The following is a 203,021-nucleotide window of genomic DNA, read 5'->3' on the forward strand; positions in this document are numbered from 1 at the left end:
TGGATCCAGAAAATTGCTGAAAACCCAGAGCGTGGTGTTGCCGGCAATAAGCCGGTCGAGGCGACCGATCGTTGTTTTGATAAAGATGGCAACGTGCTGGCTGCGGGTTCGGATGTCTGGGACGGTGCGTGGAATTACAAGGCTGATGGTGCCTGTATGCAGCTCTACCCGATTTACAGTACGTCGCGGATGATGGCCGGTGCCCCGATTACCGGTGATGTGTTCAAGTGCGCTTTGCAGCCGCTAGAGCGTGCCGTTGCCAAAGAGGTCTATGGTCAGGCCACGGATGAAATCGTAGAGCGTATTGACGACATGCGACGGATTTTCCCGGACGGTGTGTGCAACTACAATCTCGGTGATATTGCTCGCCCAAGTGGACCGCTGTTTCCACAGGTCGGTGATGTGATGATTGCCGGTCAGTCAGTCGAGTCCGATTATCGATTGGTTCCTGCGCAAATTGCACAGGATTCTGAGCCTGAGGAAGAGGTCGTTCCCACGCCTGTGTCGGTAGAATCACCAGTGTCGGAGGAGTAGGCTAAGCGTAACCTCTGGTGAATAAATAGGCGCTGAAAGTTTTTAAAATTTTTGGCGTCTTTTTTGTTGACACCAAACTCCAGTCCGGTAAGATGCGCCTCGCTCTCGGGGGATAACCCCAGAGCAAAACGGAAACCTTCGATTAGAAGTTACCGAATTGGGTGGTTAGCTCAGTTGGTAGAGCGGCGCCCTTACAAGGCGTAGGTCACAGGTTCGACCCCTGTACCACCCACCATTAATCCGCTGGGAGCGGATTAAGACGACGAAGTCGCCCGCAGGGCGAGTGCCAGGACGGCGCGAGTCACTTCCCTCTCTGGAAGTACTACCGAGGACCGGTAGTTCAGTTGGTTAGAATGCCGGCCTGTCACGCCGGAGGTCGCGGGTTCGAGTCCCGTCCGGTCCGCCAAATACAAAAAAGGCTCTGTTCGAAAGAACAGGGCCTTTTTTGTATCTGGAAGATTACTGGCTGGATGCTGAAGCCCGGTTCAGTCCCTACCCCCCCCTCCGAGTGTGTCACCAACTATAATGTCCGTCACCCTAAAAATTGCCATTTGTCCAAAATCGGAATATATTTGGTCATGTGACCTCTTAAATTGACTCCGGAGGCGATATGGCGAGCCCAGCCCATACCCCACAAGCTACTGAAGACCAGGTTCTGCTCGAGGCAACCATCAGTACCGCCAATCATTTGGGGCTCAAGAAAACCGAGCTTAGCGGCATCATTCACCTGGATGATCGAACACTGCGTCGTCGCAGTGGTCTTTCCCCCCAAAGTGCTGAAGGCCAGTTAGCACTGTTGCTCATCAGGGCCTATCGCTCTGCCTTCGTTCTTATGGGGGGAGAAGAGGGGGCTAAAACCTGGTTTGCAACCGCCAATCGAGCGCTTAACGGAATCCCGAAAGAACTGGCGCGCCGTATTGACGGTCTCGTGCGAATTGTGACCTATCTTGATGCGATGCGAGGGAAGGTGTGAAGGCGGGTGTGGACGATCTGCGCGGCAAAATTCGTGAATCCGCAGTGCGTTTACTTGGACGACTCTATCGAATTATCGAGTCTCAAGAGGAGGTTGCAACCAGAAGCTTGGTCGACAGCCTGCAAAAGCAAGAGATTCTCGAAAACTTATTAGAGCAAAGTAAGCCGGTTCGACTGCCGGGTAGCGAACAGCTGCACTATCTTCTGGCCACGCCATTCCGCTATCCGCCGTTGCCCTGGGGCTCAAGATTTGGCGGTATCGCAGAGAGTGGCATCTTCTATGGAAGCAAAACCATTGATACCGTGTTGATTGAGGCGGCCTACTATCGTCTGCTTTTTATCAACGATATGGTCGAAGCACCGATGGCGCCAGTCACAAGCTTCCATCAGATCTTCTCGGCAAAATATTGCGCCGACCCAGGCGTGCGGCTACAGGCCGAAACTTGGCGACACCACTGGCCGCAGCTCACACACCATTCCCAATACAGTTTTTGTCAAACGTTGGGAGCACAGCTGCGAGAGAGCAATGTACAGGGTGTGGAAGCGTTCTCTGCTCGTGCACTGATGGCGGGTATTTGCGAGTTACCTCAAACCGGAGGGGGCGCTGGTGGTGAGGGCATCAATGTCGCACTATTTGATCCCGCGGCACTGCTTCCCAGAGCGCCGACCATTGAAGCAGAAGTAACTGCTGAAACGACAACCGATGGGGTTTCATTCCTGGTGAAGTCCGGAAATAGCGTACGCACAACAACTTTCAATAAATCGGTTTTCTTGGCTTCCGGTACCTTGCCGCTCCCCGCCTGACTCCAACTGTTTAATAATTGGTCTCTTATTGATGGTTCGCTACTTGACTGAGTTAAGCCTCGACGCTTTTGTTGATGCCGCAGAAAATGTCCCTTATCAGCAGATCAATTCCGAGCTTTTTCCCAATATCGACCTGTGGGTGCGCCGTGACGACCTGATCGATCCCATCATCTCCGGGAACAAAGCCTATAAGCTCATATATAACTTGCTCGAGGCTCGTAAACTGGGCAAAGACACAATCGTTACCTGTGGTGGTGCGTGGTCAAATCATATACACGCTACCGCAGCGGCAGGGCAGCGCTTTGGGTTTAAAACAATCGGCATCATCCGGGGTGAAAGACCGCCAGTATTGGGTGCAATGTTGCAGGATGCTGAGCGATTTGGGATGGAGTTGAGGTTTGTGTGCCGCAGTGATTATCGTAAGTGTCGTGAACTGAGTCTTCCAGCAAGCCTCGGTCTCAAGATGGAAGGCAGCTGGTTTGTACCAGAGGGAGGAGCAAACTCTCTGGGCGCAAGCGGCGTTCGTCTTTTGGGGCGCGTGATCCGGGAGACAAGCCCGGTCGCATTTGATCAGTGTTGGGTGGCCTGCGGTACAGGATTGAGCCTTGGGGCCTTGGCATCCGGACTGCCTCCAACAATCAAGCTGTTCGGTGTCGCCGTACTTAAGGCTGAGAAGAGCATTCTCGCGGCGGTAAAAGAATGGGGTCTCGCTGGCTCGAGACCAATGAGGACTACTTTGATTGCAGATGGGCACCAGGGGGGCTATGGGAAAGTCAATGATCGGTTGCTTGCTTTCCAGAAGGAGCTAGAGCAAAAGGCGTATTTGCCCATTGATCACGTCTACACTGCGAAGGTGATTTATGCGCTCATGAGGCGCTGCACTCAGTTAAAGCAAGGAAGGCACAGTAAGCGCCAGTGGAAAGTCTTGTTGGTGCATACTGGAGGACTTCAAGGTCGACGCGGAATTGTATAAAAAGTAGACGTTTCCCCTTGGTGTGGCGCTCGTATTTTGTTCTTTCTGCTGGCTGACTGATCAATCATTTAAGCAGCATTATCTGGTTCGACTCCCACTTTCCCCTAAGGCATAATTACCTGTCAATTTATGCGCACGCGTCTATTTATTGGGCATCAGTGATTGATCCGCAGTGTAGAAAACGCATATATCGCTGCAGGCACGCATAACCATAAAACTGTTTTTGCCCAGATTCGGGCACCTTGGGGGAGCGGTGTCGGAATTTCAGAATATTGGCCTTATTGGCCGAACGGAAAGTGATAGTGCGGTTACCTCGCTCAAGCGCTTGATGGGGTTCCTAGAGCGGGAAGGGTACTCCGTTGTGCTCGAAAACGAGACTGCCACGGCAGTTTCGGACTATCCCGCCCGCACCTCCTCTAAAGAGAGGCTTGGCGAGCTCTGTGATCTGGTTATCGTGGTTGGTGGTGATGGCAGTCTTTTGGGTGCCGCCCGCGCGCTTGCCAAGTACAGCGTTCCGTTGCTAGGAATCAATCGCGGCCGTCTTGGCTTTCTTACCGATATTACCCCCGATCAAATTGAGCAAAAGGTTGGCGAAGTACTGGCCGGAAAATACATGGCCGAGAGTCGCTTCCTACTTGAAATGTCGGTCACGCGAGAAGGTAAGCCTGTTGGGAAAGGTTCTGCTCTTAATGACGTTGTGATACATCCAGGCGAATTCATTCGTATGATCGAATTTGACTTGTATATTGATGGGCAGTTCGTCTACACCCAGCGCTCAGACGGACTGATTATCTCAACTCCCACAGGGTCTACGGCCTACGCACTGTCCGGTGGTGGTCCAATCATGCATCCAAAACTGGATGCTATCGTCGTTGTGCCATTGAATCCGCACACTCTTAGCAGTCGCCCGATAGTTGTTGAGGGTAGTAGCGAGTTCAAAGTCATTGTCGGTGAACAGAATGTTGCTAACCCACATGTAACGTGTGATGGACATGAACAAGTAATAACTGAGCCCGGCGATGTGATTCGAATTCACAAAAAACCCCATCGGCTTACTTTGATTCACCCAATTGATCACAATTTTTATGAAACTTGTCGTTCAAAGCTTAATTGGCAAACCATGTAGAAGAGGCGTTTCCACCATGTGTGGGTTTGCGGCTTGGAAAGTGGTTAAAGCCTTGTTAGTAGTATTTTGGACGAAAAGAGAGAATTACATTGAACTCAATCGATTATAAAGGGCTGACAAGCTATTTGTTTCTGTCCGAGCTCAAGTCCGAATTGGACAAGTACTTGCTGGGGCCTGTTTGGTGGGTTTTGGAACCGTGCCTGTTTGTGGGTGTTTTCTACTTCTTGTTTGCTCACCTCAAGGGCAGTGGTGACTTCGTCTATGCATTAGTTTGCGGGATAACAACTTGGCGCTGGATGATGGAGATAGTCAACCAAGGTGGGGCTTCGGTTTTTAGAAAAAAAAGTGTGCTCCAAAACTTCAGAGTTCACCCTTTTGTCTTTCCTTTGGTTAGCTTATTAGTAAGTACGTTAAAGTATATTTTCATACTTATGTGTGTGCTCGCTCTTCTAGCTACCCAGAACGTGCTGAACTTTGGAAACGCTGTCGATTTTTCGCTTTGGGTTTTTTGTGCGATCTTGACTTCGTTTAGTTATGGGGTCTTCTTTAGCGTGATCATGCCATTTGTGCCTGATGTGCAGATTGTAATTTCACGTGGCACGATGCTTATGATGTTCTTATCGGGCGTTATCTTTCCAATTCATGAAATGTCCGAAATGGCCCAGAGGATTCTATTTTGGAATCCCTTTGCACATATTATTGAAGGTGTACGCGATCTTCTCCTCTATGGTGAAAGGATCGACCCTTTGATTTTCCTAGTCATAATTGGAACCCACCTACCTATTCTTATTTTCTCGTATTTCATGTTGGGGCGTCTTCGTGGTGAGATACCAAAGAGGTTGATTTAGTCGTGAAAGACAGAGTCTTGAAACTGGATGGGGTATCGTTGTGCTACAAAAGTGGCTACAACATCTTTAAGTCCTCTAAGAAAAAAGTACTTTCTGATGTCAGCATGGAGATCTGTCGCGGAGAGAAGATTGGTGTGCTTGGTAGGAATGGAGCGGGAAAAAGCTCTCTGCTGAAACTTTTAGCAGGCATCTATCAGCCCGACGAGGGCAGAGTCCTAGCTGGTGAGAAAGTTCGATCAGCTTTCATAGGGCTTCAAAATGGTTTTGTTCCTTATATGACCGGTTTTGATAATATTACCCTGACAGGTTTGCTGATGGGGATGAGCCGAGGCGAAGTGCGCCAAAAGCTTGATCAAATTGTTGACTATACGGAGTTGGGTGAAAACCTCAGTCGGCCTGTTTTTAGTTTTTCCTCAGGAATGAAAGCTCGCTTGGCATTTGCTATTTCGGCGTTTTCAGAGCCTGATCTTCTTCTTATCGACGAGGCAATGTCTGTAGGTGATCGAGCCTTTAGGAAAAAATCAGAAGAGAAGATTGCTGAGCTTATAAAAGGGGATACCGCAGTTGTCCTCGTCTCGCACGAATCGCGCCTTATCGAGAGTATTTGTTCCCAAGCGATTTGGTTGGAGAAGGGTACCGTCGTGGAGTTAGGAGATAGCGAATCGGTGGCGGCCGCTTACGCTAAATCATTCGAGAGCAATCCCCAAGCTGCCGGGAGAACTCAAAAATTAGTTGCAGTTTGAAGAAAATGGTTATGCCTCAAATTCCAGCAACTGGGACCCTGATCGGTATCGTTACTTATAATCCAGATTTGTCTGTTTTTGAGGCCCTCCTCGAAAGGGTTTCGGGGCAGGATTGTGATGTGGTCGTATACGATAATGCTTCAGATAATCTTGATTCTATCATCGGGATGTCCGAGAGGAACCTAAGTTGTTCCGTTGTTGCTGGTCAAGCAAACATCGGAATTTCGGGGGCTGCAAACGCTATATTTGGAATTGCAGTCCAAAGGAATAAGGAGTTTGTTTTACTTTTTGATCAGGACTCCATACCAAGCAAAAGTTACGCAAAGACACTAATTTCGGCGTATAGAGAGTTGTGCGGCCAGGGAGTGAATGTTGCTGCGCTGGGTGGAATTCATACGTGTCGATTTACTAATCAAAGTCAACCTCTAATACAATTTGGAAAATGGAAGCCCACAAAGTTGCTTCCTGAGGAGTGCGAGGGCTCCGTCCCCGTAGACTTCCTGATTACATCAGGGACATTAATACCCGTTCAGTCTCTGAAAAAAATCGGTGGATATGACGATCAACTATTTATAGACAGTGTTGATTTGGAGTGGTGCAGCAGAGCTCTCGCGCTAGGATTTCAGCTTTTCGGGGTGGTGGACGCGAAATTTACTCATGAGATTGGAGAGGGGCGCTCGACGATCATGGGACTTCCATTGGTTAAGACACATTCACCTATTCGTACATTCTATATTAATCGAAACATTTTGATTTTATCTAAGCGTGAATATGTCAGCATGTCTTGGAAAATAAATGTAATTCTCAGGGCTTCTTTGAAAATATTGTTTTTTGTGTTTTTTGATAAGGCTCGGTATGAACATTTGAAGGCTATCGTTGCAGCGGCCCGGTATCAAAAAAATAGAAAGACATTGGCAGAAGTGAATTCTGAGGCTGTGGCGGGACTGTCTTTATGACTACTAAGTTATCAGTGGGCATGGTCTGTCACGATACAGAGTCAAAAACACTTGAAAAGTGCTTGAAAAGCTTGTTGCTTGAGCTTCGTGCTGCTATTAGTGACAACGTAATTAATTCAGCCGCAGTGTGCCTGCTCGACAACTCCGAACTTGCGGAGTATGGCCATGAGTTGCGTGTACTTATCAATAGCCTGTGTCTTCCCGAATCGGTCCAAATAGAGGTGTTTGTATCAAAGAATAGGGGGTTTGGCGCCGGCCATAATGAGCTTATTACCCAGTCTTCAGCTGATATTCACCTGATTATTAATCCTGATCTTGAGTTTCTTTCGCACTCTATTACTACAGCAGTCCATGGTATAGAGCCAGGGGTTACAGGTCTCGTGCTGCCCAAAATTGTGAACTCTGATGGGGCCCCATTGCGCCCACACTTTAGCGAGTTCAGCCCTAGATATATATTCCTTCGCTCAGTAGCACCAGATTTCATTAAAAGGAAGTTTAAGGGGGCTCTTAGTGCTGCGGCATATCAAAACCAGCGGATACATGTCCCTGCAGGGTCAAGGTCAGTGTTTTCAGGCTGTTGCATGCTATTTCATCGCGACATTTTGGAGAAAGTGGGTGGATTTGATGAGCGCTATTTCCTGTATTTTGAGGATTATGATCTTTCGTTAAGAGCCTTGATGGAAACTTCCGCCCTGATTGAGCCAAGCTTTCAAGTTATCCACCATGGTGGTAATACGAGTAAAAAGGGACGAAAACATATATATCGGTTCCTGGTCTCAGCCGCACGCTTCTACTGGGGTCGAATAAAGTTAGGGTTAGGAGTGGGCAAAGAAGTATGTTGAACTACGTGGTAAAGCTACGGGTTTTAGTCTCAGATTATACATTTAGACTGGCAAGCAGGGTTCCTAAGTCTGTGCGTCGTCATCTGAAGGCTATAGGCGCCATATCGAAAGTGTTTAACTTCTTCCGGGATGACTCTTACCGGGATAGATATGCCTTTAAAATGCTGAAGGCTCGACAGTCGCAAGAGCTTGAAGTAATAGCAGCTCGCGAGCGCGATGAAACTGGTAACTTGATTCATATTGTAATTGACGCACAGGGGTCAAGTGCTTCAGTGGTTTGTAAGACAGTCGAAAGCGTCCTCAATCAGGCTGAGAATACTTGCAAGATTACGTTGTTTGCATCCGAGGTTGACTACACAGAAGCCCTGTATAACTCCTTTCCAGAATTACACAAAATTCAATTTAACCTGCTTGATTCAGGGTTAGGTGTAGTGCGGGCGCTTCAAGAGGTGACCCGGCTACCACTTGCCAAGCACGAATACGTGCTGTTCCTGAATGCTGGCGATATGCTCAATCAGTATGCCATCAGTACATTTAATTACTTTACCAGAGTGTGCGAATATCCTGATGCAATTTATAGTGACGTCGCGACTAATATAGCTCCCAAGCCGGTTTTCGAGGGGCGGCCAGAATTCTGTCCGGACTATCTATACGAGTATAATTATTTACCCTCCTCAATCTGTTTTAAATGCGAACAGCTGCGAGGCGTCAATTTACCCGGTGCCGGTTGGGCAGAGAGCGTTGATGCGATTAATCACGCTTTAGCTATTGTCTTAAGTAGTTATCCGGACGTAGATATTCGGCATATACCTTATGCTCTGGTTGAAACTGAAGTCAGTGTTGAGCCTGGAAGACCAGTTTCACAACTTGCTCGTGAAACACTTGAATTAATCGGCGCTCAGCGCGGTTTTGAAGTCCGGAACGGGCTAAGCAAAGAGACTGTGTGCGTTCAGTGGAATTTAGTTGGGCAGAAACCGCTTGTTAGCATTATTATCCCAACGAGGGATCAGGTAGAGCTTCTACGTCAATGTATTGACTCTATTATAGAAAAGTCAACTTACCAAAATATTGAAATCTTGGTAATTAATAACAATTCGGTAGAAAGAGAAACCTACGAATACTTCCAAGCACTTGCGAAATTAAACAGAGTAAAAATAATTGATTATCCAGGAAAGTTCAATTATTCAGCGATCAATAATTTTGCGGTATCTAGGTCCTCAGGTGAGATTATAGCCTTAGTTAATAATGACATTGAGGTAATTAGTCCTGATTGGCTGGAAACCATGGTGGCTCATTGCGCTAGATCTGACGTGGGCTGTGTCGGTGCGAAGCTCTACTATCCGGATGGCACATGTCAACACGGCGGGGTCGTTATCGGCTATGGCGGGGTTGCAGGTCATGCGCACAAGAATTTTTCAAGAGCTAGCGAAGGGTACATGTGTCGATTGGTTAGTACCCAGAACTATACAGCGGTAACCGCGGCTTGCCTCCTGATCAAGAAAGAGACATTCCTAACGGTGGGCGGGCTGGATGAAGATAACTTAACAGTAGCTTTCAACGATGTTGATTTGTGTTTGAAGGTCCATGAGCTAGGACTACGCAACATCTGGACACCCCATGCGGAATTGTATCATCACGAATCTGTGTCTCGGGGTAGTGACAAAAAAGGTGCTGCCCGTACCCGCTTTATGAAAGAAATCGAATATATGAAAAAGCGCTGGAATACCCATGAGTTTAAAGATCCGGCGTATAACGAAAATTTGACGCTTAGTCGAGAAGATTTTGCGCTTAAAACCTTTTGATTTAGTTTTAAAAAAGAATCCTGTGTTATGAGAGTTTTGGTATATGGCCTCGCTAAAAGTGGGACCACAATTTTGGCAGCTCGAGTTCAAGCTTCTCTCGAAGAATATTGCGGAAGAAAGGTTACAAATTCATTTGAGCCTAAAAAAATATGGCGCGTTGATGGAGAGCTGGAGTATGTCAAAGGGGAAAAAAGACAGCGCTCAGTAGAGGACGAAGTTGTAAAAACTCTATTCGACTCAGGCGTACCAGCGGATGAGATCTTAAAGCACGAAGATCACTTTGATAAGAAAATTTTTATTACTCGTGATCCGCGTGATCGTTATATCAGTCAGGTATTTTATCGCTGGCACGCCGGCCATAGCCCGGAAGAAAGTAAATTTAACAGAACTCTCGATTTGGTAATGCTTAAGGAATCGAGACCGGATTCGGTACCATTTGTTTTCTTGGCAAATCAAAACCCCTCTGCCTTTTCTGGGCTTAGACAAAAGCTCTCTGAAAGTTACGAACCAGTTATCAAGTTTTTGAAGGGTTTATCGAAGGATTGGCATGTAATACGTTACGAAGATTTAATTGACGGTCAACTTGATGACTTGGAAAAGTATCTCGGTTTTCCGGTTAAGCGCGATGTTGGGGTATCAGAAGCTCATAAGCGCGTTGTTAGAAGCAAGTCCTATGGGAATTGGAGGCGGTGGTTTACCGCTGATGATGTTGGATACCTAAAGCCGGCCTTTTATAAGTATTTACAGTTTGCCGGATATGACTCGGAGGATTGGAGGCTTGATCTAGTAACAGCCCTTCCTGAGCGTGAAGGTTCTGAGTATATGAGAAAGTTATTTTATGGGGTGCCCGAGAATAAAAAGAAGGATAACAAACTACGTCATTATCTAAAGCACCGCATTTCTTTGTTAGGTAACTCGATACTCAAGTCGAAAGTACGTTATGACCTTTTTCCAAAGGTGCCTCCTGCCTCCCCTCGTCTCTTTCTCCATATCCCAAAAACTGCGGGAACCAGCTTTCGGGAGTCACTTAGATTGTCAGTTGGCGATGCAAACCTGATCGCTGACTATCCGAAGCAGAGGGGACATGAAGAGAGTCTCCCATATCTTTTTTTGACTCAAAAATGCGAGCCAGATGAATTGCTCCGGCAATTGCTGAGATACCGGAATCCTTGGATCGCTGGGCATGTAAAATATTCGAGGTACAATAGGGTTATACCTCTTGAAAACACATTTACCTTTTTGCGGCATCCGGTGGATCGCCTAATCTCTCTTTACAAGCATAGGTGTCGACATCAGGGTTTGAGGATTTCTTTCGAGGAATTTATCGATCAAGACTCAGTTCACAATTCCCAGAGCAAATACCTACCACTGAAAAGCCTTTCAAAAGTCGCTTTCGTTGGGTTGACCGAGGAATATTCAAAGTCGATTGAGTACCTTAATTGGAAGTATGATTTGAAGCTTGTCGAAGTTAAAAATAATGAATCCCCACATGTACAAAAAGTTGAGCTCAACAAATACCTGTATGAGAAGATCTGCGAGAGAAACTCCCAAGATTTTGAGCTCTATCAAGCGGCCGAAATGCTTTTCAGGAAAAAGCTGCTCGAAATGAATTCTGATGCTGCCAAAGCGCTAAGAGAAAAGGCATAAAATGACTATGAAGTTTGCTGAAACTACGATACCGGGAGTAAAAATAATTGAGCCAAAAGTCTTTGGCGATGACCGAGGCTACTTCATGGAGACCTTTCGCCAAGATATCTTTAATAGCGAAATAGGTAATACTGATTTTGTTCAGGAAAACCAATCTTTGTCAAAGAAGAATATTTTGCGAGGCCTGCACTATCAGATTAAGCAACCTCAGGGGAAATTGGTAAGAGTAACGCATGGTAGCGTGTTTGATGTTGCCGTGGACTTAAGACAGTCGTCGCCTACATTCAAGCAATGGGTTGGTGTTGAACTTTCAGCTGAGAATAAACGGCAATTGTGGGTGCCAGAGGGGTTTGCTCATGGCTTCTGCGTTTTGTCAGAAACCGCAGAATTCGTGTATAAGTGTACCAATTTTTATGCGCCTGAATATGATCGCAATATTATTTGGAATGATCCGGAAATTGGTATTGAGTGGCCTCTGATGGGCGCCCCACAGCTGTCTGAAAAGGATCAGAATGCCCCTCGCTTGGAGTCTGCGGAGGTTTATTCATGATCAGGGTCTTGATATCAGGGGCAAATGGGCAGTTGGGCCAAGAATTAACTAGTGCGTCACCAAACGGCTATGAAGTGATCTCTCTCTCGCGAGCAGATTTGGATATTACAAATGCGGAATCAGTTTCGAATGCGCTATCTAAGTTTAGTCCGCATGTAGTCATAAATGCTGCAGCATATACCAAAGTCGATTTGGCAGAGACTGAACGCGAGTCTTGTCATGCGGCGAACGCTGATGCCCCAGGCTACTTGGCCGAAGCCTGTCACAAAACTGATGCAGCCTTGATTCATGTTTCGACAGATTTTGTTTTTGACGGCTGCAGTTCTAGACCATACACGGTGGATAGCAAGACATCGCCCCAAAGTGAATATGGGCGTAGTAAGCTCTTGGGCGAAAATCGCATAATTTCCTCCGGGCTTGAGAATTATGCGATTATTCGCACCTCATGGGTCTATTCCAGCTACGGTAGTAATTTTGTAAAGACGATGCTGAGATTGATGGCGAGTCGGGATCGTTTGGCAGTGGTGGGCGACCAAGTTGGTACTCCGACCAGCGCCTCTCGGTTAGCAAGCATAATTTGGCAGCTAGTGGATAAATTCAAGACCGGAGAAGCCGTTCGGCTAAATATGGAAGATAGAATCTTTCATTGGTCCGATGCAGGGGTAGCATCTTGGTACGACTTTGCAGTTGCTGTTCAAAGAGAAGCGCTTGATCGAGGCCTACTTTCCCGTCAAATTGAGGTGGACTGTATCCCAAGTGAAGCGTACCCGACACCAGCGCATCGCCCACATTATAGTGTGATGGATACTTCTAAATTGCGTTCATTATTGGCTATTGGAGCATCCCATTGGTCTTGCGAGTTGTCCAAAGTTTTGGATGTGATCAAAGAAGATAAAACCCGCCGTGAAGTGGGGCTTGATGTATGAGAAGGTCTGCACTGTGGGCGAAGCAATTACTGCGGTCAAAGCTCCAGAAAAAAGTTGCCCTAAATATCGATTACATGCTCCAAGTTCCGGGGAAGATCGTTTTGTCCGGTTGGGTGGGGAGCCGAACGGATCCAGCGACTTCGATTAGCTGGAGCAATGGTTCTACCAAGAGCACATTAGAAAGTAAGCTCTTTAAATTTACTCGTGCTGATGTAATAGGGCAGCTGGGTTTTCAAGGTGAGTCACACTGCTTTGGTTTTATTGTTGTTATCGACGGGTTGAGTGATGTGGCCAATTTGGTCGCCTCTGTTAATGGAATATCCTTCCCTCTTGCTGGCCAGAAGTTTAACAGCGTAACGTCGCCAAATATCGTCGCGGGACAAGCGGGCGAGAAGGGTGCATTGGCGCTTAAGTTCATTGAGAAAAATGATGTTGCTTCCGGCCAGGTCGCTACAGCAACGGCGGCGATTACCCTAGACCCTGAGATCATGAAGATCCAGACTGAGTTGGGTACCTTGAACCTGCATGCGGAAGACTTTGTAGAGCGTGCCCGTGCCGGTGTGCTTGATAGGGTACAGAGTGTCTGGAAGAAAAGGACTTCAAAGCCAAATCCAGTAAGGGTTGTAACTCACGGCGTGCTCCCGGATGATCCGGCGCTAAGCATTATTGTACCTATTTATGGGCGGTACGATTTTGTACAGCATCAAGTGGCAAGTTTTTCCGACGATGAGAATTTTGCCAATGTCGAAGTTATCTACGTATTGGATGACCCCTCACTAAAACATGAGTTTTTAGTCACCTGCGAGGGGGTTTTCAAGACTTTCGGCCTACCATTTAAGCTGGTTGTGTCCACGCAGAATCTTGGGTTTGCAGGCGCAAATAACCTTGGTGTTGCAAATGCGCGAGCTGAAAGAGTGCTACTACTGAACTCTGACATTTTACCTTCAAAGCCAGGTTGGACGCAGGATCTCATTAAGACCTTCGAGAGCCTTGATAATGTTGGAATTTTAGGGGCCGCGCTACTGTATGAAGACAATTCTGTGCAGCATATGGCCATGGAATTTCGTAGAGACTCCAGCTTTCCAGGGCTTTGGCTGAATCATCACCCGTGTAAAGGGATGCCATGGGATTTGGTGAAGTCTCGAGGCGTAACTAAGGTGCAGCTAACTACCGGGGCTTGTATGCTCATGAAAAAGTCACTCTACGAAGAAGTTGGTGGCTTTGACCCATTGTACGTTCTTGGTGACTTCGAAGATTCAGACCTTTGCCTCAAAGTTCTGCAACATGGCTTTGATATCTATGTTGATAACGATGTTGTCCTATACCATCTGGAGCGATTGTCCCAAGGGTTGGTTTCCGAAGATAATTGGAAAACAAAGTTGACCATGCTTAACAATGTGCATCAGTTGAATAAGTGGGAGTCCCAGATCGAGCGGGTGGTTGAAGAATGAGTAGAATTTTAGTCGTATCGCACGGGCATCCCGATTTCAATAAAGGTGGGGCTGAAGTCGCAGCTTATAATTTATTTAAAGAGTTGCGGCGGCAAGGTCATGATGCATATTTTTTGGCGCGTACTGAGTTATTACCTCATGGTGGGGCCGCATTCTCGCAGAGAAATGATCCACGAGAGATTCTTTTTCATACAACGATGGATGATGGCTTTCTTTTTTCCAGCCTTAAGACAAAGCACTTGTGGGGAGACCTAAGGGACTTATTGCTTAAAATAAAGCCCGATGTGGTCCATTTCCATCACTATTTCCAGATTGGAATCGAGGCAATTGAAATCGTCCGGAGAACATTGCCTCAAGCGAGAATTGTTCTGACGTTGCATGAGTATTTGGCCATTTGTCACAATAATGGCCTTATGTACAAAACCAACGGCAAGCTTTGTTATCAGTATAGTCCTCGAGACTGTAATAATTGCTTCCCAGAGAAATCTCCTGGTGATTTCTTTCTAAGAGAGAAATATTTAAAGAACATCTTCAAAAATGTTGATCACTTCGTATCCCCCTCACTTTTTCTGAAGAATAGATATGTTGATTGGGGCATCTCGGAGAAAGACATATCTGTGATTGAAAATGGTCAGCCCCAACTTGAAGCGATTATTTCAACTGACAAGTGCGCTGAGGCAGATGACCAGAGAAAAATAAAACTTGCCTTCTTTGGTCAAGTGAATCCATTTAAGGGGATCGATGTCCTTTTGGGCGCCATAAGCTCTCTCAGCAAAAAATATAGAGAGAGATTGGTAGTTGAAATTCATGGTGCAAATTTTGACAGCCAGCGGGGTGAGTATCAAAAAAAAATAAAGCGCTTACTCAGGAAAACAAGGGGTGTTGTCACTTTTTGTGGTTCGTACGAGTCGCATGAGCTACCTGGGCTTTTAAGTGCGACTGATTGGGTGGTTATTCCATCTATTTGGTGGGAGAACTCACCAATGGTAATTCAGGAAGCCTTCAGTGCTAGAGTGCCAATTATAACGAGTGACATTGGTGGGATGGCGGAAAAGATTAACGACGAGGTAGATGGCTTACACTTTCGAGCGGATAAGCATCAGGGTTTGGCTGAGGTTATCGTCAGAGTAATTGAGGACTCGACTCTCCGCGGGAAGCTTTCTGATAACATTGCGCCGCCTTTAACGATCGCTGAGTGCCTGAATCAGCATTTTGAAATTTATGGAGTTAATTATCATGCTATTCAAAATCAAGAAGCCTCAGAAATCGCTTGATGTATTTGAAATAAAAGGCGCTATTGAAAATTCTGGTTTTCAGTTCTTTCGTGGTGTTAAGTCAGGTTCACCCTTGGAGGTGAGTGTTCAGGGGAATAAAGCACGCTTTGTAAGGCTCAGTCTGCAGACTGTAACGTCATTCCACCTAGATGAAGTAGAAGTGCTTAGCAAGTCAGGTATTAATGTCGCTTTAAATAAACCGGTGCTATGTAGTAGCTTTTTTAACGGTGAAATTAAATATCAGGGAGCGGGTGTGGTCAATGGTCAGAAGAATGGTGGCTGCGGGTTTCATACCCAGAGAGAGGAATCGCCCTGGCTTTTGATTGATCTTCGAGAAATTATCGATATTGCCTCCATTAGAGTGTTTAACAGGGAGGGGGAGTTTTTTACTCGCGCACTTAGTCTGAAGGTTGAAGTTTCAAGCGATCTGAAGTCCTGGGATGTTGTCTTTGATAACTGGAATGGACTACGGGCCTTTCTCTCACAGGAACTGAATGATGAGGAGAAAGCAATTGCGTACGCCGCCGCTCTCGAACACAGTAAAGCAGTTTCTTTATTTAATAGAATGGTTGCGGAGGGTAGAGTAACCGAAGCGGCATCCTTTCATGCATCGATAAATACGGTAATTAGGAGTCATGGTCTTGCTATGGGGCCGCATGGGTTCTTGAAGACCTTCTCCTTTTGTGGTGACGAGGAAAAAGCCAAAATATGTGCGGAACTTAAACGAATTCTGGACTGGCTAAATGATGAGTTTGGTGTATCCGCATTCATAACATCTGGGACTCTTTTGGGTATGGTTCGAGAGGGAGACTTCATACCGCATGATGACGATCTCGATATTTGCTACATCGGAAATTCCTCTAGTGCGAAAGAAATATTGGAAGAAAGAATAGCTCTAGCCAAGTTTTTGCGCGGTAAGGGTTGTGGTGTCCAGGAGTCAAATGTCGCTCATTATTGGTGTGTATCACCGGGCGGCGTCAAGTTAGATATCTTTACTGGTTTTATAGAGGGTGGACGCTGCTCGATCAACCCGCTTCCTAGGAGGGCAATAGATGAGAGGGCTATATTTCCGGTTAAGACGGAAAGCTTTCATGGTCATGATCTGACTTTGCCTTCGAAGCCAGAGTCTTTGTTGCAAGTTAACTACGGCCCCAATTGGAGAAAGCCAGATCCCTTTTGGAAGTTTGATTGGGGGCGAGCCAAAGAAGAGTATAAATTCCTATATTTTGGAGTCTAGGTTGAAGACTGTAATAACCTTCGGAACTTTTGATGTGTTCCATGTAGGCCATGTAAAACTGCTTAAAAGGGCTGCTGCACTCGGAGACACTCTTATTGTCGGTGTTTCAACGGATGAATTAAATTACAATAAAAAGGGTCGATATCCAGTTTACTCCGAGGCTGACCGCATGCAAATTGTTAACAGCATGCGTTTTGTTAATTTTTGTTTTCCGGAAGCATCCTTAGAAAAGAAATCTGAATATATAACTTACTATGGGGCTGACGTGCTTGTCATGGGAGATGATTGGGAGGGTAAGTTTGATATGTTTAGGGAGATATGTGAAGTGGTTTACTTACCCCGAACACCTAGTATCTCGACTACTAAATTAATTGAAGTGATATCCAACACTTAAAACATATTGCGGCCCTTATTTCTGAATTTTTTATTGAATTTTCAAGCAATGAATTTGGCTGTCTTTTCCTAAGAGTTATTGTCATACTCAGTAAAGCTTGATTGAGTGATGATTGAGGTAATAATTTCATTTTAGTTCCGGCTTTATACAGCTTGATTAGTCTGTCAACGCTGAATATTGAGAATGAAGTACGAAGTGATGGGATTCAATGTTTCAAAGTAGTTGTGGCTTGATCTTTTTGCTGGTAACTAAGTCCCGGTATTCGTCTGTGTCAAAAAATATGTCTTTTGGAGTGCCCAAATATAACTTATTTGGCTGTGCCAGCATAAAGGAAACTGGGGGGCAAAGGCGCTGCTCATGGGACTTCTGCACTAGCTGGAACTTTAAAAAGTGAGGCATTTCCATGGCTCAGAATGGGCGGTCGTTTAATTTGATAGTAAGACGCTTGCTTCAATCAGTGCTGTAATTCTAGCAAGTGAGATTGATCTAAAAGTGATTGCTGAGTTAAGTGGTGTAAAGATGTAGTCCCTTTGTCGTGTTGAAACAGAGCAGGTGTCGCGTTTGGTTAACTTCTATTACGGGTGGCTAGGTGGTGAGTCAATAGCTGTGCAGTTGCATACTGTATGAGTCAGCAGCGTCATGTGAATAGTAACGCTTTGTTGGTAACCTCGGTAAGCGAAAATATAGGGATCTTCCGGGTTCGGGGGTTCGGGGGTTCGGGGGGTTGGAGGGGGCGTAGTTACAATTTGAATTGGGCATGTAGTAATATGCGCCAATTGCTCTGAAGGCGTGGAACTGTGTCGGGCATCGAGCTCTGTCTGGTGTGTTTATTGGTCAATTTGTTTGCTGTTTGAGTGCCTTTGTTTCGGAGCTATTCGGCAAGATGGTCTTGTATAATCTTAACTTTGGCGTGCGTTCTGTATTTCACATGGACGTAGGTCTACGGATTCACAAAAATTGGGGGGGGGAATTATGAGGAATCGAAAAGGAATTATTCTAGCTGGGGGGTCGGGAACACGTTTGTACCCTCTTACGAAAGGGGTCAGCAAGCAATTGATGCCGGTTTATGATAAGCCAATGATCTATTACCCTCTGACCACACTGATGCTGGCCGGTATTCGCGACATCTTGGTTATCACGACTCCCCAAGAACAATCGCTGTTTCAAAACTTGTTGGGTGATGGCGCTCAGTGGGGTATTAATCTGAGTTATGCTGTGCAGCCTTCCCCGGATGGTTTGGCTCAAGCCTTCATCATCGGTCGCGAGCATGTGGGTAATAACCCTAGTGCGCTGGTGCTAGGTGATAACATTTTCTATGCTGAGCGTTTCAGTGAAGTGCTACGAAGTGCAGATGCCCGTCAAGATGGTGCTACGGTATTTGGATACCATGTGGCGGACCCGCGCGCATACGGCGTAGCCGAGTTTGACCCCGCTGGCAAGGTGATCAGCATTGAGGAAAAGCCTGATCTACCCAAGTCCAATTACGCAGTCACCGGCCTATATTTTTACGATAGCCAGGTGTGTGAACTGGCGAAAGAGGTCACTCCCAGCCATCGTGGCGAATTAGAAATCACTGATCTTAATCGAATTTACCTGGAGCAGGGCCTCTTAAATGTTGAGTTGATGGGGCGGGGCTCCGCTTGGCTCGATACCGGCACACATGACAACTTGCTGGAAGCCGCGCACTTCGTGCAAACCATTGAGCGTCGCCAGGGCTTGAAGGTGGCCTGTCCGGAAGAGGTAGCCTTTCGTAAAGGCTTTATTAGTGCCGAACAGCTGGAAATTCAAGCCCGGCCCCTGATGAAGAGTGGGTATGGAGATTACTTGGTTCAGGTATTGGCAGAGTGCAATGGCGACCACACCTTTGCTAGGTAGAAAATGTGGCTGTCATTTAGGATTGGCAGCCATCTAGTACGTGACTAGACCGGCGGAGTGAGTGTCGCTGTATCGTCCCTTACGAGCCTAAAAATTATGTAGCGCAAAGTGCTTGTTGTTTTGGTGCACTTTCTCGAATTTTGCTGTCCAGATATATGTAGTTGCAAATACCTAAAGCCTGATTTCGAGTGGAGAGATCGGGTTTGGCCTAGTCTGGACTTTGCTTGGCTTGAATCGTTAGTCCGGCTAATCGAGGGCGATTAGCTGTTGGTGACCCAGAATTCGTTGTCGACCTGCTATGCAGCACATTTGGTCAGTGACAGGCATGCCTTTGGCGGCTATCGCAGCTGCCCACAATGTATCGGCATGGTTGGGGCAGCGTCGCTTGAATATGCTGGAGCAGCGACCGTACTTGTAGTCTGATGGAAGTGTACCTTAAAGCTGAGTCAGTCTATGGATCAGAAAAGTATTTAGTTGAAAAAATTGGGGGTAAAAGTGAAAACAATATTTGTGACTGGAGGGGCGGGGTTTATTGGCAGTGCTGTAGTTCGCCATATCATCGGTGATACTAATAATGTTGTTGTTAATATCGACAAGCTGACTTACGCGGGTAATCTTGAGTCGCTCAATGATGTAGCCAATAACAAAAACTACTTTTTTGAACAGGTCGATATTTGTGACAAAAAGACGCTGTCCGACTTGTTCGAGAGATACAAGCCGGCCGCGGTAATGCACTTGGCGGCGGAGTCGCATGTTGATCGTTCAATTGATGGGCCGTCTGAATTTATCAGAACCAATATAACAGGAACGTTTTCTCTTCTCGAGGCTGCCAGAAAATACTGGATGACGCTTGATGACGCTGAACGGTCGGAGTTCCGGTTCCATCACGTTTCTACTGACGAGGTGTATGGCGACCTTGAAGGAACGGAAGATTTATTTACCGAGCAGACTCCTTATGCGCCGAGCTCTCCCTATTCGGCAAGTAAGGCGGCTTCTGATCACCTAGTTCGTGCGTGGGGGAGAACATACGGGCTCCCAGTTGTTGTTACCAATTGCTCTAATAATTATGGCCCTTTTCATTTTCCGGAGAAGCTAATTCCGCACGTTATTCTAAATGCATTGGCGGGTAAGCCATTACCTGTGTATGGGGATGGCTCGCAAGTGCGGGACTGGTTGTTTGTGGAGGATCATGCGCGAGCACTTTATTTGGTCGCTACTGAAGGGGTGAATGGGGAAACGTACAATATTGGCGGTCACAATGAAAAGAAAAATCTTGATGTAGTAAAAAAAGTTTGTGAGTTGCTTGAGGAGTTGGCGCCAGAAAAGCCAGCTGGGATCCATAGATTCGAGGACTTGATTACATTTGTGAAGGATCGTCCTGGTCATGACGTTCGTTACGCCATTGACGCTTCAAAGATTGAGCGTGAGCTCGGTTGGAGCCCAGAGGAAACGTTTGATTCCGGAATGCGAAAAACGGTCAAGTGGTATTTGGATAATCGGGGTTGGTGGGAAAATGTGCTCACTGGAAAATACTGCCTTGAGAGGGTTGGTGAAGCGGATGGTTATGAGGTTGATAGTGGGGTGGAAGCATCCTGAGAGTGCTCGGGCCTGTTACCTGATTTTGCTCACCTGCATTTACTTTGGGCGCGAGATGGGGGATGTGGCGCGGGTCGTGCTTCAATAGTGCAGTGAGGGCGGGTAGTAATGGGGGGGCTATTTTTAGAAATGGTGCCATGGTGGCTGGTGAGGGTGGCTGATATATGCTTTACGTGTTGCGAGATTTATTAGATTCATGATTACAAAAAATAGGCCGGTGTGTGTGCTTGGGGCGGGCGGCTTTTTGGGGTCTGCAATATGTGAGGCTCTCTCTCGTAATGGGGTGCCGTGGGTCGGTGTGTCCACCAGTAAGCAGGGCGGAAACCTGGTTCAGCTTGCGGATGGAGATGCCCAAGCGCTCGCTAGAGTGCTTTCTAGCTCAGATATCGTCATCAATGCATCTGGCCGGCTGAAACCTCTTGATTTTGAGTCTAACCCTGCCGGTGCGTTGAGCGATTATTGGGATGCTCAGCAGTATTTTTCCGAAGCGTATAAAGCATCGGGAATAAAGTACATCGTACATATATCTTCAGCTGGGACTGTGTATGGTGAGTCTATATCGGGCATTCCTCATTCTGAGGAGGACTGTTTGAACCCGATATCGTGGTATGGGCGAGCGAAAGTCCTCGAAGAAATGTGGTATGAAAATTTGTGTAGAAGAAAAGGGGTCAAATATCTTTGTGTGCGGGTGTCAAACCCGTTTGGTAATACAAGGATGACGAACCATGGTTTCATTGATGTTTTTTTGCATCGAATTCTCAATAAAGAATCGGTGTCGGTCTACAAAGATGTTGATCCGGCTAGGGATTTTATTCACGCAGGGGATATGGCTGAAACTATCTATAATCTCATTGCTCAAAATAACGATGGGTGTTACAACGTCGGGTCAGGTGTCTCGATAAGGTTGTCTGAAGTCGTAGAGTTTGCTTGCTCTAAAGTTGTGGAAAGTATCCCGGTTTTGAAAGAGCTGGAGCACAAAGGTTTTGATGTTGTTAATAGTAGTATCGATATTTCAAAGGTTAAAGAGATTGGTGCGCTGTCTAGTAATATTTCTGTCTTTGACTATATCGAGGATTTTTTAGAGAGATATAAGGTGCCGTGCCGGAAATGAGTGTTCTCAATAATCTTAATTTTCCTCGATTCCGCCGTGACAGGGCATGTGTGGATTATGTTTGGTTTTCTGAAAACTTTTCAGTTATTGCGGGTTGGATTAGTTTTCCAGGTGTGGCTCATATAGGTGATATCCACCTGGAGTTTTCTGATGGGGATGTGAACTACCAGAGTCAGTCAATTACCTTTCCTCGGGCTGATGTTGAGCGTGTATTCAGAGGGCGGTTTCCGTCAGTGTCGGGTTTTGTGGCATGTGTTTCCGGGATTTCGGAGATTTCTGATGCTGGTCGAAATATTATTATTCGCAGCGGTGAACATGCAGTTCGTGTCACTCTTGAATCAAAAAAAGTAATCCATCGCATTGAAACAATTCATGAGATGCTTGAGTTGCAGTCGGATTTGTTGGTATCCATGATGGGGAAGTTTGCGCAGCTAGAAGGCGCGCCGAAACCGCCGAGTGAGCCTATTGATTTCACCCCTGAAGGTGGGGCTGACTCTAAGCGCGATCTTGTGGGTTTGTCCGATAACCAAGTAGCGGAGTATGAGGCTCTGTCAGAATTGAATATTGATCTGAGCACCCTGCGAGTGTCTGGTTTAGACTCGCCTGGCTCTGATCTGTTAAAAGAGATTGTTAGAAATTGGCGTGATTGCCGGATAGAGTTTTCGGGATTTGACTCTGAATTTTACCTTGAATGCTATCCAGATATTCGGGCTGCGGGTATCAATCCTTTGTTGCATTATGTGCTACATGGTGCGCAAGAGGGTCGAATCGGAAGCTTGCCTGATGACTTTTCGTCATTTTCTAATGCTGGGCAGGTCCCCTATGATCCGCGTAAGCCAAATATAGCGATTGCTACGCATGAGTCCTCCGCAACAGGCGCGCCACTTGTTTCTCTTAATTTGGCACAGGTATTCAGTAGAAATTTCAATATTTTTAGTATTGTGATTCGAGAAGCGGAAATTCATGGAAGTTTTGTAGAGAGCTGCTCCAAAATGATGAGTAGCTTGGATCTGCTACCTGAAGAAGCGGTCCGGCAGATGTTGGGGCGGTTCTTTAATGGTTTTAAAATTGATTCTTTGATATGTAATTCCGTTGAGACATTTTCGGTATTGAAGGCTGCTAGTGAGTTAGGTGTTCCGACTGTTTCTCTAATCCATGAGTTTTCTGAGTATACGAAGCCTGCGGGGAAAATTGGACGTAGTATTGCTTTCGCAGATTCAGTTGTTTTTCCTTCTCGTCTGCTTTATCAATCGGCGAAAAGAGATTTGGCATTGCTGAATGGGTTTGATCAGGAGCCGAATAATGTCGTAATCCAGCCGCAGGGTGTGCTCCCTGTGCTGCCGGAAGGGCATGGTGATGCTCTTTCCGTAAATGAGTTAAAGTTGAAACTCCAATGTACTGATAAGACTCGTGTCGTTGTTGGGGCTGGTTTTGTTCAAAGTAGGAAAGGGGTAGACCTATTTGTGCATACGGCTGCCATGTTAGATGAAGTTTACGGCGGGGACTATCGGTTTGTTTGGGTTGGGGATGGTTATAAGCCAGAAGCTGACCTGCAGGTTTCAGTTTGGATTAAAAAGCAGATTGAAGTAAATGGGTTAAGTGACAAAGTCGTTTTTCTTGGACACCAAAGAAATTTGGATAATGTGCTTGAGCTGGCGGATGCATTTTTCTTGAGTTCTAGGCTTGATCCTTTCCCTAATGTCGTTCTGGATGCCTTGCAAGCAGACTTGCCAATTGTTTGTTTTGAAAATGCAACGGGATGTGCGGAATTTCTAGTTGAGCATCACGCAGATAGTTACGTGGTGAGGTATTTGGACGTTAAGAGGGCGGCTGAGGCGATTGTTGATATTTTTATTCGTCCTGATGCAAGCCGGAAGACTGGGAGAAACCGAAAATTGGCGGCCGACAGCTTGTCTTTTGACGGGTACTGTAATCGGCTGCTTGAGCTAGTCGCTAATGCCAAGCGAAGTGTCTCAGAGGCCAAGGAGGTGACCCAAGCAATTGCTGAAAGGGGACTGTTTGACGCGTCATTTTTCAAGGCGCCCGAGCGAGTGGTCGACCCGCTGTATTACTATGTAAAAACTTCTCAGAATGGCCTGAAACTGGGTAACCCTTGCCCTGGTTTTAATACTCTTGAATGGTTGTCGCAGAAGCATGCTAGTGTTTCTGGGGTTCCTTTGTATGACCATTCGGTTCATTCCAACAATGTCGGTACTCACAGCGTGGTCCTAATTTCGGGTGTCGGAGGTGTGCCTGAGGTTAAGAAAATCGCTGTGCATCTGCATCTTTTTTACCCAGATTTGGCCGCGCAGTTCAGCGAGTACTTCAGTTGTCTGCCTGACGGTTATCATCTTTATGTTACATACACAGATAAAATAGAGGAGAACTTTATTCAGCGTACCTTTTCTAATTGTGGTGCGGGGCTTGTAGTTCTTAGGTTGGTCGAGAATGTGGGCAGAGATGTGACCCCATTTTTTTCAGAGCTTTCTGATGAATTGTATCTTGGCGGATATGATGTGGTAGGGCATTTCCATTCAAAAAAGTCCCTGTCGACTAGCGATAAAGTGGGTGATCGTTGGCGCAATTATTTACTTCGGAATTTGATCGGCTCGAAGGAAGCTGCTACGGAAATCCTCTCCTGCTTTAATCAGTCGGGTGTTGGTTTGGTGTTTGCTGAAGATATGCATGCAGTCGATATTGGCCGCAATGACGAATATGCTCGGGAGCTTTGTGAGGCAGCTGGAATTGAACCGCCGGAAAACGTATTTATCTTTCCATTGGGTACCATGTTTTGGGCGAGGCCGGAAGCTCTAAAACCATTGTGGGAGCTTCGTTGGGAAGATTTTACGCCTGACGAGCCGCTGCCATACGATGGTAGTCATCTCCATGCAGTAGAAAGGTTGTTGCCGCATGTGGCGCGTTCCCAGAACTTCAAATACACCACTGTTTATGCTCGAGGTACAGATTGGTAATGGAAAACTCCGCGAGGAGATTTTGGAGCGGATTTCACCGCTATGACGGTGCTCTGAGATTGAAGCGGCATCTTAGGTATTCAGTCGTCGGTGTATGTTTTTCAGGGCGTCTCGCAGGCTGTCAGCTGGGTGATTTTTTGTAACTCTCTTTCTATGAAAAACTAAATTAATTTTTACAGGCGATACATGAAGGAACTCATTATACATGCCGGATCTCCTAAAACTGGGAGTAGCTATTTGCAAAAAGTTTTTAGGAGTGACTCGAAAAATCTGAACAAAGCAGGGGTGATTTATCCGGGTGTTGACCTGCAAAATAGAAAATTCATTCCAGAGTCAAATGTAGATATAAATGGCCAGTTGTTTTGCCACGTATTTCGCAGGCTTAATAATGGAGATCTTTATTCTGTAAGAGGGGAAATTATTGAGTTATTCAAAAGCCTAATTTCACTAGATTCACATAAAGTTTTTGTTTCCGATGAGTCTCTCGGAGTGATGAACCCATTAATATGGGATATGTTTTCCGAAATTAGTTCGTCATTAGGTGTTAAGCTTGTAGTCTTTTCATACTATAGGCAGCCGGATACTTATTACCCTTCTCATTGGTCGCAAGTTGTAAGGCGGCATGGGGAGGCGAGAAGCCTTATAGATTTTTCTAAAGAAATGAACCTTCCAACTTGGCGAAACATGCTGCATACAAAAAAAGCAGTGGGCGAATGCTTTCTTTTTTCGTACGAGTCCGAAAAGTGCAGCGTAAATGGTTTAGAAGAAAGTGCGTATAAAGTAATTGGCGCACCACTTCCGTTGCGTGGTGAAAGCCCAAAGCAAGAAATCGTAAACCCAGCATTATCCCTTCAGGCGCTTACTGCCATAAGGATGATAAACGAGGTCTATGGAGCTGAGCTCGGTTTGCACCTAAATGAGCTTTTAACAAGCAAAGTTGCAAATGATCGCGGATTAAGGGCTGCCTTACCTGGCGAAGTGAAGAATATGTTACTTAAGAGGCATGCCTTAGAGATTGCAGCATGTGATGAAATCTACCAAAATCAATGTACTATTTTCTGAAGGGCTTCTTGTGCCCACACTGAATAAGCGTGCCATTTGTTAGCCTGCTCACAAAACTTCGTGGTGAACATGACCGCTTTTGCGTTGAAGCTCTGAGGTGGTAAAAATTGGTGTCGCCTAGGCTGGAGAGGCTGGTGCCCCAGAATAACCTGAGAGGGTAGGTTGAGATACTCGGATACGTAGATGACGCTGAGTTGCCCGCTTTATATCAAAATGCCCGAGCATTACTTATGCCGTCACTGTATGAAGGCTTTGGCCTCCCGATCGTGGAAGCATTTAGTCAGGGGACGCCAGTGTTAACTTCTAATCGTGGTGCAATGGAGGAAGTTGCTGGCAATGCGGGGGTGCTGGTAGACCCGGAAAGCATTGAAGACATGGCTGACGCTCTCATGCGGCTCACCGAAGATCTTGAACTGGTGGAGCGGCTTCAGCTCCGAGCGTTTGCTTGGGCTAAGCAGTTTAGCTGGGATAATGCGGCCGAACAAACAAGCTCACTGATGAAGTCTCTTCTACCTAACGTTTCACCTATAAGTTAAGCGGTACCTCCGGTAAAGAGGTCTGGCAGCTCTTTCGTTTTTACATCTACATGGTCCTCTTGCCGTATAAGTCGCTCCACAAGGATTTGTAGCTGTGGCCGATTAATGGGCTTCGGCGGTGCTTTGTAGGTTGTGTCATTCAATATCTCAACAATCTGAGATAATTCCGAAATGCCGAGTTGCTTTGTCGCGGCCTCGAGGCCGAGAGCTCCCAAATTCGGCCAGCGACTGTGAAGCCATTCTCGCAGTCCAGCCTGAATTTCTTGAGGACTTGCGTCTTTTGCAAGGCTCTTCAGCTTTTCCGCGCCTACGGGGTTGATCGGTTTCTTTCTCTTGCGGGTGGTTACTGAAGTGAGGCGGTTTTTCCTCAGATAGAAAAAATACAAAATCCATAGGAAGTGCAATGCAATCGCAACAATGGCCAGCTTTTGCCAGAAACCCGGTTTCACTGTTGAAGTTGTGGGTGTCGGAGATATGGACTGATCAAATTTTCCGCCTTCTGTAGGAGTTGCAATTGATGCACCGGAAACAATGAATCTGAATGCCGGTAGCTGCGTCGCACGCTGCCTACCGGTTTTCGTATCCCACCACGTAATCGTCACTGCCGGTAGCTGGTAACTGCCTGGTTTGGTCGCTACGATGGCTGTTGTTTCGATGCGGCTCCCATCGACACCGCTGGGCCCAGGCTGGTCTTCTTGTTGGGGCTGATCCGGATAGGTCTTAAGTCCATCAATGTTCAATTCTGGTAGAGGAGGCAGTTGTGCAGCACGCAGCCCTTCCGCGCGCAGTGTGATGATGCGAGTAATCGGCTCTCCAACCTTGAATTGTTCTGGATCCTTAGACCAACTCTGTACCAGTCCCAAGCTCGCTGCAGGAAGCCAATGGCTGCCACTGTAGCTATCGGGTTTCGGCTCAACCGGTATAGTTTTCGCTTCAGAGCGTAGGCGTATGCGCTGTGCATTGCGGTTAAAGAGAGAGAAGGGGTCTCTTCTGCCTGTCACTGCGACGTAGTTCAGTGACGGTATTTGCAGCTCGCCGGAGCTCTCCGGGAATACGGCGTAGGTGAGTTCGTATACGGCATGGCCGACGCCATCGATTCTGCGTTCAAATCGCCGTTCGTCAACCTTTTCAACGTGGGCGCCGGGGATCTGTAACGGGTCGGTGGCGATATCGTGGAGGCCTACGGTGGTGTATAGGCGGACCTTCACCAGTAGTTGTTCCTGAACAAAGATTTTTTCTTTATCCGTTTCCACTTCCAGGAAAGCTTTGCGATTTTGGCCGGCCGGGGCTTGTCCTGCCTGATTTACGGTAATGGGGATGGCATCGGACACCTCGCCGTGCAGGTGCAAGGATGGGACAAACAGCTTGCCTTCTTTGAGCGGGGCGAGGATTACGGTCCATTCGACGAAGCTTTCCGCGCGGCCATTGATTACCCGGTATTGGTTGGATTGCTGGCGCGAGAGGACTTCGAAGTCCTGTTCCAGTAGGTTGAAGTCTGGCTGGCCACCGCTTTGTTTGCCGCTGTAGCGCAGGGTGAGGGTGAAGGTTTCATTGATGGCGAGCTCGTTGCGGTCAACAGAGGCTGTTAGATCCTGAGCACTAGCCACGCAGGCTATGGTGAGCAGAAGTAGGGCAGTCAGGCCCTGCGCTAGCCGCACCTTTAAGCTTTTGATCACAGACATATCGCCGATCATCTTGCTAGATATCGCCTTAAAAAAGGTTACCATCTCTGGGTGGCTCCGTTTTCCGGGGGCTCCCACTCACCGGCGCGATAGGCGCGGCGGCGCTGTAGGCTTTCGTATTTGAATTTTTCGCGCATTAGGCCAGCGGGATCGTCGGGTATCTGGCGCAGCCATTGGTCCAGTGCCTGCTGGGTTTCAGGATCAAGCGGGCTGTCGCTTTCTTGAGGTTGTGCGTTGGCCTGTTGTTCCTGCTCGCTTTCGTTACCTTGCTGGTCTTGTTGCTGGTTCTCTGCCTGCTGTTCCTGCTCTGACGAATCTTGCTCTTCTTGCTCGCTATCCTGTTGCTGATCCTGTTCGCCGGCCTGCTGCTGATCCTGGTACTGCTGATCCTGCGAGGATTGGTCTGAGTCGCTTTGCTGCTGGTCCTGTTCGGACTGAGATTGCTGCTGGTTCTGTTGTTGATCTTGCTGCTGATTTTGCTGCTGTTGCTGATCGCCTTGTTGCGATTGCTGGTTTTGTTGCTGCTTTTCCTGCAATTCTTTCAGTTTTTTCGCGATATCCCGATTGTGGTTCGCGTCGGCAAACTCCGGGTTCTGTTCCAGTGCGCGGTCAAATGCTGAAATGGCCTCGTCAAAGCGACCTTGCTGGGTGAGGCTATTGCCAAGGTTGTAGAGGGCTTGCGGATCATTACTTTGCGAAAAGCTCTTGGCAGCAGCATCGAATTCACGGGCGCGGTATTCGGCAGTGCCGCGCCATTGTGGATTTTCAAATTTCTCTGCTGCGGCTTTCGGATCTCCTTCCTTGAGTAGCTCTTGCCCCTGTTGGTTGGGCGTCTGCCACAGGCCGCTGGTCTGTGCGCTGGCTTCTGGACTGTTAACTGCCAGTACAAATGGAAGGCCCAGCGGCAAGAGGCTGGCTAGCGTCCCTTTGCGGAATAAGAGCAGGGCAAAGGGCAGTAGCAGTAATACCAGCCATGGGCCTTCTTCATTCCACTGGTCGAACTCTCGCTCGGTAAGTTCAGCCTGCTGGGGTGTCTCGTTTTCTGGCAGCACGCGCGCGATATCACGATCGTCGACGGTAATCTGCGCAAATTCACCGCCGGTGCTCTGCGCCAGTCGCTGGAGTTCGGAACGGTCGAAATTGGCAATAATGATTGAGCCGCTGTCATCGGTCACAAATCCACTGCCGGTGGATTTTGGGATAGGGCTGCCTTCGCCACTGCCGACGGCGAGGATTGACAGCGAGGCATTGCTGCTGGTTACCGCGTTTTTCACCGTAGAAATGGCGGCTTTATCAATGCCGTCGGTCACTGCGAGGAGTCGACCCTGGCCTCCGGCGCCATCCTTCAGCAGTCTCAATCCCAGCTCCACGGCCATTTCAATATTGCTGCCTGGCACTGGCATGATCCTGGGTGACAGGGACGGTACCAGATTGGCAATGGTCGCAGTGTCGTCGGTGAGCGGCGTCACTATATGTGCCTCGCCGGCGTAGGCGACCAGCGCGGTTAACCCATCTTTACGCTGGTTGAGAATGTCGAGAATCTTGAGGCGCGCGCGCGTCAGGCGGTTTGGCGAGAGGTCGGTGGCCATCATGGACGGGGATAGGTCCAACAGAATGACGACAGCATCCTGATTGCTGAATACCGGAGTAGGCAGTTTGCGCCAGGAAGGACCGGCGAGTGCGATAATCGCACAGGTCAGTAACGTGAATATCAGGGTGAACAGCCAGGGCCGCTTTTCGCCACCGCGTAAAAGCAGGTGGGGAAGCAGGTTGGGGTCGATAATCTTCTGCAGTTTGCCACTGGCGAAAACTGTACGGGCTAACCCCCAGCAAATCAGTGCCGCGGGAATAATCAGCCACAGCAGATTTGCGCGGATAAAATGAAATTGATCGATGTCTGCGAGGAAGCTACCGAGCATATTCACTGCGTATGCCTCCCAAGATCGTGAACGTTGCTGCCCGCTCCCTGGCCATTGCGACTGCGCGCCTGTAGCTCCGCGAGCCAGTTGCCAATAAATGGCAGGCCGGACCAGATAAGCGCGAGGAGAAGGGCGAGGCTCAGTGGCCACACGTAAAGAGATTTCAGCGGGCGATAGGTTTCCGCTTCCTGTTCCACTGGCTCGAGTCGATCCAGTTCTTCATAGATTTGCACGAGCTCCTGCGGATTATGTGCGCGGAAGTATTGGCCTCCGGTTTTGTCGGCGATCGCCTGCAAGGTTTCACTATCGAGGTCCCGCGATGGATTTACCCTGCGGGCACCAAAGCGTGAGCCGAGAAGACCGGGTTGCACCATTTCTTCCGCGCCGACACCAATGGTGTATACCTTGACACCTGCCTGTTTCGCGAGTTCTGCCGCTTTTAGTGGGGCAACTTTGCCCGCGGTGTTTGCGCCATCGGTTAAAAGGATCAATACCCGCTGATCTGCGGGTCGCTGGGTGAGGCGTTTTACGGAGAGGCCGATGGCATCGCCAATTGCAGTGCCCTGACCAGCAAAACCAATTTGGGCCTCGTTCAGCAGGGTGTCTACGGTTTGACGGTCAAAGGTGAGGGGCGCCTGCAGGTAGGCGCGGGTCCCGAAGAGCACCAGTCCCAGGCGATCTCCTTTCCTTCGCAATACGAAGTCACCCACCACGTTTTTTACCGCGCTGATACGCATTGCGGGGTTACCGTTAAGGATCATGTCCGGGGTTTCCATGCTTCCGGAAATGTCCACGGCGATTAGCAGGTCGCGCGCGCTGGTAGTTTGGGTGATGGGTTCGCCAAACCACTGGGGCCGGGCTGCTGCTGCGAGCAGCAGTAACCACAGCAACCAAAGCATCAATAAGTTCCAGCGGTTGCCCGCGGAGCCGCCGCTCTTTCGTGGTAGCTGTTCGTAGTAGGGTACCTTCAGTGCGCTACTGAGCGGTTCGCTTTTGGGTAGTAGCTTGCGCGCAAGCAGCGGTAGCGGTAGCAGCAGGAAAACCCAGGGGAGTGCAAACTCAAACATTGTTCGCTCCCGCTGTGCCTTGTTGAATTGGCGCTATCCCAGGGGTCGACTCTGCACGCTGATGTTTCCTGACCCACTGAATTGCGTAGCCGCGTAATTCTTCCAGGTCGTCATTAGATGCGTCTTTCGCGCTATACAGGCTTTCCAGTAATGCGCGACGCGCGGTTTCTGGCATTGGTGTCGCTGCGGTGGATTCGAGGAATTCGATCCAGTGTTCGCCGGTGAGCGGCCCGGACAAGGCGCGACCAAAGGTAACGACTGCCACCCGTTTCAGCAGTAAGTTAATCGACTCGACGGCGCGCGGCTGATCGAGATCCAGTTCCTTCAATAGGCGCTCGCCATCTACGCGATACTGTTTTTCCTGACGTTTACGACGGAGGTAGGAAAACAGCCAAATGGCGCCAAATAGCAGGGCGATGAGGGCGCCAGCAAGCATCCACCAGCCCGGTGCCAGCGGCCACCATCCGATAGGAGTTGGCTCGTGAATATCTTTCAGTTGGCCGAGCAGTTGTTGCATCTCCGGTGTCATGACCGGTGGCTGGTTTGGCGGTTGATCGATAGCCGGGGGCGGCGGCGTCGCTTGTTTTGCACTGGCGCTCAAGAATGTCATGCGTGCCTCCTGCCCGGCGCGGGCTGGCGGTCGCCATAGGTACTGAGTAACTTCGGCACCACCGGCTGGGTGTTGTCGAAATCCAACAGCGGCAGGTGTAGCCGGCGGCAAAGCTGCGCAGCGTTTTCACGAATCTGCTGTTGATGGCGCGCAAACTGCTGTTTTAAAGCCTGCTTGCCTTTTCCGAGAAAGGTGCGCTGGCGACCGTCGCTGATGGTCACGGCCTGATCAGGAAGTTGTTGTTCCAGAGGATCACTGACGCGCAGTATCTGGAGGTCTGCGTGGCGCGTAAGCAGGTAGAGGGACTGCTCACAGCTCGCATCGAGGTCGTGACAATCGCTGATCAAGAACACGGCACTACCGGGGCGCGCGATCCGGCGGGCTTCTTCCAATAAGGTGCTGAGGGGCTGGCTGCCATTCGTGGCGATGGGGCTGTCGAGGCTGGTGGCGGAATCCACCATTCCGTGAATGGCGGCGAGCACCGCGTGGTGACTGCGGCGCGGGCGCACGGTATTGACGCCCTGATCGGAAAATATCAGGGCGCCGATGCGGTCGCCATGCTGCAGTCCGGCCCAGCACAGGGCGGAGGCAATACTGCAGGCGGCTACGGATTTAAAGGCGTTCTGGCTGCCAAAAAACATGGGTGAGCGCAGATCCAACAGAATCACTACCGGGCGCTCGCGCTCTTCCTGAAAGAGCTTGGTGTGCGTCTCGCCAGTGCGTGCAGTTACCCGCCAATCAATGGAGCGAACGTCGTCGCCCGGCTGGTAGTAGCGCACCTCTTCAAAGTTCATGCCCCGCCCGCGATAGCGGGTAAGCAGATTGCCGGACTGATCGCTGCGGTTAACCCGGGGCTTGAACAGGTGTAACTGGCGGGCGATATGGCGCAGGCGTACCAATGGCGCGACTTCCGGGTAGGCCCCGGAAAGTTCCAGTTCGCGGTGGTTGAGTGATTCGACCACGATCTAAACCTAGATTGCCGGAACCAGTTGTAACAGGCGATGGATCACGCGGTCGGCGCTCGCCCCGGCGGCCTCGGCTTCAAAGCTGAGCAGCAAGCGGTGGCGCAATACATCCGGCGCGATAGCCATAACATCATCTGGGGTCACATAGTCCCGCCCGGCGAGCCATGCGTAAGCGCGTGCGCAGCGGTCGAGCGCGATGGTGGCACGTGGGCTGGCGCCGAAATCGAGCCAGCTGGCCAATTCATCGTCATAGCGATGAGGCTCGCGGGTGGCGATGATCAGCTGCACGATATAAGTTTCCACGGCTTCGACCATGGTCAGGTCGAGGATTTCCTGGCGGGCCTTAAACAGGGTTTCCTGGGAGATTACCGTTTGCGGGTGGCCTTCACCGTGGCTGGCTTCTTCACGCGCCAGTTTCAGAATTTTGGTTTCGGCTTCCGCATCGGGGTAGCTCAGGTTTACCTGCATCAGGAAGCGGTCGAGCTGTGCCTCCGGCAGGGGGTAGGTACCTTCCTGCTCGATTGGGTTCTGCGTAGCCATGACCAGGAACAGGTCGGGCAGGGCATAGGTTTTACGGCCGACACTGATCTGGCGTTCTGCCATCGCTTCCAGTAGCGCGGACTGTACTTTGGCTGGCGCGCGGTTGATTTCGTCCGCGAGAATCAGGTTGTGGAACACGGGACCGGGCTGGAAATGGAATTCGCCGGTTTCCGGTCGGTAGATGTCGGTGCCGGTAATATCGGATGGCAAAAGGTCCGGCGTAAACTGGACCCGATGGAAGTCGCCTTCGATACCATCGGCCAGCGTTTTGATCGCTTTTGTCTTGGCGAGGCCCGGCGCACCTTCGACCAAAAGGTGACCATCGGCCAGTAATCCTATGAGAATTCGATTGACCAAAGTCTCTTGGCCAATAATCTGCTGCTCCAGCCAATCACCCAGAATTTTTATCTGCTGGCGTGTGTCCATATCGTCACTTCTTTTGCCAATTTCCTGTTTCAATACGCTGCCGCAGAGCGGTGGCTATCTATGCTTTTTGAGGTGCCCTCTTATATATAGCCACTCGCTCGAGAAATGCGGGTAGGACGATTTTAACGGCAGTGCGCTCAGAGGCAACTGTCGCAGGGCTTACCCCGGTTCTCAGGCTGCAAAGTAGACAATTATTCTGTCGGATTGTTCAACTTACTCCGCTGCAAACTCGATTGTGGCGCAATCGGATGAAAATTCGGCAGTGGGGACAAGGCGGGCTCCACGTGCAGTGTGGGTTCGCCTGCGATGGCGAATTATACGGGCGCAATACGCATGCGCCGTGATGGGAGGACGTACGTGAATATGGCGACGGTCATCACCGATAGCCGGGAAGAGCTGCTGGAGCAAGTCAGCGAGATCATTCGCGAGAAACTTGGGGACAAGGCGGGGCCAGTAATCCGTTTTGCGGAGCAATATCTGAACCAGTATCCCCTGGAAGATCTTGCGGGTCGACGCCTGGTCGATATCTACGGGTGCATTTATACCTGCTGGGACTTTATTCAGCAGCGCGATGGCGACGGTCCGAAGGTGCGGGTATTTAATCCACGCCTGGAAGACCACGGCTGGGAGTGTTCGCACACTGTGGTGTGTGTGTTGCAGCGGGACATGCCGTTTCTGGTGGATTCGGTGCGTATGGAAATTAACCAGCGCGACACCGTCATCCACTCCATCAAGAGTACCGTCATGCAGCTGCAACGGGACGACAGTGGTCGTCTGCAGCAGCTGTTACCTGTGGCGCCACTACTGGAAGAGGAGCGCCAGTTCGACCCGACGATCATCAATGAAGCACTGATCTATATCGAGATTAACCTCGATACCAGTGCTTCCCGCGCCTCGAAGCTGACACGCGCTCTGAATGATGTACTGGGCGATGTGGAGTCGGTGGTGGACGACTATGTGCCCATGCTCGACACCTGTTCTGCGATGCAGGATCAACTGCAGGCCGGGGTGGCGGATAACGAGAATAATCTGGCAGAGGCCAGTGCATTTCTGCAATGGATGCGCGACGGTAATTTCACCTTCCTTGGCTATCGCGAATACGAGTTCTCCCAGCAGGGGGATAAGAAAGTACTGCAGGAAGTCGAGAACCGTCGCCTGGGTATTTTTAAGAAACTCGAAGAGAGCGCTGAACCGACACCGGAGTATGCCTTTAACGAGGGCAAGCAGCGTTTTTACCAGGGGCCCAATTTTCTCACTTTTGCCAAGTCCTCGGTAAAGTCGCGGGTACACCGCGCGGCCTACTCGGACTATGTCAGTATCAAACGCTACGGCGATAATGGTGAGGTTATTGGCGAATCCGCATTTATGGGTTTGTATACCTCGCCGGTATACACAGAGAGTCCATCTAAGATTCCCATTGTGCGCCGCAAATTGGCTTCCGTAATGGAGCAGAGCGGTCACGCGCCGACCAGTCATGATGGCAAGGCGCTGCAGCGTATTCTCGATACTTTCCCGAGGGATGAGCTGTTCCAGAGTAATACCAAGGAGTTGTTCGACACCACCCATGGGGTGCTGGCGATGAACGAGCGCGCGCGCTTGCGTCTGTTTATGCGCAAAGACCCCTTTGGAAAATTTGTCAGTGCGCTGGTGTACGTCCCGCGCGACCAGTTCAGCAGTGAGGTGCGGGAGAAGATCAGTGATCGCATCGCGCGTACGGTTCACGCACTGGATTCCGACTTCACAACTTTTTTCTCCGAATCGATTCTCGCCCGGGTACATCTGGTATTCCGCGTCGACCCGAATTTACCCCTGGATATTGATGTAGCCCGACTGGAGGCGCAGATCGTGGATATTACCCGCAGCTGGGAAGATGTATTTCATAGATCCCTGATTGAGACCCACGGGGAAGAAGAAGGCAGCCGCCTGATCGGCACCTATGGCCAGTCTTTCCCCGCGGGCTATCGCGAGGACTTTGAGCCGCGGATCGCGGTACAGGATGTGACCTCGATCCAGGAGCTGAGCGACAACAACCGGGTCGCAATGAGCTTCTATCAGCCCGTTGGCGCGGAGCCGGGCAGCCTGCGCTTCAAGGTGTTCAATGTGGGCTCAGGTTTGACCCTGTCCGATGTGATTCCTGTGCTGGAGAATCTCGGTCTGCGGGTGATGGGGGAGTTCCCGTACACCATCCGCCCGCGCGGCAAGCAGGATGTGTGGATGCACGAATTCCACCTGGAATTCGGCCTGCCCACCCGTATTGACGCACAGGCTTCGCGCTCGCTGTTCCAGGACGCATTTGCGGCGATCTGGGATGGCGTTGCCGAGAGCGATGCGTTCAATCGGCTGGTACTTGCGGCGCGGCTCAACTGGCGTGAGGTCAGCATGTTGCGTGCCTATGCACGGTACATGAAGCAGACCAAGTTCAGCGCGAGCCAGTCCTATATTGCGGCCACCCTGGCGAATCATGTGGAAATTACCCGCAATCTGGTGGCACTGTTCCGGGCGATGTTTGATCCGCGTATCAATTCTCCGGAGCGCCAGGACCAGACCCGTGTGGAGCGCCTGATCAAGAAAATCCACGATGGTCTCGACAGCGTGGATAACCTGAATGAAGACCAGGTGATTCGCCGGTATCTGGACTTGATCCGCGCGACTCTGCGTACCAACTTTTTCCAGTTGGACGCCAACGATCAGCCGAAAGATTACATCTCTATCAAGTTTAGCCCACGAGACATTCCGAATATTCCGGAGCCGCGCCCGCTGTTCGAGATCTTCGTCTATTCCCCGCAAGTGGAAGGGGTCCATCTACGGGGCGGCAAGGTTGCCCGCGGAGGCTTGCGCTGGTCCGATCGCCGGGAAGATTTCCGCACGGAAGTGCTGGGCCTGGTAAAGGCACAGAACGTAAAGAATGCGGTTATTGTGCCCAGCGGGGCCAAGGGTGGCTTTGTGGTACGCCGGCCCCCGGCGGACAACAGCCGGGAAGCCCTAATCGAATCGGGCATTAAGTGTTACAAGACCTTTATTCGCGCATTGCTGGATGTTACCGACAACCTGAAAAATGGCGAGGTCATTCCGCCGGACCGGGTGATACGCCGGGATGAGGATGACCCCTATCTGGTTGTTGCCGCGGACAAGGGGACCGCGACTTTCTCGGATATCGCCAACGGCATTGCTGCGGAATACGATTTTTGGCTTGGGGATGCCTTTGCCTCCGGCGGCAGCAACGGCTATGACCATAAAAAAATGGGGATTACCGCGCGTGGAGCCTGGGTCTCGGTACAACGACATTTCCGCGAAATGGGCGTCAATGTACAGACCGAGAATTTCTCCGTGATCGGCATTGGCGATATGGCCGGCGATGTGTTCGGCAACGGTATGCTGCTGTCCGAGCATATCTGTTTGAAGGGCGCCTTCAATCACCTGCATATTTTTGTCGACCCGAATCCTGACGCCTCGAGCAGTTACCACGAGCGCAAGCGTCTGTTCGAGTTGCCTCGTTCAAGCTGGAGCGACTACAACCTGAGCCTGATCTCCAAGGGCGGTGGGATTTTCGAGCGCCGTGCCAAGTCGGTAAAAATCACCCCGGAGATGCAGCAGGCGTTTGCCATTGATGCCGATCAGCTTACGCCAAACGAGCTGATCAGTGCGATGCTCAAGGCGCCGGTGGATCTCATCTGGAATGGCGGTATCGGCACCTATGTGAAGGGTGAGCAAGAAAGCCACGAGCAGGTCGGTGACAAATCTAACGACAATCTGCGGGTCGATGGCAATGAGTTGCGCTGTAAAGTGTTTGGGGAGGGCGGCAACCTGGGTATGACGCAGCGCGGGCGCATCGAGTTCTCCCTGAACGGCGGCCGCTGTAATACCGACTTTATCGACAATGCCGGCGGTGTGGACTGCTCGGATCACGAGGTCAACATCAAGATCCTGCTGGACAAGGTGGTGGCGAATGGTGATCTGACTGAAAAGCAGCGTAACCACATGCTGGAGGAGATGACCGACTCTGTCACCGAGCTGGTTCTGGACAACAATTACGACCAGACCAGTGCGATCAGTGTTGCGGCCTATCAGATCGCGGATCGCTTTGACGAATTCCGTCGTACGATCAACACCCTCGAAGCCGAGGGCCGTCTGCGCCGCCAGTTGGAATTCATCCCGGATAACGAAACGCTGAATGAGCGCCAGAGTAAGGGGCAGTACCTCACGCACCCGGAACTGTCCGTGTTGATCTCCTATGTGAAGGTCAAACTGAAGGAGGAGCTGCTGGACGTTCATATTATCGATAACGATTATGTGCAGGAGGCAGTGGAGTCGGCATTCCCGCCCGCACTGGTGTCCCGTTATCAGGCGCTGGTGTACGACCATCCGCTGCGTCGGGAAATCGTCTCTACCCAGGTGGCCAATGAAATGGTCAACAGCATGGGGATTACCTTTTTCGACCGGATCAGCGGGGCCACCGGTGCCGGCCTCGATACCATCGTCGCGTCTTATGTGAGTGCCCGGGATGTGTATCGTATGTCGGATTTCCAGAATGGCGTGGCCGAGCTTGATTATCAGGTGCCGGCGGATTTGCAGTTGCAGTTGATGAACGCGATGGTAGGGCGAGTGCGCAGGGCCGCACGCTGGTTTGTGCGCAATCGGCATGGCGCGCTGGATCCGGCGAACGAAATTGCGCTGTTCCAGGATCCCGTTCAGCGTGTGATTCGTGCCTTGCCCGAGGTGCTGAGTGGAGAGCCGCTGCGCGAGTGGCACGCACGTTACGATCGGTTGACGGAGGCCAGTGTGCCGAAGGATCTCGCGATGCTGGCGGCGTCGCCAACCTACCTGTTTTCTGCGCTGGGTATTTCCCAGACCGCGCGCATCACCGATCGGCCGGTGGAAGAGGTGGCCAAAGCCTACTTCGCGCTGGCGGACCGACTGGGCCTGTACTGGTTCGGCAACCAGATCATCGATCTGCCGTCGGACAGCTTCTGGCACTCTCAGGCGCGGGAAACCAGTATGGATGACCTGGACAACCAGCTGGCAAGACTGGTCACCCATATCCTGCGCTTGGCTGGGGATGATGGCCTCGATGTGGACAGTGCGGTGGAAAATTGGGCGGGCACGATGGCCCAGGCGATTCAGCGCTGGGAAAGCCTGACCAAGGAGCTGAAGTCTGCCCCTCAAGGTGATTTCGCCATGTTTACGGTCGCCTTGCGCGAGCTGATGTATCTGGCGAATGCGACGGCAGACCAGGAGTCCCTCGTCTCTGCGTAAGTTTCTCGATTCGTCGGGAATCTCGTACAATACACAACCCCCATCTGGGTCTCTCGGATGGGGGTTGTCATATTTGCTTGACCCATTGGACTCAAGACTTCTTGCGGGCCTCATCGCGGCGGTATGAGTACTGATTTGGTCAGAACCTCAAGGAAACCCATGTACCAGCATTTGCGCAAAGCCCTGTTTGCGCTCGACCCCGAGCGCTCCCACCACTTGTCGATGGACGCCATTGGCGCCGCCGAGCGGCTTGGCTTGATGTCGTTGTTTAGCAAATCGGTACCGGATGATCCGGTAGAACTGATGGGCTTAACTCTGCCAAACCCGGTGGGTCTTGCGGCAGGGCTGGACAAGAATGCCCAGGCGTTTAACGGCTTGGGCGCCCTGGGATTTGGCTTTGTTGAGGTGGGTACCGTGACTCCACGTCCGCAGCCGGGCAATCCTCAGCCGCGTGTGTTCCGCTTGCCGGAAGCCGAGGCCATCATCAATCGCATGGGTTTCAATAATGAGGGTGTCGATTATCTGCTTGAGCGGGTAAAGCGCCGTCGCTATTCCGGCGTACTCGGAATCAACGTGGGTAAAAACCTAGATACCCCGGTAGAGCAGGCGGCCGACGATTACTGTATCTGCATGGAAAAGGTATACGCCCATGCGGATTACATCACGGCAAATGTTTCCTCACCGAACACCAAAGGTCTGCGTGATCTACAGTTCGGAGATAGCCTCAGCCAGTTGCTCAATGCGCTGAAAGAAAAGCAGGCTCAACTCGCCGCAGAGCAGGACCGTTATGTACCACTGGCGGTAAAGATTGCACCGGATATGGATGACGATGCCATCGCCCAGGTCGCGAAGACATTGCAGGAGCATGAGATCGACGGTGTTATTGCCACTAACACCACCATCGACAAATCTTCCGTGGAAAACCTTGAGCACGGTACGGAGCAGGGTGGATTGAGTGGACGACCACTGCGCGAGCGCTCCACCGAGGTCATTCGCAAATTACACAGCGCGTTGAATGGAAGTATTCCGATTATCGGCGTTGGTGGTATTTTTGATGGTGAGTCAGCCGCAGAAAAGATTCGTGCGGGTGCCACTGCGGTACAGATTTATTCCGGCTTTATTTACCGCGGCCCGGAAGTCATTCACGAAGCCGCAGCAGCAATTGCAGACATACACAAAGCACGCGTGATCGAACACCGTTAATTGGTTTCCGGTGCTGGGAGCGGAGCTCTCTTTGCTACCGATTAGCTTGTGCACATTGTGTAAAGTGGCAGTGTGTTAGGTGATTTAGTGAGTGCAATGTCCCGGTCTTGCATAAGCGAGTCCGGGACTGTTGCGAGAGGGGCTCCGAAAACGTTGAGAATCTCGAAGCGAGTCGCGACCTATATGGCCGCATCGCTGCGGAATTAAATTTGGCCGGGTGTGTGAAGGGCGGGTGACTCAAGCCGCCGGCTTACATACTCTCCATACGTTGGGCCTGGGCCGCCGGCCCGAAGCCACTCCAAATATCCTCTCGCCCTTGGCGCCAACCGTTTACCCATTCTTGGTGAAGGGATCCGCTTTGGTAGGGGCAGCTATCGTGGTCTCTGCCCTGTACGGCGGCAACGTAACCTTTGTGAAGTGCTCTATCGTTGGGATTACGTTTTTGGCGTTTCATAGGCGTAATACCTCATTCTGATTGTGACTTAAGCGGCACAAAACCGGTTGTGTGACCGGTATCACCACTTCTCCCCTTATGCTCTAACCAGCTTATTGTGGATGGGGCCCGGCGAGAAGGGGTGCCGCATCGGAATATTTGGCCAAATTGCATCAGGGCAGGGAAGGATTGATTCTTTCTGAAAAGAGCGGTGTATAGGTTCAAATTATCTAATGCGAGAAAGCTTCTCAGGGCTATTTGCCCCTCTTGAAGAATAGAATTCTCGATTGCGGTATGCTTGCGCCCTCTAAAGATCCCCTGGCCAAAATGGCCATAACCTATTTGCCAAATTGCCCCGGTTGGCTGCTTGAAGAGAGTGGCGCGTGGCGGGGGGCAAAGGCACCTTGAGGTCGAATCCTTGACTGAGAAGTTTGAATTTACAGCCACCTGCCCAAAAGGCCTGGAAAATGTGCTCGCGAATGAATTGCGTCAGATTGGCGCGAACGTTCTGCGGGAGCAGCCAGCGGCGGTGCGCTTTGATGGCGATCTCGCCATGGCTTACCGGGTTAACCTGTGGAGTCGTATCGCAAACCGGGTTTTGCTGAATCTTGGGCAAGCGCGCATTGAAGATGCGGAAGCTTTGTATCGTGCCGTGGCAGAGCAGCCCTGGGAAGAACACATTAGCCCCAACGGCGTACTTTGGGTGCAGTTTTCTGGTACCAATCGGGAAATACGTAACAGCCAGTTTGGTGCCCAGAAAGCAAAAGATGCCATCGTTGATCGCCTGCGCAAAGCGACCGGTGCACGCCCGGATGTCGACAAACGCGATCCAGACCTTTCGGTGATGTTGCGCTTGCATCGCGATGTCCTCGAGATCGCGATTGATCTCAGTGGCGATAGCCTGCACCGCCGCGGTTACCGTACCCACATCGGCGCGGCACCACTGAAAGAAAATCTCGCGGCGGCGTTGCTGATGCGCGCGGGCTGGCCACAAATTGCCGCCGAGGGCGGTGCCTTGCTGGACCCCATGTGCGGTTCAGGCACTTTTCTCGTGGAGGCGGCATTGATGGCGGCAGATGTGGCCCCAGGGCTGTTGCGCGAGGAGTTCGGTTTCGAGCGCTGGTTGAATCACCAAAGCGATATCTGGCTGTCATTGCGGGAAGAAGCGCTGCAGCGCCGCACCGAAGGCATGGCAAAGCCACTGCCGGAAATCCGCGGCTACGATGCAGACGCAAAGGTGCTGTTTGCGGCCGAATCCAATATCGCGCGGGCCGGACTGGACAAGCAGGTGCGCGTCAGCTGTCGGCCGGTAGCGGCCTTCAAGGTGCCAAGCCATCGCCCGGTAACCGCGGGGCTGGTAATTACCAATCCGCCCTACGGTGAACGGCTGGGAGAGCAGGAGGCGCTGCGCGAAACCTATGCGGAACTGGGTGGCCAGCTGAAGAAAGAGTTTGCCGGTTGGAAGGCGGCTATTTTTACCGGCAATCCTGAACTTTGTCATTCCACCGGCCTGCGCTCGCACAAGCAATACAAACTGTTTAACGGCAGTATCCCCAGCCAGCTGCTGTTGTTTGATATTCACGCGCAATCCGGCGAGCGCAGCCAGGAAGGCGGAGCGCGTTTGTCTGAAGAAGCGCAGATGGTGGCGAATCGCCTACAAAAAAATCTACGGACCACCGGCAAGTGGGCGCAACGCAGTGGTGTGAGTTGCTATCGCTTGTACGATGCGGACCTGCCCGAGTATTCCGCCGCCATCGATATTTACCAGTCGTTGGAAGGTGAGCGCTTCGCGCATATTCAGGAATACCGCGCGCCCGCGAGTATTCCTGAGCAAAAAGCACGGGGTCGCCTAATGGATCTGGTGCGGGCAACGCGTCAGGTTCTGGATCTGTCACCACGTAATGTCTCCATTAAAGAGCGCCGCCGCCATAGCCACAAAGACAGCGGCAGCCAATACCAGAAGCGTGGTGAAGATTCTCGCACCTTCCTCGTGGACGAATACGGGGCAAAGCTGGAAATTAATCTGTGGGATTATCTCGATACCGGCCTGTTTCTGGATCACCGCCCGGTGCGCCAGCACCTGCGTAAACTGGCCAAGGGCAAACGTTTACTCAACCTGTTCTGCTATACGGCCACCGCAACCGTGCAGGCAGCAATTGGTGGTTGCTCCGACAGTACCAGTGTTGATCTGTCGAAGACCTATCAGGCGTGGGGGCAGAGAAACTTCCGTGAAAATGGCATGGACCCATACCGCCACCAGCTGATTGAAGCCGACTGCCTGCAATGGCTGCACGCTGCACAGGCCAATCGCAAAGGGCATTACGACGTTATCTTTCTGGATCCGCCGACCTTTTCAAACTCTGCAAAAATGCAGGGCGTGCTGGATATCCAGCGGGACCACGGGGAATTGATTCGTCAGTGCATGTCGCTGCTGAGTAAAGACGGGGTGCTACTGTTTTCCAATAACTTGCGCAGCTTCAAAATGGACGAGGCGGTGCGGTCAGAGTTCGCGGTGGAAAATCTTTCAGCCAAGCTGCTCGACAAGGATTTCCAGCGCAACCCGAAAATTCATAATGTGTGGGAAGTGCGCGCGCGGTAATGGGCTGTTACAGCTCCATTGCCAGGCGGAAGCCCACTTCTTTGGAGTGGGCACGCTCATACAGTCCGGTGCGGTAGTCGGAGCTGATATTGCGTAGCGGTTCACGCATGGAGCCGCCGCGGACTACACGCAGGTCGCAGTTTTTCAGCTGCACTGGCCGTGCATCGCTGCGGTGGTTGGTGAAGTCGCCGAGAAAACAATCCTGCACCCATTCGCCAACATTGCCCGCGGTGTCATACAGCCCAAACTGGTTGGCTTTGTAGTTACCCACCGGAGCGCTCGTCGCGGAAAATAGGGAGTTGAATTCACTTGCGCAGCCACGGCGGCAGTTGGCTTTGCTACGGGGGCTGCCATCACCCCACCAGAACGGCGTGTTGGTGTTTGCTCGCGCGGCAAATTCCCATTCCGCCTCACTCGCCAAACGATATTTTTGCCCGCTCTGTTCGCTCAGCCACTTGGCATAGCGTTGTGCCTCAACCCAGCTCACGTTGATGACGGGGCGCGTGCCACGGCCCCAACCCTGGTCACTCGGTAAGCTGCGGCCACTGGCTTTCGCATAGCGATCGTAGTCGTTAAACGTTACTTCGTGTGCGCCAATTGCGTAGGGGCGTCGGATCGTGATTTTGTGTTCGGGGCTGGTGAAAGGGCGTGCGTTGTTCCCCATGGTGAAAGCGCCGGGGGAGATCACGACCATTTCGGGGCCACGGCCACCGTCTTTTAATGGCGACTGAAAACTCCTACCGGCAAAGTATTTGCGCTCTAGCTGTACCGCGAGATTAACGTCAGCAGAATCGATTTCCACCCAGCGCCGCACGGTGCTGAAGCCAGGTTTACTCACCTCAACGTTATAGCGTCCGGGCTCGAGACTTATTCCCGGAGTGTATCGTGGGACGATGTTCATGATCCGAATGCGCGCATCACCGGGTGTTGGCGACACCTTGAGTGCGTAGGTCGGTGGCGGGGCGGCTACTTCAGGTTCTTGCGGAGTCGCGGCTGCATCGCTGTTGCTGATGGCGGCCGCAGTATTTGGTTCCTCAGCAGTGGCAATATGACCTGTCTCAGCGGTATCAGGTTTCGCCGCAGTTGTGTTGGGGGCAGCTTCCGCGATAGCTGCCGGGGCAGGGGTGTCGCGTAGCACCGGACCCGCTCGGCCCGCGTTCGGTTCTTGTAACGTCGAATTGCCGGGGAGGAGGTCGCTGGAAAGACTCGGTAAATCAGCGGCAACCTGACCGGCTTGCGGTGCACCATTATTCTCGGGCAGCAGTATCTGTGAGGTGATATCGACGGCTTCGTTCACCAGCCCCGAATCGGTTTGCCACTGGAATTTGTTGCTAAACAGGCTGAACAGTACCCAGATTAGGGTGAAGCTCACCGCTAGCAGGCCGAAGAACATTTTCGATCGGCGTTTGATCGGAGCGGCCTGCTCCACCACTTGCCGAATACGCATAATGGTCTGCTGTTCGGCGCGCGGATTTTGTTGGTGAACCGGCTTGTCGCGAAAGCGCGCCCAAGCGGCGACAATGCGATCGGTAAGTGTGCCGTACAGGGTTAGCACCAGTGCGCGCAACAAACTCGAAACGCGCACCGAGGTATTGTTCATCTTGGTGGTAGGGGCTGGCGATTTGCCATCCAGTGCCGCAAGCAACTGATCGATCGCATCGACCACGTCCAGCCCGCGCTGGAAGCGCTGTTCGGGATCTTTGGCAAGGAAGCGGTCAATGAGCCCCTGGTATAAGGTGTGTCGCGCGGGCAGGCGAGGAATCGGATCGGTGAGGTGCTTAATGGCAATAGCCACAGCTTCCTCGGCCTGGAAGGGCACCGCACTGGTGAGCATTTCATAGAACACCACACCGAGGCTATACAGGTCGGCGCGCCCATCGACGGCCGCGCCGCGCGCCTGTTCTGGGCTCATATAGTGCGGGGTGCCGACAACCATACCGGTGCTGGTCATGCGCGTGGTGCGTGCAACCGCACGGGCCACACCGAAGTCGGTAAGAATCGCTGAGCCGTCTTCCCGAAACAGGATGTTCTCTGGTTTCAGGTCGCGGTGCACATAGCCCTTGTTGCTGGCATGGTCCAGAGCCATGGCAATCTGACGGGTAATGTGCAGGGCGTCGAGAGGTTCAATGGCGCCTTTGGTCAGCGCGTCCGCGACGGAACCACCGGGTAGGTAGTCCATGGCGATGTAATTCAGGCTGCGGTAACGGCCGATGTCGTGGATGGCAACAATATTAGGATGCGACAGCTGGCCAACGATGTTGGCTTCGCGCTGGAAGCGTTCACTGAAAATCGGGTCTGCGTTAAGGACGGGAGACATCACTTTCAGGGCAACCTGACGCCCCATGCTGCGCTGAGTCGCCAGGTAAACGGTAGACATACCGCCCTGATTAATTTTCTTCAGGATCTGGTAGCCAGGGATCTCCAGCGAGGCGGCGCCGCTGCTGACAACTTCCATTCGAGCCCGTTCCTTGTTAACTGTTCAGTAGCTGCCAGGTGACATAAATACCTGCCGATAAAATCAAGGCAAGTGTAGTGATATTCAGTATTAGTTTGCCGCGTGCGGAAAAAATTTTGTGGGATCCAAGTAGCGAGCGCGATGTGCGGGAGTTCTGCTTTTGTGACTTAGGGTTCCCATTAGCGTCAAATTTTGTGGCCTGGTCGTCTTCCTGATGGTCGGGCGCACTGATGACTTGCACGGTAATGTTATCGCGCCCGCCAGCATCCAGTGCCGCGGCGATCAGTAAGTCGCTCGCACGCTGGTTGTCCGTATTCTTCGCAAGGACTTCGCAAATCTCGGCAGGGCTCACATCATTGCTGAGCCCGTCGCTGCACAACAAAAGCTTTTGGCCCGCGTCCCAGGAAAAAGAGGCGCGGTCGATCTCAAGCGTTGGATTGGCTGACCCGCCAATGCAGCGGGTAATCACATGCCGGTTCGGATGGTTGGCCGCTTCTTCTTGATTAATCGCGCCCGAATCCACGAGCATCTGCACGTAGGAATGATCCACGGTGAGTTGCTTCAGGGTCCCGTGAGGGAAGGGCTGGTCGGCACCCTCTGGTACTTCGCTGGGTGGGGTCCATAGGTAGGCGCGGCTGTCACCGACCCAGTAAATATGGAAATAGGGCGCGTCTTCGGCCACTACGACCGCGGTGGTGCCCATCGCGGTATTACTGTTCTCGTCACCGGCCAGCAGGGCGTGCGCACGACGCAGGGCCTGCTCGTAATGTCGATCGGTCGCGGAGGAGCGCTGAATCTCCTCGACCACGGTCTGGCTGGCGATTTCTCCAGCCTGATGACCACCTAATCCATCGGCGACAACCCACACGCCCCGGGACTCGTCGCCCCAGAACGCATCCTCGTTCTGATCGCGGCGGTATCCGGTGTGGGTCGCACCAGCACTGCGCACATTGGCGCGGACGGCGGGTTGGCTCACACCGCTCGGGCGTTCCCGTACTTTGGCTTCACTCACTGGTATGCAACTACCTGTTACCTGTCGTTATTGTCGAAAGCGCCACTAGTGCCTTAAGCCCATATTCCCTGGAGGTTCCGCGGGCATTTCGCAAGGCAACTGTGGTTTACATAGTAGAGCCTGATGACATTGTAAGCTGCAAACGGATTCACAGGCCAATCAATTTACGCGTGATAAACTTCCATCGCGCTTTATCGCTGAGATGACTCGCGAAAACGCATGAATTGGCTTTGGCTGGCGCATATCGCCGGCCCCGATAGCCCCTTATCGAACAAATTGATTAAAAATTGTACGCCTTTTGGCGACCTCAAGGAAGCGCGATCATGTTGAAACTGTGTGACGTGAAAGATTCCAGCCAAAGTGTATGGCTCGTTGCGCCCAAAGTGACCGTTGGCCGGGGAAGCCAGTGTGACCTGACCCTGGCGGATCCATCAGTGGCCAAGTTGCATGCAGAGATCCTGGTGGATGGTGACGAATTAGAGTTGCACAACCTCTCTGGCGGAGCTCAGCTGCTGGTGAATGGCAAGTTGATCGAAGGCAGTTGTCGCTTGCAGCCGAACGATCGCGTGCAGGTTGGCGACCGACAGCTGGCGGTCGTTGATCCCAAAATTACCCGCTTGAAAGCGGCAGGCAATGCCGCAAATGTTGCCTGGGCACTGCGTGCGAACCACCCGGCGATTGTGGGGCGCGTATTTCCCGTGCGCGAGACCACCATTGTGGGTCGTTCCGACGAGTGCGATTTGACCTTTTCCATGTCGCACCTTTCGCGTCGTCACGCGCGACTCGAAGTGCGGGAAGGTCTGCTGTTCGCTGTGGACCTCGGCTCCGCAAACGGCACCTATCTGAACAATCAGCGTATTACCGAGTCTCGTGTGCGCCGTGGTGACGAACTGCGTTTCGACAGCTTGAGCTTTAGTGTGGTGGGTCCGGCAGATGACCTGGATAAAACCACGGTTCGCCAGGCTGTCACTCTGCCTGAGGCGGCGCGCCAGAGTGCGGCGCTGGATCAGGCGATGCGACGCAGCCAGCTTGGCATGCGCTCCCAGGGGGAGGATGCTCGTGCGCCGGCTAGCGACGATGGTTCCTTCGGCGCGCAGGATTCCATCTCTGCGGGCTATCGCGGTGAAACCGCAGCCGCCAATGGCAGCGGTGGCTGGCTGTGGCTGGGTGTTATCGTCACCGCTGCTGCAGCGGCTGGTTTTTTCTGGGCACGTAGTCAGGGGCTGGTTTAAGCGTGGCCGAGCGCGACATACTGCTGTACACCACATTGGGCTGCAGTCTTTGTGAAAAGGCCAAGTCGGAGATTTGGCCGCTGCTGGAGAAATATCAGTTGCGGCTGGTCTCGGTAGATATTGCCGATGACGAAACGCTGACCCGTTTGTTTGGCTGGAGTATTCCAGTCGTTGGTCTAGGGCAGGTGGATGATGTGATTTGCTGGCCGTTTACCGTCGACGAGCTGGATAAGTGGCTGGTGGCTCGGTTGGCTTAAGCCAATCCGAGCTGCTTGGTGCTCTGCTTCGTTGTATTCCATTTCTTTTTCTTCTTTTCTCTTTTTCCGATCTTTTCTCCTCTCTGTTTTTTGCCGCCCGCTTTTTCCGCTCAATCCCTATAACCGTGCATATAAAGTTACAGTTTGGCCTCTGCCTCATTTTTGTTGAGCAGTGATTTCTTTTCGCCGCTGCGGTACGCATAGATCACCGAATAGGAAAGTACGTTTTGTACGTATTTTCGTGTTTCGTTGTACGGGATGGTTTCGATCCATACATCGAAGGGCAGTTTCTTATCGGTAGCTTTCAGCCAGCGCGAAACCCGGGTGGGGCCTGCGTTATACGCCGCGGCAGCGAGGAATCGGTTGTTGTCAAAACGGTTGAGTAACGAGTTCAGGTAATAGGCGCCCAGGCTGATGTTGGTATTGGGGTTCAGCAGGTCCCAGCTACGTCGGTAGGGCACACCCGCTTTACGTGCGGTGGCGCGCGCGGTAGACGGCAGCAACTGCATCAGGCCCATGGCGCCCGCGTGCGACTTGGCGTCATGGCTGAAGTGGCTTTCCTGGCGGGCCACGGCCAGCACGAGATAATCGTTGAGGGCGGTTTTCTTACCCATGCGTTTTGCCACATCGCTAACAATGCCGGGAAAGGCGAGGGGAAAACGCAACTCAAGGTCATCCAGATAGTCGGCGGCGAGAATGGACTGGATGGATTTGTGATACCAGCCCCAGGAGCCCGCGATTTTACTCGCGGTCATCAACTCCTCGTCCGGCATATCCCGGGTTGCATAGTTCCATTCGCGTCGTGCGTGGTAAAACTCGCCGATTGCCTGCAGCTCGCGCGCGCGCTGCATATCGGCGCGTGCGGCCACCTCGTCCACCAGTTTGGGTGTGATGGGGGCCGGGCGGTCCACAAAGCTGTAGTCCGCACCAATGGTGTCCGAAGCGAGGAATCCGTAATAGCTGCGTTCCGCGGCGGCTTGCTGGTAAAGCTTTTTGGCCAGTGCCTGTCGCGCAGGGTCCGGTTTGTCGGTGGCCTGGAGCTGTTCTTCAATTGCCCGGGCCTTCCAGTACAGCCAGCGGTCGAGCTTCTGGTTGTCTGCGGGGAGTTGATCGATCCAAAACTCGACTTGTGCCCAGTCCATTTCGCGCAAGGATTGGCGAATGAGCCACTCTGACGTGCGTAAATCAAAGAATTCGGGGTTGTTCTTGATGAGCGTTTCCAGGCCAGCCTGATCGTCCTGCCGGGCAAAACGTAGGGCCAGGTAGCGCAGGTAGTCATCCCGTTCTTCGTCGTTAAAGAGGTAACTGGCGCTATAGCGCTCCCAGGCTTGATTGGCCTTGCCGGCGTCCTTTGAGGCAAGGCGGCGCAGCCCGATAGTGACGATATCCCGGTATTCCGGCTCTTCACGGATAAATTTTTTGTAATCGAGGATTTGCTCCGGCTTGCGATACACACTGCGCATCAGCTCGGCACGGGCTTTGCGCGATTTATCCAGCTTGCGTGCGATAAATGCTGCCAGGTCGAGATTTCCGGCTCTTACCGACAGTGCGTGACGCTGCCAGGCGCGTTCTTGCGTGAGCCCCCCGTCTTTCATCCAGCGTGCGAAGGCCGGGTCACACTCTTTGGGTTGCGAGGCGCCTACCGTCCATAGCTCTTCAATCAGCTCATAAGCCTGCTGTTTGTCTCCGTGCCGAGAGAGGGCGTCTACGTAGTAGCAGCGCAACTGGGTGCGGCGAATCCTGTCTGGATCGTAGTACTTGAGGTAGGCCTTAAAACGCTCGCGGGCGCCAAGTTCGCGTAGTACACGTACTCGTGTCCAGTCACCAAGCGCGGTGTCTTGGTACTCTTCGAGAAAGGCGTCAATATCGTCATACGGAAGTTTTGAGAGGCGCTTGCTCAGCTCCCAGTACTCGATATAGGGCAGTAGGGGATAGTCCTTCAGCTCCTTCTTGAGCTTCCGCAGTTGGCGCTTGTTGTTGCTGGCAATGGCCTGCCGAGCCTGCTGGAGCTTCTCTCTCTGGGCTACCGCCGCTTCCGCATCAGCCGTGTCCGCTGCCCGCGCTGGCGCGACGGTAAGCGCGATGAGAACCAGGGCAGAGAGAAGAATGGCGAATCCTTTATGGCCAATCGTCATGCTGAAAAAACCCGATTGAGAAATCGCTTGTTCGAAGGGGCGCAGATTTAAGCGTAAAATGTCTGCTTTCACTCACACATATTGTAGTTGTTATTTATGTTGCTTCAGTTGGATGGCGTGGGATTGCGCTATGGCGTTCAGATCCTGGCCGATGGTGTCACTGCAAAGATTGACCGTGGAGACCGTATTTGCTTGGTGGGCCGCAATGGCGAGGGCAAATCCAGTTTGCTCAGCTTGATTGCTGGCAAGGCCGACCCGGACGAAGGCGAGATTGTGCGCCAGGCGGGCGTGGTGCTCGCCACCCTGGAGCAGGCGCTCCCGGAAGATTGCAGTCAGTCCGTATACCGCTACGTGGCCGAAGGTTTGGGGGACGTTGGCGCCTGGCTTGCGGAGTACCGTGAAAACCAGAACCCGGACCTGCAGGCCAAGATTGAAAACGCCCATGGCTGGGAGCTGCTGGCAAAGATTGACAGTGTGCTCGACCGCCTGGATCTGGATGAGAGTGCGCAGGTGCAAGATCTTTCCGGTGGCTGGCAGCGTCGCGCTGCGCTGGCACGGGCCCTGGTGACGGAGCCGGACCTGCTGATTCTGGATGAGCCGACAAACCACCTGGATATCGCCGCAGTGGAGTGGTTGGAGGATTTTCTTGCCAGTTACCGCGGCGCCTTGTTGTTTGTGAGCCACGACCGCGCTTTGGCACAGCGTCTCGCCACCAGCGTATGGGATCTGGATCGCGGTATTCTGCGCGTCTTCAACTGCCAGTTTGATCGCTACCAGCAGGAGAAGGAAAAGCAGCTCGAGGAAGAGGCGCGGAGTGACGCGCTCTTCGATAAAAAGCTGGCGCAAGAAGAGACCTGGATTCGCCAGGGCATTAAGGCCCGACGTACCCGCAACGAAGGCCGGGTACGGGCCTTGAAAGCACTGCGTAATGAGCGCAAGGCCCGGCGTGATCGTCAGGGCGTCGCAAAAATGTCACTCGATTCCGGTGAGCGCTCCGGCAAGCTGGTGGCGGAGCTGAAAGGCGTGACCTTCGGGTTTGAGGGGGAGCAGGGCACTTCTGCTCCACTGGTTCGCGATCTGAATTTTACACTGATGCGCGGCGACAAGGTTGGCCTGATCGGCCCCAACGGCGTCGGCAAAAGTACGCTGATCAAATTGTTACTGGGTGAGCTGCAACCACAGTCCGGCTCGATTCGGTTGGGTACCAAGCAGCAGGTTGCCTACTTTGACCAGCGCCGCGATGTGCTGGATCCCGATCTCTCGGTGGTCGACAACATTGCGGAGGGGCGCGAAAACATTCAGGTGGGCGGCAGCACCAAGCATGTTATGGGCTACCTGAGTGATTTCCTGTTTACTGGGGTAAAAGCGCGCACCAAGGTGGGTGCGCTCAGTGGGGGCGAGCGTAACCGCGCGCTGCTGGCCAAGCTGTTCAGTCAGCCGGCGAATATTCTGGTGCTCGATGAACCCACCAACGACCTCGATGTCGAGACTCTGGAGCTGCTTGAGCAGTTGCTGATGGATTTTTCCGGTACGGTACTCCTTGTGAGCCACGACCGTGCCTTCCTCGACAATGTGGTGGAGAGTTGTCTGGCCTTTGAAGGCGATGGCATCGTGCGGGAATACGTGGGCGGCTATGAAGACTTTGTCCGACAGGGCGGGAAGTTTCTCAGTGCCGAAGAGCAGTTGAAGGCCCGCAAACAGGCAAAGTCTTCTGCGGCAGACGCTACTGAAGAAAGCGATGCGGCGGCACAGAAGCCCGCCGCAAAGCCGAAAAAACTCAGTTACAAGCTGCAGCGGGAACTGGACGCGCTACCCGGGCAAATTGAGAGTCTGGAAAACGACATTGCCGCGCTGGAGGCCGAAGTGGCTGGGCCAGAGTTCTATCAGCAGGACAATGCGAAAGTACAGGAACGATTGCAGGTGCTTACCGATTTGCAGCAGTCTCTGGAGCAGGCGTTTGAGCGCTGGGCAGAGCTGGACAGTATGTAACCTGCTTATTCGTCAGGGGTGTGTACGCGGACGGCTAAAACATCGCAGCCAGCGCCGTGCAGCACCCCGTTTGCCGTAGAGCCCAGTAGCAGCGCCAGCCCATGGCGCCCGTGGCTGCCGATTACGATTAAATCGCAGCCGCTTTCTTCCGCGAGTCGGTGGATTTCTGTGGCCGGCTGCCCCAGTACAACATGTTGCCGATCCTGCGGAATACCGAGCTCCTGAGCCGATTTACGCAACTGCTCTTTCGCCTGGTTTTGCAGCTGCTCCTGCACCTCTGACAGGTCCATGGGGATATCGCCGCCATAGGCGAAGGTCAGGGGCTCAATGATGTGCGCGAGGGTCAGCTGCGCCCCGGTACAGGCGGCAATTTGTTGCGCTCGCGTTAACACTTGCGAAGATTCGTCAGAAAGGTCCAGCCCTACCAGGATGTTGTTGTAGCCCGACATAGGTCCCCCTCGATCTGCATAATAGTGTGAGTATTTGGCCGGCAACCGGGCCCGAACAATCCCTCCGCCGACGGCTTCATTCAGTCTACTTTAAAAAATCATACTTGACACAACCGCCCTGTTACGGAAAAGAATGCGCGCCCTGAAGTGACGTTGCAACCCCAAAATTTCGGTGCGAAGGCGCGTTACGTTACTGTGTAGCTCTCAATAAGGAAGCCGTCATGGCCAGTTGGATTCCCATCTTCGCGATTATTTTCGCGGTCGTTCTGGTGATCGGTCCCGTTATGTGGCTCAAGCCCAGCGCGCGGGATCGCAAGCTGGCAGCGATGCGCCAGAGTGCCGCTACCGCCGGTCTCAAGGTACAGATGCAGCCGTTACCGGAAGCCCTGGGTAAAGGCACCGCAGCGACGTATTTTTCGCAGTGGCGTAATCCCCGTCGCTTGAACACTGGCTGGGGGCTCGAGTTAAAGCGCGTAGAGCATGAAATGCACCTTGATGGCCGCTGGGATTGGCGCAACGGGCGCACTGCGCCAGAGGCCGCGCGCCCGGTGCTCAAAGAACTGATTGCCATGTTGCCGGCGGATGCCACGGCAATTTTTGCCAATGACAGCGGGCTGGGCGTTCAATGGCGCGAGCGCAGTGGTGATGCGGGGTTGGCGGCGGTGACTCAGGCGCTAGCGGAGCAGCGCCCCTTAATAGAAGAAGCAATACGTCAGGTTGCACGCACCGAGCCCGGACTGGGCTAAAAACGTTCTGTCGGGAGTCGCTTGCTCCTGCGTAACAAGCTGGTCGTCTTGAGGATCTGGTCTACTGTTTTATCCGGTTGAACCCCGGGCTGAATTGCGGGTCGGAGGAGCTGTCCAGACGGTCGAATAGGTCACCAATTTGCTTAACTCGCTTGACCAAAGGCGAGACCAAGCATATATATTCGCGCAACGCACTGTGCAAACAGCAGTGAGCACAGATTGCGCAAGCAGTAAATTTTTTATTGAAAATCAAAGGCTTATGGGTAAATCACTGGTCATCGTCGAGTCGCCGGCGAAGGCAAAAACGATCAACAAGTATCTCGGAAAAGACTTCGTGGTGAAGTCCAGTATTGGTCATATCCGGGATCTTCCTACCGGTGCTTCCGCCAAGCAGGCTGTCGATCCGAAAGAACGGGCGCGCCGGGCGGCGGAAACTCGCAAGTTGTCGCCAGAAGCCAAAGAGGTTTACAAGCGCAAAAAAACCCGTGAGCAGCTCATCAAGCGCATGGGTATCAACCCGGATCACAACTGGGAGGCGCACTATGAAATCCTCCCCGGCAAAGAAAAAGTTGTCGATGAATTGCGCAAACTGGCGGCAAATGCTGACCACGTATATCTCGCAACGGATTTGGACCGCGAAGGAGAGGCCATTGCCTGGCACTTGCGCGAAGCTATCGGCGGTGATGAGCAGCGCTATCGCCGCGTGGTGTTCAACGAAATTACCAAGTCCGCGATTCAGGAAGCGTTTGAAGATCCCGGTCCCCTGGACATTGATCGGGTAAATGCGCAGCAGGCGCGTCGCTTCCTCGATCGCATTGTGGGCTACATGGTTTCACCGCTGTTGTGGGAGAAAGTGGCGCGAGGCCTTTCTGCCGGTCGTGTGCAGTCCGTGGCGGTCAAGCTGGTTGTTGAGCGCGAGCGCGAGATCCGCGCGTTTATTCCAGAAGAGTACTGGACGCTGTTCGCCGACACCCAGACGGCGAAAGCCGACGCCCTGCGCCTGGAAGTGAAAAAGCAGGCCGGTGAGGCTTTCCGTCCCACCAATGAAGAGCAGGCCATGGCTGCGTTCAACGCGCTGCAGGCTAGCGACTTCACGGTGAGCGCGCGGGATGACAAGCCGACCAGTTCCAAGCCCACCGCGCCTTATATCACCTCAACCCTGCAGCAGGCGGCGAGTAACCGCTTGGGCTTCAGTGTTAAGAAAACCATGATGATGGCACAGCGTCTCTATGAGGCGGGTTACATCACCTATATGCGTACCGACTCCACCAATTTGAGCAAGGAAGCGGTCGCTTCTGTGCGTGAATTTATTGGTGAAAACTACGGCGAAAAATATTTGCCGGAAAACCCGAACAGCTACAGCAGCAAAGAAGGTGCGCAGGAAGCGCACGAAGCGATTCGTCCTTCCGATGTGCGGGTCAAACCCAACAATCTTTCCGGTATGGAACGCGACGCCGAGCGCCTCTACACCCTGATCTGGCAGCAGTTTGTTGCCTGTCAGATGACCCCGGCCAAGTTTACCTCTACGTCAGTGGTGGTTACCGCCGGTGATTTCGAACTGCGTACGCGCGGCCGTGTGATCCGCTTCGACGGCTTCCTGAAGGTCGCGCCGGCACAGAGCAAAAAAGACGAAGATCTGGTGCTGCCGGATATCAAGGTCGGTGAGAAGCTGAACCTGCAAAAGCTCGATCCAAAACAGCATTTCACCAAACCGCCGGCACGCTTCAGTGAAGCGGCACTGGTAAAAGAGCTGGAAAAACGCGGTATTGGCCGTCCGTCTACCTACGCATCGATTATTTCCACCATTCAGGATCGCGGCTACGTGCGCCTGGAAAACCGCCGTTTTTATGCGGAAAAAATGGGAGATATCGTTACCGATCGCCTGAGCGAGAGCTTCACCGATCTGATGGATTATGGCTTTACCGCCAGTCTGGAAGAATCCCTCGACACCGTTGCGGAAGGCAAAAAGGGTTGGAAGGATCTGCTGAACGAGTTCTATTCAGACTTCAGCAAGCGCCTGGAGACTGCGCAGGATAAAGACGGTGGCATGCGTCGGAATAACCCGACGGACACCGATATCGAGTGCAGCAAGTGCGGCCGTCATATGCAGATTCGCACCGGTTCTACCGGTGTATTCCTGGGGTGCTCGGGTTACGCTTTACCGCCGAAGGAGCGCTGCACCAATACCATGAACCTGGTATCTGGTGAGGAAGCGGTTGATGCGGAGAAGGATGAAGATGCGGAAACGCGTCAACTGCGCGATAAGCGCCGCTGTCCGAAGTGCGGTACTGCCATGGATAGCTACCTGGTGGACGAGCATCGCAAACTGCACATCTGTGGCAATAACCCGGACTGTACTGGTTTCGAAGTAGAGCAGGGTACCTTCAAGATCAAGGGCTACGATGGCCCGGTCATTGAGTGTGACAAGTGTGGTTCTGACATGCAGTTGAAGTCTGGCCGTTTTGGCAAGTACTTCGGCTGTACCAACGAAAACTGCAAAAACACCCGCAAGCTTCTCAAGAATGGCCAGCCAGCACCTCCGAAAATGGATCCGGTGCCCATGCCTGAGCTCGCCTGCGAGAAAGTCGACGACACCTACATTCTGCGCGACGGTGCGTCTGGACTGTTTTTGGCCGCCAGCCAGTTCCCGAAAAACCGCGAGACCCGTGCTCCGCGGATCAAGGAATTGCTGCCGCACAAGGATGAGATCGATCCAAAGTACAGCTTCCTGTTTTCTGCGCCGGCGGAAGACAATGCAGGCCGGGATACGGTGGTGCGTTTCAGCCGCAAGACCCAAGAGCAGTATGTGCAGACAGAAGAAGACGGCAAGGCGACCGGCTGGAAGGCATTCTATCGCGACGGTAAATGGCAGGTAGAAGAGCCGGCTAAAAAAGCACCAGCTAAGAAAAAGGCCGCGGCGAAGAAGGCGCCTGCCAAGAAGGCTGCCGCGAAGAAGACAGCTGCTAAAAAAGCACCCGCCAAGAAAGCGGCAGCAAAGAAAACGCCAGCGAAGTAAGTGGTAGGCCTGAAAAGGCCTAAAGAGAAAGGGAACGGAAGTTTTGAGCAATCCCTACACCGGTACGGTGGCATCTGCATTGCGTAAGGCCCAGCTGCTGCTGGGCGCCCATCAGCAGGTTGCGAGCGAGCAGCCACTGCTGGACACCGCACTGCTGGAGGCGGCTGTTACACAGTTGTGGCGTGCTTACCGTGCGTTTCTCGCGGAGCAGGGGCATCAACTGCAGCTGGGCTTTGCCGCTGGTGCCGAGCCGGAAAGCGCGCAGGCACTTGCGGCGCTGGTCTCCCAGCGTGGCAAGTTCAGCGGCGATGTGACGGAGCTGGTGAACTTGTCAGAGGACCCCCAGAGTTGGTTGAGTGGACTCAGCGGCGCATGGGCCGGTCTATGGCAACTATCGCTTTCGGCACCTGCCGCGCCTGCAGGTGCGACGAACGCCGGGGGCTCTGGCGTGGAAACCATGATACCGGTACGGCAGCTGGATAATCCCTCTGCAGGCCGTCTGGAGGCCCCTCTGACGGCTGACAATCTTCGCCAGTGGCATCAGGCATTAGTGGAACTGATTCAGCGCCAACGGGCGCAGAGTCAGGAGTGGTAAAGACTGGTATACCCCTGTCACCACACCCACAGGGCAACGCAGGCGTTCATTCACCAAAGAAATCTATTAGTGGATGTACGCTGATTAGTTGAGGCCCCCTGTGGTACACTGGTTGCCAAATCACGCGGTTACCGGAGAAGTGAATGTCTACAGAGACTTACGAGATCATTGAGCTGTCCAATGGTGATGTGGCGCTACGACGCGCTGGTCACAAAGGCGAGCCTCTGGTGCGTATTCGTTTCTCCGACGAGAGTATGCATTTTTTGCGCGACCACAAGGTGGCGGTGGCCCGGGCCATGCTGGAGGCGGGGATCGAAGCGGTTCAGGATATCAGTGAAATGGAGCCAGAGCCTTTCGAGGAAGAAGTGGTCGATATCACCGAGCACACGATTCACTGAAGATGTGAAAAGAAGGTTTGCAAAGACTTTCAGGCATAAAAAAACAGGGCATTGGCCCTGTTTTTTTTATGCCTGAAATAATTCGGCCGGCGACTGTGAGCGGCGTGATCAGATCGGATTCTGCCGGATCACCCCAACTGCCAATCCTTCGATGGCAAAGCTGCGGTCGCGCATGTCCACCTCAATCACGTTGAAGTCTTCGTTTTCAGGTAACAGTTGTACCGTGGCCTGGTTGCCGCGGCGCTTGAAGCGCTTCACCGTCACTTCATCTTCTATACGTGCCACCACAATCTGCCCATTGCGGATGTTGTCGGTGCGCTGCACTGCCAATAAGTCGCCGTCGAGAATGCCGGCGTCTTTCATGCTCATGCCGTGCACACGCAGCAGGTAGTCGGCGGGGGGGTGGAAAAACTCCGCCGGAATCTCACAGTATTCTTCGATGTTTTCTTCCGCAAGCACCGGATTACCGGCGGCAACACGGCCGACAATGGGTAGACCGGTGTGGTGATCTGGGATGCGGATACCACGGGAGGCACCGGCAACCATTTCGATCGCGCCTTTGCGGGCCAGGGCCTTGAGGTGTTCTTCCGCTGCGTTGGGAGAGCGAAAGCCAAGCTCCTGAGCAATTTCGGCTCGAGTGGGCGGATAGCCTGTGTCGTCCAGATAGCTCTTGATCAGTTCCAGAACCTGAGCCTGGCGTGCGGTGAGGTTTGTCATTGGCGCCTTCCTTTGATCTGTATTTTTATACAGTTGCTGGGATTATATACAGATTTATGGCGCGCGCAATATGTCGCCTGGCAAGTTAATCCTTAATCGTAAACTTGCCGGCGGCGTGAGGCGGGTGTATTACAAGCCTTCATCAGTGCCCGGAAATGAGTCTCCCTCGAGCCGGTCGATGGCGCTTTGGGCGGGCGAAAAGATTGGGCTTTTGAAGCCGGCGTCTTCTTCATCCCCCATTTCATGCGCAAAGGTACCGTAACTGGCGTTGGCATCTTCGGGTGCCGCAGCACCTATAACGGGTAGGGAAGGCCAGCTCTGAAATTCAATTTCATCAATGCTGCCGTCGAGATATTGGATCTCGATAGTGCGCGATGGATGGTCAACCGCGACAACCTCAAATAGGTCGCCGGTGTCGAAATTTTCAAACCAGCTGCCAATTTCAGGGGCGATTCTCGCCATGACTTGGCCCTCCTATATCGGGGTGGCTCGGGTTTTTATCTCGGGCCTTCCCACTCGTGGCGCTAGCTCTTTCGCGGTACCTGCCGGGATTCGGCAGATGCGATGAGTTGCGCAAATTTTTCAAACGTTCATGGCCAATCTAATGTCGCCGGCGTGCGCTCGGTAACCGGAACCGGCGGTGAAAGGGGCTGGCTTTAGACCGATTATGCATGCGCGTATTCCATCATTGCCGGTATGTGCTAGTCTGGCGGTTAAAACAAACGTTTAAATTGTTGGTTTGAATTGTTGTGAGATTGGTATGAGTCAGTTGGATACCGTTCAGCGGATATTGGACGCTGCGGAAGTACTGTTTGCTGAGCGCGGGTTTACCGAGACCTCTTTGCGTACGATTACCAGCACCGCGGGGGTCAATCTGGCGGCGGTGAATTATCATTTTGGTTCGAAAAAAGAACTAATTCAGGCGGTATTCGAGCGCTTTCTTACACCTTTTACGACCTCTCTGGATGCAGAGCTCGCCCGTCTGGCCACCGAAGAGGGCTCGTTGCAGCTGGATGACCTGCTGCAGAGCCTGTACCGGGTTGCCTTAGCCGGCTTGGCCAGCCAGGGGCGTGATCCGAAGCGGTTTATGCGCTTGCTGGGGCTGGCGTATACCCAGTCTCAGGGCCATTTGCGTCGCTTTATCGTTTCTCGTTATGGCGACTCTTACCGGCGCTTTGCCGGCTCTCTGGCTACCGCCTTGCCCCACGTAGATCCGGTGACCTTTTACTGGCGCCTTTATTTTATGCTGGGCGCAACCGTGTTTTCCCTTTCGAGCTTTGATGCGATCGAAGCTATCCTGAGAGAGGATTTCGGCGCTGAAAGTAGTCTGGAAGAAACTCTTGCCCGGCTAGCGCCGGCGGCGGTGGCCATGCTGACCGCGCCGGTACCGACCGAAGGTGGATAATTGACCGGGAAATTCTGGCCTGTTATCCGCTACTGCCCGTTCGTCTATTGCGTGATCGAAGTTTAATTGTGGAGTGTATACCGATGTCTGCTCAGATTGGCCCGGTAATGATCGATGTGGATGGCCTTACGCTTACCGACGAGGATCGCGAGCTGTTGCGGCACCCACATGTAGGCGGGCTGATATTCTTTGCGCGCAATTATGAAAATCGTCCGCAACTGGAAAGCCTCATTGCAGAGATCCGTGCCGTGCGCCCTGAGATTCTGCTGGCGGTGGATCAGGAAGGGGGCAGGGTGCAGCGCTTTCGGGACTTCTTCACGCGCATTCCCTCAATGCAGGCGCTCAGTGCACAAGCGAATACGCAGCAATTGCAGGACGTTGGCTGGCTGCTTGCAGCCGAGCTACTTGCGGTCGGTGTGGACTTCAGCTTTGCGCCGGTGCTCGACGCGGACGATGATTTTTGCCGAATCGTCGGGGATCGCAGTTTCGCGCAGGACCCACTGGCCCTGTGCCAAAAGGCACGGCCGTTTATTGCCGGCATGCATGAGGCCGGTATGGCAACCACGGGCAAGCATTTTCCCGGCCATGGCCAGGTGCTGGAAGACAGCCACGAAGAGCTGCCGGTTGATGAGCGCGATCTCGAGACCGTGCTTGCCGCGGATGGGGTGCCGTTTGCAGAATGTATTGCCGCTGGCGAGTTGGAAGCCGTCATGCCGGCGCATATCCGCTTTGCCAAGGTCGATGAAAACTCCGTAGGCTTTTCACGCTACTGGCTGCAAGAGATCTTACGCAAGCGCCTCAAGTTTGATGGGGTCATCTTTAGCGATGACCTGACCATGGAGGGCGCCGGCGCAGCGGGTGGCTATCGGGAGCGTATTCACGCCGCGCTTTCTGCGGGTTGCGATATGGGTATCGTCTGTAACAATCGCCAGGGTGCCATTGAGGTCCTCGATGCGCTGCAAGACTACTCGATCGACCCTGCGTCTAGTGAGCGTCTGTCCCGCATGCGCGGTCAGCCCAAAATTAGCAGCTGGGATGCGCTGGAAAAGAGCGACCGTTGGCAAAAAACACGCGAGTGGCTGGCATCCTGGATGTAAATACGCACAATAATCCCCTAATCATTCGTCTGCAGCTTATGGAGTAGTTTGTGGAGTCAGCTAAAGCGTTCTTGCGCTCCCTGGTCGGGGACGACCGCTTCTGGATTGCCGAAATCTTTTTCATTGTTCTGATTACCGCACTGGCCTCCTGGTTGGTGGGGCGCTTCATCCTGCAGCTCCAGGCGCGGGCAGCGCGCACCGTAAACCCGTGGGATGATGCGCTGGCCAACTCCATCAATCCGCCGGCATCGATTTTGATCTGGCTGTTGGGCCTGTCCGTTGCGGCTGCTCGCACCGCGACCACCACCGGCTCAGAACTCCTGACCTGGCTTGCGGACAAGCCGCGGGCGGTCGGTTTTGTGGTGGTTATCGCATGGTTTGGTTTGCGCTTTGCCAAAGAGGTAGAGCGCAATCTGGCGGATCCTCGCTATATGCATAAGCCGATCGATGCCACTACGGTGCGCGCCATTGGCAAGCTGGTGCGTGCGTCGATCATGATTACCGCTGCGCTGGTGATTATGCAGCGTCTTGGGTATAGCGTGAGTGGCGTGCTGGCGATGGGGGGTATTGGCGGCCTCGCGATCGGTTTTGCGGCGAAGGACCTCCTGGCAAACTTCTTTGGTGGTCTGATGATTTATCTGGATCGCCCGTTCAAGGTAGGGGACTGGGTGCGCTCTCCAGACCAGGAGATTGAGGGAACTGTAGAAGATATTGGCTGGCGCCTGACCAGGATTCGCACCTTCGACAAACGCCCCCTGTATATCCCCAATGGCACCTTCACGCAGATCTCGGTGGAAAACCCGTCGCGCATGTTGAATCGCCGTATTTATGAAACCATCGGCATTCGCTATGAAGATGCGCACCTGATGGAGACTGTGGTGGGTGAGGTGCGCCGCATGCTGCAGCAGCACCCGGAAATTGATACCAACCAAACGCTCATCGTGAACTTCAACTCGTTCGCGCCGTCTTCACTGGATTTCTTTATTTACACTTTCACCAAGACCACCGAGTGGGTTCGCTACCACGAGATCAAGCAGGACGTGCTGCTGAAAATCCTCAAGATTATTGAGGCGCAGGGCGCGTCTTGTGCGTTCCCCACATCCACATTGCACATATCCGAGTTGCCCGAGCTGGCCATTGCAGATCGCTCCGCTGGAGCGCGCGGCCCGGTCGGCGTTTAAGCGGAGTCGTGTAAAGTGCGCAATAGTCAGCTTAGTGACGCTGGCTTAATTTCACGTTAAACCCTGCTTTGAGCACAAGGTACCAAGGCTTTTGGTACCTTTTGGGCTAATTTGGTGATTTATTGGGCATTGTTGGTGAGAAGTAACATTAATTTCACGTGCAAACCTAGACAGTGGCGCAGTTTTATCTAAGAATCGGTAAGGATCTGTTCGATACATTGAACAGGTGCTTCGAGAAAGTGTCCGCCCTCGCGGAGGATTGGGCACCCAAATTGGGGTAGGCGAATCGCCCGCAACCTGGGTGAGCGCAATAACAATAAAAGAGGTTGGCTTAATGAGTGATCGCGTTACGGGTACTGTGAAGTGGTTTAATAACGCCCGGGGTTATGGTTTTATCACCAGCTCGGAAGGTTCCGAGGATATCTTTGTTCATTACCGCAGCATCCGCGGCGACGGCTATAAGACCTTGAATGAAGGTCAGGCAGTCGAGTTCGAAATGCAGCAGGGCGACAAAGGCCTGTTGGCAGAAGACGTGGTTCTCTGTGAGTAATTCGCCAACCATCTCTGGGTGACTGTCGGAATCGATTTCGGCAGCGCACAAAAAAGCCCGCTGGGTAGTGCTTGTTTGGCATTTCCCCGCGGGCTTTTTTGTGTCTCTCATTTTAGAGGGCGCGCGCATCGCGCCTTGCACTGATTGCGATTATTCTGACTGAAGCAGGGGATCCTGCTCTTCATCCTCAGTGTGCTCTACGGTGCGCACTTCGATGAGTACCCCCAGTTTCGGGTGGTCAATATAGTGCAGCTCGCCGCTGCGCAGTCTGCGTTCTTCCTGCAGTACTGCAACTCGCTCCGCGATTTTTTCCACGGGCAATGCCCGCGTGTTTTCTTTGTCGCCAAATGAGGCAAAGTCTGCGCTGGTGCTGAAAGAATTGCTGCCATTGACGGAGTTGGTGGCAGGTTCGGCCGACGCCCCCAGGCCGAGCGGCTCGCTTTCTGCTACCGGTAGCAAGGGTGCTCGGGGTTGAGTCGGAACGGCAATACCTTGGGCGCCAGTGGACTCTGCTTGCTGTGGCTCCATATTCCAGTCGGTCGGTTGGAGCTGCGCTTGCTGCGCCCACTCGCTGAACCAGAGGTCGGTACTCAGGTGCAGGTAGCGCGAAACACTGATGGTAACGCTGCCTTCCAGCTGGTGATGCTCATCGCTTGGGGTGCCGCCGTTAATTAGGACCGCAGGCGCGTTGCGCTCAGTTTGCAGAACCTGTCGCCAGGTCTTGTGGAACAGCACGGTGTAGCGCGGATTGCGGTTAAGGCTGGCAACCTTGTTGTTTAGCTGATTCGCGGCCGGCTCCAGTGCCGGCAGCAGCGGGTCGTTGGTGGACGGCGAGTTGAAGTCGACCCAGTGCTTGTCATAAGCGAGTTTGGGTGTGGCCGGCCAGGTCTCGCGGGAGGTCTGCATGCCTTCCTCGCGGGAGAAGACGACCATTTCGATTTCAAACTGCGTGCCCGCGTATCCGGCCGCCTGGGCCTCCGCCACACAAAACGCGGCGCTGAGGGCGAGGAGGGCAGAGTTCGCCAGTCGCTGAAACGGCTTGTTGGGGCCTTGGGTGACCCGGTTAAGAAAGCTGGTCATTTATATATACCGCGTTAATCTAAGCTGTATTCTTTCTTTGGCGGCTTGGGTGCCGGCCCGCCGGCCCAGCAATCCTGAACATTGCTTTTGGCTGGCGGATATTTCGGCCATCTTAGCACCCTTTGCGGCCCGGATCTGTGTCATCTGCCGCTATTGCGACAGCTGTTGCAGTACGTCGTTGACCTGTTGCAGGCGCTGCTCCGGGCCGCTTTCGTCGAGCGCGAAGTTCAGGTGGTTCGCTCCCTGCAGCTGGAAGGTCGTCGGGCGGCTCTGCACCAGTTTCACCAGTGTCAGTGGGTCCACCTTCGCGTTGTCGGCAAATTCAATGCGTCCCCGGCTGGCAGAGGCTTCCAGTTTGCGAATACCCATCTGATTGGCATTGAGCTTGATCTCGGTGATGCGGAACAGGTGCTTCAGCGGTTCCGGGAACAAGCCGAACCGGTCGATCATTTCTACCTGCAGCTCTTTCAGGGCGGTCTTGTCTTCCGCGTTCGCGATGCGTTTGTACATGATCAGCCGGCTGTGCACGTCCGGCAGGTAGTCTTCAGGAATCAGCGCCGGTACGCGCAGGTTGACGTCGACCGCGGGGGATTCCAGCGGCTCGTCGATATTCGGCGTGCGCCCCTCGCGAATCGCCTTGACCGCATGGTCCAGCATTTCCATATACAGGTTGAAGCCGACGCTCTGGATCTGTCCGCTTTGCTCTTCGCCCAGCAGTTCCCCGGCGCCGCGGATCTCCAGGTCGTGGGTGGCGAGCGTAAAGCCCGCCCCCAGGTCCTGGGCTTCGCTGATCGCTTCGAGTCGTTTCACCGCGTCGCCGGTCATCGCCCGCTTATTCGGGGTCAACAGGTAGGCATAGGCCTGGTGGTGGGAGCGGCCCACACGGCCACGCAGCTGGTGCAGCTGCGCGAGCCCAAACTTGTCGGCGCGCTCAATCAGAATGGTATTGGCACTGGGGATGTCGATGCCGGTCTCGATGATGGTGGTACACACCAGCACATTGAAGCGCTTGTGGTAAAAATCGCTCATTACCTGCTCGAGCTCACGCTCGCGCATCTGGCCGTGGCCAATGCCGATGCGAGCCTCGGGTACCAGCTCCTGAAGTTCCCGGGCGATACGCTCGATACTCTTCACTTCGTTGTGCAGGAAATAGACCTGACCGCCGCGCAGGACTTCGCGCAGAATCGCTTCTTTGATGAGCGCGTCGTCGCGCTCGCGCACAAAGGTTTTTACCGAGAGACGGCGCGCCGGCGGTGTGGCGATTACCGACAGATCGCGAATGCCCGCCATGGCCATATTCAATGTCCGTGGAATCGGGGTCGCGGTAAGGTTGAGGATGTCTACCTCGGAGCGCAGGCTCTTGAGTTTTTCTTTCTGGCGCACCCCAAAGCGGTGTTCCTCATCGATGATCAGCAGTCCCAGGTTTTTAAACTTGAGGTCGCTTTGCAGCAGCTTGTGGGTGCCAACGAGAATATCGACTTTGCCTTCGGTGACGCGCTGTTTAATGGCTTCCACTTCCTTATTGCTGCGGAAGCGGGAAATTACCTCGATAGAAATCGGCCAGTCGGCAAAGCGATCCTGTAGCGACTGGAAATGCTGTTGTGCCAGCAGGGTGGTGGGCACCAGCATGGCAACCTGTTTTCCGCCGTGCGCGGCCACGAAAGCCGCACGCATGGCCACTTCGGTTTTACCAAAGCCCACATCGCCACACACCAGTCGGTCCATCGGCTTGTCGGACAGCATGTCGCCCACCACGGCTTCAATGGCGAGTTGCTGGTCCGGGGTCTCCTCAAATGGGAAGCCGGCGGTGAATTCGCGATACGCGAGTCCCGGGTCGCCAAACGCGTGACCTATGCGTGCCTCGCGCCGTGCATAGATGTCGAGTAGCTCGGCTGCCGCATCGCGGACTTTTTCCGCGGCCTTGCGCTTGGCTTTCTGCCAGCTTTCGCTACCCAGCTTGTGTAGCGGAGCGAGTTCTTCGTCGGCGCCAGAGTAGCGGCTGATCAGGTGCAAGCTGGCCACGGGCACATACAGCTTGGCGCCATCACCATATTCCAGGGTAAGAAATTCTGCGGGCTGGCCGTCGATATCGAGGCTTTGCAGGCCCTTGTAGCGGCCGACCCCGTGATCGATATGCACCACCGGCGCATCGATACGCAGTTCCGCCAAGTTTTTTACCGCGTTGTCCGCTTCCTCTTTTGCCTTGCGGCGCCGGCGCTGTTGCAGTACCCGGTCGCCGAACAGTTGCGGTTCTGCGATCAGGTTGAGCTGCGGGTCTTCAAGGATCAGACCCTGGTCGATAGGGGATACGGTGATTGCAATTTGATCGTCGCCGTCGACAAAGTCCTGCCAGCAATCGAGGGTCTTCGGCTTCAGGCGAATCCCACTGAGCAGTTCCAGTAGCGCCTCGCGTCGGCCACCGCTTTCCGCGCAAAACAGCACGCGGCCTTTGTACTCCATTAAATAGGCTTCGAGGGCTTTCAGCGGCTGCTCGGATTTGCCATCGACCGGCAGGCTCGGCGGCTTGCCGGTAGCGAAGTTGTAATTGCCTTCCGCCTCTGGGAGGGTTTCGTTGGAAAAGAAGGCGCGCGGCAGGTGCTTCAGTGCTCCGTAAAACTCGTCCACATTGAGCAATACCTGGCGCGGTTCCAGAATGGGGCGGGTCAGGTCGCCGCGGCGGCTCTCAAAGCGGTTTTCCGCTTCCCGCCAGAAGGATTCCACCGGCTGCTTGAGGTCGCCCTGGATAAACACCTGGCTGCGCGCTGGCAGGTAGTCAAACAGGCTTGCGCACGCATCAAAAAACAGCGGTAGGTAGTATTCGATCCCGGCGGGAGCGATGCCGGCGCTGATGTCCTGATAGATGGATACGGGGCCCGGATCACAATCAAACTGCCCGTGCCAGCGCTCGAGAAACTTTGCCAGCGCCAGTTTGTGCATGGGGAATTCGCGCGCCGGCAGCAGATCGATTTGGTCGACCTTGTCCACGGTGCGCTGGTCTTCCGGATCGAAGGTGCGAAGGGATTCAATCTCGTCGTCAAACAGGTCGATGCGGTAGGGCAGGTTGCTGCCCATTGGGAAGATGTCCATCAGCGAGCCGCGCACGGCGAATTCACCATGTTCATACACGGTATCCACACAGTGGTATCCGGCCTGTTCGAGCAGTTTGCGCTGAGCGTTCAGGTCGAACTTCTGCCCTTCCTTCAATACCAAGGCATTGCCCGCGACATAATCCTTGGGCGCTAAACGGTGCAGCAGCGTGCTCACCGGCACAATAACAATGCCACTGCCCATCTGGGGCAATCGATACAGCGTCGCCAGGCGATCCGAGATGATGTCCTGGTGGGGAGAGAAGGTGTCGTAGGGCAGGATTTCCCAGTCTGGGAACTGGAAAATTTCCAGTGCGCCATCACCCGAGTGATTGGTGTCGTCGTCAGCCCCATCTCGCCGCGGCTTGTTAAAAAATTTCAGCTGCACCTCAAGTTGATGTGCTTCCTGGCTGTTACGGGCGATCAGCAGGGTTGGCGCGGAGCTCGACTGAGCGGCCTTCAGGATGGCAAGGGCTGCGCTGGCGCCGTTCAGCTGCCCCCAGAATTGGCGGTCATTCTGGCTGCGAAATGCGGGTGGGGACAAAGGGGGGAGCTGGCTCATCTTTCCTTATAATTCCGTGCTTTCTGACCGGTCTCGGCCTTGGAGGGCACGTATTGTAGCGGTGAACCGCCGAGCTTGCAGGTCGGTGTTTTTGGGGGTTGCAGTGGGGGCGTCCAGACAGGGCGCTTACGCCGAGAAAAAAGCCGTTTTTTCTGTTTCGCGAATGTAGTTTAACTACAGTTTTTAGGCCATTTTTTGCACGGTTGCGCGGCCAGATTTGAATACACATAATTCGCCCGCCTTCCGGTTGGAGGCAAGATTTTGAGCCATTCTTAACATTCAGATGGCCCAAATACGCAGCTTGTACTCCGGCCAGGGCAAGACCCAAATTTACCCTTTGCAGAGGTGTCTGACTGTGACTCAGAAGCGACCGAAGCCCGCTGACTTTTTCAAGGACTGGAAAGCGCGTGAAGCGCTGGCGGAATCCATGATTCCGATGATTGGCAAGCTCAACCGGGAAAGTAATGTCGGCATTTATATGTACGGCAAGAACCTGGTGAACCGCTCCGTTCTCACCATTATGAAGGCACATCGTTTTGTGCGTCAGGTTGAGGAAAACGAGCTGTCTGAGTTTGAGACCTATCCAGTTCTCGAGGCGATCTGCAAACTCGACCTGGGCCCGGTGCATATCGACCTGGGTACCCTCACCAACAAATATATGCGCGACGAGCGCGGCCTGTCGATTGAAGACTTCGTGCGCGAAGAGCTTTCCGACGCCTCTGGCGCCCGCAAACCGCTGCCTGAGTCCCAGGATGTGGTGATCTACGGTTTCGGCCGTATTGGCCGCCTGGTAGCGCGCCTGCTGATCGAAAAGGCGGGTAGTGGCGATGTACTGCGCCTGCGTGCGATCGTACTGCGTAAAGGCAAGGCGGATAACGACCTGGTCAAGCGCGCCTCCCTGTTGCGTCGCGATTCCGTGCACGGCGCTTTCAACGGCACCATTCGTGTAGACGAAGAGACCAGCACGCTGATCTGCAACGGCAACGAAGTAAAGGTCATCTACGCGAACTCCCCGGAGGAAGTGGATTACACCGAGCACGGCATCAACAACGCCCTGATCGTCGACAGCACCGGCGTGTGGCGCGACGAAGCGGGCCTGTCCCAGCACCTGGAGTGCAAGGGTGCGTCCAAGGTGCTGCTCACGGCACCGGGCAAGGGTGACCTCAAGAACATCGTTTACGGTATCAACAACGGCGACATCAAGCCGGAAGACAAGATCCTGTCCGCGGCTTCGTGTACCACCAACGCCATCGTGCCGGTACTGAAGGCGATGATGGACAAGTTCGGGGTTGAGCACGGTCACGTAGAAACCGTACACGCCTACACCAACGACCAAAACCTGATCGACAACTACCACAAGGGTGAGCGCCGTGGTCGCTCTGCCGCCCTCAACATGGTGTTGACCGAGACTGGTGCTGCCAAGGCGGTATCCAAGGCGCTGCCGGAGTTGAAGGGCAAGCTGACCGGTAACGCGATTCGCGTACCGACCCCGAATGTGTCCATGGCGATCCTGAATCTGCGTCTGGGCAAGGAGACCACCAAGGAAGAGTTGAACGAGTACCTGCGCGATGTGGCGCTGCACTCGCCGCTGCGTCAGCAGATCGACTTCACTAACTCGCCGGAAGTGGTTTCCAGCGATTTTGTCGGCTCCCGTCGCGCCTGTGTGTTTGACTCAACGGCCACTATTGTCGAAGACGACAATGCGGTGCTCTACTGCTGGTACGACAACGAGTTCGGCTACAGCTGTCAGGTAGTGCGTTGTCTGGAGGATATGGCTGGCGTGCGTTACGAGCTGTTCCCAAAGAAGGACTGATCTCGACGCCTTAGTCAGAGGGGGTGATCTGCGTGATCACTGGTTGACCAGATTGATCCCGCGCCACCCCGGTCGCAATGGCCGGCGGTGGCGCCTCCAACTAAAGTCTTTGTTTTTTCAGCAAAAATTTCCTCATCTGGGGCCGATTTGACCCCATCTGCTCTGGTAAACCCCCTGTACGATCCTTATAATGCGCGCGATTTTGCGGGGCTGCTGTGTGCCGGGAAATCAACGCATAGACTGCGGGTTGCCAAGGCAATAGCAGTGCGTTGCTCCCGGACTCTGAGTCATTTCTTCATATTACCTGTGGTGCCGGCCGGCGATGCCCGTCGGGCTTAAGGCTGCTGATTAGTAGCTACTCTTTACAGAGTTCACCTCGAGGCTTGTGTCGGCTCAATTTGGCCTAAGCCCCCGCGCAACGGTTTCTTTTTACTCCGGGCTCAAAAGGCCCAGAAATTTTTAAAACCTACTAAATCTACCAACTTAGAACTTAGGCACAGGCGTATGAGAAAGATCCGTCGGGGATTGGATTTACCCATATCCGGCGCGCCCGAGCAGGTCATCCACGATGGCCCTGCAGCCAAGACTGTTGCGGTGGTTGGTCCCGATTACAACGGGATGAAGCCCACTATGGCAGTTGCGGAAGGGGATAGCGTCAAACTCGGACAATTGCTGTTCACTGACAAAAAGACGGACGGTGTACGCTATACCGCTCCGGCTGCGGGCCGCGTAGTCGCGGTTAACCGTGGCGTTCGTCGTGTACTGCAATCCGTAGTGATTGAAGTAGAAGGCGACGAAGCCGAGCAGTTTGCGAGCTACAGCGCTGACCAGCTGGCCAGCCTGACCGCAGAGCAGGTTCGCGAGAACCTTGTCGAGTCCGGTCTGTGGACCGCACTGCGTACCCGCCCGTACAGCAAAGTGCCGGCCCTGGACGCCGAGCCTTCTGCGCTCTTCATCAATGCGATGGATACCAATCCGCTGGCAGCCGACCCGGTTGTCGTGATTGCCGAGCAGCGTGAAGCATTTGCACAGGGTGTTGAAATCCTGTCCAAGCTGGCAGACAAGACCTTCGTCTGTACCGCTCCGGATGCCGATATTCCGGTACCGAGCGTTGCCACTGTTCAGCGCGAAGCCTTTGCTGGCCCGCACCCCGCTGGTCTGTCTGGTACCCACATCCACTTCCTGCACCCGGTTAAGCCCGGTCGTCAGGTATGGACCATCGGTTATCAGGACGTGATCGCGGTAGGTAAGCTGTTCGAAACCGGCAAGCTGTACGCCGATCGCGTTGTTGCCCTGGGTGGCCCGCGTGTAACCAAGCCGCGTCTTCTGCGCACTCGTCTGGGTGCCGATCTGACAGCGCTGGTCGCCGGTGAAACCGAAGGTGCTGACAACCGCGTAATCTCCGGTTCCGTATTCGGTGGTCGCACCGCGAACGGAACGCTGGGTTACCTGGGTCGTTACCACAACCAGGTGAGCGTGTTGGAAGAGGGCCGTGAGCGCCCGATGCTGCACTACTTCACGCCTGGTGCGAACCGTTTCTCTGTGCTGCCGATCTACGTCAGCAACTTCCTGAAAAACAAACTGTTCAACTTCACCACCAGTGCCAACGGCTCCGAGCGTGCCATGGTGCCGATCGGTGTTTACGAGCGTGTTATGCCGCTGAACGTCCTGCCGACCCAGCTTCTGCGTGCGCTGATCGTGGGTGATACCCAGGTAGCTCAGCAGCTGGGCGCCCTGGAACTGGACGAAGAAGATTTGGCCCTGTGTACCTTCGTGTGCCCGGGCAAGTATGAGTTTGGCCCCATCCTGCGGGACAACCTGACCCGTATTGAGAAGGAGGGCTAAGACATGTTGCGTAAATTTTTAGACTCCATCGAGCCGCACTTCCACAAGGGCGGTAAGTATGAAAAGTTCTACGCGCTGTACGAAGCCATTGATACTGGTTTGTTCCAGCCGGCTGACCGTACCAAGACCACCGCGCACGTGCGTGACGGTATTGACCTGAAGCGCATCATGATCACCGTGTGGGCCTGTGCCATGCTGGCGGCCTTCTTTGGCATGTGGAATATCGGCTACCAGGCCAATACCATCATCGCCAACAGCGGTGCGACTGAGTTCGAAGGCTGGCGCCACGCCATTATTGGCGCACTGACCAGCTACAACGCCGCAAGCATCTGGGACAACTTTGTCTACGGTGCCATGTACTTCCTGCCGATTTACCTGACGACGTTCATCGTTGGTGGTATCTGGGAAGTGTTGTTCGCTGCGGTACGTGGCCACGAAGTAAACGAAGGTTTCTTTGTTACTTCTATTCTGTTTGCTCTGACCTGTCCGCCAGACCTGCCTCTGTGGATGGTGGCCATGGGCATCAGCTTCGGTGTGGTAATTGGTAAGGAAGTATTCGGTGGTACCGGTAAAAACTTCCTCAACCCCGCACTGAGTGGTCGTGCATTCCTGTACTTCGCTTACCCGGCCTCCATGTCCGGTGACACTGTGTGGACCGCCGTAGACGGCTACACCGGCGCAACCGCGCTGTCTGTACTGGCGAGTGAAGGCGTGCAGAATGGCGTGATCAACGCTGCTGCTGGCCCTCTGACCTGGTGGGATGCCTTCTTCGGCAACATGCACGGTTCCATTGGTGAAACTTCCACCTTCGTCATCTTTATTGCCGGCGCCATTCTGCTGAGCATGCGCATTGCCAGCTGGCGTATCGTTGCCGGTACTCTGCTGGGCATGATGGCCACGTCCCTCATGTTCAACATGATTGGCTCCGAGACCAATGCCTTCTTCAATGTGCCCTGGTACTGGCACCTGGTTGTTGGTGGTTTCGCGTTTGGTCTGATGTTCATGACCACCGACCCGGTATCTGCAGCCATGACCAATGTTGGTCGCTGGTGGTACGGCATCCTGATCGGTGTGATGACTGTTCTGATTCGTGTTGTGAACCCAGCGTTCCCAGAAGGCATCATGCTGGCCATTCTGTTCGCGAACCTGTTCGCACCGCTGTTTGACCACTTCGTTGTGCAGTCCCATATCAAGCGGAGGTTGGCACGTGGCTAATAAAGATTCTGTAAAAGGTACTCTGCTGGTCGCGCTGGTACTGTGTATTGTCTGTTCCGTGGTGGTTTCCACCGCGGCAGTAATGCTCAAGCCCACGCAGAAGGCCAATGCCGAGCTGGATATGAAAAAGAACGTGTTGCTGGCTGGTGGCCTGATCACTCCTGATCAGACCAGCCGCAAGGCGATCGAAGAAGCCTTCGGCAACGTAACCATCAAGTACGTAGACCTGCGTACCGGCAAGTTCACTGACGAGGCTCCGGCCGGTGGCAGTGGTCGTGCTGCAGCGAAAGTCCCGAGCGCCAGTGAAAAACTGCCGGCCGATCAGGATGTCGCCAAAATTATCCGCCGCGAGAACATCAAAGAGGTGTATCTGGTGGAGGAAAATGGCGAGATGGAACGCATCATCCTGCCGGTTCGTGGTTATGGCCTGTGGGGTCAGCTCTACGGCTTCCTGGCCCTGGAAAAAGACCTCAACACCGTTGCCGGTCTGGGCTTCTACGAGCACAAAGAAACTCCTGGACTGGGTGGTGAAGTCGACAACCCGCGCTGGAAGTCTCAGTGGGAAGGTAAGGAAGTGTACGACGCCGATGGCGGCGTAGATATTTCCGTAATCAAAGGCAGTGTTGATCCGAACAGCCCGCAAGCTATCCACCAAGTGGACGGCCTGTCTGGTGCGACTCTGACCAGCAAAGGCGTCGACAACCTGGTCAAGTTCTGGCTTGGCAATGACGGTTTCGGTCCCTTCCTGAAACACCTGAAAGCAGGGGAGGCATAAGCATGAGCACCAAGTTGAAAGACACTCTGCTGGACCCGATTTTCAAAAATAACCCCATTACGCTGCAGATCCTTGGTATCTGTTCCGCACTGGCGGTAACCAGCTCGCTGCAAGTGACCCTGGTAATGTGTGTTGCGTTGACCACCGTTGTGGCCTTCTCCAACACCGCCGTGTCACTGATCCGTAAGCAGATCCCGAACAGCATCCGGATCATCGTGCAGATGACCGTGATTGCCTCTCTGGTAATTCTGGTTGACCAGGTATTGAAGGCATACGCCTACGATATCTCCAAGCAGCTCTCGGTATTCGTTGGTCTGATTATCACCAACTGTATCGTAATGGGCCGCGCCGAAGCCTTCGCCATGAAGCACGGTCCGAAGGACAGCTTCTTCGACGGTGTTGGTAACGGTCTGGGTTACAGTGTGATTCTGATTGGTCTGGCATTCATCCGTGAACTCTTTGGCGCGGGCAAACTGTTCGGTGTTGAAATCCTGCAAACCGTGAACAACGGTGGCTGGTACGTACCGAATGGCATGCTGCTGCTGCCGCCGAGTGCCTTCTTCCTGATTGGCCTATTTATCTGGGCGATCCGTGCCTGGAAGCCGGAGCAGGTAGAAGAGGATGAGTTCAAGATTGCGCCGAATTCCAAAATGCCTCTGGCGCAACAGGAGGCCTGATCGATGGAACATTTTATTTCTCTCATCATCCGCGCCGTTTTCGTAGAAAACATGGCGTTGGCCTTCTTCCTGGGGATGTGTACCTTCCTCGCGGTATCCAAGAAGGTTGAAGCGGCGATTGGCCTCGGTGTTGCGGTAATCGTAGTACTGACCATCACCGTTCCGGTGAATAACCTGATTTACACCTACCTGCTGAAAGACGGTGCGCTGGCCTGGGCTGGCTATCCGAATGTAGACCTGAGCTTCCTCGGTCTGCTGTCTTACATCGGCGTAATTGCAGCCCTGGTTCAGATCCTGGAAATGTTCCTGGATAAGTATGTACCGGCGCTGTACAACGCCCTGGGTGTATTCCTGCCGCTGATTACCGTGAACTGCGCCATCATGGGTGCGTCTCTGTTCATGGTGGAGCGCGAATACAATTTTGGTGAAAGTGTTGCCTACGGCTTCGGAGCAGGTCTTGGTTGGGCGCTGGCGATTGCAGCTCTGGCGGGTATCCGCGAGCGCATGAAGTACAGCGACGTACCGGACGGCCTGAAAGGCCTGGGTATCACCTTCATTACCGTTGGTCTCATGTCGCTGGGCTTCATGTCCTTCGGCGGCATCGACATCTAAGCGGGGAGGTTGAATAACATGGAATTAACGGATATCTATTTCGGCGTTGGCATGTTCACCGTCATCGTGATCGCGCTGGTAGCCATCATCCTGGTTGCCCGCTCACGTCTGGTGAACACCGGTGACGTCAACATCCTGGTAAACGGTGAGAAAACGCTCACCGTTCCTGCCGGTGGTAAATTGCTGCAGACCCTTGCGGCCAACAACCTGTTCCTGGCCTCCGCCTGTGGTGGCGGTGGTTCCTGCGCACAGTGTGTGTGTGTGGTTGAAGAGGGTGGTGGCGACATGCTGCCAACCGAAGCGGCACACTTCACCCCGCGCGAAGCGAAGGAAGGCAAGCGTCTGTCCTGTCAGGTTGCGGTTAAGCAGGACATGAAAATTGAAGTGCCTGAAGAGGTGTTTGGTGTAAAGCAGTGGGAATGCACTGTGGAATCCAACCCCAACGTGGCGACCTTCATTAAAGAGCTGACCCTGAAGCTGCCGGAAGGCGAGAACGTCGACTTCCGTGCGGGTGGTTACGTACAGCTGGAAGCGCCGCCCCATCACGTGAAATTCTCCGATTTCGAGATCGAAGAAGAGTACCGTGGCGACTGGGAGCACTTCGGCTTCTTTAACCTGGAGTCCAAGGTGACCGAGCCAGTGGTTCGCGCCTACTCCATGGCGAACTACCCGGAAGAAAAGGGCGTTGTTAAGTTCAACATCCGTATCGCAACTCCGCCGCCGCGTACCGAAGGTATTCCGCCGGGCCAGATGTCTTCCTACGTCTTCAACCTGAAGCCAGGTGACAAGATGCGAGTGTACGGTCCTTTCGGTGAGTTCTTCGCCAAAGAAACCGACAACGAAATGGTCTTCATCGGTGGTGGTGCCGGTATGGCGCCGATGCGTTCCCACATCTTCGACCAGCTGAAGCGTCTGCACTCCAGCCGCAAGATCAGCTTCTGGTACGGTGCGCGTTCCCTGCGCGAGATGTTCTACGAGGACGACTACAACGGTCTGCAGGAAGAGTTCGATAACTTCAAGTGGCACATCGCTCTGTCCGACCCGCAGCCGGAAGATAATTGGGAAGGCTACACAGGCTTCATCCACAACGTTGTGTATGAAAACTATCTGAAGGACCACCCGGCTCCGGAAGACTGTGAGTACTACATGTGTGGGCCGCCCATGATGAACGCGGCAGTGATCAACATGCTGAAAGATTTGGGCGTAGAGGATGAAAATATCCTGCTCGACGACTTCGGTGGTTGATCCAGCATGATTGGATGGAACAACACCTCCACAAAAACAGGGCCGATGTTTTCGGCCCTGTTTTTGTTTGTGCTCCTTGCGCTTGCGGGTTGCGCGGAGGAGAAAGCGGTCTGGAAACTTTCTGGCCCCACCATGGGCACCTTCTACCACATCACGGTGGTGGATGTGCCGGCGGGGGTAAACCAGGCAGAATTGCAGTCGGCAGTGGATGCAGAACTCGCCGCAGTGAATCAGGAAATGTCCACGTACATTCCCGATTCCGAATTGATGCGGGTGAACGGCGGGCCTGTGGCAGAGCCTATTGCGCTGTCGAAGAATCTGGCCCTGGTGATGCGCGACGCGCTGGAAATCTACCGCAATAGCGGCGGTGCCTTCGACGTCACGGTTGGACCGCTGGTCAACCTCTGGGGGTTTGGGCCGAGTCCAGAACCAGAGGCCGTGCCCGAAGCCGAGCAAATTGATGCATTGCGTGAGAAAATAGGCTCTGATGCTTTGCTGCTGGACGGTCAGGCACTGACCAGAAGCCGCCCGGTACAGATTGACCTGTCAGCCATAGCGAAAGGGCACGGCGTGGATCGCGTGGCCGATCTGCTGGTCCAAAAGGGTGTCCGCAACTTCCTCGTGGAGGTGGGTGGCGAATTGCGCACCGCCGGGGTTAACCCGGCAGGCAACACCTGGCGTATCGGTATCGAGCGGCCGTCAGCCGGTCAGGTCGTGCAGAAGCCGATCGCGGTAAGCGGCAAGGGTATTGCGACTTCCGGTGACTACCGCAATTACTACGAGCGGGACGGCAAGCGGTACTCGCACACGCTGGATCCGCGCACCGGACGCCCGGTCGAGCATCATTTGGCCTCGGTAACCGTCATTGCGGATACCAGCGCACTGGCCGACGGCTACGCCACAGCACTCAATGTGATGGGTGCGGAGGCTGCGTTAAAATTGGCGGAAGAGCTGCAACTAGCGGTTTTTCTGTTGGTAAAAACAGATTCTGGGTTTGAAGAGCGCGCCAGTAGTGCGTTCGCGCCCTATCTTGAGAGTCAGGAGAGGTAACCGTGACTATATATATTCTCGCGTTCGTCGTTGTGGCTTTGGTTATTACCGGTATGGCACTGGGTGCCATCGTACAAAATAAACCACTCAAGGGTTCCTGTGGTGGTTTGAACAATATCGGCATGAAAGAAAACTGCGATATCTGTGGTGGCGATGACGACGAGTGTGAAAAAGAGCAAGAGCGTCAGCGCCAGGCAGCGCTGAACAAGACCGCTGCTGCAGACTTCGCCTACGACGCCACAAGTAAGAGCGATCAGAAGTAAGGCGACCTGACGCGTAATCGGATGGAAAAGGGGGCTGCTGTTCCGCAGTGGCCCTAGGCATACACGAAAAAAATTAAGCAAAAGCTAAGAAAGTATTTCAATGGCAGTTTCTAAGTACGATCTGGTTGTGATTGGTTCGGGCCCCGCGGGTGAAGCGGCGGCCATGAGTGCGGCAAAGAAAGGCCTGCGCGCCGCAGTGATCGAGCGCCGTTCAGCGGTGGGTGGCAACTGTACCCACAAAGGTACCATTCCCTCAAAAGCCCTGCGTCACTCGGTAAAGCAACTGATGCGTTACAACACGCAGAGTGTTTTTCGCGCGCTGGGCGAGCCGCGCCGACTGACCTTCCCGCAGGTTATGCGTACCGTAAACAAGGTCATCAACTACCAGGTTGAGATGCACACCAGCTGCTATGCGCGCAACCGTGTAGACCTGATTTCTGGTGAAGCCAAGTTCCTGGATGAGAACCGTGTGGAAGTGCAGCTTGCCGACGGTGCCAAGGAAATTATCACTTCCGAGAAGTTTGTGGTTGCCACGGGTTCTCGTCCGTATCGTCCCGCGGATGTCGACTTCGGTCACCCGCGTATTTATGACAGCGATACCATCCTGGATATGGAGCACACCCCGCAGGCGATCATCATCTATGGTGCCGGTGTGATTGGCTGTGAGTACGCATCGATTTTTGCCGGGCTGGGCGTCAAGGTTGACCTGATTAACAGCCGTGAGCACCTGCTTGAATTTCTCGACGATGAAATCTCCGATGCCCTGAGCTACCACCTGCGCGACATGGGCGTCACCGTGCGCCACCGTGAAGAGTACGCCAAGGTTACCGGTAGCAACCGCGGTGTCGTGATGGAAATGCAGTCCGGCAAGAAAATTTCTGCCGATGCGCTGCTGTGGTGTAACGGCCGTTCCGGCAACACTTCAGGGCTCGGTCTCGAAAACGTCGGTCTGGAAGCGAACCACCGCGGCCAGCTCTCCGTGGATGAGCACTACTGCACCGCCGTGGAAAATATCTTCGCCGTGGGTGATGTTATTGGCTGGCCAAGCCTGGCATCCGCGTCTTACGACCAGGGTAGAGCGGTTGCGGCGGCCATCGTTGGGCGCGGCCACCGGGTTATCGAAGATGCGCCAACGGGTATCTACACACTGCCGGAGATTTCCTCCGTTGGTAAAACCGAATCCGAGCTGACCAATGCCAAGGTGCCGTACGAAGTAGGTCGCGCACTGTTCAAGCACACCGCCCGTGCACAGATTTCCGGTGAGCGTGTGGGCATGCTGAAGATTCTGTTCCATATCGAAACCCACGAGATTCTGGGCATCCATTGCTTTGGCGCGGAAGCTGCGGAAATCGTGCATATCGGTCAGGCGATCATGAAGCAGCCGGCACCGAACAACAGCATCGATTTCTTCGTGAACACCACGTTTAACTATCCGACCATGGCAGAAGCGTACCGCAGTGCAGCCCTGGATGGACTTAACCGAGTAATGCGCCTGTGACGGAACCATCCCCCGCGGAGTTTCGAGGTCTGGTAGAAGGCATCTTTGAACAGGTGCCGTTTGTGCGTGAAATTGGTCTGGCGCTGCATGATTTTAATTTTGCGGAGCAGACCCTTTCCGGAAGGTTCGTCACCAAGCCCGAGCTGATCGGCAACCACTTCCAGAATATTCTGCACGGTGGTGTGATCGCCACGGCGCTGGATACGGTCGGTGGTTTTACCGCGATGGTAGCTGCGTATCAGCGTATGGGCGGGGCGATTGACTGGGATGAAAAGGTTCAGCGTTTGATGCGGCTCGGTACCGTGGATATGCGGGTGGATTATCTCAAGCCTGGTCGCGGGCAAGAGTTTATCTGCGAGGGATCCGTTTTGCGGGTCGGCAACAAACTGGTAGTGACGCGCATGGAGCTGTGCAATGAACAGGAAGAGCTAATTGCCACGGGCACAGCGACCTTCCTGTACTAGTACGTTTGGCCGCCACTTGTGGGCATAAAAAAACGCGCTGACGTAACGTGAGCGCGTTTTTTTATGCCTGCTTGTTGCGGCCTCGGCGTAACTACCGGGGCCTGCAGGACGGGATTAGCTGCCGTGCTTCTTGGCCACGGTATGCAGCACAACGTCGTGCTCGAAGTAGACGAAAAAGTCTGCGTACTCCCAGCGGGTGATGGCTGGCTCGCCAACAGGGCCCTGAATATTGATCGGCTCGCCAATTTCCTGAGTGACCTGTTCCTGCTTCTTGCCGCGCAATTGGCCAGCTTCCGCCACGTAGCCCTGTTCGCCTACGGGCACCTCAACGGTCTCAGCCTGTGTGAATGCGGCGGTGAAGAGTGCTGCGCCCGCCAGACCGGCGAAGCATACGTTGCGCATCAGGTTTTGCATTTTGGTGGTTGAGAACATGTTGGGCTCTCCGCTCTACTTATTTGAGTTGTTATGAATTAAACCAGATATTGTGCCGAAACACGCGGCTTTCTTCACATTATTCTTCACGCTTTCTCGCGCCCGCATTCTTTCCGGCAACCCTCAGCCGCTTCCACGGTTTATCCCAGCGTGGTTCCCAGCATCAGTACCTAAGAACGGCGGCCCAGTCGGCGCAATTTACCGCCCGTGTGCTAGGCTAATTCTTGATCAAGGATAACCGGACAGTCACGGATGCGGCTCGGGCATTTTCTCTGCACAGGTGGTCTGCTAGTCGGCACAACGTTTTTTGCGCTGTCGCTGACACCCTCACTGATTCCGCGGGAAGGTGTCACCCAGGGGGTCATTTCCGGCGCTGCACTCGCAGCGGGCTATGGCATAGGGGTACTTCTCACCTGGCTGTGGAAGTTTCTGGAGTTACCCGCGGTATCCGAGCCTGCGCGCGGCCGTTTGCGCTGGGGAATTGGCGCCTTGAGCATATTGCTGGCGCTTGGGTTCCTGTGGCGGGCCGCCCACTGGCAGAACACCGTACGCGAGTTGATGGGGCTTGAGGTCGCGCCCACCGTGCGGCCGTTCGTGATCGCCATCGTGGCGATCCTGTTGTTTGCGTTCTTGCTCGCGATCGCCAAGCTGTTCAAGCGGTTATTCCGCTTTCTCTCCACCAAGTTTCAGCGCCGGGTTCCCCGTCGAATCGCCACTATTCTTGCGCTGTGCGGTGCCTTTGCCCTGTTCTGGGCAGTATTCAATAATCTGGTGCTCACCGCCGCACTGCATCAGGTGGACCGCATCTACCAGCGCCTGGATACCCGCGTGGCGCCGGAAATGGATGCGCCCACCGGCAAGCTGGACCCGGGCGGGCCGGATTCTCTGGTGCGCTGGCAAGACATGGGGCACCAGGGTCGGCGCTATCTCACGTTGCGCCCGAAAGCGAAAGACATTGCCGAGGTCACCGGCACCGCCAAAGACCCGATCCGTGTCTATGTGGGGCTGAACGCCGCGAATACTCCGGAGCAGAGGGCCAAGCTCGCGTTGGAGGAGCTGAAGCGGGTCGGGGGCTTCGAGCGCAGCTACCTGCTGCTGATTACGCCCACCGGTACCGGCTGGGTAGACCCGGGCGCAATCAACTCGCTCGAATACCTGCTGGGTGGGGATGTCGCCAGCGTCGCGGCCCAGTATTCCTACCTGCCGAGCCCCATCGCATTGATGACGCAGGATGCCTATGGGCGGGAGACCGCAAGGGCGGCCTTTGAGGAGGTATACCGCTACTGGAGCGGGCTGCCGGAGGGAAGCCGCCCGAGGTTGTACCTGTTTGGGTTGAGCCTCGGTGCACTGAACTCCGACCGCTCGTTCGACTTCTACGATATTATTGACGATCCCTTCCACGGCGCACTGTGGACCGGGCCGCCGTTTCGCAGTGATACCTGGCGCATGGTCACCGCTGAACGCGATGAGGGCTCGCCCGCCTGGCTGCCCCAATTCCGCGAGGGCGCAGTGGTGCGCTTTGGCAACCATTACGAGGGCTACGACCTCAGCAAGATGGAATGGGGCAACTTCCGCATCGCCTATTTACAACACGGCAGTGACCCGATTGTCTTCTTTGACCCGGCCGCGGCCTACCGGGAGCCGGACTGGATGAAACAGCCGCGCGCACGGGATGTCTCCCCGGACCTCAACTGGTACCCGATTGTGACCATGCTGCAGCTCGCCATGGACATGCATGCGGGGGTCGCGCCCATGGGTTTCGGCCACAGCTATGCACCGGCGGACTATGTGCGCGCCTGGCACGCGTTGATTGCGCCGCCGGGGTGGGACGAAGCCAAGCTCGAGAAACTGAATAAACAATTGCTGAAATGGAATCCTCGCTGAGCTTTGCCGTCTAAGCCTGTGATGCTCCCGGCACTATGCATGTAAATACTTGGATTTCTTGGCGTTTTTCCGCTTAAATCACCGTCATGATAAAACCCGTCCCCCTCTATATTGGCCTTCGTTACGTGGCCGCCCGCCGACGTCAGCAGTTCATCTCCTTTATCAATGGCTTCTCCCTGTTGGGAATGGCTTTGGGAGTATTGGCGTTGATTGTGGTTACATCGGTGATGAACGGCTTCGATCGTGAGCTGAAAACCCGCATTCTGTCTGTCGTGCCCCACGGTTTTGTCGTGCAGGAAGACGGCCTGCAGGAATGGCCCACTGTCGCGGATCAGCTCAAGCAGCAGCCGCATGTGCAGGCGGCCAGCCCATTTGTGCGCGGCTTCGCCTTGCTCGGCGCAAACAACCAATCCCAGGGCGTGGAGTTCCAGGGCGTTGACCCTCAGGCTTTGCGCGAAGTCTCTGCGGTGGGCGAGCACATGATGATGGGCAGCCTGGATGCGCTCGAATCCCGCAGCTACAACATCGTGCTTGGGCGGATTCTCGCCCGCCAGCTGGGTGTGATTCCCGGTGACAGCGTCATTCTCACCCTGCCAGAAGTGGTGATTACACCCGCCGGCATCTTTCCCCGCACCAAACGCTTTACCGTGGCCGGCGTCTTCTCCGTGGGGGCGCAGGTCGATCAGAACATGGCGTTGATGCATCTGGACGATGCCGCGCGCCTGCTGCGCATGCGGGGCAAAGTGCAGGGGCTGCAGCTGAAGTTTGATGACATGAACAATGCCCTCGGGCGGGTAGAGGGCTACGCCAGTGCGCTGGGCGAAGGCTTCTCCGGTGAGGACTGGAGCCACTCCCAGGGCAGCCTGTTCCAGGCGGTAAAAATGGAAAAAACCGTGGTTACCCTGATGCTGATGATCATCGTCGCGGTCGCTGCATTCAATATTGTTTCCGCGCTGGTGCTGATGGTTGCCGATAAGCGCTCGGACATTGCCGTGCTGCGCACCCTCGGGTTGACCTCGCGGCAGATCATGGCCGTGTTCGTGGTGCAGGGCAGTGCCATCGGTATTATTGGTGCGCTGGTCGGCGGTCTGTTGGGCACGCTGATCGCGCTGAACCTGACCGATCTGGTCTCGTGGATTGAACAGCTAGTGGGTGCACAGATTTTCGATCCGCGGGTGTTTTTTGTCAGCTTCCTACCGTCGGAATTTCGCACCGGCGATGCGGTAATGGTATTGAGTGCGGCCATTATTATGAGCCTGCTGGCGACCTTGTTCCCGGCGTGGCGGGCCGCGCAAATCGAGCCGGCAGAAGCGCTGCGCTACGAATAAGTGGATATGAATAGAGCGTTTAAAAAGAGCGCGATAAACAACTCGATCGATAATTAGAGTTTTCAGTTTTTCATCCGGCGGATGCACATTTTGCCTCCGCCAAACGGAACCGGTAAAAATGAACAGCCAAGTGGAAATACATCCGGAAGAATCGCACCCGCACACCGCCGAAGAAGTGGTGCTTGCCTGCCATCAGCTCACGAAATCCTATCGTCAGGGTGCCAATGAATTGAACGTATTGCGCAACGTTGAGTTGCAGGTGCCGAAAGGCGAGCGCCTGGCGATTGTCGGTGCGTCTGGTTCAGGCAAGTCGACCCTGCTGAATCTCCTCGGCGGGCTGGATACACCGACCTCTGGCGAAGTCTGGGTCGGTGGCAAAAACCTGGCCAAGCTCAATGCCAATGAGCGGGGCTGGCTGCGCAATTCCAGCCTGGGTTTTGTATACCAGTTTCACCATCTGCTGAACGAGTTCAACGCGCTGGAAAATGTTGCCATGCCCTTGCTGATCGGCAAGCAGTCGGTGGCAGAAGCGCGTGCGGCCGCAACCGAAATGCTCGAGGCGGTCGGTTTGGGCGAGCGCCTCACGCATAAGCCCGCGCAACTGTCTGGCGGTGAGCGCCAGCGCGTGGCCATTGCTCGCGCCTTGGTTGCACGTCCGGCCTGTGTGCTGATGGACGAGCCAACCGGTAACCTGGACCGCGCGACCGCGCAGGAAATTCACAAGCTGATGGACCGCCTCAACGACGAGATGGGTATCAGCTTTGTTATTGTTACCCACGATCCGGATCTCGCAGGCGCGCTTGACCGTTGCCTGCATTTGATTGACGGGCAGCTGGTGGAAGGCTGGCAACAGGGCGACCACGTATAACGTGGCGGTTGCTTAGGAATCACTATGTTTAAACCTTTACCCGCGTTTATTGGCCTGCGTTACGCCGGCGCCCAGCGCAGTGACGAAGACTCCGCCGGGCTGGTGTCGTTTATCTCCGGCCTTTCCATGATCGGCCTGATCCTCGGTGTCGCGCTGATGGTCATCGTGATGTCGGTCATGAACGGCTTCGACCGCGAATTGCGCGAACGGATTCTCGGCATCATGCCGCACGCCACCGTGTACAACGCCAACCCCGATATCGACTGGACCACAGTACGCGACGAAATCGCGGCTGCACCGGGTATCACCGCCGCCGCCGAAGTGTGGCAGGTCAATGGCCTGGCCAAAAACGGTTTGGATGTAACGCCGTTACTCGTGCAGGGCGTGAATCCAGAAACCATCGTGAACGTTTCCACCATTGGTGATTTCCTGCAGCCCGGTAGTTTCGCCGCGCTGACCAGCGACCCAGTGGAGGCGGGCATTATTCTCGGCAAGGGCATCGCCGACAAACTCGAGATCAGTGTTGGCGAGCAGCTTTCCGTCATCGTGCCGCAGAGCGGCAACAGCATTGGGGGAGGGCGCAGTGCCGCCCAGCTCGCCGGCTTTAAAGTGGTGGATATTTTCCATTCCGGCACCGCACTCGACCACTCACTGGCGATTGTCGATTGGGAACAGGCGAAAGCGTTAGCCGGCGGCGCCGGTGGTGCCGGCGTGCAGATGCGCGTAGAGGATATGCTCGGTTCATTCGCCATATTCCAGCAATTGTTGCGACAGCTGCCGGGAGAGGGCTATTACGGCAACGACTGGACCGGCACCCACGGCAATTTGTACCAGGCTATTCAGATGTCCCGTAATCTGGTGAGTCTGCTGGTCTTTCTGATTATCGCGATTGCGGCTTTCAACGTGGTGTCCACGCTGGTAATGGTGGTGATCGACAAGCACGGCGACATCGCCATTCTGCGCACCATGGGCGCGAGCACCCGCGAAATTCTGCTGACGTTTGTCAGCCAGGGCGCACTGGTGGGCCTCATCGGCGTCTTGGTGGGAGGCGCACTCGGTGTGCTTGGCTCGCTGGTGGTCACCGATGCGGTGGCTGGCCTGGAATCGTTATTCGGTATCCAATTTCTGAAATCGGACGTCTACCCGGTAGATTACCTGCCGTCTGAATTGCAGTGGGGTGATGTGGCGCTGGTGGTGGGGGCAGGGTTCCTGCTCAGCCTGATCGCAACCTTGTATCCGGCGTATCAGGCGAGCAAGGTGCAGCCAGCGGCTGCGCTGCGGCAAGACTTCTAAGCTGCCGCGTATTCTTCCTTTCGGCTCGGTTCTTTCGACGGGTTCTTACGAATCAGAATCTTGCGCTGGCTCAGCTGTTTCCCAGCTGGGCCTTGCGCTGCGCCAGCCGCGTTTTCCAACGCTTCACCACCTGCCAGCGCCAGATTGCCTGCATGACGAAGTAGGCGATGGTGGCAAAGAAAATTCCACTAATCAGTGAGCCGAAGAACAGCGGCAGCCAGATTTTCCCTACCTCTTGTGTAAGCCATTCCCACGATAGCTCGATCTCAAACTGCACCGGCGGCGTGCCGAGCATCCAGGCACCCAGCTTATAGGTGCTGTAAAAAATCGCCGGCATGGTGACTGGGTTACTGATCCAGACCAGGGCCACGGAAAGAGGGAGGTTGCAGCGAAACCACAGCGCCAGCAGCGCCGCGATAATCATCTGCCCGGGCAGCGGCAGGAAGGCGGTAAAGACTCCCACCGCAAAAGCCACGGAAACCGAGTGGCGGTTCAGGTGGAAAAGGTTGGGGTCGTGTAGCAGAGTACCGAGAAACTTCAGGCCGTTGTTGGAGCGGACCTGTTCGGGAGTTGGCAGCCAGCGCCTGATAACACTTTTAGGCATATATGTTGTTCTGCTCGAAGCTCTCGAATTCGGTATGGATTGCCGGCTTGGCAACCTGCAAATGGGGCGTACATCAATACTATTTTGCCGACACTCTAAGAATAGATTGGCCTGTCAGGATTTCTTTGAACCCGTACCAAGTCAGCGCGGCGCTATTATGCCCATATCGCTATTTCAAGACTACTATTCCGGCCACGCACCGCCGCAACTAAGCAACCTGAGGCCCCGTGGGACCGGGTGCCGTCCTTATTCAACCAGATATCATTATTTTGACCTGATATGACCGTGTGGTCAGCAATATTGGGCTATGTGTTGACATAATTAGCCCTTGACGGCAAAAAATTGGCCAAATATCCTTTCCCACACTAAAAAGTGTCGACAATCTTGATTTCGAGTATTGCAGGCACACACCAGATGGAAAGATTGGGTTAGAAAATGGCCAATACGGAACAGGTGACAAAAGCGGGCGAAAAAGCGCTGCAGGGTACGCAGAGTCTGGCCGACCGCCTGTTTCTTTCCCTGCGCAAAGATATCGTCGAAGGCCGCATGGCCGCTGGCAGCAAAATCAGCGAGCCGGAGTTGGCTCGCCGCTTTGACGCCAGCCGTGGCAGCCTGCGCGAAGCACTGATGCGGCTGGATTCCCTGGGGCTAATCGAGCGGAAGGTGAATGTTGGCGCCCGTGTGGTGGAGTTGAGTGGCCGCGGCCTGCTGGAACTCTACGACGTGCGCGAAGCGCTGGAAGGCATGGCTTGCCGCCTGGCCGCCGAGAATCGTTCAGACGCCGACCTCGCCGAACTCCGCCAGATGCTGGAGCGCCACCAACAGCAGGAAGAACTGCAGGCGGGCACCGCCTACTACCAGCCGGAAGGGGACTTCGATTTCCACTTCCGCATCGTGCAGGCCTCCAACAACGAACTCCTGATCGACACCCTGTGCAACAAACTCTATTACCGCGTGCGCATGTACCGCTATCAGCTGGGTATGGCCAGCCCACGCGCGCACCGCGCCTTCCGCGAGCACAGCCACATTATTGAAGCCATTGAGGCCGGCGACGGCGAACTGGCAGAAATCCTGATGCGCCGGCATATCCGCGCATCCCGCAGCAATATCGCAAAGAAACTATCTAATACCTAGCTAACACCGAATCTTGAGAGAAAAGAGAACAGGGGCAACCTAATGAGCAGACCTGAATCCGCCGGCGCACGTTTCCGCCAGGCACTGAACGACAACCAGCCACTGCAGGTTGTCGGCACCATCAATGCCTACACCGCCATCATGGCCGAGCGCATCGGCCACAAGGCGATTTACCTGTCCGGCGCCGGTGTGGCCAATGCCTCCTACGGTCTGCCAGACCTGGGTATGACCAGCCTGGATAACGTGCTGGAAGACGTGCGTCGCATTACCGCCGCCTCCAGCCTGCCGCTGTTGGTGGATATCGACACCGGCTGGGGTGGCGCCTTCAATATTGCCCGCACTGTGAAAGAAATGATCCGTGCCGGCGCGGCTGCCGTGCACATCGAAGACCAGGTTGCCCAGAAGCGCTGCGGCCACCGTCCGAACAAAGAAATCGTATCCAAAGAAGAAATGGTCGACCGCATCAAGGCTGCCGTAGATGCACGCACCGACGATGATTTCTTCATCATGGCGCGTACCGATTCGTTCGCACAGGAAGGCCTGGAAGCCGCCATCGACCGCGCCCAGGCGTGCATCGAAGCCGGTGCCGACGGCATCTTCGCCGAAGCGGTAACTGAACTGGAACACTACCGCGCGTTCAAAGATGCGCTGAACGTACCGATTCTCGCCAACATCACCGAGTTCGGTAAAACCAAGCTATATAACAAGCAGGAGCTGGGTGAGTCCGGTGCCGACATGGTGCTGTACCCGCTGTCTGCGTTCCGCGCCATGAACAAGGCGGCCGAGAATGTGTACAGCAGCATTCTGGCAAATGGCGACCAGCAGGCCGTGGTCGACACCATGCAGACCCGCGCAGAACTGTACGACTACCTGAACTACCACGAGTTTGAAGACAAGCTCGACGCGCTATTCAAGAAGTAAGCACACAACAAGCAACAACGACGTAACCCAAATTTCATCTAACCGAATAATCAGGAAAACTAGGGGAAATAGAGATGGCAGAGAAAAAAGTTGGCGGAGCAGGCCTGCGTGGTCAGGTAGCCGGTAAAACTGCACTTTCCACCGTTGGTGTATCCGGTTCTGGCCTCACGTACTGTGGCTACGATGTAAAAGACCTGGCAGAAAACTGCGAGTTCGAAGAAGTCGCCTATCTAATTTTTAATGGAGAACTGCCCACCAGTGCACAGCTGGCAGACTACAAAGGCGTACTCAAAACCATGCGCGGCCTGCCGCAGGCCCTGCGCGAAGTACTCGAGCGCATTCCCGCAGACGCTCACCCAATGGACGTCATGCGTACCGGTTGCTCCATGCTGGGTAACCTCGAAGGCGAAGAGTCCTTCGACCAGCAACAAGACCGCGCCAACCGCTTGCTGGCCGCGTTCCCGTCCATTATTTGTTACTGGTACCGCTTCAGCCACGATGGCGTGCGCATCGAAACCGAAACCGATGACGATTCCATCGGCGGTCACTTCCTGCACATGCTGCGCGGCGAAAAGCCCAATGAGCTGCACGCACAGGTGATGAACGTATCCCTGATCCTGTACGCAGAGCACGAATTCAACGCGTCCACCTTCACCGCACGCGTGTGTGCTTCTACCTTGTCCGACCTGTTCAGCTGCATCACCGGCGCCATCGGCTCCCTGCGCGGCCCGCTGCACGGTGGCGCCAACGAAGCAGCCATGGAACTGATCGAGCGTTTCTCTTCTGCCGACGAAGCAGAAAAAGAACTGCTGGGCATGCTCGAGCGCAAAGAAAAAATCATGGGCTTCGGCCACGCGGTATACACCGAATCCGACCCGCGCAACGGCATCATCAAGCTGTGGTCTGAAAAGCTCGCCGCCGACGTGGGCGACGACGTACTGTATCCGGTATCCGTACGCTGCGAAGAAGTCATGTGGCGCGAGAAGAAGCTGTTCTGTAACGCCGACTTCTTCCACGCATCCGCGTATCACTTCATGGGTATTCCCACCAAGCTGTTTACCCCGATCTTCGTAATGTCCCGCGTAACCGGCTGGGCCGCGCACGTATTTGAACAGCGCGCCGACAACCGCATCATCCGCCCAAGCGCGGAATACACAGGCCCAGAGCTGCGCAAAGTTACCCCGATCGCTGAGCGCTAAGGAACCATTGAATAACTACTGCGCGGGCGCCTGGCGGCGTCCGCTCGCTACATTATTCAAAGGTTCCTACACAATATGATGCGAAGGCACTGATGTCGGGTATCCCTCTACTGGACTGTCTGCGAGAGGGATCTCGCAGCCAAGCCCCCAGGGATGGGTATTCGGCGTGTCCAGTAGAGGGATACCCGACAGCACTGCCGCCACCCAACGACTCGAACGCGTGACCTTTCAGATGAATACCGAATTCCGCAAAAACCTCCCCGGCACCGACCTAGATTATTTCGACACCCGCGAAGCCGTCGAAAACATCCAGCCGGGCAGCTACGCAAAACTGCCGTATACCTCCCGTATCCTGGCAGAAAACCTCGTCCGCCGCTGTGAGCCGGAAAACCTCACCGCCGCCCTCAAGCAGATTATCGAACGCAAGCGCGACCTCGACTTCCCCTGGTTCCCCGCGCGCGTCGTCTGCCACGATATTCTCGGCCAAACCGCACTGGTCGACCTCGCCGGCCTGCGCGACGCCATTGCAGAGAAGGGTGGGGACCCCGCCAAAGTAAACCCGGTAGTGCCCACCCAGCTGATCGTCGACCACTCCCTGGCCGTCGAACACCCCGGTTTTGAAAAGAACGCGTTTGAAAAAAACCGCGAAGTTGAAGAGCGCCGTAACGAAGACCGCTTCCACTTCATCAACTGGACCAAAACCGCGTTTGAAAATGTCGACGTAATCCCGCCGGGCAACGGCATCATGCACCAGATCAACCTGGAGAAAATGTCTCCGGTGGTGCAGGTACGCAACGGCGTGGCCTTCCCGGATACCTGCGTCGGTACCGACAGCCACACCCCAATGGTCGACGCCCTCGGCGTAATCTCCGTAGGCGTGGGTGGCCTCGAAGCAGAAAGCGTGATGCTCGGCCGCGCCTCCTACATGCGCCTGCCAGACATCGTCGGCGTAGAGCTGACCGGCAAACTGCAGCCCGGCATTACCGGTACCGACATGGTACTGGCCCTGACCGAATTCCTGCGCCGCGAGCGAGTAGTCGGAGCTTATCTCGAATTCTACGGCGAAGGCGCCTCCAGCTTGAGCCTCGGCGACCGCGCCACCATCGCCAACATGACACCGGAATACGGTGCCACCGCCGGCATGTTCGCCATCGATGAACAAACCATCGACTACCTCAAGCTCACCGGCCGCGACGACGAGCAGGTGGCGCTGGTAGAAAAGTTCGCAAAAGAAACCGGCCTCTGGGCAGATACCCTGAAAGAAGCCGAATACGAGCGCGTACTCAAATTCGACCTTTCCTCCGTAGGCCGCAACCTGGCCGGCCCATCCAACCCGCACGCACTGCTGCCGGTATCCGAACTGGGTAACCGCGGTATTGCCCAAGAAGGATGGAAAGAGAAATGGGAAGAGAAAGAAGGCGAAATGCCCGATGGTGCCGTCATCATCGCCGCCATTACCAGCTGTACCAACACCAGTAACCCGCGCAACATGATTGCCGCAGGCCTGATCGCGCGTAACGCCAACAAACTCGGCCTTACCCGCAAGCCCTGGGTAAAAACCTCCCTCGCGCCCGGTTCCAAAACCGTAAAAATGTATCTGGAAGAAGCCGACCTGTTGCCAGAGCTGCAACAGCAGGGCTTTGATGTGGTCGCCTTTGCCTGTACCACCTGTAACGGCATGAGCGGCGCGCTGGACCCAAAAATCCAGAAAGAAGTCATCGATCGCGACCTTTACGCCACCGCCGTACTGTCCGGTAACCGCAACTTCGATGGCCGCATCCACCCCTACGCCAAGCAGGCATTCCTGGCCTCACCACCACTGGTTGTGGCCTATGCCATCGCCGGCACCATCCGCTTCGATATCGAAAAGGATGTACTGGGCCACGATAAAGACGGCAACCCCATCACCCTGAAAGATATCTGGCCGAGCGACGAAGAGATCGACGCGATCGTCAAGCAGAGCGTGAAGCCCGAGCAGTTCCGCGAGGTCTACATCCCGATGTTCGACCTGAACAAGGCCGAAGCAGAGAAGGGTGAGCCGCTGTACCACTGGCGCCCGCAGAGCACCTACATCCGCCGCCCGCCGTACTGGGAAGGCGCACTGGCCGGTGAGCGCAGCCTCAAAGGCATGCGCCCGCTGGCCGTGCTGGGTGACAACATCACCACGGACCACCTGTCGCCGTCCAACGCGATCCTCGCCAGCAGTGCCGCCGGGGAATACCTGGCGAAAATGGGCCTGCCGGAAGAGGACTTCAACTCGTACGCGACTCACAGGGGCGATCACCTCACCGCCCAGCGCGCCACCTTCGCCAACCCGAAACTGCTGAACGAAATGGTGCGCGACGACAACGGTGCAGTGAAGCAGGGCTCTCTTGCGCGTATCGAGCCGGAAGGCAAGGTCACCCGCATGTGGGAAGCCATCGAAACCTACATGGACCGCAAGCAGCCGCTGATCATTATCGCCGGCGCCGACTACGGCCAGGGCTCCTCCCGCGACTGGGCCGCCAAAGGCGTGCGCCTCGCCGGTGTGGAAGCGATTGTGGCAGAAGGCTTCGAGCGTATTCACCGCACCAACCTGATCGGCATGGGCGTGCTGCCGCTGGAATTCCAGCCGGGCACCACCCGCGAGACCCTGGGCATCGACGGTACCGAAACCTTCGACGTACTCGGCGACCGCACCCCGGGCGCAACCCTCACGCTGCTGATCCATCGTAAAGACGGTGAGACCGTGGAAGTCCCGGTGAAATGCCGCCTGGATACCGCAGAAGAAGTCTCCATTTATGATGCCGGCGGTGTACTGCAGCGCTTCGCCAATGACTTCCTCGAAGCCGAAGGTGCCGCGCAATGACCAGCCCCGAGCCCAAAAAGAGTGCCCCACAAATAAAAGTGCCCGCCACCTATATGCGTGGCGGCACCAGCAAGGGCGTGTTCTTTCGCCTGCAGGACCTCCCGGAATCCGCACAGGTTCCGGGTGCCGCGCGCGACAACCTGCTGCTGCGGGTGATTGGCAGCCCCGATCCCTACGGCAAGCAGACCGACGGCATGGGCGGAGCCACCTCCAGCACCAGCAAAACCGTCATCCTGTCGAAGAGCGAACAGCCGGAGCACGACGTGGATTACCTGTTCGGCCAGGTTTCCATCGACAAGCCGTTCGTGGACTGGTCCGGCAACTGCGGCAACCTCACCGCCGCCGTCGGTGCCTTCGCCATCAACAGCGGTTTTGTGGATGCCGCGCGCGTTCCAGAGAACGGCATCTGCACCGTGCGCATCTGGCAGGTCAACATCAAGAAAACCATCATCGCCCACGTACCCATCACCAATGGGGAAGTGCAGGAGACCGGTGATTTCGAACTGGACGGCGTCACCTTCCCGGCCGCAGAAGTGCAGATCGAATTCATGGACCCGGCGGATGGGGAAGGGGCCATGTTTCCCACCGGCAACCTAGTAGACGATTTAGAGGTGCCCGGCGTCGGTACGCTAAAGGCCACCATGATCAACGCCGGTATCCCGACCATCTTCGTCAACGCTGACGAAATTGGGTACGTGGGTACCGAGTTGCAAGAAGCCATCAACGGTGCCGACAAGGCCCTCGCCATGTTCGAGACGATTCGCGCTTATGGTGCGAAGGCCATGGGCCTGATCGACAAGGTGGAAGAGGCAGCCGCTCGCCAGCATACCCCCAAGGTCGCGTTCGTCGCGGCACCCAAGGGCTACGCGGCCTCCAGTGGCAAGCAGGTGGACGCGGGTGAAATCGACCTGCTGGTGCGCGCACTCTCCATGGGCAAACTGCACCACGCCATGATGGGCACCGCCGCCGTTGCCATCGGCACCGCCGCTGCCATTCCCGGCACCCTGGTCAATCTGGCCGCGGGGGGCGGGGAGCGCAATGCGGTTACCTTTGGGCATCCGTCTGGAACCCTTCGCGTTGGTGCGGAAGCGGAGATCGTTAATGGGCAGTGGACTGCCACCAAAGCCATTATGAGCCGCAGCGCGCGGATTTTGATGGAGGGGTGGGTGCGAGTCCCCGGTGATTCCTTCTGAGCCGAAGGTCACTAGATTTATTGGTTTGCTCTATTCGCTGTTACTTTTTCTTGTAATGGCGCCTCAGGGGAGGCGATAGCCTCCCTGACTCATCTTCTAAATCTCCAAATGGCTATTGCTTGTACGGTAAATAGCCAAGCTCTTGTTCAGTCCCCAAGATCACGAGACGTGTCGTCTATCAATTGATAAATACTTCTTGGTTATTGACTTTGAAGGACGGCTTAATATGATCATGAGCTGTCAATTAAAAATTAATTTCGACGCGTCTTTTGGATGAACTGTTAAAGCTAATCGCACCTTCGACTAATTGAGTGCTCGATAGGTAGAATCTCGAAGAGAAAATTATGGAAGAATTTGATAGTAGATTAGAAAATTTAAAACAGCTTTTAACCTCACAAAGCAGGCAAAATTGGCTTTTTGGGGCTGGAATAAGTTTCGATTCGAACATACCTTTAATGTATCCATTGACTAAGCGCGTTGAGAAAATTATAGAAGATGATTCAGAGGCAAAAGAAAAAGAGATTTTGGCTGCTTTAAAAGCGGACCTAACCGACGACTGCCATGTTGAGCATTACTTGAGTCATTTGGGTGATCTTCTCGCTATTTCTGAGCGTTCTAAAGATAAAGCCGCACACCTTGGTGCGAATAGATATACTTCTGAGGAGTTAAGAAATCTATATCTGGAAATTATTAAGGCTATCGGGGGAATTGTCAGATATGGATACGTGGCTGCCAATGTTGAGCGTGGGATAGAAGAGGAGATTGGCAATGCAGAAAGTCCAATTGTTGAAATAGAACCTCATTTTAAATTTATAGAAGCGCTATTGATTAACCAGTCTAATCTAGAGCGGCGCTCGAAGACGACATTCTTCACTACTAATTACGACACATTGTTAGAAGATGCATTAGCTCTACACAAAAAAGTAGTATGTGATGGGTTTTCAGGGGGCGCTGTAGGTTTTTGGAATGCCGAAAGGGAGTTTTCAAATACCGCTATAGATTCAAATACCTATCATCTATATAAGCTGCATGGTTCGATAGATTGGCATCGAGACAATAATTTAGGTTTGGTGCGCGCTCGGTATGGAACTAAATATTTGTCAGATCCTGCAAATATTATGATTTACCCTCAAGCTACAAAGTATGTAGAAACGCAGAAAGACCCATTTGCCAGTTTATTTTTGGGGTTGCGCAAAACACTGATGGCTGGCGAGCAAAATACATTAATCACCTGCGGCTACAGTTTTGGGGATGACCATATTAATGCAGAAATAGAAAGTGCGTTAAGAAGTGAGTCTAATCAAACGACAGTTATTGCTTTCATACAGGAGGCGCAGAGAGATGATGTTGTTGTTAATAAAACCTTAGATGATTGGCTTTCCTGTCCCAAGATTGGTTCTAGAGTTTATGTCGCTGGTGAGTTGGGTATTTATCATAATTCGACAACTCCTTTGGCTGAACCTGAGGCTAATAATTATAATTGGTGGCGTTTTGATGGGCTAACCGATTTCATAAAAACAGGGGACGCATCGTGAGTGCTGTTTTCCAGGCAAGGACGGAGTTAAAGATAGGTAAAATTATTGAGGTTTCCGGCAATAATTTACGTATAGAAATTGACGACAATGTGAACGAACTAATTCGTGCCGTTGATGGGGAAGTTTATTCCGTTGGTCAAATGGGTAGTATCATTAAAGTACATTTTGGCAGAAAACTACTATTCGCTTTTGTTCGATCTCTAAAAATGAGATCAGAGTTGATTTCTGATGACAGTAGTCAGCTAATAAATGGTGCGGATGATGCTCGCATTTTAGAGGCCGACTTGTTTGGCCAGGGAATATGGTCTAGCAAAGATGCTCAGCTTCATTTCTCCCGCGGTGTTGAAACTTATCCCTTACCTCTGCAGAGTGCTTATATCTGCCTTAATAATGAATTGGAGGCTGTTTATAGCGCTGCAGAATGGAATGCTCAAAATGAAGCAGTGAATCCCATGGTTCCCATAGGTAATTACATTGGCGGTAACAATGCAATATGCAGAGCAAATATTGATAAGCTCTTTGGTCATCATTTTGCAATATTAGGGTCTACAGGTTCGGGAAAATCTGGAACAGTAGCTTCAATTTTACATTCTGTTTTAGATCATGAGCCAGAAGGCACAAAATTGAAGCCTAGAATTGTAATGATTGATCCACATGGTGAATATGCGAGTGCTTTTGGTGATAGGGCAAAAGTATACCGAGCATATAATGATGCTTCTGTAGCTGATGATGAGGCAGAGCTTTTGAAATTGCCTTACTGGCTTATGTCGAGTGATGAATTGAGATCATTGATTATTGGCAAGACTGAACACGAAGCTACATCTCAAAATAATATTGTTTATGAAGCAGTTACTTACGCTAGGTTGCTTGAGGCAGGGTATGTTCAGGATGTCGGAACAGAACCAAATGGAGGGGCGGAAGCCGAGCTCATTGGTGGCATAACCGAAGAGAAGGTCTTGAATTTTGATAGAGATAAGCCGGTTCCATTTAAGTTGTCACAGTTTGTGACTCACATAGATAAGGTTCAAGGCCGTAAGTTGGGAAAACAGGATAACTTGGCGGCGTCATCAGGTCGGGATAAAGTTGATAGCATACTTAAAAAACTCAAAGTCCTTCGGTCCAACCCGCAGCTTAGTTTTTTACTGAAGGAGTATGCTGAGGATTCTTCTCCTAAACTACAGGAAATATTGTCACAATTTGTGGGTGAAGCGGATGGGAAAGATATTCGTATTATCGATATATCAGGGCTCCCAAATGAAGTCGCCGGACCATTGACAGCGTTGATATCTCGTCTTCTCTTTCAATACAAGCTCTGGCAAACACGGGATGAGAGGGAAAAGGATCCTGTACTATTTGTCTGTGAGGAGGCTCATCGTTATGTGCCGAACCATGGCGAAGCTCAATACAAAGAAGCTCAAGATGCTATTCGACGTATTGCAAAAGAAGGGAGAAAATACGGGTTAGGATTAGGTCTTATTTCTCAAAGGCCTTCTGATGTCGAAAGTACAGTTCTTTCTCAATGTAACTCTTGGGTTGTTCTTAGATTGTCGAATTCCAGTGATCAAGAGCATGTGTCAAGGTTTTTGCCAGACAGCTTAAGCGGTTTAACCAAAATGTTATCAGCCCTTACCAGACGAGAAGCAATATTCGTTGGTGAGGCCGCAGCACTACCAAGTAGAATTCGAATCCGAGAGCTGCCGCCTGAACAGTTACCTAATTCTAACGATATTAAATTTGCAAGGGGGTGGTCGAATAGCGCGATCCAAGAGGGTGAATTGATGGCAATTGTAAATCGATGGTGTGGCGCCGCGGGCGAGTAATTCATTAATGTTGGCAATCAAAGTTTTAATAATGCTACGTTGTTGAAAGTAATAACTGGGGTCAGATCAACTTTGTGACGTTGCTTCCATTTGTGGTATTTAGTGTCAAAAAGTTGATCTGACCCCATTTGTTGGAGCAAAGGTTCTAGAGATTCCAGTTAATGGATTTGGTTTTAAGGAGATTCGTGAGGAATATCTCAAGACGGGTCAGTCTGACTGGTTATCTTGGTCTTCCGCTATTGGGTCGCAAGCCTTGAACGCTTCAGAACGTAACTACGTTTTATCTTACTTCGCAAAGGCATCTGCGATGAATTTTCTGATTTCTGAAGGCGTTAAGGAAAGCTCGCAATTGCGGTTTCGGCTGATATTGACTAGGGCGTATCTTTGGAGGTTGATGATTGGCAGCGCTATATTTTGTTTGAGGGTGATAGCTAGACAAAGAAGCTGAGTTATTTGCATTCAAAAAGATTCATGAGCATCGAGAAGAAGTCAAGGCTAACAAGTCAAACAAGCGGAGCCGTAACTGGAACCCCTCTTGAGGCGCTATAAGTTTTTGGAAAGGTTGTGGACGATACGACGAATAATTACAAACATAAGTTCGAAGATCTTATTTCTATGTATGAGGTTGTTTGCGATTGGTTTGACAAACTAGGATTTTCATACACCCGGAACAGGTATGGTATTTATAAGAAGTATCTTCATGACTTTCAGTCTATGGTAAGTAACAAGTCATTTCCTAAAGACAGGGAGGGGCTAATAAATTTCAAAAGGGGCTTTGATAATGCCTATGTCGAAGTGCATGAAATAATTAGGGCTTACAACGGACTTAAGAGTATAGACTCAAAAGAATTTCACGACCAAATTAAGAAGGTCGCCTCTGGTCACGAGTTTCGAGCTAACAGCGAGAATGACCAGGCTAGAGATTTTCTATTTGAGTTAACTACTGCCAGCCGATTTGTAAAGGCAGGCTATCGAGTATCCTTAACAGGTATTTGCGACATAGTTGTTGATCTAGCTTCTGGAGGTATGCTTTTTGTGGAGTGTAAGCGCATAAAGTCAATCAAAAAAATCGGGGTAAATGTAAAGAAGGCAAATAAGCAGATTGCTAAAAGAATTAATTTTGCTAGAACCTCTAAAGTCAAAGGTTTAGTAGCCATAAATGTGACGGACTTGCTTCCCCAGACAAAAGACCTTTTGCCCGATTTGGCATCAGCAGCTACAGAAATTCATAGAGGCGTATCAAACAAGTTTACAAGGGAAAATATTGGACCGCTTAGTGAAGGAATGAACAAGAAGTGTTTTGGCGTTATGTGTGAAAGTGCCAAAATGCATTACTTGTCTCATAGTTCCGATATCCAGGGTTTTACTTACTCTAGGCATACAGACTTCTTGCCATATTATGAAGATGAACTATTCAGGAGGTTGTCTGCTCAGTTAAGCAATCAAGATATCAAGTGACACTTATAGCAAGAAATAAAAAGGACACCCACAAATAGTGCCTCACAAATAGTGCCTAACAGCACAAAGCGTCCGTCACGAGTATTTTTGCTTGCGCGCAAGGGAAGGGCAGGCTCGTGTGGTTTTTATCACGTATACCGTATGATCGGGTGGGCCGCACACGCAGTGTACGCTCGCAGCTGATCTGCGATGCAATTCAAAGGGTGGAGAGAATCAATAAAAAGGACACCCATTAAATAGTGCCTAACAGCACAAAGCGTTCGTTACGAGTATTTTTGCTTGCGCGTAAGAAGTCATTGTTGGAAGGGCAGGCTCGTGTGTTTTTTATCTCGCATTCCGTATGGTTGGGTGGGCCGCACACGCAGTGTACGCTCGCAGCTGACCTGCGATGCAATTCAACGGGGGGAGAGATTAGGGTTTAAGGTGTTGCGGGAGGAAGTGATAAGAGACGTTCGCACTCACGAATTCCGTGCACCCAGCGCTTGCCAAGTTGCTCGCAAGTGGCGCGTACAGTATGGCCGCTGCCTACAAGGGATTTAAACCGGCTTTCAAAATTTCTATTCAGATAGGTCCATTGCTTTGGATCAATTTGCAGGCGATCCAGAATGGGAGGAAGTTTTTCGTTGATTGCTCCCCGCTTATCTTCTCGTAGGCAGCGTCCGCTCCAGTCCACCAATTCAATATAGTCCTCTAGCCGAAACGGTAGGCCTGTAGGCATGGGTTCTTTGGATTCCCGACAAAAGGCAGCAGCGTGGTGGGCTGCTGTGCCTGTTTTGCAGAGAGGATACGTTGTTTGATTGAGGTATGGTCCGATGTCTCTGGTGTTTCGGCCATTTTCGCACGGATTGGATTAAGGTCGACATAAGCCATACAGGCTGCCAGGGCCTTTTCGTCCAGTAATGCTTGGGATTTAAAACGGCCCTCCCAGAATCGCCCGCTACACTGGTCTTCGCGATTGGCTTCCCGTGCAATGAACTCGTTCAAGTAGCGCATAAACCAACTGATATCGGTCAGCCGCGCCTTCCAGGTTTTGGCTACCTCGGACAGCCGGGTCAATTCGGCTGAATCCAGGGACTCCCCACGGTAAAAACGCTGCGATAAGGCAGAGCCTTTGCATAGCCGATGCCATCGAGACACCACCTCTAGCAGGTCCCAGCCGTCAGCCTGTTGCTGGTTCACGAATAACACGACATGATAATGGTTGCTCATAACGGCATACGAACAAACATCTAGCGCGAATATTCCGGAAAGTTCCAGCAGCCGGTCTTCTATCCACTGTCGACGGTGCTCAAAGCACTGCCCGCTACGCTCATCACGCCCGCAAAGAAAAGCGCGGCGAACACAGCGGGAAACGCAGTGATAGTAGGGCGTTGTGCTTGGATCAATCAGATTTGATCGCGGTTGGGTCATGGCTATTAATGGTGTTGTATGTATAGCCAGTATTTTGCGGTGACTGATGTTAAATGCAAGTGTTTGGCGTAGGATGCCTTATCTTCTATGGGGGTCCCATTGTTGTTCCCCATTGTTGTTCCCTGTTGGGTGTCCATGAATTTATACCAACATCATTGCCGGTATAAGGATTCCTTCACTTTCTGGCTTCTATCAATGCTGCCCAAAAATCGACATGTACCATAACCGATTCCGGTAGCAACGACACCATCCCCATCAAAACCTTTCCTCAATGTACGATAGAAGTTGTTAAACCAGGCCATACTGAATCGGCACCTACAGAGCATGAGAGCATGGTAACGTCGGTGTGACCTGGTCTTCTACAAGGTGACTAAGGCATCATTTCCAGCAACTCCTTTGCCTGCTGCCTCTGGGCTGAGTTTGGCACTACGTCATCACCGTAGCCCGAACCAAGAATTTCCTCGTAAAGCGGTTTGAAGATCGCCGGTGCGACAGGTGCATTATGCTTCGCGTTTTTTCCGCTGGCATCGGTGTATGACAATCCTTTTTCAATTGCCCTCAATCCAAACCCGAGGCTTGCTGCACTTTCATCCAGCCCATCCGGATTGTTTACCAGAGAGTACCCAATCAACTGAGGGGTGATATTGTCAAGTTGCGTTATCGAATAGTTCGCCAGCGCCTCTCTCACCACACCCATTTGTTGAATAGTGCCCATATTTAAACCACCCAACATTTGTCCTGCCAGCGGGAGTAGAAGGGGCATGACATTCTCATAGGGAATACCAAACGACTTTACCTGATATGAAGTAGCAGTCCCTGACATTGTCGCGCTTCCTGCTAATCCCGCCACGGAAGCAGCCGCAGTACCGGAGGCGTTAAATCCCTGAATACCAATGCGATGGCCATAACCGAAATACCATTCATTGACAGGGCCGCCGGTAACAGCAGGAACGGTCGCGTACTTCACGATATCGACTACGAAGTAGGTGGCATTCATTTTTGCTGCCATTGCAAACCCGCGAAAACCGAGTGCGAGCATTGCAGAAACGCTCGCCTGAATAGCACCGCTTTGCAGTACATTACAGGAGTCAACAGAAGGTACAGATGGCGGGGTTATCCAATCTACCTGTTCTGGGTTATCGACAATTAGCCCCTTTAATGCCAACACGGTTCCGTCGCTATCCGTCGCACCACCGACGGGTATATAGGCAATAGTATCCATGAAATATATTCCTTTTATATGGTTTATAAGTTACTAGTAGTTATGGGCCGCAGTCATACAAATCCCCGGCTTTGCTCCTTTGCTGTGACGATGGGTTATCATCACCGGAAACACCGAGAGACTCATAAATACCTTGAATAACATTGCTATCAACCGCAAATCCAGAACCAATCACATTTAAACTAGAAGGAACATCAACCGGGGCTCTATCTAACGCTTTTGGCAAATTCCAGCCCTTGTTTATGGCGCGGAGTCCATACTCATAGGAAACTGCAAAACTTTGTTGGGGAACCTGGGATTCAGGAACAATTCCTATCACATTGGGCTGAAAGCTATCCATATTGTTTGGATTGGTCATCACCCTAAATAGCTCATTAACCCCCTCACCAAGGCCAGACGCGCTAGTTTGATCAAAGCTTGCAATACCACTATTAAAAAACTTTATGTCATTTAGAGCGCCGCCACCGATAACAGTAGCCTGCAACATCACTGCACTCCCTTTCGCCACTGCGCTCGCGGCCAATCCACTCACTGAGAAGGCTGCATCACCAGAAACTTGCGAACTAGCAAAGGCAATTCTTCCACCGACCCCCCAAATATTAAGACCTTGCCCGCTGTTCAGTGGAACAGCGACAGGCTGTGTCGCAATAATATCTAACAAAAAATAGGTTGCCTTCGCATCACCGCCAATCACTAGGCCCTTAAACCCAATATTTGCCATTACTTCGGCAGAGACAAATGAAGAAGTAATATTCACGTCGTAAGAGGAGAATTCCGGAGCATCTAAATTTGTACCACTTTGGCCAACAGTGAGATGAGGGTTTACCCTATGAACCGCCGTACATAATTCATCGAAATCCCCCGAGGGGGAAATGGGCGTATAAAACATTTAACCTCTCCTTTAGTTCATTATTAGTCATATTTGGTCAACAACGATGAGGGATAGATTGCCTCATTGTTATTAATTGCGGTTATTTTTAGGACTGAACTGGAGTTCAGTTCTAGTGGCATCTTGATGTGTTGCTTATCGTTATGGTTCTCATGCGCCGTACATACTACGATGGACAGCTGATCTGCATAGACAGTTTTTCCGCCATGTTCAGTTAATTATCAGATGGCTGTTGGATATTCTGTCTCGAGGGAGTTTTAGGTGTCATTGGGTCGATCTGTGCGCCTGGGGTTCACTTGTAGTGGTTGCTCATCACTGCATAAGCACAGATATCCAGCGCAACTCTGCTTAACTTCCAATGGTGCTGGCACTAAATACCTCTTGTTTCATGGGTGTCCTGTTAAGTCGTAGATCTCACAGGCTAGCCGAATACTGATACTATGTTTGGCAACGCCTTTCTTGGCCGTCTTCAGAATTGCCAGAATCTGGCTGTCGGAAAATCGAGACTTCTTCATTATTCGCTCCTTAGGCGATCATTGTAAAAGTCTCTACTCAAAATCTCGATTAATTTTCGCGGGGATTACAGTGCAGCACTGACAATATTTAAATCTCCCATCATTCCTTGCCCACGCTCTGGAATGCGAGTCGCATTTGCTTTTCAATTTCGATGATCACAAACAGCGCCATACCGACTCCGATAATAAGTACACCATCAAGCATGGGGATCGACTCGGTTGTAAATACGGACTGTAATATCGGTAGATAGGTAATCGCGAACTGAGCGACCGTTACAACGATCACCACCGACCACACCACTTTGGTCCCGCGCACTCCCTGCCAAGTTAGCGACGCACTGTAGATATTTCGAATGTAAAATAGGTGGAATATTTCCATTATCACCAACGTATTCAGTGCAATGGTACGAGCTAACTCCACGGAATAGCCACGATCTATTGCATAGTGATATGTGCCAAACACACCACAGAGAAACAGTAGCGATACCAACACGATATGCCAAACCAGGCTAGCGTTTAACAGCGGTTCCTGGCGCTCGCGCGGTGGTCGGCGCATGGTGTTTTTTTCAGTGGGCTCAAACGCCAAGGCAATACCCAGCGTAACCGCGGTGATGAGATTGACCCAAAGGATCTGAATAGGTGTAATGGGCAGCGTCATTCCCATAAGCAAGGCTAGAACGATCGTCATGGCCTCACCGGCGTTGGTCGGCAAGGTCCAGCTAATCACCTTCTTTAAGTTGTCATAAACCGTTCTTCCTTCACGCACAGCAGCCACAATCGACGCAAAGTTATCATCGGCTAACACCAGTTCGGCAGCCTCCTTAGCGGCTTCACTGCCTTTTTCCCCCATAGCAATTCCAGCATCTGCCCTCTTCAGTGCAGGTGCGTCATTTACGCCATCGCCCGTCATGGCCACCGTCAAACCATGAGATTGCAAGGCCATGACCAACCTAAGTTTATGTTCTGGGCTGGTGCGGGCAAAGACATCGCATTCCAGAACTGCCTGGCGAAGGGTCGCCTCATCAAGCTCATCGAGGTCGATCCCAGTGAGGGCTTTGTCGGAATTCTTAAGGCCTATCTGTTTGCCGATTGCCGCAGCAGTTTTTGTGTGGTCACCGGTGATCATTTTTACCAGGATGCCAGCCTCGTAACACTCAGCCACTGCCGAGATTGCTTCTGCTCGGGGCGGATCAATCATTCCCACCATGCCGACTAAGGTTAAAGAACCCGATACCTCCGCATGGTCCAATACCGTATGTGTGGGTGGCACTGCTTTAACAGCGAAGGCCAATACCCGCTGGCCGAGTGCAGCAATAGCGTCTGACTGCTCTTGCCAATAAGCGCAGTCCAACGGCTCGATGGTACCATCGGCGCTACGTTGATTTTCGCACATGGTGAGCATTCGCTCAGGCGCACCTTTGACGAATATGCAGGCGTGCTGCTCGTGATCATGATTAAGCGTCGCCATAAAACGGTGCTGAGCATCAAAGGGAATCACATCAGTACGCGACCACGCAGCCTGCTCTTGACGGGTGTTCACATCCATTTTTCCCGCAAAACTCAGCAGGGCACCCTCCATGGGATCGCCCTCGACTACCCAGACGCCGTTTTGCTGGCGCAGTGCAGCGTCGTTACAGAGCGTTGCAGCGCGGGCGAGCTCTTCCAACATTGCGTGTTCAGCAGGCGAGACAAGGGATTCTTCGAGTTTTAGTGCACCTTTGGGTTCGTAGCCGCTGCCGTCCAACGTAAAAAGATGGCGGTGAGTCAGTACCGAGGCAACCATCATTTCGTTACGCGTGAGTGTGCCGGTTTTATCCGTGCATATGACCGACACCGACCCCAAGGTCTCAATGGCCGGCAAGCGTCGCACGATGGCGTTTCGCCGAGCCATAGCTTGCACGCCAATTGCCAACGTAATGGTTAGCACCGCCGGCAGGCCCTCGGGAATTGCTGCCACAGATAGCCCGACCACGGCTATGAACATCTCGCCAAAATCGTAATGTGCAATAAAATACCCGAAGGCTAGTAAGACCGCTGCGATGATAAGAATGAAGATAGTCAGCCATTTGGCAAATACGCTCATTTGTGTCACTAGCGGCGTCGTTAGCGCTTCTACTTGCGACAAGAGCCCACTGATGCGGCCGATCTCTGTACCAGTACCCGTGGCTACCACCACCCCTTTGCCCTGGCCGATAGTGACTAGGGTTCCAGAGTAAGCCATACAGGTACGGTCCCCTAAGGCTGCACTGTCAGTAACGGCTTGAGTGTGCTTTTCTACCGGCACCGATTCTCCGGTCAAAATTGCTTCCTGTGCAGACAAACCATGAGCGGTTAGTAGCCGGAGATCAGCGGGTATTTTGTCACCAGCTTCCAGCAGCACGATATCGCCAGGCACCAACTTTTCGCCGTCGATCCTTATACGTTCCCCCCCCCGAACCACATTGGCTCGTGGTGCCAGCATATGGCGGATGGCGTCCATGGCTTGTTCCGCCTTGCCTTCCTGTACAAAGCCGATGATGGCATTAACGACTACCACCGCGAGAATAACGACGGTATCGACCCAATGGCTCAATAGCGCTGTAATCAGAGCAGCACCGAGCAGCGCATAGATAAGAACATTATTGAAATGAAGTAAAAATCGTACGATAGGATTACGGCGCGCGGCCTGCGGAAGACGGTTTGCGCCATACCTTGCAAAACGTGTTTCAGCTTCAGTTTGAGCCAAACCTTCGCTTGAGGACTTTAGACATTCCAGCACGACATTGGCCGAGAGGCTGTGCCAATGGTTGTTTGTATTCGCGCCTCTATGCTCCATGCTTTCCTCTTTAATTTTTATATGCGGCTCATACTCAATTAGAGAGTATAAAATCAATAACCTTTCTTTCTAATAAATTTTCGGAAACACATTTGGGTATGCAAGTGTAGCGGTCAGCTCTTTTTGGCCACCGAGCTCTGAGCATACCAGTCTTTTTCTGCAGCTAGGCAAAGAAAAGGGTACCCACTAATTGGAAGGCCGATTGGAAAACGTCATTACTCTTACCAGAAGAACCTATTTGACCTGTGGCTGGCTAGATTGGTCGGCGGTATAGCGGTGTGGCGCGCCATGCAGCATATTTCAGACACGGCTAATTCTCACAGCCGGCTTACGATGTGGCTTTTTAGATCGAAAAAGCGAGCCTCAGTGAAGCTCGCTTTTAATATTTGTCTAGTGACACGCTGATATTTGGCCACTGAAAGGAGGTAGATCGACTGCTGTTTTAAGCCCCTTGTCTGCTGATAACCTCGTTGCCGTTATAGATAAGACGGGTCGACCAGGGGATTGGGTTTCTTAGGGCATAGTGTGCCATGCAACCATTTTCTGCCTCATCGAGTAGATCTTTGATCTTCTCCTCTGACTCGGGGCTATCGATAATCACGTGTGTTTCTACCACGTCACAACCGCCATCTGTCATATATCCATGTTCGCGCATATGACCAAGGTTGGTTCTAAACACAATGCGCTGCTCCAGCTTCAAACTGTCCACCTGGATCTTACGCGCGGTAAGAATGTCGGTTAGGTGCGTCATTAAGCAAAAGCCTATGCCGGCGGCAAAAAACGCTAACGGCGGCGGTGCGGTGTCGTCACCGACCGGTGGCTGCTCATCGCAATACAGTCTTACCGGGCTAAAGCCTGGGATATTGACTGAAACAACCCCTGTTTTTTTCTGCTTAGTACCTGCCTCTGCGCTCAAATTTACCTCAAACCGGTAGGGCTCGGGGTGTTTGGCCTTTGCGAATTTGGATGGTTGATATTGCGTTATAGACGGTTGTTGATTGCTTAGGTCGCCAACATGGTAATGCTTTTTATCGGTCATAGAATGTGCTCGCCGCTGTTAATTTGTGCATAAATTGTACGGGAGAGCAGGTGAATGAAGCCGTCAAAACATTCTTCTTCTACCTAATTTGTGGTGGTATCCTTCAGGAATAACCTATTTTTTGACGGAAATGGCCATGCTTACCAAGCAAGACAAAAAGGTATTAACAACGCTGCAAGACAACGGGCGCTTGCCGATCGTGGAATTGGCAAAGCAAACGCATATGTCTGAGTCTACTTGCCTGAGGCGTACTAAAAGCCTGGAAGAGCGGGGCATCATTAAAGGGTATAGCGCGATTTTAGATGCTGAAAAGGCGGGGTTTGGGGTGGTCGCGTTTGTTCAGGTGAGTATTAATCAGAATAATGAGGCGGAATTTGATGGCTTTAAAGCCGCTGTGCAAGCGCACCCACTCATTTTGGAATGCTATTCACTATCTGGACAATATGATCATCTGATGAAGGTAGTGGCGAGGAATAATAAAGAGTTGTCACAATTCATCTTAAAAACACTACGAGGGTTTCCCGAAATAAAGGATGCACAAACCCTCTTTGTGTTGGATCAAGTAAAACACACAACTTCCTTGCCAGTAGAGCTGCCTGAATAAATGGGGTCAGATCAACATTATGACACCTATTGGCATCCGCTAATTTTTTACATACATTAGTCTGCGGGTATTCCGCAGCATGTCATTTAGCGGGGCAACACCCGGCAAGCTTGCTTCTGTTCAGCGCAGGATATGATTGCCTACACCGGCTGGTTAAAATGGTATGCGCAGGAATTTGATATTCAGGTTCATGCTTGGGTGTTGATGACAAACCACGTACACCTACTGCTAACTCCGGGGTCTGACCAGGGCGTTAGCAAACTGATAGCTGAAGTCGCCTGTTCCGCTAGCTATAAAGGAAGCGAATATGAGAATTATAGGAAAATGTTTCGCGGTTGGATTTGCCGTTCTGGCAATAGGTGTCGTCGCTATGTGGGTTACGTCTCCTGACCCACAACACAACCCCGCAAGTTTCGAAGACGAGCCACTTGAGATGCGCCTGGCTCCATTGGAGGAAGCGATCACGCTCGCCCAGTTTCGTGATGAAGAGGGCCGCACTCGGACGATTATCGTGCGTGACATGAAAGGGGGAGTCGTTACAGGCGTTGATCTTGAGAAACTTGGGGCCTCACGAACCGACGATCCCTTCGAAGCGCTGGCCGCTGCGGACATATCGCGTCTTCAGGCCAACCAGCAGGCTGATCAGTTAACCTTCACGATCAATGTCGACGAACTCTTGCCGTCTGGTTCCGGCGGTACGAGTCACATCGGAACCGGCACAAATTTTCCAGAGCATGCCGAAGAAGCTAATAGCAGTGCTGTATTTCAGTTCCCGAAGTTCGGGGCGGCATCGGCGGCCAGGGCGCAGGTGCGTACCGCCCCCGGAATTCTACTCGACTACGAAGTGGAGTTGTGCATTCGCTTTGATCGCGACCTTACGGCTCCGGAGCAGTTCGACGAAGCCATCAAGGGTTTTTTCCTGTGCGGTGATTTCACCAACAGGAATGCGCTAATCGAGCTGGCTGATCCCGACAATCTCGATTCTGGGTTCGGTTTTAGCGATGCAAAAAGCGGCCCCGATTTCTTTCCAACCGGGCCGTTTCTGGTAGTCCCCAATGATTGGAAGGCCTTTATATCCAGTGTCCGCATGACGACATCTGTGAACGAATCAAATCGTCAGGATGCACGCGGAAGCGAAATGACGCTTGATTTCAAGGGGTTGGTTGAAAAGGCATTCACCGATACGGAAAGGCCACGCTTCCTCTATCGTGATGGATACGTAAAGCTGACATCCACTGGAACGATTCCGTCGTCTACTACAGTGATGTCAGGCACCGCTGAAGGTACGATTTTTACTCCACCTACGCGTGGTGACATTATCGAGGCATTGGCCGCATATCTGGCGCGTGGCGGCCCACTGGGTGAGGAGTCATTCCTTGGCGTGGCGCGCCGGACATTCATAGCTAATGAGGTTGCCGGGAAACACTATCTCCAGCCAGGTGATGTCGTGCATCATGGATCTAATTACCTGGGCGATATCGTCGTCGTGGTTGTTGATTGACGGGGGTGATGATCAATCAAAGGACACCCACAACATTCGCCCACAACATTCGCCCACAACATTCGATAGCAATACGGGCTTGAAATGCCCAGTGCTTCGGCCTGTGTTTTTCACAAGGTGAGTAAGAGAAAAGTTTATATGCCTAGTTTTTTTGCGGCTTATGTAACTGAGTTTTCTTCAGGCCCATTGGGTATTTATGTGCTTGGCTTCAATCGGGAATGTAGGTTTTAGGGCACGCCGCGGGAACAGCGTTTGGTGTTGGGCCACTACCCGTAGCAGCGCCGAGAATGCTACCGGGTGCTAAAATTGTTGATTATGTGTATGAGGCTAGGTTCATGGATGGGGAGCCACTAGATACTGAAATTGATCACCACACGGCTAAATTTATCGTGGGATTCATCGCTTTGTCACTGGCGACACTGACGGACTTGCTAACGCCTGGGGTCAGTATTAGCTCGATTAGCCTGTCCTACCACTTAACCGATCATGCCCGCAATGTATTCGTTGGCTCTCTCTGCGTCATATCCGCTTTTCTCTGGTCGTACAATGGCTACTCGTTGTTTCAAGCAGTCTTGAGTAAAGTCGCCGCAGTCGCTGTCGCAATGGTGGCTTTTTTTCCGTGTGATTGCCTTGCCGGTCGTGGTGATGAGGGGGCAGCTGCAGGGTCCACGATGGTTGGTGTTGTCCATACCACCGCGGCAATCTCCATGTTCATTATCCTCGCAATTTTCTGTTGGCTGTTTTACCTGAGAGCCAAAGGTAAAGATTCTAAAGAGGCGAAGGTTAGGGGGCTGATTTATCGAGCCTGCGCAGTAGTTATGCTTGGTGCTATGGCCGTACAGTTGCTCGATATTCTGGGTTGGGTGGATTTTAGCGGAGTTACTCACCGCTTGACCTACTATGTCGAAGCGACAGGCTTGATTGCATTTGGTGTTGCCTGGCTGACCGCCAGTCGCATGCTGCCATTTATTACCAGTGAAGATGAGCGTATAAAAATTGCGCTTTCTTCAAGGTAACTGACTGTATGTGGTTGTCTCCATTCCGCGGGTTTGGCTTTTTCTGTTCTTTTTGCGAGTCAATTCAGCAACGATTCAGTTGCACTGGGTTATAAAGCAGGTGTGAATCCAAGGAAAACGCACCATGCGCCAGATCCCATACCGATTACTTGCCGCCCTCACCATCACTTTGACGCTCGGAGGCTGTGTTACCTACCCAGCAGCGACGCCGGTGATCGTTGAGCAATCCTATGTCCGCAAGGCACCTCCGGTGTATTCCTATTCGGTGATCACCGACCCTGGCTATCGCTACTACGACGATACCCTCGGCGTGTACGTATTCTACGACCGCAGCGACGTGTTCTATCGCGAGGGGCGCTACTATCGTTGGTATCGGGACCACTGGATTAGTGCCAGTCACTGGGGTGGCCGTTGGTATCCAGCCCCCAACTTTTATATCTCGGCAAACTTCAATGATCGCTGGCATACGCGCTTGCGCCGCCACGGCCAGCGCTATGCCGGGGGCCACCAGTACAGACCGCCGCGCCGGCACGTTCATGACCACAGTTACAAGCAGCGGGATCGGCATGACGGCAACCCATACCGGCATGATCGTCGTGAGGAAGGCAGGGATCGTCGCGAGGAGGGCAGGGATCGTCGTGAGGAACGCCAGGATCGTGGCCGAGACGGCGTGCAAGGGTTTGCTGGCGTACCCGGGTCAAAGCGGCGGGTGTTTCAGGCGGATAGTCAGGGCGGAGATCGCCGCAATGAACGCCGGAATCCACGTTTGAACCCAAGTCGGAACGAGAGGGTGGTTAACGTTGCGGGCAAGCCGGCTGGCATTCGCGACCCACATGTTGTTCCCGCCGTAGATCGTTCAGAAAACGATCGCCGCGCAGTGCGCGACAGGCTCAAACCACAAAGCCAGCGCGCCCAGCCCCAGCATCAGCCCCAGCGCAAAGCGTCAAATGATCGGCGCAATACGGCCGCGCAGCCAGCGCCGCGCCAGGAGCGCGAGCAACCAAAGAACGAGCAGCCAAAGAAAAAGGAAAAGGAGTCCAAAAAGAAAACGGATAAGCACAAGCAGGTACGCCTGGTGCATGACCCGCGTACCCGGCGGTCCAATGAAGCGCGCCGTCAGATCGATTGATCCTGTTGATCAGCTCGCCCCATTAAAACGGCAAGCTAACGAGTCAAGGCTGTCACGCATCCCTCAGGTCGATACTATGGCACTTTTCCATAATATTAAGAGTAGCGATTGCGATGAAGCCTACCGTACTTGCCTTTTCTTTACTGTCTTTAGCCCCGCTGGCGGCGGCCGATAGCCCATATTTCGATCAAGAACTCCCGGGCGCGACGGCCAAGTTGTTTGCCAAAGATACTGTGTCGGTGACAGGCCGTTACGAATACGGTATCGCCTTTTCTAAAGATCTGGACGAGATCTACTTCTCGGGGCAAAAAGACGGCAAGCCTGCTGCGATCTATTCATCCAAGCTGGTTGATGGCGCGTGGCAGCCCATCAAGCAAGAGGCGTTTACCAAAGGCCAGAAAGCGGGCGAAATGCAGCCGTTTTTTAGCCCGGACGGTCGGCAGCTATTGTTTACCGCCTATAACGCAGATTTTACCGATACCAAATTCTGGACGGTGGAGCGTGTTACCGATGGGTGGGGTGCTGCCAAGAAGCTTGCATCGCCGATCAATAACAGCGAAGTGTTTTATTCGACGCTGGCCAGCAATGGCGACCTGTTTTTCACCAATATCATTGAATCCAGCGTCTACCATGCGCCCCTGGTTGATGGCGAATACCCCAAGGTAGACAAGGTGGGTATCGAGCTTGGTATCCACGGATTTATCTCGCCGCAGCAAGACTATCTGCTGGTTGATGCCAAGGCCACGGGTGATGGGCGCAAAGACAGGGACATCTACGTTTACTTCAAGCAGCCCAATGGCGGTTGGTCCGAGCCGGTTAGCTTGGGTAGCGAGGTAAACTCGACCCATAGCGAAACGGTGCCGAGCGTTACCCCGGACGGTAAATACCTGTTCTTTAGTCGTTATGATGAAGAGGGCGGTATTTCAAACCTCTATTGGATTAGTAGCGAAGTCATCGACAAGGTGCGCCCTGCACCCAAGTTGACAGGCCCGTACCTGGGTCAAAAAGTTCCGGGTGAAATTCCTGAAGTATTTGCGCCGGGTATCGTCTCTAGTCAGCAACGTGATTACAGCGGTTTCTTCTCGCCCGACATGCGTGAGTTTTATTTTACGCGCAAAGCCAAAGATGAAAACAAGTGGTCGCTGATTAGCTACAAAAACGTGAATGGCAGCTGGCAACCGCAGCCGACCGAGCCCAGGGTAGGACGGCCGATTCTGTCGCCGGATGGCAACACCATGCATCTGGGCAAGCAGTTTAAAACGCGCACGGCCGAGGGTTGGTCAGACCTTCAAAGCCTGGGTGCGCCTTATGAAGACATTCGCATTATGCGGCTGATGTCATCGGCCAAAGGCACTTATGTGTTGGATGAGGGCACGCGCGACGGTACTGGGGTTATCCGTTACGCGCGCATCGTCGATGGCAAGCGCGAAGCCCCGCAGCCCTTTGGCCGGGAGATCAATGCGGGTAAATGGAACGCTCATCCGTTTATCGCCCCTGACGAATCGTACATGATCTGGGACGGTGAACGCCCCAGCGGCTATGGCGATAACGACCTGTATATCAGCTTTCGGCAGCCCGATGGCTCCTGGGGTGAGGGCATCAATATGGGTGACAAGATCAACACGGAGGCCGCCGACGCAGGCGCGATCGTCACGCCAGATGGCAAGTATTTGTTCTTCAATCGCAGCGGCGACGGCGATGGCGATATCTATTGGGTTGATGCCAAGGTACTCGAAGAACTTAGGGGCGAATAAACAGGGCACCTCAAAAAAGGCATACCGGAAAACACAATCCTGCCGTTGTGTGGATTGACCTGAAGCTACTTTCGTGGACTTTGATTGCACCTCGGGGAAAACCGGCACGGCCGGAGATTATTTGCTTCAAGCATGCGACCGTGTAGGTATCACCACGAGCATGTGCCCGTACCGAGCGAAACGCGTGGCGTACACGCCGCGCGGTGATACGATCCGCGTAAACGCGGTGGATTTCTCAATCCTCGGCAGTGTTTGGGCCGATTACGCCACTTACTTGCGCGATTTTGTCCGCCGGAAAGCCTCCAAGCTTGGCGTGTTTGGCAATGATGTCCTTGTTGGGCGCCTCATAGACGCAGTAGAACTTATCCTCTGCAACATAACTCTGCTGCCACTGGATCTCTGGGCCCAGCGATTCGAGGATCGCACGTGATTTCTGGGAAATCGACTTGAGCTCGGCTGCGCTCAGCTGGCTCGCACCGGGAATGGTCCGCTCGATGATGTACTGGTTACCGGCAGCGGCTAATGAAGAAAGGCTCGAAAGTGTCAGAGCGGCGATGGATTTGATCAGGCGCATAATGAATGTTTCCTTGGGTTAAGCCTCCACAAGCACCCGCTTGCGGCTGGCATTACCATGGAAACAACTAGCTGCCGCGCTCTCAATGAACTGGGGCTGAACCTTTACCTGAACTGAAAACTGTCATTAAATCAACCTCATAGCAACAACAATGAACTGAACGGTGGAGCCCGGGCTCCACATGGGGCTGGCGCATGGCAACACTGCAATTCGGTGAGTTCACCCTAGATTCTCCGAGTCTCACTCTGTCCCGGCGCGGGCGCACAGTGGTGGTGCAGGAGCTACCTCTTAAGCTGCTGGTCCTGTTGGCTAGCCGCCCAGGTGAGCTGTTCGACCGCGACGAGCTATTCCGTCACTTCTGGCCGGATGACCAGAGTGGCTTGCTTGACGACAACCTCAACACGCTGGTGCGCAAACTGCGCCGAGCGCTCAACGACTCCCCACGTAACCCGCGTTTCATTGAAACACAGCCGCGTAAAGGCTATCGGTTTATTGCTCCGGTGGCGGTGGTGGGAAGCACCTCCAACGTGGACGCCTGCGCCATCGCGCCGCAACAGTCGGTAAGCCATATCCCTTGGCGTCGCCGACATGCCGCTGGTATCGCTGCCACTTTGGTGATTGCGCTAGCGCTTATCGTCGGACCCTATCTGACAGGTCCCGAAGTACCGAGCCAACAACCCTTTCACTCAGTAGCGGTGTTGCCTTTCATAAATGTCGGCGATGACAACCAGCGGGACTATTTTAGCGATGGCCTGGCGGATGAACTCATCAATCGCCTTGCCAGCTTTCCCGATCTTCGCGTAGTGGCACGCACCTCCTCATTTTCGATACAGGGTTCTGCGCTGGACGCGCGCGCTATCGGTAAACGGCTAGAGACTGATGTGCTTGTGGAGGGCAGCGTACACCGCAGAGATGACAAACTACGCATCCATGTGCGTCTGGTGGATACTCGTAGCGGCTACCAGCTTTGGGCACAGAGCTTTCAGCGCGACTCCACCGATATTTTTGCCCTGCAGGAGGAAGTTGCTCTGAACGTTGTAGCCTCGCTGGCTGGCAAACTGCTGCCGGAGGGCATTGGCCGCAGCCGCGCAGAAATTAATCCGGCCGCCTATGACAGCTACTTAAAGGGGCGCTTCTACTGGCACAAGCGGTCCGAGGTCGACCTGCGTCGGGCAGTGGTACATTTTGAGGCCGCTATTGGCCAGGCGCCTGACTACGCACCTGCGTGGGCGGGGCTTGCCGACACCTTTGCTGTGCTCGGGTTCTACGATTTCCTGCCGCCGGAGGAAGCTTTTGGCCGAGCCAAGGGCGCGGCCCGCCGCGCACTGCAGCTCGACCCCGCCAATGACTCGGCGGAGGCGACTCTGGGTTACGTCGCCCTCTACTTTGACTGGGACTTCGAGGAGGCCGAGGCGCGCTTCTTGCAGTCGATTGCCATTAACCCGGCTTACGCCAAGGCCCACCAGTGGTATGCCAACTTGCTGGTGGCTGCGGGGCGCTTCGACAAAGCCGAGCGCGAGATGCGCTATGCCACTCAGCTAGACCCTTTGTCGCTGATTGCCAACGCGGCGCTGGGCTGGGTGCTTTACCACGCTGGGGATCACGAGGGGGCCCTGCGGCAGCTGGAAACAGCGCGGGAACTCGATCCTGAATTCCAACTTGTGGACCTCTGGCGCGGCTGGACGCTTGAGGCCATGGGCGATTACGACGGGGCGATCACCGCGCTGGAGCGCAACGTCGAGAAATCGTCTGGTAACACGATCAGCGTGGCCTCGCTTGCGCGGGTGCTGGCCCTGGCGGGTAGGGAAGAAGAAGCGAGCACGCTGCTCCAAGGCCTGTTGGCAAGCGACGGATATGTGCCCGCCTATGAGGTGGCCAAGGCCCATCTCGCCGCGGGGAACAGCGACGCCGCAGTGCGCTGGCTCGAGCGGGCGTACGAGCAGCGCTCCCATTCAATGGTGTTCCTGCGCGTAGACCCGCAGCTTGCCAACCTGCGCAAGACCGCATCGTATCAGCAGATACTCGCGCAGGTGTTCAAACGCGGTTGAGCCCTAACTGCTCGTAACTGATCGTAGTTGCTAGGAGTTGCTAGGAGTTGCTAGGAGTTGCTAGGAGTTGCTAGCGTGCTTTCGGCCAGCGCTCGCGGTTGCAGCTATCTGTGCAGCCCCTTGAGATCAAAGCGAGGGCGCCTCGCCCGCGATAAGTGATTGCAGGAATGGCGTATACCCCACAACCCCTATGATCAGCGCGACCGTTAGTGCGATCAGTACACCACCGGTCACATATTGTATTTGCGGGCTGCCGCGCTCGGCAGCGTAGAAATACAGCTGCAACGTCAGCAGCGGAAGCAGATAACAACCAAATGTCCACATGGGGAAGAACGGGTCACCAAACCCGGGTTCGAAGCCCAGCAACGTGCCGGTAATCAGGTAACTGAATACACCCACGCGCAGAAACCACTGGGCATTTGAAACCAGGAATAGACGCAATGCCCATTTGCGGTGATTGGCGATATCCCGATTCTTTATGCACCGCAGTGCCATATAAGCAAAGTACAGGATAAATACCCCATTAATACTGGTGCCAATGGCTGACAGCATGTCCGGGCTGGTGCCTCTTATGAGTACCAGATAAAACCCGGATAAGGCGAGGCCCAATACGGTCGTAAGGTAGATATAACCATTAATGCGATGGAAGCGCGGAAATCGATTGCGCACTTGCGGAATGAGTTGCAGCGCACCGCCAAATGCGACGATACCCGCGCCTAATGCGTGCGCAGCAAATGCCAGGTTGCCACCGAAATCACCGGCAACGTAGGGGGTACTGCCAAGGGGCTCAAATCGGTTCCAGATTTCCAAGTTCGCGGTTAATACGGAAAACCCGTAAAACGCGATGATGTAATAAAGGAACATCCATTGGCCCACCAATAGCGAGCAAAACCAGAATATTGATGCGCCTTTAAGCAAGCCGCGTGGCTGAATTGTCATCGGCGCGCCAGTTGCACCGGAAAAGGGTAAGCGGTCGAGGTATCTGCCCAACATAAGATTCCATGCCTGTTGATGAATTTCTAGGCAGAGATTACGTGCGAGAAGGGCGATTTGCGTCCGGACGGGCCCGTTCGGACGTATTAGTACAACTATTTGCGGCCAGTTTAGTGGGTTTGCTGCCTGCGGTAGGCGGTCGGGGTCTCGCCGACGGACTTTTTGAAGGCCGCATTAAAGGTGGACTTGGAGTTAAAACCCACCTCGTAAGCGATCGCGGACACCTGCATATCGGAGCCTTTAACCAATTGCTTGGCCGCGTCGACTCGGTATTCATTCACAAACTGAAAGAAGTTGGTATCCAGAAACTGCGATAGCGTCTCGGATATATGGTTTTCGCTTACGGATATGGTTTCAGAGAGCTTTTTTAACGATAAGTCGGATTCCATATATAACTTATCTTTAGCCATTACTTGATTTAGTGTTTGGGCAATTTGCTGCATACGCTCGGCTTTCAGACTCGGTAGTCTGGACGGAGCGGCGCTCTCTTTATCTTTATCCGTTTCTTTACCTTTATCCGAATCGGTCAATACCGGCTGGTTTATCGCCAGGTGCGCAAATACCAGCAATATCACCGCTTCAATAGTGGGCAGCACAATACCGGAACCAAACCACCGGTACCCTAAGAAGCCGACCATGTATTCAATTGCGAAAAGCAACCATGCGGCGCCCCATAACAGTAATACCACCCGGAACCAGTCCATCGAGCGATCCTCGATAGAGGCAAATCGATCCAACAGCTGGCGTCTATGTCGCGCATGGAGTCTCAGGGTAGCCACCAGATAGGCGCCGGTGAAGAGTATGAATGCCAGCATGGATACCACGCAGGTCGTAACCGCAATTTTCCAAAGCGCGGGGTCACGGGTCGATGGATCAGCTAGTGCCAGCTTTTCTTCGGGGGTGCTGCCGAAAAGAAACGGCAGCATGATCAATACAATCAGTACCGGGCCCAGCATCGCTAGAGCATAAGCTTTGCGTGGCAGTGCCTTATCCGGTGACATGGTGGCAAACGCATAGAAATAGAGCGCAGGCCCCAACAACATGCGTATAGGAAACTGCAATCCCGCCAGCGAAGGTGCGTATTGGTAAAAGCCGGAATAGATATGCAGCTCGCCCAAGATATGTACGAGCAATAATGAGAACAGCGCAATCAAGTAGGCCGTTTGTCGCTGTCTTGGCTTGCTCAGGCACTCCAGCAACGCAAACAGAGTCACACCCAACATGCTTGAGTAGATCACAGTAGGGACGACATTTACGGCCATAGTACGAACACGGTTACAGAGATCCAATAAAAGACGATCTTATTACCGAATACAGCGCCCATCAATTGTTAAGCCGTCACTCATATGGCTATTGGGGAAGGTGAGGGTACTCATCGGGTGGTTGCTGATATCTGTGCATACATATACTGGCCGCCATACCCCATGAATGGCAGCAGTTGGGCTTCCAAGCGTTCGGCCGCGAAGAAGCGGCCATGCTGTATTTCCCTACCATCGAAGCTCATCGCCGGGCGCAAGCCCTGTTGAAAGAGCGCGACATCGAGGTGTTTGAGGCGGATTTTCGCCTGCACGACCGTTACCTGATGGAGCGCTTTGCCCGCGGTAGCCTCTACTTTGAAGGCGAAGCCTGGGCCAGAGGCGGTTATACCGAATATCGCCAGGTGCGTCTCAAGGGTGCCGAGGTGCAGCCAGAGTTTAAGGTGGTGTCTCTGGACGTGGAGTGCTCCGGGCACAGGGAGCTGTATTCGATCGCTCTCTACGAGCATGGCGTGGAAGAAGTGTTGATGGTGGTGTCATGTCAATTTTATGATTCTCGCTCTATTACCTGCTTCTGACCTCATAGAGCGGATCTCGCTCTAATTGTCACACCCCAACTATTACCGAATATCCCGGTATCGGAAAAGAGTAAGATGATTTGAACTTTTGGTGACCTCCCCATTGATATAATGGGGAGGGTTTTCCAAGGTCAATCAGGCATGCTCGCCGCGTTTACCATGCTCACCGTGGTTACTGTGCGATTCGTGATCGGAGTGATCTTTATGATCTCGGTCGGGTTCGTTGTCCCTTACAGTACTATGCTCGCTAGAATGACCGCTTTCACCCGTGCCATGATGTGAGTGGGGATCATTAGTAATGCCCGTTGAATCGGGTGGTGGCTTACCGCCGTCAGTTTTCGGCTCGCTCTGAGTAATGGTAGTAGATTCACTCAGAGTCTCACCAAGTCCAGTTAGGGGATCTTTAGTTGGCGGTTTTTTGGAATCTTTGTGCTCAGACTCTTGCGCATTTTTTGCTTCTGACTGTGTCCAATGGTTTTCTGTTACCTTCGCAGAAAAATTCATTTCAGAATCAGGGATGAAGTCAACTGTTGATGGCCTTACATCGTGGTGGGCCTCAATAAATGCCGGGAGGCCAGAATCAACATACCCTGAAGCCTTCAATTCATTGACTAGATCGCTGAGATAGTGGGAATGAACCTTGAGATGAATATCTGTTGGTAGTCTAGTAAAGGTCTCGTCAAGTATCATTGCAGACCTCGTCTCAGCAATCTCTTGCAGGACATCGAGTGACCCACGTACGACGGAGATGGCGCCATGGGAGTGTTGCTTCGCAAGAATTAGATATTCCATATGCGAAGGGCTGCCTAATGGAGCGAATTCTACGTTGAGACTATCGGCTACAATTTGGGGTTCATTCAGAAGCAGACTTAGGTTCATAATTAGATTTGCATAGGAATGACTTGAGTGTGTGACCTTGGATAATGAAGGGTTATTATGGCATTCCTGATTTCTGATTGAGTTAGCAACACGTAGAAGTGAGGCGCTCAATATGTTTTTCTCTATCAATGGCAAAATTTGCCCTTCCTGCACCCAGTACCGCATGTCCATCGCCATATACGGAGCTATGACTGTTTCGTAACCCATGGTCTTGGCGAATTCCTTAGCGCCTGTCATAGCCAATTCATGCTTAACGGCAGAGCCGTTTTCAATGGAGTGAATGCCGCTCAATGTTAAGTTTAGAGCTTGCTCAAGACTGATTTGATGGTGATCATCACCATGAATTAACCAATAGGTGCCCTGATGTTTATAGTCTTCGCCGGCAACATGTATACCAATGCTACTCGGAGCATCCAGCCGTTCGACCTCGGATAAATGCTCAGTAATTTGGCGTAAGTCTTTGAAATGCTCAATGCTGATTGCTTTTGATGCTTCCTTAGATTGAAGGGCTAACCGAAGTTCCTTGCACCCATGGAGTGTACGTCCGAGATCGGGGCTACTTTTAGCAAGGGTTTGGCCGCGGCTGGTGAATCCGCCAGGTTTGGCGAAGGTTTTTAAGAGTTTTTCGAATATATACACTTCAGGCCTCCTCAAGAGGTGTAGTTTTTGCTTTGCCGGGGGCTGCTTCAATAAATTTTTGTGCAACACCAAACACCGCAAGCCAGGACTTATAACAGATGTTGGCTACATCGTAGGTTGTAGTGTCTAAGTCAGGATCAATCTTGAATCCGTAATCATTGGTGTAGTTGGTGAGTACAAATGCTACCCATGCAATGAATGAGCGGCCTGCCTGAGACTCCATAAATCCTGGGTGATCAGGGCTGCAAATGTGTGCATCGTGCGGCCCCCATAGTATTTGGTCGTATCCAGAGACAGCGTGGTTGCCGGGGTTTCCCTTGGAATAGGGGGTGCGAAAGGTGTGATGGTTATTATTAAGATCGGCCACGCGAATACCTTCGGCAGCCGCCTTGTAACCAAATATGATGTCGCAAAGGATATTGCCTGCATCACTAGGCATCACCCAGTTGATAGTCAGAGTACAGTGAAATCCCCTGTAGTTTGCCAAAAATCCATCGTAATTGGGCGCCGAAACGGTTGCGTCCTTAATTTCGGTTTGCTCATTCGAGCAGTTCCGGATTACTTCATCGTCAAGGTGAATTATGCTAGTCGCCATAACGGTAAATTTAGTGGTTTTATCGTTCTCAAGAAAAACAAATCCATCCCTTATTGTTGGCTGTTGGGTGTTGATTTGAATGTCGTCAATACGTTTCATTATTGACATCCAAGAGCTTAAGGCATCCCCTCTATTTGGATCCACTCTTGCCAACCATGAACCTGCCATGTCTGGGTTGAGTTTTTCATAAAGAATTATCCAGCAATCCTGTGCCGATTTTTCAACTCCCTCATCCTTCGAATACCAACGATGAGATTTGACTGCTTCCATGAGATCAAATTCATCAGAATCCCATTCAGGCCAAAGTGCTTCAATGGGCATCAGATTTACGAGGGAATAGAGAATTACGGCATTAATGGCCACGCCGACGATCTTACAGTAGGCGTCAATTGAGCAGTTGGCATATGTTGGAGGGTAGGTAAGATTAAGGGATTCGGGTCGCTGCATTAAATGGGAGACCTGCTTGGTCACGCGGCTGAATTCCTTGGACCCAATCATGGTCCAAACGATACCAAGGCCTCCGGTTCGACTCAAAACGGTTGCTCTGTTGTGCTGCCGGTTTAACCATTTAGAACTGAATCCTTTCCTGGCTGTAGTAACATCTGATGGCTTCTCCAGCATATTCGACATCAGATTTTGAAGGTCTAGGGCGTAAGCTTCGAGTGTGTCCAGGTCCTCTCTGATCTTATCTTGGGTGATAAATCTTTTTAATTCATCCTCAAGGACGACAAATTCATTTTTTGCTTCATTGCTAACTTCCTTCAACTTTTTCTGGAAGGCGGCTTGCCGGCCTAGATTATCGATTAACTCCTGAAATGCACCGACCGCTGCTGCTATTCCGGCACCAGCTTCGGGTATTGCAAAAGCAAGCATGGTAACGGTGCTCAGGGTATTGTCGAGTGTCCATGTGGGAGGCGAGTTTAAGGGTTCAGCTGTATTGGATTTTGTATACCATCGGGCCTCAGTAATGGGTGTATCCTTATGCTTAAACTTGCTGTCCGGGGAGAAGTCACCTCTGGAATGAGTGATGGCATCAAAGATTTTGTGGCTGAGCTTCGAGTGATCGAAAGACAACGTAGGCGGGGAAGATTTCAGAAAGGTCTTGATTAGGGCAATGGCATCACCGTAGCTCATCCCTGTAGTCATAACAATATCCTTTGTTGTTTTTGGTGTCAGTATCAGTATTCCAATTACATCCTTGAGAAGCCTATTGTATTTGCCACTATAAATTTGGTCGAGTAAATAATTAATTTAGGACTCAGGGTATTAAGTAATGCGGGCGTTGCTCAGTAATAAGTTGAATAAGAACAACATTGTGAAGCTAACTGCGGTGAGTGCGTTTGATTCCAAATAATTTAATATAACTCCATTTCTCAGGCTCTCTTTGGGCGGTGAAGGTAATAGCCTGCTCATTTCTTCCTAGGCTTTGCCAGTAACTTAGTCGCTTCTAGTGCGTTGTTGTCTATATCCGGCCTAGGTAGCCCGCCAAAGACCTCTAGTCCAACTCTGGTGGTTGCTGATATCTGTGTATCTATCCAGTAGAATGGCGCCATCACCTAAACAGCTCGAACCCAAGCCTCAACTAAGTACACTCTCGTGCCCCAAGGTTTCCTCCTCACTCGCCACAGCTTCGATCAGCGCGGCAGCACCTGCATCCACTACTGGCTGGCCACGCCCGAGGGCCCGGCCAAGCTGGTCATTGAGGGCGAGCGCCCGGTGTTTATGGTGAAGGTGGCACAGCGCGCGCAGGTGCAACAAATACTGGCCACCGTACCCCACGAATGGCAGCAGCTGGGCTTTCAGACCTTCGGCCGCGAAGAAGCGGCCATGCTGTATTTCCCTACCATTGACGCCCATCGCCGGGCGCAAGCCCTGTTGAAAGAGCGGGGCATTGAGGTGTTTGAGGCGGATTTTCGCCTGCACGACCGCTACCTGATGGAGCGCTTTGCCCGCGGTGGCCTCTACTTTGAAGGCGAAGCTCGGGCCAGAGAGGGTTATACCGAGTATCGCCAGGTTCGTCTCAAGGGTGCCGAAGTACAGCCGGATTTCAAGGTGGTGTCCCTCGACGTGGAGTGCTCCGGCAAGGGCGAGCTGTATTCCATCGGTCTCTATGGCCATGGGGTGGAAGAAGTGCTGATGGTTGGTGAACCGGAAGACGCCGACACCACCATGCACTGGGTGGAAAACGAACGGGCACTGCTGCAGGCGCTGGAAGCCAGGATCACCGCCCTGGACCCGGACATCATCATCGGCTGGGCCGTGGTGGACTTCGATTTCCGGTTGCTGCTGAAAAGAGCTGGGCGCTATGGACTGCGCTTGAAGCTGGGGCGTGGTGGCACCGAGGCCCGCTGGCGGGATGGCCGCGAGGGCAATCAAGGCTTTGTGACGTTGCCGGGTAGGGTAGTGCTGGATGGCATCGACGGACTGAAGAGCGCCACCTACAACTTCGAAAGCTTTAGCCTGGAGTTTGTAGCGCAGACGCTGCTGGGCCGAGGCAAGGACACCGAAGACGTGGACAACCGCCTGGGCGTGATTGAGCACGACTTCCGCCATAACAAGCCCAAGCTCGCCGCCTATAACCTGGAAGACTGCCGCCTGGTCTGGGACATCTATGAGCACACCCGCCTACTGGATTACCTGCGCCTCCGCGCCCAGCTCACCGGCCTTGAACTCGACCGCAGCGGCGGTTCCGTTGCGGCGTTTACCAACCTTTACCTGCCCAAACTCCACCGCAGCCACTATGTAGCGCCCAATCTGCCGGCCGATGGTGGTCTGGCGAGTCCGGGCGGCTATGTGATGGATTCCCGGCCCGGCCTGTATGACAACGTACTGGTGCTGGATTTTAAGAGTCTGTATCCCAGCATCATTCGCACCTTCAAAATTGATCCTATGGGTTTGGTTGAGGGCTTGGCCGACGGAGAGAAAGGGGAAGTAGAAGAGGGCCTGGCGGATGAAAACACCATCCCCGGTTTTCGTGGTGCGCGTTTCTCCCGCGACAAGCATTTCCTGCCAGACATCATTACCAACCTCTGGGCCCAGCGCGACATCGCCAAGCAGGAGCAGGATGCCGCCCGGTCCCAGGCCATCAAGATCATCATGAACTCCTTTTACGGAGTGCTAGGAAGCGGTGGTTGCCGTTTTTACGACACGCGCCTCGCCAGCTCCATTACCCTGCGTGGTCACGAGATCATGCAGCAGACTGCGAGCTGGATTGAGGAGCTGGGCCACCAGGTTATTTATGGCGATACCGATTCCACGTTCGTCTGGCTGAGCGGCCAACCCAGCCCCGAAGAAGCCGATGCGATCGGCAAGAACCTCGCCAACGAAATGAATACACGCTGGCAGAACAAACTTAATGAAGAGTTGGCGCTGGAGTGTGAACTGGAACTGGAATTCGAAACCCACTACCAACGCTTTTTGATGCCCACCATTCGCGGCTCTGAGGCCGGCTCCAAGAAACGCTACGCGGGCCTGGTGGTGAACGGCGATAAAGAAAAGCTGGTGTTCAAGGGCCTGGAAACTGTCCGCAGCGACTGGACCGAACTCGCCAAGCAGTTCCAGACCAAACTCTACGCCATGGTGTTTCACGGCGAAGACCCATCCGACTATATCCGCGAAACCGTAGAGAAAACCCGGGCAGGTGAGATGGATGAGCAACTGGTGTACCGCAAGCGCCTAAGGCGCAAGCTCGAACAATACGTAAAAAACGTACCACCCCACGTACGCGCCGCCAGACTAGCCGACGAGCGCCGCCGCCAGCAGGGCCTGTCACCGCAGTACCAAAACAAAGGCTGGATTCGCTACGCAATCACCCTCAACGGCCCCGAGCCAGTGGACTACCTCCAGTCCCCAATCGATTACCAGCACTATATCGACCGGCAGTTAAAGCCAGTGGCCGATGCCATTTTGCCGTTTATTGATCTCGACTTTGATAGCTTGGTGGATGGTCAGATGGGCCTATTCGGAGGAGCCGAGTGATGGAGGAAAAACGTTTGGAAAGAAACACGCTTATCGCACTGTTATCCATCAATACATTCATGTTTTTCTTTGAGCTGGCGTTGGGTTTGATCGCGCAGTCAACCGGTTTGCTCGCGGACTCTCTGGATATGCTGGCGGATGCTTTCGTGTACGGGTTGTCGCTTTACGCGGTTGGCAAAGCCGTAGCCAAAAAGGCCAGTGCAGCAAGGGTCAGTGGTTATCTGCAGATTCTGCTCGGCATTGGCGTGTTATTTGAAGTGCTGAGGCGCTTGTTACTTGGTAGCGAGCCGCAAAGCATGTTGATTATTGTGGTGGGCATCGTTGCATTGCTGGCCAATATCGTGTGTGTTGCGCTTATCGCAAAGCACCGCAGTGGCGGCGTGCATATGCGGGCCTCCTGGATTTTTTCCGTCAACGATGTCCTTGCCAACTTAGGGGTGATCCTGTCGGGTTGCCTTGTTGCGATACTTGGCAGTAGGTACCCGGATTTATTGATCGGCATGATCATCTCTATGCTAGTTGTTCGAGGCGGTATCCAAATCGTGCGCGAGGCCAGGGAGGCAGAGAAGCCTGTGCAAAAGCCCTGATAGGGCGCCTCTGTGCGAATGTTAGAATGCCGGTCAGTCTGGCACTTCACTGGAGAACAAGCGAAATGAACACCACCCCTGTATTCTATCCCATCGGTACCCCCGGCACCCCCTGGGGCGACGCGGAACGCGCAGAGTGGTTATCGCGCCAGATACGCCACCGCAGCTATGAGTCTGAGGTCATAAGCAAGATCGAGCGCCTGCATGATCGCTTCGACCTGGAAGAATATGGCCGTCTGGAATATGGCGATCAAAGCTTCCCGTTGCTGGCGATCCGCAGCCTCGACTGGGATGACGAGTTGCCAATAATGCTGGTGACCGGCGGGGTGCACGGCTACGAAACAAGTGGCGTGCATGGTGCGCTGCAATTCGTGGAGCAGCATGCAGGGGCTTATGCGGGTCGAGCCAATCTACTCGTCGCCCCCTGCGTAAGCCCTTGGGCCTATGAGCGTATTCACCGCTGGAACCCAAACGCAATCGACCCCAACCGTTCGTTCTACAATGACAGTCCCTCAGAAGAGTCGGCGGCATTGATGCGTCTGGTAGCGCCCATCAGTGATCGCGTCGTGATGCATATCGACCTGCACGAAACCACGGATACCGACGAAACCGAATTTCGTCCTGCGCTCGCAGCTCGAGATGGTAAGCCATTTACCCCGGGCGGTATTCCCGATGGTTTCTATCTCGTTGATGACAGTGAAAGCCCGCAACCCGCATTCCAGCAGGCAGTCATTGCGGCGGTGGAGAGGGTAACGCATATCGCGCCGGCGGATGACAATGGTGAGATTATCGGATCTCCGGTAGTCGCCCGGGGCGTAATTGAATACCCGCTAAAGAAGCTAGGGCTCTGCGCGAGTGTCACCAGCGCTCGCTACAAGACCACCACTGAGGTTTACCCCGACAGCCCGCGTGCGACGCCGGAGCAGTGCAATGCAGCGCAGGCTGCAGCGGTGTGTGCCGCAATTGATTATTCATTGGCGCACCAGTGATCTCGTTCGGCAAGATCTAGAATTAGGTCAACTCCATAGATATAACCCAGATCAATGTTCCGGAATACGGATTCACGTTATGGCAGCGTCGCTGTCGTCCTGCACTGGGCGATGGCGCTGTTATTGATCGGGCTGCTTGGGCTGGGGCTGTATATGGCCAGCCTGCCGGATGTCGGGTTCGATAAGCAGAAGATAAGGTTGATTCTGCTGCATAAGGAGTACGGCATTCTGGCATTGGCGCTCGCATTGGTACGGCTAGCATGGCGAGTAGGAAACATTCTGCCTGAGTTGGTAGAGGAAATGCCGGATTGGCAGAAGGTCGCTGCGCGCTTTGTTCACTTGAGCTTTTACGCGCTGATGTTGGCCTTGCCGATTAGCGGCTGGTTAATGTCTTCCGCCATGAGCGTGCCGGTATACGCTTTTGGCTTACGCCTGCCGGATCTTATTCCACATAACGAATATCGCTTCGAGCTACTGGTCGAGCTGCATAAGTGGCTTGGGTTTGTGTTGATTGGCTTTATTGTTCTGCATGTTGCCGCTGCCTTGCGGCACTACTTTATTTGCCGGGATGATGCTCTGGAGAAAATCTTGCCCGGTCGGCCTGGTTAGGCTCTGATTGAGCGATCTGCTCGAAAATGAAATACGCCGTCTGCGCCAATGCACTGGCCGTAGCCTTGTTCGCCGCGACAACGCCTGCGGTGGGCGTCTGCTCTAGCAATGGCTCTTGTAGCGCTATCAAGCGACTGGCGATAATCCGATTGGACCTGCCGTCCACCAGCTGTACCCGCAATACCAGATGAAAGCGTGCCGGGCCGGAAGTGAAGTCCTGTACGAATTCCAGGATCTCCGTGCGTAACCCATAGCTGTAGGGGCCGAAGTAGGGCGGCGTAGCCACGGCCCTGAACTGCTGCGTTCGCTCAAACGTTTGCGCAAGCAGGGGTTGCAGCATCTGCGCTGGCGTTGCGCCCCATTCGTGTTTGCTGAAGTAGTCGATCTGGTGAGGTTGGGCCTGATAGGCCATGCGTATGGTGTCGTAAATCGGATTGATGGCTGGAGGTAGCACCAGCAGTGTCGCCTCGCGGCGGCTTTGCTCTGGCGTCACCATCGGGATCTGGTCGATTACCGCCACCCGCATATTGTTTTCAATTGGGGAAAATAGTGAGCACCCGGAAAGCAGCACGGCTCCGAAGACGCCCATGAAGATGCGAGCAGCCCAGGTGAGATGCAACCTTAGCTGCGAGATACTACGGCCGCTGCCTTGCCTCATTCGGATTCGCCCGGTCCAAGTGGTGGCGCCGCACTGCCGCGGATCAACACGGATGGGTCGCGGTTGATCTTGTCGGTAAGCCGCGTTATCGAATTGCTCAGCTGGTTGAGGGTGGCCATGGTGCGGTAGGCCTCGGGCAGCACTTGCTGTTGTAACGCATTGATAGAGTTAGTGCTGGTATCCAGCAGCGGCCCCAGCTGGCCGCTGGCCTGCTCGGTATTGGCGATGATGGTATCCAGTCGCTGCTGGTTGCTGGCCAGCATCTGGCTCACCTGCTGCAGGGCGTTTAGCGTATCGGTGGTGGAGTCGAGTATTGGTCCGAGCTTGCGGGTGGCGTGCTCACTATTGGTAATGATTGCACTGAGTTGCTCCTGATTCGTTGCGAGCACCCGGGTAACCTGCTGCAGGTTCTCTGCGGTGTGTTGCAGGGCAGCGATAGTGTCTTGATTGAGCAGGGTGCGCACCAGTTCGGTTAACGCCTGTACGTTCTGATTTACCTGGCTGATTGCCGTATCCAGATTGACCGAGCGCGATGGGGTGCTGGGGATCCGGGCGTAGCGGGCGCTGGGTGCGGGAATAAGTGGGCTTTGATCGGTTCCCGGGTTGTTTAGCAGAATGTAGACATAGCCGGTAAAACCCCGGGTTGCCAACCCGCGTGCGGTGATGGTGGCGACGGTGGCTTTGGTGATGGGGGCATCATTGCTGACTTCCAGCAGAATACGTACGGACTTGGGGCCGGTCAGCGCCACGCTGGTTACGTGCCCGACGTCGACACCATGAAACTCCACTGGCGCGCCGACAATCAGTCCGGAGACGGGGTCTTGAGTGACGATCTCGTAGGTTGTATGGCGACCTGATGCGAGCTGGAAATACAGCCATGCGGCCAGTACAACAAGTACCAGAGCCATCGTAAACAGTATTCGCGCCCGATTCGCAATGCTGATAGACATCGAGCGCTCCTCTGCCAGTGTGATATCTCCATATCAGGGCCAGTCGAAGTCTAGTTCAAATTGCGCCAAGGCGAATGGATAAGCGGCAGGGCTAGTGCGCTGCTTGATAGCGCATGATCAATATGTCACGCCCTTGCTTCTGGTAGGTATGGAAGCGGTCAACAATGGCCGAAGGCAGGCCATTTTCATCGACTTCGGTGTAGCCGAGGGATTCGTAAAAGGGCACCAAATGCCGGTAGGGGAAGGTGAAGGTGCTGTCGTCGTAGGCTTCTGCCATATGTCGCAACAGGAAGCGCGCCACGCCTTTGCCGCGGGATTCTTCCGCGACGGCGACACCAGCGAGTAGCTGGCTGTCGGTGAGTTTGCGCAGCGAGCCGCAGGCAATAATCTGCTTTTGCGCGTCGCGCACCACCATGCAGGGGTCGTGGCGCCGCGCTTTGCCGCGAAACTTGTGTGCGCGATAGAACTTGTTGGCTAACGGCATCTCGGCATCGGTGAGCCAGTGTGCGGTAAATGCCTTGCCAGATCGGTTCAAATCCATATCGCTCTCAGTCACGGAAAACGGCGGCGCCAGTATTTGTTTGGCGAATTAGAAGCGCAAACGCAGGCCCAGTGCGCCATCTACGCCAAAGCCTTCCTGGTTTTCATTATCGCTGAAGGCGAAGTTAGGCACAGCCTGGACATAGGCTTGCACACTCGGGGCAATCCCAAAGGAAAGGCCGATCGGCAGGCGCACGCCGGCTTTGTCATTGTAACTGTCATTGCCGCCATCCTCATAAAAGCCGCCCGCATCAATGTAAACGTAGGCGGTACCGCGGTCATTGCGGAAGTTCTGCAAGCGCATATCAACGGCGATCGCATCGCTGTTCACGAAAATCGAGGTGCCGCGGATTTGTGCAGTGACGCCGACGCCGAGATCGTACGCGAGACCCAGGCCAATACCGTTCTGGTTGGCGAAGGAGGGCATGCTAATGACGGCAGTGAGCAGCGGAAGAGCGAATCTGAGAAGTTTCATAGGTACCTCGTGAGGAAAGACATCATAGGGGCGCAAGGCGCGTAGTATATCGATCGGCAGAAATGTTGATTTGTTTCAGGTCACAGTTTCTTTTGGGACCGAAAACACCTTGTTCTCGTGTGGGGAATGGCGTCGGAGATGGTGAGCGCGGTAGAATTGATTCGTCAGGTCACTACGCATCGCGTTGCGTCACTGGCCAGTCACTAATCCGTCGAGTTGTCTGGGGCCATCCCACGCTATGCCACGCGATATCTGTCCCACCTGCCAGCGGCCGCTCCGTATGTGCTATTGCAGCGCGTTGGTGCATATGCCCAGTCGCATCAAGGTGCTGATCATTCAGCATCCGCAAGAACAGAAGCATCCGTTCAACACGGGACGCATGGCGCACCTTTGTTTGGATAACAGTGAATTGGTGGTGGCGGAAACCCTTTCGGAAGAATTCCTGCAACAACGGTTAACACCGCGCTCTGCGTTGTTATACCCATCTTTAAGTTGGTTGCCAGTAGCGGAATTGGTAGAGCCCGGTACGCTCCAGAATGCGGCGCTGGAGCAATTGGTTGTGATCGATGCGACCTGGCGCAAGTCGAAGAAAATGCTGCACTTACAGCCGCTATTGCAGCAGCTACCACGTGTGAGCTTTTCCGGGGAGCTGGAATCCCAGTATCAGGTGCGTAAATCGTCTATGGAAAACAGCCTGTCGACCATCGAGAGCATTGCGCTGGCGCTGCAGGAACTCGAGCCGAGGGGCGATTTCACGCGCTTGTTACAGCCTTTCGAGAAGATGGTTTCTTTGCAGCTTTCGGGTATCAAGCGCTGACCACGAGCAATCTTTGGGGCACTTTTCGATATAGGTGCTCTGATCAGTGCCTTTCGATAATGTACCCCGCAGTTTCCCTGTCTGTTTGGTGCCTGTATTCATTCTCAGAGCGTCTACTTCGCTCAAAAAAGATCCAGCCTCCGCCCATCGCTGTTCGTTTTTCGACCTGCGGCGCCCCAATAAAAACAGTCAGAACTGTTTGTTACTCCTGTGCGTCTTTGGTATGGTAACGGCGGAATTCGGTTGTATTCCAGCACTGATGAGAGTGAGCGGGACTAAGGGGTTTACCCGCGATAACGATAAATAGCCACTTGTCTCGAAGGAATGATAACAATGAAGCGATACTTTGCATCGATAAGCTGCTTCCTGCTCGCCAACTTTGCGGCCCCGGTTGTTGCACAAGAGAACCAGCCGGAAGCGGAGGTGGGCATCGAGCACATCACCGTCACCGCCACCAAGCGGGAAGAAAATATTCAAGAAGTTCCGATATCCATCTCTGCCTTTGACAAAGACTTCTTCAAAGATTCCGGTGAGACGAATTTTAACGCGCTGGAGCAATATACCCCGAGCCTGAAGATTCAGTCCGGACCAGACACAAGAACCACATCTCTTCGCATTCGAGGTATTGGGTCAGCGGGCTCTAATGCCGGTATTGACCCGAGTGTTGGTGTATTTATCGATGGCGTGTACCACAGTCGTGCGGGTATGAATATTAACGATCTGGTGGATATCGAACGCGTGGAAGTGCTGAGAGGTCCTCAAGGCACGCTTTACGGTAAGAACACCGCGGCGGGCGCCATAAATATTATTACTTCCAAGCCGACCGCCGACTTTGCGGCCGAAGGCGACCTGGTTTTCGCCAGCAACAACCGTAAAGAAATGAGATCTATGGTAAACCTGCCGCTTGGCGACACGGGTAATGCCATGCGTATGAGCGCATTCGCGATTAAAGGTGACCACCTGTATAAAAACACTTTTAATGGAGAGGGCGTCAACAACGCCGATAAATGGGGTGTTAAGACGCGCTTCCTGTTCAACTTTGAAGACAGTGAGCTGTTGCTTAATGCCGACTATTCGAAGGAAAACACCGACTGTTGCGCATTGGCGGTGATCGACTACAACGGTGTGGCGCCGATTATGATTGGCACGCCGATGACCAATAACCCCTCAGCTATGCTGCCCGGGCTGCCATACAATGCTCTCGAGTCCGCGCCCGGCAGCATTGGTGCTCCCCCCCAGGCAGATCCTTTTGGTGATGACTATTGGTTTAATGATGCCCTGAAAAATGATGTCGAGGTAGGAGGGCTTTCCGCTGAATGGACGTATGATGGGGCGGAGTCCCACAGCGTCACGTTTATCAATGCTGTCCGGACCTACTCGTCTAACAGCAGCTACGATGGGGATTTCACAGCCTATGATGCTGCCTCGGCGGCGGTTACAGAAGAGGATTTGAAGCAGTATTCCACCGAACTGCGTGTGGCTTCGCTGGGCGACAATACCGTGGATTATCAGGTGGGTCTCTACGGTTATTACGCTAACTTCGAAACCGAAGGCAGTCTCGGTTTGAATGAGACGGTGCTGCTGAATTCCCCGCAACTGCAGGCGGGTATGCCGCCGCTCTCCGCGATCCTCGGCAGCCGCTCGCAGAATATTGATATCAACGAATACTCCACCAGCGCCTTGGCGGTGTTCGGCCAGCTGGAGTGGAACCTCAGTGACCAGTTGAGTGCTACCCTCGGTGTTCGTGTGACCCAGGAAACAAAAGAGCGCACCGGAGCGCAGCGTACTCTGCGCACGCCACTGCCCGGCCTGCCACCAGAATCGCTGCCGCCGTTCCAGTATCTGCCGTTTGACCTTGCACCTATTGCTGGTGCGGATGTCGACTTTGATCAGAAACGCTCCGATAGCGATATTTCACCATCGTTCAACCTGCGCTATTTCATCAATGACGACGTGATGGCCTACGCCAGTGTGAGCAAGGGTTTCAAGTCGGGTGGCTTCGATCAGCGCCGTGTGCCGGTACAGGTCTTTGGCCGAATCAATGGTGGCAACGACAGTGCCGGAGAGTTTGATGAAGAGGAAGCAACCAGTTATGAACTCGGTTGGAAAAGTGTTCTGCTGAACAACCGCCTCACCTTTAATGGCACCCTCTACCTCGTAGATTATGATAACTTCCAGGCGCAGGCGTTTGACGGAGCGAGTACTACCGTAACCAATGCCGGCTCGCTGGAAAGTTATGGTTCAGAAATGGATATCCTGTTCGCTGCGAGCGAGAACCTCACACTGGGCACAGCGATCGGTTACAACAAGGCAGAATATAAAGAGTTTGATAATGGTCAGTGTACCGCGATGGATTCTCTGTTCTGGTCCCTTGCCAATCCGACGCTTCCTTGCGTGGCAGACCTTGCCGGGAAACCTCTGGACAATGCACCTGAGTGGACCTACAGCTCCTATGCGCAGTACGAGCGACCACTTGCATCCGATCTGCTGATGATTGCCCGCATCGAGCACAATTTTGTAGACAGCCACTATTTGGACCAGGATCTGGACCGCAACCTGTTCAACGAGTCAGTGGAATTGGTCAACCTCCGTTTAACGCTTGGGAATCTCGACCGAAGCTGGGAGGTGGCGGCATGGGGTAAGAACCTGTTGGATGAGGAGTATTTCCTGATGGGTATTGATATTCCCACGGTCGGTGGCTATGCCGGCTTCGCCGCTCCGAGATCCAGTTATGGGGTTACTGTGCGCCGTAGCTTCAACTAAGAAATTCGCGATTTAGTAAGCGCGCAGAGAAGTGGAGAGTGTTATGACCATTGCGGAAATCACCCGGCAAAACGTTCAGTCGCCAACCATCAAAGGAAACTTTGCGGCGCAGGAAAACGAGTATGATTACTGGGTGACGGACATCGAGGGTAAGGTGCCTGCCGACCTTACCGGCTCCTTTTTTCGTAACGGTCCCGGCCGTTTGCAACTGGGCGGCGAGCCGGTAGGGCACTGGTTCGACGGCGATGGCATGATTGCGCGTACCACGTTTGCCAACGGTAAAGTCCATTTTTCTAATAAGTTCATTCGAACTCCCAAATATGTGGACGAGACGGCGGCGGGTAAATTCTTGTACCGGGGCTTTGGTGGTGCACCCAAGGGCAACTTTTTCAAGCGTTTTTCCCCGCCCGCCAACCCGGCCAATACCGGTCTGATACTCCACGGGGGTAAGTTCCTCGCCCTGAACGAGGGTGGGCGTCCTTACTCCGTCGATCCAGCCTCCCTCGATACCTATGGGGAATTCACTTACGACGGCAATCTCAATAAGACCAATGTGTTCAGCGCACACGGTAAGATTAACCCCAAAAATGGCTACTACTACAATTTTGGGCTGTGTTTCGATGTCGGCTGGGGAGGACTAAAACCCGGGTTTGAACTGTATAAAATCGACCCCAGCGGCCACATGGTGCAGCGTGCACGCTTCGCCCTGGACCACATGCCGTTGCTGCATGATTTCGCGATGACGGAAAACTACGCGATATTTATTCAGTCATCGGTGTCCATGCAGGGCAACGTATTGATGACGATGCTGAAGAATGAGTCGTTTGCCGACCTGATGCTGTATGACAAGCATCTTATCAACAAGCTTGTCATTATCGACCTGCACAGCCTGAAGCTGGTTGATACCATCGAGATTGATCCCATCGCCTGTCTGCACTTCGGCAATGCGTATGAAAAAAATGGGGAAATTCATTTCGACCTGATGGAAACCAATGAGGGTGGCTTTGGAACGCCAGATCATAAGATCGAACCCATGGATCTGTTCTCAGACGATGTGAATTTCCGCTCTGGTGCGGCTCGCTACAAGCGCTGTGTCGTTAACCTGAAGAGCCGACGTTTCCAGAGCGAATATATTGACGATGCGATTGAAGGAGAGTTTCCCCAGTGGGACTGGACCCGTACCACTTTAGAAAATCGCTACGCCGTCGCTACTGGCTATACCGGTGAAGGCCCCAAGACCTACTTCAATGCGATACAGAAGATTGATCGCGAGACAGGAAAGGTCGAAGTGCATGATTTTGGTAGTTACCGTTACACCGGTGAACCCCTTATGGTGGCCAAGCCGGGCGCTGGTGCAGAAGACGATTTCTACTGTCTTTGCTATGTCTACAATGGCAACACGGACAAGTCTGAAGTCATCGTGATCGACAGCAAGGATTTTGACGTACCGCTTGCCACCATCAAACTCGATTTCCATATTCCCCAAGGCTTCCACGGAATGTTTAGCCCAAAAATTTTTCTGTAAGCAGGAATCACGCTCTCTGTCGTTCCATTGTCAGTTGGAATCTCTGGCGGGTAGGCTATTTGGCGAGCGCGCCGCCAGGTTTGTAGCTAATATTGGCGGGTGACCAAATTTTCCCCCGTGTGTGCCCCCTTGGCACGCGGTATATATGTCTCTCTTCGGGGTGCCCCGGTCATACTTCTGATCATTGCGGAACGGGAATTTTCGAGGATGACAGCTAAACAGGCGCCAAGCTCTTGCTGGACGATACGGCGGTTGGCGTTCGATGCCTGACACTCTACTTGACGCTATTGGACTCAAGTACAGTTACCGTTACGGAACGAGGCATGTAGCGGTACTTGACGATGTCTCGTTTAGGCTGCGGAGCGGCGAATCTGTCGCAATCATTGGTCCATCCGGATCTGGCAAGAGTACGCTGCTCAATGTCTTGAATGGGCTGCTGATCGCCGAAGCCGGTGAGCTGCGTATATTTGGGCAATCTGCACAGACACTGTCTGAAAATGACTGGGCACAATTGCGCCGCAGGCACATTGCCACACTGTTTCAGGACGGCAACCTTATTCCCACCCTCACTGTTTCTCGCAATATAGCCTTTCGCGCCAGTTTGGCGGGGCTTTTAGAGAATGATGGTGCGGCGCTAATGAAGCGTTTGGGCATTTCTGACACCGCTGGGCGGTATCCCGATCAACTCTCTGGCGGCCAGCGTCAACGCGCGGCTCTGGCCTGTGCCTTTGCCATGCGGCCGAAGCTGATCCTCGCGGATGAACCCACCGGCAGCCTGGATTACGCCACCGCCCAGCGGGTTACCCCCCTGTTCTTTGATGCCATTCGCGAGCGCGATGTGGGCGCACTGATTGTCACTCATAACCCGGAATTAGCCGAGCGCTGCGACCGGATACTGGAGTTGCGCGAAGGAGCCCTGCGTCCATGGGACTCGGCACTGTCTTCCTGAGCCACTACCGCCGCCATCCAGTACAGCTACTCGGGCTGTTGCTGATTCTGGTATGCGCCGCAACCCTGTGGAGTGGCGTGCGTGCGCTGACCGATTCCGCCGCAAGCGCGGCAAAAAAATCCAGCGAGTTACTGGAGCCATTACTGCGTATTGAGCGTGAAGATGGGCTCGCACTGACGGTGGAAGATTTCGCTGCTCTACGTCGCGCCGGACTTTGTGTGGCACCACAATTACGTGTGCAGTTTGCAGGCCGCGCAGTGCCCGATGTTATTGGTATCGATCCGTTTACTGCCGGCTGCCTGCGACAGTTCAGTGATTCCGGTGCGGAGCGCGAATCCGAATCTAGCGCCGATACAGCGGTGGTTGAAACGCTCATTGTCTCCTGGGATAAACCGTTGTTACTTGGCGCCGCGGAAGATTTCGAAAAATGGAGAAGGTTGGGGCTTCCGGGATCAGAGGAGATTGAATTTGAAGCGCTTGAAGGTGTGCCGCGGAATCAGCTATTTGCGGATATCTCCGTCGCGCAGGGATTTGCACCGGGCAATCGACAAGAACTTGCCATTTTACTGCCCGGCGCAGAACAGAACGGAAAGAAACTCCCGATCGGCTACCGCACCGAGGTGGAAGACTATGGCATTGAACCGGCGCCACTGGTCGACGCGTTTCTGCTTAGCCTGAATGCGCTCGGCGTCTTAACGCTATTGGTGGCGGCGCTATTGGTGCGCAGCGTGTATCGTTTCGCCCTCGAGCAGCGGCGCCGCAGCCTCGATATTCTGGTGCGCTGTGGCATCCCGCAGAATAAATTGCGTATCGCGCTGATCGTCGAAGTGCTGTTAGTAGCGCTAATCGGCGGGACCATTGGCGTATGGCTGGGGGAGCGCCTGGCTTCCGGACTTGCCGATGGATTTTCCGGAACGCTCAGTGGTCTTTTCAGTGTGCAGGCGCTGGCGCAAAGTCGCCTCACGCTTATGTCCTGGTTCGGCATGGTGTTGATCCTGGCAGTTGTTGTGGGCTGGGCCTGTTTTGATTTGCTTACAGTCTCAAGCCGACAAGGTATAGACAAGAACCCGTTTCGAGCCACTTCCGAGCAGGAAACAGGTGAGGGTAGGCGGCGCAATTGGCGGGTTCTGCTCGCGTTGTTGTTGATCGCGATCTCGGTAGTTACATTGCTTTCCACTTTTACCCTTTGGTTGATTTTCGCTGCGACCTTGGGGTGCCTTATCGGCTGTGGGATGTTGCTGCCAGAAATGCTGAACGGGCTGCTGGGTTTTGCCGAGCGCGTTACCGTTCGGCCGTTGCTGGAGTGGTCCTTTTCAGAAATGCGCGCCCTGTGTCGTTTGCTGAGCCTGCCGCTTACTGCACTCGCCTTTGCCATCGCTACCGCGATTGGTGTGCAGGCGATGGTTTCTGGCTTTGAGTCCACGTTTGATCGCTGGCTGGACCAGCGCCTGCAGGGCGATCTTTATCTGGACCCCGGACGGCCAGTGGATACAAGTGATTGGCAGCAGCGCCTGCAAAAATTGCCCGGCGTTTCCGCGGTGTTGCCCATGGTCCGTGGGCGAGCGGTGTTGGAGTCCAGTCAAGCCCCGATTCAGATTGATGTATTCGCCATTGACCCAGAGTCACCGCTATTGCAGGACTGGCCATTTCTCAGTACCGAGCAGGACCTCTGGCAGCGTGTGAACAGCGGAGGTGTACTGATCAATGAGCAACTCGCGCGGCGGGAATCACTTGGATTGGGGGATAAGGTCCAGTTCAAGCTTGGCGGCACAACGGGTACTCGCACGGTTGTTGGCATTTACGCGGACTATGGGCGCCCTCAGGGCGAGCTCATGTTGCCGTTGGCACAAGTGAACGATGCACTGCCGGAGCGTTACACCCGTTTCGTTCTGGGATTAACCGACTCCGCCGGCGAGGGTTGGCAGGATTGGCCGGAGCAATATCCTTGGCTGCAAAAGACCGACCTGCGCGATCAACAGGAACTCAAGCAGGCTGCCAATGCGGCCTTCTCGCGCACCTTCCAATTAACCCGATTGCTCAATGGGCTGACGCTGGTGTTAGCGGGCACCGCACTTGCGTTAATGGGCCTGGTCATTTTCCGCTTACGCCAGAGCAGTTATACCTTGCTGTTTGTCAATGGTGTGCCGCGCGCAAGCCTGCGTCGCCGTCTGGTAGCCCACAGCATTCTGGTAACCGGCTTGCTGGCCATACTGGCCGTGCCACTCGGTTTGTTCTTGAGCTGGGTCCTGGTAGCGCGGGTAAACCCTGCGGCCTTCGGTTGGGCATTGCCGCTGCATTTTTACCCTGGCTTTTGGCTCCAGGTTTGGGGTGTATGCCTGCTGATTGGCTTGGGTGTTGGTCTGCTCGCTGGTAACCCGGTACGGCTGGAGACGCTCAAGAATGAATAGCCGACCACTCGTTACCATCTGGTCCATCACTCTCGCGCTGTTGCTTCCGGCATGTAGCGATGCGCCGTCGACGTCATCTTTCATGAGTGCATTGACTGATCCCCCCGAGGGCTTTAAGCAGGCGCACCCGGGGATGCAGATCCGGTTCCCACAAGATATGGGAGTACACCCGGAGTTTCGCCTGGAGTGGTGGTACCTCACCGCGAATCTGGAGAGTGAGGGCGGCGAGCAATTCGGGGTGCAATGGACCTTGTTTCGCAACGGCATTAAACCGGGCCCGTATTACAGCAAGGAGCAGGGCAGAATGCTCGATTGGCAGCGCAACGAAGTATGGTTCGCGCACGCCGCGGTGAGCCGTCCCAACCAGCATTGGTTCGCGGACCGTGCGGCCCGTGGTGGCAGTGGGCAGGCTGACGTTACTGTCGATCCCTTTACTGCCTGGATCGATCACTGGCAGTTGTCATCGGATGAGGATGGCGACTGGAACCTTGAAGTGGCAGAGCCGAAGTTCCAGTTTCGCCTTCGCATACAGCCGCGATTACCGCCAATCTTCCACGGTGAACAGGGCTTTAGCGCTAAGTCGGCTGGCGGCGGAGGCTCCATGTATTTCAGCTATCCGGATCTGGCGATTGAAGGCGAGATAGCTATCCTCGATAACGGCAAGACCGAAACCTTTACTGTAACCGGGCAGGGCTGGTTCGACCGTGAATGGAGTAGCCAATACCTGAAAGAAGACCAGCAGGGGTGGGACTGGATGGCCCTGCACCTGGATGACGGCCGTCACCTGATGCTGTTCCGCGTGCGCGGAGCGGAGGATTTCTATTCGGCCACACTGGTTGCCGCCGATGGGGCTACCATGGCACTGAATTCAGACGATTTCACCCTTGCTGCCACCGACTACCGTAAAACCCGCTTCGGCCAGGTGCCGGTAGTGTGGCGAGTTGCGGTGCCTACGGCAAACCTCGAACTCGACGTACACTCCTGGCCAGGCGAATACTGGAATGCAGGTGCAATGCGCTACTGGGAGGGCCCGGTCACAGTTAAGGGCAGTCATAGCGGCGCTGGGTATCTGGAAATGACCGGGTACGGTGATTAACGCCACTTGTTGTAGGAAAGTCAGGCCGGCTTACCTACAATACGCCGCCTTTCTTTAAACCTCGCTCACCTGAGTCGACCCAAACCCCATATTCGAGCCTATACCGTGACTTCCTCAACTTCCGATAACGCGCACCCTAAAGATTTCCAGTCCCTGCCTCTGAAGCCCGCCTTACTGAAGAACCTCAAGGATCTGGGCTACGCCCAACTGACGGAGATCCAGGCGGCGGCATTGCCGGCGATGGTGGCGGGCGAGGATGTGATCGGCCAGGCTAAGACCGGTTCCGGCAAGACGGTGGCGTTTGGTCTCGGGCTACTGCAGAAATTGCGTGTCGAGAAATTCCGGGTGCAGGCGCTGGTATTGTGTCCGACCCGTGAACTGGCGGATCAGGTGGCGCGTGAGCTGCGTAAACTGGCGCGCGCGATTCATAACATCAAGATCCTGACCCTGTGCGGTGGCATGCCATTCGATCCTCAGATCGGCTCCCTGAAGCATGGTGCACATATCGTGGTGGGTACGCCCGGCCGTATCGAGGATCACCTGCGCAAAGGGAATCTCGATCTGAGTGGTGTGGAGACTCTGGTGCTGGATGAAGCCGATCGTATGCTCGATATGGGCTTCCAGGCGGTGCTGGACCAGATCCTTGCCACCTTGCCGAAGGACCGGCAGACCCTGCTGTTTTCCGCCACCTACCCAAACACCATTGATGCGCTCGCCAGTCGCGTGCTGAGCAATCCGGTCAAAGTGGAAGTGGCTGCAGGCCACACCAAAAGCACCATCGAGCAGAAGTACTACCGGGTGCAAAACAATGAGGCGCGACCGGCCGCGCTGTATCAATTGCTTGCCAATCACGATGCGTCTTCGGCCCTGGTGTTTTGCAACACCAAAAAGGAAACCGAAGAAGCCGCCAATGCACTCAAGCGCTCAGGTTTCGCCGCGCTCGCTCTGCATGGCGATATGGAGCAAAAAGAACGCGACCGCACCCTGACACTCTTCGCCAATGGCAGCGCGTCGATTCTTGTGGCGACCGACGTTGCGGCGCGCGGGTTGGATATTGAAGAACTCCCCATCGTAGTGAACTACCACCTGTCGCGAGACCCGGAGGTGCATGTGCACCGGGTTGGCCGTACCGGACGGGCAGGGCAGAAGGGCGTGGCGATCTCTCTGGTAAGCAAGAAAGAAGTCTACAAACTGGAGCGGCTGGAAGAGTTGATGGGGCAGGAAATTCCGTTGCTGGATGTGCCCGATGCACCACACGGGTTTGCGCCAGCACGCCCAGTCATGACAACTCTGCAGATTGATGGTGGCAAGAAGCAGAAAGTCCGGGCCGGCGATGTGGTCGGCGCGCTGACCGGTGAAGGTGGTATTGATGGCAAGCAGATCGGCAAGATCCAGCTATTTGATTTCTCCACCTTCGTTGCAGTAGAGCGCCCGGTAGCCAAAAAAGCACTAAAAAAGCTCGCCAATGGCAAGCTTAAAGGACGTAACTTCCGCGCACGGATCGTGGGTGTATGAGTCACTACCCGCTGGTATCAGGGTAACTGCCTGATACCAGCGGGCCGCGAACAACCCACTAGCCTTTCAGCGCGTTCGCGCTTATTGCTCGGTGCTTTCCAAATGTCCCTTGCCGAGCAGGTCCAGATAGAAGGCATACTCCAGAGCGCGTTCCTTGTTGCGGCGGAAGCGACCAGAGGAACCTCCGTGCCCGGCTTCCATATTGGTATGGAAGAGCAGCTGGTTTTCATCGGTTTTTAGATCACGCAACTTTGCCACCCATTTCATGGGCTCGAAGTACTGCACCTGAGAATCGTGCAGTCCAGTAGTGACCAGCATACTTGGGTAATCTTGCGCTTTTACCTGATCGTAGGGTGAGTAAGACAGCATGTAGTCGTAGCTGTCTTTGTTGTTTGGGTTACCCCACTCATCATACTCGTTTACGGTCAGCGGAATCGACTCGTCCAGCATGGTGGTGACTACATCCACGAACGGTACCTTGGCGGTAATACCACGGTAGAGTTCAGGTTCCATATTTACCACCGCACCCATCAGCAGGCCACCGGCGCTACCGCCGGATGCAAATACCTTATCGGAAGCTGCATATTTCTGTTCAACCAGCCCTTTGGTGACATCGATGAAATCGGTAAAGGTGTTTTTCTTGTTGAACATCTTGCCGTCTTCATACCAGGGGCGCCCCAGCTTTTGGCTGCCGCGAATATGCGCGATGGAGAAGACAAAACCGCGGTCCAGCAGTGAGAAGATGCTGGGAATAAACACCGGGTCGATGGTGTTGCCGTAGGAGCCATAACCATACTGCAGCATCGGGTGGGAACCGTCTTTCTTGAACAGATCTTTACGGTAAACCAGAGACACCGGGATGTCCTTGCCATCCCGCGCAGTAATACGAATGCCTTCGGCCTGGTAGCGGGTGCGGTCGAAATCGCCGAGCACCTTATCCTGCTTCAGCAGTTTGAGATCGCCTGTCAGCAGATCTGCATCGTAAATCGTGTTGGGCGTGGTGAGGCTGGAGTAGGAAATACGCACAGCATTGGCGGATACTTCCGGATTGCGGCTCAGAGAGAGCTGGTAGACCGGGTCGTTAAAGCTAACTTCGAAATCATCCTCATTCGATAAGCCGATAATGCGCAGTGCGGACTGGCCGTCGGCCCGTTCGACCACGGCCAGTCGACCTTCAAAGGTGGTGAAGTCCTCAAGCAACACATTTTTGCGATGTGGGATGACTTCCGCCCACTGGGACTTATCGCTGACAGTTTCCGTGTTTGCCTTCATCAGGCGGAAGTTTTCTGCCTGCCAGTTGGTCTGGATGAAGAAGTTTTCACCCAGCTTCTGTACAAAATATTCATGCTTGGGTTCGAGCGGGTGCAGCGGGGCGAATTCGCCATTGGGCGTATTGGCATCCAGGGCGGAAACACCTTTCACCAGCGTGGAATAGTGATGGATATAGATCATCGAACCATCACGCGACTTGGAGATATAGGTGTAGAAGGTGTTGTCCTTCTCCTCGTAGACGATCTGGTCTTCGCTTTGCGGCGTGCCCAGCTTGTGTCGCTTAACCTGATAGCCGAGCAGGGTCTGCGGGTCCTTGTTGATGTAGAACACGGTCTGGTTATCGTTCGCCCAGACTACCGTGCCTTCGGCGTTCTCCAGCTGATCATCCAGTAGTTCGCCGCTGTTCAGGTCCTTGAAGCGAATGGTGTAAATACGGCGGCCGACTTTGTCTTCCGGATAGGCGAGCATCGAGTTGTTTGGGGAGACCGCGGTTCGTGCCACATTGAAGTAGGATTCGTCCTCTGCCAGTGTATTCACATTGAGGAGTATTTCTTCTGCAGCTTCCAGGCTACCTTTCTTGCGCGCATGGATCGGATACTCACCGTCGGATTCATAGCGCGAGTAGTACCAATAGCCGCGTACCTTCACCGGTACCGAGGACTTGTCTTTTTCCAGCCGCCCGACCATTTCCTCATACAGTGCGTCCTGCAGCGGTTTGGTGTGCTGCATTATCTGGTCGACATAGTGGTTCTCCGCCTGCAGGTGCGCCAGCATTTCCGGGTCGCTACGGGAGTCGTCGCGCATCCAGTAGTAGGGGTCGACACGTTCGTGGCCGTGGATCTCCATTTTGTGCGGGACCTTCTTCGCCACAGGTGGGGCGACTTTAGGTGCCAGTGCACTGGTATCAGGGGAGGTGGGTTTGTTCTCGTCGGTGGGTTTGCCACAGCCTGTGGCCAATATTGTCATAGCTAGTACTGCTACCTGGGGCTTCATAGCATCTCCGGTGGATGATTATCGTTATACCGCGTACCGCCTTATCCTATAACAGTTCCCGTATCTATTGATATTCACTGCGGTAAAGCGACAGTGCGAGAGGATACGGGCGCCGGTTGCTCCTCGGGACGTCCTGCTGAGAAGTAGCTAACCTAACATGGATATGAGTATCTATATTTCCCCACTGGCCGTTTTAGCGCTGTCAGTGATTATTGTCACCATTCCCTACTGGCCGCTTTTCCAGCGCCAAGGGCACCCACCCATACTGAGTGTGTCTGCAGGTGTGGGTATTACGTATGTGTTTCTCGCGGTGTTACCCAAGATGGCAATGGTTCAGGCTTCACTGGCTGGCACGGTGGGTGAAGGGTCAATCTTGACGGTAGAGCGCCATGTGTATCTTGGCGCTCTAGCCGGTTTTGTCATCTTTCTCTTTATTGCCAACAAGGGGTTCTCCGAGCGTTCTCAGGTACCCGGATCGAAGCTGACACTTGGCGAAATCGTCGTCCTCTCCGTGTTTTCAATGTATTTCGCGCAGATCGGATTCTTGCTGGGGGAGTGGCCGAGTGAGTCACTACTCGGGTACTTTGCCTTAACCTGCGCCATTGGAATGCATTTCATCGGCATCAATTACCATTTGTGGAAGCGATACCCATGCCGTTATTCCCGATTGTTCCGTTGGTTTTTCTCCTGCAGCCTGATTATTGGCTGGGTAGGGGCTGGTTTCGCCGAGCAAGTCGGCGGTTTTGTGAAGCTTTCATCCATGTTCGTAGCGGGCGGAATTATCATCACGGCAATACGCGAAGAAATACCTAGTCAGGGTGAGAGCAATATTTTTTACTTTCTGACCTCCGTAGCGGTAACTACGGCTTTCATCTTGTTTGCTGAAGTTGTCTTACTTAAATGACGGCAACCCCCATGGTCGTCTGGGGGCGCTCGATTCGGTTGGTTTAGGCTTACCTGGGCGCGTGACGAAGGGCACTTATAGCGGAGGGACTGCAAAATATAGATAATGCCGCCGACTCGGGCCAGAGCCCTCTGAACCCTCCCCCCAGATTCCGGAAATACCCATGGAAATCAGCGTCAACTTCCTCGACAACCTCAGACTTGAAGCCAAGTTCGACGACTTTACGGTCATTACCGACCAGCCGATTCGCTACAAGGGTGATGGCTCGGCGCCGAGCCCGTTTGACTATTTCCTAGCCTCCTCGGCGTTGTGTGCGGCGTATTTCGTGCGGGTTTACTGTCTGGCGCGGGATATCCCAACCCACAATATTCGTCTCTCCCAGAACAATATCGTTGACCCGGAAGACCGCTATAACCAGATTTTCAAGATTCAGGTGGAGTTGCCGGAAGACATTTCGGAGAAGGATCGGCAGGGCATCCTGCGCTCCATCGACCGCTGCACCGTGAAGAAGGTGATCCAGACCGGGCCCGACTTCGAAATTGAGACTGTCGAGAACCTGGCGGAAGATGCGCAGGCGCTGTTGATGGTTTCCCCGGATGCCGAGCATCAGACCTTTATTGAAGGCAAGGACCTGCCGCTGGAGCAGACCATTGCCAACATGACCAAGATCCTCGCGGATCTGGGTATGAAGATCGAGATCGCCTCCTGGCGGAACATCGTGCCGCACGTGTGGTCGCTGCATATTCGGGATGCGGCTTCGCCCATGTGCTTCACCAACGGTAAGGGCGCCACCAAAGAGAGTGCGCTGTGTTCCGCTCTGGGTGAGTTTATCGAGCGCCTGAATTGCAATTTCTTTTACAACGACCAGTTTTTCGGTGAAGAGATCGCCAATGCGCCTTTCGTGCATTATCCGAATGAGCGCTGGTTCGAGTTGGAGGAAGACGATGCGCTGCCGGATGGCATCCTCGATGACTACACCCTACCGATCTACAACGCGGATGGTGAGCTGGCAGGTTCAAATTTGGTGGATACCAATTCCGGACGCATTGATCGCGGTATCTGCTCGTTGCCATTTGTGCGGAAGTCCGACGGCGAGACCGTTTATTTCCCGTCAAACTTGATCGAAAACCTGTTCCTGAGCAATGGCATGAGTGCTGGTAACACGTTGGCCGAGGCCCAGGTACAGTGCCTGTCTGAAATCTTCGAGCGGGCGGTGAAGAAGGAAATCCTCGAACAGGAAATCGCCTTGCCGGATGTGCCGCGTTCCGTGCTGGAAAAGTACCCGGATATCATTGAAGGGATTGAAGAGCTGGAAAAGCAGGGCTTCCCGATTCTGGTGAAGGATGCCTCTCTGGGCGGCCGGTTCCCGGTAATGTGTGTGACCTTGATGAACCCGCGTAACGGTGGGGTGTTTGCCTCTTTCGGCGCGCACCCGAGCTTACATGTTGCGCTGGAACGCAGTCTCACGGAACTGATGCAGGGGCGCAGCTTCGAAGGCCTGAACGATGTGCCACCGCCGACCTTTAATAGTCTGGCGGTTACCGAGCCCCATAACTTTGTTGAGCACTTTATTGATTCTACCGGTGTGGTTTCCTGGCGCTTCTTTAGTGCCAAGTCAGACTATGAATTTGTCGAGTGGGATTTCTCTGGCAATCATGTCGATTCCAACGAGACCGAAGCGGATCGGCTTTTCGGAATCCTCGAATCCATGGGGAAAGAGGTCTACATGGCTAATTACGAGGACCTCGGCGCACCGGCGTGCCGGATTCTGGTGCCGGGATATTCCGAAGTGTATCCGGTGGAAGACCTGATCTGGGACAACACTAATAAGTCGCTGGACTACCGCGAAGACATTCTCAACCTGCACCGTTTGGAAGACGAGGCGCTGGAAGATCTATTGGAGCGCCTGGAAGAAAGCCAGATTGATAATTACGAAACTATCATCACCCTGATTGGTGTTGAGTTCGACGAAAATACAGTGTGGGGTCAGCTCACGGTGCTCGAACTGAAACTGCTGATTCAGCTGGCTTTGCAGCGGTATGAAGAGGCGTTGGAGTCGGTAGAGGCATTCCTGCAGTACAACGACAACACGGTGGAGCGAGGGTTGTTTTACCGCGCCGTGCAGGCGGTACTGGAAATTGCGCTGGATGAAGACCTGGAGCTGGAAGACTTCGTCGACAATTTGCGCCGTATGTTCGGGAATGATGTGATGGAAGCTGCGGTTGGTTCGGTAGATGGCAGTGTGCGTTTCCACGGCCTCACGCCAACCAATATGCAACTTGAGGGCCTGGACAAGCATCTGCGACTGATTGCCAGCTATAAAAAGCTACACGCCGCGCGTGCCGAAGCGGCTGCGCAGTAATAGGTATTTGTGGATAGCAACAAGTGGCCGTTACGGCATCGCACACCCGCTAGTCGGGCTTTCTTCGCGGCCGGATCTGGCATTCAGCAGAAGAAAGCTCATTACGTGCAAGTCCTCAAAGCGTTGTTCGTAGGGCGGGTATACGGTTACGCCGTGCGGGAATGCGTTGAGGTGGCAGCGTGAACAGCTGAACCCTTTTTGGGTATAGGTCTCCAGCGTTGTATTGACCAGGTTTTCCGTGTTGGAATGCTGCGCACCTGGGATGCCTGGCCCCAGTGCGGGGTTGGGCACTTGCAGATTTTTGTTTTGGGTGCCGATCAACTGGTAGTAAGACCAGACGGAATTGCGCAGTAGCCACTGGTATTTTTTGTTGGCTATTTGCACATCGATGGGAATCGGCGTTTCCCGTGATACGTTGACTTGCTTGATGTCGGCTTTAGCCGGAAGTGTATCCCCTTGTTTGAAGGTATTCGGTATCAGGCCCGCTTCGCCCGTTTTTCCACCGACCTCGTAGCCGTTCGGATAACTTGGACTCGCGCTAGCGCCGTAATGGGATTCCGCTCCGGGGTTGAGTGCGGGATGCGCAGGGAGTGGAAGTGGATCGTGCAACCGCTTTTCCAGTCGCACATTATCCACGTGCTCGAAGGTAGAAGGCAGGTGCCCGAAAGGCGTTACCCGGTGAATATGAAATCCGATCAGGCCCATTAGGGTGGGCTCATTCAGGCCGCCATCCGGGAGCGGGAACTGTAATACGCGGCGAAAATAGCGTCCGGGAATATCCGCGTCAGGCCCCTCTGTTTTCAGTACCTTCCATGCAGCCTTTATTTCAGTAATTCCTTGCCGCGCATATACCGGTAAATCTCGCAGGTAAAATTCCAGGCCGGTCGGCAGCGGCTGAAAGTTACTGCTGTCATCGTGAGGGCCTTGGGCTGGTTTGGGTGCGGCGTTGTGCTTGTTTGCATAGTCGATGTAGTTGTCGACAGCAATCACCTGATTGTCCGCATCATAATATTTGAACTGCTTGATGTACTGAAAGTAGGACTGACTGAGCTTTACCTCTACCCGTACGAACTCTTTGTTCTGGTCCACCAGCGGGCCGGTGGGCACGTTGGCGTTGGTGTAGGGCTGGTTGATGCCGGGTGCAAATGGTTTCCCGTACACGTAGCTGTTGCTGTAGCAGGGTGGTGACGGCTCACGCTGTAAATTCAGGAACTCGGGGTTCCCCCAGTCTACCGGCCAGTATTTTGGCGGGGTGAAGGCCTTTTCCGGTTCCATGTAGGACTCCCAAACCACGATGGGGTGGGGTGCGGTGCTGTTGGCGATACCGGCTAGCTGCTGGTTAGGATCTGGCTTGCCGCCAGGGCCACCTTGCTTCCAGGGCCAGTTCAGGGCGATGAACGATTGCCATGCGAAGTCGTAGGTATCCTGTTGGCTTGCCGGTGGAGTCTTGTAATCGTCTGGGTTTGCAGGGTACTGCGGATGGTTCAGGTCGAAGGGGAGTAGCCACGGGGTCTGCCACTGGGGCAATGGGGTTGCGATTGTGGTCGTGGACATTAGCAGCGCGCAGGCAAAGGCCGCACAGGTTCTCGAAGGCACATTCATACTGCGATGCTCCACCCGGTACTACTTCCTATTGTGTTAAGCGTAGGATGAAAGCTCCGCGCCAGGGTTCAATACGGTGTCAGGCGCTTCTGGATCGATTACGGGGTACTAAACAAAGCGTGTAAAAATGAAAAAGGCGGCCGAGGCCGCCTTTTTAAACCGTAAAGGTTGGTTGGTCAGGGAGTCGCAGACGCAGCGGTGGTCGCTGGCGCCGGAGTCTCAGCCTTGGGGTAGCCGTCTTCATCCAGTTCAACAATCGGAATCTCCAGGCCTTCTAGGCTTTCCCGAATGTTCGCTGCATCGCCCACCACCACAATCGCCATGTTTTGTGGATCTAGCAGACCGGTGATGACCTTGTTCAGGGCATCGCGGTCCGTCTCCTTTAGCAACGCATTCTGCTGGGTGCGGTAGTCCAACGGCAGGTCATAGCGCAGGATATTATTTAGCAGGCTGAGCTTGCTGCTCGGCGTTTCATATTTACGGGCTTCCTGCTGGCCGATCGCAGAGCGCAGGTAGTTGAACTCTGTTTCGGTCATACCTTTGCTGTCGAAGTTTTCAAACTCGGTCAGTACTTCATTGAGTGCATCGGCGGTAGCGTCCTTTTTCACTTCTGAACTCAGCATGTACATGCCGTCCTGGGGTTCGCCGATCAGATAGGAGCGGGCGCCATAGGTGTAGCCTTTGTCTTCGCGCAGATTGAGGTTGATGCGGCTGTTAAAGTTTCCGCCCAGCGGGAAGTTGCCGAGGTAGGCGAGGTAGTAATCGCCGAGTGCGTCATACGGCAAGCCATGCTGGCCAACGCGCAGGCTGGACTGGGCCGCGCCTTCTTTGTTGACCAGATACACGGTACGACCATCAATTGTCGGCTTCTCCAAGGCAATCGCGGCGCGGGTTGGCTCCGATACTTCCAGCTTTGCCAGTTCATCAAGGGATTCGAGAATCCGCGAGTGTGGCAGGCTGGTGCTCACGGTGACGCCACTTAAGTGACGAGGAAAGTGCGCTTTGTAGTGCTGCTTCACGTCTTCAAGCGTGATGTTCTCCACCGTGCTCGGCAAGCCGTTACCTGGGTAGCTGAGCGGGTGCTCTGCACCGCGCATTACCGCGCCTACCGCGCGGGTTGCCAGCCCCTGCGGGGTTTTGCGCGCCTGCTGTAGGCCTTCGATGGTTTGTTGCTTGATGCGGTCGAAATCGGCGTCGGTAAACGCGGGTTTGAGCATACGCTCCATCATCAGCGGAACCGCAGTATCCAGGTGCTTTTCAAGCACATTCAGAGTCACTGTCGTTTCGTACTGGCCGCTATTCACGCTGACACTGGCGCCCAGGCGTTTCAGTGCCTCGGTAAATTCGGCTGCGCTGCGCTCGGTGGTGGCTTCGGTCATGAGAGACGTCATCAGCGAGGTCAGGCCGGCTTTACCGCGGGGCTCGTCCCGCTGACCGACATCGAACACGGCGCGCACGGTAATAGTCGGCGTTTCGTCATTTTGCACTGCGAGTAATCGGACGCCGTTCTCGAGCTTGCCATCCTGTATCGCAGGCAGCTCTACCTGGGGGTTAACACCAGGGGTGGGTTGTACACTGCGATCGAATGTATCTTTCACCGGACGCAACGCCAGTTCCTGGCCTTTATCCGCATAGGTTTCTGGAATCGTGCGCGTCCACTCATAATTTTGTTTGGCTGCAGCCAGCTCTGGCTTGCCGTTTGGCACGATACTGAGCAGGACGGAGGGTTGTTTGGCAATGTACTGGTCAAATACCCGCGTTACGTCATCGGTCTCGATGGCGAGGTACGCATTAATTTCTTTGTCGATACCTTTGGGGCTGCCGGTAAAGGTTTCGAACGCGGCCAGGGTGGAGACTTTGCCGGAGACCGATTGCAGGCCAAAGACGCGACCAGATTCGTAACCGGCCTTAAATTTAACCAGATCGTCTTCGGTTACACCGCGGCTGGCAAATTCCGTCAGTGTGTCGCGTACTGCCTGTTCCATTTCGGCGAGGGTTTCACCGGAAGCCGGATTCTGAATTACGATAAACCACATTTCGCAGGCCAGCTCTTTACAGGAGTGGCTCACGCTCGCCGATACAGCGCGTCCGGTCTGTACCAGACGTTGGTACAGCATGGAATCCTGACCCTGGCCAAGAATGGCTGCCGCAGCATCCAGTGCCGGTTCGTCAGGGTGACTGTAATGGACAGTGGGCATCATCATCGCCAGTGCGGGAAGGTGAATGTTGTCTTCCAGCGTTACATAGCGATCGGCGTCCAGCTTGGCTGGCTGCTTGGGCAGGTCTTTTACTTCAGGGCCCGCGGGAATTGGGGCGAAGTACTTGGATACCCATGCGAGGGTTTGCGCCTTGTCGATATCACCACCAATGGTGATGACCGCGTTGTTGGGTCCATACCAGCGCAGGAAGAAGCGTTTCAGGTCGCTCAAGTCGGCTTTGTTCAGATCTTCTAGCCAACCGATAACCGGCCAGGAGTAGGGGTGGCCATCCGGATAGGTTGAGGCAAACATGGTCTCAAGCGCGCGACCATAGGGGCGGTTGTCGACACGTTGACCACGCTCGTTCTTTACGGTTTCCCGCTGTACTTCGAATTTTTCTTGGGTGACTGCGTCGAGGAACACCCCCATGCGGTCAGACTCCAGCCACAGCACGGTCTCGAGCTGGTTGGCCGGCACGGTCTGGTAGTAGTTGGTGCGGTCGCTGTTGGTGGTGCCATTCATGGTACCGCCGGCTTCGGTGATGATGCGGAAATGCTCTTCATCACCGACATTCACCGAGCCCTGAAACATCATGTGCTCAAAAAAGTGCGCGAAACCGGAGCGGCCCGGATCTTCGCGATTGGACCCCACATGGTAGGTGACGTCGACGTGCACCAGCGGGTCGGAGTGATCTTCGTGCAGGACAACGGTGAGGCCGTTATCGAGCTTGTACTTCTCGTAAGGGATTGCAATGTCTGCGCCGTTGCCATCGAAGGTCTCTACCAAGGTAACACCAGCGGGCAGGGCCGCTTGCTGCTCGGCAGCCTTGGGTGTTTCCAGTTTGGCGGAATCTTCTTTGCTGACAGGATCAGAACTTTTACTACAGGCGGCCAAAATTGCGGATGCGAAAATCAGGGCGATTTTTGTGCGGTGCATGGCGGTAGAAGACCTTTTTATTTTGTTGGATTGCAGATCCTAGCACAGAGAACCGGGCGCCGTAGCGCGAAGGAAAAATTAGCGGGAACGTGGCGCGGATTAACGCGACATGTCACAGAAGAATTCGGCAGTCAATAAAAAAGGGCGCAACTCATAGAGTTGCGCCCTGAAGTTAGGGGGTCGATTTCAAGTTCGGTTTAGAACTTGAATTCAGTACCTACGCCAACGTAGCTGCGGGAGTAGTCGTCAGCAGCAGTTTCGTCGGTGTAGAAGGTGAAGACCTTAGCGGCGGAGGACAGTTTGTAGTCCAGGCCCAGGCTGAAGGTTTCGCCGTCAGTCTTAACGATGTCAGACTGGCCGTATTGTGCTTTAGCAGTCCACTTGTTGATCTTGTAAGCAACAGAAGTCATCCAGCCGTCCTGCTTGCTGCTGTCTGCTTTTTCCTGCTCTTCGTACAGACCGCCAACCTGCAGGTTGCCGAAGTTGTACTGGGCGACCACACGGGATACGTCCCAATCGTTGCCTTCAACACCCATGTCGTAAGCGTATGCCAGGTAAACACCGTCTTTGTCGTAAGCGAAAGACAGGGAGGTGCCGTTGTCGCGGGTGTCCACGACTTCACCAGCGTCGTCCAGGATCTCAGCGTCTTCGTTGCTGATATAGGCAGCAGCTACTTTGAAGCCACCAAAAGACGGAGTGGTGTACTGAACCGCATTGGACGGACGGTTGTCGCTCTTGGTCACCAGACTCTTGATGTCGCCTTCGAGGTCGTTGAACAGGTCAACTTTCTTCTGGGCAACTTTCAGTGGGGAGTCGAACTTACCGGCGATGGCCTGACCGAAGCCACCTTCCAGGCCTGCATAGATGTTGCGCTGGCTGAAAGTGTCGCCGTCGCCATCCATGTTTACCTGATATTCCATCTTGTAGATGCCCTTGATACCGCTATCCAGCGGCAGCTCACCTTTAACACCCAGGCGAGAAGCATTACTGGATACGTCAGTAACAGCGCCGTCACCTTCGTCATTGGACTGGAAAGAAACGTTGGCTTTACCGTAAAAGTCGAAAAGCTCTTCGGCGTTGGCAACGGTAGGCAGTGCGGCAACCAGGGCCAGAGAGATAGCGGTCTTTTTCATGTCTGCTCTCATATCGAAGTAAGTAGTGAAAATGGATGCAATAGGTTGTGTTCTTCCGATGCGGCGCAGTTTGCGGCACTTATGTTACAAACATGTGAAAGGTGAAAAATATTTGAAAGTAATGCGACTAAAAGTTGTCAGTTTTGACGGTTAGGCACGCAAGGCAGGATGTTTTTGCTCGAATTTGGAGCCCTTTATGACCGCAAGGGGCTTGCTCCAATTACCCAGCGGAGGTTCAAAATACCTGGTTTTCTTTGTTTTTTGGTGTTTTGTCCTCAGCTATGGGGTGTAGCGATAAAATTCTGTAATATTTCGACCTCCGGGTCAGGTGGGCTGTCCCGGTAGTTCAGAGCCGTTAAATGCCTCAGGGATTGGGGTGTTCGGGGGGATAGTAGCAACATGGATGTGGCATGCGGGCCGAACGGATATCGGTCATGAACAGGTTCGGGGGCAGCTGGCGCCCGAGCCCAACGGTGAGTTTGTGGGTGTGCGCGATCGGCATTGGCCAGGTCGCCTACTGGCCAAGACTACCGGGCAATGCCGAACTGGCCAGCCACATTTTGCTGCTGCTTGGTGTTCTTTGGCTCATTCTATTTGTTACCGGCAGCGCGGACACCTGCCGAGGTGGATGGCGGCCTCTCGTATACCGTCTGTTGCTCCCCTTTGTTTTTGGTGCTTGCTGGGCACTGGCCTCAAATCTCAAATCGTTAGAGCAACGCCTTCCCGCTGATCTGCACGGGTCTGACCACGATCTCACCGTTCAGGTGATCTCACTTCCACAAAGCGCGCCTGCAGTGTCCTATTTCGGGGCCCCGCTACCGGCAGCACGGGGCTACCGCGATGCGCGGTTTCGTGCCCGTATTACTGCCGCTGGCGACACCCGTTTCCTACATCAGGTCGTCGAGCTCGGTTGGTACAGGATGGAACCGGATGACTATGCTGGCCTGCGTGCGGGTAGTCAGTGGCAGATACGCGCGCGCTTGAAGCAGCCGCGGGGCAGCGCGAATCCCCACACCTTCGATTACGAGGCGTGGTTACTGGAGCAGGGAGTCTACGCCACTGGTTATGTGCGTGACCGCGACCAGAAGCCTGAGCTGCTCGCTGCAGGGGAGGGACTCGATGCGCTTCGCGAGGGTATCCGGGACGGGCTTGGTGGCGATGGCGCAGATACCTATGCCTCGGGGCCTCTGATGCGGGCACTCCTACTCGGTGATCGTGGGGGTATTGATGGCAGCACGCGGAGTTTGCTGCAGCGCACTGGTACTGCCCATTTGTTGGCGATCTCGGGGCTTCACGTTGGCATGGTGGCCGTCTGCTTTTTCATTGTTGGTGGTTTATTGGGCCGGTTGACCGGATTGCTTTTCAGGGTGCCGCGATTATTTCGCGACCCTGTTGGGTTGTCGGGAGTCATGGGCCTGCTTGCCGCCATGCTGTATACCCTGATCAGTGGAGCGCCGCTTTCCGCTCAGCGCGCTCTGCTTATGACCGTGGTTGCCATTATCGCTCTGTTGCTCCGGCGCAGGCTTGATGGCCAATTGCCGCTCGCCTTGGCTTTGTGTGGTGTTCTGTTATGGCAGCCCCTTGCGGTGCTGAATGCAGGCTTTTGGCTTTCTTTTGTCGCGGTCGCGGTACTGCTGTTGCGGTTTAAGGGCCGTGCAGGGCTGGATGGTTTGTCGGAGAGAGAGGGGGAACTCCAGTTGCCCGAGCGCAGCGTGCGCGTTGCTTTTGCCGGCTTGACCAACAATGTGCGCAGCCAGCTGGCGATTATGGTCGGTTTGCTGATTCCCTCGCTAATGATTTTTTCCGGCCTCAGCCTGACCGGACTGCTGGTTAATTTGATTGCCATCCCGTGGGTGGGCCTGACCATTCTGCCGCTGATATTACTGGGGGCTGCACTGCCCATTGAGCCGCTCTCCGCCGCGCTCTGGGGCCTGGCGAACCTGCAGCTGCAATGGCTATTGGGGTTCATGCGTGGCATCGACGAAGCGCTGCCAGGTTGGTTCGCGTTGCCGGTGCCTACTTTTTGGGTGGCCGTATTCGGGGCATTGAGTTGCCTGATCTGGTTGCTTCCTAAAGGGCTCCCGGGGCGCGGGCTCGCGTGGCTGCTGGTCCCCGTCATTGGGTCGAGCACTTTGCCATTTCAGCGTGCGCCGCAGCCTTATCTTGAATTATCGGTATTGGATGTGGGGCAAGGTCTGGCGGTTACCGCAGTTACTGAACAACACACGCTGGTATTTGATACCGGCGCAGGGACGGCCGCTGGATGGAGTGCCGGCAAGACGGTGGTCGCACCTTACCTTCGTGCACTCGGTCGCGACACGGTGGATCAACTCGTTATCAGTCATGGGGATCGGGATCATGCGGGTGGTGTGCCGGGTTTGTCGGAACAAATCGGGGTTACCGAGAGTTACTCGCCCGGGCAGCTGGCACGGCGCCTGATTGGTATTTTGCCCGAAGGCACAGCGAGCAAGCGTTGTGTGGCCGGCGAATCCGAAAGTGTGGGCAGTCTGACTTTGACGTGGCTTTGGCCTGATGTGGAAACGGGGCAAACGGAGGAATCCCCCCGACTCAGCGGCGAGGAAAACGACCACAGCTGCGTGGCCCTGTTGCAGTGGGAAGATGTGCGAGTTCTCCTCACCGGTGATATCTCGAGCAGGGTCGAGCACCGGCTTACCCGCCAGTATCCGGATTTCTCGCCGGTTGATGTATTGATTGCCCCGCACCACGGTTCGCGTACTTCTTCATCAGAAGTGTTTATCCAGTGGGCACAGCCCGCCAACGTTGTTTTCAGCAGCGGCTATCGGCATCACTTTGGCCATCCACATCAGGACGTGGTCGCAAGATACAGCGAATTCGGCAGCGCGCTTTTTAGTACCGCCGATATGGGGGCCGTGCAGTTTGTTTGGCGCTTGGGGAACGCACCTGCGGACACGATTTGTGCGCGTGACGCAGGTCGCTTTTGGCTAACTGACGGAGCGGCTCGTTTGTGTGATTGACGCGTGCTACATCAGTTCACCTTCCGATTGTTGCCCGCCACGCATTGAACTTGTGCACTGGTTCATAAACGGACGGATTGGTGTCGCTATGACTGACAAGTGCGAATTAGTGCACTGTTCGTCACATCTAAACTGGTACGGTTTGCGCAAGAACAGAGTAGATGTGTGTTTTGTATGAAATTTAACCGGTTTACCAAGGCGTTCATCGCAGCCAGTAGTGTATCTCTCTGCAGTGGTGCGATGGCCTCGGATTGGAAATACTCCCTAGGTGCCGATGTCAGTAGTGGTGACTATGGCAGCACCGCAGAAACGGACATTACCTCGCTGCCGTTTACCGTAAGTTACTCGCCCTCTGCGGCCTGGACCTTCAAAGCGTCACTCCCATGGGTGTCCGTTGAGGGCCCCGGCGATGTGATTCCCGGTGGTGATGGTGGTTTTGTGATTGGCCCGGGAAATGGCTTTGGCAACGGCAATGGCGGCAACCAGAACCCAGACGAGTCGGTGCGCAGCAAAGAATCCGGCTTGGGCGACCTGTGGTTGACCGGAACTTATAGCCTCGAGCCGGTCGGCAACCGCTACTTCGTGGATCTCTCGGCCAAATACAAGGTGCCGCTCGGTGATGAAGAGCGCGGGCTTGGTACCGGCGAATCCGATTACTCCCTGCAAATGGAAGTCTTCACGGCGGTGGATGACTTTACGCCGTTTGTGACCGTGGCGCGTAAATTCAAAGGCGATTTGCCGGATGTGGTACTGCGTGATGTCTGGTACACCTCGGTGGGATCAGGCTATCGACTGAGTGAGGTGTCCAGCATGGGTGCATCGCTGGATTACCAGCAGGCCGCCACGGATACGAGCAGTGCGCAAACAGAGATTTTTGGTTACTACAGCCACAAACTGAACAACCGTTGGACCGGCATGCTATACGGCTATATCGGTCTTGCAGATGGCAGCCCGGATCAGGGCTTTGGTCTGCAGATTAGCTATCGGCCTGAAAATTAATCCCATTTCTTGTTTTGTCACGCGCACCGAGTGAAGGATGGGCGTATGACAAGAAACTCCCTTGAAACCAGGAGAATCAATAATGAATGTCCCTTATAAATCCACTGCCCTGGCCGCAGCGCTTGCGGCGCTGGTCGCAATGCCCATGGTTTGGGCGGACGACGATGTCGCGCCTGAGACTAGCGACGTTGAAGTTGTAGAAACCGCTGAAGGTGTTCCCAGTGAGCGTATTGCTGGCATGTTTTCTGATTTCTTTGGTGAAGATTCGCAAGCGATCGTTAATGGCTTGCGCGACGGCAGCATTCAGTATGTAGAGCCTACTGACGTAGAAGGCGGCACTGAAGGCGGCGAGACAGCCGATGTGGAAGCCGGAGATGCGCCGGAAATGGAAGAGGGTGCCGAAGTCACCACTGGCATGGGATACGGTAACGTCGTGATTACCATGGCGTTGGCTGAGCAGCTGGCCGGCATGTCCGAGGCGGAAGAAGTTGAGGGTGAGGAGGGCATGATTGCTCAGGATTCCCTCAATGAGATTCTCAGAATGCGCCAGGTCGAGGGCATGGGCTGGGGTCAGATTGCCAAGGCTATCGGTGTGAACCTCGGTGAGGTGATGAGCGGTATCCGCTCCAACCGCCCAGAGCGCGCGGACCAGGTGGAGCGTAAAGCCGCTCGTGCCGAGAAGCAGGAAATGCGTGAAATGGCGCATGCCGAGCGCGTTGCTGCCAAGATGGAAAAATTGGAAAAGCCCGCTCGCGTAGAGAAGGTGGAGCGTCCAGAGAAGCCACAGCGCCCTGAAAAGCCCGAGCGTCCGGAGCGCCCTGGGAAGTAAGCGCATTAGCGACTTTCCCGAGCTCGGTCCCTTGAAAGGGGGCCTACGACAGCCGCCGCAAGGCGGCTGTCTGCGTTTTGGAGCCTGCACGCGTGGACGGGCTGAATGCAAAGGTGGTCACAGCACAAAAAAAGTTAACAATCAGAGACTTAGCTGCTGCGAAGAGCTGTGGTAGAGTCTCAGGCCACGGCATCGAATATCGTTGATAGGGTGTCGAATTTATACACAGATATCATAAGAATCCCGTACGCAGTCTGGGGCACAAACGTGTTAGAAATTATCAAATCCGGCGGCTGGCTGATGCTGCCAATCCTGCTTTGTTCTGTTGCTGTTATCGCTATCTTCATCGAGCGTCTCTGGACCCTGAATGAGCGCAAAATCGCGCCTCGAGCCCTGTTGGGTCAGGTCTGGGGCAGTCTGCGCAGCAATCAGCTCACTTCTGACAAGATCAAAGAGCTGCGCGACTCCAGCCCGCTGGGGCGGATCTTTGCCGCAGGCCTGTCCAATTCCAAGCATGGCCGGGAGGTCATGAAAGACAGCATCGAAGAGGCCGCCAGCAAGGTGGTCCACGAGCTGGAGCGTTTCCTCAATGTTCTCGGCACCATCGCCGCGGTGGCACCGCTGATCGGTCTGCTGGGCACGGTGCTGGGTATGATTCAGGTCTTCACCGCGATCATGCAGGAAGGTACGGGTAATGCCGGGGTATTGGCCGGGGGTATCTCCCAGGCCCTGATCACCACCGCTGCAGGCTTGAGTGTGGCGATTCCCGCACTGATGGCCCATCGCTACTTCCAGCGCCGTGTGGACTCCATTGTGGTGACCATGGAGCAGGAAGCCGTAAAACTGGTGGATGCGCTGCATAGCGACCGCCGCATCGAAGCCGCCTGAGCTTAAAATCCAAGATTCAGGAGCGCTCGATGCAATTCCGTCGTCAAAGCCAAGAGCAGGATGGGGTTAACCTCACGCCACTGATTGATGTGGTCTTCCTGCTGCTGATCTTCTTTATGGTGTCTACCACCTTTACCAAGGAAAGCCACCTGAAACTCAACCTCCCCGAGGCCTCTGGGCCACAGGCGGATGCGCCGCCGTCCACGGTTGAAATCCTTATCAACGCAGACGGTTCCTATTCTGTTGACGGCCGCGCGCTGATCAACAAGAAGCTGGCCACCCTCAAATCGGCACTGTCAGAAGTGTCGGCTGGCGAGTACAATCGCCCGCTGATCATTACTGCCGATGCCACCGCAGAGCACCAGGCTGTGGTTCGTGCAATGGATGCTGCTGGTCAGTTGGGGTTTGTGCACCTCAGCATTACCACGCGGCAGCCGGGCGAACAGTAATCTATAAAGTGTAAACCGGAGTGCCATACTGGCGCTCCGGCGCTTCTGACCGCGCTGTCGGCTCCGTTTATGCTGTCGAGTCGAATGGCCACAACCTGATTGTTTATGGATAAATCCCCGCAACCGCCACGCAAACCAAAGAACGGAGCCAAGACCTACCGTCGTCTGTTGTCGTATGCGGCGCCACACTGGCCGCTGTTTGTCCTTGCCGTGTTCGGTTTCCTACTGTTCTCCACCATGGAAGTCGCGCTGATTGCGGTGACCGAGCTGTTACTGGATGCGGTTGGTGTGGGCATTGATGCTGGTCGCGGCTTTCTGTCCAAGTACGTGGCGGGATTTTTCCCCGGTGGCCAAATGCCCCAGGAAACGGCCCGCTGGCTGGTACCTCTGGGTATGCTGGTGATTGTCGCGCTGCGCGCGCTGGGTAACTTTATTGGTAGCTACGGGTTGGCGTATGTGGCGCGCGCGGTCATCCATCAGTTGCGTACCGAGCTGTTCGAGCACATCGGGCGGCTGCCCAGCAGCTACTTTGATCGCTACACCGGTGCGTTTTTGATTTCCAAGGTTGCCTATAACGTTGAGCAGGTAACCAACTCCATTACCAAATCGCTGAAAATTATTTTCCGCTCATCGTTTACCGCGATCGGTTTGCTGACCTATTTGTTGATGGTGAACTGGAAGCTTACGCTGACCTTCTTCCTGTTTGTGCCGATTATCGCTGCCATCGTCGGCATCGTCGGCAAGCGCTTTCGCAAACTCAGTCACCGTATTCAAAACACCATGGGTGATGTCACGCACGTAACTCAGGAGGCTATTAATGGCTATGAAGTGGTGCGGATGTACGGTGGTCAAGACTACGAGAGCACGCGTTTCCAGGCGGCGAGTAACGCCAACCGCCAGCAGTTTATGAAACTGGTGGTGGCTGATAACGCGAGTGTTTCGGTGATCCAAATCCTGGTTGGCCTCGCCACGGCCCTGTTGGTGTGGTTCGCCCTGGCGCCGGGTATGGTCGAATCCATGACCGCCGGTGTATTCGCATCTTATATCGGTGCCGCCGCTTCGTTGGCCAAGCCGATTCGCAATCTTTCCGAGGTGTATGCAGAAATCCAGAAGGGTATTGCAGCAGCGGAAAGTATTTTCGACGTGATCGATTCGCCGAAAGAGCCCACTGGCGGTACTGCACAGTTGCCGGAACCGGTAACCGGGCAAGTCACTTTCGAAAATCTCGGCTTCCGCTATTCAGAAGATACACCCGAAGTTCTCTCGGATATCAGTTTTACCGTAGAAGCTGGCAAGACGGTCGCATTGGTTGGCTCTTCCGGTTCCGGCAAGAGCACATTGGTTAGTCTGCTGTCACGCTTTTATGAGCCGACCTCTGGTCGAATCCTGCTGGACGGAGTGGATATTACTCAGGTGCCGCTGGCAGACTTGCGGGAACAAATCAGCCTGGTTTCCCAAAGTATCGTGCTGTTCAATGACACGGTGTATCGGAATATCGCCTACGGTGAGCTGGAAGGAAAACCGGATGCTGAAGTGCAGAGAGCGATCGACCTGGCACATGCACGCAGCTTTATCGAAGAATTGCCGGAAGGTGAGCAGACGGTATTGGGCGATAATGCGCAGATTCTTTCTGGTGGTCAGCGCCAGCGCCTGGCAATTGCCCGGGCGCTGCTGAAAGATTCTCCGTTGCTGATTCTCGATGAGGCGACGTCTGCGCTCGACAATACTTCGGAGCGCCATATTCAGGCGGCACTGAATGAAGTGATGAAAGATCGCACGACCTTCGTAATCGCACATCGTCTTAGCACTATTGAGAATGCCGACTGTATTCTGGTAATGGAGCAGGGGCGCATTGTCGAGCAGGGTAGTCACAGCGAGCTTGTGGCCTGCGGTGGTCGCTACGCACGTTTGCTACAACAACAGAATGCTGAGGGTACGGGCTGATTGGCCCGTTCATCGCACATGTCAAATCAGGGATAGGGAGCGCTTGGCGAAATGTCGCTAGAAGACTGGTTGAATAAACGCTGGTATCCGGCCACCGATGGTGGTGAAGACAGCGGCAATCAACTGCCATTATTTGCACCGCTCGAGGTGGCATTTCGCCACGGCAGCCGCTGGCGGAAGCAGCGTAACAAGCCTGCTCCCTTGCCGGTACCGGTGATCGTGGTGGGTAATATCACCGTCGGTGGAGCCGGCAAAACACCATTAGTTGCCGAGCTTGGGCGCTGGCTGCAAGAGCGCGGGCGCAAGCCGGGTATTATCAGTCGTGGTTACGGCGGCCGCGCCAAGCATTATCCGTATAACGTTACTGCACAATCGCATCCCCTCGAATCCGGCGATGAACCGCTCATGCTGCACCTGATGACCGGCCTGCCGGTGATGGTTGCCCCCAAGCGTCTGGAAGCCGCGGAAGCCCTGATCGAACAGCACGGTTGCGATGTCATTCTGTCGGATGATGGGCTGCAGCATTACGCCCTGTGGCGCAGCATGGAAATCTGTGTGGTCGATGGGCAGCGAGGGCTTGGTAACGGCCATTTATTACCCCGTGGTCCACTGCGCGAGTCTGTCGATCGGCTCGATAGCGTCGATATGGTGGTCGCCAACGGACAGCCGAGCGAGCTGGCTCTGTCTCAGTGTGGGGAGAAACTCGACTTCACCATGGAGCTCGAGCCGGCGCTCTGGCACCAGTTCAACCTGGACCAGACTTCGTCTTTAAAGCTGGAATCTGGCCCGGAGGTTGGCCCCTGTATTGCGGTCGCCGGCATCGGCAACCCGCCGCGTTTCTTCAATGCCCTGCGAGCGGCGGGGTACACCGTAACGGAAATGCCATTCTCGGATCACCACCAGTACAGTGCACAAGAGTTGCAGCTCGATGGTATTACGCCGGTGATTATGACCATGAAAGACGCGGTGAAATGCCGCGATTTCTGGCAAAGCCACTGGTGGGCGCTGGAAGCGCGTGCCGTGCTGCCAGAAACGTTTTACCAGCGTATTCATCAACACCTTGAGAGCTTCGAACCCGCATGAGCCGCAAGAGTAATAGCGTAAGCGCACCCAGTTTCGATGTGATTATTCCTGCGCGCTATGCATCGAGCCGGCTGCCGGGCAAGCCGCTTGCAGAAATTGCCGGTAAACCGATGGTCCAGCGCGTGTACGAGCGTGCTCTCGAGAGTGCAGCTGACCGCGTCGTTGTTGCCACGGATGATGAGCGGGTGGCGGGGGCAGTCACTGCATTCGGTGGCAAGGTCTGCATGACCAGTGCCGAGCACGCTTCGGGTACCGACCGCTTGCAGGAAGTTGCCCAGCAGTTGGGCCTCGCCGACGACAGGATTCTGGTAAACGTGCAGGGGGATGAGCCGCTTATCCCTCCAGCGGTGATCAACCAGGTTGCCGCGAATCTGGCGGGCAACTCCGATGCTGGTGTTGCCACGCTCGCTGAGCCCATCGAATCGGTCGAAGATTTTTTGAATCCCAATATTGTTAAGGTCGTGCGTGAAGCCTCGGGTTTGGCGCGATATTTTTCGAGAGCACCGATACCCTGGCCGCGCGACGCCTTCGCTGAGGGGCAGGGTGCCTTGCCCGAAGGTCTGAAGCCGCGCCGACACATTGGCATCTATGCTTACCGGGCAGCTTTGCTAAATCTGTTTGTAGCCTGGCCGATGGCGCCAATCGAGCAATTTGAAGCATTGGAACAGCTTCGGTTCCTCTATAACGGCCATGCCATCCATGTGGATGACGCTTGCGAAGTGGTGCCCGGTGGCGTTGATACGGAGCAGGACCTTGCCCGGATGCGCGCATTGTTTGCCTGAGTTTCTCCGAGCGCTGGCCGCGTATTTCATCACAGGTGCATCCTCAAGCAGTGGTAGTACATGATTCAGTCCGATATTGACCTGCAGCCATTTAACACGATGACCATAGCCGCGCGTGCCAAGCACTTTTGCGCGGTTACTTCCCATGAGGAATTGCGGGAAGCACTCGCGTTTGCCCGCGAAAAGTCGCTGCCCATTTTGCCACTCGGTGGTGGCAGCAATATTGTACTTACCGACGACTTTCCGGGGCTGGTATTACACCTGGGTATGCGCGGCTTGGAATTTGTGGAAGATTCAGGCGGTGTGCGAATTCGTGCGGCCGCTGGAGAGAACTGGCACCAACTGGTGATGCGCAGTGTTGAGGCCGGCTTTGGGGGCCTTGAGAATTTAGCGCTGATTCCGGGAAACATTGGTGCTGCACCCATTCAAAATATTGGCGCCTATGGTGTCGAGCTCAAAGATTATTTTGAGCAGCTTACCGCCGTTGAGATCGCGAGCGGTGATTTAGTGACGTTTACCGCAGACGATTGCGCCTTTGGTTATCGGGACAGCATTTTTAAATGCGCGGGAAAGGATCGTTATCTGATATGCGAGGTGGTTCTGCGGTTGCCAAATACATGGAAGCCGCGGCTGGACTATCCAGCGCTGCAGCAGTTTTTTGCCAAAGAGGGGAGCGCGCTTGAGCAGCTGACGCCCGCGGCAATCGCGGATGCAGTGATCGAAATTCGTAACAGCAAACTACCAAACCCGCTTGAAATCCCCAACACCGGTAGTTTCTTCAAGAATCCTGTTGTTAGTGAAGCTGAATATACAGTGCTCAAGCGTGCTCATCCTGATGTGGTTGCCTATGCGGTTGGTGCAGGCTGGAAGCTTGCCGCTGGCTGGCTGATCGATCACGCGGGCTGGCGAGGCTTTCGGCGCGACGGTGTCGGTGTTCACGATCGTCAGGCCCTGGTCCTGGTCAATCCCGGGCACTGTAGTGGGCCGCAGGTGGTAGCGCTGGCTCGCGAAATCGCCGCAGATATCAAAGACAAATTTGGTGTGACGCTTGAGCCCGAGCCGCGATTTTATCCGTGATCTATCGTCCATCTGCCGAAATAAATATTGCGTGTGTATTGGCAGAATTCTTAATGTGTTACCGCTGAAAAATAATCCTCTTGCCGCCGTGGCTTTCCCTAGGCATTGAAATGGGCGCAGGCTCGCCACCCCTAGGCCTGCGCGGTCCAATCAGTCCCTGAACGCATTCTCCCCAATTTGATGGCAATATGATCTCTTGCAAATGCGGGTGTGTCTGGTACATATCTCTGATAAGTGGCGGTATTTCGCCGAATTTGTCTCCAACTTCTTATGGAAACCTTGCTTTGCATCAAGACATTAGTCTGGTATGTTTTCTACGGGCTCTGTGGATGGATCATTGCGGGAGATAACCTGCTGAGCAATAACAAGAAATTTAGTTTTGTGTGAGCTGTATTCAGTAGGAAAATGTCGCACAAAGCTGATTAAAAATCCGTAGTTGGGGCTAATTTGATAAAAGTCTTAGTGGTAGACGATCACGACCTCGTGCGCATGGGGATATCCCGTATGCTCGGGGATGTGCCCGATATAGTAGTGGTCGGTGAAGCGAAGAGTGGTGAAGATGCCATTACCTTCGTACGTGAAACGCCGGTTGACGTCGTCCTGATGGACGTGCGTATGCCTGGCATGGGCGGCCTAGAGGCTACGCGCAAGCTGATTGCCCGCTTCCCGCAGTCCAGAGTCATTGCCGTCAGTGCGCTGGACGACGACCTGTTCCCAAGTCGCTTAATTCAGGCTGGTGCCAAAGGGTATGTCACCAAGGGCGCAGACCTGGAGGAGATGGTGCGGGCAATTCGCTCTGTGGTCGCTGGGGAAACTTTCATTAGTTCCTCCATGGCCACCAAGCTGGCTTTGCGTAGTGTAAGTGGCGGTTCGTCACCCTTTGATGGGCTTTCTGAGCGCGAGCTGCAGACCGCGGTGATGATTGTGAATGGCAGCAAGGTCGCCGAGATTGCCAAAACCCTCGCGGTAAGCCCGAAAACCGTGAATACCTATCGTTACCGTATTTTTGAAAAATTGGGGCTGAACTCGGATGTTGAGTTGACCCTGTTGGCGGTCAAGCACCATGTACTTGATCCCGAAGAGGCGCTTTAGTGCTGGTGAGAAGCAGTTTCTCAGTGTGAATTTTGAACAGGGGCCTTGCTGGCCCCTGTTTCGTTTTGGTGAAGTATTCACCATCTTCATAAAAACGTGGTTCTGAATTGATTATTTGCGATGTTCGACAGTAAGCGGTTTTTATCTACGGTCACACGCAAGCCCGGCGTTTATCAGATGTTTGATGCCGGGGGTAAGGTTTTGTACGTGGGCAAGGCCAAGAACCTGCGCAATCGGTTGGCGAGTTATTTTCGCGCGACCGGCCTCACCGCCAAGACGATGGCTCTGGTCGAAAAGATCGCGGATATTGAGGTTACCGTCACGCGCAGTGAAACCGAGGCGTTGGTACTCGAACAGAGCCTGATCAAGTCCCAGCGTCCGCCGTACAACGTGATGCTCAAGGACGATAAGGGCTACCCCTATATCTTCCTATCCAGCAAAGACACTTTTCCGCGTATCGCATTTCATCGCGGTTCCAAGCGGAAAAAGGGTGACTACTTCGGGCCCTTTCCCAATGCGTCCTCGGTCAGGGATAGCCTCAACTTTTTGCAAAAGACGTTTCGTATTCGCAGCTGTGAAGACAGTGTCTTCGCCAACCGCTCGCGTCCCTGCCTGCAATACCAGATAGAGCGTTGCACGGCACCGTGCGTGGACTTTATTTCGCCCGACGACTATCAGGCGGATGTCCGGCATGCGCAAATGTTCCTGGCCGGAAAAAGTGACAGCATCATCCGTGAGTTGGCCGATGCCATGGAAAAGGCCTCGGCAAGCCTGGAATTCGAGAAAGCCGCGCGTTTGCGGGATCAGATTGTCGCCTTGCGCAGGCTGCAGTCAGATCAGATCGCCGAAAGCGCCGGCGGGGATGTAGATGTTCTGGGCGCCGCCACATCCGGTGGCCTGTGTTGCGTGCACGTATTGTTTATTCGTCAGGGGCGCATTCTGGGCAGCCGCAGTTATTATCCCAGTGAAAAGCTCGGGCTTGAGTCTGCCGAACTACTGTCGGCATTTATTCCTCAGTTCTACCTGGGCGGGAACCGGGAGATACCGCGTGAGATCCTTATGTCCGAGCCGCTGGAGGACGGAGACGTCCTCTCAAGTGCGCTCTCGGACCATTCCGGGAAAGACGTACAGTTGGTGCACCGCTTGCGCGGTAATCGCGCCTCCTGGGTGGAAATGGCGCGACAGGCGGCCAGCCAGAACCTGCAGAGCCGCACCGCATCACAGCAGAAGCTGCAGGACAGATTTGAAGATTTGCAGAGTATCCTGCAGCTAAACGAATTGCCGGAGCGGCTTGAGTGCTTTGATATCAGTCATTCCAGTGGTGAGGCTACGGTGGCGTCTTGCGTGGTGTTTGATACCGGTGGTCCGGTTAAGTCGGATTATCGACGCTTCAATATCGAAGGCATCACAGCCGGTGACGATTATGCAGCCATGGGGCAGGCGCTGCAGCGGCGCTATGCGCGACTTTCCAAAGGGGAGGGGCGCTTCCCCAACATTCTCCTGGTGGATGGTGGCAAAGGCCAGGTGCGGCAGGCGATCGACACACTGAATGAACTCGGTGTGCTTGGTGTACAGATTATCGGAGTCGCCAAGGGCACAACCCGTAAGGCGGGTTTCGAAACGCTGCATGTGGTGGCGCAAAATCGTGAGTTGGTGCTTGAGTCTGATTCCCCAGCGCTGCATTTGATTCAGCAGGTGCGCGACGAGGCCCACCGCTTTGCGATTACCGGGCACCGCCAGCGGCGCGATAAGAAGCGCCGCGAATCACCGCTGGAGGGGATTCCCGGGGTTGGCCCTGCGCGTCGCCGCGCACTGCTCCATCATTTTGGTGGGCTGCAGGAGGTTATGCGGGCTTCGGTCAATCAGATTGCCGGTGTGGAGGGGGTAAGTCGCAAGCTTGCGCAGGAGATATACTCGTCCCTGCACAATGAATAAGTACGTTGTACAAATAAGCTGCACTCTAGGCGCTCATCGCCCATTGGCGTTTATTTTTCGCCGCTAGATTGCTAAGTTACGCAGTGCCGACGAAGTGTGTTCAGCGAATGTAAAAGGACCAGCATGACTCTCGCCAACAAATTGACCCTGCTGCGCGTAGCGCTCATTCCGGTTTTTGTGCTGGTTTTCTATCTCCCCTATAAGTGGAGCTACATTGCTTCCGCCCTGATTTTCTCCATTGCGGCCGCGACCGATTGGCTTGACGGTTATCTGGCGCGCAAATTGAATCAGAGTACCCCCTTTGGTGCCTTCCTTGATCCCGTGGCAGATAAATTGATGGTCGCCACCGCGCTGGTCTTACTGGTGGGGCTCCATGACAACCATTGGTTTACGATCGCGGCGGCCATCATCATCGGGCGGGAGATCGCGGTATCTGCCTTGCGCGAATGGATGGCGGAATTGGGCAAGCGCAACAGTGTTGCAGTTTCCTTTATTGGCAAGATCAAGACCACAGCCCAGATGGCCGCAATCATCGTGCTGTTGGCATTTGATGTGCGGGAGTTCCCGGTGATGGAGACGATCGGCTACATCTTGCTGTATGTCGCCGCCATTCTGACCCTGTGGACCATGTTTGTTTACTTGCGCGCAGCGTGGCCACACCTGATGGCGGAGCCTGATGACGAGTAGTTTTTGGCGATGTGCCGAACATCCATAAAAAAAGCCCCCGGTAGGGGGCTTTTTTATTGCCGGTCAGTCCGGTTATTTTGGAGACTGAACCATTCCAGCGCCGTAGACGTCGTCATTGCCTGGCTTGCCGAGATCCGCGGACAGATGGGCCATTTCAGCTTCTACCTGAGCGGGATGCATCTCGCCACCATTGGCACCAATGATCAGTGCTGCGACACCTGCGGCATGGGGAGAGGCCATGCTGGTGCCAACCGACCAATACCAGCCGCCGTTACCGGTGCTGAAGACAAAATCAAACACACCGCAAATGCGTGTCAGCGGTCCAACGGTGCAGACGTCGTTGTTCGCCAGGTAGTACTGGTAATCGCCACCGGGTGCGGCGAAGTCGATCAGCGACTGACCGTAGTTGGAGTAGACCGCGAGGTAATTGAGTTCGGTGTTCCCTGCGCCCCAACCCTGCGGGCCCGTGGCAGAAATTGAAATCGCGTGGGGCGAGTCGGCAGGCAAAGTGACCATGTTGGTGTCTTTGTCGCCGTCTCTCGCATCGTTACCGGCGGAGGTGATGATGGTAACGCCAGCCTGGTGAGCGTAGTTGGTCGCACGGGACATCATCACTTTCAGCGCCGCGGCACCTTCGGCACTCGCAGGGAAAGAAGCACCCAGGCTCATATTGAGGACGTCAGCGTCGACATTGGCGGCATGCACAATCGCGGCCGCCACATCGCCAAAGGAGCCCGAGCCGGCATCACCAAGGCCCTTCAGGAGGATCAGGGTTGCATCCGGAGCGACACCAATAACACCAAAGGCATTGTCTGCAGCGGCGATGGTACCGGCTACATGGGTGCCATGGCTGAATGTATCCGGGAGCGCATAAGCCAGGCCTTCACCGGTGAAGTCCATGCTGGCAGCGTAATCAATGTTCTGTGCAAGATCCGGATGGCCCAGGTCATAACCGCCATCGATCACGGCGACACGGACGCCTGCACCGGTGTTACCTGCATTCCACGCTTCCGGGGCATCGACGGCGTCGTGACCCCATTGCAGGTCAAAGAAGAAATCGTCGTCACCGCTAAACGGTGGGTTACCCGCGTAGTCCAGAGAGACGCCCATCTCGTTCAACGGGTCCTGGAACTTGTATACGCCATTGGCGCCGATGTGCTTGATACCTTTGACTGCAGAAAGAGAATTCCCCAGGCTGGCATCCCCCTCGACAACCAGCACACCAATTTCACTGATGTTGTGCCTAATCTGTCCGCCAGCTGCCATGACCTCCTGAATGGTGCTTTCCTTGACTTGGTTGCCGTGGCCTACCAGAACCCAAGAATCCGCTGAGGCGACGCTACTGAATACAAAAGAAGCCGCGATTGCGGTGATAGACGAAATACAGGCTTTGTTAAACATAAATTCCCCGTTTGTTATGAAATGGCCATTTCCCTACGGCTTATCGCTGGGATAAAGCGTTTTTAGATGTTCGCCTTCAAAGGGCGAAGCGCATAGTTAAACGTGTCGGCAAATATTTCGTAAATACTGCGGGGCGAAAAAGCAATGACATGCCCACGGTAAGGCGCTTTGCGGAATTCAAATTTCTGTTTGGCGTGTAACTTCTCGAAATAGCGGAAAATTTTGCACGACTGTTTGTAGTGGCTTGCTGCATGGATCGAAGAGACGTTGCTGCGTCGGAATACTTTCGCGCCAACGCACGGGACATGCTGCCGCTGGTGCTGGCACTGCTGTGGAAGCTCTGGGGCAAAGCCGGGGTGATCTATTCGGTGGGCATTGGCCTGCTGGTATTGCTCGGTATTTCAGTTTATGTCACCGCCCATTCGCCCAGCGCTGCCTGCTTCCTGCTACATACCCGCGCCTGGGAAATGCTGGCCGGCGGAGTAGTTTATTTTATGGCGCAGAGTGTGCGTTTCGGCGGGCGCGAGAAGGGGCACAAGGGCCGCCCCGGCTTTGCGATCGCACGCCTGCTCCTGATCAGCCTGTCAGTGCTGTTCTTTGACTCCTCCGATCCGTGGCCCGGCCACCTGGCGCTATTGCCGGTGATCGGGGCCATGCTGGTGCTGTACGCGTCCTGCCAGAATAACCGGACGCTGTCTCACCCGGTGGCGCAGTGGCTGGGCTAGCGCTCTTATTCCCTGTATTTGTGGCACTGGCCCGTTGCGGTGTTCCTCAATTACCGCAGTGACCTGGCAGATCCGCTGGCAGTGCTTGTGGGGCTGGCAGTAGTGGTTGTTCTGGCAGAGGCATCCTACCAGCTGGTTGAAGAAGTAGCGCGTAAGCGCCTGCGCAACCTGAAGCTCAGGTGGGAGACCGGAGTGATCTTCGCCTCCATTGCCGTGTTGGGTATTGCTACCACCGCAGTGCGCTATCAACAGGTGGAGGGCAGGCTGCCGGACGAGGTGGAAACGATTGCTGCCGAAGTGCATAACCGCAGCCCCGGCCTCAAAAAGTGTCATATCAATCGGGGCATTAAATCTCCCGGCTGCGTAGCCGGTGGTAATAGAATCTCGGCAATTCTTGTGGGCGATAGCCACGCGGCCGCGACAAAGACCGCGGTTGCGCTGAATGGCGAAGATTCGTCCGCTTCCTAGTCGATTTTTAACGCGTTCACAGATCTGAAGTCTCGTGTAGAGACGCTGATTTCCACGTCGCATCCAATTGGGTACGATAGTTCCATTCGAGCATTTACGTGCCAATGGAGTTATCGTGCCATTTCGCTTATTTTTTCCTCAACAATACACTCGTTCAATAGCCACCCTCGTTGCTGCGCTATGCTGCATTGGCCCGGCGGCTAGCGCCGCTGAAAGCAACAAGTACCAGCGAGCCGAATGGCTCCCAAAGTGGTCCGATGCGGATCGCGATTGCCAGAACACCCGTCACGAGCTCCTTGTTCGATTTTCCCTGGCACCGATTACCTATACCGATGCGCGCCATTGCCAGGTGAAGGGCGGTCTCTGGATGGACCCTTATACCGGCCAGTTTTTTGAGTTGGCTTCAGACCTGGATGTGGAACACATCGTACCGCTTAAGTGGGCGCACGAAAGAGGCGGTGCAGAATGGTCGCGTGAGCGGAAGCGCGCTTTTGCCGAAGACCCCGACAACCTGTGGCTCGTCGACGACGGGCGCAACCAGAGCAAAGGACACAAAGGCCCTGATGAGTGGATGCCACCCTATGGCCCGGTAGGGGAATATTATCTGCGCCGCTTTTTGGCTGTTGCTGAAAAGTATGGTTTGCAGGTTAAGCCAAACGAATCCCAATTAATCCTAGCGATGCTGGCGGATTCAAGCAAAGGTTAAAGCGCATGCCGCGATGATGCCGAGCTCAAGTATCATATGGAATCTAGTGCTTTTACGATGGGCTACTCGACAACGCTAACCGCTGGTAAGACGTATTCCCTTTTCAATACGGCAGGGCCGGGCCGATACACACGCATAAGGAAGTTCCATCCATCAGTAATATCAACACGGTTTGGTTGCTTGCCACAGTGTTCTTCGCTGCCGAAATATGCGGTAAAGGTGTTGTCTTTATTCAGCGTCACATTACGGTCGTTAATTATGTTGTTGTCGGATTTCATAAATCCATCATCACCGTAAACAGTGATCGACCAAAAGGCATTATTGTCCGGTACCGCGTAGGTTGCCCGGTAGCACTTTGAACCGTCCTTTGGGCCTGTGTAGTTGATGTACACAGCGTCTTTTTCGGGAAATAAATATATCGCGCCGGCTACCGCCAGATGGCGCGTCTTCTCATTAATCTCTCCCTTGGGGCCCATCCAGTCGGGCTCGTATTGATCAAATTTCTGAAATTCTTTCTCATACTTTTTGCGCAGCGAAAGCATGGAGTCTTTGTCCCACTGCGGCGCCGGGAAAGGGTCGGCGCTCGTCGTATTGATCTTAATTTGCTTTTGAAGCTTGTTTACCAGAGCGACGTCTTTAGGATCGCTGGGATCTTTAAGCTGGATCCGCTGAATCACCGCTGCGTACTTGGTGTCTTCCGGAAGTTTGTGTGTGCCCGGGGTGTAATACACCGCAGAGGCATAATGGTCATTGTCGACGACGTATACCGAGAAATATCGATCGTCTGGGAATTCTGGAATGGTGATCGTGGCACCGCCCTCTGTGTCGACAACGGCACCGGCGTAGAGCGTGTCACGATTCATGCGCACGACTGTTTGGTTGTTAAGAGGGGTTGGCTCCGTAATGTAAAAAAATTCATTCACCTTGCCGCCAGCATTTTTCTGGAAGTCAGCAAGTGCGAAATCGACTTCGGCACGGATGTAATTTTCGGGTGTTACCTGTTCTGTAGCGTGTGCTGGGTACAGCTGCAGTGCAACGCAAATGAAACAAAACAGTCGCAGGCTGTACTTCACGAGGCAGTCGTGTGCAGTTGATTGTTGATTGTGAAAACTTGAGGTTGGGTAATGTCTTATCACAGCGCACACTCATGTTCGATCGTTTGCTCTTGAGTGTAGTTGTACAGTGGTGTTTCGGTGCCGCAGCGAGCAATGCGGATCAGACGGTCAGAAATCGGGCGAGTACTGTCGGGGATATACGTTCAGAATCGGTGCGCGTGGGGGAGGAGTGGTGCCCGGGGCGGGACTTGAACCCGCACGACCAGAAGTCGAGGGATTTTAAATCCCTTGTGTCTACCAATTCCACCACCCGGGCCAGTGGATGATCAGCTGGCGCATTTGTCGGCCAGTGATGGTGGCAAGCCTGATCAGGCTAACCAAAAAATATGGAGGCTAGGGTCGGAATCGAACCGGCGTACACGGAGTTGCAGTCCGCTGCATGACCACTCTGCCACCTAGCCATAGGTGTCGCATCAAGCGATGAAAACGTCGCGGAGTTTAGCGGATGATCGGCAAAAATCCCAGCGTTTTCTGATACTTACGCGCCTCAGGGCGTGTAAGAGGGCGCTATTCTATGGTTTGCGAAGGATTAGTCAAGGCAATTTCTCCAACTTCTCGTCAGCGGACAAAAAGTGATCGCGAGGGCTGCCAGTGGCCGCGTAATAACTAGTCAGAATGAAGGGATTTTTGCTATCGCGAATCGTTCTAGATGATTTTGGGATCATGCTGGCAATCCTGCGGACCTGACTAATACTGAGAGTAGCTGGCTAGCACACATCTCCCCCCACGTCGTGTTTAGTAGTGCCGGCCGGGCGCCTTCCTCCAAACGGGTGCCCCGTGTGTTGTAAGGATGAAATCCTCCAAGTTTCACTCCTAATGGTCTTGGCCCTGACGCTCTCCCCCCCCCCGTCGTCAGGGCTTTTTTTTGCCTGAAAGAAATGCTCGATCCAGTTGAGGGATTTTGCTGCCCGCCGCTTCTTCCGCAAGCGTGCGGAATCTCTCCAGGGTGACTTCTCCACGGTCAGCGGCCAATCCGGTAACCACATCATCGAGGCTGTTTTTACCCTTGCTGGCTTCCTGGATATAAAGGTCAATTTCTTGCAGCACCACCGCAGCGCGCGCGGTAATGGGACCGGAAGAGCGCTTCACCAGGAGGTTGGGAGATTTCTCACCCCAGGTAGCGAGTTTCTCCATGGTTTCCTGATAGCGTCGTTCGCTAATCCCGCCGGTGCGGCGTAGTGTTTGCAGTGAGTAGTATTCCGCTATTCCTTCCACGATCCAGTCGCTCTCTTCGTCACCGCGAATACCGGTGCCAACGTGGATTAGTTCATGCAGCAAACTGCTGGTACGGTTGCCCGAGATAAGTGGCCGGTCCGAATGGATGAACAAGGATCGCGTACCGGAAAGGCCACCCCGCCACATGGGGTCAGGTGCCATTACGATAAGTAGCCTGTCTGGAAATAACGGAAATACCTTTTTGAGCTCAGGCAGTGTCCAGTTGAGAAAGGCGAGGGTGTCTTGCCTGCGAATGCTCTTACCCCGCGGGCCCGCAACAACGGTATCCGTTCCATCGATAAATTCCTGTCGGCTGCCCACGTCACCCGCGATCATCCAGCCTTTCGGACGCACGAAGCGGCGCCCGTCATCTTTCAGCAGAAAGATACCTGCTGTATCTACCTCGTAGGGCGCTAGGCTACGCCAGTTTTCCGGTGCGGTAATTTCCAGGGTGGCGCGGGAGTGGAGCCTTTCCGGAGCGCGAACCGATATCGGTGGGATTAGCTTGTCGGAACGGAAAATCGCCCAGTCATCGGTAATGCGCGAATCGTAGTGCCCGGAACCCTTCTTTTGATCGATAACGAACTGGTACTGGATACTGGCGGACTCCCCCTTGGGCGTCCATACCGCTTTGTCCCCATCCATCTCGATTTCACCGTCGCCGCGGATGTTGTGGTGGCGCTCGGGCTTCAGGTGCAGCGTCAGTTTGCTGGGTAGTTCTTCGCCAGCGAGCGTAATGGTGACATCGGCCATGCCGGTTTCAGGATTGAGTGCCGCCTGATAGCGCACATCGTAATAGTCCACACCCTTGGCATTGGCGCTAACCGAAAGGGAGAGGGCGGTGAAAATCAGAAGAAATCGTAAATATAAACGCACTGGTAGAGCTCAAACCCATGTCGAATGGTTAAATCTGGTGTCTGTGACCACAAACAAGGGTATCAGTGCCGCAGATTCTGGCTCAATCGGTGAAGCGTAAAAATGAGAAGGTGTAGGAGGGAAAATTGGTCGGTGAGAGAGGATTCGAACCTCCGACCCCTTCGTCCCGAACGAAGTGCGCTACCAGGCTGCGCTACTCACCGACTAGGTCGAGCAAATTGCTCATGCTTCCTTGCGAAGCGGGCGGCATTATAACAGCCGGTCACGACCTGTAAACCACTGATTTCATTAAATTTACGAACCTGCCGCGATTGTCGTGCGCGGCAGGTTTGGGTGTTGTGGCTCAGCGGTCGATCTTGCGAATCAGGCCTTCCTGGGTGGTGGAGGCGACCAGACGGCCGTCCCGGGTAAAGATCTGCCCACGGCAATAGCCGCGGGCGCCGCTCGCCGAGGGACTGTCGGTCACATACAGCAGCCACTCATCGGCACGGAAATGGCGGTGGAACCACATGGCGTGGTCCAGGCTCGCCGGCATCATATGCGGATCAAACAGGCTGATGGGGTGCGGCTGCAGGCTGGTGCCGAGCAGCGCCATGTCAGAGGCATAACACAGGGCGCTGCGGTGTTCGATCGGGTCATCCGACAGCTCGCTGTCCACCTTGAACCAGAACATGCAGCGGGGTTCGCGGACGGCAGCGCCAAAATAGCTCATCGGGTCCACCGGGCGGAAGTCCACCATGTAGCGCCGCTGATTGTGGGCCGGATCATTCATGCCAGCTTCTTCCGCCAGCTGCTGGGTGTTTTTCAATTTTTCAGGGGGAATAATGCCTTCGGTGGGCATCTCAACCTGATGGTCGAACCCCGGTTCGTCGATTTGGAACGAGCAGGACATATTGAAAATGGCCTTGCCGTTCTGGCGTGCAACTACCCGGCGGGTGGTAAAGCTGCCGCCGTCGCGAATGGGGTCTACATCGTAAATCACCGGCATCTCACTGGAGCCCGGGCGCAGGAAGTAGGCGTGCAGGGAGTGGGGCAGGCGGTCTTCCACGGTCCGTGCAGCTGCCATCAGGGCCTGCCCCAAAACCTGGCCGCCAAACAGTACCTTTCGGTAGTTCTCTACATGGCTGCGGCTGCGGTAGAGGTTGCTGTCTAATCGTTCGACGTCGAGCAGTGTGCTCAGAAATTCCTGCATGTGGGACCTAATCAAAGCAAGTTGTGCGAAGCGCCAGCTCGGCGCCGTCTGGTTCGCGCTGAATGATAGCAAGCCCATTCCCCTTGGCCATTACGCATTCTCCCAATCGCCCTAGCAATACGATGCGCGAGCCGCCGGGGTATGGCTGGGACCCTCGGCTAGAGCTACATTTTTAGTGTGACTTGTATCCCTATACGGTTTGTTCGCTGGGGTTGGAGAACCTCTTCCTACTAACCCTTCCAGGATGGGGCGAATCCTGCGATAGGCATGAATTTCATCGAATTTCTTTTCCAAAGCAGGGGAATTGCCTATCATTCATGAATGGATAGTCAATTTCAGTCTCCAAATTTACGGACAGTTAAGGTCGGAAGTATGGATAAGGCAAAAGAGAAGGTTCAGCGGTTCCGTGCGCGCGAGCAGCGTATCCTGGACGCAGCGCTGGAGCTGTTGCTCGAGCACGGTGAAGAGAAGGTGACGGTTGAGCAGATTGCTGAACGCGTCGACATCGGCAAGGGCACCATTTATAAGCACTTCATCTCCAAGACCGAGATCTATATGCGCCTGCTGATGGACTACGAAAAGTCCCTCACGGAGCGCCTTAAGAGTGCCGTTGCCACTGCGGAGCAGGGCGATATCACTGCGCCGGCCCGTGCCTATTTTGAGTCGCGCATGGCCGATCCCGCGCGCGACCGACTGTTTCAGCGCCTTGAGGAAAAGATCATTGCGCTGAATCTGGCCCCGGAAATGATCGCGGAGCTGCACGCGCTGCGTAATTCCAACGCCTCCGCGCTCAACCGTGTTTTCGAGCGCCGTATGGAGCAGGGGGTGCTGAAGCAAGTGCCAGCCTATTTCTACTATTCCACCTACTGGGCTCTGGTGCAGGGTGCCGTTGAGCTGTATCACTCCAAATCTTTCTCAGACGTCATTGAAGATCGCGAGGGGTTGATGGAGTTCATCATGGACGTCGGTGTACACATTGGCGACATTTCCGGCCGTCGTCACCAGGCGGAGCAACCGACTGGTGTACCCCAGAATACCCCTGGCACTCCGGGTAGCAGTTTTGGCTGAGCCACTGTTCCAGCAGCTGCAAAAGTTACAGGACGAGTTCCAGGGGTACCCTCCGGTATCCTCCTGGAGCCCGGACCTTTGCGGCGATATGGATATGATCGTCAAAGCCGATGGTCACTGGGTTCATGAAGGGACGGAAATCGAACGTCAGCCACTGGTAAAGCTGTTTGCGAGCATTCTGAAAAAAGAGGGGGGTGAATATTTTCTGGTCACGCCGGTGGAGAAATGGCGCATTGTTGTGGAGGATGTGCCTTTTTTGATTACGCAGGCCGCGCGGGAAGGTGAGGGCGATAGCGCAAAAATATTGCTCACCACCAATACCGGGGATGTGCTCCCTTTAGACAAGATGCACCCGCTTCTGCTGAAACCCTATGGTGACCCATCTCAGCCAATTCCCTATATAGAAGTTCGCGACGGACTTGAAGGGCGTATGTCCAGAGACGTTTACTATCAATTGATCGACTGGGCTGAGCCGCGTCAGCCAAGCGAGCCTCCTGCCAAGCTATGCCAGCTCTGGCTAAAAAGTAATGGCGAAGAGTTTTTGCTCGGCCAATACTGATTCTTGCGAGAAATAGCGGGCATGTATTGGCTCGCTCGTATCTTTGTTGTTCTAACATTTTTCCAGCACTCCATTGCTATTTCCCGGTCTTTCTACTTGCATTGGCCGCAATAAAAAGGGCGCCCGTTTGGCGCCCCATAAACTGACTGCTCAGCAATTACATGTTCGGGTAGTTGGGGCCGCCGCCACCTTCCGGAGTTACCCACACAATGTTCTGGGTGGGGTCCTTAATGTCACAAGTCTTACAGTGTACGCAGTTCTGCGCATTGATCTGGAAGCGCTTGCCGTCACCGTCCTCAACGACTTCGTAAACGCCGGCAGGGCAGTAGCGCTGCGCTGGCTCATCGTAGATCGGCAGGTTGTGGTTCAGCGGGATGTCACTGTCCTTCAGGGTCAAGTGGCAAGGCTGATCTTCTTCGTGGTTGGTGTTGGAGATAAACACCGACGACAGCTTGTCGAAGCTCAGCACGCCATCCGGTTTCGGATAGTTGATTTTTTTGCAATCTGCGGCGGGTTTCAGTTGGGCGTGGTCTGCCTTGCTGTCGCTCAGGGTCCACGGCAGCTTGCCTTTGAACAGGTTGATGTCCACGAACGCATAGGCTGCGCCCAGGATGTTGCCCCACTTGTGCTGCGCCGGACCGAAGTTGCGCTGCTTGTGCAGCTCTTTCCATGCCCAGCTGTTCTTGTAGCGTTCGCTGTAATCGGTCAGCTCATCGCCGCCGCGCTCGGCGCTCAGGGCTTCTGCTACGGATTCCGCGGCCAGCATGCCGGATTTCATCGCGGTGTGGTTGCCCTTGATCTTGGCAAAGTTCAGGGTGCCGGCGTCGTCACCGATCAGCATGCCGCCCGGGAAGGTCATCTTCGGCTGGGACTGCAGGCCGCCTTTTACGATGGCACGAGCACCGTAAGCCACACGCTGTCCGCCTTCCAGGTACTGCTTGATCACCGGGTGGTGCTTGTAGCGTTGGAATTCGTCAAACGGGCTGACGTGTGGGTTGCTGTAAGACAGGTCGGTGATCAGGCCGACTACTACCTGGTCGTCTTCCAGGTGATACAGGAAGCCGCCACCGGAGGAGTTGGACTCGTCCAGCGGCCAGCCGGCGGTGTGCACAACCAGGCCTTGCTTGTGCTTGCTGCTGTCGACTTTCCAGATTTCCTTGATGCCGATACCGTAGTGCTGCGGATCGCGGTCTGCATCCAGGGCGTATTTGGCAATCAGCTGCTTGCCCAGGTGGCCACGACAGCCTTCGGCGAACAGGGTGTATTTTGCGTGCAGCTCCATGCCTGGCATGTAGCTGTCTTTTTGCTCGCCGTTGGCGCCAACGCCCATATCGCCGGTTGCGATACCTTTCACCGAGCCGTCTTCGTTGTACAGGACTTCTGCCGCGGCAAAGCCTGGGAAGATCTCAACGCCCAGGGCTTCGGCCTGTTCCGCGAGCCAGCGGGTCAGGTTGCCGAGGCTGATAATGTAGTTGCCTTCGTTGTGCATGGTGCTGGGCACCAGCATGCCGGGAACCTTGATGGAGGACTCCGGGCCGCGGAGTACGTAGATATCGTCGCCCTCGACCGGGGTTTCCAGTGGTGCGCCGCGCTCTTTCCAGTCAGGGAACAGTTCGTTCAGGGCGGTGGGTTCAAATACGGCGCCGGAGAGGATGTGCGCACCAACTTCCGAACCTTTCTCAACCACACACACGGCGATGTCTTCATTGATCTGACGTAACTTGATCGCGGCGGCCAGTCCGGCAGGGCCCGCGCCGACGATGACTACGTCGTATTCCATTGACTCGCGTTCCACAGGTCTCTCCTCAACTGATTTACTTATTCACCCGCCGAATTATGACAGGCATCTTTTAGGTTTCTCGATTATATCGGTCTGTGACTAATCGCACCAATTGCGTAACTTTTCATATCCAATGGCAAAAGCGGCGTAAATGGTCGCATGTACGGGTCTAGAATAGGGTGCGTTTATGGCCTGAAATTGATCCTGTGAATGACTGCTAGGCTTACTATTCAACTATTGATTTTGCTTGGTGAAAGGGCCAACATACGCCTCGGTCAAACAACTGTTTGAACTCAGGTCGGCTCGCAAAGGCCCGAAAACGCTCACTTTGAGCGCTGAGGCCGAGCCGCCGAACACTCAGCCGCGAGGCTAAACGAGTTAGCCACGCCGCAGGTCAGCGCCATGGTAGGCGGCAGATTGCGGCTTTTATGTAGACTACTGAGACGGGATTTTCATGAAAGTTCTTGTAGCTGTGAAGCGCGTTGTCGATTACAACGTGAAAGTTCGCCCCAAGGCGGACGGTTCTGATGTGGACATTGCCAACGTCAAAATGTCCATCAACCCCTTCTGTGAGATTGCGGTAGAAGAAGCGGTACGCCTGAAAGAGAAGGGTGTGGCCAGCGAGATCGTTGTTGTCTCCATGGGCCCCAAGCAGTGCCAGGAACAGATTCGTACCGCACTGGCCCTGGGCGCCGACCGTGGTATCCAGGTTGAGACCGATGCCGAGCTGCAGCCGCTGGCGGTTGCCAAGTGCCTGAAAGCCATCGTTGACAAAGAAGAGCCGCAGCTGGTGATTCTGGGCAAACAGTCCATCGACGGCGACAACAACCAGACTGGCCAGATGCTGGCTGCGCTGACCGGTATGGGGCAGGGCACCTTCGCGTCCGAAGTGAATATTGAAGGCGAATCCGTAAAGGTTACCCGTGAGATCGACGGCGGCCTGCAGACCGTTGAGCTGACCCTGCCAGCGGTTGTGACTACCGACCTGCGCCTCAATGAGCCGCGCTACGCCTCCCTGCCGAACATCATGAAAGCCAAGCGTAAGCCGCTGGATGTGACCACACCTGACGAGCTGGGTGTGGATATTGCCCCGCGTACCAAAACCCTGAAAGTTGAGCCGCCGGCCGAGCGTCAGGCGGGTATCAAGGTTGCCGACGTAGCGGAACTGGTGGAAAAACTGAAAAGCGAGGCGAAGGTAATCTGATGAGCATTCTGGTAATTGCAGAACACGACAATGCGGAGCTGAAAGGCGCCACTCTGAATACCATCGCTGCAGCCAAGGCTATTGGTGGTGACATCGACGTATTGGTTGTTGGCAGCGGCTGTGGTGCTGTTGCAGAAGCTGCAGCCAAGGTCGAAGGTGTCAGCAAGGTACTGGTTGCCGACAATGCGGCCTACGAGCATCAGCTGGGTGAGAATACCGGTAAGCTGGTTGCCGACCTGGGTAAAAACTACAGTCACGTGCTGGCTGCTGCGACAACCACCGGCAAGAACATGCTGCCACGTGCGGCGGCACTGCTGGACGTGCAGCCGATCTCCGACATCATTGCGGTTGAGGGCCCAGATACTTTCAAGCGCCCGGTCTATGCCGGTAACGTGATCGCGACTGTACAGAGCTCTGACGCAATCAAGGTTGCTTCTGTGCGCACCACCGCGTTTGATCCAGTAGCTGCCGAAGGCGGCAGCGCAGCGATTGAAGCTGTAGACATCGTGGACGACGCGCATGTATCCAAGTTTGTCGGTGAAGAGCTGGCCGAGTCCGATCGCCCAGAGCTGACCGCGGCAAGTGTTGTGATCTCTGGTGGTCGCGGCATGGGTAACGGCGAAAACTTCGAGTTGCTGTACAAAGTGGCCGATAAGCTGGGTGCTGCTGTGGGTGCGTCCCGCGCCGCGGTTGACGCGGGCTTCGTGCCGAACGATATGCAGGTTGGCCAGACCGGTAAGATCGTTGCGCCGGATCTGTACATCGCTGTGGGTATTTCTGGTGCCATCCAGCACTTGGCGGGCATGAAAGACTCCAAAGTGATTGTTGCGATCAATAAAGATGAAGAGGCGCCAATCTTCTCTGTAGCGGATTACGGTCTGGTTGCAGATTTGTTTGATGCGGTGCCGGAGTTGGAAACCAAATTGTAATATTTTGGCTTCATATACTCCATTCCAAAAAAGGCGGCCTCTGGCTGCCTTTTTTGATTGTTGGCTATGCGCACAAGATGTCTGATACGTCACATTTCTGTACGGAGCGGCTGGTTGTTTATTAACCTGTTTTCTAGGGGACATTGCCTTTCTTCGGGTAAGCCCGGAGAATAGGCGCCCAATAACGAGAATTACGCTGTTTGTGGTACAGCAGAGACGGGTTCAATCATGTCTTTGGTCAAGCGCACATTATCTTCTGCTTTGCAGAATCCGGGATCTGCTGCCAGTACGGCAAAGCGCAGCCTGTTGGCTACGGTTGCTGTGGTTGGCGCCTGGCTGACGACCAATATGTTGGCCTATGGTGATCTCGTGTTTCCAGGCGGCGATACCGCCGAAAGCCTCCTGGCCGAGCGCAGTTCCCGCGCAACCGCGCGCAGCAATCCTTCCTCGATACCTCCCGCGGCATTTTTCGGTGTGGCCGCTGTGAAGCCAACGGCGGAGCCCGAAATTGATCTTGCCAATATCCCGATTACCCAGCTGAACCTGGTGTTGTCCGGTGTGTTGAGCAGCAGCGTTGCCGATCATGCGAGTGCGCTGGTTGCGCAAAAAGGCAAGCCGGCGGAGCGTGTCTACGTCGGGCAATCGCTACCGGGCGGGGCGGAGGTCTATTCCGTGGAGGTTGATCATATTATTCTGCGTAGAAACGGCCAGATGGAAAAATTGACCTACCCGGATGCAGATGGGCGTCCGACCGTTCCCAAGCAGTACGACAACTACGCCCGGCAGGCAGCCAAGGTTATTGGCGCTAATCGGGCCCCCGCCGACGGGGACAGGCAAGAGTCAATTCGTGAGCGGTTAAAGCAATTGCGGGAGATGGCACGAGAGCGCCAGTCGGCACAGTCGAGCCAGTAAGAATCTATTCGAGCAGGTGGGGTTTTAGGGGCCTGCGTTTTGTGTTCAAGACCAAACTTTTATTGATAAAAAAGAATTAGAGCCAAAATCATAATGATGAGCGTGTTTCACCAACGGCTAGTTGCTGTCGCCTTGGGTTTTTTACTGTCTTTTTCGGTGCTGGCTCAGTCGATGCAGGAGAGAGTGACCCTTTCTCTCGACAATGCCGATATTCGTGACCTGATCAACTGGGCGGCGGACTTTACCGGCAAGAACATCATTGTTCACCAGAACGTAAAGGGGAAGGTGACGGTCGTTGCCGGTGACCCGATGACGCATCAGCAGGCTTTTGACGTATTTATGTCAGTACTGCAGGTGAATGGCTTCAGCCTGATCGAGCAGGGCGACGCCTGGAAAGTGGTGCCGGATTCCCTGGCCAAGCAGCAAGCCATTCCCGTTGTCGATGAGGGCAGCCGCGCACCGGGTGAAGCGCTGGTCGTGCGCACGGTGCGGGTAGAGAATATTTCCGCGGCGCAGTTGATCGCGATGTTGCGCCCGTTGATTCCGCAAACCGGTCATCTTGCCGCCTATGCCGACACCAATACCCTGATCGTCGCGGATCGCGCGGCCAACATCGAGCAAATTGTACGTCTGATCCGCCAGTTGGATCGCGCTGGTGCGATCGACATTGAACTGGTACCGCTTGAGTTCGCTTCTGCCAAAGAGGTGAAGCAGGTGATCACCGAGTTGCTGCAGGGCGGCGGCAAGCAGGCGGGTAATGATATCCAGCCTCTGCGCATCGCGGTGGATGAGCGCTCCAACAGTATTCTGCTTACCGGTGACCCGGTAACCCGCAGCCAACTGAAAAAGGTGATCTATCGCCTGGACCAGCCTCTCTCCGGTGAAGGCAATACCGCGGTGGTGTACGTGCAATACGCCAGCGCTGCGGAATTGAAGCCTATTCTGGAAGGCATGAGCGGCAGTATCCAGAAAACCGAAAAAGACCAGCAGGTTGCCAATGTTGAAGTCAGTATTCAGGTTAACGAAGAGTTAAATGCGCTGATTCTCACCGCGCCGCCCTCACTGCTGGAAACCATGCGCGGTGTGATCGCCAAGTTGGACGTGCGCCGGGCACAGGTATTGATCGAAGCGATTATCGTCGAGGTGACCGAGGGAACCGATAACGAACTGGGCATCAAGTGGATCGCTAGTGATGAAGGCAATGTATTTGCCGGCTTCGAAAATGACATTGCCCCTGGTGACCCGGATGATCCGGATAACATTGTCATCGATGGTTTTGGGGTGAATCCGCGCTCCCTGGATCCGCTCAATCTAGTGCGCAGCGGTTTTAACCTCGGTTTTCTGAGTGGTACCGATGTACGCGTCGCGCTGAATGCCTTGGCGTCTTCAAATAACGCCAACATCTTGTCTACGCCGACCGTCATGGCACTCGACAACGAAGAGGCGGAAATTCTGGTCGGCCAGAACGTACCGTTTGTCACCGGCCAGCAGCTGCGCGAAGGCAGTGGCACCGACCCATTCAACACGGTTTCCCGTGAAGACGTGGGTACCGAGCTGAAGGTCACCCCGCGGGTCAATAACAACAACTCGGTGACCCTGGAAATCGAACAGAAGGTAGAGAACGTACTGCCGGTGACCGGTCCGGCAGTGGATCTGGTAACCAGCAAGCGTGAAATCCGTACCAAGGTGCTGATTGACGATGGTGCCATCTTGGTGCTTGGTGGCCTGATCGAAGACAAAGTCACTGAGATCAATCAGAAAGTCCCTTTGCTGGGCGATATCCCGGGCCTCGGGCGTTTGTTCCGCAATTCCGATAAGGAAGTCTCCAAGACGAACCTGATGGTGTTTATTCGTCCCAAGATTCTCAGCAACCAAATTGCCGGCTACGAAGAGACCCGTCGCCGCTACCGTGATATGCAGGAAAAGCAGCTTTACCTGCGTGACCGCACTAGCCGTATTTGGGATTGGAACCGCGGCGACGTGCTGCCTGACTTGCTGCCGCCGGCTGCGGCCACGGAAGAAGTTCAGGAAGAGTTTCCGCTGGAGCCCGAGGACACCAAGTGATGACCGAGCTCGCCCTTAAGCGCCTGCCATACGCCTTTGCCAAGCGGCATCAGGTGTTGCTGGCGGAGGTCGAAGGTGCGCCGGTATGTCAGTACGTTGCACCCTTGAATCCGTCTGTTCTGGCGGAGGTGCAGCGCCTGTGCGAAGTGCCCTTAGGTGTTGCCTCGGTCGATCTCGACACCTTCCTGCAATCCCTGCAGCGTGAGTACGAAAACCGGGAAGGGGGTAACCTTTCCGATGTCGAAAGTCTGGGCGAAGACCTCGATCTTGCCGCGGTCGCCGATTCTGTACCGGAAACCGAGGACCTGCTCGAGCAGGAAGACGATGCCCCGATCGTTAAACTGATCAACGCGATTTTTGCCGAGTCCCTGAAGCAGGGCGCTTCAGATATTCATATCGAGACCTTTGAAAAGCGTCTCGTGGTGCGTTTCCGTGTAGACGGCGTATTGCGCGAAGTGCTGCAGCCGCGCCGCGCCCTGGCGCCGCTACTGGTGTCGCGTATTAAAGTTATGGCGAAGCTCGATATCGCCGAGAAACGTATCCCGCAGGACGGCCGTATCTCACTGTTGATGGGTGGCCGAGAAGTGGATGTGCGGGTTTCCACCATGCCGTCTTCTGCCGGCGAGCGCGTGGTCATGCGCCTGCTGGATAAGCAGGCGGGCAAGATGGATATGCGCCACCTGGGTATGGCCGAGCGCGATCTTAAGGTTATTACCGAGCTGCTAAGCCGTCCCCACGGCATCCTGCTGGTTACCGGCCCTACGGGCTCCGGTAAAACCACCACCCTGTATGCGGGCCTTGCCAGCATCAACCACCGCGAAAAGAACATCCTCACCGTAGAGGACCCGGTGGAATACAACCTGGAAGGTGTTGGTCAGACCCAGGTCAATACCAAGGCCGATATGACCTTTGCGCGCGGTCTGCGCGCCATTCTCCGCCAGGACCCGGATGTGGTGATGGTGGGGGAGATTCGTGACCTGGAGACCATGCAGATCGCCATTCAGGCGAGTTTGACCGGTCACCTGGTGCTTTCCACGCTGCACACCAATACTGCCCTTGGCGCGGTGACGCGCCTTGTGGACATGGGTATCGAGCCATTCCTGCTCTCTTCCAGTCTGATAGGGGTGCTTGCCCAGCGCCTGGTACGGGTACTTTGCCCGGATTGCCGCCAGCCGCACGAAGCGGATGCGTTCGAGTGCGCGGCGCTCGGTCTGCAAGAGGGTGCTAGCGCAACCATCTACCGCCCCGGCGGCTGTGAGAAGTGCAACCACAGTGGTTATCTCGGACGTGTCGGTATCTATGAACTGGTACCGGTCAATGAGAAGCTCCGCCAAATGATTCACGATCGCGATTCCGAGAATGCTCTGGTGCAGGAAGCGCGCAAGCTCGGCCCCAGTATTCGCGATGATGGTATGGCCAAGGTGCTGGCTGGGGTAACTTCACTGGAAGAAGTGCTGCGGGTAACCCAGGAGTCCTGATATGGGTGCATTCGAGTACACAGCGCTCAATAGCGGCGGCCGCAAGAACCGCGGCACGCTGGAGGCCGATAGCGCGAAAGCGGCACGGCAGCAGCTGCGCGCCAAAGGACTGATACCTTTGGAAGTGGCGGCAGCTTCTGGCGAGGCGGTCGGGCAGGCGGCGGGCAGCCTGTTTGGTGGTAGCCCGGGCCTGGGTATCAAGGCGCTGGCCCTGCTTACCCGTCAAATCGCAACGCTGTTGCGCGCCGGTATTCCCCTTGAAGAAACCCTCAGTGCCATTGCCAACCAGACCCGCAACCAGAAGGTGCGGCGCATTGTGCTGGCGATCCGGGCAAAAGTGCTCGAAGGTCACAGTCTGGCGCAGGCGCTGGGCAGCTTCCCGCGGGCATTTCCCAAACTCTACCGCGCGACCGTCGAGGCCGGTGAACATTCCGGCCATCTGGACGGTGTGCTGGAACGGCTGGCGGACTACACCGAGAGTCAGCAGCAGTTTCGCCAGAAGGTCCAGCTGGCACTGATCTATCCCATCGTGCTGGTGGTGATCTGTATTTTGGTGGTGACTGGACTCATGGTTTACGTCGTGCCCGACGTGATTGAGGTCTTTACCGGTACTGGGCAGACTCTGCCCATGGCGACGCGTATTCTGGTCTCCATCAGCGACTTTATTTCCGCCTGGGGCTGGATGATCCCACCGGCGATCATCTTGCTGGTGGTTGGCTGGCTGTTACTGCTGCGCCGCCCCGGTTTCCGCTACCGCTACCATCACCGCCTGCTGGAGATGCCGGTTATTGGCTGGCTGGTGCGTGGTGGCCAGAGCGCACGCTATGTGGGTACGCTCGCGATCCTGACCGGTAGCAGTGTACCGCTGGTGCAGGCCATGGGTATTGCCAGCGGTGTAATGGGCAATGACTATTTGAAAGAACGGCTGCTCATCGCGCAGAAGTTTGTGCGAGAGGGCGGCAGCCTGAGGAGGGCGCTGGAAGACGTCGAGTACTTCCCGCCGATGATGACCTACATGATTGCCAGTGGTGAGTCGTCTGGCACACTGGACCAAATGCTGGTGCGTGCGGCAGAAAACCAGGAGCGCGACCTGCAGGGCGCGGTGACCGCATTCGTCAGCCTGTTTGAGCCGATCATGCTGCTGTTAATGGCGGGCATTGTGCTGTTTATCGTAATGGCCATCATGATGCCGATCATGAGCATGAACCAATTAGTGGTGTGACCTGTCCTTGGTGTAGGGCTGGTATTTAAGATTTGTAAACGCGAGGTGAGAAATGAGCAATTTGCGTCAACAGAAGGGTTTTACCCTGATCGAGATCATGGTGGTGATCGTGATTCTCGGTGTTCTCGGTGCTTTGGTCGTGCCGAACATCATGGGGCGTACTGGTGAGGCGCGTATCAAAGCGGCGACCGTGGATTTGAGAGCGATCTCAACCGCACTGGATATGTACCGTATGGATAACTTTGTCTACCCAAGCTCCGATCAGGGCCTGGGCGCATTGGTGAGCAAGCCGTCCGGTTTCCCGGAGGCAAAAAATTGGGTTGAGCCTTACCTGAAGAAGGCGCCCAAGGACCCATGGGGTAACGAGTACCAGTACATCAGCCCCGGAAGTGCCGGTGCCTATGATCTGTTTAGCCTCGGCGCTGATGGCAAGCCCGGCGGTGAGGGCGAATCTGCGGATCTTTTCGCAGCTGAGCTCTAATTCCAGGAATTATTGCTAACATGCGCGTCCCGGCCCGCCATCAGCGGGGTTTCACCCTGATCGAATTGCTGGTGGTGATTGTCATCATCGCTTCGCTTGCGGGCATGGCGACGCTCTCCCTGCGCAACACAGACGTGCGCAATTGGACTGGCGAGGTTCAGCGGCTGGCCAATTTGTTGCAACTGGTGGCCGACCGCGCACTGATCGATAAAGCCCACTACGGTGTGATTTTCGAAGAGGCGAGTTACCGGGTGGTGCGTTACGACGCCTCGGCGCTCAAGTGGTTAGAGGTGGATTTCTCCGCAACCCCCGGTTCCGCCAATGCCAGCCGCTTTATGTCGCACGAGCTGCCTCCCAACATGCGCCTTGAAGTCCTGTCGCAAACGGAGTTACCCGATGCGGATGGGCAGGCCAGCAGCTTTTCCCCACGCTCCTCAAGCGCAAAAAAACAAGATGACGAAGAGATAGCCCCGCAGTTTGCCGCACTTTCCAGTGGTGAAGTATTGCCGGTGGAATTGGCGTTTCTGTTGATGCGCAATGGCGATGTGGGGCGCGGTGCGACCATTTCCTATAGCAGCCTGTATGGCATGGAGCTGGAGTGGCAGGCCGATGACTACTAGTCGTACCGGCGGTGCCGCCCGTTCTTTGTCGCCTACGTCACCCGTGTCGAGCGCCCGCGGCTTCACTCTGGTCGAGGTGCTGGTGGCGCTGGTGATTTTCGGCGTGATTGCAGCGAGTGTGTTGAAGACGCTGCAGGACAGTGTACGCCAGCAGGCCGCTCTGGAAGAGCGCCTGACCGCGAACATTGTGGCGCAGCAGATACTGGCAGAAATTCGCTTGCGTACGGATTGGCCGCCCCTGGGTAAAGAGACCGAAACGGTCTTGCTGGGGGATCGCGAGTGGGAAGTCTCGGCAGAGGTGAAGTCCACCAAAGAGCCGCGTATGCGCCACATCATTGTGCAGGTAGGCTGGCCGGAAAAACCACCGATCCTCACCGTCGACTCCTGGGTAGCGGAGTAATCGGCCAATGAAAACCTTGCAACATTGCCCAGATTCGCCGCCAGGCTTCCGTCCGCGCAACCCACAGCGTACTCCTCGCCGCGCCAGTGGTTTTACGCTGATCGAGGTGATGGTGGTGCTGGTCATCGTGTCGATTATTGGTATCGGCTCCTATTCCTTACTCGAAACCTTCTTTACTACTGATCGTGTGTTGAATGCTCGCGCGGATGAGATGCGCCAGCTGTCCATGGCGATGTATCGCCTGGATGATGACCTGCGCCAGTTTACGCCGCGCCCGGTAAAGAATGGGTACAGCGGCTATGAGCCGGCCTTCATAGGCGTGACCAACGAATTTGAATTTACGCGCCTGGGCGCAGCAAATCTCACCGGCGACCCTCGCGGTAACCTCCAGCGTCTGCACTACGGCATCGGTTATCCGGAAGAGGATGATGACCGCTTCGACTCCCTGGAGGATGATGACACGGTGTTGTTGTTGCGCAGCCGCTGGCGCGTGCTGGACCGCGGGCCCGACTCCGAGGCCGTTGTTGAGCCGGTGCTCGACGACATCGTAGAGCTCAATGTGCGCTACTTTGACCGCGATACCCGCGTCTGGCTGTCCCAGTGGCCACCGGTTTCTTCCGCCACCACACCTGGCGCGGTTGACCTGCGCTTGCCCAAAGCGGTTGAGGTCACGTTGGTCACCCGCACCGGTGGCGAAATGCGTCGACTGTTTTCTTTGCCTGAATTCAACGCGTCCAGCGCTGCATCTGGCGCCAGCTCGGGCGGTGCTTCCGGCGGCGGGTCAAATGGCGGTGACCAGAGTAGTGGCGGCAGTAATGGCGGCGCCGGTGGTAATTCTGGTGGCACGGACGGCAATGCAGGCGGCGAAGGGGGGGAGCGTCAGTGAAGTTGATGTCCCTGTCCCGACAGAAAGGCGTGGCACTGATTACCGTACTGTTGGTGATGGTTATTGCCATCGCCGCCATTACGCATGCCGTAACTCGCAATCGCCTGGCGATATCGCGCACCAGCGCCATTCTGGCAAACACCCAGCTTGCCGAGTTTGTACATGGGGCCGAGGCGTGGGCGATTATCACGCTGGAAAAAGACTTTATTGAGGATCAGGCCGCCTCCGCACCCAGTGATAACCTGATGGAGCTCTGGGCGCAGAAACAGGTTGAATTTAATCCGGATAACGGAAAAATCCGCATTTTAATCAAGGACTTACAGTCCTGTTTTAATGTGAATAATTTGACGGCTCCCCGCTCTGGCGGCGGATCCAGTTCCGGAGGGGGCAGTGGAGGATCTTCCGGCGGTGCATCTGGCGGTGCTTCTGGCAGCTCAGGTGGCGCCGCGGCGCACCAGGTGCTGCCGCGTATGGTGCGCAATCTTGGCGGGCAGCCAGATGTCGCGCTGGCCATCGAAGATTGGCTCGATGCCGGCGACACCCCATTGGCGTCCGGCTCAGAGGATACCGGCTATCTCGGACTGGAGCTCGCGCATCGGACGCCCGATACCTTGATCACCGACCCTTCCGAGTTGCGCGCGGTGCGGGGGATGGAGGCGGAAACGTGGCGCCTCCTGCGGCCGGAGCTCTGTGCGCTGCCGGAGACGGGTACCAGCGTCAACGTGAATACCGCATCTGCCGAGTTGCTGTCTGCAATGTACCCGTCGGCGAACATTGCGGGGCTGATCTCTCAGCGTGAATCTGGTGTGGTGTTTAGTCAGATGGCTGATCTCACCGCTTTTGATATCACCGGTGCAGGCGAGCTGGATTTCAGTAGTAGTTACTATGTCGCACATATTGCTGTGCAGTTGGGGCTGGAACACCGCCAGTATTGGGAGTCGGTATTGAAACTCGACAACACCACGGGAAAAATACAAGTCATTCAGCGCCAGCGGCGCGAGTTTTCCGGCCAGTTTTTGCAGGAATTATTGGGGGTCTAAGTGAGCCATGAAGTGAAACTATTGCGGTTGCGCGAGACCGGCACCGGTGCGGTAGCGCTGGAATGCTGGCAAGAGACGCAATGGCAGTCGGTGGCCATCGATGAAGATTTCGCGCAGGCCTTCGGTGGCGCGGATCAAACGCCCCCCGCAGCGGCTGCAACTGTCGATGCAGTGCCCGCTGAGTTCGGTGTTGAGCTCGCGTTCGAGCCAGGCGAGCGCGCGGTCCTTTTGCTCCCAGGCTCCTGGGTGTGGAATGGGCTGGAAACCGTACCCCGCGCGGCTCGCCGTCAAAGCCAGGCGGTGGGTTACATGGTGGAGGAGCAGCTGGCAGAAGATGTTGAAGATTTGCATTTCACCTGCGAAGCGGTGGACGGCGACTTGTGCAGCGTCATGGCCGTCGGCAGCTTGAAGCTGGCGACGCTCAAAGCGCAGATCGAGCGGCTCGGTTGGCCGGTCACGGCTGCGATCCCCGAATATCGACTGCTGGCGAACCTTCAGCAGGGCTCAGGCGTTTGGCTGGAGCCGTCCTGGGCGCACTTCTGGGATACACGCGGTCGCGGGCTCTCCGTACAGCGTCCTCTGGCCGGCGTAGTGGCCGAGAGCCTGTTGCATGTGGCGGACTCATCCGAACAAGCGCAGGAAGAGGGCGGTGATGAAGTGGCTGCAGTCGCGACAGAGCGCGGTGTCACTTTATCGCTGCTGGGTAATGCCACCGAATTGGAGCTCGCCACCCTGCAGCAGCTCGGCGAGGTCGTAGTGCTTGAAAAGGCGCCGGAAGAATTCTTTATGGAGCGTCTAAAGCCGTCAGTGCCCGGTAATCTCCTGACTGGGGCCTACCAAGTGGCGCTGCAATCGGATGAGGGGCCCTGGTGGAAGAGGCCCGCCATGGCCGTTGCCGCCTGCTTTGTCCTGCAGTTGGGGTTCTTTATCGGCGCTGGTGCCTATTACAAAGTGCAGGCAAATAATGCGGATGAGCAGGCCCGTGCGCTGTTTAGCGAAATCTTCCCCGGGGAATCGGCGAGCGCGGATCTGCGCCGTCAGATCACGGGCTACCTCAACCAGGCATCGGGCGGGGGCGGTGAATTTGCCGGTCAGCTCCAGCAATTGAGTGGGGTCTGGGGGAGCGGCAACAGCGGTGGTCTGAAGCTGCAATCACTGCGCTTTGATGGTGGGCGTGGTGAGTTGGTGCTGCAATTGCGCGCCACCAATCTGGGTCAGTTGGATAATGTTGTGAACAAGCTAGGGCAGGGGCAGTATCGGGCCGAGTTGTTAGCGGCAAATGAGCTGGAAAATGGTGTCTCTGGCCGTATACGTTTGCGTTGATTGCGCAATAGCAAAGAAAGATTTTTATGAAGCAGACAATTGAGCAGTGGCGTCAGAAGTGGGCCGTGTTGCCGCCCAGCGATCAGCGTGCGTTGGCCATTCTGGGGTTGTTTCTTGGCGTCATCATCATCGTATTTGGCTTGTTCAAGCCGGCGCAGTCCTACTTTGAGGGCGCACGCGCGGAGGCCGAAGCATCGCGAGAGCTGGTGGCCTGGATCGAAAGGCAGCGTCCGCAACTGGAGCGTGTACAACGAAATACCGGTGGCCAGTCACAGGCGCAGGGCACTTTGCTGCAGCGGGTCACCGCGGCCGCCAAAAACCACAAGGTGACCATCAAGCGTTTCGAGCCGGAGGGCGATGGCCGAATTCGCCTGTGGGTCGATGAGGCGCGCTATCAGGATTTGCAGCCCTGGCTGAACACACTACTGCAGCAGCGCTTCGTTATCCGCTCGATCAGTGTCGACGCACTGGCAGAAGAGGGCATGATCTCCGCACGTTTGACTCTCGAGCGATAGTTCGGCTCTGTCCTTCATGCTTTTGCTGGTCTTTTCGTTATTTGTGAACGTTTTGGGCGTTTAGGTCTGGTATCCGTACGATTTTTTTTGCCTGGAATCCTGTCCTGGCTCGGAATCTTTATAGGTTGGCACCTCGAGTGGCGCAGTTTTCTCTCTATACTGGAAAGTATTAAGAGGAAATAGGGGCCAATCATGCTTTTGAGAGATTCCGAAGGTAACCACCTGGTTGATGTTGCCGATATCGTAACGCTGGCTAACCCGTACGAACTGACCGTTGTAGGGCGCTATCTGTGGGGTGAAGAGGTTCAGGATCCGGAAGTGTTCGATAAGTCTCGCTTGCGCTTCTTGTCCGGGGAGTCGCTACCGCGTTGCTGGCATGACAGTCGTTATCGTGACCGCGAGGTCCGTCGGGTGAAGTGTGGCACCAAGGCGGATGACAGCGACTACTATCAAGGCGCGTAAGCGCAGTTCGATCGTCGTCTAGCTTCCGTTCGATAGACGCATAAGCGTGGTTCTGCGGCAGGGCATCTTCCGGTAGCCGATTGGATTCCGGAAACCCGCTGGTTTTCGCCGTGTGCTCGTGGTTTCACGCCAAAAGCTCCTATACAATACGCGCCAATTTTTGCGCCGACACATTTGTTGGTCGCACTTGTCAGCGCTCGGACCGTACTGGGAATTGCGTTTAGAAGAGGTTGCATGAGCTTCGAACTGTTTGAAGAGTATTCCCTGATCGTCGGTGTTGGTGGTCTGATTCTATTTATGATGTTTATCGTGTGGAATCTGGCCAAAGAATCCAAAGCGGGTCGTTTCGGTACTTTTATCCTGTTCACGGCACTTGGCCTCGGTTTGCTGGGTTTTGTGATAAAGACCGTGCTGGTGGAAGTCATGGGCTTGGGCCAGTAGCCCGCGCACTGACGTTTCGGACACAGGGAGCGTTTCCCGGATACCTTTATGCCTTTATTTGATCACCCGGAACTCAAGGTTCAGAAAGATCGCCGTGTGTGCCGCAACACGGATACGCGTATCGCGAAATATAGCCGCCGCGGCATGCTGTTTAGCCTGCTCGCTTTCACGGTTGCAGTGGCCATTGGGGAACTCCGCATTACCGCGCCCAAACTGGTATTGGTGCTGGCGCTCGTTCTGGTCCTCCTCACACTGGTACGCGCCTACTATGTGTTTCGGTTCGACAACCTCTATGCCACTGGTCCCAAGCGCTGGCGCAGTCGCTACTTCCTTGCGTCAACGCTGGGTGCGGTATGGTGGGGTGTTATCCTGCTGAGCCACGTATTGTTACTGGGCTTTTCTCCGGCAACCCAGTTCCTGTGGCTCTATACGGTGGTATTCTGCGCGAGTGTCGCGTCGGTTTTTTCGCCTTATTACCGCTTCCTCACCTGGTTTTTAGCCGGCTCCCTCGTACCTGCTGCACTGCAGGGCTTTATGACCACAGACATCCTTGGCGCTATCTATGGTGCACTCACACTGACCTTTGTCTGGTTAATGGCCCATCAGGCGCGTCGCGAGTCGGAGAACTACTGGGATCGTGTTGCCGCCATGCAGGCGCTTCAGCAAAAAGCCAGTAATCTCGCAGAGGCCCGTAAACACTCAGACGCTGCCGTTGAGGTTACCAATGAGTTTCTCGCCAATGTGGGCCAGGAGTTCCGCAGCCAGCTCTCCGATTCTCTCGGTGCCCTAGCGCTATTGGAAGGGGACCGCCTGTCAGAACGCCAGCAAGAGTGGGTTCGGCTGGCCAAGAATGCCTGTAACCAGCAGCTGAAGCTGGTGGATAACGTGGGTATGTTCACCCGTGTTGCGCGCAAGGATATTCACCTGCGACGCACGCCATTCAACCTCGTGCGGACCATGGAGAAGGCGTTCAAGTTCGCCGCCCGCGCGGCCCAGCGCCAGCGGCTGGAGTTTAACTTCCAGATCAGCGAAGACCTACCGGTAATGGTGACCGGGGACAATCGAAAGACTGCGCAGCTGATTCGCAACCTTGTGGACTCCGCCACCGTGATCGCGGATACCGGAGAGCTTTGGGGTGAAGCGACTTTCGAACAGATCGGCGTCGACGAGGGGCAGCTGACCCTCAAGCTGATCGATAACGGCCGCGGTGAGATTTTGCCGGACGAGTCGGAACTGTTCCGCGCCTTCTCGCGCATGGATACCACTCAGGTTACCACCGGCCTGGGGCTCAGCATCGCCAAGGGGCTCGCAGAAGCCATGGGCGGTTACCTGCAGTTGCACTCCTCGCCTGAAGGAAATCGCTACCAAGTGGTGATTAAATTTGAGATTGAGCCCAATCAGCGTATCTACCTACAGCCAGATCGCCGCCTGCAAGACACTGACGTATTGCTGCTGCACCAGCGTGGGTTGTTTGTCGGCGGTATCGTACAAATGCTGGAATCTTTCGGTATGGAGATTTCCTGCAAGGCGTGGGATGACGGCAGTACTGAGCCCATGGATGAGCTGCTGCAGTATATGGATCGGGGGCAGTTGGTCGTGCTCGCGCCAGCCGCAGGGGATGGGCGCTTACTGAGCGGTGTTACTCAGGCCATACATTCAATCTCGAATGATAATGCCAAATTCCCGCTGCTGTGTCTGGGCGGCTATAGCCACAAGTTGGAGTTTGCGCCACTGGCCGCAGCTGATCCAGAAGCCCAGTACCTTCCACGGCCAGTGACAAGAAAAGAGTTTCACGATGCACTCGTCGTGCGCCTTTTTGGTGGTCACAAAAAAATCAGCCGCCGCGTGGTCGGCAACCATTCTGAAGTGAATCGTAAAAACCGCTTGTTGCTGATTGAAGAGTCGCGCCAGCACCAGGGTGTGACCGAAGAAATGGTGCAGGCTTTGGGGTATCAGGTGGAAGTGGTTCCGTCCGTGGAATCCGCACTGGCGCTGCTTCCCGACCACAATTTTGATTTAGTGCTGGTTGATTGCCAGCAGAATACTGCGCACAGTGCCGAAATTATTGAGCAGCTGCGCATCTGGGAAGGTGAATATTCTCCCGATGACCGTTTGCCCATCGTCGCTCTGACCAGTACCACGGAAGAGCAGTTCGAAGGCCGATGCCTCGCTGCCGGTATGGACGACTTCCTTACCAAGCCGTTGAGTAAAGACAGCTTGGCGGAAACTCTGGAGCGTTGGCTTGGCGAATAGATATAGTTCGTAAGCCCGGCTGTCAGATAGAGCGCTGATCGATACGCTTGCGGAATTCCTCGTTGGTTTCCTTGCGCTCGGAGTAACGGTCGGTGAAGTAGTCCCGCTTGTCTTTCAGCAGATAGGTGAACTTCATCAATTCTTCCATCACATCCACGATACGGTCGTAATAGGCAGAGGGCTTCATGCGGTCGTTATCATCAAACTCTTGCCAGGCCTTTGCCACGGACGACTGGTTCGGAATGGTGACCATCCGCATCCAGCGCCCCAGGATACGCATCTGGTTTACCGCGTTGAAGGACTGAGAGCCGCCGCAGACCTGCATGACTGCAAGGGTTTTCCCCTGTGTTGGGCGCACTGCCTGCACTGCTAGCGGGATCCAGTCGATCTGGGTTTTCATGATGCCGGTCATGGCGCCGTGGCGCTCGGGTGAGGACCACACCATGCCGTCACTCCACGCCGCGAGGTTGCGTAGCTCCTGGACTTTCGGGTGTTCCGCATCCACGTCATCGTCGGGCAAGGGTAGGCCCGATGGATTGAAAATCCGTGTTTCCGCACCGAGCGCATTCAGAATACGTGCGGCTTCTTCGGCGGCAAGGCGACTGAATGAGCGTTTGCGCAGCGAGCCATACAGCAGCAGGATCTTTGGCGCCTGCTCCTCAATGGGTGCGGTTAGCGCGCCCATATCCGTATTGCTAAAGCACTCGGGAACAACATTGGGCATGGTTGATTCTGTCTCAGGCTTGCTCATGCGTTGCGACCTCATGGTTTGCCGGCGCCGCACCAAACCAGTGGCGCGTGCGATTGGCGAACGCCACCAGCGATAGCATCACCGGTACTTCGACCAGTACACCAACGACCGTTGCCAGTGCCGCGCCTGAATGCAGGCCGAAAAGTGAGATTGCTACGGCAACGGCCAGTTCAAAAAAGTTCGAGGTGCCGATCATGCAGGCCGGTGCCGCAACATTGTGTGGCAGCTTCATTTTGTACGCGGCGAAATAGCTGACAGCGAAGATGCCGTAGGTTTGAATCAGCAGTGGGATGGCAATTAACACAATCGCGAGTGGACTGTTGATGATGGTCTCAGCCTGGAAGCCAAACAGTAAGACCACGGTGCCTAACAGGCCGGCAACGGAAAAGGGTTTTACCCGGTGCAGGAATTCTTCCAGACGGTGGTGGTCGTTGGCTGAGTCCAGGGCGCGTCGCGTGAGAATACCGGCAATGAGTGGTAGCAAAACGTAGAGCACCACCGACAGCAGCAGCGTATCCCAGGGCACGGTAATGTCGCTGACGCCGAGCAACAGGGCAGCGATGGGCGCAAACGCGAAAATCATAATCACGTCGTTCACCGAGACCTGTACCAGAGTGTAGTTGGCGTCGCCGCGGGTGAGCTGGCTCCACACAAATACCATGGCAGTGCAGGGGGCGACCCCAAGCAAAATCATGCCGGCGATGTATTCAGAAGCCGTTTGCGGATCCACCAGATCGGCAAAGATCACGCGGAAAAATAGCCAGCCAAGTGCTGCCATGGTAAATGGCTTGATGAGCCAGTTGACCACCAGGGTAAGTGCCAGGCCTTTCGGTTTATCGCCCACATGCTTGATGGAGGAGAAGTCCACCTGCACCATCATCGGGTAGATCATTACCCAGATAAGCACCGCCACTGGCAAATTAACGTGGGCCACTTCCATTGCGGCGATGTGCTGGAAAAGCTGTGGTGCAAGGTTGCCCAATAGCAGGCCCGCGAGGATACACAGTGCTACCCAGACAGAGAGATAGCGCTCAAAAATACCCATGTGCTGAATTCCTCTTTTTGTTGTTATTGTTCGGTGTCAGCCAGGGTCTGCATGGCTTCTTGAAGTGCAGCGCCACTCTTTTTATGGAGGCCCTGTTCAAGCATTTGCTCAATCCGTTGCTGAATGATGTCGATGGTATGGTTGAAGGCCCGTTCGATTTCTTCCTCGTTGCCTTCCAGTTTGGACGGATCTTCCAGTCCCCAGTGCACCTTGGCGGAGTTGCCAAACCATACCGGACAGCTCTCACCAGCTGCGCTGTCGCATACCGTCACTACCAGATCCGGCGCCCATTCTTCAAAGTCGTCCCAGGACTGGCTGCGCAGGCTATCGGTCTCGATGCCGCGTTCCTTCAGATATTTAATCGACAGCGGGTGGACCACACCACTGGGCTGGCTGCCGGCGCTGCGCGCTTCGATAAATTCCCGGCCCAGACTGTTGGTGACCGCCTCGCTCAGGATGCTGCGGCAGCGGTTATGGGTGCAGATATATAGAACTTTCATTGGTGTCTTCTCAATGGTTTGCCGACATCGCGTTAGATGTCGAACTTGGCCCATACCGGCGCGTGGTCGGACGGGCGCTCCATGCCGCGAATCTCGTAGTCGATACCGGTATCGACGCAGCGGTCTGCAAGGCCGTGGGTGGCCAGAATCAGGTCAATGCGCAGGCCGCGGCGGGGCTCACGGTCGAAACCACGGCTGCGGTAGTCGAACCAGCTGAACAGATCGTTCGTTTCCGGGTTCTGTGCGCGGAAGGTGTCTACCAGCCCCCAGTTGTACAACTTGTCCAGCCACTCGCGCTCTTCCGGAAGGAAGCTACATTTGCCGTCGCGGAGCCAGCGCTTGCGGTTGGGCTCGCCAATGCCGATATCGAGATCGCTCGGCGAGATATTCATATCACCGATCACCAGCACGGGCGCCTTGCTGTCACAGCTGTTGTTCAGGTACGCGTCCAGATCCGCGTAGTACTTTTGCTTGGCCGGGAATTTAACCGGGTGCTCGCGGTTTTCCCCTTGCGGGAAATAGCCGTTGATCACGGTGAGGGGCTGGTCGCCGCCGATATCGAACTGTCCGGCAACCAGGCGACGCTGGGCGTCGTCCGCATCGGTCGGGAAACCGTACTGTTTCTTCAGGAATGGGTAGCGAGAGAGCAGGGCAACGCCGTAGTGGGTCTTTTGGCCAAAGTAAATAACCTCGTAACCGAGGTCGCGGATGGCATCGATGGGAAAGTCTTCATCGGTACACTTGGTTTCCTGCAGGCCGATGATATCGGGCGACTGCGATTCTACCAGCGCTTCCATCTGGTGCAGGCGCGCGCGGATACTGTTGACGTTAAAGGATACAACTTTCATTTTTCCCCCAATATGCAAATAAACCAAAGCCCGCTACTCCCTGCGGAATAGCGGGCCCGGCATTGTTGTTTTAGGCCAGTACGCTAGGTGGTCGGTACTGGTTGCTTGCGTTAGCGCAAGCTGGTCTTAATCAAAATTCGCTACTTGTGGCGAGCTTGTGCGTTTTTTAAGGCCGATAAAGTCGGCCATGATGTAACCCGCTTCGTTCAACACTGGATCGTCTTCCAGCGTGATTTCGCTCGGGCCACCTACCGGCGCTGTGTCATCGGACTCACTCTTTTCGTAGGCTTCAAACGTTGCGTAAGGCTCGAGACCTTTGGCCTGGCGACGCTGGTTCTCAATGGCCAGTACGCTCTGGTTAAGGTCTTCGCGCTCCTGAACGCGAGCGCCTTCGTTCAGAGACACCGCTTTGCGGTTGGCGCGATCTGTCTGGAACTGGAACTGTTTGCGCAGGAATACAAAATCCGGATCCACCTCGGTGCGCTTGTCATGCTTTTTGATCAGCTCCGGCAAGATGTCTTTCAGGTTGAAATACTCCGCGTGGCGTACCGCGTGAATACGGTCCCAGGGCAGGGCAGTATCGTACGCGCTTTCACCGACGTTTTCGCTGTCGATTAGCTCCGGCATCAGGATGTCTGGAGTGACACCGGCATGCTGCGTGCTGTCACCCGACACACGGTAGAATTTGGACTGCGTAATCTTCAGTTGACCTTCCTTGAGCGGCGCCATGGTTTGCACGGTGCCTTTACCGAAAGACTGGTTACCTACCACCAAACCGCGTTTATAGTCTTGAATCGCCCCGGCAAAAATTTCCGATGCAGAGGCGGACAGACGGTTGATCAACACCACCAGCGGGCCGCGATACATGGCGCGGGAGCGCGATCGGTTGTGGCGAGAAATCTGCTCGTTTGCGTGGCGAATCTGCACCACCGGGCCCTGATCGATAAACAGGTCGGTGAGCATGGTCGCTTCCTGCAGGGAGCCGCCGCCATTGTTGCGCAGGTCCAGAATAATGCCATCCACACCTTCCTTCTGCAGCTCGTCCAGCAGGCGCGCTACGTCGCGGGTAGTGCTTTTGTAGTTCGGGTCGCGGCGGCGGTAGGCCTCGAAATCGATATAGAAGGTGGGCAGGTTAATCACACCAACCTTGAAGTTCTGATCGCCGTCGGAGAATTCGAAGGTCGCTTTTTTTGCGGCCTGATCTTCGAGTTTAACCTTGCTGCGCTTAATGGTAATGGTGCGGTGCGTACCGTCACCGCCCGTAGGAATGGTTTCCAGGCGCACGTAGGTGCCTGCCGAGCCGCGAATCAGGTCCACAACATCGTCCAGGCGCCAGCCGACCACATCAACCATCTCGCCTTTCTGATCCTGGCCAACGCCTACGATCTTATCGTTCGGTTTTAGTTTGCCCGTGCGGTCCGCTGGGCCACCGGCGACCAGGCGCGCCACCTTGGTGTATTCGTCTTCCATCTGCAACACAGCGCCGATGCCCTCTAGGGACAGAGACATGCTCATGTTGAAGTTTTCCAGAGAGCGCGGCGACAGGTAGTTACTGTGCGGATCGTACAGACGGGTGAGCGAGTTCATGTACAGCTCGAACACATCGTCGGAGTTCTGCTGGTCGAGACGCTTCAGCTGGCCTGTGTAGCGGCGCTTCAACAGGTCGGCGATCTCATCATCGCTTTTGTCAGTAAGACGCAGGTTCAGCACGCTGCTTTTCAGGCGCTTGCGCCACAGGTCGTCAGCGGCGCTGATGGACTGCGGCCACTCGCTTTTCTCGCGGTCGAGCTCGAGGGATTCCTGTTTAGTGAAATCGAAATCCGGCAGGCCGTTTTCCAGCTGAGACACGATGTTGTTCAGGCGGTCGGTCATGCGCAGGTGGTAGCGGTTGTAGATATCAAAACCGCGATCGACGTTGCCCGCGCGCAGGTCGTCGTCCAGCTGGGTGCGCCACTGACGGAATTCATTGATGTCGGAGGCGAGGAAATAGCTCTTGGTGGGGTCGAGACTATTAATGTATTCGTCCCACAGGCCAGCGGACATTTCATTGCCGACCTTGAGCTTGTTGTAGTGCAGCATCTCGAGTTTGCTGACGATCTCTTTTGCCGTGCCACCCTGGTCTTCATGGGGCTTCAGGTCTTTTGGATCTGCCGCCAGGGTCATTGGCGAGAGGAGAACCAGGAGAGATACGGACAGGCCGGAAATCAGATTAGCGAATCGATTGCTATGCATAAGGAGTCTCTTTATACGTCCTACTTCAAGGCGCCCCACTGTCTAGTTTGAGCCGGAAGAGGGCTTCCGGAGCAGTGGCGACTTATAGCTTAGGACAAGTATAAAGGCTGAAAGCTCCGAAAGGCATGAAATGCTTCTTCAAGAAGGCGAATGGTTTCCTGTTTGGGGCGAATGGTGAAATGAATTGGCCGCCATAAGCGGATTAGCGATACACAATTGCTCACTTTGTCAGCACTCAGGCGCTCGTTCCGGGGGTAAGCGGTGATTGCCCGCCCTGAAATGCCTACCTAGGCGGCACATATCAGCACTTTGGTATGGGAAATTGGCCCTCGCCGCCAGCACATGCTCTCAGTGGTAAGTTGGACCGTACAGTCGCGCTAGCGCACAATCGCCACCGACTTAATCTGCGCCCAAACCTCTTCACCGGCTGCTAAGCCCAATGCATCCTGCGAGCGGCGCGTGACCCTCGCGGTGATGATGCCTCGGTTGTCGGATATCGATGTAGCACGAGGGGTCATACGTACCAGCACCATGGCTGGATCTTTGTCCGCTGTGATATCGACCACCTGCATTGGCAGCCGGTTGAGGATGCTTGAGTCTGTGTCTTCGGTGCGGGTGAGGCTGACGTCGCGGGCCAATACCCTTATACGGATACGTTCGCCCGGTGCTTCACCGCTGTCGCGCAACCACAGGTCTCCACCGTCAAAGCGTGCCCGTAACAAGTTCCACTGAGCATCACGTTCAATCACATCTGCTTCCAGCAGCACACCCAGATCATCCCCCAGTTGCACCGGAAAATCCGTGCGTGAGAGCAATGCCGGCGCGGCTCCGGACTCCCGGATGCGGCCGTCTTCCATCAGCAGCAGATGGTCCGCAAGGCGTGCGATCTCGTCTACAGAATGGCTGACATACAGAATAGGGATGTCCAGCGACTGATGGAGCTTTTCCAGGTAGGGCAAGATTTCGCGCTTGCGCGCGAGATCCAACGCCGCCAGTGGCTCATCCATTAACAACAGCCGTGGCTTAACCAGCAAAGCTCGCGCAATGGCGACTCGCTGTTGCTCTCCGCCAGAAAGGGATTCCGGGTGGGCATCGAGCAGGCCGCCCAAATCCATCAGCTGCACAATCTCTTCGTATGCTTCTACGCTGACCGGTTGCGTTGCGCGCTTGCGCGCAAATGTGAGATTGCCCTCCACAGTCAGATGCGGAAAGAGGCTCGGCTGCTGGAATACATAACCGATCGGGCGTTTGTGCACCGGTAGGTTTGTTGCCTGAGGAGCGGCGGATTGCCAAGTTACCCCATTTACCCGGAGGTGGCTCTCAACGCAGGGTTGTAAGCCGGCGATGCAGCGCAAAAGCGTGGTTTTACCGGAGCCGGAAGGGCCGAAAATACCGGTAACACCGCTAGCCGGTATGGAGAAATTCACATCCAGAAGAAAATCGGTTTGTTGTCGGCCTCGGGCGAATGGCAGATAAAACCGACCGTCAATGGTGTTGGTCGCCGCCGGCGGATTGGTAAAAGGGTTTATTTGGTTTCCGGTAGGATTTTTTATTGGGTTAGGGGCCATAGCGCCATCCTCCCGCGGATTTACGCTGCTGTAAGACATACAGGGCCAGCAGTACGGAAAACGAAAAGATGAGCATGGCCGCAGAAAGCCAATGCGCTTGAGAGTATTCGAGGGCTTCAACATGGTCGTAGATCTGAATCGAAACAACCTTGGTGACGCCCGGAATATTGCCCCCAATCATCAGGATTACGCCAAACTCGCCCACTGTGTGGGCAAACCCCAGCACCGCGGCAGTGATCAGGCCGGGTTTGGCCAGCGGCAGTGTGACATGCCAAAAGCGATCCCACGGGCCTGCGCGCAAAGTAGCGGCAACCTCGGCTGGGCGCTGTCCCTGCGCTTCAATCGCGTTTTGTATCGGTTGCACCACAAACGGTAGCGAATACAGCAATGACGCAATGACCAGACCGGGAAAGGTGAACGGCAGTGTCCCGAGCCCCAAGGATTCTGTGAGTTTTCCCAGTGGACCCTGCGGGCCCATAAAGATGAGCAAATAAAATCCGAGCACTGTTGGTGGAAGTATCAGTGGCAGGGTGACGAGCGCACTCACCGGACCTTTCCACCAGGACCGCGTTTTTGCCAGCCAATAAGCCAGCGGTGTGCCGAGGATCATCAGCAACAGTGTCACCGTCGTTGCGAGCTTTAGTGTCAGCCATATTGCGGCGAGATCAGCATCACTGAGCATCGGGCACCCCCTGAGTGGAGGGGGCGGGAGGCTCGGGGTTGGTTGCGCTTATAAGGTAGCCGTATGACCCGATGATTGCGCGGGCTTCGGGGGTGCGGAGAAATGCCCAAAATGCCTGCGTCGCGGCCATACGCGCGGGTGAGCCTACCGCTGCATTTTTGAGTATCACGGCGTCTTGGCGGATCGGTTGGTACAATGCCTGTGGTACCAGCCAGGATGAGCCTCTGGTGATTTCGCCATCCCGATAGACCTGGGAGAGGGCAATCAATCCAAGCTTCGCGTTGCCACTCGCCACGTACTGGAAGGCTTGGGAAATATTTTCCCCAAGTACGCGGCGCCCGCGGGTTCCCTCTTCAAGTTCTAGCGCCGTCAAGGTTTCCATTGCGGCGACCCCATAAGGGGCCAGCTTTGGATTGGCGATTGCGAGCTTGCGAAAGCGATCACCGGCCAGCACAGCCGGCCCATCAGCAATCAGCGTACTATCGGTAGACCACAGCACCAGCTGACCAAGCGCATACGTCAGACGGGAATCACTAATGGCAAGGTCTCGCTCGATCAGATGGTTGACCTTGTCCTGGTCTGCGGAGAAGAAAGCGTCGTAGGGCGCACCATGGTATACCTGAGCATACAGCTTTCCGGACGAGCCAAACGCGAGGCGCAGCCGATGCCCCTCCGATACGCGCTCAAAGGCGACCGCAATTTCCCGCATGGGGGCAGCAAAATTGGAAGCAACGGCAATCGTAATTTCGCCGGCAGTACTGAAACATGCATAGGCGCCAGCCAGCACGCCGCAAAGCACTCGCAGCAGGCGGCGGAAAGAAGGGGGGCGGGCTGGCGTTCCCTGCACGAAATGACTCCTGAATACCGGTTCCGGGCACGTGGCGCGGTATGACCGCGGTATAGTTGTTCATCTGACCGGGCATTTCAAGGCCGTGCGAACGTCACGTTGGTTGAACTGTACTGACCAGTGTGTGTAGAAAGTGTAAGAATACGCCCAGTTAACCGACAAACCATCGTGGCGGCAAAAGCGCCATTAGTAGTGGGAGTTAGTGCATGACGGAAAGTGTCCGCGTTGGCCAGAATGGTATTGAAACTGGTCGAACACCACAGGCCCAGACGCTCCAGGACGTGCAGTTTCTGACCGAATTGCGGCAACAGATGCTCAAATTCGCGCGTCTGCAACTGCGCGACGACGACCAGGCGGAAGACGCCGTACAGGAAGCCCTGGCCGGTGCACTCAAGAACGAGGACTCCTTCAAGCGCCAGGCCGCACTGCGCACCTGGGTATTTTCGATCTTGAAGTACAAAATTGCCGACATCCTGCGTTATCGGCAGCGTGTGATCGCCACCAGTGAACTGGGCGATGACGAGTACCGCGAACAGGCGTTTATGGATGGGCTCTTTAATAGTGGGGGGCACTGGCACAAAGCGGAGCGCCCGAGTAGCTGGACTGGTCCACAAGGCGGTGTCCACAGTGATCATTTTTGGCGGGTGTTCGATGCCTGCCTGAATGGGCTGCCTGAAAAGCAGGCACGGGTGTTTATGATGCGCGAGTTTATTGAGCTCGAATCCGAAGAGATCTGTGAGCAACTCACCCTCAGCACCAGCAATCTTCACGTCACCCTGTATCGCGCCAGGCTGCGCTTGCGGGAGTGCCTGGAAAATGGCTGGTTCGATCCGTCGACCGCGGAGGACGCAACACCATGATGGACTGCAAACAGGCAACGCGTCTCCTGTCTGAGCAGCAGGAGCGCAACCTCAGCCGGCGCGAAAAGCTCGCGCTCAAGTTTCACGTGTTCATGTGCAAAGCCTGCCGAAACTTTGGGCGGCAAATGGGCACCTTGCGTGACCTGGCCCGCTCTTATGCCAAGGGTGAAGATAGAATTCGAGGCCACGAACAATCCAAGGATTCAAACACTCAGGACGAGTAGCCCACTGCAGCCCGTTAATCCAACGGGCTAACCACTCCACGCTCGTGCACGCCGACAACATGGGTGTAGATCATCGTGGTATTGATATCACTGTGCCCAAGTAACTCCTGGATGTTTCGGATATCGGTACCTTTCGACAAAAGGTTCGTCGCAAATGAATGGCGAAATGTATGGCAGCTCGCCTTTTTACGGATACCGGCAGATCGCAATGCGGTCGCCACTGCTCTTCGCACTTGCTGCTCCCCAAGATGGTGGCGCCGGATAACATCGCTGCGTGGGTCGGTCGACCGCTCGCGCGCTGGGAAAACATACTGCCAGCCTGGACTTGTCGCTGCACGCGGATACTTCTTTGCAAGGGCGCCCGGCAGGTACACCGCCCCAAACCCCTCGTCCAGGTCACGCTTGTGGAGTGCCAGTGCATAGTCGACCTGGGTCTTCAGCGGCTCCAATAGTGAACCCGGCAGCACCGTCCGCCGCCACTTGTCCCCCTTGCTTTCGCGGATAAACAAGCACTGATGGCCAAAATCGATATCCTGTACCCGTAGCCGCACAGCCTCCATTACACGTAGACCAGACCCATACATAAGGCTCACCGCAAGCTTGTGATGGCCCTTTAGGCCACCGAGTACCGCCATGGCTTCATCATGGGTAAATACGACCGGGAGCCGTTTGCCCTTACTGGTTCGTTCAAACTGAAGATCGCCAAGCTCAATATTCAAAAATTGCTTATAAAGGAACACAATCGCGTTCAACGCTGTTTTCTGCGTGTTGATAGCAACCGACCGGCGATTCGCTAGATAGCCAAGCCATTCGTCCACCTGCGCTTTTCCCATGTCTTCAGGCCGCTGCATGCCATTGAATCGAATAAAGTCCTTTATCCAAAAGCAATAGGTCTTTTCGGTTTTGTAGGCGAGCTGTCGGGTACGCATAAATGTGCGCAGGCGATCCATAAAGCGCGTTGGTTTAGCGGGGAGGGGCGTTGGAATATCGTCCATCATGCATTCCTTTGCATCGATATATTGAACTGTATTTGTATACAGTATTTTTTGACAAGACTGGACGGAAATCAACCTGAAAATCGCGCGTGACGACCACTATTTCGGCGGTGCAGCCGAAAACCATGAAAAAATGTCCAAATATCAATGCCTTAGAGGGCGTATTTGAAAGTGGGATAGTAGTCGCGACGATCGAATTCGCCACGTGTAGCAGGGGTAGGTGTGCTTCTTAAGTTGCTGAATATCAAAGAATATTTGATATCATTGGCACAAAATTTTGCTTTGAATAGTTTTCATGGAATAGTAGTCTTTGGGACTACGATTAAAATGTTAAGTGAGTCTGGAGTAGTGATCATGGAAAGACGTGTAAAAGTCACAATTGGAGCGTTGGCTGTCTTGCTATCACTTGTTGCCTACTATTTTGGTGCGGCCGTGTTTACTCCTGCTGTACTTCTGTCTTTGGTATCAGCACCATTAGCGGTATTCTCATTGTTTAATGGAGTGTGGCGGCTTGGTTTCTTAGCATTATATTTTTCCATCGGTGCAGTAGTAATATCGCCCGCTATTGGGCTTTCTGCGCAAATATCAGATAGCTTATTTGTCATCACGTCATGCGTAGGTTTAATAATTTCTGTGGTCCTTTGGGTCAGCTGGCGTCGCAGCAATAAAGTCACTTAACAAGTGACTATGGTGTCCCGTCAAGCGATTAAGCCATTTTTTCATCCCAGTACGTGTTGTTTTTAACCATGGTATTGAGGATCGTGAGTTGCTTTCGCATGCAGGCAACGATGGCA

167 protein-coding genes and 5 tRNA genes (1 of these 172 only partly in view) are annotated in these 203,021 nt (G+C 54.1%); 119 read left to right on the top strand and 53 right to left on the bottom strand.

All coding sequences use genetic code 11. The features are described 5' to 3' along the window. The 25 genes from LCM31_RS11920 to LCM31_RS12040 form a co-directional block, all read left to right on the top strand. A protein-coding gene (locus LCM31_RS11920) for a DUF6351 family protein (RefSeq protein ID WP_224870370.1) crosses the window boundary here: on the top strand, positions 1-534 show its 3' end. It extends 1,866 nt beyond the left edge of the window; 534 of the gene's 2,400 nt are visible here — the last part of the coding sequence; the start codon falls outside the window, past its left edge; it ends in the stop codon at positions 532-534. A gap of 159 nt (positions 535-693) precedes the next feature. Continuing rightward, positions 694-769: transfer RNA gene (locus LCM31_RS11925), tRNA-Val, on the top strand. A 94-nt stretch (positions 770-863) separates the two neighbouring features. After that, a tRNA-Asp gene (locus LCM31_RS11930) sits at positions 864-940 on the top strand. 204 nt (positions 941-1,144) lie between these two features. Next, positions 1,145-1,507, top strand: a complete 363-nt coding sequence (locus tag LCM31_RS11935; protein WP_224870372.1) for an MbcA/ParS/Xre antitoxin family protein — start codon at positions 1,145-1,147, stop codon at positions 1,505-1,507. An 8-nt stretch (positions 1,508-1,515) separates the two neighbouring features. Beyond that, complete coding sequence (locus LCM31_RS11940) at positions 1,516-2,310, top strand: RES family NAD+ phosphorylase (protein ID WP_224870374.1); 795 nt, start codon at positions 1,516-1,518, stop codon at positions 2,308-2,310. A gap of 43 nt (positions 2,311-2,353) precedes the next feature. Then, the gene (locus tag LCM31_RS11945) at positions 2,354-3,283 is read left to right on the top strand and encodes a 1-aminocyclopropane-1-carboxylate deaminase/D-cysteine desulfhydrase (protein WP_224870376.1); all 930 of its coding nucleotides are present in this window, start codon (positions 2,354-2,356) and stop codon (positions 3,281-3,283) included. 253 nt (positions 3,284-3,536) lie between these two features. Beyond that, positions 3,537-4,409 (top strand): NAD(+) kinase, encoded by an 873-nt coding sequence (locus LCM31_RS11950; RefSeq protein ID WP_224870378.1) that lies wholly within the window; start codon positions 3,537-3,539, stop codon positions 4,407-4,409. An 89-nt stretch (positions 4,410-4,498) separates the two neighbouring features. Further along, complete coding sequence (locus LCM31_RS11955) at positions 4,499-5,257, top strand: ABC transporter permease (protein ID WP_224870380.1); 759 nt, start codon at positions 4,499-4,501, stop codon at positions 5,255-5,257. A 2-nt stretch (positions 5,258-5,259) separates the two neighbouring features. Next, positions 5,260-6,000: an ABC transporter ATP-binding protein gene (locus LCM31_RS11960; protein ID WP_224870382.1), complete on the top strand. Its 741-nt coding sequence runs from the start codon at positions 5,260-5,262 to the stop codon at positions 5,998-6,000. An 11-nt stretch (positions 6,001-6,011) separates the two neighbouring features. Beyond that, a complete protein-coding gene (locus LCM31_RS11965; RefSeq protein ID WP_224870384.1) occupies positions 6,012-6,956 on the top strand; it encodes a glycosyltransferase family 2 protein in 945 nt (314 codons plus the stop codon). Beyond that, complete coding sequence (locus LCM31_RS11970; protein ID WP_224870386.1) at positions 6,953-7,798, top strand: glycosyltransferase; 846 nt, start codon at positions 6,953-6,955, stop codon at positions 7,796-7,798. Before LCM31_RS11965 ends, LCM31_RS11970 begins: the two co-directional genes overlap by 4 nt. Then, entirely contained in the window at positions 7,792-9,600 is a 1,809-nt protein-coding gene (locus tag LCM31_RS11975) for a glycosyltransferase family 2 protein (protein ID WP_224870388.1), read from the top strand. Before LCM31_RS11970 ends, LCM31_RS11975 begins: the two co-directional genes overlap by 7 nt. Positions 9,601-9,627: 27 nt before the next feature. After that, positions 9,628-11,247 carry a sulfotransferase family 2 domain-containing protein gene (locus LCM31_RS11980; protein ID WP_224870390.1) on the top strand — a complete coding sequence of 540 codons (1,620 nt, stop codon included), beginning with the start codon at positions 9,628-9,630 and terminating at the stop codon, positions 11,245-11,247. A 7-nt stretch (positions 11,248-11,254) separates the two neighbouring features. Beyond that, positions 11,255-11,797, top strand: a complete 543-nt coding sequence (gene rfbC, locus LCM31_RS11985; RefSeq protein ID WP_224870392.1) for a dTDP-4-dehydrorhamnose 3,5-epimerase — start codon at positions 11,255-11,257, stop codon at positions 11,795-11,797. Next, positions 11,794-12,723, top strand: coding sequence for a dTDP-4-dehydrorhamnose reductase (rfbD, locus tag LCM31_RS11990; RefSeq protein ID WP_224870394.1), 930 nt, complete (start codon positions 11,794-11,796; stop codon positions 12,721-12,723). Before rfbC ends, rfbD begins: the two co-directional genes overlap by 4 nt. Then, entirely contained in the window at positions 12,720-14,174 is a 1,455-nt protein-coding gene (locus LCM31_RS11995; RefSeq protein ID WP_224870396.1) for a glycosyltransferase family 2 protein, read from the top strand. Before rfbD ends, LCM31_RS11995 begins: the two co-directional genes overlap by 4 nt. Continuing rightward, positions 14,171-15,448, top strand: coding sequence for a glycosyltransferase family 4 protein (locus LCM31_RS12000; protein ID WP_224870398.1), 1,278 nt, complete (start codon positions 14,171-14,173; stop codon positions 15,446-15,448). The genes LCM31_RS11995 and LCM31_RS12000 overlap by 4 nt, the downstream gene beginning before the upstream one ends. Further along, on the top strand, positions 15,396-16,685 hold the full coding sequence (locus tag LCM31_RS12005; RefSeq protein ID WP_224870400.1) for a discoidin domain-containing protein: 1,290 nt from the start codon (positions 15,396-15,398) through the stop codon (positions 16,683-16,685). Before LCM31_RS12000 ends, LCM31_RS12005 begins: the two co-directional genes overlap by 53 nt. Before the next feature lies 1 nt (position 16,686). Further along, the gene (locus LCM31_RS12010) at positions 16,687-17,079 is read left to right on the top strand and encodes an adenylyltransferase/cytidyltransferase family protein (RefSeq protein WP_224870402.1); all 393 of its coding nucleotides are present in this window, start codon (positions 16,687-16,689) and stop codon (positions 17,077-17,079) included. Between the two features lie 972 nt (positions 17,080-18,051). Then, the gene (gene rfbA, locus LCM31_RS12015) at positions 18,052-18,954 is read left to right on the top strand and encodes a glucose-1-phosphate thymidylyltransferase RfbA (protein WP_224870404.1); all 903 of its coding nucleotides are present in this window, start codon (positions 18,052-18,054) and stop codon (positions 18,952-18,954) included. Between the two features lie 474 nt (positions 18,955-19,428). Continuing rightward, positions 19,429-20,550, top strand: a complete 1,122-nt coding sequence (gene rfbB, locus LCM31_RS12020) for a dTDP-glucose 4,6-dehydratase (RefSeq protein WP_318247448.1) — start codon at positions 19,429-19,431, stop codon at positions 20,548-20,550. A 196-nt stretch (positions 20,551-20,746) separates the two neighbouring features. After that, on the top strand, positions 20,747-21,661 hold the full coding sequence (locus LCM31_RS12025) for an NAD-dependent epimerase/dehydratase family protein (RefSeq protein ID WP_224870406.1): 915 nt from the start codon (positions 20,747-20,749) through the stop codon (positions 21,659-21,661). Continuing rightward, on the top strand, positions 21,658-24,633 hold the full coding sequence (locus LCM31_RS12030; protein ID WP_224870408.1) for a rhamnan synthesis F family protein: 2,976 nt from the start codon (positions 21,658-21,660) through the stop codon (positions 24,631-24,633). The genes LCM31_RS12025 and LCM31_RS12030 overlap by 4 nt, the downstream gene beginning before the upstream one ends. A gap of 186 nt (positions 24,634-24,819) precedes the next feature. After that, entirely contained in the window at positions 24,820-25,695 is an 876-nt protein-coding gene (locus LCM31_RS12035) for a hypothetical protein (protein WP_224870410.1), read from the top strand. Between the two features lie 167 nt (positions 25,696-25,862). Beyond that, a complete protein-coding gene (locus LCM31_RS12040) occupies positions 25,863-26,231 on the top strand; it encodes a glycosyltransferase family 4 protein (RefSeq protein WP_224870672.1) in 369 nt (122 codons plus the stop codon). On the opposite strand, the gene LCM31_RS12045 is transcribed toward LCM31_RS12040, so the two are convergent. From LCM31_RS12045 to LCM31_RS12070, 6 genes are read right to left on the bottom strand one after another with little or no spacing between them, the layout of a single operon-like run. Then, positions 26,228-27,913, bottom strand: coding sequence for a BatD family protein (locus LCM31_RS12045; protein ID WP_224870412.1), 1,686 nt, complete (start codon positions 27,911-27,913; stop codon positions 26,228-26,230). The two genes, LCM31_RS12040 and LCM31_RS12045, sit on opposite strands and share 4 nt — an antisense overlap. 38 nt (positions 27,914-27,951) lie before the next feature. Then, positions 27,952-29,832 carry a VWA domain-containing protein gene (locus LCM31_RS12050; RefSeq protein ID WP_224870674.1) on the bottom strand — a complete coding sequence of 627 codons (1,881 nt, stop codon included), beginning with the start codon at positions 29,830-29,832 and terminating at the stop codon, positions 27,952-27,954. A 2-nt stretch (positions 29,833-29,834) separates the two neighbouring features. Beyond that, positions 29,835-30,899 (bottom strand): vWA domain-containing protein, encoded by a 1,065-nt coding sequence (locus LCM31_RS12055; RefSeq protein WP_224870414.1) that lies wholly within the window; start codon positions 30,897-30,899, stop codon positions 29,835-29,837. Beyond that, entirely contained in the window at positions 30,892-31,509 is a 618-nt protein-coding gene (locus tag LCM31_RS12060; protein ID WP_224870416.1) for a DUF4381 domain-containing protein, read from the bottom strand. Before LCM31_RS12060 ends, LCM31_RS12055 begins: the two co-directional genes overlap by 8 nt. Beyond that, positions 31,506-32,471 (bottom strand): DUF58 domain-containing protein, encoded by a 966-nt coding sequence (locus tag LCM31_RS12065; protein WP_224870418.1) that lies wholly within the window; start codon positions 32,469-32,471, stop codon positions 31,506-31,508. The genes LCM31_RS12060 and LCM31_RS12065 overlap by 4 nt, the downstream gene beginning before the upstream one ends. A 9-nt stretch (positions 32,472-32,480) precedes the next feature. Further along, entirely contained in the window at positions 32,481-33,440 is a 960-nt protein-coding gene (locus tag LCM31_RS12070; RefSeq protein ID WP_222227966.1) for an AAA family ATPase, read from the bottom strand. A gap of 363 nt (positions 33,441-33,803) precedes the next feature. Between LCM31_RS12070 and LCM31_RS12075 the strand changes: the two genes are divergently transcribed. Then, the gene (locus LCM31_RS12075; RefSeq protein ID WP_224870677.1) at positions 33,804-38,693 is read left to right on the top strand and encodes an NAD-glutamate dehydrogenase; all 4,890 of its coding nucleotides are present in this window, start codon (positions 33,804-33,806) and stop codon (positions 38,691-38,693) included. Between the two features lie 159 nt (positions 38,694-38,852). Continuing rightward, positions 38,853-39,896 (top strand): quinone-dependent dihydroorotate dehydrogenase, encoded by a 1,044-nt coding sequence (locus LCM31_RS12080; protein ID WP_224870420.1) that lies wholly within the window; start codon positions 38,853-38,855, stop codon positions 39,894-39,896. Positions 39,897-40,146: 250 nt separating this feature from the next. Here LCM31_RS12080 and rmf read toward each other — a convergent pair whose 3' ends face one another. After that, positions 40,147-40,350, bottom strand: a complete 204-nt coding sequence (gene rmf, locus LCM31_RS12085; protein WP_224870422.1) for a ribosome modulation factor — start codon at positions 40,348-40,350, stop codon at positions 40,147-40,149. Between the two features lie 397 nt (positions 40,351-40,747). Between rmf and rlmKL the strand changes: the two genes are divergently transcribed. Beyond that, positions 40,748-42,928 (top strand): bifunctional 23S rRNA (guanine(2069)-N(7))-methyltransferase RlmK/23S rRNA (guanine(2445)-N(2))-methyltransferase RlmL, encoded by a 2,181-nt coding sequence (gene rlmKL / locus LCM31_RS12090; protein ID WP_224870424.1) that lies wholly within the window; start codon positions 40,748-40,750, stop codon positions 42,926-42,928. A 7-nt stretch (positions 42,929-42,935) separates the two neighbouring features. Here the strand turns inward: rlmKL and LCM31_RS12095 are convergent, their stop codons facing one another. Then, positions 42,936-45,383, bottom strand: coding sequence for a bifunctional serine/threonine-protein kinase/formylglycine-generating enzyme family protein (locus LCM31_RS12095; RefSeq protein ID WP_224870426.1), 2,448 nt, complete (start codon positions 45,381-45,383; stop codon positions 42,936-42,938). Between the two features lie 16 nt (positions 45,384-45,399). Continuing rightward, positions 45,400-46,395, bottom strand: coding sequence for a PP2C family protein-serine/threonine phosphatase (locus LCM31_RS12100; RefSeq protein WP_224870428.1), 996 nt, complete (start codon positions 46,393-46,395; stop codon positions 45,400-45,402). 323 nt (positions 46,396-46,718) lie between these two features. Here LCM31_RS12100 and LCM31_RS12105 point away from each other — a divergent pair, with 323 nt between their 5' ends. Beyond that, positions 46,719-47,627 (top strand): FHA domain-containing protein, encoded by a 909-nt coding sequence (locus LCM31_RS12105; protein WP_224870430.1) that lies wholly within the window; start codon positions 46,719-46,721, stop codon positions 47,625-47,627. Positions 47,628-47,629: 2 nt separating this feature from the next. Beyond that, positions 47,630-47,884, top strand: coding sequence for a glutaredoxin family protein (locus LCM31_RS12110; RefSeq protein WP_224870432.1), 255 nt, complete (start codon positions 47,630-47,632; stop codon positions 47,882-47,884). Positions 47,885-48,021: 137 nt separating this feature from the next. On the opposite strand, the gene LCM31_RS12115 is transcribed toward LCM31_RS12110, so the two are convergent. Continuing rightward, the gene (locus LCM31_RS12115) at positions 48,022-50,019 is read right to left on the bottom strand and encodes a transglycosylase SLT domain-containing protein (protein WP_224870434.1); all 1,998 of its coding nucleotides are present in this window, start codon (positions 50,017-50,019) and stop codon (positions 48,022-48,024) included. A gap of 96 nt (positions 50,020-50,115) precedes the next feature. Here LCM31_RS12115 and LCM31_RS12120 point away from each other — a divergent pair, with 96 nt between their 5' ends. Further along, positions 50,116-52,008, top strand: coding sequence for an ATP-binding cassette domain-containing protein (locus LCM31_RS12120; RefSeq protein WP_224870436.1), 1,893 nt, complete (start codon positions 50,116-50,118; stop codon positions 52,006-52,008). Positions 52,009-52,013: 5 nt separating this feature from the next. Here the strand turns inward: LCM31_RS12120 and LCM31_RS12125 are convergent, their stop codons facing one another. Next, the gene (locus LCM31_RS12125; protein WP_224870438.1) at positions 52,014-52,457 is read right to left on the bottom strand and encodes a universal stress protein; all 444 of its coding nucleotides are present in this window, start codon (positions 52,455-52,457) and stop codon (positions 52,014-52,016) included. A 221-nt stretch (positions 52,458-52,678) separates the two neighbouring features. Here LCM31_RS12125 and LCM31_RS12130 point away from each other — a divergent pair, with 221 nt between their 5' ends. The 4 genes from LCM31_RS12130 to LCM31_RS12145 all read left to right on the top strand — a co-directional run bounded on the left by LCM31_RS12130 (position 52,679) and on the right by LCM31_RS12145 (position 57,212). Continuing rightward, complete coding sequence (locus tag LCM31_RS12130) at positions 52,679-53,203, top strand: hypothetical protein (RefSeq protein ID WP_224870440.1); 525 nt, start codon at positions 52,679-52,681, stop codon at positions 53,201-53,203. 259 nt (positions 53,204-53,462) lie between these two features. Then, on the top strand, positions 53,463-56,219 hold the full coding sequence (gene topA, locus LCM31_RS12135) for a type I DNA topoisomerase (protein WP_224870442.1): 2,757 nt from the start codon (positions 53,463-53,465) through the stop codon (positions 56,217-56,219). A 43-nt stretch (positions 56,220-56,262) separates the two neighbouring features. Further along, positions 56,263-56,814, top strand: coding sequence for a DUF6586 family protein (locus LCM31_RS12140; RefSeq protein WP_224870444.1), 552 nt, complete (start codon positions 56,263-56,265; stop codon positions 56,812-56,814). Between the two features lie 143 nt (positions 56,815-56,957). Continuing rightward, positions 56,958-57,212 carry a hypothetical protein gene (locus tag LCM31_RS12145; protein ID WP_222227979.1) on the top strand — a complete coding sequence of 85 codons (255 nt, stop codon included), beginning with the start codon at positions 56,958-56,960 and terminating at the stop codon, positions 57,210-57,212. A gap of 108 nt (positions 57,213-57,320) precedes the next feature. On the opposite strand, the gene lexA is transcribed toward LCM31_RS12145, so the two are convergent. Then, positions 57,321-57,929: a transcriptional repressor LexA gene (gene lexA, locus LCM31_RS12150; RefSeq protein WP_010130558.1), complete on the bottom strand. Its 609-nt coding sequence runs from the start codon at positions 57,927-57,929 to the stop codon at positions 57,321-57,323. A gap of 129 nt (positions 57,930-58,058) precedes the next feature. Continuing rightward, positions 58,059-58,391 (bottom strand): DUF6763 family protein, encoded by a 333-nt coding sequence (locus LCM31_RS12155; RefSeq protein ID WP_224870446.1) that lies wholly within the window; start codon positions 58,389-58,391, stop codon positions 58,059-58,061. Between the two features lie 298 nt (positions 58,392-58,689). On the opposite strand from LCM31_RS12155, the gene LCM31_RS12160 reads away from it, so the two are divergent. From LCM31_RS12160 to LCM31_RS12175, 4 genes are all read left to right on the top strand, one after another. Then, complete coding sequence (locus tag LCM31_RS12160; RefSeq protein ID WP_224870448.1) at positions 58,690-59,334, top strand: TetR/AcrR family transcriptional regulator; 645 nt, start codon at positions 58,690-58,692, stop codon at positions 59,332-59,334. A gap of 83 nt (positions 59,335-59,417) precedes the next feature. Beyond that, positions 59,418-60,431, top strand: a complete 1,014-nt coding sequence (gene nagZ, locus LCM31_RS12165; protein WP_224870450.1) for a beta-N-acetylhexosaminidase — start codon at positions 59,418-59,420, stop codon at positions 60,429-60,431. Between the two features lie 50 nt (positions 60,432-60,481). After that, positions 60,482-61,612 carry a mechanosensitive ion channel family protein gene (locus LCM31_RS12170; protein ID WP_224870451.1) on the top strand — a complete coding sequence of 377 codons (1,131 nt, stop codon included), beginning with the start codon at positions 60,482-60,484 and terminating at the stop codon, positions 61,610-61,612. A gap of 334 nt (positions 61,613-61,946) precedes the next feature. Then, the gene (locus tag LCM31_RS12175; protein WP_077403076.1) at positions 61,947-62,162 is read left to right on the top strand and encodes a cold-shock protein; all 216 of its coding nucleotides are present in this window, start codon (positions 61,947-61,949) and stop codon (positions 62,160-62,162) included. Positions 62,163-62,312: 150 nt separating this feature from the next. Here LCM31_RS12175 and LCM31_RS12180 read toward each other — a convergent pair whose 3' ends face one another. Both LCM31_RS12180 and mfd read right to left on the bottom strand, forming a co-directional pair. Beyond that, positions 62,313-63,242 carry a CsiV family protein gene (locus LCM31_RS12180; RefSeq protein WP_224870454.1) on the bottom strand — a complete coding sequence of 310 codons (930 nt, stop codon included), beginning with the start codon at positions 63,240-63,242 and terminating at the stop codon, positions 62,313-62,315. A 150-nt stretch (positions 63,243-63,392) separates the two neighbouring features. Then, a complete protein-coding gene (gene mfd, locus LCM31_RS12185; RefSeq protein ID WP_224870456.1) occupies positions 63,393-66,890 on the bottom strand; it encodes a transcription-repair coupling factor in 3,498 nt (1,165 codons plus the stop codon). A 349-nt stretch (positions 66,891-67,239) separates the two neighbouring features. On the opposite strand from mfd, the gene LCM31_RS12190 reads away from it, so the two are divergent. From LCM31_RS12190 to LCM31_RS12240, 11 genes are all read left to right on the top strand, one after another. Beyond that, on the top strand, positions 67,240-68,703 hold the full coding sequence (locus tag LCM31_RS12190) for a glyceraldehyde-3-phosphate dehydrogenase (protein WP_224870679.1): 1,464 nt from the start codon (positions 67,240-67,242) through the stop codon (positions 68,701-68,703). Positions 68,704-69,207: 504 nt separating this feature from the next. Continuing rightward, positions 69,208-70,548, top strand: a complete 1,341-nt coding sequence (locus LCM31_RS12195; protein ID WP_224870458.1) for a Na(+)-translocating NADH-quinone reductase subunit A — start codon at positions 69,208-69,210, stop codon at positions 70,546-70,548. A 3-nt stretch (positions 70,549-70,551) separates the two neighbouring features. Beyond that, complete coding sequence (locus LCM31_RS12200; protein ID WP_222227992.1) at positions 70,552-71,763, top strand: NADH:ubiquinone reductase (Na(+)-transporting) subunit B; 1,212 nt, start codon at positions 70,552-70,554, stop codon at positions 71,761-71,763. Continuing rightward, positions 71,756-72,538, top strand: a complete 783-nt coding sequence (locus tag LCM31_RS12205) for a Na(+)-translocating NADH-quinone reductase subunit C (RefSeq protein WP_224870460.1) — start codon at positions 71,756-71,758, stop codon at positions 72,536-72,538. The genes LCM31_RS12200 and LCM31_RS12205 overlap by 8 nt, the downstream gene beginning before the upstream one ends. Positions 72,539-72,540: 2 nt before the next feature. Further along, positions 72,541-73,215, top strand: a complete 675-nt coding sequence (locus tag LCM31_RS12210; RefSeq protein WP_077403095.1) for an NADH:ubiquinone reductase (Na(+)-transporting) subunit D — start codon at positions 72,541-72,543, stop codon at positions 73,213-73,215. A 3-nt stretch (positions 73,216-73,218) separates the two neighbouring features. After that, entirely contained in the window at positions 73,219-73,827 is a 609-nt protein-coding gene (gene nqrE / locus LCM31_RS12215; protein WP_077403098.1) for an NADH:ubiquinone reductase (Na(+)-transporting) subunit E, read from the top strand. Positions 73,828-73,845: 18 nt separating this feature from the next. Continuing rightward, complete coding sequence (gene nqrF / locus LCM31_RS12220; protein ID WP_224870461.1) at positions 73,846-75,072, top strand: NADH:ubiquinone reductase (Na(+)-transporting) subunit F; 1,227 nt, start codon at positions 73,846-73,848, stop codon at positions 75,070-75,072. A gap of 45 nt (positions 75,073-75,117) precedes the next feature. Next, the gene (locus LCM31_RS12225) at positions 75,118-76,122 is read left to right on the top strand and encodes an FAD:protein FMN transferase (RefSeq protein ID WP_224870463.1); all 1,005 of its coding nucleotides are present in this window, start codon (positions 75,118-75,120) and stop codon (positions 76,120-76,122) included. 2 nt (positions 76,123-76,124) lie between these two features. Beyond that, entirely contained in the window at positions 76,125-76,385 is a 261-nt protein-coding gene (nqrM, locus tag LCM31_RS12230) for a (Na+)-NQR maturation NqrM (protein WP_224870465.1), read from the top strand. Positions 76,386-76,485: 100 nt separating this feature from the next. Continuing rightward, positions 76,486-77,883, top strand: a complete 1,398-nt coding sequence (gene sthA / locus LCM31_RS12235) for a Si-specific NAD(P)(+) transhydrogenase (protein ID WP_224870467.1) — start codon at positions 76,486-76,488, stop codon at positions 77,881-77,883. Then, positions 77,880-78,347: a thioesterase family protein gene (locus tag LCM31_RS12240; protein WP_224870469.1), complete on the top strand. Its 468-nt coding sequence runs from the start codon at positions 77,880-77,882 to the stop codon at positions 78,345-78,347. Before sthA ends, LCM31_RS12240 begins: the two co-directional genes overlap by 4 nt. A 114-nt stretch (positions 78,348-78,461) precedes the next feature. On the opposite strand, the gene LCM31_RS12245 is transcribed toward LCM31_RS12240, so the two are convergent. After that, positions 78,462-78,779: a hypothetical protein gene (locus LCM31_RS12245; RefSeq protein WP_222228005.1), complete on the bottom strand. Its 318-nt coding sequence runs from the start codon at positions 78,777-78,779 to the stop codon at positions 78,462-78,464. A 252-nt stretch (positions 78,780-79,031) separates the two neighbouring features. On the opposite strand from LCM31_RS12245, the gene LCM31_RS12250 reads away from it, so the two are divergent. The 4 genes from LCM31_RS12250 (at position 79,032) to LCM31_RS12265 (ending at position 84,152) form a co-directional block, all read left to right on the top strand. Then, positions 79,032-80,663 carry an alpha/beta hydrolase gene (locus LCM31_RS12250; protein WP_224870471.1) on the top strand — a complete coding sequence of 544 codons (1,632 nt, stop codon included), beginning with the start codon at positions 79,032-79,034 and terminating at the stop codon, positions 80,661-80,663. Positions 80,664-80,749: 86 nt separating this feature from the next. Beyond that, complete coding sequence (locus tag LCM31_RS12255) at positions 80,750-81,991, top strand: lipoprotein-releasing ABC transporter permease subunit (RefSeq protein WP_224870473.1); 1,242 nt, start codon at positions 80,750-80,752, stop codon at positions 81,989-81,991. Positions 81,992-82,109: 118 nt separating this feature from the next. Continuing rightward, positions 82,110-82,859 (top strand): lipoprotein-releasing ABC transporter ATP-binding protein LolD, encoded by a 750-nt coding sequence (gene lolD / locus LCM31_RS12260; RefSeq protein ID WP_224870475.1) that lies wholly within the window; start codon positions 82,110-82,112, stop codon positions 82,857-82,859. A gap of 24 nt (positions 82,860-82,883) precedes the next feature. Next, entirely contained in the window at positions 82,884-84,152 is a 1,269-nt protein-coding gene (locus LCM31_RS12265) for a lipoprotein-releasing ABC transporter permease subunit (RefSeq protein WP_224870477.1), read from the top strand. A gap of 70 nt (positions 84,153-84,222) precedes the next feature. Here the strand turns inward: LCM31_RS12265 and LCM31_RS12270 are convergent, their stop codons facing one another. After that, complete coding sequence (locus LCM31_RS12270; RefSeq protein ID WP_224870479.1) at positions 84,223-84,756, bottom strand: DUF2062 domain-containing protein; 534 nt, start codon at positions 84,754-84,756, stop codon at positions 84,223-84,225. 435 nt (positions 84,757-85,191) lie between these two features. Between LCM31_RS12270 and LCM31_RS12275 the strand changes: the two genes are divergently transcribed. The 8 genes from LCM31_RS12275 (at position 85,192) to LCM31_RS12310 (ending at position 96,864) form a co-directional block, all read left to right on the top strand. Further along, complete coding sequence (locus LCM31_RS12275) at positions 85,192-85,890, top strand: GntR family transcriptional regulator (protein WP_224870481.1); 699 nt, start codon at positions 85,192-85,194, stop codon at positions 85,888-85,890. A 42-nt stretch (positions 85,891-85,932) separates the two neighbouring features. Continuing rightward, positions 85,933-86,811: a methylisocitrate lyase gene (gene prpB / locus LCM31_RS12280; RefSeq protein ID WP_224870483.1), complete on the top strand. Its 879-nt coding sequence runs from the start codon at positions 85,933-85,935 to the stop codon at positions 86,809-86,811. A gap of 74 nt (positions 86,812-86,885) precedes the next feature. Beyond that, positions 86,886-88,010 carry a bifunctional 2-methylcitrate synthase/citrate synthase gene (gene prpC, locus LCM31_RS12285; protein ID WP_224870484.1) on the top strand — a complete coding sequence of 375 codons (1,125 nt, stop codon included), beginning with the start codon at positions 86,886-86,888 and terminating at the stop codon, positions 88,008-88,010. A gap of 166 nt (positions 88,011-88,176) precedes the next feature. Continuing rightward, positions 88,177-90,858, top strand: coding sequence for a Fe/S-dependent 2-methylisocitrate dehydratase AcnD (acnD, locus tag LCM31_RS12290; RefSeq protein WP_224870486.1), 2,682 nt, complete (start codon positions 88,177-88,179; stop codon positions 90,856-90,858). Then, the gene (gene prpF / locus LCM31_RS12295) at positions 90,855-92,051 is read left to right on the top strand and encodes a 2-methylaconitate cis-trans isomerase PrpF (protein ID WP_224870488.1); all 1,197 of its coding nucleotides are present in this window, start codon (positions 90,855-90,857) and stop codon (positions 92,049-92,051) included. The genes acnD and prpF overlap by 4 nt, the downstream gene beginning before the upstream one ends. A 344-nt stretch (positions 92,052-92,395) precedes the next feature. Beyond that, positions 92,396-93,586: an SIR2 family NAD-dependent protein deacylase gene (locus LCM31_RS12300; RefSeq protein ID WP_224870490.1), complete on the top strand. Its 1,191-nt coding sequence runs from the start codon at positions 92,396-92,398 to the stop codon at positions 93,584-93,586. Beyond that, positions 93,583-95,406, top strand: coding sequence for an ATP-binding protein (locus LCM31_RS12305; protein ID WP_224870492.1), 1,824 nt, complete (start codon positions 93,583-93,585; stop codon positions 95,404-95,406). Before LCM31_RS12300 ends, LCM31_RS12305 begins: the two co-directional genes overlap by 4 nt. A 564-nt stretch (positions 95,407-95,970) precedes the next feature. After that, on the top strand, positions 95,971-96,864 hold the full coding sequence (locus LCM31_RS12310; protein WP_224870494.1) for a hypothetical protein: 894 nt from the start codon (positions 95,971-95,973) through the stop codon (positions 96,862-96,864). Between the two features lie 690 nt (positions 96,865-97,554). Here LCM31_RS12310 and LCM31_RS16415 read toward each other — a convergent pair. From LCM31_RS16415 to LCM31_RS12335, 6 genes are all read right to left on the bottom strand, one after another. Beyond that, entirely contained in the window at positions 97,555-98,073 is a 519-nt protein-coding gene (locus LCM31_RS16415; protein WP_318247449.1) for a hypothetical protein, read from the bottom strand. A 571-nt stretch (positions 98,074-98,644) separates the two neighbouring features. Then, positions 98,645-99,496 carry a hypothetical protein gene (locus tag LCM31_RS12320; protein ID WP_222249649.1) on the bottom strand — a complete coding sequence of 284 codons (852 nt, stop codon included), beginning with the start codon at positions 99,494-99,496 and terminating at the stop codon, positions 98,645-98,647. A gap of 40 nt (positions 99,497-99,536) precedes the next feature. Next, positions 99,537-100,385 carry a hypothetical protein gene (locus tag LCM31_RS12325; protein WP_222249658.1) on the bottom strand — a complete coding sequence of 283 codons (849 nt, stop codon included), beginning with the start codon at positions 100,383-100,385 and terminating at the stop codon, positions 99,537-99,539. 386 nt (positions 100,386-100,771) lie between these two features. Continuing rightward, the gene (locus LCM31_RS16345) at positions 100,772-100,900 is read right to left on the bottom strand and encodes a hypothetical protein (protein ID WP_263601076.1); all 129 of its coding nucleotides are present in this window, start codon (positions 100,898-100,900) and stop codon (positions 100,772-100,774) included. Between the two features lie 100 nt (positions 100,901-101,000). Beyond that, the gene (locus tag LCM31_RS12330) at positions 101,001-103,772 is read right to left on the bottom strand and encodes a cation-transporting P-type ATPase (protein WP_224870496.1); all 2,772 of its coding nucleotides are present in this window, start codon (positions 103,770-103,772) and stop codon (positions 101,001-101,003) included. A 385-nt stretch (positions 103,773-104,157) separates the two neighbouring features. After that, positions 104,158-104,754: an OsmC family protein gene (locus LCM31_RS12335; RefSeq protein WP_224870497.1), complete on the bottom strand. Its 597-nt coding sequence runs from the start codon at positions 104,752-104,754 to the stop codon at positions 104,158-104,160. Between the two features lie 136 nt (positions 104,755-104,890). On the opposite strand from LCM31_RS12335, the gene LCM31_RS12340 reads away from it, so the two are divergent. The 6 genes from LCM31_RS12340 (at position 104,891) to LCM31_RS12365 (ending at position 110,758) form a co-directional block, all read left to right on the top strand. Next, positions 104,891-105,358 (top strand): Lrp/AsnC family transcriptional regulator, encoded by a 468-nt coding sequence (locus tag LCM31_RS12340; protein WP_224870499.1) that lies wholly within the window; start codon positions 104,891-104,893, stop codon positions 105,356-105,358. A 132-nt stretch (positions 105,359-105,490) separates the two neighbouring features. Then, positions 105,491-105,748, top strand: a complete 258-nt coding sequence (locus LCM31_RS12345) for a transposase (protein WP_224870501.1) — start codon at positions 105,491-105,493, stop codon at positions 105,746-105,748. Beyond that, entirely contained in the window at positions 105,666-106,859 is a 1,194-nt protein-coding gene (locus LCM31_RS12350; RefSeq protein WP_224870503.1) for a fumarylacetoacetate hydrolase family protein, read from the top strand. Before LCM31_RS12345 ends, LCM31_RS12350 begins: the two co-directional genes overlap by 83 nt. A 287-nt stretch (positions 106,860-107,146) precedes the next feature. After that, the gene (locus LCM31_RS12355; protein ID WP_224870505.1) at positions 107,147-107,875 is read left to right on the top strand and encodes a DUF998 domain-containing protein; all 729 of its coding nucleotides are present in this window, start codon (positions 107,147-107,149) and stop codon (positions 107,873-107,875) included. 124 nt (positions 107,876-107,999) lie between these two features. After that, positions 108,000-109,004, top strand: coding sequence for a hypothetical protein (locus LCM31_RS12360; protein WP_224870507.1), 1,005 nt, complete (start codon positions 108,000-108,002; stop codon positions 109,002-109,004). A gap of 113 nt (positions 109,005-109,117) precedes the next feature. Continuing rightward, positions 109,118-110,758, top strand: coding sequence for a TolB-like translocation protein (locus LCM31_RS12365; RefSeq protein ID WP_224870509.1), 1,641 nt, complete (start codon positions 109,118-109,120; stop codon positions 110,756-110,758). A gap of 235 nt (positions 110,759-110,993) precedes the next feature. Here the strand turns inward: LCM31_RS12365 and LCM31_RS12370 are convergent, their stop codons facing one another. Continuing rightward, on the bottom strand, positions 110,994-111,332 hold the full coding sequence (locus LCM31_RS12370; protein ID WP_224870511.1) for a DUF4242 domain-containing protein: 339 nt from the start codon (positions 111,330-111,332) through the stop codon (positions 110,994-110,996). Positions 111,333-111,526: 194 nt separating this feature from the next. Here LCM31_RS12370 and LCM31_RS12375 point away from each other — a divergent pair, with 194 nt between their 5' ends. Next, on the top strand, positions 111,527-113,380 hold the full coding sequence (locus LCM31_RS12375) for a winged helix-turn-helix domain-containing protein (RefSeq protein ID WP_224870513.1): 1,854 nt from the start codon (positions 111,527-111,529) through the stop codon (positions 113,378-113,380). Between the two features lie 126 nt (positions 113,381-113,506). Here the strand turns inward: LCM31_RS12375 and LCM31_RS12380 are convergent, their stop codons facing one another. Both LCM31_RS12380 and LCM31_RS12385 read right to left on the bottom strand, forming a co-directional pair. After that, on the bottom strand, positions 113,507-114,373 hold the full coding sequence (locus LCM31_RS12380; RefSeq protein ID WP_224870515.1) for a DUF2306 domain-containing protein: 867 nt from the start codon (positions 114,371-114,373) through the stop codon (positions 113,507-113,509). 110 nt (positions 114,374-114,483) lie between these two features. After that, positions 114,484-115,635, bottom strand: a complete 1,152-nt coding sequence (locus LCM31_RS12385; RefSeq protein WP_224870516.1) for a helix-turn-helix domain-containing protein — start codon at positions 115,633-115,635, stop codon at positions 114,484-114,486. Between the two features lie 212 nt (positions 115,636-115,847). Between LCM31_RS12385 and LCM31_RS12390 the strand changes: the two genes are divergently transcribed. Continuing rightward, on the top strand, positions 115,848-116,207 hold the full coding sequence (locus LCM31_RS12390; RefSeq protein ID WP_224870518.1) for a hypothetical protein: 360 nt from the start codon (positions 115,848-115,850) through the stop codon (positions 116,205-116,207). 135 nt (positions 116,208-116,342) lie between these two features. Here the strand turns inward: LCM31_RS12390 and LCM31_RS12395 are convergent, their stop codons facing one another. Beyond that, entirely contained in the window at positions 116,343-117,725 is a 1,383-nt protein-coding gene (locus tag LCM31_RS12395) for a hypothetical protein (protein WP_224870520.1), read from the bottom strand. Position 117,726: 1 nt separating this feature from the next. Then, positions 117,727-119,466, bottom strand: coding sequence for a hypothetical protein (locus tag LCM31_RS12400; RefSeq protein ID WP_224870522.1), 1,740 nt, complete (start codon positions 119,464-119,466; stop codon positions 117,727-117,729). A gap of 450 nt (positions 119,467-119,916) precedes the next feature. Between LCM31_RS12400 and LCM31_RS12405 the strand changes: the two genes are divergently transcribed. From LCM31_RS12405 to LCM31_RS12420, 4 genes are all read left to right on the top strand, one after another. Continuing rightward, the gene (locus tag LCM31_RS12405) at positions 119,917-122,298 is read left to right on the top strand and encodes a DNA polymerase II (RefSeq protein WP_224870524.1); all 2,382 of its coding nucleotides are present in this window, start codon (positions 119,917-119,919) and stop codon (positions 122,296-122,298) included. Beyond that, on the top strand, positions 122,298-122,885 hold the full coding sequence (locus LCM31_RS12410; RefSeq protein WP_224870526.1) for a cation transporter: 588 nt from the start codon (positions 122,298-122,300) through the stop codon (positions 122,883-122,885). The genes LCM31_RS12405 and LCM31_RS12410 overlap by 1 nt, the downstream gene beginning before the upstream one ends. Before the next feature lie 65 nt (positions 122,886-122,950). Continuing rightward, positions 122,951-123,874 (top strand): M14 family metallopeptidase, encoded by a 924-nt coding sequence (locus LCM31_RS12415; RefSeq protein WP_224870528.1) that lies wholly within the window; start codon positions 122,951-122,953, stop codon positions 123,872-123,874. A gap of 54 nt (positions 123,875-123,928) precedes the next feature. Further along, a complete protein-coding gene (locus LCM31_RS12420) occupies positions 123,929-124,483 on the top strand; it encodes a cytochrome b (protein WP_224870530.1) in 555 nt (184 codons plus the stop codon). On the opposite strand, the gene LCM31_RS12425 is transcribed toward LCM31_RS12420, so the two are convergent. The 4 genes from LCM31_RS12425 to LCM31_RS12440 all read right to left on the bottom strand — a co-directional run bounded on the left by LCM31_RS12425 (position 124,431) and on the right by LCM31_RS12440 (position 127,106). Beyond that, complete coding sequence (locus LCM31_RS12425) at positions 124,431-125,009, bottom strand: ABC-type transport auxiliary lipoprotein family protein (RefSeq protein WP_224870531.1); 579 nt, start codon at positions 125,007-125,009, stop codon at positions 124,431-124,433. The two genes, LCM31_RS12420 and LCM31_RS12425, sit on opposite strands and share 53 nt — an antisense overlap. Before the next feature lie 128 nt (positions 125,010-125,137). Then, positions 125,138-126,091 carry an MlaD family protein gene (locus LCM31_RS12430; RefSeq protein WP_224870533.1) on the bottom strand — a complete coding sequence of 318 codons (954 nt, stop codon included), beginning with the start codon at positions 126,089-126,091 and terminating at the stop codon, positions 125,138-125,140. Between the two features lie 91 nt (positions 126,092-126,182). Next, positions 126,183-126,632 carry a GNAT family N-acetyltransferase gene (locus tag LCM31_RS12435; protein ID WP_224870535.1) on the bottom strand — a complete coding sequence of 150 codons (450 nt, stop codon included), beginning with the start codon at positions 126,630-126,632 and terminating at the stop codon, positions 126,183-126,185. A gap of 48 nt (positions 126,633-126,680) precedes the next feature. Then, positions 126,681-127,106 (bottom strand): hypothetical protein, encoded by a 426-nt coding sequence (locus LCM31_RS12440; protein ID WP_224870537.1) that lies wholly within the window; start codon positions 127,104-127,106, stop codon positions 126,681-126,683. Positions 127,107-127,344: 238 nt separating this feature from the next. Between LCM31_RS12440 and LCM31_RS12445 the strand changes: the two genes are divergently transcribed. From LCM31_RS12445 to dbpA, 7 genes are all read left to right on the top strand, one after another. Next, positions 127,345-127,923 carry a tRNA-uridine aminocarboxypropyltransferase gene (locus LCM31_RS12445; protein ID WP_224870539.1) on the top strand — a complete coding sequence of 193 codons (579 nt, stop codon included), beginning with the start codon at positions 127,345-127,347 and terminating at the stop codon, positions 127,921-127,923. Positions 127,924-128,256: 333 nt separating this feature from the next. Further along, entirely contained in the window at positions 128,257-130,686 is a 2,430-nt protein-coding gene (locus LCM31_RS12450; protein WP_224870541.1) for a TonB-dependent receptor, read from the top strand. A 43-nt stretch (positions 130,687-130,729) separates the two neighbouring features. Beyond that, on the top strand, positions 130,730-132,211 hold the full coding sequence (locus LCM31_RS12455) for a carotenoid oxygenase family protein (protein ID WP_224870543.1): 1,482 nt from the start codon (positions 130,730-130,732) through the stop codon (positions 132,209-132,211). Positions 132,212-132,473: 262 nt separating this feature from the next. Continuing rightward, entirely contained in the window at positions 132,474-133,160 is a 687-nt protein-coding gene (locus LCM31_RS12460) for an ABC transporter ATP-binding protein (protein WP_224870545.1), read from the top strand. Next, the gene (locus LCM31_RS12465; RefSeq protein ID WP_224870547.1) at positions 133,136-135,568 is read left to right on the top strand and encodes an ABC transporter permease; all 2,433 of its coding nucleotides are present in this window, start codon (positions 133,136-133,138) and stop codon (positions 135,566-135,568) included. The genes LCM31_RS12460 and LCM31_RS12465 overlap by 25 nt, the downstream gene beginning before the upstream one ends. After that, positions 135,561-136,664 carry a lipocalin-like domain-containing protein gene (locus LCM31_RS12470; RefSeq protein WP_224870549.1) on the top strand — a complete coding sequence of 368 codons (1,104 nt, stop codon included), beginning with the start codon at positions 135,561-135,563 and terminating at the stop codon, positions 136,662-136,664. Before LCM31_RS12465 ends, LCM31_RS12470 begins: the two co-directional genes overlap by 8 nt. A gap of 105 nt (positions 136,665-136,769) precedes the next feature. Beyond that, complete coding sequence (gene dbpA, locus LCM31_RS12475; RefSeq protein ID WP_224870551.1) at positions 136,770-138,179, top strand: ATP-dependent RNA helicase DbpA; 1,410 nt, start codon at positions 136,770-136,772, stop codon at positions 138,177-138,179. An 81-nt stretch (positions 138,180-138,260) separates the two neighbouring features. Here dbpA and LCM31_RS12480 read toward each other — a convergent pair whose 3' ends face one another. Next, positions 138,261-140,417, bottom strand: coding sequence for a S9 family peptidase (locus tag LCM31_RS12480; RefSeq protein ID WP_224870553.1), 2,157 nt, complete (start codon positions 140,415-140,417; stop codon positions 138,261-138,263). Between the two features lie 184 nt (positions 140,418-140,601). Here LCM31_RS12480 and LCM31_RS12485 point away from each other — a divergent pair, with 184 nt between their 5' ends. After that, positions 140,602-141,348 (top strand): hypothetical protein, encoded by a 747-nt coding sequence (locus LCM31_RS12485; protein WP_224870555.1) that lies wholly within the window; start codon positions 140,602-140,604, stop codon positions 141,346-141,348. A 163-nt stretch (positions 141,349-141,511) separates the two neighbouring features. After that, the gene (locus LCM31_RS12490; RefSeq protein WP_224870556.1) at positions 141,512-143,710 is read left to right on the top strand and encodes an OsmC domain/YcaO domain-containing protein; all 2,199 of its coding nucleotides are present in this window, start codon (positions 141,512-141,514) and stop codon (positions 143,708-143,710) included. Positions 143,711-143,740: 30 nt separating this feature from the next. Here LCM31_RS12490 and LCM31_RS12495 read toward each other — a convergent pair whose 3' ends face one another. The 3 genes from LCM31_RS12495 to LCM31_RS12505 all read right to left on the bottom strand — a co-directional run bounded on the left by LCM31_RS12495 (position 143,741) and on the right by LCM31_RS12505 (position 149,579). Beyond that, on the bottom strand, positions 143,741-145,264 hold the full coding sequence (locus LCM31_RS12495) for a hypothetical protein (protein WP_224870559.1): 1,524 nt from the start codon (positions 145,262-145,264) through the stop codon (positions 143,741-143,743). A gap of 224 nt (positions 145,265-145,488) precedes the next feature. Then, positions 145,489-148,446 (bottom strand): M16 family metallopeptidase, encoded by a 2,958-nt coding sequence (locus LCM31_RS12500; RefSeq protein ID WP_224870560.1) that lies wholly within the window; start codon positions 148,444-148,446, stop codon positions 145,489-145,491. Between the two features lie 197 nt (positions 148,447-148,643). After that, positions 148,644-149,579 (bottom strand): porin, encoded by a 936-nt coding sequence (locus tag LCM31_RS12505; protein ID WP_224870562.1) that lies wholly within the window; start codon positions 149,577-149,579, stop codon positions 148,644-148,646. A 434-nt stretch (positions 149,580-150,013) separates the two neighbouring features. Between LCM31_RS12505 and LCM31_RS12510 the strand changes: the two genes are divergently transcribed. From LCM31_RS12510 to pgsA, 12 genes are all read left to right on the top strand, one after another. Beyond that, on the top strand, positions 150,014-152,575 hold the full coding sequence (locus LCM31_RS12510; protein ID WP_224870564.1) for a DNA internalization-related competence protein ComEC/Rec2: 2,562 nt from the start codon (positions 150,014-150,016) through the stop codon (positions 152,573-152,575). Positions 152,576-152,749: 174 nt separating this feature from the next. Further along, the gene (locus LCM31_RS12515) at positions 152,750-153,574 is read left to right on the top strand and encodes a hypothetical protein (RefSeq protein WP_224870566.1); all 825 of its coding nucleotides are present in this window, start codon (positions 152,750-152,752) and stop codon (positions 153,572-153,574) included. A gap of 82 nt (positions 153,575-153,656) precedes the next feature. Continuing rightward, positions 153,657-154,403, top strand: a complete 747-nt coding sequence (locus tag LCM31_RS12520; protein WP_224870567.1) for a hypothetical protein — start codon at positions 153,657-153,659, stop codon at positions 154,401-154,403. Positions 154,404-154,670: 267 nt separating this feature from the next. Further along, the gene (locus LCM31_RS12525; protein WP_222228083.1) at positions 154,671-155,291 is read left to right on the top strand and encodes a MotA/TolQ/ExbB proton channel family protein; all 621 of its coding nucleotides are present in this window, start codon (positions 154,671-154,673) and stop codon (positions 155,289-155,291) included. 29 nt (positions 155,292-155,320) lie between these two features. Next, complete coding sequence (locus tag LCM31_RS12530) at positions 155,321-155,740, top strand: ExbD/TolR family protein (protein ID WP_224870569.1); 420 nt, start codon at positions 155,321-155,323, stop codon at positions 155,738-155,740. A gap of 105 nt (positions 155,741-155,845) precedes the next feature. Next, entirely contained in the window at positions 155,846-157,684 is a 1,839-nt protein-coding gene (gene msbA, locus LCM31_RS12535; protein WP_224870571.1) for a lipid A export permease/ATP-binding protein MsbA, read from the top strand. 51 nt (positions 157,685-157,735) lie between these two features. Then, positions 157,736-158,767: a tetraacyldisaccharide 4'-kinase gene (gene lpxK / locus LCM31_RS12540; RefSeq protein WP_224870573.1), complete on the top strand. Its 1,032-nt coding sequence runs from the start codon at positions 157,736-157,738 to the stop codon at positions 158,765-158,767. After that, on the top strand, positions 158,764-159,549 hold the full coding sequence (kdsB, locus tag LCM31_RS12545) for a 3-deoxy-manno-octulosonate cytidylyltransferase (protein WP_224870575.1): 786 nt from the start codon (positions 158,764-158,766) through the stop codon (positions 159,547-159,549). Before lpxK ends, kdsB begins: the two co-directional genes overlap by 4 nt. Before the next feature lie 60 nt (positions 159,550-159,609). Next, positions 159,610-160,626: a UDP-N-acetylmuramate dehydrogenase gene (gene murB / locus LCM31_RS12550; RefSeq protein ID WP_224870577.1), complete on the top strand. Its 1,017-nt coding sequence runs from the start codon at positions 159,610-159,612 to the stop codon at positions 160,624-160,626. 447 nt (positions 160,627-161,073) lie between these two features. Then, on the top strand, positions 161,074-161,718 hold the full coding sequence (locus tag LCM31_RS12555) for a response regulator (RefSeq protein ID WP_224870579.1): 645 nt from the start codon (positions 161,074-161,076) through the stop codon (positions 161,716-161,718). A gap of 120 nt (positions 161,719-161,838) precedes the next feature. Next, positions 161,839-163,653, top strand: a complete 1,815-nt coding sequence (gene uvrC / locus LCM31_RS12560; RefSeq protein WP_224870581.1) for an excinuclease ABC subunit UvrC — start codon at positions 161,839-161,841, stop codon at positions 163,651-163,653. Positions 163,654-163,776: 123 nt separating this feature from the next. Beyond that, entirely contained in the window at positions 163,777-164,340 is a 564-nt protein-coding gene (gene pgsA / locus LCM31_RS12565) for a CDP-diacylglycerol--glycerol-3-phosphate 3-phosphatidyltransferase (RefSeq protein WP_224870583.1), read from the top strand. Between the two features lie 72 nt (positions 164,341-164,412). On the opposite strand, the gene LCM31_RS12570 is transcribed toward pgsA, so the two are convergent. After that, a complete protein-coding gene (locus tag LCM31_RS12570; protein ID WP_224870585.1) occupies positions 164,413-165,741 on the bottom strand; it encodes a S8 family peptidase in 1,329 nt (442 codons plus the stop codon). A gap of 251 nt (positions 165,742-165,992) precedes the next feature. Between LCM31_RS12570 and LCM31_RS12575 the strand changes: the two genes are divergently transcribed. From LCM31_RS12575 to LCM31_RS12585, 3 genes are all read left to right on the top strand, one after another. Further along, positions 165,993-166,466 (top strand): hypothetical protein, encoded by a 474-nt coding sequence (locus LCM31_RS12575; RefSeq protein WP_224870587.1) that lies wholly within the window; start codon positions 165,993-165,995, stop codon positions 166,464-166,466. 39 nt (positions 166,467-166,505) lie between these two features. Further along, the gene (locus LCM31_RS12580) at positions 166,506-166,934 is read left to right on the top strand and encodes a hypothetical protein (RefSeq protein ID WP_224870589.1); all 429 of its coding nucleotides are present in this window, start codon (positions 166,506-166,508) and stop codon (positions 166,932-166,934) included. Positions 166,935-167,001: 67 nt separating this feature from the next. After that, a complete protein-coding gene (locus tag LCM31_RS12585; protein WP_224870591.1) occupies positions 167,002-167,640 on the top strand; it encodes an HNH endonuclease family protein in 639 nt (212 codons plus the stop codon). A gap of 62 nt (positions 167,641-167,702) precedes the next feature. On the opposite strand, the gene LCM31_RS12590 is transcribed toward LCM31_RS12585, so the two are convergent. From LCM31_RS12590 to LCM31_RS12615, 6 genes are all read right to left on the bottom strand, one after another. Beyond that, entirely contained in the window at positions 167,703-168,713 is a 1,011-nt protein-coding gene (locus LCM31_RS12590) for a DUF1214 domain-containing protein (RefSeq protein ID WP_224870593.1), read from the bottom strand. A 212-nt stretch (positions 168,714-168,925) separates the two neighbouring features. Then, a tRNA-Leu gene (locus LCM31_RS12595) sits at positions 168,926-169,011 on the bottom strand. Positions 169,012-169,082: 71 nt separating this feature from the next. After that, positions 169,083-169,156, bottom strand: a tRNA-Cys gene (locus LCM31_RS12600). Between the two features lie 451 nt (positions 169,157-169,607). Beyond that, complete coding sequence (locus LCM31_RS12605) at positions 169,608-170,846, bottom strand: hypothetical protein (protein WP_224870595.1); 1,239 nt, start codon at positions 170,844-170,846, stop codon at positions 169,608-169,610. A 126-nt stretch (positions 170,847-170,972) separates the two neighbouring features. Next, positions 170,973-171,049 (bottom strand) — tRNA-Pro (locus LCM31_RS12610). A 140-nt stretch (positions 171,050-171,189) separates the two neighbouring features. After that, positions 171,190-172,038: an acyl-CoA thioesterase gene (locus LCM31_RS12615; protein ID WP_224870596.1), complete on the bottom strand. Its 849-nt coding sequence runs from the start codon at positions 172,036-172,038 to the stop codon at positions 171,190-171,192. Positions 172,039-172,410: 372 nt separating this feature from the next. Between LCM31_RS12615 and LCM31_RS12620 the strand changes: the two genes are divergently transcribed. After that, positions 172,411-173,106: a TetR/AcrR family transcriptional regulator gene (locus LCM31_RS12620; protein WP_224870598.1), complete on the top strand. Its 696-nt coding sequence runs from the start codon at positions 172,411-172,413 to the stop codon at positions 173,104-173,106. Then, positions 173,099-173,665, top strand: a complete 567-nt coding sequence (locus LCM31_RS12625) for a DUF1285 domain-containing protein (RefSeq protein WP_224870601.1) — start codon at positions 173,099-173,101, stop codon at positions 173,663-173,665. Before LCM31_RS12620 ends, LCM31_RS12625 begins: the two co-directional genes overlap by 8 nt. 157 nt (positions 173,666-173,822) lie before the next feature. On the opposite strand, the gene LCM31_RS12630 is transcribed toward LCM31_RS12625, so the two are convergent. Then, positions 173,823-175,460: an electron transfer flavoprotein-ubiquinone oxidoreductase gene (locus LCM31_RS12630; RefSeq protein ID WP_224870602.1), complete on the bottom strand. Its 1,638-nt coding sequence runs from the start codon at positions 175,458-175,460 to the stop codon at positions 173,823-173,825. Between the two features lie 439 nt (positions 175,461-175,899). On the opposite strand from LCM31_RS12630, the gene LCM31_RS12635 reads away from it, so the two are divergent. The 16 genes from LCM31_RS12635 (at position 175,900) to LCM31_RS12710 (ending at position 191,675) form a co-directional block, all read left to right on the top strand. After that, the gene (locus LCM31_RS12635) at positions 175,900-176,649 is read left to right on the top strand and encodes an electron transfer flavoprotein subunit beta/FixA family protein (RefSeq protein ID WP_224870604.1); all 750 of its coding nucleotides are present in this window, start codon (positions 175,900-175,902) and stop codon (positions 176,647-176,649) included. Further along, positions 176,649-177,578, top strand: coding sequence for an electron transfer flavoprotein subunit alpha/FixB family protein (locus LCM31_RS12640; RefSeq protein WP_224870606.1), 930 nt, complete (start codon positions 176,649-176,651; stop codon positions 177,576-177,578). The genes LCM31_RS12635 and LCM31_RS12640 overlap by 1 nt, the downstream gene beginning before the upstream one ends. 228 nt (positions 177,579-177,806) lie before the next feature. Beyond that, positions 177,807-178,490, top strand: a complete 684-nt coding sequence (locus LCM31_RS12645) for a type II secretion system protein N (RefSeq protein ID WP_224870608.1) — start codon at positions 177,807-177,809, stop codon at positions 178,488-178,490. 171 nt (positions 178,491-178,661) lie between these two features. Next, positions 178,662-180,554: a type II secretion system secretin GspD gene (gene gspD / locus LCM31_RS12650; protein WP_224870610.1), complete on the top strand. Its 1,893-nt coding sequence runs from the start codon at positions 178,662-178,664 to the stop codon at positions 180,552-180,554. After that, complete coding sequence (gene gspE / locus LCM31_RS12655) at positions 180,554-182,032, top strand: type II secretion system ATPase GspE (protein ID WP_224870612.1); 1,479 nt, start codon at positions 180,554-180,556, stop codon at positions 182,030-182,032. The genes gspD and gspE overlap by 1 nt, the downstream gene beginning before the upstream one ends. A 1-nt stretch (position 182,033) precedes the next feature. Then, positions 182,034-183,254 (top strand): type II secretion system inner membrane protein GspF, encoded by a 1,221-nt coding sequence (gene gspF, locus LCM31_RS12660; RefSeq protein WP_224870614.1) that lies wholly within the window; start codon positions 182,034-182,036, stop codon positions 183,252-183,254. A gap of 52 nt (positions 183,255-183,306) precedes the next feature. Next, entirely contained in the window at positions 183,307-183,735 is a 429-nt protein-coding gene (gene gspG / locus LCM31_RS12665; protein WP_224870616.1) for a type II secretion system major pseudopilin GspG, read from the top strand. A 20-nt stretch (positions 183,736-183,755) separates the two neighbouring features. Beyond that, the gene (locus tag LCM31_RS12670; protein WP_224870618.1) at positions 183,756-184,355 is read left to right on the top strand and encodes a type II secretion system protein; all 600 of its coding nucleotides are present in this window, start codon (positions 183,756-183,758) and stop codon (positions 184,353-184,355) included. Beyond that, positions 184,345-184,755 carry a type II secretion system minor pseudopilin GspI gene (gspI, locus tag LCM31_RS12675; protein ID WP_224870620.1) on the top strand — a complete coding sequence of 137 codons (411 nt, stop codon included), beginning with the start codon at positions 184,345-184,347 and terminating at the stop codon, positions 184,753-184,755. Before LCM31_RS12670 ends, gspI begins: the two co-directional genes overlap by 11 nt. A 7-nt stretch (positions 184,756-184,762) precedes the next feature. Further along, positions 184,763-185,641, top strand: a complete 879-nt coding sequence (gene gspJ, locus LCM31_RS12680) for a type II secretion system minor pseudopilin GspJ (RefSeq protein WP_224870622.1) — start codon at positions 184,763-184,765, stop codon at positions 185,639-185,641. Between the two features lie 5 nt (positions 185,642-185,646). Continuing rightward, positions 185,647-186,681, top strand: coding sequence for a type II secretion system minor pseudopilin GspK (gene gspK, locus LCM31_RS12685; RefSeq protein ID WP_224870681.1), 1,035 nt, complete (start codon positions 185,647-185,649; stop codon positions 186,679-186,681). Between the two features lie 12 nt (positions 186,682-186,693). Beyond that, on the top strand, positions 186,694-188,004 hold the full coding sequence (gene gspL, locus LCM31_RS12690) for a type II secretion system protein GspL (RefSeq protein WP_224870624.1): 1,311 nt from the start codon (positions 186,694-186,696) through the stop codon (positions 188,002-188,004). Between the two features lie 26 nt (positions 188,005-188,030). Continuing rightward, positions 188,031-188,519, top strand: a complete 489-nt coding sequence (gene gspM / locus LCM31_RS12695; RefSeq protein WP_224870626.1) for a type II secretion system protein GspM — start codon at positions 188,031-188,033, stop codon at positions 188,517-188,519. A gap of 192 nt (positions 188,520-188,711) precedes the next feature. Further along, positions 188,712-188,981: an acetyltransferase gene (locus LCM31_RS12700; protein WP_224870628.1), complete on the top strand. Its 270-nt coding sequence runs from the start codon at positions 188,712-188,714 to the stop codon at positions 188,979-188,981. A gap of 234 nt (positions 188,982-189,215) precedes the next feature. Next, positions 189,216-189,422, top strand: coding sequence for a DUF2788 domain-containing protein (locus LCM31_RS12705; RefSeq protein ID WP_224870630.1), 207 nt, complete (start codon positions 189,216-189,218; stop codon positions 189,420-189,422). A 48-nt stretch (positions 189,423-189,470) separates the two neighbouring features. Then, positions 189,471-191,675, top strand: a complete 2,205-nt coding sequence (locus tag LCM31_RS12710; protein ID WP_224870632.1) for a hybrid sensor histidine kinase/response regulator — start codon at positions 189,471-189,473, stop codon at positions 191,673-191,675. A gap of 22 nt (positions 191,676-191,697) precedes the next feature. Here the strand turns inward: LCM31_RS12710 and arsH are convergent, their stop codons facing one another. The 8 genes from arsH to modA form a co-directional block, all read right to left on the bottom strand. Continuing rightward, complete coding sequence (gene arsH, locus LCM31_RS12715) at positions 191,698-192,399, bottom strand: arsenical resistance protein ArsH (protein WP_224870634.1); 702 nt, start codon at positions 192,397-192,399, stop codon at positions 191,698-191,700. A 13-nt stretch (positions 192,400-192,412) separates the two neighbouring features. Continuing rightward, positions 192,413-193,471 carry an ACR3 family arsenite efflux transporter gene (arsB, locus tag LCM31_RS12720; RefSeq protein ID WP_224870636.1) on the bottom strand — a complete coding sequence of 353 codons (1,059 nt, stop codon included), beginning with the start codon at positions 193,469-193,471 and terminating at the stop codon, positions 192,413-192,415. 23 nt (positions 193,472-193,494) lie between these two features. After that, entirely contained in the window at positions 193,495-193,971 is a 477-nt protein-coding gene (locus tag LCM31_RS12725; RefSeq protein WP_224870638.1) for an arsenate reductase ArsC, read from the bottom strand. A gap of 32 nt (positions 193,972-194,003) precedes the next feature. Then, positions 194,004-194,819 (bottom strand): exodeoxyribonuclease III, encoded by an 816-nt coding sequence (gene xthA / locus LCM31_RS12730; protein ID WP_224870640.1) that lies wholly within the window; start codon positions 194,817-194,819, stop codon positions 194,004-194,006. Between the two features lie 126 nt (positions 194,820-194,945). Further along, positions 194,946-197,051: a carboxy terminal-processing peptidase gene (locus tag LCM31_RS12735; protein ID WP_224870641.1), complete on the bottom strand. Its 2,106-nt coding sequence runs from the start codon at positions 197,049-197,051 to the stop codon at positions 194,946-194,948. A 377-nt stretch (positions 197,052-197,428) separates the two neighbouring features. Further along, positions 197,429-198,619 carry a molybdenum ABC transporter ATP-binding protein gene (gene modC / locus LCM31_RS12740; protein WP_224870643.1) on the bottom strand — a complete coding sequence of 397 codons (1,191 nt, stop codon included), beginning with the start codon at positions 198,617-198,619 and terminating at the stop codon, positions 197,429-197,431. Further along, positions 198,609-199,301, bottom strand: a complete 693-nt coding sequence (modB, locus tag LCM31_RS12745) for a molybdate ABC transporter permease subunit (RefSeq protein WP_224870645.1) — start codon at positions 199,299-199,301, stop codon at positions 198,609-198,611. The genes modC and modB overlap by 11 nt, the downstream gene beginning before the upstream one ends. Then, on the bottom strand, positions 199,291-200,148 hold the full coding sequence (gene modA, locus LCM31_RS12750) for a molybdate ABC transporter substrate-binding protein (RefSeq protein WP_224870647.1): 858 nt from the start codon (positions 200,146-200,148) through the stop codon (positions 199,291-199,293). Before modA ends, modB begins: the two co-directional genes overlap by 11 nt. A 206-nt stretch (positions 200,149-200,354) precedes the next feature. Between modA and LCM31_RS12755 the strand changes: the two genes are divergently transcribed. Continuing rightward, positions 200,355-201,008 (top strand): RNA polymerase factor sigma-70, encoded by a 654-nt coding sequence (locus LCM31_RS12755; RefSeq protein WP_224870649.1) that lies wholly within the window; start codon positions 200,355-200,357, stop codon positions 201,006-201,008. Beyond that, the gene (locus LCM31_RS12760) at positions 201,005-201,232 is read left to right on the top strand and encodes a zf-HC2 domain-containing protein (RefSeq protein ID WP_224870651.1); all 228 of its coding nucleotides are present in this window, start codon (positions 201,005-201,007) and stop codon (positions 201,230-201,232) included. The genes LCM31_RS12755 and LCM31_RS12760 overlap by 4 nt, the downstream gene beginning before the upstream one ends. A gap of 14 nt (positions 201,233-201,246) precedes the next feature. On the opposite strand, the gene LCM31_RS12765 is transcribed toward LCM31_RS12760, so the two are convergent. After that, positions 201,247-202,227 (bottom strand): integron integrase, encoded by a 981-nt coding sequence (locus LCM31_RS12765; protein ID WP_224870652.1) that lies wholly within the window; start codon positions 202,225-202,227, stop codon positions 201,247-201,249. A gap of 222 nt (positions 202,228-202,449) precedes the next feature. Here LCM31_RS12765 and LCM31_RS12770 point away from each other — a divergent pair, with 222 nt between their 5' ends. Further along, the gene (locus tag LCM31_RS12770) at positions 202,450-202,905 is read left to right on the top strand and encodes a hypothetical protein (protein WP_224870654.1); all 456 of its coding nucleotides are present in this window, start codon (positions 202,450-202,452) and stop codon (positions 202,903-202,905) included. The last annotated feature ends 116 nt before the right edge of the window (positions 202,906-203,021 follow it).

Source organism: Microbulbifer agarilyticus (assembly GCF_020171345.1).
In the GTDB taxonomy this organism is placed as follows: domain Bacteria; phylum Pseudomonadota; class Gammaproteobacteria; order Pseudomonadales; family Cellvibrionaceae; genus Microbulbifer; species Microbulbifer agarilyticus_D.

Excerpts from the sequence above, each read along its gene's own strand:
- LCM31_RS11935 (WP_224870372.1), top strand. The coding sequence starts at position 1,145 with ATGGCGAGCCCAGCCCATACCCCACAAGCTACTGAAGACCAGGTTCTG.
- LCM31_RS11965 (WP_224870384.1), top strand. The coding sequence starts at position 6,012 with ATGCCTCAAATTCCAGCAACTGGGACCCTGATCGGTATCGTTACTTAT.
- LCM31_RS11970 (WP_224870386.1), top strand. The coding sequence starts at position 6,953 with ATGACTACTAAGTTATCAGTGGGCATGGTCTGTCACGATACAGAGTCA.
- LCM31_RS11975 (WP_224870388.1), top strand. The coding sequence starts at position 7,792 with ATGTTGAACTACGTGGTAAAGCTACGGGTTTTAGTCTCAGATTATACA.
- LCM31_RS11980 (WP_224870390.1), top strand. The coding sequence starts at position 9,628 with ATGAGAGTTTTGGTATATGGCCTCGCTAAAAGTGGGACCACAATTTTG.
- rfbC (WP_224870392.1), top strand. The coding sequence starts at position 11,255 with ATGAAGTTTGCTGAAACTACGATACCGGGAGTAAAAATAATTGAGCCA.
- rfbD (WP_224870394.1), top strand. The coding sequence starts at position 11,794 with ATGATCAGGGTCTTGATATCAGGGGCAAATGGGCAGTTGGGCCAAGAA.
- LCM31_RS11995 (WP_224870396.1), top strand. The coding sequence starts at position 12,720 with ATGAGAAGGTCTGCACTGTGGGCGAAGCAATTACTGCGGTCAAAGCTC.
- LCM31_RS12000 (WP_224870398.1), top strand. The coding sequence starts at position 14,171 with ATGAGTAGAATTTTAGTCGTATCGCACGGGCATCCCGATTTCAATAAA.
- LCM31_RS12005 (WP_224870400.1), top strand. The coding sequence starts at position 15,396 with ATGGAGTTAATTATCATGCTATTCAAAATCAAGAAGCCTCAGAAATCG.
- rfbA (WP_224870404.1), top strand. The coding sequence starts at position 18,052 with ATGAGGAATCGAAAAGGAATTATTCTAGCTGGGGGGTCGGGAACACGT.
- LCM31_RS12025 (WP_224870406.1), top strand. The coding sequence starts at position 20,747 with ATGATTACAAAAAATAGGCCGGTGTGTGTGCTTGGGGCGGGCGGCTTT.
- LCM31_RS12030 (WP_224870408.1), top strand. The coding sequence starts at position 21,658 with ATGAGTGTTCTCAATAATCTTAATTTTCCTCGATTCCGCCGTGACAGG.
- LCM31_RS12035 (WP_224870410.1), top strand. The coding sequence starts at position 24,820 with ATGAAGGAACTCATTATACATGCCGGATCTCCTAAAACTGGGAGTAGC.
- LCM31_RS12045 (WP_224870412.1), bottom strand. The coding sequence starts at position 27,913 with ATGTCTGTGATCAAAAGCTTAAAGGTGCGGCTAGCGCAGGGCCTGACT.
- LCM31_RS12050 (WP_224870674.1), bottom strand. The coding sequence starts at position 29,832 with ATGCTCGGTAGCTTCCTCGCAGACATCGATCAATTTCATTTTATCCGC.
- LCM31_RS12055 (WP_224870414.1), bottom strand. The coding sequence starts at position 30,899 with ATGTTTGAGTTTGCACTCCCCTGGGTTTTCCTGCTGCTACCGCTACCG.
- LCM31_RS12060 (WP_224870416.1), bottom strand. The coding sequence starts at position 31,509 with ATGACATTCTTGAGCGCCAGTGCAAAACAAGCGACGCCGCCGCCCCCG.
- LCM31_RS12070 (WP_222227966.1), bottom strand. The coding sequence starts at position 33,440 with ATGGACACACGCCAGCAGATAAAAATTCTGGGTGATTGGCTGGAGCAG.
- LCM31_RS12075 (WP_224870677.1), top strand. The coding sequence starts at position 33,804 with ATGGCGACGGTCATCACCGATAGCCGGGAAGAGCTGCTGGAGCAAGTC.
- LCM31_RS12080 (WP_224870420.1), top strand. The coding sequence starts at position 38,853 with ATGTACCAGCATTTGCGCAAAGCCCTGTTTGCGCTCGACCCCGAGCGC.
- rmf (WP_224870422.1), bottom strand. The coding sequence starts at position 40,350 with ATGAAACGCCAAAAACGTAATCCCAACGATAGAGCACTTCACAAAGGT.
- LCM31_RS12095 (WP_224870426.1), bottom strand. The coding sequence starts at position 45,383 with ATGGAAGTTGTCAGCAGCGGCGCCGCCTCGCTGGAGATCCCTGGCTAC.
- LCM31_RS12105 (WP_224870430.1), top strand. The coding sequence starts at position 46,719 with ATGTTGAAACTGTGTGACGTGAAAGATTCCAGCCAAAGTGTATGGCTC.
- LCM31_RS12115 (WP_224870434.1), bottom strand. The coding sequence starts at position 50,019 with ATGACGATTGGCCATAAAGGATTCGCCATTCTTCTCTCTGCCCTGGTT.
- LCM31_RS12120 (WP_224870436.1), top strand. The coding sequence starts at position 50,116 with ATGTTGCTTCAGTTGGATGGCGTGGGATTGCGCTATGGCGTTCAGATC.
- LCM31_RS12125 (WP_224870438.1), bottom strand. The coding sequence starts at position 52,457 with ATGTCGGGCTACAACAACATCCTGGTAGGGCTGGACCTTTCTGACGAA.
- LCM31_RS12130 (WP_224870440.1), top strand. The coding sequence starts at position 52,679 with ATGGCCAGTTGGATTCCCATCTTCGCGATTATTTTCGCGGTCGTTCTG.
- topA (WP_224870442.1), top strand. The coding sequence starts at position 53,463 with ATGGGTAAATCACTGGTCATCGTCGAGTCGCCGGCGAAGGCAAAAACG.
- LCM31_RS12145 (WP_222227979.1), top strand. The coding sequence starts at position 56,958 with ATGTCTACAGAGACTTACGAGATCATTGAGCTGTCCAATGGTGATGTG.
- lexA (WP_010130558.1), bottom strand. The coding sequence starts at position 57,929 with ATGACAAACCTCACCGCACGCCAGGCTCAGGTTCTGGAACTGATCAAG.
- LCM31_RS12155 (WP_224870446.1), bottom strand. The coding sequence starts at position 58,391 with ATGGCGAGAATCGCCCCTGAAATTGGCAGCTGGTTTGAAAATTTCGAC.
- LCM31_RS12160 (WP_224870448.1), top strand. The coding sequence starts at position 58,690 with ATGAGTCAGTTGGATACCGTTCAGCGGATATTGGACGCTGCGGAAGTA.
- nagZ (WP_224870450.1), top strand. The coding sequence starts at position 59,418 with ATGTCTGCTCAGATTGGCCCGGTAATGATCGATGTGGATGGCCTTACG.
- LCM31_RS12175 (WP_077403076.1), top strand. The coding sequence starts at position 61,947 with ATGAGTGATCGCGTTACGGGTACTGTGAAGTGGTTTAATAACGCCCGG.
- LCM31_RS12180 (WP_224870454.1), bottom strand. The coding sequence starts at position 63,242 with ATGACCAGCTTTCTTAACCGGGTCACCCAAGGCCCCAACAAGCCGTTT.
- mfd (WP_224870456.1), bottom strand. The coding sequence starts at position 66,890 with ATGAGCCAGCTCCCCCCTTTGTCCCCACCCGCATTTCGCAGCCAGAAT.
- LCM31_RS12195 (WP_224870458.1), top strand. The coding sequence starts at position 69,208 with ATGAGAAAGATCCGTCGGGGATTGGATTTACCCATATCCGGCGCGCCC.
- LCM31_RS12200 (WP_222227992.1), top strand. The coding sequence starts at position 70,552 with ATGTTGCGTAAATTTTTAGACTCCATCGAGCCGCACTTCCACAAGGGC.
- LCM31_RS12210 (WP_077403095.1), top strand. The coding sequence starts at position 72,541 with ATGAGCACCAAGTTGAAAGACACTCTGCTGGACCCGATTTTCAAAAAT.
- nqrE (WP_077403098.1), top strand. The coding sequence starts at position 73,219 with ATGGAACATTTTATTTCTCTCATCATCCGCGCCGTTTTCGTAGAAAAC.
- nqrF (WP_224870461.1), top strand. The coding sequence starts at position 73,846 with ATGGAATTAACGGATATCTATTTCGGCGTTGGCATGTTCACCGTCATC.
- LCM31_RS12225 (WP_224870463.1), top strand. The coding sequence starts at position 75,118 with ATGTTTTCGGCCCTGTTTTTGTTTGTGCTCCTTGCGCTTGCGGGTTGC.
- sthA (WP_224870467.1), top strand. The coding sequence starts at position 76,486 with ATGGCAGTTTCTAAGTACGATCTGGTTGTGATTGGTTCGGGCCCCGCG.
- LCM31_RS12245 (WP_222228005.1), bottom strand. The coding sequence starts at position 78,779 with ATGTTCTCAACCACCAAAATGCAAAACCTGATGCGCAACGTATGCTTC.
- LCM31_RS12250 (WP_224870471.1), top strand. The coding sequence starts at position 79,032 with ATGCGGCTCGGGCATTTTCTCTGCACAGGTGGTCTGCTAGTCGGCACA.
- LCM31_RS12255 (WP_224870473.1), top strand. The coding sequence starts at position 80,750 with ATGATAAAACCCGTCCCCCTCTATATTGGCCTTCGTTACGTGGCCGCC.
- lolD (WP_224870475.1), top strand. The coding sequence starts at position 82,110 with ATGAACAGCCAAGTGGAAATACATCCGGAAGAATCGCACCCGCACACC.
- LCM31_RS12265 (WP_224870477.1), top strand. The coding sequence starts at position 82,884 with ATGTTTAAACCTTTACCCGCGTTTATTGGCCTGCGTTACGCCGGCGCC.
- LCM31_RS12270 (WP_224870479.1), bottom strand. The coding sequence starts at position 84,756 with ATGCCTAAAAGTGTTATCAGGCGCTGGCTGCCAACTCCCGAACAGGTC.
- LCM31_RS12275 (WP_224870481.1), top strand. The coding sequence starts at position 85,192 with ATGGCCAATACGGAACAGGTGACAAAAGCGGGCGAAAAAGCGCTGCAG.
- prpB (WP_224870483.1), top strand. The coding sequence starts at position 85,933 with ATGAGCAGACCTGAATCCGCCGGCGCACGTTTCCGCCAGGCACTGAAC.
- prpC (WP_224870484.1), top strand. The coding sequence starts at position 86,886 with ATGGCAGAGAAAAAAGTTGGCGGAGCAGGCCTGCGTGGTCAGGTAGCC.
- prpF (WP_224870488.1), top strand. The coding sequence starts at position 90,855 with ATGACCAGCCCCGAGCCCAAAAAGAGTGCCCCACAAATAAAAGTGCCC.
- LCM31_RS12300 (WP_224870490.1), top strand. The coding sequence starts at position 92,396 with ATGGAAGAATTTGATAGTAGATTAGAAAATTTAAAACAGCTTTTAACC.
- LCM31_RS16415 (WP_318247449.1), bottom strand. The coding sequence starts at position 98,073 with ATGAGCAACCATTATCATGTCGTGTTATTCGTGAACCAGCAACAGGCT.
- LCM31_RS12320 (WP_222249649.1), bottom strand. The coding sequence starts at position 99,496 with ATGGATACTATTGCCTATATACCCGTCGGTGGTGCGACGGATAGCGAC.
- LCM31_RS12325 (WP_222249658.1), bottom strand. The coding sequence starts at position 100,385 with ATGTTTTATACGCCCATTTCCCCCTCGGGGGATTTCGATGAATTATGT.
- LCM31_RS16345 (WP_263601076.1), bottom strand. The coding sequence starts at position 100,900 with ATGAAGAAGTCTCGATTTTCCGACAGCCAGATTCTGGCAATTCTGAAG.
- LCM31_RS12335 (WP_224870497.1), bottom strand. The coding sequence starts at position 104,754 with ATGACCGATAAAAAGCATTACCATGTTGGCGACCTAAGCAATCAACAA.
- LCM31_RS12340 (WP_224870499.1), top strand. The coding sequence starts at position 104,891 with ATGCTTACCAAGCAAGACAAAAAGGTATTAACAACGCTGCAAGACAAC.
- LCM31_RS12345 (WP_224870501.1), top strand. The coding sequence starts at position 105,491 with ATGATTGCCTACACCGGCTGGTTAAAATGGTATGCGCAGGAATTTGAT.
- LCM31_RS12350 (WP_224870503.1), top strand. The coding sequence starts at position 105,666 with ATGAGAATTATAGGAAAATGTTTCGCGGTTGGATTTGCCGTTCTGGCA.
- LCM31_RS12355 (WP_224870505.1), top strand. The coding sequence starts at position 107,147 with ATGCTACCGGGTGCTAAAATTGTTGATTATGTGTATGAGGCTAGGTTC.
- LCM31_RS12360 (WP_224870507.1), top strand. The coding sequence starts at position 108,000 with ATGCGCCAGATCCCATACCGATTACTTGCCGCCCTCACCATCACTTTG.
- LCM31_RS12365 (WP_224870509.1), top strand. The coding sequence starts at position 109,118 with ATGAAGCCTACCGTACTTGCCTTTTCTTTACTGTCTTTAGCCCCGCTG.
- LCM31_RS12370 (WP_224870511.1), bottom strand. The coding sequence starts at position 111,332 with ATGCGCCTGATCAAATCCATCGCCGCTCTGACACTTTCGAGCCTTTCT.
- LCM31_RS12375 (WP_224870513.1), top strand. The coding sequence starts at position 111,527 with ATGGCAACACTGCAATTCGGTGAGTTCACCCTAGATTCTCCGAGTCTC.
- LCM31_RS12380 (WP_224870515.1), bottom strand. The coding sequence starts at position 114,373 with ATGTTGGGCAGATACCTCGACCGCTTACCCTTTTCCGGTGCAACTGGC.
- LCM31_RS12385 (WP_224870516.1), bottom strand. The coding sequence starts at position 115,635 with ATGGCCGTAAATGTCGTCCCTACTGTGATCTACTCAAGCATGTTGGGT.
- LCM31_RS12390 (WP_224870518.1), top strand. The coding sequence starts at position 115,848 with ATGCTGTATTTCCCTACCATCGAAGCTCATCGCCGGGCGCAAGCCCTG.
- LCM31_RS12400 (WP_224870522.1), bottom strand. The coding sequence starts at position 119,466 with ATGACTACAGGGATGAGCTACGGTGATGCCATTGCCCTAATCAAGACC.
- LCM31_RS12410 (WP_224870526.1), top strand. The coding sequence starts at position 122,298 with ATGGAGGAAAAACGTTTGGAAAGAAACACGCTTATCGCACTGTTATCC.
- LCM31_RS12415 (WP_224870528.1), top strand. The coding sequence starts at position 122,951 with ATGAACACCACCCCTGTATTCTATCCCATCGGTACCCCCGGCACCCCC.
- LCM31_RS12420 (WP_224870530.1), top strand. The coding sequence starts at position 123,929 with ATGTTCCGGAATACGGATTCACGTTATGGCAGCGTCGCTGTCGTCCTG.
- LCM31_RS12425 (WP_224870531.1), bottom strand. The coding sequence starts at position 125,009 with ATGCGGGTGGCGGTAATCGACCAGATCCCGATGGTGACGCCAGAGCAA.
- LCM31_RS12430 (WP_224870533.1), bottom strand. The coding sequence starts at position 126,091 with ATGTCTATCAGCATTGCGAATCGGGCGCGAATACTGTTTACGATGGCT.
- LCM31_RS12435 (WP_224870535.1), bottom strand. The coding sequence starts at position 126,632 with ATGGATTTGAACCGATCTGGCAAGGCATTTACCGCACACTGGCTCACC.
- LCM31_RS12440 (WP_224870537.1), bottom strand. The coding sequence starts at position 127,106 with ATGAAACTTCTCAGATTCGCTCTTCCGCTGCTCACTGCCGTCATTAGC.
- LCM31_RS12445 (WP_224870539.1), top strand. The coding sequence starts at position 127,345 with ATGCCACGCGATATCTGTCCCACCTGCCAGCGGCCGCTCCGTATGTGC.
- LCM31_RS12450 (WP_224870541.1), top strand. The coding sequence starts at position 128,257 with ATGAAGCGATACTTTGCATCGATAAGCTGCTTCCTGCTCGCCAACTTT.
- LCM31_RS12455 (WP_224870543.1), top strand. The coding sequence starts at position 130,730 with ATGACCATTGCGGAAATCACCCGGCAAAACGTTCAGTCGCCAACCATC.
- LCM31_RS12460 (WP_224870545.1), top strand. The coding sequence starts at position 132,474 with ATGCCTGACACTCTACTTGACGCTATTGGACTCAAGTACAGTTACCGT.
- LCM31_RS12465 (WP_224870547.1), top strand. The coding sequence starts at position 133,136 with ATGGGACTCGGCACTGTCTTCCTGAGCCACTACCGCCGCCATCCAGTA.
- LCM31_RS12470 (WP_224870549.1), top strand. The coding sequence starts at position 135,561 with ATGAATAGCCGACCACTCGTTACCATCTGGTCCATCACTCTCGCGCTG.
- LCM31_RS12480 (WP_224870553.1), bottom strand. The coding sequence starts at position 140,417 with ATGACAATATTGGCCACAGGCTGTGGCAAACCCACCGACGAGAACAAA.
- LCM31_RS12485 (WP_224870555.1), top strand. The coding sequence starts at position 140,602 with ATGGATATGAGTATCTATATTTCCCCACTGGCCGTTTTAGCGCTGTCA.
- LCM31_RS12490 (WP_224870556.1), top strand. The coding sequence starts at position 141,512 with ATGGAAATCAGCGTCAACTTCCTCGACAACCTCAGACTTGAAGCCAAG.
- LCM31_RS12495 (WP_224870559.1), bottom strand. The coding sequence starts at position 145,264 with ATGTCCACGACCACAATCGCAACCCCATTGCCCCAGTGGCAGACCCCG.
- LCM31_RS12500 (WP_224870560.1), bottom strand. The coding sequence starts at position 148,446 with ATGCACCGCACAAAAATCGCCCTGATTTTCGCATCCGCAATTTTGGCC.
- LCM31_RS12505 (WP_224870562.1), bottom strand. The coding sequence starts at position 149,579 with ATGAAAAAGACCGCTATCTCTCTGGCCCTGGTTGCCGCACTGCCTACC.
- LCM31_RS12510 (WP_224870564.1), top strand. The coding sequence starts at position 150,014 with ATGAACAGGTTCGGGGGCAGCTGGCGCCCGAGCCCAACGGTGAGTTTG.
- LCM31_RS12515 (WP_224870566.1), top strand. The coding sequence starts at position 152,750 with ATGAAATTTAACCGGTTTACCAAGGCGTTCATCGCAGCCAGTAGTGTA.
- LCM31_RS12520 (WP_224870567.1), top strand. The coding sequence starts at position 153,657 with ATGAATGTCCCTTATAAATCCACTGCCCTGGCCGCAGCGCTTGCGGCG.
- LCM31_RS12530 (WP_224870569.1), top strand. The coding sequence starts at position 155,321 with ATGCAATTCCGTCGTCAAAGCCAAGAGCAGGATGGGGTTAACCTCACG.
- msbA (WP_224870571.1), top strand. The coding sequence starts at position 155,846 with ATGGATAAATCCCCGCAACCGCCACGCAAACCAAAGAACGGAGCCAAG.
- lpxK (WP_224870573.1), top strand. The coding sequence starts at position 157,736 with ATGTCGCTAGAAGACTGGTTGAATAAACGCTGGTATCCGGCCACCGAT.
- kdsB (WP_224870575.1), top strand. The coding sequence starts at position 158,764 with ATGAGCCGCAAGAGTAATAGCGTAAGCGCACCCAGTTTCGATGTGATT.
- murB (WP_224870577.1), top strand. The coding sequence starts at position 159,610 with ATGATTCAGTCCGATATTGACCTGCAGCCATTTAACACGATGACCATA.
- uvrC (WP_224870581.1), top strand. The coding sequence starts at position 161,839 with ATGTTCGACAGTAAGCGGTTTTTATCTACGGTCACACGCAAGCCCGGC.
- pgsA (WP_224870583.1), top strand. The coding sequence starts at position 163,777 with ATGACTCTCGCCAACAAATTGACCCTGCTGCGCGTAGCGCTCATTCCG.
- LCM31_RS12570 (WP_224870585.1), bottom strand. The coding sequence starts at position 165,741 with ATGTTTAACAAAGCCTGTATTTCGTCTATCACCGCAATCGCGGCTTCT.
- LCM31_RS12575 (WP_224870587.1), top strand. The coding sequence starts at position 165,993 with ATGGATCGAAGAGACGTTGCTGCGTCGGAATACTTTCGCGCCAACGCA.
- LCM31_RS12615 (WP_224870596.1), bottom strand. The coding sequence starts at position 172,038 with ATGCAGGAATTTCTGAGCACACTGCTCGACGTCGAACGATTAGACAGC.
- LCM31_RS12620 (WP_224870598.1), top strand. The coding sequence starts at position 172,411 with ATGGATAAGGCAAAAGAGAAGGTTCAGCGGTTCCGTGCGCGCGAGCAG.
- LCM31_RS12635 (WP_224870604.1), top strand. The coding sequence starts at position 175,900 with ATGAAAGTTCTTGTAGCTGTGAAGCGCGTTGTCGATTACAACGTGAAA.
- LCM31_RS12640 (WP_224870606.1), top strand. The coding sequence starts at position 176,649 with ATGAGCATTCTGGTAATTGCAGAACACGACAATGCGGAGCTGAAAGGC.
- LCM31_RS12645 (WP_224870608.1), top strand. The coding sequence starts at position 177,807 with ATGTCTTTGGTCAAGCGCACATTATCTTCTGCTTTGCAGAATCCGGGA.
- gspD (WP_224870610.1), top strand. The coding sequence starts at position 178,662 with ATGCAGGAGAGAGTGACCCTTTCTCTCGACAATGCCGATATTCGTGAC.
- gspE (WP_224870612.1), top strand. The coding sequence starts at position 180,554 with ATGACCGAGCTCGCCCTTAAGCGCCTGCCATACGCCTTTGCCAAGCGG.
- gspF (WP_224870614.1), top strand. The coding sequence starts at position 182,034 with ATGGGTGCATTCGAGTACACAGCGCTCAATAGCGGCGGCCGCAAGAAC.
- gspG (WP_224870616.1), top strand. The coding sequence starts at position 183,307 with ATGAGCAATTTGCGTCAACAGAAGGGTTTTACCCTGATCGAGATCATG.
- LCM31_RS12670 (WP_224870618.1), top strand. The coding sequence starts at position 183,756 with ATGCGCGTCCCGGCCCGCCATCAGCGGGGTTTCACCCTGATCGAATTG.
- gspI (WP_224870620.1), top strand. The coding sequence starts at position 184,345 with ATGACTACTAGTCGTACCGGCGGTGCCGCCCGTTCTTTGTCGCCTACG.
- gspJ (WP_224870622.1), top strand. The coding sequence starts at position 184,763 with ATGAAAACCTTGCAACATTGCCCAGATTCGCCGCCAGGCTTCCGTCCG.
- gspK (WP_224870681.1), top strand. The coding sequence starts at position 185,647 with ATGTCCCTGTCCCGACAGAAAGGCGTGGCACTGATTACCGTACTGTTG.
- gspM (WP_224870626.1), top strand. The coding sequence starts at position 188,031 with ATGAAGCAGACAATTGAGCAGTGGCGTCAGAAGTGGGCCGTGTTGCCG.
- LCM31_RS12700 (WP_224870628.1), top strand. The coding sequence starts at position 188,712 with ATGCTTTTGAGAGATTCCGAAGGTAACCACCTGGTTGATGTTGCCGAT.
- LCM31_RS12705 (WP_224870630.1), top strand. The coding sequence starts at position 189,216 with ATGAGCTTCGAACTGTTTGAAGAGTATTCCCTGATCGTCGGTGTTGGT.
- LCM31_RS12710 (WP_224870632.1), top strand. The coding sequence starts at position 189,471 with ATGCCTTTATTTGATCACCCGGAACTCAAGGTTCAGAAAGATCGCCGT.
- arsH (WP_224870634.1), bottom strand. The coding sequence starts at position 192,399 with ATGCCCAATGTTGTTCCCGAGTGCTTTAGCAATACGGATATGGGCGCG.
- arsB (WP_224870636.1), bottom strand. The coding sequence starts at position 193,471 with ATGGGTATTTTTGAGCGCTATCTCTCTGTCTGGGTAGCACTGTGTATC.
- LCM31_RS12725 (WP_224870638.1), bottom strand. The coding sequence starts at position 193,971 with ATGAAAGTTCTATATATCTGCACCCATAACCGCTGCCGCAGCATCCTG.
- xthA (WP_224870640.1), bottom strand. The coding sequence starts at position 194,819 with ATGAAAGTTGTATCCTTTAACGTCAACAGTATCCGCGCGCGCCTGCAC.
- LCM31_RS12735 (WP_224870641.1), bottom strand. The coding sequence starts at position 197,051 with ATGCATAGCAATCGATTCGCTAATCTGATTTCCGGCCTGTCCGTATCT.
- modC (WP_224870643.1), bottom strand. The coding sequence starts at position 198,619 with ATGGCCCCTAACCCAATAAAAAATCCTACCGGAAACCAAATAAACCCT.
- modB (WP_224870645.1), bottom strand. The coding sequence starts at position 199,301 with ATGCTCAGTGATGCTGATCTCGCCGCAATATGGCTGACACTAAAGCTC.
- LCM31_RS12755 (WP_224870649.1), top strand. The coding sequence starts at position 200,355 with ATGACGGAAAGTGTCCGCGTTGGCCAGAATGGTATTGAAACTGGTCGA.
- LCM31_RS12760 (WP_224870651.1), top strand. The coding sequence starts at position 201,005 with ATGATGGACTGCAAACAGGCAACGCGTCTCCTGTCTGAGCAGCAGGAG.
- LCM31_RS12765 (WP_224870652.1), bottom strand. The coding sequence starts at position 202,227 with ATGGACGATATTCCAACGCCCCTCCCCGCTAAACCAACGCGCTTTATG.